At 63.2% G+C, this 226,135-nt stretch carries 215 protein-coding genes, 3 tRNA genes, 1 pseudogene and 2 riboswitches (2 of these 221 running past the window's edge); of the genes and pseudogenes, 121 read left to right on the forward strand and 98 right to left on the reverse strand.

The annotated features are described in order from the left end of the window. Positions 1–329, forward strand: the 3' portion of a protein-coding gene (gene murJ / locus J2Z17_RS13535; protein WP_209945875.1) for a murein biosynthesis integral membrane protein MurJ. It extends 1,243 nt beyond the left edge of the window; 329 of the gene's 1,572 nt are visible here — the last part of the coding sequence; its start codon lies off the left edge, out of view; the stop codon is at positions 327–329. Positions 330–344: 15 nt separating this feature from the next. On the opposite strand, the gene J2Z17_RS13540 is transcribed toward murJ, so the two are convergent. Beyond that, complete coding sequence (locus tag J2Z17_RS13540; protein WP_209946321.1) at positions 345–707, reverse strand: YcbK family protein; 363 nt, start codon at positions 705–707, stop codon at positions 345–347. A gap of 280 nt (positions 708–987) precedes the next feature. Between J2Z17_RS13540 and J2Z17_RS13545 the strand changes: the two genes are divergently transcribed. The 16 genes from J2Z17_RS13545 to trmB all read left to right on the forward strand — a co-directional run bounded on the left by J2Z17_RS13545 (position 988) and on the right by trmB (position 15,084). After that, positions 988–1,365 (forward strand): VOC family protein, encoded by a 378-nt coding sequence (locus J2Z17_RS13545; RefSeq protein WP_209946322.1) that lies wholly within the window; start codon positions 988–990, stop codon positions 1,363–1,365. Between the two features lie 97 nt (positions 1,366–1,462). Beyond that, entirely contained in the window at positions 1,463–2,530 is a 1,068-nt protein-coding gene (trpS, locus tag J2Z17_RS13550; RefSeq protein WP_209945877.1) for a tryptophan--tRNA ligase, read from the forward strand. 84 nt (positions 2,531–2,614) lie between these two features. Beyond that, positions 2,615–3,106 (forward strand): universal stress protein, encoded by a 492-nt coding sequence (locus J2Z17_RS13555; RefSeq protein ID WP_209945879.1) that lies wholly within the window; start codon positions 2,615–2,617, stop codon positions 3,104–3,106. 167 nt (positions 3,107–3,273) lie between these two features. Further along, a complete protein-coding gene (locus J2Z17_RS13560) occupies positions 3,274–3,831 on the forward strand; it encodes a NifU family protein (protein ID WP_209945881.1) in 558 nt (185 codons plus the stop codon). Positions 3,832–3,850: 19 nt separating this feature from the next. Next, on the forward strand, positions 3,851–4,525 hold the full coding sequence (gene tsaB / locus J2Z17_RS13565; protein WP_209945883.1) for a tRNA (adenosine(37)-N6)-threonylcarbamoyltransferase complex dimerization subunit type 1 TsaB: 675 nt from the start codon (positions 3,851–3,853) through the stop codon (positions 4,523–4,525). Then, the gene (locus tag J2Z17_RS13570) at positions 4,482–5,027 is read left to right on the forward strand and encodes a GNAT family N-acetyltransferase (RefSeq protein ID WP_245224102.1); all 546 of its coding nucleotides are present in this window, start codon (positions 4,482–4,484) and stop codon (positions 5,025–5,027) included. Before tsaB ends, J2Z17_RS13570 begins: the two co-directional genes overlap by 44 nt. Positions 5,028–5,065: 38 nt before the next feature. Next, positions 5,066–5,494 carry a Fur family transcriptional regulator gene (locus J2Z17_RS13575; RefSeq protein WP_209946323.1) on the forward strand — a complete coding sequence of 143 codons (429 nt, stop codon included), beginning with the start codon at positions 5,066–5,068 and terminating at the stop codon, positions 5,492–5,494. 33 nt (positions 5,495–5,527) lie between these two features. Further along, positions 5,528–6,328 (forward strand): lyso-ornithine lipid O-acyltransferase, encoded by an 801-nt coding sequence (gene olsA, locus J2Z17_RS13580; protein WP_209945887.1) that lies wholly within the window; start codon positions 5,528–5,530, stop codon positions 6,326–6,328. A gap of 58 nt (positions 6,329–6,386) precedes the next feature. Then, positions 6,387–7,787, forward strand: a complete 1,401-nt coding sequence (gene miaB / locus J2Z17_RS13585) for a tRNA (N6-isopentenyl adenosine(37)-C2)-methylthiotransferase MiaB (RefSeq protein ID WP_209945889.1) — start codon at positions 6,387–6,389, stop codon at positions 7,785–7,787. 47 nt (positions 7,788–7,834) lie between these two features. Further along, complete coding sequence (locus J2Z17_RS13590; protein WP_209945891.1) at positions 7,835–8,890, forward strand: PhoH family protein; 1,056 nt, start codon at positions 7,835–7,837, stop codon at positions 8,888–8,890. 20 nt (positions 8,891–8,910) lie between these two features. Beyond that, positions 8,911–9,417, forward strand: coding sequence for an rRNA maturation RNase YbeY (ybeY, locus tag J2Z17_RS13595; protein WP_209945893.1), 507 nt, complete (start codon positions 8,911–8,913; stop codon positions 9,415–9,417). 13 nt (positions 9,418–9,430) lie between these two features. Continuing rightward, positions 9,431–10,624 (forward strand): transporter associated domain-containing protein, encoded by a 1,194-nt coding sequence (locus tag J2Z17_RS13600; RefSeq protein WP_209946324.1) that lies wholly within the window; start codon positions 9,431–9,433, stop codon positions 10,622–10,624. A 107-nt stretch (positions 10,625–10,731) separates the two neighbouring features. Next, positions 10,732–12,327 carry an apolipoprotein N-acyltransferase gene (lnt, locus tag J2Z17_RS13605; RefSeq protein WP_209945895.1) on the forward strand — a complete coding sequence of 532 codons (1,596 nt, stop codon included), beginning with the start codon at positions 10,732–10,734 and terminating at the stop codon, positions 12,325–12,327. 152 nt (positions 12,328–12,479) lie between these two features. Next, positions 12,480–12,899 (forward strand): helix-turn-helix domain-containing protein, encoded by a 420-nt coding sequence (locus J2Z17_RS13610; protein ID WP_209945897.1) that lies wholly within the window; start codon positions 12,480–12,482, stop codon positions 12,897–12,899. A gap of 221 nt (positions 12,900–13,120) precedes the next feature. Beyond that, complete coding sequence (gene metK / locus J2Z17_RS13615; protein ID WP_209945899.1) at positions 13,121–14,359, forward strand: methionine adenosyltransferase; 1,239 nt, start codon at positions 13,121–13,123, stop codon at positions 14,357–14,359. Between the two features lie 14 nt (positions 14,360–14,373). Next, entirely contained in the window at positions 14,374–15,084 is a 711-nt protein-coding gene (gene trmB / locus J2Z17_RS13620; RefSeq protein WP_209946325.1) for a tRNA (guanosine(46)-N7)-methyltransferase TrmB, read from the forward strand. A 37-nt stretch (positions 15,085–15,121) separates the two neighbouring features. Here trmB and J2Z17_RS13625 read toward each other — a convergent pair whose 3' ends face one another. Both J2Z17_RS13625 and J2Z17_RS13630 read right to left on the reverse strand, forming a co-directional pair. Continuing rightward, positions 15,122–15,379, reverse strand: coding sequence for a BQ00720 family protein (locus tag J2Z17_RS13625; RefSeq protein ID WP_209945901.1), 258 nt, complete (start codon positions 15,377–15,379; stop codon positions 15,122–15,124). Positions 15,380–15,424: 45 nt separating this feature from the next. Continuing rightward, positions 15,425–15,844 carry an Hsp20 family protein gene (locus J2Z17_RS13630; protein WP_209945903.1) on the reverse strand — a complete coding sequence of 140 codons (420 nt, stop codon included), beginning with the start codon at positions 15,842–15,844 and terminating at the stop codon, positions 15,425–15,427. Positions 15,845–15,986: 142 nt separating this feature from the next. On the opposite strand from J2Z17_RS13630, the gene J2Z17_RS13635 reads away from it, so the two are divergent. Then, a complete protein-coding gene (locus J2Z17_RS13635) occupies positions 15,987–16,931 on the forward strand; it encodes a nucleoside hydrolase (RefSeq protein WP_209945905.1) in 945 nt (314 codons plus the stop codon). Positions 16,932–17,009: 78 nt separating this feature from the next. Here the strand turns inward: J2Z17_RS13635 and J2Z17_RS13640 are convergent, their stop codons facing one another. The 3 genes from J2Z17_RS13640 to J2Z17_RS13650 form a co-directional block, all read right to left on the reverse strand. Further along, positions 17,010–19,316: a methyl-accepting chemotaxis protein gene (locus tag J2Z17_RS13640; RefSeq protein WP_209945907.1), complete on the reverse strand. Its 2,307-nt coding sequence runs from the start codon at positions 19,314–19,316 to the stop codon at positions 17,010–17,012. A gap of 187 nt (positions 19,317–19,503) precedes the next feature. Beyond that, positions 19,504–20,403 carry a ribokinase gene (locus J2Z17_RS13645; RefSeq protein WP_209945909.1) on the reverse strand — a complete coding sequence of 300 codons (900 nt, stop codon included), beginning with the start codon at positions 20,401–20,403 and terminating at the stop codon, positions 19,504–19,506. A gap of 144 nt (positions 20,404–20,547) precedes the next feature. Beyond that, a complete protein-coding gene (locus J2Z17_RS13650; protein ID WP_209946326.1) occupies positions 20,548–21,738 on the reverse strand; it encodes a DNA recombination protein RmuC in 1,191 nt (396 codons plus the stop codon). A gap of 299 nt (positions 21,739–22,037) precedes the next feature. Here J2Z17_RS13650 and J2Z17_RS13655 point away from each other — a divergent pair, with 299 nt between their 5' ends. The 5 genes from J2Z17_RS13655 to truA all read left to right on the forward strand — a co-directional run bounded on the left by J2Z17_RS13655 (position 22,038) and on the right by truA (position 27,735). Further along, the gene (locus tag J2Z17_RS13655; RefSeq protein ID WP_209945911.1) at positions 22,038–23,576 is read left to right on the forward strand and encodes a globin-coupled sensor protein; all 1,539 of its coding nucleotides are present in this window, start codon (positions 22,038–22,040) and stop codon (positions 23,574–23,576) included. A 257-nt stretch (positions 23,577–23,833) separates the two neighbouring features. Further along, positions 23,834–25,336: a globin-coupled sensor protein gene (locus J2Z17_RS13660; protein WP_209945913.1), complete on the forward strand. Its 1,503-nt coding sequence runs from the start codon at positions 23,834–23,836 to the stop codon at positions 25,334–25,336. 129 nt (positions 25,337–25,465) lie between these two features. Beyond that, positions 25,466–25,984 carry a peptide deformylase gene (gene def, locus J2Z17_RS13665; protein ID WP_209945915.1) on the forward strand — a complete coding sequence of 173 codons (519 nt, stop codon included), beginning with the start codon at positions 25,466–25,468 and terminating at the stop codon, positions 25,982–25,984. 45 nt (positions 25,985–26,029) lie between these two features. Beyond that, positions 26,030–26,977, forward strand: coding sequence for a methionyl-tRNA formyltransferase (gene fmt / locus J2Z17_RS13670; protein WP_209945917.1), 948 nt, complete (start codon positions 26,030–26,032; stop codon positions 26,975–26,977). Further along, positions 26,977–27,735 carry a tRNA pseudouridine(38-40) synthase TruA gene (gene truA / locus J2Z17_RS13675; RefSeq protein ID WP_209945919.1) on the forward strand — a complete coding sequence of 253 codons (759 nt, stop codon included), beginning with the start codon at positions 26,977–26,979 and terminating at the stop codon, positions 27,733–27,735. Before fmt ends, truA begins: the two co-directional genes overlap by 1 nt. 6 nt (positions 27,736–27,741) lie before the next feature. Here truA and J2Z17_RS13680 read toward each other — a convergent pair whose 3' ends face one another. The 3 genes from J2Z17_RS13680 to dapD form a co-directional block, all read right to left on the reverse strand. Continuing rightward, on the reverse strand, positions 27,742–28,338 hold the full coding sequence (locus J2Z17_RS13680) for a hypothetical protein (RefSeq protein ID WP_209945922.1): 597 nt from the start codon (positions 28,336–28,338) through the stop codon (positions 27,742–27,744). Next, positions 28,325–29,518, reverse strand: coding sequence for a succinyl-diaminopimelate desuccinylase (gene dapE / locus J2Z17_RS13685; protein ID WP_209945924.1), 1,194 nt, complete (start codon positions 29,516–29,518; stop codon positions 28,325–28,327). Before dapE ends, J2Z17_RS13680 begins: the two co-directional genes overlap by 14 nt. Before the next feature lie 194 nt (positions 29,519–29,712). Next, positions 29,713–30,567, reverse strand: a complete 855-nt coding sequence (gene dapD, locus J2Z17_RS13690; RefSeq protein WP_209945926.1) for a 2,3,4,5-tetrahydropyridine-2,6-dicarboxylate N-succinyltransferase — start codon at positions 30,565–30,567, stop codon at positions 29,713–29,715. Positions 30,568–30,719: 152 nt separating this feature from the next. Between dapD and J2Z17_RS13695 the strand changes: the two genes are divergently transcribed. After that, a complete protein-coding gene (locus J2Z17_RS13695) occupies positions 30,720–31,592 on the forward strand; it encodes an LOG family protein (protein ID WP_209945928.1) in 873 nt (290 codons plus the stop codon). A gap of 103 nt (positions 31,593–31,695) precedes the next feature. On the opposite strand, the gene J2Z17_RS13700 is transcribed toward J2Z17_RS13695, so the two are convergent. Both J2Z17_RS13700 and J2Z17_RS13705 read right to left on the reverse strand, forming a co-directional pair. Next, entirely contained in the window at positions 31,696–32,541 is an 846-nt protein-coding gene (locus J2Z17_RS13700) for an EF-hand domain-containing protein (RefSeq protein WP_209945929.1), read from the reverse strand. Between the two features lie 103 nt (positions 32,542–32,644). After that, positions 32,645–33,367 carry a pyrimidine 5'-nucleotidase gene (locus J2Z17_RS13705; protein ID WP_209945931.1) on the reverse strand — a complete coding sequence of 241 codons (723 nt, stop codon included), beginning with the start codon at positions 33,365–33,367 and terminating at the stop codon, positions 32,645–32,647. Positions 33,368–33,711: 344 nt separating this feature from the next. Here J2Z17_RS13705 and J2Z17_RS13710 point away from each other — a divergent pair, with 344 nt between their 5' ends. From J2Z17_RS13710 to J2Z17_RS13720, 3 genes are all read left to right on the forward strand, one after another. Further along, on the forward strand, positions 33,712–34,626 hold the full coding sequence (locus J2Z17_RS13710; RefSeq protein ID WP_209945933.1) for an EamA family transporter: 915 nt from the start codon (positions 33,712–33,714) through the stop codon (positions 34,624–34,626). Positions 34,627–34,685: 59 nt separating this feature from the next. Then, positions 34,686–35,210 carry a methylated-DNA--[protein]-cysteine S-methyltransferase gene (locus tag J2Z17_RS13715; protein ID WP_209945935.1) on the forward strand — a complete coding sequence of 175 codons (525 nt, stop codon included), beginning with the start codon at positions 34,686–34,688 and terminating at the stop codon, positions 35,208–35,210. A 77-nt stretch (positions 35,211–35,287) separates the two neighbouring features. Then, on the forward strand, positions 35,288–36,778 hold the full coding sequence (locus tag J2Z17_RS13720) for an MFS transporter (protein WP_209945937.1): 1,491 nt from the start codon (positions 35,288–35,290) through the stop codon (positions 36,776–36,778). Positions 36,779–36,810: 32 nt separating this feature from the next. Here J2Z17_RS13720 and argB read toward each other — a convergent pair whose 3' ends face one another. Next, complete coding sequence (gene argB, locus J2Z17_RS13725; protein ID WP_209945939.1) at positions 36,811–37,698, reverse strand: acetylglutamate kinase; 888 nt, start codon at positions 37,696–37,698, stop codon at positions 36,811–36,813. 326 nt (positions 37,699–38,024) lie between these two features. On the opposite strand from argB, the gene J2Z17_RS13730 reads away from it, so the two are divergent. The 4 genes from J2Z17_RS13730 (at position 38,025) to J2Z17_RS13745 (ending at position 40,964) form a co-directional block, all read left to right on the forward strand. Continuing rightward, positions 38,025–38,732, forward strand: coding sequence for an anti-sigma factor (locus tag J2Z17_RS13730; RefSeq protein ID WP_209945941.1), 708 nt, complete (start codon positions 38,025–38,027; stop codon positions 38,730–38,732). Between the two features lie 140 nt (positions 38,733–38,872). Beyond that, on the forward strand, positions 38,873–39,412 hold the full coding sequence (locus tag J2Z17_RS13735) for a sigma-70 family RNA polymerase sigma factor (RefSeq protein WP_209945943.1): 540 nt from the start codon (positions 38,873–38,875) through the stop codon (positions 39,410–39,412). Beyond that, positions 39,409–40,122, forward strand: a complete 714-nt coding sequence (locus J2Z17_RS13740; RefSeq protein ID WP_209945945.1) for an anti-sigma factor — start codon at positions 39,409–39,411, stop codon at positions 40,120–40,122. Before J2Z17_RS13735 ends, J2Z17_RS13740 begins: the two co-directional genes overlap by 4 nt. Positions 40,123–40,406: 284 nt before the next feature. Then, a complete protein-coding gene (locus J2Z17_RS13745) occupies positions 40,407–40,964 on the forward strand; it encodes a fasciclin domain-containing protein (RefSeq protein WP_209945947.1) in 558 nt (185 codons plus the stop codon). Between the two features lie 49 nt (positions 40,965–41,013). Here J2Z17_RS13745 and yihA read toward each other — a convergent pair whose 3' ends face one another. From yihA to rpmH, 4 genes are all read right to left on the reverse strand, one after another. Then, positions 41,014–41,658: a ribosome biogenesis GTP-binding protein YihA/YsxC gene (gene yihA, locus J2Z17_RS13750; RefSeq protein ID WP_342454411.1), complete on the reverse strand. Its 645-nt coding sequence runs from the start codon at positions 41,656–41,658 to the stop codon at positions 41,014–41,016. Positions 41,659–41,808: 150 nt separating this feature from the next. Beyond that, positions 41,809–43,611: a membrane protein insertase YidC gene (gene yidC, locus J2Z17_RS13755; protein ID WP_209946328.1), complete on the reverse strand. Its 1,803-nt coding sequence runs from the start codon at positions 43,609–43,611 to the stop codon at positions 41,809–41,811. After that, complete coding sequence (rnpA, locus tag J2Z17_RS13760) at positions 43,611–44,024, reverse strand: ribonuclease P protein component (RefSeq protein WP_377300100.1); 414 nt, start codon at positions 44,022–44,024, stop codon at positions 43,611–43,613. The genes yidC and rnpA overlap by 1 nt, the downstream gene beginning before the upstream one ends. A 9-nt stretch (positions 44,025–44,033) precedes the next feature. Next, positions 44,034–44,168: a 50S ribosomal protein L34 gene (gene rpmH / locus J2Z17_RS13765; protein ID WP_209945951.1), complete on the reverse strand. Its 135-nt coding sequence runs from the start codon at positions 44,166–44,168 to the stop codon at positions 44,034–44,036. 306 nt (positions 44,169–44,474) lie between these two features. Between rpmH and J2Z17_RS13770 the strand changes: the two genes are divergently transcribed. Together J2Z17_RS13770 and J2Z17_RS13775 are read left to right on the forward strand one after the other, a co-directional pair. Further along, the gene (locus tag J2Z17_RS13770; RefSeq protein WP_209945953.1) at positions 44,475–45,974 is read left to right on the forward strand and encodes a sensor histidine kinase; all 1,500 of its coding nucleotides are present in this window, start codon (positions 44,475–44,477) and stop codon (positions 45,972–45,974) included. A 120-nt stretch (positions 45,975–46,094) separates the two neighbouring features. Next, a tRNA-Arg gene (locus J2Z17_RS13775) sits at positions 46,095–46,171 on the forward strand. 127 nt (positions 46,172–46,298) lie between these two features. Here J2Z17_RS13775 and J2Z17_RS13780 read toward each other — a convergent pair. Further along, positions 46,299–47,891 carry a bifunctional AfsR/SARP family transcriptional regulator/alpha/beta hydrolase gene (locus tag J2Z17_RS13780; RefSeq protein ID WP_209945955.1) on the reverse strand — a complete coding sequence of 531 codons (1,593 nt, stop codon included), beginning with the start codon at positions 47,889–47,891 and terminating at the stop codon, positions 46,299–46,301. 214 nt (positions 47,892–48,105) lie between these two features. On the opposite strand from J2Z17_RS13780, the gene J2Z17_RS13785 reads away from it, so the two are divergent. From J2Z17_RS13785 to J2Z17_RS13820, 8 genes are all read left to right on the forward strand, one after another. Further along, a complete protein-coding gene (locus tag J2Z17_RS13785) occupies positions 48,106–49,323 on the forward strand; it encodes a cytochrome P450 (RefSeq protein ID WP_209945957.1) in 1,218 nt (405 codons plus the stop codon). Between the two features lie 163 nt (positions 49,324–49,486). Continuing rightward, entirely contained in the window at positions 49,487–50,527 is a 1,041-nt protein-coding gene (locus J2Z17_RS13790; RefSeq protein ID WP_209945959.1) for a proline racemase family protein, read from the forward strand. A 265-nt stretch (positions 50,528–50,792) separates the two neighbouring features. Next, entirely contained in the window at positions 50,793–51,176 is a 384-nt protein-coding gene (locus J2Z17_RS13795; RefSeq protein ID WP_209945961.1) for a response regulator, read from the forward strand. Between the two features lie 12 nt (positions 51,177–51,188). Beyond that, positions 51,189–51,686: a putative pterin-binding protein gene (locus J2Z17_RS13800; RefSeq protein WP_209945963.1), complete on the forward strand. Its 498-nt coding sequence runs from the start codon at positions 51,189–51,191 to the stop codon at positions 51,684–51,686. 2 nt (positions 51,687–51,688) lie between these two features. Then, positions 51,689–53,917, forward strand: a complete 2,229-nt coding sequence (locus J2Z17_RS13805) for an ATP-binding protein (RefSeq protein WP_209946329.1) — start codon at positions 51,689–51,691, stop codon at positions 53,915–53,917. 15 nt (positions 53,918–53,932) lie between these two features. Next, on the forward strand, positions 53,933–55,021 hold the full coding sequence (locus tag J2Z17_RS13810) for a response regulator (protein ID WP_209945965.1): 1,089 nt from the start codon (positions 53,933–53,935) through the stop codon (positions 55,019–55,021). 79 nt (positions 55,022–55,100) lie between these two features. Next, the gene (gene pyrC / locus J2Z17_RS13815) at positions 55,101–56,138 is read left to right on the forward strand and encodes a dihydroorotase (protein ID WP_209945967.1); all 1,038 of its coding nucleotides are present in this window, start codon (positions 55,101–55,103) and stop codon (positions 56,136–56,138) included. 103 nt (positions 56,139–56,241) lie between these two features. Beyond that, a complete protein-coding gene (locus J2Z17_RS13820; protein ID WP_209945969.1) occupies positions 56,242–56,595 on the forward strand; it encodes a DUF805 domain-containing protein in 354 nt (117 codons plus the stop codon). A 46-nt stretch (positions 56,596–56,641) separates the two neighbouring features. Here the strand turns inward: J2Z17_RS13820 and J2Z17_RS13825 are convergent, their stop codons facing one another. Next, the gene (locus J2Z17_RS13825; RefSeq protein WP_209945971.1) at positions 56,642–56,788 is read right to left on the reverse strand and encodes a DUF3096 domain-containing protein; all 147 of its coding nucleotides are present in this window, start codon (positions 56,786–56,788) and stop codon (positions 56,642–56,644) included. Further along, entirely contained in the window at positions 56,785–56,919 is a 135-nt protein-coding gene (locus J2Z17_RS25430; protein WP_280923369.1) for a hypothetical protein, read from the reverse strand. The genes J2Z17_RS13825 and J2Z17_RS25430 overlap by 4 nt, the downstream gene beginning before the upstream one ends. Positions 56,920–57,141: 222 nt before the next feature. Here J2Z17_RS25430 and J2Z17_RS13830 point away from each other — a divergent pair, with 222 nt between their 5' ends. The 3 genes from J2Z17_RS13830 to J2Z17_RS13840 all read left to right on the forward strand — a co-directional run bounded on the left by J2Z17_RS13830 (position 57,142) and on the right by J2Z17_RS13840 (position 59,718). Beyond that, entirely contained in the window at positions 57,142–57,840 is a 699-nt protein-coding gene (locus J2Z17_RS13830; protein ID WP_209945973.1) for an orotate phosphoribosyltransferase, read from the forward strand. 68 nt (positions 57,841–57,908) lie between these two features. Next, the gene (locus tag J2Z17_RS13835) at positions 57,909–58,835 is read left to right on the forward strand and encodes a carbohydrate kinase family protein (RefSeq protein ID WP_209945975.1); all 927 of its coding nucleotides are present in this window, start codon (positions 57,909–57,911) and stop codon (positions 58,833–58,835) included. A 127-nt stretch (positions 58,836–58,962) separates the two neighbouring features. Next, the gene (locus tag J2Z17_RS13840; protein ID WP_209945977.1) at positions 58,963–59,718 is read left to right on the forward strand and encodes an SDR family NAD(P)-dependent oxidoreductase; all 756 of its coding nucleotides are present in this window, start codon (positions 58,963–58,965) and stop codon (positions 59,716–59,718) included. A 90-nt stretch (positions 59,719–59,808) separates the two neighbouring features. Here J2Z17_RS13840 and pgi read toward each other — a convergent pair whose 3' ends face one another. Beyond that, positions 59,809–61,434, reverse strand: a complete 1,626-nt coding sequence (pgi, locus tag J2Z17_RS13845; RefSeq protein ID WP_209945979.1) for a glucose-6-phosphate isomerase — start codon at positions 61,432–61,434, stop codon at positions 59,809–59,811. 119 nt (positions 61,435–61,553) lie between these two features. Continuing rightward, complete coding sequence (locus J2Z17_RS13850; protein WP_209945981.1) at positions 61,554–63,254, reverse strand: long-chain-fatty-acid--CoA ligase; 1,701 nt, start codon at positions 63,252–63,254, stop codon at positions 61,554–61,556. Positions 63,255–63,529: 275 nt separating this feature from the next. Between J2Z17_RS13850 and galE (J2Z17_RS13855) the strand changes: the two genes are divergently transcribed. The 3 genes from galE (J2Z17_RS13855) to J2Z17_RS13865 all read left to right on the forward strand — a co-directional run bounded on the left by galE (J2Z17_RS13855) (position 63,530) and on the right by J2Z17_RS13865 (position 67,620). Further along, positions 63,530–64,516: a UDP-glucose 4-epimerase GalE gene (gene galE / locus J2Z17_RS13855; protein ID WP_209945983.1), complete on the forward strand. Its 987-nt coding sequence runs from the start codon at positions 63,530–63,532 to the stop codon at positions 64,514–64,516. 224 nt (positions 64,517–64,740) lie between these two features. Further along, positions 64,741–66,048, forward strand: a complete 1,308-nt coding sequence (locus J2Z17_RS13860; RefSeq protein ID WP_209945985.1) for a UDP-glucose dehydrogenase family protein — start codon at positions 64,741–64,743, stop codon at positions 66,046–66,048. 279 nt (positions 66,049–66,327) lie between these two features. Then, positions 66,328–67,620, forward strand: coding sequence for a WcaI family glycosyltransferase (locus J2Z17_RS13865; protein ID WP_209945987.1), 1,293 nt, complete (start codon positions 66,328–66,330; stop codon positions 67,618–67,620). 25 nt (positions 67,621–67,645) lie between these two features. Here J2Z17_RS13865 and J2Z17_RS13870 read toward each other — a convergent pair whose 3' ends face one another. Continuing rightward, positions 67,646–68,077: a hypothetical protein gene (locus tag J2Z17_RS13870; RefSeq protein ID WP_209945989.1), complete on the reverse strand. Its 432-nt coding sequence runs from the start codon at positions 68,075–68,077 to the stop codon at positions 67,646–67,648. 154 nt (positions 68,078–68,231) lie between these two features. Between J2Z17_RS13870 and J2Z17_RS13875 the strand changes: the two genes are divergently transcribed. After that, complete coding sequence (locus tag J2Z17_RS13875) at positions 68,232–68,579, forward strand: DUF952 domain-containing protein (RefSeq protein ID WP_209945991.1); 348 nt, start codon at positions 68,232–68,234, stop codon at positions 68,577–68,579. Next, the gene (locus J2Z17_RS13880; protein ID WP_209945993.1) at positions 68,576–69,664 is read left to right on the forward strand and encodes a quinone-dependent dihydroorotate dehydrogenase; all 1,089 of its coding nucleotides are present in this window, start codon (positions 68,576–68,578) and stop codon (positions 69,662–69,664) included. The genes J2Z17_RS13875 and J2Z17_RS13880 overlap by 4 nt, the downstream gene beginning before the upstream one ends. Here the strand turns inward: J2Z17_RS13880 and J2Z17_RS13885 are convergent. The 3 genes from J2Z17_RS13885 to J2Z17_RS13895 are packed head-to-tail and all read right to left on the reverse strand — an operon-like array spanning position 69,640 to position 71,802. Then, positions 69,640–70,992 carry an MATE family efflux transporter gene (locus J2Z17_RS13885; protein WP_209945995.1) on the reverse strand — a complete coding sequence of 451 codons (1,353 nt, stop codon included), beginning with the start codon at positions 70,990–70,992 and terminating at the stop codon, positions 69,640–69,642. The genes J2Z17_RS13880 and J2Z17_RS13885 overlap by 25 nt on opposite strands. Positions 70,993–71,038: 46 nt before the next feature. Continuing rightward, positions 71,039–71,533 carry a CAP domain-containing protein gene (locus J2Z17_RS13890; RefSeq protein ID WP_209945997.1) on the reverse strand — a complete coding sequence of 165 codons (495 nt, stop codon included), beginning with the start codon at positions 71,531–71,533 and terminating at the stop codon, positions 71,039–71,041. Positions 71,534–71,535: 2 nt separating this feature from the next. Next, positions 71,536–71,802: a DUF6460 domain-containing protein gene (locus J2Z17_RS13895; protein ID WP_209946000.1), complete on the reverse strand. Its 267-nt coding sequence runs from the start codon at positions 71,800–71,802 to the stop codon at positions 71,536–71,538. Between the two features lie 147 nt (positions 71,803–71,949). Here J2Z17_RS13895 and J2Z17_RS13900 point away from each other — a divergent pair, with 147 nt between their 5' ends. The 6 genes from J2Z17_RS13900 (at position 71,950) to J2Z17_RS13925 (ending at position 79,586) form a co-directional block, all read left to right on the forward strand. Then, entirely contained in the window at positions 71,950–72,894 is a 945-nt protein-coding gene (locus J2Z17_RS13900) for a class I SAM-dependent DNA methyltransferase (RefSeq protein WP_209946002.1), read from the forward strand. 138 nt (positions 72,895–73,032) lie between these two features. Beyond that, positions 73,033–73,671, forward strand: a complete 639-nt coding sequence (locus J2Z17_RS13905; RefSeq protein WP_209946004.1) for a YitT family protein — start codon at positions 73,033–73,035, stop codon at positions 73,669–73,671. A gap of 151 nt (positions 73,672–73,822) precedes the next feature. Further along, positions 73,823–74,467 (forward strand): YitT family protein, encoded by a 645-nt coding sequence (locus J2Z17_RS13910; RefSeq protein ID WP_209946006.1) that lies wholly within the window; start codon positions 73,823–73,825, stop codon positions 74,465–74,467. A gap of 97 nt (positions 74,468–74,564) precedes the next feature. Next, on the forward strand, positions 74,565–77,045 hold the full coding sequence (locus J2Z17_RS13915; RefSeq protein ID WP_209946330.1) for a ligase-associated DNA damage response DEXH box helicase: 2,481 nt from the start codon (positions 74,565–74,567) through the stop codon (positions 77,043–77,045). Between the two features lie 668 nt (positions 77,046–77,713). Continuing rightward, the gene (gene pdeM / locus J2Z17_RS13920; protein ID WP_377300097.1) at positions 77,714–78,454 is read left to right on the forward strand and encodes a ligase-associated DNA damage response endonuclease PdeM; all 741 of its coding nucleotides are present in this window, start codon (positions 77,714–77,716) and stop codon (positions 78,452–78,454) included. Positions 78,455–78,533: 79 nt separating this feature from the next. Beyond that, positions 78,534–79,586: a hypothetical protein gene (locus J2Z17_RS13925; protein WP_209946008.1), complete on the forward strand. Its 1,053-nt coding sequence runs from the start codon at positions 78,534–78,536 to the stop codon at positions 79,584–79,586. Here J2Z17_RS13925 and J2Z17_RS13930 read toward each other — a convergent pair. The 7 genes from J2Z17_RS13930 to J2Z17_RS13960 all read right to left on the reverse strand — a co-directional run bounded on the left by J2Z17_RS13930 (position 79,575) and on the right by J2Z17_RS13960 (position 89,916). Beyond that, positions 79,575–80,891, reverse strand: coding sequence for an ABC transporter permease (locus J2Z17_RS13930; protein ID WP_209946010.1), 1,317 nt, complete (start codon positions 80,889–80,891; stop codon positions 79,575–79,577). The two genes, J2Z17_RS13925 and J2Z17_RS13930, sit on opposite strands and share 12 nt — an antisense overlap. Continuing rightward, positions 80,888–81,580 carry an ABC transporter ATP-binding protein gene (locus J2Z17_RS13935; protein WP_209946012.1) on the reverse strand — a complete coding sequence of 231 codons (693 nt, stop codon included), beginning with the start codon at positions 81,578–81,580 and terminating at the stop codon, positions 80,888–80,890. Before J2Z17_RS13935 ends, J2Z17_RS13930 begins: the two co-directional genes overlap by 4 nt. Further along, the gene (locus J2Z17_RS13940) at positions 81,580–82,062 is read right to left on the reverse strand and encodes a hypothetical protein (protein WP_245224104.1); all 483 of its coding nucleotides are present in this window, start codon (positions 82,060–82,062) and stop codon (positions 81,580–81,582) included. Before J2Z17_RS13940 ends, J2Z17_RS13935 begins: the two co-directional genes overlap by 1 nt. Positions 82,063–82,164: 102 nt before the next feature. Then, positions 82,165–83,916 carry an alkaline phosphatase gene (locus J2Z17_RS13945; RefSeq protein WP_209946015.1) on the reverse strand — a complete coding sequence of 584 codons (1,752 nt, stop codon included), beginning with the start codon at positions 83,914–83,916 and terminating at the stop codon, positions 82,165–82,167. Between the two features lie 102 nt (positions 83,917–84,018). Further along, positions 84,019–84,825: a TIGR02186 family protein gene (locus J2Z17_RS13950; protein ID WP_209946017.1), complete on the reverse strand. Its 807-nt coding sequence runs from the start codon at positions 84,823–84,825 to the stop codon at positions 84,019–84,021. Next, entirely contained in the window at positions 84,825–85,748 is a 924-nt protein-coding gene (locus tag J2Z17_RS13955; protein WP_209946019.1) for a sulfite exporter TauE/SafE family protein, read from the reverse strand. Before J2Z17_RS13955 ends, J2Z17_RS13950 begins: the two co-directional genes overlap by 1 nt. Before the next feature lie 208 nt (positions 85,749–85,956). Then, positions 85,957–89,916: a peptidoglycan-binding protein gene (locus tag J2Z17_RS13960; RefSeq protein ID WP_209946021.1), complete on the reverse strand. Its 3,960-nt coding sequence runs from the start codon at positions 89,914–89,916 to the stop codon at positions 85,957–85,959. A gap of 353 nt (positions 89,917–90,269) precedes the next feature. Between J2Z17_RS13960 and J2Z17_RS13965 the strand changes: the two genes are divergently transcribed. From J2Z17_RS13965 to J2Z17_RS13975, 3 genes are all read left to right on the forward strand, one after another. Beyond that, positions 90,270–92,063, forward strand: coding sequence for an acyl-CoA dehydrogenase C-terminal domain-containing protein (locus J2Z17_RS13965; RefSeq protein ID WP_209946023.1), 1,794 nt, complete (start codon positions 90,270–90,272; stop codon positions 92,061–92,063). Positions 92,064–92,303: 240 nt separating this feature from the next. Next, entirely contained in the window at positions 92,304–93,512 is a 1,209-nt protein-coding gene (locus J2Z17_RS13970) for an acetyl-CoA C-acetyltransferase (RefSeq protein ID WP_209946026.1), read from the forward strand. Positions 93,513–93,652: 140 nt separating this feature from the next. After that, positions 93,653–95,869 carry an FAD-dependent oxidoreductase gene (locus tag J2Z17_RS13975; protein ID WP_209946028.1) on the forward strand — a complete coding sequence of 739 codons (2,217 nt, stop codon included), beginning with the start codon at positions 93,653–93,655 and terminating at the stop codon, positions 95,867–95,869. Positions 95,870–96,364: 495 nt separating this feature from the next. Here the strand turns inward: J2Z17_RS13975 and J2Z17_RS13980 are convergent, their stop codons facing one another. Together J2Z17_RS13980 and J2Z17_RS13985 are read right to left on the reverse strand one after the other, a co-directional pair. Beyond that, complete coding sequence (locus J2Z17_RS13980) at positions 96,365–96,598, reverse strand: BrnA antitoxin family protein (RefSeq protein WP_209946030.1); 234 nt, start codon at positions 96,596–96,598, stop codon at positions 96,365–96,367. A gap of 141 nt (positions 96,599–96,739) precedes the next feature. After that, complete coding sequence (locus J2Z17_RS13985) at positions 96,740–97,171, reverse strand: VOC family protein (protein WP_209946031.1); 432 nt, start codon at positions 97,169–97,171, stop codon at positions 96,740–96,742. A 775-nt stretch (positions 97,172–97,946) separates the two neighbouring features. Here J2Z17_RS13985 and J2Z17_RS13990 point away from each other — a divergent pair. Together J2Z17_RS13990 and J2Z17_RS13995 are read left to right on the forward strand one after the other, a co-directional pair. Further along, the gene (locus J2Z17_RS13990) at positions 97,947–98,411 is read left to right on the forward strand and encodes a hypothetical protein (protein ID WP_209946033.1); all 465 of its coding nucleotides are present in this window, start codon (positions 97,947–97,949) and stop codon (positions 98,409–98,411) included. A gap of 90 nt (positions 98,412–98,501) precedes the next feature. Continuing rightward, a complete protein-coding gene (locus tag J2Z17_RS13995; protein WP_209946035.1) occupies positions 98,502–99,464 on the forward strand; it encodes a bile acid:sodium symporter family protein in 963 nt (320 codons plus the stop codon). Between the two features lie 94 nt (positions 99,465–99,558). Here the strand turns inward: J2Z17_RS13995 and J2Z17_RS14000 are convergent, their stop codons facing one another. Then, a complete protein-coding gene (locus tag J2Z17_RS14000) occupies positions 99,559–101,142 on the reverse strand; it encodes a peptide chain release factor 3 (RefSeq protein WP_209946037.1) in 1,584 nt (527 codons plus the stop codon). An 87-nt stretch (positions 101,143–101,229) separates the two neighbouring features. Here J2Z17_RS14000 and dut point away from each other — a divergent pair, with 87 nt between their 5' ends. The 5 genes from dut to J2Z17_RS14025 all read left to right on the forward strand — a co-directional run bounded on the left by dut (position 101,230) and on the right by J2Z17_RS14025 (position 106,141). Beyond that, positions 101,230–101,694 (forward strand): dUTP diphosphatase, encoded by a 465-nt coding sequence (gene dut / locus J2Z17_RS14005; RefSeq protein WP_209946039.1) that lies wholly within the window; start codon positions 101,230–101,232, stop codon positions 101,692–101,694. Positions 101,695–101,702: 8 nt separating this feature from the next. Further along, on the forward strand, positions 101,703–102,713 hold the full coding sequence (locus J2Z17_RS14010; RefSeq protein WP_342454406.1) for a GNAT family N-acetyltransferase: 1,011 nt from the start codon (positions 101,703–101,705) through the stop codon (positions 102,711–102,713). A gap of 198 nt (positions 102,714–102,911) precedes the next feature. After that, entirely contained in the window at positions 102,912–103,667 is a 756-nt protein-coding gene (locus J2Z17_RS14015) for an SDR family oxidoreductase (protein ID WP_209946042.1), read from the forward strand. Between the two features lie 308 nt (positions 103,668–103,975). After that, positions 103,976–104,944, forward strand: a complete 969-nt coding sequence (gene cysK, locus J2Z17_RS14020; RefSeq protein WP_209946043.1) for a cysteine synthase A — start codon at positions 103,976–103,978, stop codon at positions 104,942–104,944. Positions 104,945–105,085: 141 nt separating this feature from the next. Next, positions 105,086–106,141, forward strand: a complete 1,056-nt coding sequence (locus J2Z17_RS14025) for an HWE histidine kinase domain-containing protein (protein ID WP_209946045.1) — start codon at positions 105,086–105,088, stop codon at positions 106,139–106,141. Between the two features lie 208 nt (positions 106,142–106,349). Here J2Z17_RS14025 and J2Z17_RS14030 read toward each other — a convergent pair whose 3' ends face one another. From J2Z17_RS14030 to J2Z17_RS14065, 8 genes are all read right to left on the reverse strand, one after another. Beyond that, positions 106,350–107,882, reverse strand: a complete 1,533-nt coding sequence (locus J2Z17_RS14030) for a YifB family Mg chelatase-like AAA ATPase (RefSeq protein ID WP_209946048.1) — start codon at positions 107,880–107,882, stop codon at positions 106,350–106,352. Positions 107,883–108,051: 169 nt separating this feature from the next. After that, complete coding sequence (gene gshB / locus J2Z17_RS14035) at positions 108,052–109,005, reverse strand: glutathione synthase (protein ID WP_209946050.1); 954 nt, start codon at positions 109,003–109,005, stop codon at positions 108,052–108,054. A 118-nt stretch (positions 109,006–109,123) separates the two neighbouring features. After that, positions 109,124–109,612 carry a cupin domain-containing protein gene (locus J2Z17_RS14040; RefSeq protein WP_209946052.1) on the reverse strand — a complete coding sequence of 163 codons (489 nt, stop codon included), beginning with the start codon at positions 109,610–109,612 and terminating at the stop codon, positions 109,124–109,126. A 99-nt stretch (positions 109,613–109,711) separates the two neighbouring features. Beyond that, positions 109,712–110,833: a sn-glycerol-3-phosphate import ATP-binding protein UgpC gene (locus J2Z17_RS14045; protein WP_209946053.1), complete on the reverse strand. Its 1,122-nt coding sequence runs from the start codon at positions 110,831–110,833 to the stop codon at positions 109,712–109,714. Positions 110,834–110,848: 15 nt separating this feature from the next. Then, positions 110,849–111,691: a sn-glycerol-3-phosphate ABC transporter permease UgpE gene (ugpE, locus tag J2Z17_RS14050; RefSeq protein ID WP_209946055.1), complete on the reverse strand. Its 843-nt coding sequence runs from the start codon at positions 111,689–111,691 to the stop codon at positions 110,849–110,851. 13 nt (positions 111,692–111,704) lie between these two features. After that, positions 111,705–112,586: an ABC transporter permease subunit gene (locus J2Z17_RS14055; protein ID WP_209946057.1), complete on the reverse strand. Its 882-nt coding sequence runs from the start codon at positions 112,584–112,586 to the stop codon at positions 111,705–111,707. Positions 112,587–112,666: 80 nt separating this feature from the next. Further along, a complete protein-coding gene (locus J2Z17_RS14060; RefSeq protein ID WP_209946059.1) occupies positions 112,667–113,965 on the reverse strand; it encodes an extracellular solute-binding protein in 1,299 nt (432 codons plus the stop codon). Positions 113,966–114,136: 171 nt separating this feature from the next. Then, complete coding sequence (locus J2Z17_RS14065) at positions 114,137–115,030, reverse strand: LysR family transcriptional regulator (RefSeq protein WP_209946061.1); 894 nt, start codon at positions 115,028–115,030, stop codon at positions 114,137–114,139. Positions 115,031–115,174: 144 nt separating this feature from the next. On the opposite strand from J2Z17_RS14065, the gene J2Z17_RS14070 reads away from it, so the two are divergent. Then, complete coding sequence (locus J2Z17_RS14070) at positions 115,175–115,792, forward strand: pyridoxamine 5'-phosphate oxidase family protein (protein ID WP_209946063.1); 618 nt, start codon at positions 115,175–115,177, stop codon at positions 115,790–115,792. Between the two features lie 22 nt (positions 115,793–115,814). Here the strand turns inward: J2Z17_RS14070 and J2Z17_RS14075 are convergent, their stop codons facing one another. Both J2Z17_RS14075 and rsmI read right to left on the reverse strand, forming a co-directional pair. Then, the gene (locus J2Z17_RS14075; RefSeq protein ID WP_209946065.1) at positions 115,815–116,180 is read right to left on the reverse strand and encodes a YraN family protein; all 366 of its coding nucleotides are present in this window, start codon (positions 116,178–116,180) and stop codon (positions 115,815–115,817) included. After that, on the reverse strand, positions 116,170–117,099 hold the full coding sequence (gene rsmI, locus J2Z17_RS14080) for a 16S rRNA (cytidine(1402)-2'-O)-methyltransferase (RefSeq protein WP_245224105.1): 930 nt from the start codon (positions 117,097–117,099) through the stop codon (positions 116,170–116,172). Before rsmI ends, J2Z17_RS14075 begins: the two co-directional genes overlap by 11 nt. A gap of 248 nt (positions 117,100–117,347) precedes the next feature. On the opposite strand from rsmI, the gene dnaN reads away from it, so the two are divergent. The 4 genes from dnaN to pyrF all read left to right on the forward strand — a co-directional run bounded on the left by dnaN (position 117,348) and on the right by pyrF (position 120,472). Then, positions 117,348–118,466: a DNA polymerase III subunit beta gene (dnaN, locus tag J2Z17_RS14085; protein WP_209946069.1), complete on the forward strand. Its 1,119-nt coding sequence runs from the start codon at positions 117,348–117,350 to the stop codon at positions 118,464–118,466. Positions 118,467–118,583: 117 nt separating this feature from the next. Beyond that, a complete protein-coding gene (pmtA, locus tag J2Z17_RS14090) occupies positions 118,584–119,177 on the forward strand; it encodes a phospholipid N-methyltransferase PmtA (protein ID WP_209946071.1) in 594 nt (197 codons plus the stop codon). Positions 119,178–119,192: 15 nt separating this feature from the next. Further along, entirely contained in the window at positions 119,193–119,801 is a 609-nt protein-coding gene (locus tag J2Z17_RS14095) for a histidine phosphatase family protein (protein ID WP_209946073.1), read from the forward strand. Further along, positions 119,780–120,472: an orotidine-5'-phosphate decarboxylase gene (gene pyrF, locus J2Z17_RS14100; RefSeq protein ID WP_209946075.1), complete on the forward strand. Its 693-nt coding sequence runs from the start codon at positions 119,780–119,782 to the stop codon at positions 120,470–120,472. The genes J2Z17_RS14095 and pyrF overlap by 22 nt, the downstream gene beginning before the upstream one ends. Here the strand turns inward: pyrF and J2Z17_RS14105 are convergent, their stop codons facing one another. After that, entirely contained in the window at positions 120,473–121,558 is a 1,086-nt protein-coding gene (locus J2Z17_RS14105; RefSeq protein WP_209946077.1) for a right-handed parallel beta-helix repeat-containing protein, read from the reverse strand. It lies immediately after the preceding gene. A gap of 78 nt (positions 121,559–121,636) precedes the next feature. Here J2Z17_RS14105 and J2Z17_RS14110 point away from each other — a divergent pair, with 78 nt between their 5' ends. The 3 genes from J2Z17_RS14110 (at position 121,637) to J2Z17_RS14120 (ending at position 123,357) form a co-directional block, all read left to right on the forward strand. Next, a complete protein-coding gene (locus tag J2Z17_RS14110; RefSeq protein WP_209946079.1) occupies positions 121,637–121,924 on the forward strand; it encodes a DUF1330 domain-containing protein in 288 nt (95 codons plus the stop codon). Between the two features lie 105 nt (positions 121,925–122,029). After that, positions 122,030–123,007, forward strand: a complete 978-nt coding sequence (locus J2Z17_RS14115) for a complex I NDUFA9 subunit family protein (RefSeq protein ID WP_209946081.1) — start codon at positions 122,030–122,032, stop codon at positions 123,005–123,007. Between the two features lie 194 nt (positions 123,008–123,201). Beyond that, a complete protein-coding gene (locus J2Z17_RS14120; protein WP_209946083.1) occupies positions 123,202–123,357 on the forward strand; it encodes a hypothetical protein in 156 nt (51 codons plus the stop codon). A 125-nt stretch (positions 123,358–123,482) separates the two neighbouring features. Here J2Z17_RS14120 and J2Z17_RS14125 read toward each other — a convergent pair whose 3' ends face one another. Continuing rightward, a complete protein-coding gene (locus J2Z17_RS14125) occupies positions 123,483–123,647 on the reverse strand; it encodes a hypothetical protein (RefSeq protein ID WP_209946086.1) in 165 nt (54 codons plus the stop codon). 184 nt (positions 123,648–123,831) lie between these two features. Between J2Z17_RS14125 and J2Z17_RS14130 the strand changes: the two genes are divergently transcribed. From J2Z17_RS14130 to guaA, 13 genes are all read left to right on the forward strand, one after another. Continuing rightward, positions 123,832–124,524 carry a glutathione S-transferase family protein gene (locus J2Z17_RS14130; protein WP_209946088.1) on the forward strand — a complete coding sequence of 231 codons (693 nt, stop codon included), beginning with the start codon at positions 123,832–123,834 and terminating at the stop codon, positions 124,522–124,524. A 12-nt stretch (positions 124,525–124,536) separates the two neighbouring features. Then, on the forward strand, positions 124,537–125,679 hold the full coding sequence (gene queG / locus J2Z17_RS14135) for a tRNA epoxyqueuosine(34) reductase QueG (RefSeq protein WP_209946090.1): 1,143 nt from the start codon (positions 124,537–124,539) through the stop codon (positions 125,677–125,679). A 43-nt stretch (positions 125,680–125,722) separates the two neighbouring features. Beyond that, the gene (locus J2Z17_RS14140) at positions 125,723–126,601 is read left to right on the forward strand and encodes an SDR family oxidoreductase (RefSeq protein WP_209946092.1); all 879 of its coding nucleotides are present in this window, start codon (positions 125,723–125,725) and stop codon (positions 126,599–126,601) included. A 412-nt stretch (positions 126,602–127,013) separates the two neighbouring features. Next, entirely contained in the window at positions 127,014–127,361 is a 348-nt protein-coding gene (locus J2Z17_RS14145; RefSeq protein ID WP_245224122.1) for a septal ring lytic transglycosylase RlpA family protein, read from the forward strand. A gap of 73 nt (positions 127,362–127,434) precedes the next feature. Beyond that, entirely contained in the window at positions 127,435–128,724 is a 1,290-nt protein-coding gene (locus tag J2Z17_RS14150; RefSeq protein ID WP_209946096.1) for an RsmB/NOP family class I SAM-dependent RNA methyltransferase, read from the forward strand. A 143-nt stretch (positions 128,725–128,867) separates the two neighbouring features. Then, positions 128,868–130,145, forward strand: a complete 1,278-nt coding sequence (locus J2Z17_RS14155) for an imelysin family protein (RefSeq protein ID WP_209946098.1) — start codon at positions 128,868–128,870, stop codon at positions 130,143–130,145. Positions 130,146–130,204: 59 nt separating this feature from the next. Beyond that, positions 130,205–131,725 (forward strand): di-heme oxidoreductase family protein, encoded by a 1,521-nt coding sequence (locus J2Z17_RS14160; RefSeq protein WP_209946110.1) that lies wholly within the window; start codon positions 130,205–130,207, stop codon positions 131,723–131,725. Then, a complete protein-coding gene (locus tag J2Z17_RS14165) occupies positions 131,725–132,837 on the forward strand; it encodes an imelysin family protein (protein ID WP_209946112.1) in 1,113 nt (370 codons plus the stop codon). Before J2Z17_RS14160 ends, J2Z17_RS14165 begins: the two co-directional genes overlap by 1 nt. A gap of 4 nt (positions 132,838–132,841) precedes the next feature. Continuing rightward, positions 132,842–133,933 carry a DUF1513 domain-containing protein gene (locus J2Z17_RS14170; protein ID WP_245224106.1) on the forward strand — a complete coding sequence of 364 codons (1,092 nt, stop codon included), beginning with the start codon at positions 132,842–132,844 and terminating at the stop codon, positions 133,931–133,933. Positions 133,934–133,984: 51 nt separating this feature from the next. Beyond that, positions 133,985–134,437, forward strand: coding sequence for a TspO/MBR family protein (locus J2Z17_RS14175; protein WP_209946116.1), 453 nt, complete (start codon positions 133,985–133,987; stop codon positions 134,435–134,437). Positions 134,438–134,502: 65 nt separating this feature from the next. After that, positions 134,503–134,952 (forward strand): PaaI family thioesterase, encoded by a 450-nt coding sequence (locus J2Z17_RS14180; protein ID WP_209946333.1) that lies wholly within the window; start codon positions 134,503–134,505, stop codon positions 134,950–134,952. Next, the gene (locus J2Z17_RS14185; protein WP_209946119.1) at positions 134,949–135,587 is read left to right on the forward strand and encodes a 5'-methylthioadenosine/S-adenosylhomocysteine nucleosidase; all 639 of its coding nucleotides are present in this window, start codon (positions 134,949–134,951) and stop codon (positions 135,585–135,587) included. The genes J2Z17_RS14180 and J2Z17_RS14185 overlap by 4 nt, the downstream gene beginning before the upstream one ends. Before the next feature lie 75 nt (positions 135,588–135,662). Continuing rightward, a complete protein-coding gene (gene guaA, locus J2Z17_RS14190) occupies positions 135,663–137,225 on the forward strand; it encodes a glutamine-hydrolyzing GMP synthase (RefSeq protein WP_209946122.1) in 1,563 nt (520 codons plus the stop codon). Positions 137,226–137,973: 748 nt separating this feature from the next. Here guaA and J2Z17_RS14195 read toward each other — a convergent pair. Continuing rightward, positions 137,974–140,085, reverse strand: coding sequence for an acyltransferase family protein (locus J2Z17_RS14195; protein WP_209946124.1), 2,112 nt, complete (start codon positions 140,083–140,085; stop codon positions 137,974–137,976). Positions 140,086–140,667: 582 nt separating this feature from the next. Between J2Z17_RS14195 and J2Z17_RS14200 the strand changes: the two genes are divergently transcribed. Then, positions 140,668–141,018, forward strand: a complete 351-nt coding sequence (locus J2Z17_RS14200) for a hypothetical protein (protein ID WP_209946126.1) — start codon at positions 140,668–140,670, stop codon at positions 141,016–141,018. 158 nt (positions 141,019–141,176) lie between these two features. Here the strand turns inward: J2Z17_RS14200 and J2Z17_RS14205 are convergent, their stop codons facing one another. The 3 genes from J2Z17_RS14205 to J2Z17_RS14215 all read right to left on the reverse strand — a co-directional run bounded on the left by J2Z17_RS14205 (position 141,177) and on the right by J2Z17_RS14215 (position 143,245). Further along, positions 141,177–141,809 carry a class I SAM-dependent methyltransferase gene (locus J2Z17_RS14205; protein WP_209946128.1) on the reverse strand — a complete coding sequence of 211 codons (633 nt, stop codon included), beginning with the start codon at positions 141,807–141,809 and terminating at the stop codon, positions 141,177–141,179. A 64-nt stretch (positions 141,810–141,873) separates the two neighbouring features. After that, positions 141,874–142,476: an NADPH-dependent F420 reductase gene (locus tag J2Z17_RS14210; protein ID WP_209946130.1), complete on the reverse strand. Its 603-nt coding sequence runs from the start codon at positions 142,474–142,476 to the stop codon at positions 141,874–141,876. Between the two features lie 34 nt (positions 142,477–142,510). Then, positions 142,511–143,245, reverse strand: a complete 735-nt coding sequence (locus J2Z17_RS14215; protein WP_209946132.1) for an SDR family NAD(P)-dependent oxidoreductase — start codon at positions 143,243–143,245, stop codon at positions 142,511–142,513. 328 nt (positions 143,246–143,573) lie between these two features. Between J2Z17_RS14215 and J2Z17_RS14220 the strand changes: the two genes are divergently transcribed. Further along, positions 143,574–144,470, forward strand: a complete 897-nt coding sequence (locus J2Z17_RS14220; RefSeq protein ID WP_209946334.1) for a LysR family transcriptional regulator — start codon at positions 143,574–143,576, stop codon at positions 144,468–144,470. A 466-nt stretch (positions 144,471–144,936) separates the two neighbouring features. Here J2Z17_RS14220 and J2Z17_RS14225 read toward each other — a convergent pair whose 3' ends face one another. Further along, positions 144,937–145,827, reverse strand: a complete 891-nt coding sequence (locus J2Z17_RS14225; protein ID WP_209946134.1) for an SDR family oxidoreductase — start codon at positions 145,825–145,827, stop codon at positions 144,937–144,939. Positions 145,828–145,934: 107 nt separating this feature from the next. Between J2Z17_RS14225 and J2Z17_RS14230 the strand changes: the two genes are divergently transcribed. Next, positions 145,935–146,828, forward strand: coding sequence for a LysR family transcriptional regulator (locus J2Z17_RS14230; RefSeq protein WP_209946136.1), 894 nt, complete (start codon positions 145,935–145,937; stop codon positions 146,826–146,828). A gap of 148 nt (positions 146,829–146,976) precedes the next feature. After that, positions 146,977–147,612, forward strand: coding sequence for a hypothetical protein (locus J2Z17_RS14235; protein ID WP_209946138.1), 636 nt, complete (start codon positions 146,977–146,979; stop codon positions 147,610–147,612). Positions 147,613–147,755: 143 nt separating this feature from the next. Here J2Z17_RS14235 and J2Z17_RS14240 read toward each other — a convergent pair whose 3' ends face one another. After that, positions 147,756–147,953 (reverse strand): CsbD family protein, encoded by a 198-nt coding sequence (locus J2Z17_RS14240; RefSeq protein ID WP_209946140.1) that lies wholly within the window; start codon positions 147,951–147,953, stop codon positions 147,756–147,758. Positions 147,954–148,254: 301 nt separating this feature from the next. Here J2Z17_RS14240 and J2Z17_RS14245 point away from each other — a divergent pair, with 301 nt between their 5' ends. Continuing rightward, complete coding sequence (locus J2Z17_RS14245) at positions 148,255–148,641, forward strand: hypothetical protein (protein ID WP_209946142.1); 387 nt, start codon at positions 148,255–148,257, stop codon at positions 148,639–148,641. A gap of 105 nt (positions 148,642–148,746) precedes the next feature. Here J2Z17_RS14245 and J2Z17_RS14250 read toward each other — a convergent pair whose 3' ends face one another. The 6 genes from J2Z17_RS14250 to J2Z17_RS14275 form a co-directional block, all read right to left on the reverse strand. Beyond that, positions 148,747–149,307 carry an RNA polymerase sigma factor gene (locus tag J2Z17_RS14250; protein WP_209946145.1) on the reverse strand — a complete coding sequence of 187 codons (561 nt, stop codon included), beginning with the start codon at positions 149,305–149,307 and terminating at the stop codon, positions 148,747–148,749. A gap of 14 nt (positions 149,308–149,321) precedes the next feature. Continuing rightward, the gene (locus J2Z17_RS14255; RefSeq protein WP_209946147.1) at positions 149,322–149,528 is read right to left on the reverse strand and encodes a NepR family anti-sigma factor; all 207 of its coding nucleotides are present in this window, start codon (positions 149,526–149,528) and stop codon (positions 149,322–149,324) included. A gap of 41 nt (positions 149,529–149,569) precedes the next feature. Then, positions 149,570–150,733, reverse strand: coding sequence for a zinc-binding metallopeptidase family protein (locus tag J2Z17_RS14260; protein ID WP_209946149.1), 1,164 nt, complete (start codon positions 150,731–150,733; stop codon positions 149,570–149,572). After that, positions 150,730–151,830, reverse strand: a complete 1,101-nt coding sequence (locus J2Z17_RS14265) for an AI-2E family transporter (RefSeq protein ID WP_209946151.1) — start codon at positions 151,828–151,830, stop codon at positions 150,730–150,732. Before J2Z17_RS14265 ends, J2Z17_RS14260 begins: the two co-directional genes overlap by 4 nt. A gap of 188 nt (positions 151,831–152,018) precedes the next feature. Next, on the reverse strand, positions 152,019–152,966 hold the full coding sequence (locus J2Z17_RS14270) for a sensor histidine kinase (RefSeq protein WP_245224107.1): 948 nt from the start codon (positions 152,964–152,966) through the stop codon (positions 152,019–152,021). Positions 152,967–153,125: 159 nt separating this feature from the next. After that, positions 153,126–153,920 (reverse strand): response regulator, encoded by a 795-nt coding sequence (locus J2Z17_RS14275; RefSeq protein WP_209946153.1) that lies wholly within the window; start codon positions 153,918–153,920, stop codon positions 153,126–153,128. A 153-nt stretch (positions 153,921–154,073) separates the two neighbouring features. Here J2Z17_RS14275 and J2Z17_RS14280 point away from each other — a divergent pair, with 153 nt between their 5' ends. Next, positions 154,074–154,271, forward strand: coding sequence for a NepR family anti-sigma factor (locus tag J2Z17_RS14280; protein WP_245224108.1), 198 nt, complete (start codon positions 154,074–154,076; stop codon positions 154,269–154,271). Positions 154,272–154,365: 94 nt separating this feature from the next. Here the strand turns inward: J2Z17_RS14280 and J2Z17_RS14285 are convergent, their stop codons facing one another. Both J2Z17_RS14285 and J2Z17_RS14290 read right to left on the reverse strand, forming a co-directional pair. Further along, positions 154,366–154,776, reverse strand: a complete 411-nt coding sequence (locus tag J2Z17_RS14285; protein ID WP_209946155.1) for a hypothetical protein — start codon at positions 154,774–154,776, stop codon at positions 154,366–154,368. A 17-nt stretch (positions 154,777–154,793) separates the two neighbouring features. Next, entirely contained in the window at positions 154,794–155,129 is a 336-nt protein-coding gene (locus J2Z17_RS14290; protein ID WP_209946157.1) for an ElaB/YgaM/YqjD family protein, read from the reverse strand. A 225-nt stretch (positions 155,130–155,354) separates the two neighbouring features. Here J2Z17_RS14290 and soxR point away from each other — a divergent pair, with 225 nt between their 5' ends. Beyond that, a complete protein-coding gene (gene soxR / locus J2Z17_RS14295; RefSeq protein WP_209946159.1) occupies positions 155,355–155,810 on the forward strand; it encodes a redox-sensitive transcriptional activator SoxR in 456 nt (151 codons plus the stop codon). A gap of 49 nt (positions 155,811–155,859) precedes the next feature. Here soxR and J2Z17_RS14300 read toward each other — a convergent pair whose 3' ends face one another. Further along, positions 155,860–156,237, reverse strand: a complete 378-nt coding sequence (locus J2Z17_RS14300; protein WP_209946161.1) for a DUF2147 domain-containing protein — start codon at positions 156,235–156,237, stop codon at positions 155,860–155,862. Positions 156,238–156,451: 214 nt separating this feature from the next. Here J2Z17_RS14300 and J2Z17_RS14305 point away from each other — a divergent pair, with 214 nt between their 5' ends. Further along, positions 156,452–157,240 (forward strand): DUF1295 domain-containing protein, encoded by a 789-nt coding sequence (locus tag J2Z17_RS14305; RefSeq protein WP_209946340.1) that lies wholly within the window; start codon positions 156,452–156,454, stop codon positions 157,238–157,240. Further along, a complete protein-coding gene (locus J2Z17_RS14310) occupies positions 157,237–158,271 on the forward strand; it encodes an SAM-dependent methyltransferase (RefSeq protein WP_209946163.1) in 1,035 nt (344 codons plus the stop codon). Before J2Z17_RS14305 ends, J2Z17_RS14310 begins: the two co-directional genes overlap by 4 nt. A 17-nt stretch (positions 158,272–158,288) precedes the next feature. On the opposite strand, the gene J2Z17_RS14315 is transcribed toward J2Z17_RS14310, so the two are convergent. Next, positions 158,289–159,233, reverse strand: coding sequence for a threonine/serine dehydratase (locus tag J2Z17_RS14315; protein ID WP_209946165.1), 945 nt, complete (start codon positions 159,231–159,233; stop codon positions 158,289–158,291). A gap of 62 nt (positions 159,234–159,295) precedes the next feature. Here J2Z17_RS14315 and J2Z17_RS14320 point away from each other — a divergent pair, with 62 nt between their 5' ends. Next, positions 159,296–159,598: an ArsR/SmtB family transcription factor gene (locus J2Z17_RS14320; protein WP_209946167.1), complete on the forward strand. Its 303-nt coding sequence runs from the start codon at positions 159,296–159,298 to the stop codon at positions 159,596–159,598. Between the two features lie 72 nt (positions 159,599–159,670). Continuing rightward, positions 159,671–159,769: riboswitch (TPP riboswitch) on the forward strand. Between the two features lie 58 nt (positions 159,770–159,827). Then, the gene (gene thiD / locus J2Z17_RS14325; protein WP_209946169.1) at positions 159,828–160,670 is read left to right on the forward strand and encodes a bifunctional hydroxymethylpyrimidine kinase/phosphomethylpyrimidine kinase; all 843 of its coding nucleotides are present in this window, start codon (positions 159,828–159,830) and stop codon (positions 160,668–160,670) included. 6 nt (positions 160,671–160,676) lie between these two features. Here thiD and J2Z17_RS14330 read toward each other — a convergent pair whose 3' ends face one another. Then, on the reverse strand, positions 160,677–161,321 hold the full coding sequence (locus J2Z17_RS14330) for a dual specificity protein phosphatase family protein (RefSeq protein WP_209946171.1): 645 nt from the start codon (positions 161,319–161,321) through the stop codon (positions 160,677–160,679). A gap of 402 nt (positions 161,322–161,723) precedes the next feature. On the opposite strand from J2Z17_RS14330, the gene J2Z17_RS14335 reads away from it, so the two are divergent. Continuing rightward, positions 161,724–162,527 (forward strand): class II glutamine amidotransferase, encoded by an 804-nt coding sequence (locus J2Z17_RS14335; protein ID WP_209946173.1) that lies wholly within the window; start codon positions 161,724–161,726, stop codon positions 162,525–162,527. Positions 162,528–162,564: 37 nt separating this feature from the next. Here J2Z17_RS14335 and J2Z17_RS14340 read toward each other — a convergent pair whose 3' ends face one another. Further along, a complete protein-coding gene (locus J2Z17_RS14340; RefSeq protein WP_209946175.1) occupies positions 162,565–163,500 on the reverse strand; it encodes a LysR family transcriptional regulator in 936 nt (311 codons plus the stop codon). A 97-nt stretch (positions 163,501–163,597) separates the two neighbouring features. Here J2Z17_RS14340 and J2Z17_RS14345 point away from each other — a divergent pair, with 97 nt between their 5' ends. Together J2Z17_RS14345 and J2Z17_RS14350 are read left to right on the forward strand one after the other, a co-directional pair. Continuing rightward, the gene (locus J2Z17_RS14345; RefSeq protein ID WP_209946177.1) at positions 163,598–164,170 is read left to right on the forward strand and encodes a chromate transporter; all 573 of its coding nucleotides are present in this window, start codon (positions 163,598–163,600) and stop codon (positions 164,168–164,170) included. Then, positions 164,167–164,685: a chromate transporter gene (locus J2Z17_RS14350; RefSeq protein ID WP_209946179.1), complete on the forward strand. Its 519-nt coding sequence runs from the start codon at positions 164,167–164,169 to the stop codon at positions 164,683–164,685. Before J2Z17_RS14345 ends, J2Z17_RS14350 begins: the two co-directional genes overlap by 4 nt. A gap of 39 nt (positions 164,686–164,724) precedes the next feature. Here the strand turns inward: J2Z17_RS14350 and J2Z17_RS14355 are convergent, their stop codons facing one another. The 10 genes from J2Z17_RS14355 to ubiE all read right to left on the reverse strand — a co-directional run bounded on the left by J2Z17_RS14355 (position 164,725) and on the right by ubiE (position 175,027). Beyond that, on the reverse strand, positions 164,725–165,132 hold the full coding sequence (locus J2Z17_RS14355) for a GNAT family N-acetyltransferase (protein WP_209946181.1): 408 nt from the start codon (positions 165,130–165,132) through the stop codon (positions 164,725–164,727). 119 nt (positions 165,133–165,251) lie between these two features. Continuing rightward, positions 165,252–166,463 (reverse strand): bifunctional phosphopantothenoylcysteine decarboxylase/phosphopantothenate--cysteine ligase CoaBC, encoded by a 1,212-nt coding sequence (gene coaBC / locus J2Z17_RS14360; RefSeq protein WP_209946183.1) that lies wholly within the window; start codon positions 166,461–166,463, stop codon positions 165,252–165,254. 84 nt (positions 166,464–166,547) lie between these two features. Next, a complete protein-coding gene (locus J2Z17_RS14365; protein WP_209946185.1) occupies positions 166,548–167,834 on the reverse strand; it encodes a TRAP transporter large permease in 1,287 nt (428 codons plus the stop codon). 13 nt (positions 167,835–167,847) lie between these two features. Then, entirely contained in the window at positions 167,848–168,360 is a 513-nt protein-coding gene (locus tag J2Z17_RS14370; RefSeq protein WP_209946188.1) for a TRAP transporter small permease, read from the reverse strand. Beyond that, positions 168,357–169,388, reverse strand: a complete 1,032-nt coding sequence (locus tag J2Z17_RS14375; protein WP_245224109.1) for a TRAP transporter substrate-binding protein — start codon at positions 169,386–169,388, stop codon at positions 168,357–168,359. Before J2Z17_RS14375 ends, J2Z17_RS14370 begins: the two co-directional genes overlap by 4 nt. Before the next feature lie 146 nt (positions 169,389–169,534). Next, positions 169,535–170,596: a histidine kinase dimerization/phosphoacceptor domain -containing protein gene (locus J2Z17_RS14380; RefSeq protein ID WP_209946190.1), complete on the reverse strand. Its 1,062-nt coding sequence runs from the start codon at positions 170,594–170,596 to the stop codon at positions 169,535–169,537. Between the two features lie 15 nt (positions 170,597–170,611). Then, on the reverse strand, positions 170,612–171,049 hold the full coding sequence (locus J2Z17_RS14385; RefSeq protein ID WP_209946192.1) for a response regulator: 438 nt from the start codon (positions 171,047–171,049) through the stop codon (positions 170,612–170,614). Continuing rightward, positions 171,049–172,539 (reverse strand): sensor histidine kinase, encoded by a 1,491-nt coding sequence (locus J2Z17_RS14390; protein ID WP_209946194.1) that lies wholly within the window; start codon positions 172,537–172,539, stop codon positions 171,049–171,051. Before J2Z17_RS14390 ends, J2Z17_RS14385 begins: the two co-directional genes overlap by 1 nt. 131 nt (positions 172,540–172,670) lie before the next feature. Next, positions 172,671–174,245: a 2-polyprenylphenol 6-hydroxylase gene (gene ubiB, locus J2Z17_RS14395; protein WP_209946196.1), complete on the reverse strand. Its 1,575-nt coding sequence runs from the start codon at positions 174,243–174,245 to the stop codon at positions 172,671–172,673. A gap of 5 nt (positions 174,246–174,250) precedes the next feature. Next, positions 174,251–175,027, reverse strand: coding sequence for a bifunctional demethylmenaquinone methyltransferase/2-methoxy-6-polyprenyl-1,4-benzoquinol methylase UbiE (ubiE, locus tag J2Z17_RS14400; protein ID WP_209946198.1), 777 nt, complete (start codon positions 175,025–175,027; stop codon positions 174,251–174,253). Between the two features lie 137 nt (positions 175,028–175,164). On the opposite strand from ubiE, the gene mutM reads away from it, so the two are divergent. From mutM to J2Z17_RS14435, 7 genes are all read left to right on the forward strand, one after another. Continuing rightward, positions 175,165–176,055 (forward strand): bifunctional DNA-formamidopyrimidine glycosylase/DNA-(apurinic or apyrimidinic site) lyase, encoded by an 891-nt coding sequence (gene mutM / locus J2Z17_RS14405; protein WP_209946200.1) that lies wholly within the window; start codon positions 175,165–175,167, stop codon positions 176,053–176,055. A 27-nt stretch (positions 176,056–176,082) separates the two neighbouring features. Next, complete coding sequence (locus tag J2Z17_RS14410) at positions 176,083–176,862, forward strand: enoyl-CoA hydratase (RefSeq protein WP_209946202.1); 780 nt, start codon at positions 176,083–176,085, stop codon at positions 176,860–176,862. A 219-nt stretch (positions 176,863–177,081) separates the two neighbouring features. Then, positions 177,082–177,348, forward strand: a complete 267-nt coding sequence (gene rpsT / locus J2Z17_RS14415) for a 30S ribosomal protein S20 (RefSeq protein WP_209946204.1) — start codon at positions 177,082–177,084, stop codon at positions 177,346–177,348. Between the two features lie 804 nt (positions 177,349–178,152). Next, positions 178,153–179,652: a chromosomal replication initiator protein DnaA gene (gene dnaA / locus J2Z17_RS14420; RefSeq protein WP_377300093.1), complete on the forward strand. Its 1,500-nt coding sequence runs from the start codon at positions 178,153–178,155 to the stop codon at positions 179,650–179,652. A gap of 379 nt (positions 179,653–180,031) precedes the next feature. Continuing rightward, positions 180,032–180,679 (forward strand): response regulator transcription factor, encoded by a 648-nt coding sequence (locus J2Z17_RS14425; RefSeq protein ID WP_209946209.1) that lies wholly within the window; start codon positions 180,032–180,034, stop codon positions 180,677–180,679. A 124-nt stretch (positions 180,680–180,803) separates the two neighbouring features. Further along, complete coding sequence (locus J2Z17_RS14430) at positions 180,804–181,463, forward strand: S24 family peptidase (protein ID WP_209946211.1); 660 nt, start codon at positions 180,804–180,806, stop codon at positions 181,461–181,463. A 254-nt stretch (positions 181,464–181,717) separates the two neighbouring features. Next, on the forward strand, positions 181,718–182,131 hold the full coding sequence (locus tag J2Z17_RS14435) for a tellurite resistance TerB family protein (RefSeq protein WP_209946213.1): 414 nt from the start codon (positions 181,718–181,720) through the stop codon (positions 182,129–182,131). Between the two features lie 60 nt (positions 182,132–182,191). On the opposite strand, the pseudogene J2Z17_RS14440 reads toward J2Z17_RS14435, so the two are convergent. After that, a pseudogene (locus tag J2Z17_RS14440) lies at positions 182,192–183,067 on the reverse strand (transporter substrate-binding domain-containing protein); the annotation flags it as partial. 40 nt (positions 183,068–183,107) lie between these two features. On the opposite strand from J2Z17_RS14440, the gene J2Z17_RS14445 reads away from it, so the two are divergent. After that, positions 183,108–185,186 carry a glycosyltransferase gene (locus tag J2Z17_RS14445; RefSeq protein WP_342454408.1) on the forward strand — a complete coding sequence of 693 codons (2,079 nt, stop codon included), beginning with the start codon at positions 183,108–183,110 and terminating at the stop codon, positions 185,184–185,186. Here J2Z17_RS14445 and J2Z17_RS14450 read toward each other — a convergent pair. Together J2Z17_RS14450 and J2Z17_RS14455 are read right to left on the reverse strand one after the other, a co-directional pair. Then, positions 185,175–185,248: transfer RNA gene (locus J2Z17_RS14450), tRNA-Gly, on the reverse strand. The two genes, J2Z17_RS14445 and J2Z17_RS14450, sit on opposite strands and share 12 nt — an antisense overlap. Before the next feature lie 83 nt (positions 185,249–185,331). Continuing rightward, positions 185,332–186,429 (reverse strand): 2'-deoxycytidine 5'-triphosphate deaminase, encoded by a 1,098-nt coding sequence (locus tag J2Z17_RS14455; RefSeq protein WP_209946217.1) that lies wholly within the window; start codon positions 186,427–186,429, stop codon positions 185,332–185,334. A gap of 72 nt (positions 186,430–186,501) precedes the next feature. After that, a riboswitch (SAM riboswitch) is annotated at positions 186,502–186,580 on the forward strand. 42 nt (positions 186,581–186,622) lie between these two features. Here J2Z17_RS14455 and J2Z17_RS14460 point away from each other — a divergent pair. After that, positions 186,623–187,807 (forward strand): O-succinylhomoserine sulfhydrylase, encoded by a 1,185-nt coding sequence (locus J2Z17_RS14460; protein ID WP_209946219.1) that lies wholly within the window; start codon positions 186,623–186,625, stop codon positions 187,805–187,807. A 160-nt stretch (positions 187,808–187,967) separates the two neighbouring features. Then, positions 187,968–188,360 (forward strand): Co2+/Mg2+ efflux protein ApaG, encoded by a 393-nt coding sequence (gene apaG, locus J2Z17_RS14465; RefSeq protein ID WP_209946222.1) that lies wholly within the window; start codon positions 187,968–187,970, stop codon positions 188,358–188,360. Between the two features lie 9 nt (positions 188,361–188,369). Here the strand turns inward: apaG and J2Z17_RS14470 are convergent, their stop codons facing one another. From J2Z17_RS14470 to J2Z17_RS14480, 3 genes are all read right to left on the reverse strand, one after another. Further along, the gene (locus tag J2Z17_RS14470) at positions 188,370–189,362 is read right to left on the reverse strand and encodes an Hsp33 family molecular chaperone (protein ID WP_209946224.1); all 993 of its coding nucleotides are present in this window, start codon (positions 189,360–189,362) and stop codon (positions 188,370–188,372) included. 164 nt (positions 189,363–189,526) lie between these two features. After that, positions 189,527–190,438 (reverse strand): ornithine carbamoyltransferase, encoded by a 912-nt coding sequence (argF, locus tag J2Z17_RS14475; protein ID WP_209946226.1) that lies wholly within the window; start codon positions 190,436–190,438, stop codon positions 189,527–189,529. Between the two features lie 14 nt (positions 190,439–190,452). Continuing rightward, complete coding sequence (locus J2Z17_RS14480) at positions 190,453–191,658, reverse strand: aspartate aminotransferase family protein (RefSeq protein ID WP_209946228.1); 1,206 nt, start codon at positions 191,656–191,658, stop codon at positions 190,453–190,455. A gap of 432 nt (positions 191,659–192,090) precedes the next feature. Between J2Z17_RS14480 and J2Z17_RS14485 the strand changes: the two genes are divergently transcribed. Further along, on the forward strand, positions 192,091–192,618 hold the full coding sequence (locus J2Z17_RS14485; protein ID WP_209946230.1) for a GcrA family cell cycle regulator: 528 nt from the start codon (positions 192,091–192,093) through the stop codon (positions 192,616–192,618). Between the two features lie 192 nt (positions 192,619–192,810). Here J2Z17_RS14485 and phoB read toward each other — a convergent pair whose 3' ends face one another. From phoB to phoR, 7 genes are all read right to left on the reverse strand, one after another. Then, a complete protein-coding gene (gene phoB, locus J2Z17_RS14490; protein WP_209946232.1) occupies positions 192,811–193,494 on the reverse strand; it encodes a phosphate regulon transcriptional regulator PhoB in 684 nt (227 codons plus the stop codon). 34 nt (positions 193,495–193,528) lie between these two features. Beyond that, positions 193,529–194,239, reverse strand: coding sequence for a phosphate signaling complex protein PhoU (gene phoU / locus J2Z17_RS14495; protein WP_209946234.1), 711 nt, complete (start codon positions 194,237–194,239; stop codon positions 193,529–193,531). A 63-nt stretch (positions 194,240–194,302) separates the two neighbouring features. Beyond that, on the reverse strand, positions 194,303–195,106 hold the full coding sequence (gene pstB, locus J2Z17_RS14500) for a phosphate ABC transporter ATP-binding protein PstB (protein ID WP_209946236.1): 804 nt from the start codon (positions 195,104–195,106) through the stop codon (positions 194,303–194,305). Beyond that, positions 195,103–195,945, reverse strand: coding sequence for a phosphate ABC transporter permease PstA (gene pstA / locus J2Z17_RS14505; RefSeq protein WP_209946239.1), 843 nt, complete (start codon positions 195,943–195,945; stop codon positions 195,103–195,105). Before pstA ends, pstB begins: the two co-directional genes overlap by 4 nt. A 5-nt stretch (positions 195,946–195,950) precedes the next feature. After that, positions 195,951–196,931 carry a phosphate ABC transporter permease subunit PstC gene (gene pstC, locus J2Z17_RS14510; RefSeq protein WP_209946241.1) on the reverse strand — a complete coding sequence of 327 codons (981 nt, stop codon included), beginning with the start codon at positions 196,929–196,931 and terminating at the stop codon, positions 195,951–195,953. Positions 196,932–197,015: 84 nt separating this feature from the next. After that, a complete protein-coding gene (gene pstS, locus J2Z17_RS14515; protein WP_209946243.1) occupies positions 197,016–198,071 on the reverse strand; it encodes a phosphate ABC transporter substrate-binding protein PstS in 1,056 nt (351 codons plus the stop codon). Between the two features lie 297 nt (positions 198,072–198,368). Then, complete coding sequence (gene phoR / locus J2Z17_RS14520) at positions 198,369–199,547, reverse strand: phosphate regulon sensor histidine kinase PhoR (protein ID WP_417715067.1); 1,179 nt, start codon at positions 199,545–199,547, stop codon at positions 198,369–198,371. Positions 199,548–199,857: 310 nt separating this feature from the next. On the opposite strand from phoR, the gene ppk2 reads away from it, so the two are divergent. Next, positions 199,858–200,739: a polyphosphate kinase 2 gene (gene ppk2, locus J2Z17_RS14525; protein ID WP_209946247.1), complete on the forward strand. Its 882-nt coding sequence runs from the start codon at positions 199,858–199,860 to the stop codon at positions 200,737–200,739. Between the two features lie 127 nt (positions 200,740–200,866). On the opposite strand, the gene J2Z17_RS14530 is transcribed toward ppk2, so the two are convergent. Next, entirely contained in the window at positions 200,867–201,979 is a 1,113-nt protein-coding gene (locus J2Z17_RS14530; RefSeq protein ID WP_209946249.1) for a hypothetical protein, read from the reverse strand. A gap of 269 nt (positions 201,980–202,248) precedes the next feature. Between J2Z17_RS14530 and J2Z17_RS14535 the strand changes: the two genes are divergently transcribed. The 4 genes from J2Z17_RS14535 to J2Z17_RS14550 all read left to right on the forward strand — a co-directional run bounded on the left by J2Z17_RS14535 (position 202,249) and on the right by J2Z17_RS14550 (position 207,743). Then, positions 202,249–203,211, forward strand: coding sequence for an NAD(P)H-dependent flavin oxidoreductase (locus J2Z17_RS14535; RefSeq protein WP_209946251.1), 963 nt, complete (start codon positions 202,249–202,251; stop codon positions 203,209–203,211). 145 nt (positions 203,212–203,356) lie between these two features. Then, positions 203,357–203,432: transfer RNA gene (locus J2Z17_RS14540), tRNA-Thr, on the forward strand. A gap of 404 nt (positions 203,433–203,836) precedes the next feature. Then, complete coding sequence (locus J2Z17_RS14545; RefSeq protein ID WP_209946253.1) at positions 203,837–205,888, forward strand: hypothetical protein; 2,052 nt, start codon at positions 203,837–203,839, stop codon at positions 205,886–205,888. A gap of 244 nt (positions 205,889–206,132) precedes the next feature. Next, positions 206,133–207,743 carry a hypothetical protein gene (locus tag J2Z17_RS14550; RefSeq protein ID WP_209946255.1) on the forward strand — a complete coding sequence of 537 codons (1,611 nt, stop codon included), beginning with the start codon at positions 206,133–206,135 and terminating at the stop codon, positions 207,741–207,743. 163 nt (positions 207,744–207,906) lie between these two features. On the opposite strand, the gene J2Z17_RS14555 is transcribed toward J2Z17_RS14550, so the two are convergent. The 6 genes from J2Z17_RS14555 to J2Z17_RS14580 all read right to left on the reverse strand — a co-directional run bounded on the left by J2Z17_RS14555 (position 207,907) and on the right by J2Z17_RS14580 (position 214,665). Continuing rightward, positions 207,907–208,812, reverse strand: a complete 906-nt coding sequence (locus J2Z17_RS14555) for a glycosyltransferase family 2 protein (protein WP_209946257.1) — start codon at positions 208,810–208,812, stop codon at positions 207,907–207,909. Positions 208,813–208,887: 75 nt separating this feature from the next. Beyond that, on the reverse strand, positions 208,888–209,397 hold the full coding sequence (locus J2Z17_RS25435) for a DapH/DapD/GlmU-related protein (protein WP_280923370.1): 510 nt from the start codon (positions 209,395–209,397) through the stop codon (positions 208,888–208,890). Between the two features lie 55 nt (positions 209,398–209,452). After that, positions 209,453–210,592 (reverse strand): glycosyltransferase family 4 protein, encoded by a 1,140-nt coding sequence (locus J2Z17_RS14565; protein ID WP_209946262.1) that lies wholly within the window; start codon positions 210,590–210,592, stop codon positions 209,453–209,455. Positions 210,593–210,657: 65 nt separating this feature from the next. Continuing rightward, positions 210,658–211,839 (reverse strand): glycosyltransferase, encoded by a 1,182-nt coding sequence (locus tag J2Z17_RS14570; RefSeq protein ID WP_209946264.1) that lies wholly within the window; start codon positions 211,837–211,839, stop codon positions 210,658–210,660. Continuing rightward, the gene (locus J2Z17_RS14575; protein WP_209946266.1) at positions 211,839–213,263 is read right to left on the reverse strand and encodes an oligosaccharide repeat unit polymerase; all 1,425 of its coding nucleotides are present in this window, start codon (positions 213,261–213,263) and stop codon (positions 211,839–211,841) included. Before J2Z17_RS14575 ends, J2Z17_RS14570 begins: the two co-directional genes overlap by 1 nt. Positions 213,264–213,384: 121 nt before the next feature. After that, positions 213,385–214,665: a hypothetical protein gene (locus J2Z17_RS14580; protein WP_209946269.1), complete on the reverse strand. Its 1,281-nt coding sequence runs from the start codon at positions 214,663–214,665 to the stop codon at positions 213,385–213,387. Positions 214,666–214,991: 326 nt separating this feature from the next. Between J2Z17_RS14580 and J2Z17_RS14585 the strand changes: the two genes are divergently transcribed. After that, on the forward strand, positions 214,992–216,698 hold the full coding sequence (locus J2Z17_RS14585; protein ID WP_209946271.1) for a glycoside hydrolase family 32 protein: 1,707 nt from the start codon (positions 214,992–214,994) through the stop codon (positions 216,696–216,698). Between the two features lie 34 nt (positions 216,699–216,732). Here J2Z17_RS14585 and J2Z17_RS14590 read toward each other — a convergent pair whose 3' ends face one another. The 3 genes from J2Z17_RS14590 to J2Z17_RS14600 form a co-directional block, all read right to left on the reverse strand. Then, positions 216,733–217,779, reverse strand: coding sequence for an aldo/keto reductase (locus J2Z17_RS14590; RefSeq protein WP_209946273.1), 1,047 nt, complete (start codon positions 217,777–217,779; stop codon positions 216,733–216,735). 258 nt (positions 217,780–218,037) lie between these two features. Further along, the gene (locus J2Z17_RS14595) at positions 218,038–218,475 is read right to left on the reverse strand and encodes an FKBP-type peptidyl-prolyl cis-trans isomerase (RefSeq protein ID WP_209946275.1); all 438 of its coding nucleotides are present in this window, start codon (positions 218,473–218,475) and stop codon (positions 218,038–218,040) included. Between the two features lie 154 nt (positions 218,476–218,629). Continuing rightward, positions 218,630–222,154 carry a hybrid sensor histidine kinase/response regulator gene (locus tag J2Z17_RS14600; protein ID WP_209946277.1) on the reverse strand — a complete coding sequence of 1,175 codons (3,525 nt, stop codon included), beginning with the start codon at positions 222,152–222,154 and terminating at the stop codon, positions 218,630–218,632. A 206-nt stretch (positions 222,155–222,360) separates the two neighbouring features. On the opposite strand from J2Z17_RS14600, the gene mscL reads away from it, so the two are divergent. The 4 genes from mscL to rfbF form a co-directional block, all read left to right on the forward strand. Continuing rightward, positions 222,361–222,804 carry a large conductance mechanosensitive channel protein MscL gene (mscL, locus tag J2Z17_RS14605; RefSeq protein ID WP_209946347.1) on the forward strand — a complete coding sequence of 148 codons (444 nt, stop codon included), beginning with the start codon at positions 222,361–222,363 and terminating at the stop codon, positions 222,802–222,804. A 157-nt stretch (positions 222,805–222,961) separates the two neighbouring features. After that, a complete protein-coding gene (locus tag J2Z17_RS14610; RefSeq protein ID WP_209946279.1) occupies positions 222,962–224,131 on the forward strand; it encodes a pyridoxal phosphate-dependent aminotransferase in 1,170 nt (389 codons plus the stop codon). A 155-nt stretch (positions 224,132–224,286) separates the two neighbouring features. Then, the gene (gene galE / locus J2Z17_RS14615; RefSeq protein WP_209946281.1) at positions 224,287–225,321 is read left to right on the forward strand and encodes a UDP-glucose 4-epimerase GalE; all 1,035 of its coding nucleotides are present in this window, start codon (positions 224,287–224,289) and stop codon (positions 225,319–225,321) included. A 200-nt stretch (positions 225,322–225,521) separates the two neighbouring features. Then, on the forward strand, positions 225,522–226,135 hold the 5' portion of the coding sequence (gene rfbF, locus J2Z17_RS14620; protein WP_209946283.1) for a glucose-1-phosphate cytidylyltransferase. Its footprint extends 157 nt past the window's final position; the window shows 614 of its 771 coding nt (coding positions 1–614); it begins with the start codon at positions 225,522–225,524; its stop codon lies beyond the right edge, outside the window.

A 226,135-nucleotide genomic window follows, 5' to 3' on the forward strand; every position in this document is an offset into this window, starting at 1 on the left:
CGGCCGAGGCAACCGCCGGCTGGATCAACGTCACGCTGCTGTTTGCCACCTTGCTGCGCCGCGGCGACCTGCAATGGGAATGGCCGCTGTTTTCGCGCGTGCTCCGACTGCTGGTGGCAACGGCCGTGATGGCCGGTGTGCTGATCTATCTGCTCGGCCGGCTGAGCGGCTGGCTGATGCCCCAGTCATCGCTGCTGATCCAGATCGCAGCGCTCGGACTGTTGGTGGCCGTGGCGATGGTCGTCTATTTCGGCGTCGCCTTTGCCATCGGCGGGGCCGATATCGGCATGATCCGCCGCAACTTGAAGCGGGGCGCCGCCAAGGCGTGACCGCAACGGCTCAGCTCACTTGTGTCGGCCGCAGTGGGCCCATTTGCGGCGCGGACCGACATCGACATGCACCATGCCATTGCAGTAGCGGCCGATACCGCCGATACCCGGCGCGCTGCGGGCAGCGGCGAGGATCCGCTTTTCCGATACACCGGGAATGCGGAAATCGGCGGCGTTGCAGTGGTGATGCTGGGACGTGCCCGAATGCGGGCGCTTGCCCGAGGTGATCACCAGCTTGTGGCCGGTCGTCTGGGCGATGTGGTAGAGAATGGCCTGGAGCTTGGGCGGAAAGCAGCTGACCTTCACGCTCGGGCGCTGAACACCATAGGCGGCGGTATAGCTGTGCTTGAGAAAGGACGTATGCTTGTCGGCAGCCATGGCCGGAAGTGAGAGGCTGAATGTCAGCAGGCAGGTGATCGCAACGCGAAACAAAATGCGGGTCTCCTTGAAAGAATTGACTGTCGTCGCGACAGGGTGAACTGTCTTCCGAGTATTTCCTTCCTGAAGAAGGCTCAAAAGAGGAGGGAAATGCTCATTTCTGTGAAATGCGGCGCCCTTATCATTAAGTTCCGTTAAGGAGTCAAGTTGATGAGAGGAAAAATATTCCAATACATCGGTTGTATCTGATGCCCCGGAGGTTCTGGTGACGCAAAATTCCATGATGCTGGTGACCCTGGTGGTCGACCAATACGATCGGGCAAAAGCCTTTTATTGCAACAGCTTGGGCTTCGACTGTCTGGAAGAAGTGGATCTCGGCGAGGGCAAGCGCTGGCTGGTTGTAGACCCGTCCGGCGGACATGGAGCGCGACTGCTCCTGGCGAAGGCCGAGGGCGAGGTCCAGGCGGCCGCGATCGGCAATCAGACGGGTGGCAGGGTCGCCTTTTTCCTGCAGACGGACGATTTCGAGCGCGATCACCGAGCCTTTATCGCCGCCGGCGTCACATTTCTCGAGACGCCGCGGCACGCACCCTATGGCACGGTCGCCGTTTTCGAGGATCTCTACGGCAATCGCTGGGACCTGTTGCAGCCGGCGTGAGGGCGCGCACTCTTGATTGAAACGATGGCGCCGTGCATAAGCGCGGCTGGTGAACAATCGCGTAATCAGGCCCTCCACCCGCCTGTCGAGGTCGACAATGAGTGAATTCAAGCCCCTGGTCTTCTCCGGCGTTCAGCCGACGGGAAATCTCCATCTCGGCAACTATCTCGGTGCCATCAAGAAATTCGTCGCGCTGCAGGACAGCAATGACTGCATCTATTGCGTCGTCGATCTGCATGCGCTGACGGCGCAGCTCGTCCATCAGGACATGAAGAGCCAGATCCGCTCGATCACGGCGGCCTTCCTCGCCTCCGGCATCGATCCGCAGAAGCACATCGTCTTCAACCAGTCGGCCGTGCCGCAGCATGCCGAGCTTGCCTGGATCTTCAATTGCGTCGCCCGCATCGGCTGGATGGAGCGCATGACGCAGTTCAAGGACAAGACGGGCAGCAAGAATGCCGAGCAGGTGTCGCTGGGCCTTCTCGCCTATCCGAGCCTGATGGCGGCCGACATTCTCGTCTACCGCGCCACCCATGTGCCGGTCGGCGACGACCAGAAGCAGCATCTCGAGCTCGCCCGCGACATCGCGATGAAATTCAACCTCGACTTTGCCGATCTCATTCGTGCCAACGGCACGGGCGTCGACATCAAGGTCGGTGACGAGCCGGTGCATGCCTATTTCCCGATGGTCGAGCCTTTGATCGACGGTCCGGCCCCGCGCGTCATGAGCCTGAAGGACGGCACCAAGAAGATGTCGAAGTCGGATGCGTCCGATCTTTCGCGCATCAACCTGATGGACGATGCGGAGACGATCGCGAAGAAGATCCGCAAGGCCAAGACCGATCCCGATGCGCTGCCGAGCGAGGTTGCCGGTCTTGCCGGTCGTCCGGAAGCCGACAACCTTATCGGCATTTTCGCGGCGCTTGCCGAAAAGACCAAGGCCGAGGTTCTCTCCGAGTTCGGCGGTCAGCAGTTTTCCGTGTTCAAGCCGGCGCTGATCGAGCTTGCGGTCGACAAGCTTGCACCGGTGAACGGCGAAATGCGCCGGCTGATGGACGATCCCGGTCATATCGACGACGTCCTGCGTGACGGCGGCGCAAGGGCGCGGGTGCTGGCAGAAAAAACCATGAATGAAGTTCGCGACATCATCGGTTTCGTGAAGTAAGCTTTGATGACGTCAAGGGGCCGGCGGGCCGGAGCGCCGTGTCCTCGCCAGGTCTGATGAGGCAATTCCGGCAGCGGGAATCGTATGGTATCTAAGCGTCTTTCACGAATGGAAGGCCATCGACGCAAGTTCATGGCCGTCATCGACAACACGCCCGAGTGCTCGCGTGCCGTGCACTATGCCGGACGTCGCGCGAAGAATTCGAACGGTGGCCTGGTCATGGTCTACATCATTCCGGAAGGTGACTTTCAGCAATGGCTGGGCGTCGAGGAGATCATGCGCGCCGAGGCAATGGAAGAGGCCGAAACGGTCATGGCCCGCGCCGCCCAGACGGTGCGTGAAACGATCGGCGTCGAGCCCGAGATCGTCATTCTCGAAGGTAGCGCAGCCCAGCAGATCAACACGCTGATCGAGGAAGACCGTGACATTGCGATCCTGGTTCTGGCGGCCGGTTCGACCAAGGAAGGCCCCGGGCCGCTGGTATCGATGATCGCCGGCCGTGCCACCGCCTTCCCGATCCCGGTCACCGTCCTGCCGGACAATCTGACCGACGAAGAAATCGACGCGCTCTGCTGAGCTCGTTCGGGTCAGACCGGGCAGGCGGCAGGCGAGGCGGCCCCATCCGGGACTTCGCCGGTACGACCAAGACGACAAGCACGCGATTGAGTGCTTGAAGCCGGGCGCGATCGGTCTTATTTTGGAAGCATTCTAAGTTTGCGGCCGCGGCCGCTGAGGAGAACGTCATGTTCATTCAGACCGAAACCACGCCCAATCCGGCAACCCTGAAATTTCTGCCGGGCAAGGTGGTGATGGATGCCGGCACTGCCGAGTTCCTGAATGCCGATCAGGCGGCGAATTCGCCGCTGGCCTCCAGCCTTTTCTCGATCCCCGGCATCTCCGGTGTGTTCTTCGGCTATGATTTCGTCACCGTCACCAAGGATAGCGCCGAGTGGCCGCACCTGAAGCCCGCCGTGCTCGGCGCCATCATGGAGCATTTCATGAGCGGTCAGCCGGTCATGGGATCGGCTGCGGTCGAGGATCAGCCGGACGGTGAATTCTTCGACGAGGGCGACGAGACCATCGTCGCGACGATCAAGGAATTGCTGGAGACGCGTGTGCGCCCGGCCGTGGCCCAGGATGGCGGCGACATCACCTTCCGCGGCTTCAAGGACGGCAAGGTATTCCTGAACATGAAGGGTGCCTGCGCCGGCTGCCCGTCCTCGACAGCCACCCTGAAGCACGGCGTGCAGAACCTGCTGCGCCACTTCGTTCCCGAGGTCCAGGAGGTCGAAGCCGTCTGATGCATCTGGCAGTCTCGGCATGATCGTTCTGGCATTGGATACGGCGGGTGCGGATTGCGCAGCCGCCGTTTATGATACGGCCTCACGTCACCTTCTGTCGGAGGTGACGGAAACCATCGGTCGCGGTCATGCCGAACGGCTGATGGCGGTGATCGACGCCGCGCTGGACAAGGCGCAGGTCACCCTCGACGATGTCGGACGGATCGCGGTGACCGTGGGGCCCGGTTCGTTTACCGGCATCCGGGTCGGGGTTGCAACGGCGCGCGGCCTGGCGCTTGCGCTGGGCGTGGAAGCGGTCGGCATTTCGACGCTGGATGTGCTGGCTGCCGAGGCGCTGGACAGCAGGCGCAAGGCCGGCCGGGACGACGCAAGGCCCGTGCTGGTCGCCATGGATGCCAAGCGCGGCGAGGCTTATCTGCAGCTGTTTTCGGCCACCGGTCGTCCGCTCGACGATGCCGTTGTTCTGCCCATCGGCGAGGTCAGCGAGATCGCCGGCGGACAGACCGTCGATATCGTCGGATCGGCGGGGCCGCTGCTGGCAGGCGAAACGTCGCCGGGCCCGGCGGACTGCTTTCCGATCGGTCGCGTCGCGCGGCTGGCGCTGACGGCAAGGTCGGGCAAGCCTAAGCCTCTGTATCTGCGTGGTCCCGATGCCAAGCCCCAGACGGGGTTTGCGGTTGCCCGGCAGGGGTAGCGTCGTGCGAAACACGTTTTTCAGCCGGAAGCCCGAATACGAATTGGTGCCGATGACCCTGCGCGACTGCGCCGAGGTCTCCGAACTGCATGGCGAGCGGTTTGCCCGTCGCTGGAACGACGGCGAGTTCGAGAGCCTGCTGTTGCAGCCGAGCACGTTCGGGCTTGTCGCCCGGCAGAGCAATGCGCGGATCTTTCGCCCGCCGCTGGCAGGCTTCGTGCTGGCGCGCGAAGTGGCCGGCGAGGCGGAGATCCTCACCATTGCGGTGCAGGAACGCTCGGCGCGCATGGGATTTGGCTGGCGGCTGATGCTGGCGGCGATGCGCGAGGCGCATCACCGGGGCGGTCAATCGATGTTTCTGGAGGTCGATGACGGTAATCGTGCCGCCATTTCGCTCTATGGCAAACTGGGCTTCGAGGTTGCGGGAAAGCGCCCGGCCTATTATGCCGATGCACAGGGGCGGAAATCCGCAGCGCTTGTCATGAAGCGCGATCTTGGCTAACTGCCTGCTGACGGGACGAGGCGGCCACGTTGCAGACCATGAACGAGAATGTGAAATCACTGGAAGAACAGTGCGTCGAGCGCGGCATGCGCATGACGGAGCAGAGGCGCGTCATCACGCGCATCCTGGAGCAGTCTGACGATCATCCCGATGTGGACGAACTGTACCGCCGCGCGGTGGAGGTCGATTCGCGCATCTCGATCTCGACGGTCTACCGCACGGTCAAGCTGTTCGAAGACGCCGGCATCATTGAACGTCACGAGTTCCGCGACGGTCGATCACGGTATGAGACCGTGCCCGAGAAGCATCACGACCACCTGATCAATCTGAAAACCGGCGAAGTGATCGAATTCCATTCGCCCGAAATAGAGGCCTTGCAGGAACGGATCGCCCGCGAATACGGCTTTCGCCTGATCGATCATCGGCTGGAGCTTTACGGCGTACCGCTGAAGAAGGACGAGGATTAGGCAAGTGCCACAGCTGGCGCGGGGCAGACGACCGTGATCGACCGCTTGCGGGTCTTCCTCGCATTGTCGGCCATCATCGCCCTTGCACTGGGTTTGCTCCCGCTGCAGATGCTGGCGCTGACGTTCGACTGGCCGATGCGGCGATGGCTGCCGGGGGTCTGGCATCGCTTCGCCTGTCGGGCGCTGGGGCTGCGGATCCGGGTAATCGGCGCGCTGGATACCCGCCGGCCGCTGATGCTGGCCGCGACGCATGCCTCCTGGAAGGATATCCTGATCCTCGGCGCGCTGGCCGATGTCGCCTTCATTGCCAAGAGCGAGGTGCGCGAATGGCCGGTCTTCGGTCATCTGGCCCGCCTGCAGCACAGCATTTTCATTGCCCGCAACGACAAGCGCGGCACCGGCACGCAGGTGAACGAGATCGCCGCGCGCATGGCCGATGGCGAGATCGTCGTGCTCTTTCCGGAAGGCACCACGTCGGACGGCAACCGGGTGCTGCCGGTCAAGTCCTCGCTGTTCGGCGCGGCCACCGCTGCTCTACCAAGTGCCCCTGACGGCGTCGTCCGTGTGCAGCCGGTGACGATCGCCTATACCGGCGTCTATGGCCTGCCGATGGGGCGCTATCACCGCCCGCTCGCCGGCTGGCCGGGGGAGGTCGCGCTGGTTCCGCATCTGTTGGGCGTGCTGAAGGCCGGTGCGCTCGACGTCGAAGTCAGTTTCGGCCGGCCGATCGACTTTCGAGAAGGCGACAGTCGCAAGGCGCTTGCCGCCACCGTCGAGGCCGATCTGCGGCGCATGCTCAACGCGAGCCTTCGCGGCCGTCATCGCCGGGCTTGAGGGTGGCCCCCGCATTTTTTCATTTCTTCTTCGGCCAAAAACCACTAGATAGCGGCCAATGACCCAGGATAGCGCAGAGATCACCGCCCCGGACGACGGCATGTCCGGCGAGGCCGTTGCAAGCCGCAAGGTCTTCATCAAGACCTATGGCTGCCAGATGAATGTCTACGATTCCAGCCGCATGAGCGATGCGCTGGCGGCCGAAGGCTACACGCCGACCGACAGCGCGGATGATGCCGATCTGGTTCTGCTGAACACCTGCCATATTCGCGAGAAGGCATCCGAGAAGGTGTTTTCGGCCCTGGGGCGCCTGCGCGACCTCAAGCGCAGCCGCAATGCCGAGGGCCGCGAGTTCATGATCGGTGTGGCCGGCTGCGTGGCGCAGGCCGAAGGCGAGGAGATCGCCAGACGCGAGCCCTCCGTCGACGTCGTCATCGGGCCGCAGACCTATCACCGCCTGCCGGCTGCGCTGCATCAGGCGCGCGCCGGCAAACGTGTGGTCGATACGGAATATGCGGTCGAGGACAAGTTCGAACATCTGCCGCAGATTGCCAAGGCCAAGGGTAGCGCCCGCTCGGTCACCGCCTTCCTGACGGTGCAGGAAGGCTGCGACAAGTTCTGCACCTTCTGCGTGGTGCCGTACACTCGGGGTTCGGAGGTCTCGCGGCCACTCTCCCAGATCGTCAAAGAGGCCGAACGGCTGGTCTCCGAGGGCGTGCGTGAACTGACGCTGCTCGGCCAGAACGTCAATGCCTGGACAGGTACCGGCGCCAGAGGGGAACAGATCGGACTTGCCCAGCTGCTTCATCGGCTGGCCGACATTCCAGGCCTTGCGCGCCTGCGCTATACCACCAGCCATCCGCGCGACATGGACGACGGACTGATTGCCGCCCATCGTGATCTGCGCATGCTGATGCCCTATCTGCATCTGCCGATCCAGTCCGGCTCGGACCGCATCCTGAAGGCGATGAACCGGCGCCACAAGGCGGATGAATATGTCGCCCTGATCGAACGCGTTCGCGCCGCCCGCCCCGATATCGCGCTGTCTGGCGATTTCATCGTCGGCTTTCCCGGCGAGACCGATGCCGATTTCGAGGCGACCCTGCAATTGGTGCGCGATGTCGGCTACGCCCAGGCCTATTCGTTCAAATATTCCGAGCGTCCGGGCACGCCGGGTGCCGAGCTTGCCGATCAGGTGGCAGACGCGGTGAAGACCGAGCGCCTTGCCCGGCTTCAGGAGCTGCTGCTGACCCAGCAGCGTCAGTTTGCCGAAGATTGCGTCGGCCGGGTCACCGATATCCTGCTGGAAAAGCCCGGCCGCAATCCGGGCCAGCTGATCGGGCGGTCGCCCTGGCTGCAATCTGTGAATGTTGATGCAAAAAAATCGCAAATCGGCGACATTATCAATGTACGAATCACCGGGACCGGCCCAAACAGCTTGTTTGCCGAGATGGCATAGGGTTACAGTGAGGGCAGGTCGCAATCTGAGCCAGGAGCCTGATCCGCTTGAACGCCCATGACTTGGTTTCTTCACCTTCGCGCAACAGCAAAACCGCAGTGACCGACGACAACCACTTCATCCTGACGTTCGAGAGCAATCGATTTGCCAGTGAGGTCTTCGGTCAGTTCGACGAGAACCTGAAGCTGATCGAGGAGCAGTTGCATGTCGATGCACGTGCCCGCGGCAACTCGGTTTCGATCTCCGGCGATGTGGTCGCCACCAACCAGGCGCGCCGAACGCTCGATTTTCTCTATGAAAAGGTCCAGAAGGGCGGCTCGGTCGAGCGCTCGGATGTTCAGGGCGCAATCCGCATGGCGGTTGCCGCCGACGATCAGCTGAGCCTGCCGACGATGGAAGGCAAGGCCAAGCTGTCGATGTCGCAGATTTCCACGCGCAAGAAGACTATATCGGCCCGCACGCCGACGCAGGACGTCTATATGCGGGCGCTGGAGCGCTCCGAACTGGTGTTCGGGGTCGGTCCCGCCGGTACCGGCAAGACCTATATCGCCGTCGCCTATGCCGCCCAGTTGCTGGAGCGCGGCATGGTCGACCGCATCATCCTGTCGCGACCGGCGGTGGAGGCCGGCGAAAGGCTGGGCTTCCTGCCGGGCGACATGAAGGAAAAGGTCGATCCCTATCTGCGGCCGCTCTACGACGCGCTCTACGACATGATGCCGGGCGACAAGGTCGAACGGGCGATCACCGCGGGCGTCATCGAGATCGCGCCGCTCGCCTTCATGCGCGGCCGTACCCTTGCCAATTCGGCTGTCATTCTCGACGAGGCGCAGAACACGACCTCGATGCAGATGAAGATGTTCCTGACCCGTCTTGGCGAAAACAGCCGGATGATCGTCACCGGCGACCCGAGCCAGATCGACCTTCCGCGCGGCGTGCGGTCCGGTCTTGTCGAGGCGCTGTCGCTTCTCAACGGCGTGGAGGGCGTGTCGATCGCGCGCTTCAAGGATGTCGACGTCGTGCGTCATCCGCTTGTCGGCCGGATCGTCAGGGCCTATGACGCCCAGTACGCGATGCAGAACGAAAGTGAGCAGGGCGACCGTTAAGGGTCGGCCTCCGGAAGCATATGACACGACTGGACATACAGATGGCCATCGAGGCAGAGGGCTGGCCGAGCGAAGCGGTCCTCCTCGCCCAGAGCAATGCCGTGCTGGAAACAGCATTGCGCTATCTGATCGAGCGCCAGGAGCAACCGTTCCCGAAGACGGCGCCGGAACTGTCGCTGGTGTTTACCGACGACCGGCAGATCCGCGAGATCAACGGCGAATGGCGCGGCATGGACAAGCCGACCAATGTCCTGTCCTTTCCGGCCTTTCCCGTATTGCCAGGCGGCATGCCGGGCCCGATGCTGGGCGATATCGTCTTCGCCCGCGAAACCTTGGAGCGGGAGGCCGTCGATCTGGACAAGCCGTTCGACGAGCACCTGTCGCATCTGCTGGTGCATGGTTTTCTTCACCTTTTCGGCTACGATCACATGAATGACGGCGAGGCTCTTGTCATGGAGACCCTCGAGACCGAGATTTTGGCAGAACTAGGCCTGGCTGACCCCTATGCGGGGCAGGAGCCTCTCTGATAAGATGGATATTATGAACGACGCCACGACGCATTCGCCTGCGAGGACCAAGGAGGGTCAGGAGAACTCTTCTTCCGACGAGGGCTCCAGTAGTCCCGGCAGGCACGAGCCTGCCGCTCGGCAACAGGCTTCCTTCTGGGATCGCGTGGTTCGCCTGCTGCGGCCTCACCAGCCTTCGACCCTTCGGGAAAACCTGACCGACGCGCTGCTGACCGATGAACGGGTCGGGGCGGTGTTCTCGCCGGAAGAGCGGGCGATGCTGCAGAACATCCTGCGGTTTCGCGAAGTGCGGGTCGAGGACGTGATGGTCCCCCGCGTCGATATCGAGGCGGTCGACCAGAATGTCACCATCGGCGAACTGCTGACCATCTTCGAGGAATCGGGCCGCTCGCGCATGCCGGTCTATTGCGAGACCCTGGATGACCCGCGTGGCATGATCCACATCCGCGACCTGCTTGCCTATCTGAACAAGCAGGCGCGCAGCAAGCGCCGCACCGCGCCCCGCGCCAGCGCTGCAGCCAATGCGGCGAACGCCGAGAAGTCGGAAAAACCCGAAAAGCCGGCAAAGTCCACGGCCGCCACGAAGGTGAGCTTCGATCTCGCCCGCGTCGATCTCGACAAGTCGGTGGCCGAGGCCGGCCTGGTACGCAGCATCCTCTTCGTTCCGCCCTCCATGCATGCCTCCGACCTGCTGCAGCGCATGCAGACGGCCCGAACCCAGATGGCGCTGGTGATCGACGAATATGGCGGAACCGACGGGCTGGTTTCGCATGAAGACATCGTCGAGATGGTGATCGGCGACATCGACGACGAGCACGACGATGAAGAGGTGATGTTCACGCGGGTGACGGAGGACGTTTACGTCGCCGACGCGCGCGCGGAACTCGAAGAGATTGCCGAAGCAATCGGCTCTGACTTCGACATCAGAGACAAGCTTGAGGATTTCGACACGCTCGGCGGCCTGGTCTACTCGTCGCTCGGCCGGATTCCGGTGCGCGGCGAGGTGGTGCAGGCGCTTCCGGGCTTCGAATTCCACATTCTCGAGGCCGACCCGCGCAAGATCAAGCGCATCCGCATCATTCGCAAGCGTCTGGCCGCCCGTCGGCGTGCGACCAAGGGGGATGTCGAGCCCGTTTTGCCGCGCGACGGGTCGGGAGATGACGACGGGCGCGGCCGCCCCCAGCAGGCGACCCGCACGACGGCCTGAGGCACAGGCGCGGTCCACGCTTTCCCGCCGTCCGGCGGGGGACAAGTCCGGCATTTTTTGGAAGACTGCGGGCGAAACGATTCGCCTCAGCAGGGAAGGGACGGCGCATGTACCGACTGGCCGGCAGCATCATGCTGCTCTGGGGCGTGAAACGCGCTTCTCTTGCAATCGTCATGGGTGCCCTGGCAGCACTGGCACTTCCCCCCTTCAGCTTCCCCGCAACGCTTTTCGTCTCTTTCACGGTTCTGGTCTGGCTGCTCGACGGCACCACCGGATCGGCTGACGGCGGCATTCTGCGCAGCTACCGGCAGGCCTTCGTCACCGGCTGGCTGTTCGGCTTCGGCTATTTCGTCGCCGGTCTGTGGTGGGTCGGTTCGGCGCTGCTGGTCGAGGCCGACGAATTCGCCTGGGCCCTGCCGCTTGCGATTGTCGGGCTGCCGGCGCTGCTGGCGATCTTCTACGGAATGGCGACGCTGATTGCCCGGATCTTCTGGTCCGAAGGCTTCGGCCGTCTGGCGGCGCTGGCGCTCGGCTTCGGGCTTGCCGAGTGGTTGCGCAGCTTCGTCGCCACCGGTTTTCCGTGGAACGCCATCGGCTACGGCGCGATGCCGATCCCGGTGATGATGCAGTCGGCCCATGCGATCGGTCTCTTCGGCGTCTCCGCCCTCTCGGTCTTCGTCTTTGCAACGCCTGCGCTTCTGGGCACCCGTCGCGGCCGGGTGACGGGCATCGTGCTCGCGACATTGCTGGTGGTCGTCCATTTCGGCTATGGCGCCTGGCGACTTTCTGAGGCGCCGGCCACGGCAGCAACCGAGAAGACGCTGAGCGTCAGGCTGGTCCAGCCAGCCGTGGAGCAGACCGACAAGAACGGCGACGACGACCGCGAGCAACAGTTCGACGACCTCTTGAAACTGTCGGCCCTGCCGCCGAAGGCGGGCGACAAGCGCCCCGACCTGATCGTCTGGCCGGAGACCTCCGTGCCCTTCATCCTGACGGAAAACCCGGATGCCTTCACCCGCATCGCCGATACGCTGCAACCGGGACAGGTGTTGCTGGCGGGCGCCGTGCGGGCCGAGGATCGCGGCCCGGGCTATCCGCCGCGCTATTACAACTCCGTCTTCCTGATCAATGACAAGGGGGAGATCATCGGCGCCTCCGACAAGGTGCATCTGACGCCGTTCGGCGAATATGTGCCGTTTGAGGATGTCCTGCGCCAATGGGGGATCGACAACCTGATCAGCCTGCCCGGCGGCTTCACGGCGGCCTCTGCCCGCACCATGCTGACGCTGCCGGGCGGCATCAATCTCTATCCGCTGATCTGCTACGAGATCATTTTCCCGCAGGAGATCGACGAGGCGCCGGCTTCCACCAATGCCATCGTCAATGTGACCAATGACGGCTGGTTCGGCGATACGCCCGGCCCCTATCAACATTTTCTGCAAGCGCGGGTGCGGGCCGCGGAGACCGGATTGCCGGTCATTCGCGATGCAAACAACGGTATTTCGGCGGTTATCGACGGCAAGGGACAAATTGTCGCAGGTCTTTCACTGGATAAAAAACAGGCCGTCGACGCAACGATAAGTTTACTAAGTGTTTCAAAATGGAACGATTCTGGCCGATTTTATAACTTCTGGTTGATTATAGCATGTCTGGCATTGGCGGCGGTCGGTTCCCGCGCAGGTTTTATTAGCGCCTTGGATTGACCGAAAACCCCTAAAATTGCATAGTCATATACGTCGTATATCAGTCTCTATGCTTGTGTTATTATACTCACAGTACAACGTTCGCGTTTAGTGGGGCTTGCAAGCAGAGCGGGTTATGGCAGTGACTGAAAACCACCTTGTCAGGAATAATCATGGTCGAAAATAAGAAGAAGCCGAACCCGATCGACATTCATGTCGGGAGTCGGATCCGTCTGCGCCGTACAATGCTTGGCATGAGCCAAGAAAAATTGGGCGAAAGTCTCGGAATCACATTCCAGCAAATTCAGAAATACGAGAAGGGCACTAATCGTGTTGGCGCCAGCCGACTGCAGAATATCTCCAATATTCTGACCGTGCCGGTTTCGTTTTTCTTCGAGGATGCGCCTGGCGACAATATTGTCGACGCGAACGGCATGGCCGAAGCTTCCAATTCCAACTACGTGGTCGATTTCCTGTCGTCCTCGGAAGGTCTCCAGCTCAATCGCGCCTTCGTCAAGATCGGTGACCCGAAGGTACGCCGCCGCATCGTCGAGCTTGTCAAGACGCTCGGTGCCGAAGGCGACGCCGACTGATCCTCCCTCCCAAGGTTGATCCGTGTCTGAGGGCGGCCGTGAAGGCCGCCTTTCGTCTGTGTAGGGCGTGCCCGTCCTCTGCGATGGCCGGGCGCTGTCGACTGTGATAAAAGCCTCAACTGAAATATCGACATAAAGATATCTTTATGTCGTTGTGCGCTTGTTTTTCGACAACGAAGCGCCTAACAAGATCATGGCTTTTTCACTGAGGGGAATCCCGCATGCGCTCACACTACATTTTCACCAGCGAGTCTGTTTCCGAAGGTCACCCTGACAAGGTTTGCGACCGCATTTCGGACGAGATCGTTGACCTGGTCTACCGCGAAGCGGCCAAGACCGGTGTGGATCCCTGGACTGTGCGCATTGCCTGCGAGACGCTTGCGACCACCAATCGGGTGGTCATTGCCGGTGAGGTCCGGTTACCGCCGAGCCTGATGAAGACCGACAAGAACGGCAAAGAGGTAATCAACCCCTCGAAGTTCAAGTCGGCGGCGCGGCGCGCCATCCGTGACATCGGCTATGAGCAGGACGGTTTCCACTGGAAGACGGTCAAGATCGACGTCCTCCTGCATTCCCAGTCCGCCCATATCGCGCAAGGGGTCGACAAGGCCTCCGATCACGACAACTCCGAAGGCGCCGGCGACCAGGGCATCATGTTCGGCTATGCCTGCCGCGAGACCCCGGACCTGATGCCGGCCCCGATCTACTATTCCCACAAGATCCTGCAGCTGCTCGCGATCGCCCGCAAGAGCGGCGAGGGCGATGTCGCCAAGCTCGGACCGGACGCCAAGAGCCAGGTCTCGGTCATCTACCGCGACGGCAAGCCCTCGGAAGTATCCTCCATCGTGCTGTCCACGCAGCATCTCGACGAGAGCTGGGATTCCGCCAAGGTCCGCAAGGTTGTCGAACCCTATATCATGGAAGCGCTGGGCGATCTGCCTGTGGCCGCCGATTGCAAGTGGTATATCAATCCGACCGGCAAGTTCGTCATCGGCGGTCCGGACGGTGATGCGGGCCTGACCGGCCGCAAGATCATCGTCGACACCTATGGCGGGGCCGCCCCGCATGGCGGCGGCGCATTTTCCGGCAAGGACACCACCAAGGTCGACCGGTCCGCAGCCTATGCCGCCCGCTACCTGGCAAAGAACGTCGTGGCTGCGAATCTCGCCGAACGCTGCACCCTCCAGATCGCCTATGCGATCGGCATCGCCCAGCCGCTGGCCGTCTATGTCGACCTGCATGGCACCGGCAAGGTGACCGAGGACGAAGTCGAAGCGGCGATCCGCAAGGTCATGGACCTGTCGCCGTCCGGCATTCGCCGCCATCTCGACCTCAACAAGCCGATCTATGCCAAGACCTCCGCCTACGGCCATTTCGGCCGCAAGACCGGCCGCGACGGCGCGTTTTCCTGGGAAAAGCTTGACCTGGTCAAGCCGCTGAAGGAAGCGATCAAGGCTTGAACGACGAACTCGACATGAGCGGCCGCCCGAGCCGCGCGACCGAAGCCTTTTTCGGTCGCCGCAAGGGCAAGCCCCTGCGCGACCTGCAGGTCGAGCGGATGGAGCATTTGCTGCCGGCGCTGAAGGTGGATCTGTCGACAGCTCCCCCTTCCGAGCTGGCTGCATTGTTTCCCGGCCCCGTCGAGCGGCTTCGTCTGGAGATCGGTTTCGGCGGCGGGGAGCATCTCGTTCACCGCGCCTCGGAAAATCCGAGGACGGCCTTTATCGGCGTCGAGCCTTTCGTCAACTCGATGGCGAAGCTGCTGGCGAGCGTGGAAGAGCGTGGCCTTGAAAATATCCGCGTCTACGACGACGATGCGACGCAGTTGCTCGACTGGATGCCGGAAGCCTCGATCGATCACATCGACCTTCTTTATCCCGACCCCTGGCCGAAGAAGAAGCACTGGAAGCGGCGCTTTGTGTCACAGGTCAATCTGCAGCGGTTTCACCGCGTGCTGAAGCCGGGCGGGCGCTTCTGCTTCGCCTCGGATATCGACACCTATGTGAACTGGACGCTTCTGCATTGCCGCGACCATGGCGGCTTCGAATGGACCGCGAAAGAGGCCGCCGACTGGATCACCCCGTTCCAGACCTGGCCGGGCACGCGCTATGAGGCGAAGGCCAAGCGCGAAGGGCGGACATCCGCCTATCTGACATTCAACAAGATCGACCTGCCGGCCGCCTGACGGCGGCTGCGGCGTCCTTGCCTTCGAAGAAAAGACCTCAGTGCAGGCTGACGGTCTTCAGATCGTCTTCCGCCGCCCGGAAAAACGTGCTCGAGCGATTATCGGTCAAAAGGATTGGCGTGCCATCGGCGCCGAACAGGGCCCAAAGGTCTACGCCGGGATCGATATCGGGAGCTTCGGGAAAGCAGCGGGCAACTTCTTCGGCCTGCATTTTCCGGATGTAACCAACTTCACCGGAGCCGAGATGGGCCAGATCGGAGGCCGTCAGGCCGGTGTTTGCTTCTCTCAACAACATTTCATTTCATCCACTTGATGCGAGTCGGCACGAGGGCCGATGCCTTCATGGTGATGGAGAAATGTTAATTTTTCTGACCATTCTGCTGGCATCGGGCTGGTGCAGGTCGATCTTCAGCAGACCGTTGGACAGCCGGGCCTCCACCACCTCGAGGCCGGGTGCCAGCAGAAACACCTTCTGGAACTGGCGGGCGGCAATGCCCTGGAACAGGTAATCGGCGTTCGCCTGCTCCAGCTGCCGGCCGCGAATGGTCAACTGGTTGCCGGCGACCTGCAGGTCGAGTTCGCTCTCGTCGAAGCCGGCCACCGCCAGCGTGATGCGCAGCCGCTCGGACGGGCCGCCGAGAATGCGCTCGATATCATAGGGTGGATAGCCGTCATTGTTGCGAACGAGGCGCCGGTCTAGATCGAAACCGATCCGGATATGAAATGCGGTGTGATTTGCTTCCGGTTTCGATCCGCCCATCGACTACGCCCTGACCCTGCTCCCTCGTGCCTCTTTTCGACCTCCATATGGGCATGCCGTATCGGCGGCGCAACCCGGCAATCGCTTGACAATGCGATGGCCGAATGGTGAGCAGACGCAAAGATCAGCAAAGGACATCGGCATGAGCGCAGCAAGGAAGATAATCATCGATACCGATCCGGGCCAGGACGATGCCGCGGCCCTGATGCTGGCGTTTGCAAGCCCGGATGAGCTCGAGGTTCTCGGCGTGACGACGGTTGCCGGCAATGTGCCGCTGGCGATGACCAGCCGCAATGCGCGCGTCGTTTGCGAACTCTGCGGCCGAAGCGATGCGCGGGTCTATCCCGGCGCCGAGCGTCCGATGGTAAAGCCGCTGGTGACGGCCGAACATGTCCACGGCAAGACCGGTCTTGACGGCGCCGAGCTGCCGGAACCGAGCATGCCGCTGCAGGACACCCATGCCGTCGATTTCATCATCGACACGCTGCGCCACGAGCCCGCGGGCACCGTGACCCTCTGCACGCTCGGGGCACTGACCAATATCGGCCTGGCCTTCAAGAAGGCGCCCGATATTGCACCGCGCATCCGCGAACTGGTGATGATGGGCGGCGGCTTCTTCGAGGGCGGCAACATCACGCCCGCCGCCGAGTTCAATATCTTCGTCGATCCGCACGCCGCCGAGATCGTCTTCCGCTCGGGCGTGCCGATCGTGATGATGCCTCTCGACGTGACGCATCAGCTGCTGACGACGAAGGCACGCGTCGCCCGGATCGCTGCGCTCGCAACACGGCCGGCCGAGGTGCTGAAGGGCTGGCTCGAATTCTTCGAGCGCTTCGACGTGGAGAAATACGGCTCCGATGGCGGCCCGCTGCACGACCCGAGCGTGATTGCCTATCTGCTACGGCCCGACCTTTTCGACGGCCGCGACTGCAATGTGGAAATCGAGACGGTGTCGGAACTGACCATCGGCATGACGGTTGTCGACTGGTGGCGCGTGTCGGGCCGGCCGGCCAATGCCAGGGTCATGCGCAAGGTCGATGCCGACGGCTTTTTCGATCTCCTGACGGAACGCGTCGCCCGGCTCTGAGACGACTGGGGACTAACAAAAAGGCCGCCGACTGGATGGTCGGCGGCCTTTTTGTTGGTGTGTCGGTCGGGGCGGGGCTTAAAATTCCTGCCAGTCGCCACCGCCGCCGCCTGCAAAGCGTTTGGCCGGAACGGCGCGACCCACATCTGTCGGCCCGGGCTGCCGCATGGTCGCCGCGGTCGCCCGCAGCTGCTGGCCGGCGGACCCGCCACCAATCCTGAATCGACCGACGAGCGCGCTCAGATTGGCCGCTTCGCTGTTCAGCATCTGGCTGGCGGCCGAGGTTTCCTCGACCATCGCCGCATTCTGCTGGGTCACCTGGTCCATCTGGTGGACGGCGATGTTGACCTCCTTCAGGCCGGACGACTGCTCGCTGGCAGACGAGGAGATCTGCAGCACCAGGTCGTTGATCTGCATCACCTGGTCGGCGATCTTGCGCAGCGCATGGCCGGCATCGCCGACCAGCTTGACGCCTTCGCCGACCTGCTGGCCGGACGTGGTGATCAGCGCCTTGATCTCCTTGGCGGCATGGGCCGAGCGCTGGGCCAGTTCGCGCACTTCCTGGGCGACGACGGCGAAACCCTTGCCGGCTTCTCCGGCCCGGGCTGCCTCGACGCCGGCGTTCAGCGCCAGAAGGTTGGTCTGGAAGGCGATGTCGTCGATCACGCTGATGATGCGCGAGATTTCCTCGGACGACTGGGCGATCGACTGCATCGAGCCGACGGCACGGGTAACGACAGTGCCGGAGGCCTCCGCGTCGTCGCAGGCGGCCGTCACCGTCTTCGCCGCCATCTGGGCATTCTCGGCGCTGGCATGCACCTGTTCGGTGAGCTCGTTGAGGGCGGCAGCCGTCTCTTCGAGGCTTGCCGCCTGCTGTTCGGTGCGCTTCGACAGGTCATCGGCGCCGCGGCTGATTTCCGCCGTGCCGCTGGTCATGCCGTGTACGGCTGTATTGACCGAGCTAATGGTCTCTTCCAGGCTTCCGACAGCGGCGTTGAAGTCGGCCTTCAGCCCGGCGTATTCGCCGGTGAAGTCCTCGCTGATGCGATGGGTCAGGTCTCCCTGCGACAGGGCCGCAAGGCTTCTGCCCAGCACATCGACAATGTGCTGCTGGCGGGCGGAATTCGCCTCGCGATCGGCCTCGGATCGTGAGCGCTCGCTCTCGGCATCCTCGCGATGGCGGCGGGCATCCGCTTCCATGGCCTGCGTCTGCGCCAGGCGACCGCGGAACCCCTCGAGCGCCTTGGCCACCTCGCCGACCTCGTCGGGGCGGTCCTGCCCCGCAACCGGTTCGGCATAGTGCCCGTCGTTCAAGTCGGAGACCGCACCGATCAGGCCGCGCAGCGGCGCGCGAACGAAGACGCGGACGGCAAACCAGAGTGCGGCGATGACGGCGATCAGGCTGACGAGACCGGCAATGATGGTCAGCGTCGTCTGGGCGTTCACAGGCGCGTTGATGGCGCTCAGCGGGATGTCGATGATGACGGCCCAGGTGGTGTTCACGCCGGGAACGGCAAAGGGATAGACAAGGCGGCTGTAGTCGCCGAGGCCCTCGGCGGACAACCCTTCGACAATCTGGTCGGGACCGCCATCGAGGCTCGCCTTCAGCACGTCGGCACCGGCGTCCTCATAGGGTTTCATGATGTCGGCGTCGGTCGGTGCGACCAGCCACTGGGCGTTCTGCGCCACCAGCAGCACGCGGCCGTTGCCGAAGGGATGCAGCGCCTTCAGCTTGTCGGAGAGCGACAGCAGGGAGATGTCGACGCCGCTGACGCCGATCATCTTGCCGTTCGACATCACCGGATAGGCGATCGAGCTCATCGTGGTCGGAACGTCGGTGCCTTCGGCCAGATAGGGCGCGGTAATCGCGCCCTTGCCGGATTTTGCGGCAAGCGCATACCAGGCAGCGCTATAGTCATTCTTGAAGGTCGAGAACTGGATGCCGCCATCCTTGGTCTTGGACCAGTAGGGGGTGAAGACCCCATTGTCGTTGGCGCCGAGATCGCTATTGCCCTTGACGTCGTCCTGCCGGCCGTCGAAGGCCTTTTCCTCTTCGGCAAACCAGCTGCCGAAAGCAAACGGGTTCTGCTCCAGATTGGCTTTCAGGATGTTGATGGCGCCCTTGCGGTCGAAGGACTGTCCGGCATGGCCGCGGCCCAGAACACCCGCCATCGAGCGGGCGGCGCTGGCCAGTTCGCCGATATCGGCGGCCACCTGGTTGGCGATGGCCTTGGCCTCGGAACGGGCCTGGTCATTGGTAAGGTCATGCACGCGATCGCGCGTCTGCCCGATCAGGATCGCATTCGAGATGACGAGAACGGCCGCAATCGCAAGTCCGGTGACGAGCAGCAGCTTGGCGGCAATCGATTTGCCTGGGAAAATCATCGGCGGGAGCCTCGGCGAGGGCCGCTGGCCAGTCATTGAACCTGCGGCGTGGAGCTATGCGGTGCCCCCTCATGGAACATCGTGCCAAGACCATGTCGGCAGGCGGAGAGTTACGCAGATCTGCTTAACAAGATATGACCGGTTTTCCGTGGATTTTAGGGGGTGTCGGACGCGCCGGGCGCGAAACTCATAACCGTGCGGCGACCTCGGCCGCGGTCGGGATGGCCGGCTGCGCGCCGGCCTTCATGCAGGCAAGCGATCCGGCGACGGCTGCGCGCCGCAAGGCGGTCTCGAAATCCAGTCCGGCATCGAGCCCGGCGGCCAGGTAGCCGCAGAATGTATCGCCCGCCCCGACGGTGTCGACCGGTTCGATCGAGAGGCCGACAGCGCTCATCAGTTTGCCGTCGCGGGCAGCGATGACGCCGTCGCCGCCCAGCGTGACGATGATCGTCTGACCACGGTCGCGGTGCAGCGCAAGGACGGCCTCCTTGCGTTCCGATGCGCTCAGCCGCTCCCGGCCGGTCAGCAGCTCGAACTCGGTCTCGTTGGCGATCACGATGTCGCAGAGCGAGGCCAACTGCGCGGCCTCCCGCGTCAGCGGTGCGGTGTTGATCACCGAAATTACCCCGCGCGCACGCGCCAGCTTGAGCCCGGCCTCTATAGCCGGCGCCGGGATTTCCAGCTGCAGCATCAGGATGTCGCCTGCCTGCATCGCCTCGACGGCTGCAATTGCGGCAGATGCGCCGACCTTGCCATTGGCGCCGGGTACGACAGCGATCATGTTTTCCCCATCGCCGCCAACCAGGATGAGCGCCGTGCCGGTCGGTCCCGGCAGATGCGCCGTCGCCGACAGGTCGGTGCCGGCCTCTGCCAGCAAGGCAAGGGCCGGCTCGGCAAATGTGTCGTCTCCGACGGCGCCGGCCATGCGCACGGATGCGCCGGCCCGGGTCGCTGCCAGCGCCTGATTGGCACCCTTGCCGCCCGCCGCTGTGGAGAAGTTGCTGCCGGCAACGGTTTCGCCGGGCGCGGGCAGCCGGGCTGTGGTGGCGATGAGATCCATGTTGATGGAGCCGAGGACGGTGATCATGGCATGCTTCCGTTTTGCCGAAGCACAGCGCGATCGTTTCGATCCGCCCGGCACTTCGGGGTCTTGTCGTGACGCATGCCTTTGGTCCGTAACCGGTTACCCCTTTCGGGGACATGCCCTGGGAGGCGATATAGACGACAAGCGTCAGTCGTCGTCAACCACCCTCAGCTTCAACAGGCCGGTGCGGCTCTCGACACCTTTCGGTGGCGCATCGCCGGCTTCGCGCTCCTTGTCCGGCGCCGCTTCGAATTCCAGCGCCTCGATCTTGGCGCCGCGGCGGTTCAGCTTGTCGGTCGAGGTGAGGATCATCTCGACATCCTTCTGGGCCGCGAGGAAATGGCTCTGCAGCTTGCGCGTCCGGTCGTCCAGCCGCGACAGATCCTCCATCAGCTGTACCACCTCGCCCTGTATCAGATGCGCCTGTTCGCGCATGCGCTGGTCCTTCAACACGGCCTGTATCACCTGGATAGACAGCATCAGCAGCGAGGGGGAGACGATCACCACGCGCAATTTATGCGCCTTCTGCACGACGCCCTCGAAATTCTCGTGGATCTCGGCGAACACCGATTCCGAGGGGACGAACAGGAAGGCCATGTCCTGGGTCTCGCCGCGCAGCAGGTACTTGTCGGAAATGTCCTTGATATGCACCTCGATATCCCGGCGGAACTGCTGGCTCGCCAGTTTTTTCTCTTCCGGCGTTTCGGCATCGCGGATGGCATTCCAGGCCTCGAGCGGAAACTTGGCGTCGATGACCAGAGGCGGCGAGCCGTTCGGCATGCGGATGGTGCAGTCGGGGCGCGAACTGTTGCTCAGCGTCGCCTGGAACTCGTAGGCCCCCATCGGCAGGCCGTCGGCGACGATCGTTTCCATCCGCGACTGGCCGAAGGCACCGCGCGTCTGCTTGTTCGACAGGATCGCCTGCAGCCCCACGACATCCCTGGCAAGCGACTGGATGTTGTTCTGCGCGGCATCGATGACGGCGAGCCGCTCCTGCAGATGGCGCAGATTGTCATGGGTCGACTTCGTCTGCTCGCTGAGGCTGGTGCCGATACGCTGTGCCATGCCGTCGAGGCGCTGGTTGATCGCCCGGTTGAACTCCGACTGGCGATTGCTGAAGACATCGGTCATCGCCGCGATCCGCCCCTGCATTTCCGATTGGCTGCGCAGCAGCTCTGCCAGGCGGGCCTGCGCGTCCGCCTCGCGGCGGGCAGCGTCGACATGCGTCTGTGCCTGCCGCCTCGCACCGGAGCGCAATGCGGCGACGAGGGCGATCAGCAGGACGACCATCAGGCCTCCGCCGAGGCACAACAGAGAGAGGCCGAGCGATATGTCCATGCCGTGCAGTGTGGCAACGCGGTGGCTGAGTAAGGAGGAGGGGTCACTGGTCATGCCGGGCACTCTAGCAGATTTGGCGCCCATGGCCAGATCAAAACGAGAACATGGGGGTTCGAGGAGTCCGCGCCGGGCGCCGCTTCCGGGAGACGGATCTCCGGACAAACAAGTAAGAACACTGATAAATTGGGGAGCGGACTTGACACTCGTCAATAATGAAAATTTTACCGTTTTTGGTGCATTAGTGAAAACTAACTAAATTAATGGCTTTGCATACACATCCGGCACAGGGCGGGCAGATCATGACTGACAAGACCAACGAAAAGATACTGGCCGAGCGCCTGGCCTTTATCGGCCTCGACGAGGAGGCCAAGCAGGTACTGCGCAAAACGGGACCGGCCATCCGCAAGCATATGGGCGCGGCGCTGGACACCTTCTACGACAAGGTCCGCAAGACTCCGGAGACGGCAGCCTTCTTTTCGGATGAAGGCCATATCAAGAGCGCCAAGGGGCGTCAGGAGGCCCATTGGGGCGTCGTCGTCTCGGCCGCCTATGACCGCCGCTATGTCGAGGGTGTCGAAGCCGTCGGCCGCGCCCATGCGCGTATCGGCCTGGAGCCGCGCTGGTATATCGGCGGCTATGCCCTGTTGATGGAGCAGCTGATCCACGCGGTGATGAAGGAGCACTGGCCTTCCCGGTTCGGCCGGCAGGGCGCGGATGACCTCGCCCGCGAGGTCTCCGTGGTGGTGAAGGCCGCATTGCTCGACATGGATTATTCGATCTCGGTCTATCTCGACATTCTTGCCGAGCAGCGCCGGACCGCCGAAGAAGCCCGCCAGAAAAACGAGGCGGAGCAGAACGAGGCCGTGTCCGCCTTGCGCGGCGCGCTTCGCCAGCTCTCCGACGGTGACCTGGAATCGAAGCTCGGCAACGGCCTGGCGGAGAATTTCGACGGCATGGTGCAAGACTATAACGACACCGTCGAAAAGCTGCGCTCGACCATCGGTACGGTGCGCAACGCCGCCGAGCAGATCTTGCAGTCGACAACGACGATCGCGGCCGCCGCAGACGATTTGTCGCAGCGCACCGAACAGCAGGCCGCCGGCCTGGAGGAAAGTACCGCTGCCCTGCACGAACTGACCGACAATGTCGGGCGCACGGCAAGCGGCGCCCAGCAGGCGGCCAATGCCGTGCGGGTCGCACTCAGCGAGGCCCATTCCTCCGGCGAGGTCGTCACCGAGGCGGTCGAGGCGATGGGAGCGATCGAAAAATCCTCCGACGAAATTTCCAAGATCATCGGCGTGATCGACGAGATCGCGTTCCAGACCAATCTGCTGGCGCTGAACGCCGGCGTCGAGGCGGCACGTGCCGGCGAGGCCGGCCGGGGCTTTGCGGTGGTTGCCCAGGAGGTGCGGGAACTTGCCCAGCGCTGCGCCGGTGCTGCCAAGCAGATCAAGGGGCTGATCTCGCAAAGCAGCGGCCAGGTGCAGACGGGCGTCGGGCTGGTCAACAATGCCGGCGGGGCGCTACAGAGCATCATCAAGCGCATCGACGAGATCAACGGGATCGTCGGCCAGATCGCAACGGCGGCTGCCGATCAGTCCGGCGGCCTGAAGGAGGTCAACTCGGCCGTCGGCAGCCTCGACCAGATCACCCAGCAGAATGCCGGCATGGTGCAGGAGACCTCGTCGCAGACCGAGCACCTGCATCAGGAGGTCGAGCGCCTGGTCGATGCCTTGCGCGGATTCAAGTCCCGGGATCTGGACAGCCGGCCGAACGATGCCGAATGGAAGCGCAAGACACAGTCGTCGCAGGCGTCGCCACTCCGCCGCACGGCCTGATGCCGCTCGCGGCAGACGCACGGACCGCCAGAACTGGCCTTCCGGCCGTTGCAGTTTGTTAAGCAACGCCGTCCGATCTTGGCCGCCGGTGATCGGGGCAAGACCTTGATCGAAAAGATTGAAGGGTCTGCTGCGCCCCCGGAATGGAAAGAAAGGCTATGCCATCGGTCAGATCCGATGGCATAGCCTCGTGCCGCTTTTGCGGCCTTTCGCCGCCATGCGCCGCGCCCGGCATGAGGACAAGGGGCGGACTGCACATGACGACCGAGACCAATCGCGATCTCCTTCAGGAAAGACTGGAATTCCTGGAGATCGATGCAAAGAGCAGCGAGACGCTGACGGCGCTGCGCCCGAGCCTCGATTCCATCCTTGGGCCGGTTCTCGACCAGTTCTACATCAAGATGGCCGCCCATCCCAAGCTCTCGCGGTTCTTCAAGGACAAGGCGCATATGAACGGCGCCAAGGCGGCGCAGACCGTTCACTGGGGCCGGCTGGCGGATGGCCGGTTCGACGGAGCCTATGTCGACAGCGTGACCAGCATCGGCAAGACCCATGCCCGCATCGGACTGGAGCCCCGCTGGTATATCGGCGGCTATTCGGCGCTGCTGATTGGCCTGATGCGCGGTATTCTGCTGCGCCACTGGCCGTCGCGATTCGGCCGCGGCAAGATCGAGGCGCTGGCCGACAAGCTGGCCAGCGTGATCAAGGCCTCGATGCTCGACATGGACTATTCGATCTCGGTCTATCTGGAGGCGCTCGAGGCCGAGCGGCGCAAGCTCGCCGATGAGCGGGCGCAGATCGAGAATGAGCAGAAATATGCCCTGGAGCAGCTGAGCCAGGGCCTGCATGCGCTTTCAACCGGCGATTTCCAGTCGAGGATGACGACCGAGCTGCCGGAGAATTTCCGCCGGATGGCAGAGGACTACAATCGCACGGTCGATCAGCTCAGCGCTTCCTTCCTCTCCATCCGCCATGCCTCGCAGGAGATCCTCGACGGTACGGACAATATCGCCCGGGCCTCCGGCCAGGTCGCACAGCGCACGAGCGAACAGGCGGCCGGCCTGCAGCAAAGCTCCACCGCGCTGGAGCAGCTGTCGATCAGTGTCGGCCAGACCGCCACCAATGCGCTGAAGGCCTCCACTGCCGTCGAGGAGACCCAGGCCCGCGCCCGCGATTCCGGCGATGTCGTCAACCAGGCCGTCGACGCCATGGCGGCGATCGAACGGTCGTCCAGCGAGATCTCCCAGATCATCGGTGTGATCGACGAGATCGCTTTCCAGACCAATCTTCTGGCGCTGAATGCCGGCGTGGAAGCGGCGCGTGCCGGCGATGCCGGCAAGGGCTTTGCCGTGGTCGCGCAGGAGGTGCGCCAGCTGGCCCAGCGCAGCGCCGATGCCGCCAAGGAGATCAAGGCACTGATCCTGCAGTCGAGTTCCCAGGTGCACCACGGCGTCGATCTGGTGAGCAATACCGGCGCGGCGCTCACCGACATGATCGAGCGGGTGTCGTCGATCAACACCTTCGTCGCCGATATCGCCACCTCCGCCCGCGACCAGGCGGTGGCGCTGAACGAAGTCAACCTCGCCACCCGCACGATCGACACGCTGACGCACGAGAATGCCGAGATGATGGAACGCAGCTCGGCGGAAACCCAGCGTCTGCGGGGAGAGGTGGCCGGATTGGTCGATCTTCTGGCGCGGCTGAAGACGGGAGAGGCCGACAGCATCGGCACCGCCATCCTGGCGCGCGCTGCCGCCTGAACCGTGGTTTGCGGGAGACCGGGACGATGGGCGCTTCGGTGCCCATGCACCGCCTGACCCGGCAAGATGCCGGCTGCGGCCGACATTTTTGCGTTTCTTTTTGGGCCGGTTTTGGGTTATGGGAACGCCATGACGATCAAGCCACTCATAATCTTGCCGGATCCCGTCCTGCGGCAGGTTTCCAAGCCTGTCGAACGCGTCGATTCCGAACTTCTGTCCCTGGCGAACGACATGCTGGAGACGATGTACGATGCCCCGGGCATCGGCCTTGCCGCCATCCAGATCGGTGTGCCGCGCCGCATGCTGGTGATCGACGTCGCCAAGGAAGACGAGCCGAAACAGCCCGTTGTCTTCATCAATCCGGAGATTGTCGCGTCGTCCGACGACCTCTCGACCTATGAGGAAGGCTGTCTGTCGATCCCGGACTATTATGCCGAGGTGGAGCGACCGGCCAGCGTCACGGTGAAGTCGCTCGACCGCGACGGCAAGGAACAGCTGACCAGGGCCGAGGGCCTGCTGGCGACCTGCCTGCAGCACGAGATCGACCATCTGGATGGGGTGCTGTTCATCGACCATATCTCGCGGCTAAAGCGGGACATGGTGATCAAGCGCTTTACCAAGGCGGCAAAGAGCAAGGGCGTTCTGTAGATCGCCTGACACCATCGCCGGCAAGATCCGACCACGGGAGCAAGCATGAGCCTGCGCATCATCTTCATGGGCACGCCGGATTTTTCCGTGCCGACGCTGCGAGCGCTGGTCGACGCCGGCCATGAGATCGTCGCCGTCTACAGCCAGCCGCCACGTCCCGCCGGACGCCGCGGGCTTGACCTGAAGGCGTCGCCCGTGCTCCAGGCTGCCGAAGCACTCGACATCCCGGTTCTCACACCGTTGAATTTCAGGCAGGACGATGATAGGGAAGCCTTTCGTGCCCATGCGGCCGACGTTGCCGTGGTTGTCGCCTATGGCCTGCTTTTGCCCGAAGCGATCCTGAACGGCACCCGGCTCGGCTGCTACAACGGCCATGCCTCGCTGCTGCCGCGCTGGCGGGGTGCAGCCCCGATCCAGCGGGCGATCATGGCCGGCGATGCCGAGACCGGCGTCATGGTCATGCAGATGGAAAAGGGTCTCGACACCGGACCCGTGGCGCTCACCCGCAAGGTCGCGATCGGTCCCGACACCACGGCGGGCGAGCTGCACGACCTGCTGATGGTCGCCGGCGCAGACGCCATGGTCGAGGCTATGGCCCGGCTCGAAGCGGGTGACCTGCCGCTGACGCCGCAGGCAGACGAGGGCGTGCTCTATGCCGCGAAGATCGACAAGGGCGAGACCCGGATCGATTTCGGCAGGCCGGCGGCCGAAGTTCACAATCACATTCGCGGCCTTTCGCCCTTTCCCGGCGCCTGGTTCGAAACGGAAATCGGCGGCCGCCCGGAGCGGGTCAAGGTGCTCGGCTCGACGCTTGGCCAGAGTGGTGGCAACAACGTCGGCAGGGCCGGGACGGTGATCGGCAACGACCTGACGGTTGCCTGTGGCGATGGTTCTGTCCGGCTGACCCGGCTGCAGAAGGCCGGCGGCAAGCCGCTCGATGCCTTCGATTTCCTCCGGGGCTCTCCGCTGCCGCCCGGCACGGCGCTGTCCTGATGCCGCGTTTTCGCCTGACGGTCGAATATGACGGCACGCCCTATGTCGGCTGGCAGCGCCAGGACAACGGCGCCTCGGCCCAGGGCGCGCTCGAAAAGGCCGTGCTGTCGCTGACCGGCGAAACCGTCTCCATCCGCGGCGCCGGGCGCACCGATTCCGGCGTGCATGCGGTCGGTCAGGTGGCGCATGTCGATCTGTCGCGCGACTGGGCGCCCTACAAGCTGCGCAATGCGCTGAACGCCCATCTGGCACAGGCCCGCGAGGCGGTCTGCGTGGTCGATGCCTTCTCGGTTGCGGACGATTTCGACGCGCGCTTCTCGGCTATCCGCCGGCATTATCTCTATCGCATCATATCCAGGCCGTCGCGGCTGGTGCTGGAGCGCAATCGCGCCTGGTGGGTTTCCAAGGAACTCGATCATGAGCAGATGCATGCGGCCGCCCAGCAGCTTGTCGGCCATCACGACTTCACCACCTTCCGCTCGGTGCATTGCCAGGCCCATAGCCCGGTCAGGACGCTCGACCGGCTGGATGTGAGCCGCAATGGCGACCTGATCGAGATCCGGGCAACGGCGCAGAGCTTCCTGCACAACCAGATCCGCTCGTTTGCCGGCACGCTGAAAATGGCGGGCGAAGGCCGGATGTCGGTGGACGACGTGAAGGCCGCGCTCGAGGCGCGCGACCGCTCCGCCTGCGGTCCGGTGGCGCCACCGGAGGGGCTCTATTTCATGAAGGTCGAATATCCCGGCGACGCCCCGTAGGCGGCGTCAGCCGACGGTAATGCCGAGGAAACGCTCCAGCAGCTCGGTTACCAGGATCGACGGGATCAGCAGCACGGTGGTCATCGTCGCTGCCGTCAGCAACTGGCCGCCGCAGAGCATCTGCATGACGCGCATGTAGACAAAGACCATCGCCAGCATCAGGATGAGCCAGATCATCGCCACGAGGCCCGCAATGGCGGGCAGCAGCATCAACAGCAGGATCAGCACGGCGTAGAGATAGGTAAACGGCACCGTCACCCAGTTGGTGGTGGCGACGATCGCCGAAAACCGTTCGCCGATGCCGAGCGTCCAGGCCAGTATGCCGGCAAGCACCAGCGGCAGAATCCAGTTCATCGCCTCGATCATCGCCACCCGCAGGAAGAAGTCGATGCCGACCGACGCGCCGTCGGGCAGCAGGGCCAGATGGCCGAGCATCAGCCAGTACCAGGAGATACCGATGGCCGGCAGGGCAAAGACGATGGCGAAGAACGAGCGCATCGCCCCGCGATCGGTGAAGTCGAGATATTTGAAGCCGCCCGGATCCTGCTTCAGCAGCAGCCAGATGCCGGTGAGATAGAGTTCGACTTCCTTAAGTGTTGGCATGGAAGAACCAGCGTTCGATAAAGGACTGGTAGATGCGGGTCAGGGTTTCCAGATCCGCGACATCGACATGCTCGTCGACCATGTGCATGGTCTGGCCGACCAGGCCGAATTCCACCACCGGGCAGTAATCCTTGATGAAGCGGGCATCCGAGGTGCCGCCGGTCGTCGACAGCGTCGGGCGCTTGCCGGTTACGGCCTCGATGGCGTCGACGAGCGAACCAGTCAGCTGGTCGTTGCGCGTCAGGAACACATGGCTCGGGCGATCGGTCCAGGCGAGGTCGTATCGCACCGGGTCCCGGCCGATCCTTAAGGGCGAGGTCTCGGCCGCTTTCGCCAGGCGCGCCTCGATCTCGCGCTTCAGCGTCTCGACCGACCAGGTATCGTTGAAGCGAATATTGAATCTGGCGCTCGCCTTGGCGGGAATCACGTTGGTCGCACCGTTGCCGACATCGATCGAGGTGACTTCCAGATTGGACGGCTGGAAAGTCTCCGTGCCGGCGTCGAAGGGGGGATCCATCAGCGCGGCAGCGAGGCTGATGATCGCGCGCACCGGATTGTCGGCGAGATGCGGATAGGCGGCATGGCCCTGCACGCCAAGGACCGTCAGGGTGCCGGACAGCGAGCCGCGCCGGCCGATCTTGATCATGTCGCCGAGCGCATCCGGATTGGTCGGCTCGCCGACGAGTGCGCCATCCCAGCGCTCGCCATTTGCGGCTGCCCACTCCAGGAGCTTGATCGTGCCGTTGATGCCGGGGCCTTCCTCGTCGCCGGTAATCACCAGCGAGACGGAGCCGGGAAGCGGACCCTTTTGCTGGACGACGCGCGAAAGGGCCGCGACGAAACAGGCAATGCCACCCTTCATGTCGACGGCGCCGCGGCCGTAGAGCTTGCCGTCGACGATCTCGGCGGCGAAGGGCGGATGCGTCCAGTCCCCTTCCGCGCCGACCGGCACCACGTCGGTGTGACCGGCAAACATCAGATGCGGGCCGTCCGTGCCGAGCCGGGCATAGAGGTTCTCGATGTCGGGCGTGCCCTCGGCGGTGGCGGTCATCCGCGTGACGGTGAAGCCTTGCGGTTTCAGCATGGCCTCCAGGACGCCGAGCGCGCCTCCTTCCGCTGGCGTCACGGACGGGCAACGGATCAGGGCCTTCAGGTTTTCTACGGGATTGTCTGCAGTCATGAGGTCCATATGCGGAAACAGGCGGGGCGGATGAAACGCACACGATCCGTCGAGATGTAGCCGATTGCCCGGCGCGTGTCACCCGGACGCATTTAGGATGCGCCGGCGCGATATGCATCGGTGCACGATGAAAAAAACAGGGCGGGTTGCGCTTTGGCAACCCGCCCCGTGGAATTCGCAGCAAACCGGTCGGCTCAATCGCGCAGCAGTTCGTTGATGCCGGTCTTGGAGCGGGTCTTCTCGTCGACGGTCTTGACGATCACGGCGCAGTAGAGGCTGGGACCCTGATCGCCGTTCGGCAGGGGCTTGCCCGGCATGGTACCAGCCACCACGACCGAATAGGGCGGTACTTCGCCATAAGAGATCTCGCCGGTGGCGCGGTTGACGATCTTGGTCGACTTGCCGATGAAGACGCCCATGCCGAGCACCGAGCCCTCGCGCACGATGCAGCCTTCCACCACTTCCGAGCGGGCGCCGATGAAACAGTTGTCCTCGATGATGGTTGGGCCGGCCTGCAGCGGCTCCAGCACGCCGCCGATGCCGACGCCACCCGACAGGTGCACATGGGCGCCGATCTGGGCGCAGGAGCCGACCGTTGCCCATGTATCGACCATGGTGCCTTCGCCGACATAGGCGCCCAGATTGACGAAGGAGGGCATCAGCACCACATTGGGTGCAATGAAAGCGGATCTGCGCACGATCGCACCCGGTACGGCGCGCAGGCCCGCCCGTTCGAACGAGCTGACGCTCCAGTCGGCGAACTTGGACGGAACCTTGTCCCACCAGGTCGAGCCGCCGGGACCGCCGGGAATGACCGACATCGGGTTGAGGCGGAAGGACAACAGGACGGCCTTCTTCAGCCACTGGTGCACCGTCCATGTTCCGTCGTCGGCGCGGTTGGCGACGCGCACCTGGCCGGCGTCGAGCATGTTGAGCGCCGTTTCGACCGCATCACGGACTTCGCCCTTGGTCTCGGCGCTGACCGCGTCGCGGTTTTCGAAAGCGGATTCGATCAAACTTTCGAGGGAGGTCATGTCCGTGGAGTTCATGTTAAATCCTTAAACTTCGATGGGTATCTTCCAGGCGGAGGGAAGCCGGTGACGGCAGGCGAAACCGTTCGATGCTCTAGCGCATTCCAGCGGCATTGAAAACAGCTCCGGGCGTTGAACGGTCCCCGGATGCGACAGAAAGGCATGACGAAATGGCAGACACAAGAGCGGGTCGGCAAAGACGGGCAGATGGCGTCTGGGATCCGCTGAAAGACAGTTCCTCCGATCGCGCGCGCGCAGAAGGCGTGCCGAAGACCCCGCAATCGACATCCCCCTCCTACCGGCTCGCCTATGCCGACGACGACTTCCTCTGCCGGGAGGAACTGCGTCCCGTCCGGCTGCAGCTCGAGCTGATGAAGGCCGAGATGATGCTGACCGAAAGCGGCATCAAGTCCACCGTGGTCATGTTTGGTGGCGCCCGCATCCCGGCCCCCGGCGCGGCGGCCTGGGCCGCCCGCAACGAAAAGCAGAAGGAGAGCCTGGAGGCCGCCTCGGTCTATTACGAGGAAGCCCGCAAGTTCGCCCGGCTCTGCTCTGAGGAATCGGCCCAGCACAATCATCAGGAATATGTGATCGTGACCGGTGGCGGTCCCGGCGTCATGGAGGCCGGCAATCGGGGTGCGGCCGATGTCGGCGCACCCTCGATCGGGCTCAACGTCGTGCTGCCGCACGAGCAGGCACCCAATCCCTATGTGACGCCCGAGCTCAGCTTCAACTTCCACTATTTCGCCATCCGCAAGATGCATTTCCTCATGCGGGCCAAGGCGATCACCATCTTTCCGGGCGGCTTCGGCACGCTGGACGAGCTGTTCGAGACGGTGACGCTGATCCAGACCAAGCGCATGGAGCCGGTGCCGCTCATCCTGTTCGGCGAGGCTTTCTGGCGCCGGATCATCGACTTCCAGGCGCTTGCCGATTTCGGCACGATCGCGCCAGACGACGTCAAGCTGCTGAACTTCGTCGAGACCGCCGATCAGGCCTGGAAGATCATTTCGGACTTCTATGCCGAGGCCGACGCGCGCTGAGCGATGTCCTTGCTGCCCTGACCTGAAACGACAAAGCCGCCGCGGAACACCGCGACGGCTTTTCTTTAACGGCGGACCCGCCGGATGGCGGGGCCTTGCCGGCTTACTTCGTCGACGGCAGGATGCTCGGTGCCTTCGGGAAGTCGTCGGCGGAGATGAAGCCGTCGCCGTTCTTGTCGTGACGGCTGAACAGGGCCTCGACGGCAGCGTCGGCTTCCGCCTTGCTGATCTGGCCGTTCTCGTCGGTGTCGATGCGGCGCATCATGCCCATGCCGCCCATCATGCCGCCATGCATCATGCCCATGCCGTGGCGGTTGTGGTGACGATCGCCATGCCGGCCGTCGCGGTCACCGTGACGCATCTTGTTGCCATGGCCCTTGCGGTCGCCGTGATGGCCCATCTTGTCGCCGCCGTGGCGCATATGGGGGCCGCAGGCATCGTCGCCAGGCATCGGCGGGGCCGGCATCGCATCCTCATCGGGGGCGTCCGCCATGTCGTCGGATGCCTGGTCCTCGTCGTCCGTGCTGTCCATGTCGTCGGCCTTCGGCGGAGCAGCCTTGGCGTCATCCGTCGAAGGCTTGGACATCTCGGCCTTGATGGCTTCCATGCGGGCTTCGCGATATTTGCGCATCTCGCCCGGCGTCAGGCTGCCGTCCTTGTCGGCATCGATCGCGGTGAACAGCGCGTCCTCGGCGCTCTTGGCCTCGTCCTTGGAGATCTTGCCGTCCTTGTTGGTGTCGAACTGCTGCAGCGCGACGATGAAGCGGCCGGCAGGGCCGTGCATCATCATCATGCCCGCATGCATCGGCGGCATGCAGGGTGCATCATTGGCGCCCGGCTTCGGCGGCGGCGGCGGTGTCTTGGCGTCCTGCGCCAGCACCATTCCGGAAGAGGCCGAAAGCAGAAGCGCGGCCGAAAAGGCGGTGATAATGGATTTTTGGGCAAACATGAGCTGTCCTTTCCTCGTTTACAGTGGACAGCCTAGCCTCACAGGAGAATAAGTCCTAGTTAAGGTTATGTAATGAACGGTAACACATTTGTAATCGCGCTGTTCATCCGACGTTCATGTTCAGCTTTTCGAGGAATACAAGAAGACTATCTGTAATATAATCTATGTTTTCGTCGGCGTATTCTGCGTCTGCGCGCTCGAAACTCTCAAGAACTGCTTCTTCCAGATTTTGCGGCACCAAGAGCACGGTGCGCATGCCCAAGCTTTTCGGCACGGAAAGATTGCGCGGCAGGTCCTCGAACATCACTGCCTTCGTCGTATCCACCCGGTTTAGACTGAGAAACTTGTCATAGGTCAGTTGGGCGGGCTTCGGCACATAGTCGGCGGCAACGATATCGAAAATACTGTCGAAGTGATCGAGTATCCCCAGCGCACCGGCTGCCGCTTCCGCGTGCTTGACGGTGCCGTTGGTGAAGATGAACTTGCGACCCGGAAGCGCCTTGATCGCCGCACCGAGTGCTGCGTCCGGCTTCAGCGCGTCGTAGTCGATCGCATGGGCGCGCTCCAGGAAGTCGTCCGGCCGCACGCCGTGATGGTGCATCAGGCCGGCAAGCGTCGTGCCATGCTCGTGGTAATATTTCTTTTGCAGCAGCCTTGCCTTGTCCGGCGGCATGGCCAGCAGTTCCGCGACGAAAGCCGTCATGTTGCGGTCGATCTGGGCGAACAGATTGATGTGATGCGGATAAAGCGTGTTGTCGAGGTCGAAGACCCAGTTGCGGATATGCTGGAAATCGCTGGGGTCGGGAAGGCTTGCCGGTTTTGTCATGGCGCTCTTATGGCAGATGGCGCGGTGGATGGAAATCGGATTTGTGCCGGGGTGACCTGCCAGGCAAGGATCCGGTTGCAACGACGAGGCCGATTTGCCGATGGCAAACTCCGTGCTATGAACCCTCTATGCAATTAGCGTACGACAGGACTGGCTCTTGTGCCGCGGTGATCCTCCAGGACCGCAAGCGGCTGCCTGCACGCTTTTTTGCGGCCTTCCAGGGTCAGGTTCTCGGCCGACTTCGGTGATCGCTTCTTTCGGTTTTCCTCCATCCACATTCAGCGTTTTGAGCCCCCTTGTCGCGACCGCCTGAGGTGCGTGCAGACCGGCTCGAGGACATTTCCATGGAACTATGGGCCATCATCACCTTCGTCTCTGCCTTCCTGCAGAACCTGCGCTCGACCCTGCAAAAGCATCTGAAGGGGCGGATGGGCACGACCGGCGCCACGTTTGTCCGCTTCGGCTATGGCGTGCCTTTCGCGCTGCTCTATCTCGGCATATTGCATTATGGGCTCGCCCGCCCGTTCCCGGCGCCGAACGGCGTCTTCGCCGTCTGGGCGGTCGTCGGCGCCGTCTGCCAGATCGCGGCGACCTTCCTGCTGGTGCATATCTTCTCGTTTCGCAATTTTGCAGTGGGGACCGCCTATTCGCGGACGGAACCGGCCCAGGCGGCCCTTCTGGCGCTCATCCTGTTCAACGAGACGATTACCCTTTCCGTCGTCGTGGCGATCGCCATTTCCGTTGTCGGGGTCATGCTGATTTCGGTGGCCCGCAGCGCCATCAGTCCGCGTTCGCTCGTCACCTCGGTGATGAGCCCGACCGCGCTGCTCGGCCTCCTCTCGGGCTTCTTCTTCGGCGTCTCGGCCATTTCCTATCGCCAGGCGTCGCTGGCGCTGGCGCCGAGCCTGCCGGAACCGAACGCGGTGATGCAGGCGAGCTTCACGCTCGTCGTCGTCATCGTCATGCAGACGCTCGCCATGCTGCTGTGGATGCTCTGGCGCGACCGGGCCGAACTTGCCCGGATCAAAAGCGCCTGGCGCACCGGCCTGATGGTCGGTTTCGTCGGGGCCACCGCCTCGTTCGGCTGGTTCACCGCCATGACGCTGCAGCAGGCGGCCGTGGTCAAGGCGCTGGCGCAGGTCGAGATACTCTTCACCTTCGCGTCCGCCGTGTTCTTCTTCAAGGAGAAGATCAACCTGCTGGAAGTGCTGGGATGCCTGCTGATCGTCTGCGGCATTCTCGCCCTTCTGTTGCTCTAAACGGTCTGTGGCGGTAATCTGTCGGGCGGAAAATCCATCGTCGCCGCCGGAGGCCGGGCATGCTTTATACGCAGTGGTTCGAAAGCCCTCTGGGAGATCTGATCGCCGTTGCCGACGAGACGCATCTGAAGGTTCTGTCCTTCCGCGATCGGGCGGAAGTCAAGGGCGTCGAGCACGACCTCACCCGCAGTCTCGGTCAGCCGCTCGATCCGAACGGTAACGCCGTCACTGCCCGGATCGCCGCGGAAATGGCCAGCTATTTCGCCGGCGAGGGTGCGGATTTCTCCATACCGCTTGCGCCGGAAGGCAGCGAATTCGAGCAGGCGGTGTGGGCGCGTTTGCTGACGGTTCCGGCCGGCGAGACCTGCTCCTATGGTGATATCGCCCGCAAGGTCGGCGGGCTGGAGACCTCGCGGGCGGTGGGACGCGCCAACAATGCCAATCCGATCGTGATCGTCATTCCCTGTCACCGCTGCATCGGCGCGGATGGATCGCTGACCGGCTATGGCGGCGGGCTCTGGCGCAAGAAATGGCTGCTGCGGCACGAGGCGGACATGTGCCCGGTCGGGCTCTTCGCACTCTGAGAGCTTGCGCTCGGCCCGCCGGATCATCATGGTGGCGCCCGACCTCTAGAAGCCGCACATCCGGATGACGACGCCCCATGAATGACGCCACCCCATCGCCGTCCCGTCCGGCAGACGCCCATGCCTATCCGCAGCGTTGGGCCGCGCTTGGCATCATGATGCTTGCCAATTTCATGAACCTGCTGGATGTCACCATCGTCAATGTCGCGCTTCCCAGCCTGCAGCAGCGCCTGAAGGCCGATTCCAGCCAGATCGAATGGGTCGTTGCCGGCTATGTGCTGGTCTTCGCACTCGGTCTCCTGCCGTTCGGCCGTCTCGGTGACCTGAAGGGCAAGAAGGAAATCTTCGTCTTCGGCGTCGGCGCCTTCACGCTCGCCTCGGCGCTCTGCGGCGCGGCGGTCAATATCGAGATGCTGGTGCTGTCCCGCTTCATCCAGGGCGCAGGCGCCGCGATCATGACGCCACAGGTGCTGGCGATCGCGCAGGTGATGTTCCCGCCGAAGGAACGGGCGGCCGCCTTTTCGCTGTTCGGTCTGTCCGCCGGCCTCGCTTCGGTGTCGGGCCCGATCATCGGCGGCTGGCTGATCGGCCTCGACGTGCTGGGCCTCGGCTGGCGTCCGATCTTCCTGATCAACATCCCGATCGGGATGATCGCCATGGCCGGCGGCCTGGCGCTGATCCCGCATATCCCGACAAGGCCCGGCCTGCGAAACGACTTCGGCGGCATTGCGCTGGCGGCTGCCGGCACCTTCTGCATCATCTTCCCGTTGATCGAGGGACGCGGCTTCGGCTGGCCCTGGTGGTGCTTTGTCATGATCGCGGCCGCCTTCGCCTTCTTCGTCGCCTTCTATCTGTGGGAACGGCACCAACGCCGCACGGATGGGCCGCAGGTATTGCCGATCAGCCTGATGCGCAACCGAAATTACGTGATCGGCGCGGTCATGACGGCGGTCTATTTCTCCTCGCTGCCGGGCTTCTTCCTGGTCTTTGCCATGTATCTGCAGAAGGGTTTCGGGCTGACGCCGCTGCAGTCCGGGCAGACCACGGTGCCGTTCTCGCTCGGCATTCTCATCGCCTCGCTGGTCTCCGGCCGGATCGGCGCGATCGCGCCGCGGATCCGGATCGTCGTCGGCGTGCTGATGGTGGCCTGCGGCATGGTGCTGCTGCGCCAGGAGATCATGGGCTTTACCGATGCGGTCGATCGCATGGCGCTGTTACCCTGGCTCGGTCTCAGCGGCCTTGGCATGGGCATTGCCATCGCGCCGATGTTCCAGGTGGTGCTGGCAGGCGTCCCGCCGCAGGATGCCGGCTCGGGTTCGGGTGCGCTGCAGGCCTTCCAGCAGATGGGGTCCGTCTTCGGTATCGCCATCGTCAGCGAAGTCTTCTTCGGCAGCCTGCAGCGCGCGCTGGGGGAGGGTAAGGGCGAGCACCAAGCCTATGCCGACAGCCTTGCGACGGCGCTGATCTACAACTTCGTCGCCTATGCGCTGGTGCTGATCGCGGTTTCAATGCTGAGGGCGCGGCCGGGCAGCGAGACTGTCGCCGCGCCGCCCCTGCCGGTCGAATAGGCTGAAGGAATAGAGAGCCCGACTTCTGTGGCTCAGGGCACCAGAAGCGTGCCCGCACCGCCTTCGGTAAAGATCTCGAGCAACACCGAATGGGCCGTCTTGCCGTTCAGGATGACGACGCCCTGGACACCGGCCTTGATGGCGTCGATGCAGGTTTCGACCTTGGGGATCATGCCGCCGGAAATCGTGCCGTCCCTGATAAGCGCCTGGGCCTGGGCGACCGTCAATTGCTTGATCAGGTTCTTGTCCTTGTCGAGCACGCCCGGCACGTCGGTGAGGAACAACAGGCGCGTGGCGTTCAGCGCGCCGGCAATCGCGCCGGCAAAGGTGTCGGCATTGATGTTGTAGGTGGCCCCGTCGCGGCCCGGTGCCACGGGTGCGATCACCGGGATCATCTCCGACTTGGCGAGCAGGTCGAGCAGCGTGCGGTCGACCTCGACCACCTCGCCGACAAAGCCGAGATCGAGCACCCGCTCGATATTGCTGTCGGGGTCGATGATGGTCTTCTTCGCCTTTTCGGCAAAGACCATGTTGCCGTCCTTGCCGCAGAGGCCGATCGCCCATTCGCCGGTCTGGTTGATCAGCGCGACGATCTCCTTGTTGATCGAGCCGGCCAGCACCATCTCGACGATCTCGACGGTCTTTTCGTCGGTGACGCGCAGGCCGCCCTCGAATTTCGATTCGATCCCCATCTTCGACAGCATGGCGCCGATCTGCGGGCCGCCGCCATGGACGACGATCGGATTCACGCCCGACTGCTTCAACAGCGCGATATCGGCGGCAAAGGCCTTGCCGAGATCGGCATTGCCCATGGCATGACCGCCGTATTTGACCACGATCGTCTTGTTTTCGTAGCGCTGCATGAAGGGCAGCGCCTGGGCAAGCAGTCGCGCCTGGGTTTCGCTCTCGGAAGCGGTCATGGAGATATCCTCGTGTTGGCTCGCGGCCTTTTAGCGTAAACACGCGGAAGAGGGAATAATGCGGCGTAAAACTTCCATCGCGCCCAAGACTTTGATTTGCCACGCCGAGCAGGTAACGCGATGTGTCAAGTGTTTATAAGGAACTGCGACAATTTGGATTGACAGCGAGGTGAAACGGTAGAAATCTAACCAGACTCAGACTGTGGGAGGCTGAGTTCGAGGAGTGAGCTTTCAGACGGCGTCATCAAGGGTCTGCGTACCGCTGAGGAGCATTGGGTACGAAGATCTCCGGCGTGGTCTGCATGGGAGAGGAGCGCGCTGGAGGGATGACTACACCCAATCGCAGCAAGGCAGATCGTTCACGCGACGAGGTCCTGGCGGGGGAATATGTGCTGGGCGCGCTCGACGCGCGGGCCCGGCGATCGGCAAAGGCGCGGATGCGTCGTGACAGGCAGTTCGCGGCCATGGTCGACCGCTGGGAGGAAAACCTGGCGGATTACGACTTGACCTTGCCTGACGTGAGTCCGGCCGATTATGCGACGCCGCGGGCCCTTGCCCTGCAGCAACAGCCGCCGGTGGAGGGACGGTGGAAGGCGACCTGGAATTCGGTCAGCTTCTGGCGCGGACTGGCGACCGCATCGATCTTCGGCTTCACCACCTTTCTGGTCTTCTACCTGTCACCGGGCATCGGTCAGCAGCCGCGGCCCCTGACGGCGGAGATGACCGCGCAGACCCGGGACATGACCCTGCAGGCGCATTACGACCACCGCACGGCCATGCTGCATGTGGTTCCGGTGGCAACGGGTCAGGCAGCCGAACGATCGCTGCAACTCTGGTTGATCGACGGGGACGCACCGCCGCGCTCGCTCGGCCTGCTTGACGGCGGTCGGGAAGCCTCGGTGCTGGTGCCGACCAGCCTGCGCAATTCGCTGCGAGCCGGCGCGACCTTTGCCGTCAGCATCGAGCCGCTTGGCGGATCGCCGAGCGGTCAGGCGACCGGTCCGCTTGTCGCCATGGGCGCTGCACACTTCTGAGCGGCCCGCATTCCGAAAGACGGCAGGGTGGCATTCGTCCATCCTGCTGATCCACTTGGCTGTGGCTAGCGTAATCCCCGGCACATGACATCACGCATCGGTCGCGGCGGATCCCGCCACGGGGAAGGAATTCAAGCGCAATGTCGAGTCCCGATCTGACGGACCTGCTGGGAAGGGTGGCGCTGCGGGACCGCAATGCTTTTTCAGCCCTCTATGGCGAATCCAGCTCGAAACTTTTTGCCATCTGCCTTCGTATGCTGAGAGACAGGGGTGAGGCCGAGGACGCTCTTCAGGAGGTCTTCGTCCGCATCTGGCACAAGGCGGACAGTTTTTCCGCCGAGGGTCACAGCGCGTCCGCCTGGCTGGCGACCGTTGCCCGCTACCACTGCATCGACCGCCTGCGGCGACGCAAGCAGGCCGCAGCCCCCCTGGAGGCTGCGGGTGAGGTCGCCGATCCCGGTCACAGCCCCGAGCAGCAGGCCGAGCTTGCCAGCGAGGGCGCGCGGATCGACCGATGCATGGAAGAACTCGAAGGCGGGCGGGCCCAGGCGGTCCGTTCAGCCTATGTCGAAGGCGCGAGCTATCAGGAGCTTGCAGAACGGTTCGATGTGCCGCTGAATACGATGCGGACCTGGCTGCGGCGCAGCCTGATGAAATTGAGAGAGTGCATGGAAAGATGACAGCACCGGGCAATGATAGGGAAGAGGTTTTCGATGACGAGGCGCTCGCCGGCGAATATGTGCTGGGCGTGCTCGATCTCGAGGCGCGCCAAGCTGTCGAGCGACGCATGCGCGACGACCGTGTCTTCCGGGCGCTGGTAAGCGGCTGGGAGCAGAACCTCTCGGCGCTCGACGCCGCCTATATTGCCGAGACGCCGCCGGCGCGTGTCTATAATGCACTCGAAGCGCGCCTCTTTGCCGAACGGAACGCGGCGGTCGCGAAACCCGGGTCGCTGTGGAATTCGCTGGCACTCTGGCGCGGTCTTGCCTTTGCCGGCATTGCCGCCGCCGCCGTCGTGCTGGCCCTGGACCATCTCCCGCTTCCGTCGTCCGGCTCGTCCAGCCTGGTGGCGCAACTGAGCGGCAGCGACAGCGCCATAAGCCTGGTCGCCCATTATGACGGACGGACCGGGCAATTGCTGATGACCCCTGTCGCCACCGCGGCCGAGGGCCGCAAGGTGCTGGAGGTCTGGCTGATCCTCGGTGACGACGCGCCGCGCTCGCTCGGCATCCTGCCGCAATCGGGCGAGGGGCGGATCGTCATTCCCGACAGATTGCGTCGGTCGATGGGCGAGGGGGCGATCCTTGCCGTCAGCCTGGAGCCGGATGGCGGTTCGCCGACCGGTCTTCCGACCGGTCCGGTATTGGCCGTCGGTCCGGTAAGCTCCTAAAGCATGTCTCCCGAAAGTGCCCCCGGCTTCGGGGGCGCGGCCGCAGCAGCGCGCAAGGCAGCCGCGACCCGGCGGAAATCTGCGCATTACACTGCAAATCCATCGCGCGCTTCGGGGTGATGCTGTCTGGGGGAAGAGAAAAGCTTTTTATATCCGTCGGATACGAGAAATATCGGCAAAGCTGAAACTTCCCCCGCAGAGCTCTCGTCTTCTCTTTCGATCCCGCAATTGGGACAGACGGCATCACCCGCCTGGTGCCGTTCAAAGAGGAAGAGGAGATTTCAATGTTCAAGACCACGCTTCGTATCGCCGCTGTCGCAGGCCTCGTGATCGCCGGTTCGGCCGCCGCTTATGCCGCCAATCCGGAAGTCGGCGGTGCGCCGATGTATGCCAACAAGAACATCATCGAGAACGCCGTCAATTCCAAGGACCACACGACCCTGGTCGCCGCCGTCAAGGCAGCCGGCCTGGTCGAGACGCTGGAAGGCAAGGGTCCGTTCACGGTCTTCGCGCCGACCAACGAAGCCTTCGACATGCTGCCCAAGGGTACGGTCGACGATCTGCTGAAGCCGGAAAACAAGGACAAGCTCGCCAAGATCCTGACCTGCCATGTGGTCGGCGTCGATGCCACCTCCGAGATGATCGGCAAGATGATCAAGGATGACGGCGGCATTCACCCGGTCAAGACCGTCGGTGGCTGCGTCCTGCAGGCCAAGATGGACGGCGACAAGATCACGCTGACCGACGAAAACGGCACGGTCGCCAATGTCACCATTGCCGACGTCAAGCAGTCGAACGGCGAGATTCACGTGATCGACCACGTTCTCCTGCCCAAGATGTAAGGAACGAAACGTCAGGCGGCTTCATAGCCGCCCGCCGCTACGGGGTCGTTCAGCCCCCGTAGCCCACTGTCTCGGCGATCGCGTGCCTGAGTTCGTCGAGACCTTTTCCCTTTTCCGATGAGGTGGCAATGACCTCGGGAAAGGCAGCCGGACGCTTGCGAATCTTTTCCAGCGTCTCGGAGATCAGCCGGGGAACGCCGGCTTCCTTGATCTTGTCGGTCTTGGTCAGCACGATCTGGTAGGAGACCGCCGCCTTGTCGAGCAGGCTCAGCACCTCGTCGTCGTTCTTCTTGATACCGTGCCGGCTGTCGATCAGCACATAGACGCGCTTCAGTGTCGCCCGTCCCCGCAGATAATCGAAGACCAGTTTTGTCCAGGCGTCGACATGTTCCTTCGGCGCCTGCGCGTAGCCGTAGCCCGGCATGTCGACCAGCGCCATCGGCGGCAGGTTGCCTTCCTCGCCGGTATAGCCGTCCGGGACGAAATAGTTGAGTTCCTGCGTGCGGCCCGGTGTGTTGGACGTGCGCGCCAGCCCCTTGTGCCCGACCAGCGCATTGATCAGCGAGGACTTGCCGACATTCGAACGGCCGGCAAAGGCGACCTCCAGCGGCCCTTCGGGCGGCAGGAACTTCATCGCCGGAACGCCGCGGATGAAGACCCATGATTTCACGAAGAGCGGCAGCGGCGGATAGATGTCGTCGGATGAGGTCACGGGTGTTCTCGCTTTCTTCAGCGCAGTCGATCAGGGTTTTGGCCGGGCTTGTCAAGTCGGCGGCGTTGGCCGGCGGCAGCCACACGCCATTGAAAAAGCCCGGCGCGAGGCACCGGGCTTTGTCGAGCGTGGCTATTTGCTCTGTGCCGTTCGTCGCCGGAAGAGGCCCTTCAGGTTGTCGAACAGCTCGATCTTGACGCCGTGACGCTTCATGATCACTGCCTGCTGGAGCACCGAGAGCGTGTTGTTCCAGGCCCAGTAGATGACCAGGCCGGCCGGGAAGCTTGCCAGCATGAACATGAACACCAGCGGCATCCAGTTGAACAGCATGGCCTGGGTCGGGTCCGGCGGCGTCGGGTTCATGCGCATCTGCAGGAACATGGTGATGCCCATGATCAGCGGCCAGATGCCCAGATGCAGGAAGCCCGGAGCGTCGAACGGCAGAACGCCGAACAGATTGAGGATCGAGGTCGGATCCGGTGCCGAAAGGTCGTGGATCCAGCCGAAGAACGGGGCATGCCGCATCTCGATGGTGATGTAGATCACCTTGTAGAGCGAGAAGAACACCGGGATCTGCAGCAGCATCGGCCAGCAGCCCGCCACAGGATTGATCTTCTCCTGCTTGTAGAGCTCCATGGTCGCCTTCTGCAGCGCCATCTTGTCGTCGCCGAATTTCTCCTTCAACTCCTGCATCTTCGGCTGCATGCGCTTCATGTTGGCCATGGAGGCATACTGCTTGGAGGCGAGCGGGAAGAATACCAGCTTGACCAGAATGGTGGTCAGCAGGATGGCCACACCGAAATTGCCGACGTGACGGTAGAAGAAGTCCATCAGCTTGAACATCGGCTTGGTCAGGAAGTAGAACCAGCCCCAGTCGATCACCAGGTCGAACTTCGGAATGTTGTAGCTCGCCTCGTATTCGTCGACGACCGGCACTTCCTTGGCGCCGGCGAAGACGAGGTTCGTCAGCGACACGTTCTTGCCGGGCTCGATCGAGACGCCGTCGTCCTTGTAGTCGGCCTGGTAGCGCGGCTGGCCGTCCTTGAAATGCGAGAAGCGGCTGTCATAGGCGATCGTCTGCGGCGGCACGATGGCGGTTGCCCAGTACTTGTCGGTAATGCCGATCCAGCCGCCGGTCGCCTTGGCATTGTTGATCGCCTCGTCGTCGACAGACTTGTACTTCTCCTCGACCAGGCCGCCATCGCTGCCGATCACGCCGAGAAAGCCTTCGTGCAGCACATAGGTGGACGGCGCGGTCGGAATGCTGTTGCGGGTAATGCGGCCATAGGGCGCGATCGAAACGGCCTTTTCGCCGCCATTGCTGATGCTGTCCTCGACCTTGAACATGTAGCGGTCGTCGACGGAGATCGTGCGGTTGAAGGTCAGGCCCTGATCGTTCGTGTAGGTGAGCGTAACCGGGGTCTTGTCCGTCAGCGTGTCGCCGTCCGCAACCGTCCACACAGTGTTCGGGCCCGGAACCGTGCCGCTGCCTGCGCCGCCGATATAACCGAGCTCGGTGAAGTAGCCGTCTGCGGTATCGGAGGGCGAGAACAGGGTAATGATCGGGCTCGTCTTGTCGACGGTCTCGTGATAGCCCTTGAGCTTCAGGTCGTCGAGCCGCGCGCCGGCCAGGTTGATGGAACCGCTCAGTGCTTCGGTGTCGATCTTGACGCGAGCCGACTTGGCGATCGCCTCATCGCGGCTGACCGAAGCGGCTGCCTGGCTGGTGCCCGGCATGCTGCCGGACACGGTGCCGCCGGACGTCTTGGCAGCCGTTGCGTCGGTCTTTGCCGCGGTCTGCTGCTGGGTGATTTCGGCCTGCTTCTGTGCCTCACGCTGCGCCGCGATCCGCGGGTTCATGTAGAGGAACTGCCAGCCGAGGACGATCAGCACCGACAGGGCAATCGCGATCATGTAATTGCGGTTGTTTTGCATCATACCTTCCTGGAGGTAGCGGCTTCGGGCCGCTCCTTTCGCGGTCTGGCTTTTATGCGCTCGGCCAGTTGGGCCGCGAGCGCATCGAATGGGACACGGAGCACGTCGCGCCGGGCAACGATGACATAGTCATGGCCCGGCTGCATCGCCTCTGCGGCATGAAGGCGCACGGCCTCCTTGATCCGCCGGCGCATGCGATTGCGGGCGACGGCATTGCCATGCTTCTTGGTGACGGTGAAACCGACTCGCGGCGCCTCGTCAGGCGCGTTCCGGTCGAGCACTTCCAGCAGGAAGTTCCGGCCTCTTCTCTGCTCACCAGCACGCACGGCAAGAAACTGCGGCCGGCTCTTCAGCCGGCCGACAGTCATGTCGGATGGATCTGTGATCACGCGCCCGGGTTTGGTCACGGGCATCGCGCGATCTTAGGCCGAAAGCCGCTTGCGACCGCGCGAACGGCGAGCGGCGAGAACCTTGCGGCCGCCACCGGTGGCCATGCGTGCACGGAAACCGTGACGGCGCTTGCGAACAAGCTTGGAAGGCTGATATGTACGCTTCATTTATTTGATACCGCGGTGTGCGGCCCTTCTTGGATTTGCACAAAGTGCAAGAGCGTTGGATTGTCCTCGGACGTTCCTGGCCATAAATGCCAGCAATCCGGCCCGATTGAGGGCGGCTTATACGGATGGCAGGCCGGGAAGTCAATCGCTGCGGGCCCCGCCCGTCCTTGGTTTTGACATGATCGCTGCCCAGGCCGGCATGTCATCTCGCCTGATTGGCAATGCCTGCAGGATGGATTAATCTTGCAAGACATTGAGGGCGCTCGGCGCAATCATCAATGACAGGGACAGGAGCACAGGGACGGCATGGCCGATACCGGGCTTGAGAACGGCAGAAACGAAAATGTCGCCAAGGTGCTCAACGAGCGTCCGCGGCTGGCGCAGGGTCTTTCGGGCCGTCTGCTGTGGCTGACGGCTGCCTTCGTCATGCTGGCGGAAGTCTTCATCTTCGTGCCGTCGGTCGCCAACATGCGGCTGAACTGGCTGCATGACCGGCTGAACACGGCAGGGGCCGCCAGCGTCGTCATTGACGGCCTGCAGCCGATCGAGCTGCCGCGTCAGGTTCAGAACGATGCGCTGATGGCCACCGGCACCAAGGTGATCGCGCTCCATCGCGACGGGGCCTCCAAGCTGCTCGCAGCCGCCGACATGCCGCCGCAGATCGATCTTTCCTACGACCTGACCGACGTGCCGATGATGGATGCGGTGCGCGATGCGATGTCGACCCTGATCTTCGGCGGCAACCGCATCCTGCAGGTCTACGGGCCGGTGGGCAACAGCGATACCCAGATCGAGCTGGTGCTGGAGGAAAACAGCCTGCGCGACGCCATGCTGCGCTATTCCAGGCATGTGATCTTCATCTCCTTCATCCTGTCGCTGTCGACCGGCATCCTGATCTTCCTCGCCATCAACCGCATGATGATCCGCCCGATGCGTCGGCTGACGCGCAGCATGCAGGCCTTTGCCGCAGCACCCGAGGATCCCGCCCAGATATTGTCGCCGGGAACGCGGGGCGACGAGATCGGCATTGCCGAGCGCCACCTGGCGTCCATGCAGGAGCAATTGCAGAAGACATTGCGCCAGCAGCGCAATCTGGCCGATCTCGGCCTGGCCGTGTCCAAGATCAATCACGACATGCGCAATATCCTGGCGTCCGCCCAGCTGATGTCGGACCGTCTGGCCGATATCGACGATCCCATGGTCAAGCGCTTCGCGCCGAAGCTGCTGCGCACCATCGACCGTGCGGTCGGCTATACCACCGGCGTGCTTTCCTACGGCCAGGCCTCCGAGGCGGCTCCCCATCGCCGCCGCTTCCAGCTGGTGCCGCTGATCGAGGAGGTGCGCGACCTGCTGGGCATCGATCCGGAGAGCGGCATCGACCTTGCGGCGCGGCTGACCGACGGTCTGGAGATCGACGCCGACAGCGAGCAGCTGTTCCGCATCATCCACAATATCTGTCGCAACGCCGTGCAGGCACTCTCCCAGCACCGGCCGGGAGAGCGCGATATCGATCGCAGCGTGACGATCACCGCCCACCGTGTCGGCAGCGTGGTGTCGATCGCGATCGACGATACCGGTCCCGGCATGCCGTTCAAGGCGCGGGAAAATCTGTTTGCGCCGTTCCGGGGGGCTGCCCGCTCCGGCGGCACGGGGCTCGGTCTGGCGATCGCCCGCGAACTGGTGCTGGCCCATGGCGGCACCATCGCGCTTGTCGAAAAGCCCGGACCCGGCACCATGTTCCGCATCGAGATCCCCGACAGGCCGGTGGAACTCAGCGACTGGCGACCACGCGCAGGCCATGTTTGATTTCAAAAGCTTGGCCCAAGGAAAATCGCGCGATGTGCGATTTTTTCGAAAAGGCTCTTGCATTCATCCGTGGCACCCTTTAGAGGATCGCCACGCAGCCGGAAACGACCGGCACGGCACGCACCCGTAGCTCAGCTGGATAGAGCACCAGACTACGAATCTGGGGGTCAGGAGTTCGAATCTCTTCGGGTGCGCCATTCTTCTCTTCCAAACATCGACATGTGACTGCCGCACCGCAGGCTTGGCCTTGGTGGATTGCAGCGTCCTGCCTGTTGGTTATGCGGCCATTGGAAAAATGTGCGCGCGCCGTAGCGCGCGCTCGCGTCAAATTCCCATTTCCTGCAAAAACTGGCCGGCGGTCTCAAGGCAGACCTGCAGGGCCGGTTCGTGATTGACCAGGATATGGTTGCGGCTTTCGAGCGGCACGAAGAGGGCGTTGGGAATGCCCGAGGCCAGGGCGCGGCCCTGTTCGAGGGGGATGCGCTGGTCGTATTTGGAGTGCATCACCAGCGTCGGTGCGCGCACCTGCGACAGCCGGTCGCGCACATCGATATGACCGAAGGCATCCTGAAAGCGTGCGGCGTTCTTCGGTGAGGCGGTGCGGCGCTGGAATTCGTCGAACCAGTCAAGATCGGCCGCCGTCGCGTCGGGCATGAAGGTCTTGGAAAAGATATGTCGATAAGCCGGGTTGTCCGTGCCCCAGCCGAGTTCGGTGAGCGTCAGCACCGCCTCGCGCCGGGCCTGTTCCTCCGGGCTTGCCAGATGCCTCCAGCCGGCCGAATAGCCGCCGAACAGGATGAGGCCGCTGACCCGTTCAGGGTGGCGCACTGCATATTCGATCGACACGGCGGCCCCTTGCGAGATGCCGAGCAGGGGAAAACGCTCGAGTTCCAGCTTGTCGGCCACCGTTTCGAGGTCCTCGACAAAGGCGTCGAAGCTCAGATCCTTGACGTCCCAGTCCGACAGGCCGCAACCCCGCTCGTCATAGCGCACAAAGGTGCGATATTGCGAGATCGCGGCAAAGCTGCCGCCCCAGATCGGGCTCGACCAGTCGAACTCCAGATGGTTGAGCCAGTTGGCGGCCTTCAGCAGCGGCGGGCCGGAACCGACGGTGGCATAGGCGATCTTGGTCTTGTCCTTAACCTCGCAAAAGCCGATTCGCTGGGCCCGCAACGCCTGGCCGCGCACGCTGATCTTCTTGCGCGCCACATTTGCCAGTGGCGGCGCAAAGGCGGGCGTGGTGTCGGCATCCTCGCCAAACCATTCGCCACGCGTGCCCTGGTCCGTCCGGGCGGCCTGGGCGGCGCGCTCGGTCTCGGCCTCCAGGGCGGCATCATAGGCTTCCGCACCTTCCGGGTCGGCTTCCCGCCACAGGCGCCGCCATTTCTGGGCGGTAAAGGGCTCCATCTGCGGATGGGTGGCCAGCTGGCGCAGAACATCGACATGCGCCACGCGCGCATCTTCGCGTTCGGCCGTCAGCCAGGATTCGAAGGCTTCGTCACCGGCGCCGTCCAGACCGTCGAGCGCCACCTGCTCCAGGCGCTGCGCCATATGTTCCAGGTCGTCGATGCTGCGCCGCGCGTCGCGCAGGCGCAGTTGCGCATGGATGTCGCGGATGTCGATTTCCACGCCTTCATGGTCGAAGCCGACGCGCTCGCGGTCGGCGACGATCCGTGCCCGCTCGGGTGTGTCGACCACGCGGCGGAGCTTGCTCAATGCCCAGCGCAGGCTTGCCTTCGGATCGTCCGGCAGGTCCCAGAACAGCTCGCAAAGCCGTTCGCGACGATGCGGACGGCCGGTGGCGACCAGAAAGGCAAGCAGTGCACGGGCCTTGCGCGAGGCCGGCAGGGGCGCGGGCTGGCCTTCGACCGTCACGCGCAGTTCCCCCAGGAGAGAGATTTGAATGGTGTCGCGCATGGATGCTCCGGCGCTGCATAAAATAAAGAAAATATGGAACTCAGCTTAGAATAAGCCTTGGCAACAATCGAATACCACTGCTTGCACAACGCTGACAACAACGGAACCGCATCAAAGGTCGCTCCACCGCCGTTACACAAAGCGTTGATTGCAGCATGGCCGGCATTGCAGCCCGTGGGGCAGGACATGCGGCTCATCTGCCATGGAGCCCGATATGAACCATTACAGTCGCTTTCCCGCCGCCGTGCTGCCGCGCGTCGATCCGGCATCGCTCGTGGACGATCCGCACGCCAAACTGGCAGCCCTGCGGGTCGCCCATCCCCTGGTGCAGCTGGGCGACAGGCAATATATGGCGCTGCGGGCCCGCGACGTGATCGAGATGCTGACCGACACGCGCACGGCGCAGATCGAGGGCGCCGATTACGTGCGGCTGAACCGCATCCCCGAAGGTGCGACGGCCCGTCTGTTGCGCGACCTGTTCCTGTTCAGCAACGGCGATGAACACCGCAGCAAGCGCGGACTTTTCGCGCGCGCCTTCGCCTATGGGGCGATGAAGGCGTCGCAGGACAAGATCCGTGGTGTAGCCGACCGGATCGTCGCCGACCTGCCGCGCGGCGAGAGCTTCGATTTCATCGATCGCATGGCCGCCCGGGTCCCGGCGGAAATGACCGCCGCCATTCTCGGCCTGCCAAGCACCGGTATCCGGTATGTCGCAGAGCGGGTCTATGTCCTGTCGCAGGCGATCAGCCCGGTCTATCCGCATGCCGCCCATGCGCAGATAGACAGTGCGGCCGCCGACCTGTTCGCCTATGTCGAACAGCAGGCCCTCCGCCGGTTGCACGGCCCCGAGGGCGACCTTCTCTCGACCCTTGTCGCCGACTGGTCGGCCAATACGGTGATCTCGTTCGAAAGCCTTGTTCATCAGATCGTCGGCATCATCATCGGCGGCCTCGACACCACGCGGGCAGCATTTGCCATGCTGGTCTCGCTTCTGGCGCAACATCCGCAGCAATGGGCGGCCGTGAAGGCCGATCCGGGGCTCATTCCCGGCGCCGTCTCGGAAGGACTGCGCTACGATCCCTCCGTCGGCTCGATTGCCCGTTTCGTCACCGAGCCGCTGGAGATAGGCGGGGTGACGCTGCCGGCGGGCGTCATGCTGCGCGTCAGTACGATGTCGGCCATGCGCGACCCGGACCTCTATGAAAACCCCGAATGCTTCGATATCCGCCGTGCCGATCATCCCCGCCTGCACACGGTGTTCGGGCTTGGACCGCACCGTTGCATCGGCGAGATGCTGGCGCGGCTGGAGCTGCAGGAAAGCCTCGCGGCCCTTGCCGCGGCCGTCACGACGATCGAGGTGGAGACGGCGCCGAGGCTGACCGGCTTCGGCGGCATCCGCCAGATCACGCCGATGCAGGTGCGGATGCGCTGACGCGGGCGCAACTGGCAATCAGGAAGGACTTGATTGCGGGGCAAAACTCCTGGAATGATCGGGCTGATCAACCGATCATCGGTCCCCGTGCGCTCGGGCCGTTCGCCCTGGCTGTTTTCCGGCAGCCGGCGGGCCGGTCCTGCGTCCAAGAAAGTTGTTCCCCATGCGTTGGAAGCGCACGCTTCAGCTCCTCGATGTCCACTGTGAAGGCGAGATCGGCAAGGTCGCGATCGGCGGCGTGCCGAAGATCCCCGGCCATTCGATTGCCGAACAGCTGCACTGGCTCAATACCGATCCGAAGGGCGAGGCGCTGCGCCGCCTGCTGGTGCTGGAGCCGCGCGGCGCGCCGATCGGCTCGGTCAACCTGCTGTTGCCGCCCAAGCATCCGGATGCCGACGCCGGCTTCGTCATCCTGCAGCCGGACCAGGCGCATGCCAGTTCGGGGTCCAATTCGATCTGCGTCACCACCGCCCTTCTCGAAAGCGGCATCGTCGAAATGACCGAGCCGGAAACGGTCGTCATGCTCGACACGGCTGCGGGTCTGGTGAAGGCAACCGCTGCCTGCCGCGACGGCCGCTGCGAAAAAGTGACGCTCACCATGGTGCCGTCCTTCGTCGACACGCTCGACCTGGAGGTCGAGACCGAGGCATGGGGGCCGCTTCCGGTCGACATCGCCTTCGGCGGCGTGTTCTATGCGCTGGTCGATGCGCCGCGCGTCGGGCTCAAGATCGAAAAGGCCAATGCCCGGGCCCTGGTCGAGGCCGGCATGGCCCTCAAGGAACGGATCAACCGCACCGTGCCCGTCACCCATCCGGAAATCGAGGCGATCTCCGGTGTTGCCTATGTGATGTTCCGTGATGTCGATCCCGATGGTGCCATCCGCACCTGCACCACCATGTGGCCCGGCCGGGTCGACCGCTCGCCCTGCGGCACCGGCAATTCTGCCAATCTGGCTGTGCTGCATGCGCGCGGCAAGGTCAGGGTCGGCGACAGCTTCACCTCGCGCTCGATCATCGGTTCGGAGTTCCAGGTCGGCCTGTCGGATGTCTGCGAGGTTGCCGGCCGGCCGGCGGTCATCCCGACGATTGCAGGCCGCGGCTTCACCTTCGGGCTGCATCAGGTGGCCCTCGATCCCTTCGATCCCCTCGGCGACGGCTTTGCCCTGACCGATGTCTGGGGACCATCGGCTGGCGGGATCGTCTGATTCCAAGGCGTTCTCATCGGCCTTGACCGGAGCTCTCGCCAGGCGGCGGCCGACGTGACATATGTTATTTAGAATATAATAACAATAAAATACGTTTGATGCTTACCAATACAATTTTATGGGTAAGCTTCAACCAATTCTAGTGACCCGTGTGTATCTTCCTGCCTGAGCCTCTCAGCGAACCATGATGGTCATGGCGGCATCTTGCCGTTTCGGGCTCGGTGGGGCGTTTGTTCGACATACAGCAAGCACGTGAGGGCGGGACATGGAAATTCTGATACTGGAAGACAATCCAACCAATGCGCTGATCCTGAAGCGCATGGCGGCCAAGGTTCTGGACGGCGAGATCGTCGTCGAAGGCGATGCCAACCGGGCCCTGGCCCTCTGCCATGAGCGGCGTTTCGATCTGTTGATCGTCGATCAGATCCTGCCGGGCAGGACCGGGGTGCAGATCACCAGAGCGGTCCGCCAGATCGATGCCTACGCCGATGTGCCGATCGTCATGGTCACCGCCGACACCGATCCGAGCCTCAGCCTTGAAGCCGTCGCGGCCGGCGTCACGACTTTCCTTACCAAGCCGGTCGAGGCGATCGCCTTTCGAGAGGTTCTGCGGATACACGCCAAGCCGCGCCTCGCCGAGGCGTCGTAAGGGAGATCGGCGATGAAGAAACTGTTTGCATTGACACTCATGCTGGTGTCCTCGGGCGCGCCTGCGGGCGCCCTCGACATGCCTGCGGGCGAGCCGATCCTGATCGTCTCCGGTGCGGTGGCGCAGCCCAATCGCGGCAGCGAGGCCGTGTTCGACCGCACCATGCTCGAGGACTTGCCGGGGCGTGAAGCGAAGATGGAAACGCCGTGGACCGAAGGTGTCGTCACGTTTTCCGGCCCCTATCTGCGCAGCGTCCTGCAGGCGGCCGGCGCCAAGGGCAGCCGGTTGATCATCCACGCGCTCAACGACTACGCGGCCGAAGTGCCGTTCTCCGACAGTACTACGCTCGACACCATTCTTGCCGTCCGCCTGGATGGCGAGGAGATGTCGGTGCGCGAGAAGGGCCCCAGCTGGCTTATCTATCCCTTCGATCTCGACCACAGCCTCTATAGCGAGCGCTATTTCTCCCGTTCCGTCTGGCAGATCAAGTCGATCGAGGTGCTGGATTGAAAGTGCCGATCCTCAGCAGCGGCGACATCATCCGCAAGGCGGGCAAGAGCACTCTTGTCCTCCAGGTGCTTTCGGGCACCCTGCTGGTGGTGCTGCTTCTGTTGTTCGTCGATATTTCCAGCCGCTTCCGCTACCTGCAGGACGGTGTACGCGAGAACGCCGTCTGGTCGGTCTACCAGCTGGACCGCGAGGCGCGCACCTTGCAGCACGCACTGGGCGAGGCCCGCTTTACGGACGGCGATCGCGCTTCCGCGCTCGGCCGGATGCGCCTGCGCTACGACATCCTCTATTCCCGCCTGATGCTGGTCCGCGAATCCCGCTTCGGCAGCTATTTCTTCAAGGACCCGACGATCGAGCAGTTGCTGAACGACAGCGTGCAGTTGATCCTGTCGCAGGAAGCCCTGTTCGATGATCTGGCCAAGGGCAGCCGGCCGCAGCCGGCGGCATTCGACGCACTGGCCGCCGATCTCGAAACCCTGACGGACAAGAGCGGCCATCTGCTCTTGCGCACCAATGCCCTGGTCTCCGACGAGCGGGCCGACAGCCGCGCCATGGTGCTGCAGCTGGAGAAGACCTCCGCCGTGATGCTGTTCCTCCTGCTGGCCTCGGTGATCTTTCTCGTCGTCACGCTGCGCCGGCAGCTGAAGTCCACGCGCGAGGCCGGCCTCAGCCTCGAGACCATGACGCACGAGCTCGGCAAGGCCTATGAGGCCGCCGATGCGGGCAACCGCGCCAAGTCGCAGTTCATGGCAACGATGAGCCACGAGGTCCGCACACCGCTGAACGCCATTCTCGGCATGGCCGAACTGCTGCAGCTTTCCGACCTGCCGGAAGAGGCCAGCGAGAACGTGCGCACCATCCGATCTTCCGGCGAGGCACTGCTCGAGGTGATCAACGAGATCCTCGACTATTCCAAGATCGAGCACGGCAATCTCGATCTGGAAGAGCGCATCGTCGATATTCGCCAGCTTGCGACCGATACGGTCGGGATCATGCGGGTGCGCGCCGCAGAGCAGCACAGCGCGATCGTGCTCGATATTCCCGACAACCTGCAGGCCGCCTGTTTCCGCAGCGATCCGACCCGTCTGCGCCAGGTGCTCCTGAACCTGCTCAGCAATGCGGCGAAATTCACCAGCAACGGCACGGTGACGCTGCGCTTGCGCGAATTCTATCGCGACACCCACCTGATGCTACGCGTCGAGGTGGAGGACACCGGCATCGGCATCGACCAGGCCGGCATTGCAAAGCTGTTCAAGCCCTTCTCGCAGGTCGATGCCAGCATCAGCCGCCGTTATGGTGGCACCGGGCTCGGATTGACCATCTGCAAGCAGATCGTCGGCAAACTCGGCGGCGAACTCGGCGTCAGCAGCACCGTCGGCGTGGGCAGCATCTTCTGGTTCGAACTCGCCGTCACGCCCGCGGATCTCGCCGAGCCGGATCTGCGCGCCAAGGTTTGCGAATTGCGCACCGAATTGCCGACACTGCGCATCCTTCTGGTGGAAGACAATCTCGTCAATCAGCGGGTCGCGACTGGCTTCCTCAAGCGCCTCGGCCAGCATGTCACGGTCGCCGAGCATGGCCAGCACGCGCTGGAAATCCTCGCGACCGAGAGCTTCGACGTCATCTTCATGGACATGCAGATGCCGGTGATGGACGGCATCGAGGCGACGCGCCAGATCGTTGAGCGCGGTGGGGCGGCCGCCCGCACCCCGATCATCGCCATGACCGCCAATGCCTCCGACGACGACCGTCAGCGGTGCCTGGAGGCCGGCATGGTCGGCTTCGAATCCAAGCCGATGACGATGCAGCGCCTGGGCGCGGTCATCGCCGGCCTTGCCGAAGGCAGGGAAGATCCCGCCGCAGATGGCGCCGGCTCGCCAGCGCAGGCGCTCGAAGGTGATGCCTTCGGCCTGGGCGATGTCCCCGGTCTCGATCCGGCCCGTCGCGGCGAACTGGTCGAAGCCCTCGGCGACGAGGTGTTCAGCGAGCTGATCGAATCCTTCTTCAATGATGCCGGGGACCTGCTCGACGATCTGCATGCCCATCTGACGGGCGGGGATGCGGCCGAGATCGACCGCCTGTTGCACACGATCAAGGGGGCGGCCGCCAATGTCGGCCTGAAGGACATCGCCCGGCACGCCGACACCTTGCGGTCGGAGCCGCCGACGGAAGCCGGTCTCGGCCATCTGGGCGACGAAATCGAAATCATGAAACACAAACTGGTAGCTTAAGGGGGCGAAACGGCCATGCGTATTCTTCTGGTGGACGACAACGCGACCAATCTGAAACTTCTGACCCGTCTGGTGGCCAAGCTCGGCGATTGCGAGGCGCTGCCCTATGCGAGCCCCGATCAGGTTCTTTCGGCTCTGCCGGACCTCGATTTCGACGTCGCGATCATCGACTATCAGATGCCGGTCTATAACGGCGTCGAGCTCTACACCGAGATCGCCCGTTTCGACAAATACGCCGACGTCCCGGTGATCTTCGTTACCGCAGACACCGACCAGACAACGCGCATGGATGCCCTCAATATCGGCGCGATCGACTTTCTGACCAAGCCGGTCCATCCCGCCGAATTCCAGACGCGGGTCAACAATATCGTCGGTCTGACGCGTGCGCGGCACAAGCTGGCGGCCGAGGTCGACGGGCCGCATCACGATGTCGACGATGCCGTCGCGCAGCTGCGCCAGCGCGAGGAAGAGATCGTGCGCCGGCTTTCGCTCGCCGCCTACTACAAGGATCCGGAACGGGGTCGCCATTCCGGTCTCGTGGCAGCCTATGCACGGGCGATTGCCGGTGCGCTCGGCCTGCCGGCCGAGACCTGCCGCGATATCGGGCTTGCCGCGCCCTTGCGCGATATCGCCCAGGTTGCAGCCCCTGATACGGTGATGCTGAAGCAGGGCAAGCTGACCGAATCGGAATTCCGCCAGATCCAGTCGCAGGCCTCCAGGACACGGGATAACCGGACGGAAACCGCTACGTCGCTGCTTTCGCTCGCCGCCGAGATTTCCGCCAGCTATCACGAGCGCTTCGACGGTCAGGGCTATCCGAACCGGCTTTCCGGTGAGGCCATTCCGGTGTCTGGCCGGATCGTCGCGATCGCATCCGCCTTCGATGCGTTGACCACCGAACGCCCGTTCAAGACGGCCTGGAGCTTCGAGCAGGCGGCGGCCCACATTGAAGGCCGCGCCAGCGTGCAATTCGATCCGGCCTGCGCTGCGGCCTTTGCCGATGCCGCCGACGAGATCCGGGCCGTCTTCGAGGCCGACCGGCGGGAGCGGGCGGCCGACGCCGCATCGGGCGCCGCCCACGTGATAGGCCAAAAGATCGCCTGAGCGGGGCAGGGCGGTTGGACAGGCGGGGATGACATGCTATCTGCGGTGCAATCCAAACGCATCCCGATGGTAGCCGCCCATGAAAAGCCTGACCCTCCGCCGCCCCGACGACTGGCACCTGCATCTGCGTGACGGCAAGATGCTGGAAGGTGTGATTGCCGACAGCGCGCGCCACTTCGCCCGTGCGATCATCATGCCGAACCTGGTGCCGCCGGTCGTCACCACGGCCGATGCGGCGGCCTATCGCGGTCGCATCATGGCGGCTCTGCCGTCGGGCATGGACTTCACCCCGCTGATGACGCTCTATCTGACGGAACACACCGATCCGGACGATGTCGAGCGCGGCAAGGCCGATGGTCTGATTTCCGCGGTCAAGCTCTATCCGGCCGGCGCCACCACCAATTCCCATGGCGGTGTGCGCGAGATGGACAAGGCGATGCCGGTGCTGGAGCGCATGGCGAAGATCGGCCTGCCGCTCTGCGTCCATGGCGAGGTGACGACACCCGAGGTCGACATCTTTGACCGCGAGGCGGTTTTCATCGAGACCGTGCTCGACCCGCTGCGCAAGCGTCTGCCGGAACTGAAGGTGACGATGGAGCATGTCACCACGAAGAACGGCATCGACTATGTGAAGGCATCAAGCGCCAACCTTGCCGCCTCGATCACCACCCATCACCTGATCATCAATCGCAATGCGATCCTGGTCGGCGGCATCAAGCCGCACTATTATTGCCTGCCGGTCGCCAAGCGCGAGGAGCACCGTCTGGCGCTCAGGGCTGCGGCCGTCTCGGGCGACGCCCGCTTCTTCCTTGGCACGGATTCCGCGCCGCATGTCGATCCGCTGAAGGAATGCGCCTGCGGCTGCGCCGGCATCTACACCTCGGTCAACACGATGAGCTGCCTTGCCCATGTGTTCGAGGAGGAGAATGCGCTGGACAGGCTGGAGGCCTTCGCTTCGCTCAACGGCCCGGCCTGGTATGGCCTCAAGCCGAACGAGGAGACGATCACGCTCGAAAAGCGTGACGAAGCCGTCGACTATCCTGCGAAGATCGAGACCGGCGACGGCACGGTGACCGTGTTCGACCCGATGTTCCCGTTGCACTGGGCGGTTGCCTGAGCCGCGGCGATCCCGGTTCGCGGTTTGATTCAACGGTCCCACTTGTCCTTGTCTCGAACCGTCCATAGTCTGCTCCGACAGGGGTAGTCGGGGAGATTAGACAATGGAATTCCAGCATGCGGTCCGCAGGGCGTTTTCGAAATACGTAACCTTTACCGGGCGCGCCATGCGTTCGGAGTTCTGGTGGTTCGCGCTCTTCGTCGTGCTCGTCAATGCGGTAGCCGAGATCATCGATCGGATGATCTTCGGCTTCGGGCTGCTCGGTGCCATAGCGGCGCTAGTACTGTTCCTGCCGCAGTTGACCGTGGCCGTCCGGCGTCTGCACGACACCGGACGCAGCGGCTGGTGGCTGCTGATCGCACTGATCCCGCTGATAGGCTGGATCGTTCTCCTCTACTTCTACATCCAGCCGAGCGATCACGGCGACAACCGCTACGGGCTGCAGCCGGTCGCCTGACCGGCCGGCAGGATGCATCGGGTCGGGAAGAGGCTGTCCGGAAGCCTCAGCTCATCAGCTGTGGCATCAGGCCGGTAATGCCGATGATGATCAGGTAGATCGCCACGACATAGTTGAGTAGGCGCGGCGCGATCAGGATCAGGATGCCGGCGATCAGGGCGATCAGCGGCTGGATGACGATGATGTTGTTCATGACAGACCTTGTCGGGTGACGGTTTCGGGGTTGGGCATGGAAGGTTCGGCCGCTGCAGGCAGGCGGTCGCGGGCATCAATGGCTGCGGCACTCCGCTGGCCGGGACAGGCTGTGGCGATCAGTTCGGGCATCGGCACCTCCGGTCGGACGGCTTCGGGTCGGGCGGGCATTCGGCAGTCAAAACACCGGCCTTGTACGACTGGTTCCCGTGATAGGCTCCGATAGAGATGAAATCTTGTTCATGGAGAGGGTCGGTGGCTATTTGCAGCAGCCGCTTGCCGCGGGTTTGGCTGGTCAGCGGCAAGTCTTGCTGCTAATGGCGAGGCAAGGCTTGAACGACAGGAGCGCATGCGATGATCCAGACCACCTTTCCCGAACCGGCAGTCATGGCCGAACTGGTCGCAAGGATGCTGTGGGAGATCAAGGCGGTGCACTTCTCCGCCGACAAGCCCTACACGCTGTCGTCAGGCATGAAGAGCCCTGTTTATATCGACTGCCGCAAGCTTATCTCCTATCCCCGCATCCGCTCGACAGTGATGGATTTCGCCGCCGCCACGGTGCTGCGCGACGCGGGCTTTGAACAATTCGACGCGATTGCCGGTGGCGAGACCGCCGGCATTCCGTTTGCCGCCTTCCTCGCCGAGCGCCTCGGCCTGCCGATGATCTATTGCCGCAAGGCGCCGAAGGGCCATGGCCGCAATGCCCAGATCGAGGGCCATATGCCGGAAGGCGCCCGTGTGCTGGTGATCGAGGACCTGACGACGGCCGGCGGCAGCATGTTCAAGTTCATCGACGCGATCCGCGCCGCCGGCGGCATCGTCGACAACGGCATCGCGCTGTTCTTCTACGATATCTTTCCCGAGGCCAATGCACGGTTCGAAAACGGCAAGGTGAGGCTTCATCACATCGCCACCTGGCGCAATGTGCTGGCCGTCGCTCGGGCGCAGAAACTGTTCGACGAAACGACCCTGAACGAGGTCGAGGCCTTCCTCGATGCACCGCTCGACTGGTCCGGCCGCAATGGCGGCGTTTCCAGCCTGCCGACCGCCTGAGGCTGGACCCCAGCCGATATGCCCCTACTTCCAACAGTAACCGACAATCTGATGACCGGGAGGATAATATGATCTTGTGCTGCGGCGAAGCCTTGATTGACATGCTGCCGCGCGAGACGACGCGCGGCGAAAAGGCGTTTGCTCCCTATGCCGGCGGTGCGATCTTCAACACCGCCATCGCGCTTGGCCGTCTCGGCATCCCCTCGGCCTTCTTCACCGGGCTGTCCGACGACATGCTGGGCGACATCCTGCGCGACGAACTTAAGGCGAGCCATGTCGACTTCACCCCTTGTGCGATTTCCTCCCGTCCCTGCACGATCGCGCTCGTCAAGCTGGTCGACGGCCATGCGACCTATGCCTTCTATGACGAAAACACGGCTGGCCGGATGATCACAGAGGCCGACCTGCCGGCGCTCGGCGACGATTGCGAGGCCCTGCATTTCGGCGCCATCAGCCTGATCTCGGAGCCCTGCGGCTCGACCTATGAGGCACTGATGGTCCGCGAGCACGAAAAGCGCGTGATTTCGCTCGACCCGAACATCCGCCCCGGCTTCATCAAGGACAAGGAAAAGCATATGGCTCGCATCCAGCGCATGGGCGCCATGTCCGACATCCTGAAATTCTCCGACGAGGATCTCGCCTGGTTCGGCATGGAGGGTGATACCGATGCCCTGGCCGCTCACTGGCTGAAGGCCGGCGCCAAGCTGCTGGTCGTCACCCGTGGTGCAGACGGTGCCGTCGGCTACACCGCAGACAGCAAGGTCGAGGTGAAGAGCGAGCGTGTCGAGGTGGTCGATACCGTCGGTGCCGGCGACACCTTCGATGCCGGCATCCTCGCCTCGCTGAAGAAGCAGGGCTTGCTGACCAAGGAAAAGGTCGCCGCGCTCAGCGATCAGGCCATCCGCGACGCTCTGACGGTCGGCGCCAAGGCCGCCGCCGTCACCGTCTCACGCGCCGGTGCCAACCCGCCCCGCGCCGAAGAGATCGGTTTCTGATCGAGGCGCGTCTCCCTCATTTGCGGACTGTGAACAGATCGTCGCGGAAAAACCTTCCGCGGCGATCTTTCATTTTCAATAGATGTACATACATCTAATTATACGCAACAACAGATTGGAGACGTGCATGTTCAAGGATTTCGACGGCAAGGCGGTCATCGTCACCGGCGGTGGATCGGGGATCGGCGAGGCCTGTGTCCTCGAGCTTGCAGAGCGTGGCGCAAAGGTCGTCGTCGCCGACATCAATCTCGAACATGCCGGCGCGGTCGTCGACCGTGTAAAGGCCTCGGGCGGCGAGGCGGCCGCGGTCAAGGTCAATGTCGGCGATGCCGCCGAGGTCAAGGCCATGGTCGAATTCGCGGTCTCCACCTATGGTCGTCTCGACGGTGCGGTCAACAATGCCGGTATCGGCGGCCCGGCCAAGCCGATTGCCGAATACGAGATCGACGAGTGGAAGCGTGTCATCGAGGTTAATCTCAACGGCGTGTTCTACGGGGTGAAATACCAGATCGAGGCGATGCTGCGGAACGGCGGCGGTTCGATCGTCAACATGGCCTCCGTGCTCGGCAGCGTCGGCATCGCCAACTCGTCGGCCTATGTCACCACCAAGCACGCGCTGATCGGCATGACCAAGAATGCCGCGCTCGAATATTCGGCGAAGGGTATCCGCGTGAACGCCGTCGGCCCCGGCTTCATCGCAACGCCGCTGCTTGATTCCAATCTCGACCAGGAGACAAAGGATGCGCTTGCCGCGCAACATGCGACCGGCCGGCTCGGCACGCCGGAGGAGGTCTCGGCGATCACCTGCTTCCTGCTCTCCGACCGTGCATCTTTCGTGACCGGCAGCTACCAGTTGGTCGACGGCGGCTACGCCGCCCATTGATCATCCGGAAGATGATCCGCTGACACATTGAAACAGAAACGCCGCCTCGATGGGCGGCGTTTTGGGTCGGGTAGGCGGCTTCGAGGGGCGTCAGGCCTTCGCCTTCAGCAGCGTGTCGACAAGACCGGCGGTCGACGAATCGTGGCCGGCGGCGCTTTCCTTGCCTTCCACCACCGGCAGCAGGCCGGTCGCCAGTTCCTTGCCAAGCTCCACGCCCCACTGGTCGAAGGAGTTGATGTTGAACAGCACGCCCTCGACGAAGACCCGGTGCTCGTAGAGCGCGATCATCCGCCCCAGCGCATGCGGTGTCAGCTTGTCGTAGACGAAGGTGATCGACGGCCGGTTGCCGGCAAAAACGCGGTGCGGGCCGATCCTGTCGGCGGTCGCTGCGTCGGCGCCCTTGGCGGTCAGCTGCGCCTTCGCCTCGTCCAGCGTGCGGCCCTTCATCAGGGCTTCCGACTGTGCCAGGCAGTTGGCGATCAACAGGTCATGCTGGTTGCGCAGGTCCGGCTCGAAGCCGTTGGCGGCAATCATGAACTCGGCCGGAATGATGTCCGTGCCCTGGTGGATCAGCTGGTAGAAGGCGTGCTGGCCGTTGGTGCCCGGCTCGCCCCAGGCAACCGGGCCGGTCGGACCCTTGACCGGTTTGCTGTCGATCGTCACCGACTTGCCGTTCGATTCCATGTCGAGCTGCTGCAGATAGGCGGGGAACCGCGACATCCGCTGATCATAGGGCAGGATCGCCCGGGTCGGATAGCCGAGCACGACGCGGTGGTAGTAGCCGATCAGGCCGAGCAGCATCGGCAGGTTGTTCTCGACCGGGGCCTCGCGGAAATGCGTGTCGAGTGCGTGCGCGCCCTCGAGGAATTCGACGAAATGCTCAGGCCCGATCGCCAGCATCAGTGGCAGGCCGATTGCCGACCAGATCGAATAGCGGCCACCGACCCAATCCCAGAAGCCGAACACCCGCGTCTCGTCGATGCCGAAGGCGGCAACCTTGTCGAGCGCTGTGGAGACTGCGGCGAAATGGTGGCCGACCGCCTCTTCGCCCAGCGCATCGGAGACGAATTTCCGCGCTGCCCGGGCATTGGTCATCGTTTCGATCGTGGTGAAGGTCTTCGACGCCACGATAAAGAGCGTGGTGTCTGCCGACAACAGCTTCAGCGTATCGGCGATATGGGCGCCGTCGACATTGGAGACGAAATGCGCGCGCGGACCGTCGTGATAGGGGGCCATCGCCAGCGTTGCCATGGCCGGGCCGAGATCCGAGCCGCCGATGCCGATATTGACCACATCGGTGATCTTTTTGCCGGTCGCGCCCTTGATCGCGCCCGAGCGCACGCCGTTGCAGAATTCGCTCATGGCGTCGAGCACCGCGTTGACGTCCGGCATCACGTCCCGGCCGTCGACCATCACAGGCGTATTGGAGCGGTTGCGCAAGGCGGTGTGCAGCACGGCGCGATCTTCGGTGAAGTTGATCTTATCGCCCGCAAACATGGCGTCACGCTTTTTGGCGACACCGCCGGCTTCGGCCAGTTCGCTGAGAAGCCCCATGACCGTCTCGTTCACGGCGCATTTCGAGTAGTCCATCAGCAGGTCGTCGAGACGGGCGGTGAACTTGGCAAAGCGGCCGGAATCGGAGGCGAAGGCCGAGCGGATGTCGGTCGCCCCGGTCGAGGCGACGCTGTCCTTCAGCTTGGCGATGATGGTGTCCATGGGGAAATCTCCGGAACGAATGAGATCGGCAAACTATGCGCGATGCCGATGGCAATCAAGCACGTGCCCTCGCTAATTAGGCACGTGCCTCGCCGTCGTCCAGCGTCCGGGGCGAGCCGTCAGTCGCGCAGGTCCTTGCGCAGGATCTTGCCGACATTGCTCTTCGGCAATTCGGAACGGAACTCGATGATGCGCGGACGCTTGTAGTTGGTCAGGTGCTTGGCGCAGTGAGCCTTGAGCTCCGCTTCGGTCAGGGCCTGGTCGCGCTTGACCACCACCAGTTTCACCGCCTCGCCGGAATGCTCGTCCGCGACGCCGATCGCCGCGCATTCGAGCACGCCCGGATGCATGGCAGCGACTTCCTCGATTTCGTTGGGATAGACGTTGAAGCCGGAGACCAGGATCATGTCCTTCTTGCGGTCGACGATCTTGATGTAGCCGCGCTCGTCCATCATGCCCATGTCGCCGGAGCGGAAAAAGCCGTCGGGGGTGATGGCCCGCGCCGTTTCCTCCGGCCGCTGCCAGTAGCCGGCCATCACCTGCGGTCCGCGAATGCAGATCTCGCCGACTTCGCCAAGCGGCAGGGTGACGCCGTCGTCATCGCGGATCTCGATATCGGTCGAGGAGATCGGCAGGCCGATCATCCCTGAAAACTCCGCAGCATCCAGCCGGTTGGCGGTGGCCACAGGGGAGGTCTCCGACAGTCCGTAGCCTTCCGTGATCGGGCAGCCGGTCATCTCGCGCCAGCGCTCCGCGACCGGCCGCTGCACGGCCATGCCGCCGCCGAAGGTCAGGAACAGCGAAGAGAAGTCGATCTCCTTGAACGCCTCGTTGTTCATCATCGCGGTGAACAGCGTGTTGAGGCCGGGCAGGATATGCGCCTTGTGCGCCTTCATTTCCTTGAGGAAGGCCGGAATGTCACGCGGATTGGCGATCAGCACATTGTGGCCGCCCATCGCAACGCCCATCAGCGAATTCACCGTCAGCGCGAAGATATGATAGAGCGGCAGCGGGCAGATGAAGACCATCGCCTCCGGCCGCTCCCTCCCGTCGAATATCTGGTCGAGCCAGACGGAAAGCTGTTTCAGGTTCGACAGCAGGTTGGAATGGGTGAGCGTCGCGCCCTTCGACACGCCGGTGGTGCCACCGGTATATTGCAGGAAGGCCACGTCCGAGAGGGTGACATCCATCGGCTTGAGGCTGAGCGAGCCGCCGGCCTTCATCACCGCATTGAAGCTCAGATGCCCCGGGATCGACCAGGCCGGCACCAGTTTCTTGATCCGGCGCACGACGAAATTGACGATCAGCCCCTTCAGGCCGAGCATGTCGCCCATGGTGGCGACCACGACCTTTTCCACCGGGGTCTTGCCTGCCACCTGCTCCACCGTATTGGCGAAGTTTTCGAGTACGAAGATGATCCGCGCCCCGGAATCCTGCAGCTGGTGCTGCAGTTCGCGCGGCGTATAGAGCGGGTTGACGTTGACCACCGTGTAGCCGGCCCTCAGAATGCCGTAGACGATCACCGGGTTCTGCAGGATGTTCGGCAGCATGACCGCCACGCGGTCGCCCTTCGACAGGCCCTGGGCCTGCAGCCAGGCGCCGATCTTGGCCGAGCCTTCTTCCAGCTCCCGGAAGGACAGGGTCCGGCCCATGCTGGAAAATGCGGTCCGGCTTGCAAACTTGCGGCAGCTGTCCTCGAAGAATGTCCCGAGAGAATCGTGTTCGAGAGGCGAAATTTCCGCCGGAACCGATGCCGGGTAGGATCCGAGCCAGGGCTTGCCTGTCGCCTGGCCTTCGGCGGTCTTGGCCAAATCGGTCATGTCATCCTCCTCATTCTGCGCGGATCGGTTTTAGGCCTCTTTTCCGCGCTTGGCTCCTCCAAGCCAGCTTATGTCTCTGTTGCACAACTGCAAGAGGGATCACGATAAATTACTTTAACGTAAACGTAAATATTCGCCGCCGACACAATCCCGGACAAAATCCGCCCGCCTTCGCCTTTCGCGTGCCGCCCCGAATTTGGCCGCATTGCTGCGGTTGCTAACAAAGCGATCCGGACTTATGAAAGTCATTGAGCAATATAGGGGAAAACGCGTTGATGAGCGATGTCTGCGTACTTGTTGTCGGCGGTGCCGGCTATGTCGGCTCCCACACCTGCCTGAAATTGTCAGAGGCCGGCTTTACGCCGGTTGTCTACGACAACCTGTCCAATGGCCATGGTGAATTTGTCAAATGGGGTCCGCTCGAGCAGGGTGATATCCGCGATCGCAAGCGGTTGGACGAGGTTTTCGCCAAGTACAAGCCGACCGCCGTCATGCATTTCGCTGCCCTGATCGAGGTCGGCGAAAGCGTCAAGGATCCGGCCGCCTTCTACGACAACAATGTGGTCGGGGCGCTGACCCTGCTGGGTGCGGCCAAGGCCGCCGGTGTCCAGGGCTTCGTCTTTTCGTCGACTTGCGCCACCTATGGCCTGCCGCAAAGCCTGCCGATGGACGAAACCCATCCGCAGGTGCCGATCAACCCCTATGGCCGCACCAAGTGGATCATCGAGCAAGCGCTCTCCGATTTGGACCAGTATGCCGGTTTCCGCTCCGTGGTGCTGCGCTATTTCAATGCGGCAGGCGCCGACCCGGAAGGCCGCATCGGCGAATGGCACACGCCGGAAACCCACGCCATCCCGCTGGCGATCGATGCCGCGCTGGGGCGCCGCGCCGGGTTCAAGGTGTTCGGAACCGATTACGATACCCGCGACGGCACCTGCGTGCGCGACTATATTCACGTGCTCGACCTGGCGGACGCCCATGTGCGCGCTCTGCAATATCTGCTGGATGGCGGTGCCTCGGATGCCTTCAATCTGGGCACCGGCACGGGCACGACCGTCAAGGAACTGCTCGACACCATTGCCGAGGTTTCCGGAAAGCCGTTTCCGGTGGAGTTTGCGGCACGCCGGGATGGCGATTCCACCACGCTGGTCGCCAACAACGACAAGGCGAAATCGGTACTCGGCTGGGAGCCCGGCTATCGGCTGCACGACATCATTCAATCCGCATGGAACTGGCACACGACCAGCAACCTGCACGCGTAGTGCCTAAAGTAGCAATTCCGGCGAAAACGGCCCAAATCTAGGCGTTTCGGAAACTGTTCTTCCTCTTTGCCCGGCCCCTCTTGGCTTGCCTTCTGCGATACGATACACACGCAAAAAGATCTTGAGTTGCGTGTGTATCGGGCAATGGCTGAATGGGCTGGCCGATGCGCGTATCGGTTGTATTGTTATCTGCGGATAACGGACAAGTATTTGGGGAGCTGGCTTTGCGTATTGCCATCATCGGAACTGGTTATGTCGGTCTTGTATCGGGCGTTTGCCTGGCGGAATTCGGCCATGACGTCGTCTGCATCGACAAGGTCGCGGACAAGATCGAGAAGCTGAAGGTGGGCCAGGTGCCGATCTTCGAGCCGGGCCTCGACACGCTGATCGACAGCAATGTCAAGGCGGGCCGCCTGTCGTTCTCGACCGATCTTTCCGGCCCGGTGGCAGAGGCGGATGTGGTGTTCATCGCCGTCGGCACGCCCTCGCGCAAGAGCGACGGCCATGCGGACCTGCAATATGTCTATGCGGCCGCCCAGGAAGTCGCCCGCGCGGTCAAGGGGTTTACCGTCATCGTGACCAAGTCGACCGTGCCGGTCGGCACCGGCGACGAGATCGAGCGGCTGGTGGCCAAGGCCAATCCCGACGCTGATGTCGCGGTCGTGTCCAATCCGGAATTCCTGCGCGAAGGTGCTGCGATCGAGGACTTCATGAAGCCGGACCGCGTTGTCATCGGCATGAACGACGACCGCGCCCAGGCGCAGATGGAAGCCATCTATGCGCCGCTCGATCCGGCCAAGCATCCAATCGTGATCACCGCGCGCCGCACCGCCGAGCTGATCAAATATGCGGCCAATTCCTTCCTGGCGCTGAAGCTTGCCTATATCAACGAGATCGCCGACCTCTGCGAATATGTCGGTGCCAATATCCAGGACGTCTCCAGGGGCATGGGGCTCGACACCCGCATCGGCCGGAAATTCCTCAATGCCGGTCCGGGCTATGGCGGCTCGTGCTTCCCGAAGGATACGCTGGCGCTGGTCAAGACCGCGCAGGACCATTCCGCCCCGATCCGGCTGATCGAAACGATCGTCGGCATCAACGAGACCCGCAAGCGCGCCATGGCCCGCAAGGTCGAGCAGGCGGTCGGCGGCGAACTGCGCGACAAGCGCATCGGCATCCTCGGGCTCACCTTCAAGCCGGATACCGACGACATCCGCGAATCTCCGGCGCTGTCCATCGTCCAGGCCCTGCTCGACAAGGGCGCGGTGCTGAAGGCCTATGATCCGGAAGGCATGCCGGCCGCCCGCGAGATCATGCCGGATATCGGTTATTGCGACACGGTCGAAGACGTTGCGGACGACGCTGATGCGCTGGTGATCATCACGGAATGGAAGCATTTCCGCGATCTCGATTTCGCCGACCTCAAGACCCGCATGGCCGCACCGGTGCTGGTCGACTTCCGCAACATCTATGACCGCAAGCAGGTCGCTGACGCCGGATTTTATTATGACAGCGTCGGCAGGGCGGACTGACGACCGCCTGCAAGCCGTACGACTGGCAGCCGAAAATCATATTGCTTTTTCGGCTGCCTGCCTGAAATGCCAAGACTGTATTTGAATTTCTATTTTTAAGGGTTTGGGGTCCCGATTTCCCCAGCCGGCATGCCGTGTTCCCATGCTTTTTGCATGAAGAGGATATTACCGTGAGCGATATTGCCTTGTTGTCGGCGCAACGGGCGGAGACGATATTTGTCTTGCCGCGTCGTGTTTTTGAAAGCCCCATGCCATCTCCCGTTGCCGGGGAGGCCTGCCATGACTGAACTGGTTCACCCGGGTGTCCTCGAGGCTGCCCCGGTTCAGACGGCCGCAAAGACGGCCGAGGCCGTCGGCCGGCTTAAATGCGTCGTCGTCTACGGCATGAATTTCGCGCCCGAAATGGCCGGCGTCGGCCGCTATACCGGCGAGATTGCCGAATATATGGCCGAGGGCGGTGCAAGGGTGGTGGCCGTTACCACACCTCCGCATTATCCGGGCTGGAGGGTGCGGAACGACTTCGCCAACCGCTATTCCGCCGGCGAGGAGGGCGGCGTCCGGGTGATACGCGTGCCTTTGATGCTGCGCGAAAAGATGGGCGGCATCTGGCGGCTGCTGGCACCTTTAAGTTTTGCCGTCGCCTCAGCCCCTGTCGTCATCTGGCAGATCCTGCGTTGGCGCCCGCAAGTGGTGTTCTGCGTCGAGCCGACGCTGTTTGCCGCCCCGGCAGCCCAGTTCGCGGCCTGGCTTTCCGGTAGCCGCACCGTGCTGCATGTGCAGGATCTCGAGGTCGATGCTGCCTTTGCCGTCGGCCACCTGAAGGGCGGCGCCTGGCTCCGCAAGCTCGGTTTCGTATTCGAACGTTTCGCTCTCGGCCGCTTCGGCCGTATCGTGACGATTTCCAGCCGCATGGCCGAGAAGATTGCTTCCAAGGGCGTCCGGCCCGAGCGTATCTCGATCGTCCGCAACTGGGTCGATCTGAGCTATATCTTTCCGCTGAAAGGCGAGAGCCCCTACCGCGCGGAACTGGGCTACCAGCCGGATCATTTCGTCGTGCTCTATTCCGGCAATATCGGCGCCAAGCAGGGTCTCAATATCCTGCTGGACGCCGCCGATCGCCTGCAGCACGAGCCGCGGCTGAAATTCGTCGTCGCCGGCGAAGGGCCGGCCAAGTCTGAGCTGATGCAACGCTATGCGCATCTGGCAAATGTCCGCTTCCTCCCCTTCCAGCCCTATGAGCGGCTGAACGAATTCCTCAGCATGGCCGACCTGCATGCTCTGCCGCAGGAAAAGGGCGCTGCCGATCTGGTGTTGCCATCCAAGCTCGGCGGCATGCTGGCCTCCGGCAAGCAGATCGTGGTGACGGCCGATCCGGGCACGGAACTTGCCGACTTTCTCGGCGACCTCGCTTACATGACGCCGCCCGGCGACGGGACGGCGCTCGCGGAAGCCATCGTCCGGGCCTCGATCGAGCCGAAGGGAACGACCGAGGAGCGGCTGGATCTCGCCCGCAAGCTTTCCCGCACCGACGGCCTCGTCAGCCTGGTCAACCTCGTGGCGTCCCGCAACTGAGCGGTCTGCGGCAGCAGGCAGCGGATCAGTAGGACTGCGCCGTCGGCGTCGCGTCCTTGTCCTTGGATTCGAATTCCCTGACGATGCCGAAGAAGGATCGCATGAACCGCTCCATGATCCCGAGCGACCGGTCGATCTCGGCGTCATCGGGCAGGGTCCCGTTGCGCGACGACAAGGCGGTGCCGCCGCTGTCGATCCTGGTTTCCAGCGCCGTTACCCGCTTTTCCAGCCGGTCGAGCTGTTCCTCATAGGCGGCGCGCTCGTCGGCGGCCATCCGGCAGATCAGGGCGCCGTCCTTGTCTTGGCAGAGCGACATCGCACCGGTGCGGGTGTCGAGCCTGACCAGCCCGTTCTCCATCGGCTGGAAGGTGTAGCGTCCGTTTTCCAGATCCTCGGCGCCGACCGATGCCGGCAGTAGGGCAAATAGCGAGGCGGCAAGCAAAGCCTGGCGATACATTGGGGTCTCCTCCCTCGGGTGGCGTCTCGTTCATCGGCGTTCTGTCGCAGCCGATGCCGTCTCGGCGATTGGCGTGCACGGCCCGACATGGACACATGCGGCATTTCCCGCTAATCGCATGGCCGCACATCCGTATTGATGAAGGATAGGGGCCATGGCCAACACAGTCTACAAGATCGTGCCGCGGGAAATGTGGCAGACGGTCCGGGAAACAGGTGTCTTTGCCGGGGCCCCGATCGATCTGAAGGACGGCTTCATCCATTTCTCCACCGCCGCCCAGGCCGTCGAGACCGCAAGGCTGCATTTCGCCGGCCAGGACGACCTGTTGCTGGTGGCCGTCGATGGCGCGTCTCTGGGCGAGGCACTCAAATTCGAGGCCTCGCGTGGCGGCGATCTTTTCCCGCATCTCTACGCATCCCTGCCGCTCGACGCGGTTCTTTGGGAGGCGCCCTTGCCGCTCGGGGCCGATGGCGCCCATGTCTTTCCGGAGCTTCATCCATGACCGATTTCTTCAAGTCGTTCGGCCGCCGCGGCCTTTTCCTGCTCGATCCGGAAGTGGCGCATGGTCTGTCGCTGGCAGCGCTTCGCTCCGGCCTGCTGCCATCCTGCGACGTGCCGGTGGATCCGAAGCTCAGGCAGACGGTCGCCGGCCTCACCTTTGCCAATCCGCTCGGCATCGCCGCCGGCTATGACAAGAACGCCGAGGTGCCGGACGCGCTGATGAAGCTCGGTTTCGGCTTTGCCGAGGTCGGTACGCTGACGCCGCGTCCGCAATCGGGCAATCCCAAGCCGCGGATCTTCCGGCTGGAGCGCGACGAGGCGGTGATCAACCGTCTCGGTTTCAACAATGAGGGCCATGCTGCCGCGCTCTCCCGCCTGCTTGCCCGCGGCCCGGGTGGATTGGTCGGCGTCAATATCGGCGCCAACAAGGACAGTGAAGACCGCATTGCCGACTATGTCGCCGGCATCCGCACCTTTTACGGTGTGGCGGGCTATTTCACCGCCAATATCTCGTCCCCCAATACGCCGGGCCTGCGCGACCTGCAGGCACGCGACAGCCTTGCCGCACTGTTGACGGCCGTGCTCGCGGCCCGCGACGAGGAGGCGGCGACGAGCGGCGTCAAGCGTCCGGTCTTCCTCAAGATCGCCCCCGATCTGACCGAGGAGGGGATGGACGACATCGCAGCGGTGGTGCTCGCCTCCAGCCTCGACGGGCTGATCGTTTCCAACACGACCTTGTCGCGCGAGGGCCTCGGCGACCAGCGCCAGGCCGGCGAGGCGGGTGGCATGTCGGGCAAGCCGCTGTTCGACAAGGCGACCGCGGTACTTGCCCGCATGCGCCACCGGGTTGGCAAGGATCTGCCGATCATCGGTGTCGGCGGCGTGCATTCGGTGGAGACGGCGCTCGACAAGATTCGTGCCGGCGCCGATCTCGTGCAGCTCTATTCCGCAATGGTCTACGAAGGGCCGGCGCTGCCGGGCCGCATCGTCAAGGGCATGTCCCGCCATCTGCAAGAGCAGGGCCTTTCATCGATCCGCGATCTGCGCGATAGCCGTCTCGACTACTGGCTTTCGGCAAAGGTCTGATCGAGCTTCGGCTTCAGCCGCAGCAGCAGGAAGATCCCGCGCATCGCCAGGAACAGGTTGAGCGCTGCCCACAGGCCGTGATTGCCGGCAAGCGGCACCAGGACGGCGAGGCTCAGCAGGAAGCCGACAAGCGCTGCCACCATCATGTTGCGCATCTCGACCGACCAGGTCGCGCCGATGAACACGCCGTCCATCTGGAAGGCGAGTGCGCCGGTCAGCGCCGTCAGCGCGGCCCAAGGCAGGTAGACATAGGCCGTGTCGCGCACCTCCGGCGCCGTCGTCAGCAGATCGATCACGGCATCGCCGAAGACGAGGAAAAAGGCGGTGGTGACCGCGGCCAGCGCAAACGACCAGATCGCCGTCAGCCGCACCGCGCGCACGAAACCCGCCCGGTAGTTGGCACCGATCGCCCGGCCGGTAATGGTTTCCGCGGCATTGGCGAAACCGTCCAGATAATAGCCCGCCACGAGAAAGATGTTCATCAGGATCGCATTGGCCGCCAGAACGGTTGGCCCGAACCCCGTCCCGATCCGGGTGACGAGGGTAAAGGCTGCGAGTAGCGAAAACGAACGGACCAGGATATCGCGATTGAGCGAAAACAACCGCTTCAGCTGGGCGCCGTCGAAGATTTCGCGTAGCGTCGGCCTGGCTTCTCCGCGAAACTGGTAGAGCACCATGCCGAGGCCCGCGAGGAAGGCGGCCCCTTCGCCAAACAGCGTGCCCCAGGCGACGCCGGCAATCCCCCATTTGAGCGTCAGGCCCAGATAGATCGACAGCACGATATTCGTGCCGTTGAGGATTGCCTGCAGCAGCAATCCGTTTCGCCCCTGTCCGCGCCCGAGAATGAAGCCGAGCAGCGTGTAATTGGCAAGCGTCAGCGGCCCGGCGATGATCCGGATCGAGAAATAGGTGGTGGTCGCCACGGCCACCGCCCCGGTCGGTCCCATCAGCCAGAGGCCGAGCGGCAGCAGCAGCGGAGAAAGCGCCAGGATCGTCAGTCCGACGGCAATCGATAGCACCATCGAGCGCCAGAACACTGCCTGCTGCTCGTGCCGGTCGCCCCGGCCATAGGCCTGCGCCGTCAGACCGGTGGTGGACGAGCGCAGGAAATTCAGGCTGGCGAAGATCAGGTCGAACAGGGCCGCCCCGACCGCAAGGCCTGCAAGGGCCGCGGCCTCGCCGGTGCGCCCGGCCACGGCCGTGTCAGTCAGCCCGAGCAGCGGCGTGGTCAGGAAGCCGAGCGTCATCGGAATAGCGATCGACAGCACGAGCCGGTGGGTAACGGGAAATGCGCCGCCCGTCTGGCGGGCGCTGGCCGGGCTGTCCATCCCTTGGGTATCCTCTTGCGATGCTGACTGCAGGGCGGGAATCGCCTCAGTTGGATAGCACCATGGCCCAATAGGGACGTTTTGTGGAGCTGTCATAAGCGACGGCCACGCCCAGCCCACTGTAATTTCCAAGCATGTTCTTCAGATGCTTCGGCGAGTGAACCCAGGCATCGACAGCCGCGGCCACGTCCTTCTGGCCGGTCGCGATGTTTTCCGCTGCCGGCAGGGTCACGTCGGAGGATTTCATCCGGTCGTAGAAACTGTCGCGAAAGCCGATGAGATGGCTCATCTTCTGCGCCTTTGCCATGCGCGCCGCCTGGTGCAGCGCTGCCCGGCTGGCCTCGACATTGACCGATAGCGGCGGCAGGCCATGCGTGGCGCGCACGGCATTCGTCAGCGGCAGGGCGGCCGCCGTCTGGTCTTCGGCCTTGCTGTCGCCGACGTCGAATACCGATGTCGTGGTGCAGGCCGACACCAGGCCGGCCATGGATACGAGGCCGAGGCGAAGCGCGGTGCGGCGCGTCAGGAAAGTATCCGTCATGCTCAGGACCGCGCGCTCATCAGGCGGATGATGAGGAAGACCGGGATCACCACGGTTGCGCCGAGTAGCAGATATTGTCCGACGCTGCCGAGCGCGGCAAAGCCCCGATGCCAGAGATTCAGCACGAAGTGCTGGACGCCGTAGACGATGTCATAGGGGTCTATGTTGAAATAGGCCATGACGAAGCCGACGATCAGCGACACCACGATCAGCTTGACGATGGTGCGGGCGACCGTGTCGCCCAGAAACCGGTTCACGCGTTCGGACATACGGAAACTCCTTGTTCGGCCAAGAGATAGGCGGCGATTGCGGCACTCGCAAGTTCCGCCGCCGGCCGGCCTCGTGCCTTTCAGAAGTTAGCTCTTGTCTTTTCATCGCGGATCGGTCAAGAGCGCTGGCCCTCAGGAAAACGCAAAATGCACCCGATGCAATTCTCCTCCGGCGACGTCGTGATCGACCGGCGCGCCGATTACGCACGAATGCTGGACGAAAGCGGCGATCCGGCGGCAGCCGCCGACTTGATGGAGCAGGCGCTGGAACTGGCGCCCGGCTGGGTCGCCGGCTGGCAGCAGCTGGCCGATTTCACGCAAAAGGCCGGCGACGAAAAGAAGGCGGCAGCCGCGCTCGAAAAAGTGCTCGAACTCGATCCCGACGACATCTTCGCGGCCTCCTTGAAGCTTGCCCGCCTTGGCGCCACGGAAGTGCCGGACCAGCCGCCGAGCCGCTATGTCGAGGCGCTGTTCGACGACTATGCCGATCGCTTCGAGGCGCAACTGGTCGAGAAGCTCGACTACAGCGTGCCCGTCGAATTGTCGGCGCTGATCCGCAAGACCGTTGTGCCGACCGGGCCCTTCGCCCGCGCCGTCGACCTTGGCTGCGGCACCGGGCTGCTGGGGGTGGAGATCCGCGATCTCTGCCTCGATCTCGAAGGCTATGACCTGTCGACCGGCATGCTTGCCAAGGCCGAGGAGAAGGGGCTCTACGACCGGCTGGCGCAGGCCGACCTGTCGCTCGACGCGGAGACGTCCGGCCTGTTTGCAGAAGGCGCCGGCGCGGCCCGGGCCGATCTCGTCTGCGCGGCCGACGTGATGATGTATCTGGGCAATCTCGAGCCGACCATGCAGCTCATCGCCAGGCTCGCCGCGCCCGGCGCCATTCTGGCCTTCTCGGTCGAAGATGCCGGTGATCGCGAAGGCTTCGACCTCGCCGAGTCGCTGCGCTACGTGCATTCGGAAACCTATGTGCGTCAGCTTCTTTCGACAATCGGCTTCGAAACCCGCACGACCTCCAAGACCGTCATTCGCATGGATGGCGGAAAACCGGTCTTCGGCATCCTGTTTGTTGCAGTGAAAACCCGGTGAAGGTTCGTTTCTTGCGATTTTTCCGATAGGTCAGCTTTGTTGACCCATCACCCTTGTGCCTTGCCGCGATTGGCCGCATCCTTATACCCGGAATGCTGGAAAATTGGTCTCTTTCACGGGATAGGGGCGCCGACCGACATGGCAATGATCACCGACATTATGGCCGCTGGCAAGAAGAACCCGGCCCGCCACACGCCACTGGAAGACATCCAGGGCATCCTCAGCGGCAGCATGATTTCCGCGCTGGGACTGTTCCTGCTCGGCAAGGTCGAGCTATTGACCGGCGGCATGGCCGGTGCCGCCTTCCTCCTGCATTACTGGGGCGGATGGAGCTTCGGCGTGCTGTTCTTCCTGCTCAACATGCCCTTCTATATTCTGGCGTTCAAACGGGTCGGTCTCGACTTCACCCTGAAGACGTTCCTGGCCATAGGCCTGACCTCGGGCCTGGTCGAACTGCAGTCGCGTTTCATTTCCATCCAGTGGATGAATCCGGTCTGGGCCGCAGCCCTTGGCGGCCTTCTGCTCGGTTACGGCCTGCTGGCGCTCTACCGCCACCGCGCAAGCCTCGGCGGCATCGGCATTCTTGCTGTCTACATCCAGGATCGTTTCGGCATCCGCGCCGGCTTCGTCCAGCTCGTCCACGATCTTGTCATCATGGCGCTTGCCTTCACCGTGGTGAGCCCCGAGATCGTCGCCTGCTCGGTGCTCGGCGCGGCGGTGATGAACCTGTTCGTTGCGATCAACCACCGTTCCGACCGCTATATCGCGCAGCGCTGACAGGGCAGGGCGGCAAATCCGGCCCATTGCCTCCATCCGTGCATGGTTGTAACCCTCGGGGCAAGATCGTGCCCGCTGCAGTCAGGGCACGCCGCCTGATCCGACCGACATGATCGCGTGTCGCGGCCGGCCGACACCAGGGGAACGATACATGACGACGACGACGACCCGGCGCAGCTTGAATGGTCTCTGGACCTCGCAGTCCGATCGCCATTCGGCACTCGAAGACGCGCAGGCCGTGACGGCCGGTTCCATGCTCGCCTCGCTCGGCGTGCTGCTGCTGTCCAGCGCCGGGCTCTTGACCGGCGGCACTGCCGGCGTTGCCTTCCTGCTGCATTACGCCACCGGCTACGCCTTCGGCCTGATCTTCTTCATCGTCAACCTGCCATTCTACTGGATCGCCTATCGCCGCATCGGGCTCGGCTTCTGCGTCAAGACCTTCATCGCCATTGCCGTCACCTCGCTTCTGACCGAGTTTTTGCCGGATGCCATCGGCCTTGCCCATCTGCAGCCGTTGGTGGCCGCCGTTTTCGGCGGATTGCTGATCGGCACCGGCATGCTTGTTCTCTTCCGCCACCGCGCGAGCCTCGGCGGTTTCGGCATTCTGGCGCTCTATCTGCAGGACCGCTTCGGCTGGCGCGCCGGCTTCGTCCAGCTCGGTTTCGACAGCTGCGTGCTGGTCTGCTCCTTCTTCGTCGCCAGCCCCTTCATCATCGCCTGCTCGATCGCCGGTGCCGTGGTGCTCAACCTGACGCTCGCCATCAATCACCGCCGCGACCGCTATATCGCGATGTAGTCGCATGATCCTGCCGCCCGGGGCTTTTCTTCGTGCACAATGAGACTACCTTTTCGGAGTGCTCGATGACCCTGGTGACCACAGCCTGACCGGCGAGATGCTGCCCGCCCCCTTCCTCCGCTGGTTCGCGGACAAGGGCTGGCAGCCGCGTGCCCATCAGCTGGAACTGCTGGCGCGGGCCGAGCGTGGCGAGAGCACGCTGCTGATCGCGCCGACCGGAGCCGGCAAGACGCTTGCCGGTTTCCTGCCGTCGCTCACCGATCTCGTCCGTCGTGGACGCAGGAAGCCGGGGGAGGCGTTCACCGGCGTCCACACGCTCTACATTTCGCCATTGAAGGCGCTCGCCGTCGATATCGAGCGCAATCTGACGAAACCGGTTGAGGAGATGGGACTTGCAATCAGCATCGAGAACCGCACCGGCGATACGCCCGCCGCCAAGCGCCAGCGCCAGAAGCTCAATCCGCCCGACATCCTGCTGACCACGCCGGAGCAGGTGGCGCTGCTGATTGCCAATGGCGAGGCGGAGCGCTTCTTCCGCGACCTGCAATTCGTCATCTTCGACGAGCTGCACTCGCTGGTCACGTCCAAGCGCGGCCACCTGCTGTCGCTCGGCCTTGCGCGGCTTCGCCGCCACGCGCCGGACCTTCGGACCATCGGCCTTTCGGCTACCGTTGCCGATCCGCCGGAGCTGCAGCGCTTTCTCGTCGGCCAGGACTATGGCGAAATCCGCGAGGCCGGTCTCGTCACCGTCGAGGGCGGCGCGAGACCCGTCATCACCATCCTGAAGACCGAGGACCGGATCCCCTGGTCGGGCCATGGCGCGCGCTATGCCATGTCGGAACTCTACGAGACGCTGAAGGATTTCCAGACCACGCTGATCTTCGTCAACACCCGGTCGCAGGCGGAAATGCTGTTCCAGGAACTCTGGACGATCAATGACGACAACCTGCCGATTGCCCTGCATCACGGCTCGCTCGACGTCTCGCAGCGGCGCAAGGTCGAGGCCGCCATGGCCGAGAACCGGCTGCGTGCCGTGGTTGCCACCTCGACGCTGGATCTCGGCATCGACTGGGGCGATGTCGATCTCGTCGTCCATGTCGGCGCGCCCAAGGGGGCCTCTCGTCTTGCCCAGCGCATCGGCCGCTCCAACCACCGCATGGACGAACCGTCGCGCGCCATTCTGGTGCCGGCCAACCGGTTCGAGGTGATGGAGTGCCAGGCCGCCCTCGACGCCAATTATATCGGCGCCCAGGACACGCCGGATATGGGCGAGGGCGCGCTCGACGTGCTCGCCCAGCACGTCCTCGGCATGGCCTGCGCTGCGCCATTTGCCGCCGACGATCTCTATTACGAGGTCACCTCCGCTGCCCCCTATGCCGCCCTCGATCGCGACACCTTCGACAGGATTGTCGATTTCGTCGCCACAGGCGGCTATGCGCTGAAGACCTATGAGCGTTATGCCAAGATCCGGCTCAACAAGGACGGGCTCTGGCGCATTTCCAATCCGACGATCGCCCAGCAATACCGGATGAATCTCGGTACCATCGTCGAAAGCCCGATGCTGAATGTGCGCCTGGTCAAGCGCAACAAGCTCGGTACCATCGGCCGCGGCGGCATGACGCTCGGCAAGGTCGAGGAATATTTCCTCGAACAGCTGTCCCAGGGCGATACCTTCCTGTTTTCCGGCAAGGTGCTGCGCTTCGAGGGCATTCGCGAGAACGAATGCCTGGTGTCCAACGCCTTTTCGCAGGACCCGAAGATCCCGTCTTATGCCGGCGGCAAGTTCCCGCTGTCGACCTATCTTGCCGACCAGGTGCGCGCCATGCTGGACGACCCGGAGCGCCGCCGGTCGCTGCCCGATCAGGTGCGCGACTGGCTGGAACTGCAGCGCGACAAGTCGAAGCTGCCAAAGCGCGGCGAGCTGCTGATCGAGACCTTTCCACGGGGAAAGCGTTTCTTCCTCGTCGCCTATCCGTTCGAGGGCCGGCTGGCGCACCAGACGCTCGGCATGTTGCTCACCCGCCGGCTGGAGCGCCTGGGCGGAAAGCCCCTCGGCTTCGTCGCCACCGATTATTCGCTGGCCATCTGGGGCCTGGAGGATCTGGGTGCGAGAATTGCAGGCGGAGGCCTCGATCTCGCCGACCTCTTCGACGAGGACATGCTGGGCGACGATCTGGAGGCCTGGCTCGACGAAAGCTGGATGCTGAAGCGCACCTTTCGCACCTGCGCCGTCATTGCCGGGCTGATCGAAAAGCGCCATCCGGGCAAGGAGAAATCCGGCCGTCAGGTCACTGTCTCGGCCGACCTCATTTACGACGTGCTGCGCTCCCACGAGCCCGACCACATTCTGCTCAAGGCAACCCGCCAGGATGCCGCCCGCGGCCTTCTCGACATTGCCCGCCTCGCCGACATGCTGGCCCGCATCAAGGGCCACATCACCCATATGCGCCTCGAGCACGTCTCCCCGCTCGCCGTCCCCGTCATGCTCGAAATCGGCCGCGAGACGGTGGTCGGCGAAGCCCACGAGGACGTGCTCGCCGAAGCTGCCGAGGATTTGATCGCCGAAGCCCTGGGGTAGGATCGCGCGCCGTTTCTGCGGATACCGCAGCGCGCGTGGCCCAGCCCCCTCTGCCTGCCGGCATCTCCCCCACAAGGGGGGAGAGGGCTTGCCGTAACCGACCGCCTCAACAACGTGCTCCCCAAGCCCCAAGCCCCAAGCCCCAAGCCCCAAGCCCCAAGCCCCAAGCCCCAAGCCCCAAGCCCCAAGCCCCAAGCCCCAAGCCCCAAGCCCCAAGCCAGTGCCGCACGGTTCGACGTTTCAAGTCCGGCGAGCGGGCGCCGAACAGTCTCTCCCCTTGTGAGGGAGATGCCAACAGGCAGAGGGGGACTTGCGCTACCGCAGCGCCTGGCGACAGGCGGACGGGACTTGCTTCCAATCCAGCATCCACCGGCAAACCCATGCCATGTCACGCCCCCCACGATTCGATCGCCCCTTGTGAGGGAGGACAGGCAGAAGGGTGCGCCAACGCAGGGCACGACCTCAGGCCGCGAGGCCTTGCCTCTGGCAGCACCCGCCACAACCCGTCCGACATTCCCCGCCCGGCAAACCCATGCTATGTCACGACAACATCGCCGCGATTCGATCTCACCCCTTGAGGGGGAGATGTCCGGCAGGACAGAGGGGGGGAAGGTGACAACCGAACGCCGGCCCCAAATTTTCAGAAGTCACGGAACGACATCACCCGCATGAGCATGCATCGACTGACATTGGCGGCAAGGCTGACGGATCTGCCCGATACCGGGCTTGCCCTTGCGGCCGAGTTCTCGCTTGCCGGCGTGCCCGCGCGCTGCGATGCCTTTGGCGCGCTGATGCTGCCGGGGCTCGACACCCTTGTGGTGTCCGACCTGCATCTGGAAAAAGGCGCAGCCTTTGCCCGGCGTGGCCAGATGCTGCCGCCCTACGACACGCTGGCGACGCTGAAACTGCTCGACGCCGTGATCGCCCGGCACGATCCGAAGGTCGTCATCAGTCTTGGCGACAATTTCCACGACCGGAGCGGGTCCGCACATCTGCCGGACGCCTTCCGGCAGAGGATTGTCGACATGGCGCGCGGCCGCGAGTGGATCTGGATCAACGGCAACCACGATCCGGACGGCGCCTTCGGCCTGCCCGGCATCTCGGCCGACCGGCTCGCCTATGGCGGGCTGAGCTTCGTTCATGAACCGTCCGAGGGCCCCGTCGCCGGCGAGATCGCCGGCCACCTGCATCCCTCAGCCACCGTCCGCCGCCGGGAAAAATCGGTGCGCCGCGCCTGCTTTGCGACGGACGGCGCCCGCCTCGTCATGCCCGCCTTCGGCGTCACCACCGGCGGCCTCGACCTGCGGCACAAGGCCTTCACCGGCCTTTTCGAGCGTGACCGTCTCGTCGCCCACCTGCTCGGCCGCGACCGCATCTATTCGGTGCGCTACAGCGGGTTGATGGGATAATCGACCTTCCCTGCCGTCCCGCACGCACGCCGTATTCGGCCCCTAGGGAAGGAACTTCGAAAGGAGCGGGGCCTCATTCATGGTGAAGAGCAAGAAGCGAGACGAACGGGCTGAACCGGTCCTGTTCTACCCGATGGACGTCCTGCCGCCCTCTGCCGCGACGTGCCGCGCGGCACTCTATGACGCCTTTGCCGATTATCGCGCCGCTCTCCATGTCTGCCCGACGTGCTTTGGGGAGGACAATCAGGAGGAACTGCGCTTGACTGCAAGGCAACCAGTCGAGCGTGCCAATTACGCCGTCATCCGGCAGTTCCTGTTCGAACACCCCAATTGCTGCGACGGGCTTGATTCCATCCGCCACTGGCTTCCCCGCCTCCTGGAAGCCGGTTTCTTCGACACCGACGCCTTCCCGTCGCCGATCGCGCAGGTCTATCGCTCGGGCCTCTGGCTCTGGCCGGAGCAAGAGCAGGCGGCGATCCGCGCGGCGGTGCGGCGCGCGGCCGAGGGCTGGTTCCGCGGCGGTTCGCCGGCCCCCTTCGACGAGCCGGCCGCCCTGCGCCTGTCGCTCGCCCGCCACCGACGGGGCCTGCAGCGCGATGCTCGCAAGGCGGACGCTATTGCCGAGGCGGAACGGCCGCTCGGCCTCCATGAGGAGAATGCCTGCTCGCGATTCTCGGTTCAGAGCCTGCTGTTGACGCGGTTCGAGCCGCGCGCGGTGTTCGACTGGCTACTGCAATGCGGTTCGCGCCGCGCTATCGCCGTTATCGTCGAAATGCTCGAAGAGAGCAGTCTTGGGGACGATATCGTCTATTATTCGACGCCCTTCGGTCCGGCTGGCGCCGAAGAGATCGAGCAGGCGCTGGCCGATGCGACCTCGGCGCTGAATCGGCTGGTCCGGCACGCCCTGTTCGAGGTCGTGACCGACGAGCGCCTGCTGGCGCTCTACGAAACCGTTTGCCAGTCCGATCCGGGGCTTGCAGAGACGCTGTGTCGGGCAGAGTATGCTTGGGGGATCGGCGCCTATGAGGCCTGGCTCACCGATCCCGGGGCCGAGATCGCGCGCCTACGGCATTTGCTGCGGATCGCCGGCCAAGGTAAGGCGCTCTCCTTCGGCGGGACCTCATCCCCTTAGCGCCTGCGCCGGTGACTGACGATAGGCGAGCAGCGCCGGCAGGGCGGCAAGGACGGCGGCGAAGGCCAGGGTGGCGGCAAGCTGCAGCATGTCTGCCTTGGTGAAGGAGACCGGCAGGCCGAAGCCGTTTCGCGCGGTAAAGACGCTGGAGATCATGGCTGCCGCCTGATAGCCGATGGCGATACCAGCGGCGATGCCGACCACGATCACCAGCATCAGCTCGCTCCAGACGATCAGCGAGATCGACAGCCGCGGCGCGCCGAAGGCTCTGAGGGCACCGATCTGCCGACGCCGCTGGCTGACATGCATCACGGTTACCAGTATCAGGGCAGCGGCCACCAGCACCTGCGCGCCGAAGGCGACCGCCTGCAGCACCAGCTTGGCGTCGCCGAGCGTCGCGTAGAGACGCGTCAACACCTCTCCGGGAAAGACGCCGACCGTGTCGCCGCCGCGAAACTGCTGCCTCAGCTTGTAGGCATCGGCGATCGACTTCGGCTTGACGAGGATCGCCGGCACACCGGGATCGCCTGGGCCGAAGGTCTCGTCGAGCGGAGCGTAGGCATCGATATGGCCGCCTGAATGATCATGGTCGTCGTCGTGATCATCCGCCGCGGCCGTGTCATCCGCATGCGTGTCCTCGGCCACCTCGTCATCATGATCGTGCCCGATGGCCTCCTCGTGCCCCTTTGCGTGCTCGTGTTCTTCCAGCCCGTGAATCTGCCAGACCGCCTGTACGGGCACGAGGATCGCCCGGTCCCAGGCGGTGCCCGTTGGCTGCAGTCGGCCTGTGACGGTGTAGGCAAGTTCGGTATGCGTATGGCCACCTTCTGCGGCGGTACCGTGCATCGGCTTTACCTGGTCGCCGGGCTTCAGCCGCACGGCCGAGCCGACCACGGCTTCGCCCTCATGGGCAAACATCGCTCCTTCGGCAAACCCGGGCGTCGTGCCGGCGATCAGCGCCGTCGTCGTGCCGATGATCGGATAGCCGGCGAAGCTGTCGCCGAAGGCCACCGGGGCCGCCCATTCGACACGCGGATCGGCCTGCAGATCAGCCAGCACATGACCTTCGGTCAGCGGTATCGGCGCCGCTTGCAGAAAGACCGAGGACAGCACCAGCTGCGTCTCGTTGCCCGCCGCGCCGATGACCAGATCGAACTTGTCGGCGGCGCGGGCGCTGCCGAGCCTGAGCGCCCGCTCCTGCAGGGTGACGGTCACCACCAGCGCGGTCGACAGCGCGACCAGCAGGGCGATGACGAGGCTGCCGAGCCAGACGCGTCGGAGGTCGGAGACGATGAACCGCATCATGCCGCCACCGCCTCGCGTCGGTCGGCGGCAATCCGGCCGCTGGCAAGCTCGATCCGCCGCGGCAGCCGGTCGATCAGCCGCGGATCATGGGACACGACGATCAGGGTGCTGCCTTCCGCCGCGGCGACGTCCAGCAGCAGGTCGGCGACCACGCTGCCGCTCTGTCTGTCGAGGCTGGCGGTCGGTTCGTCGGCGACGATCACGCCGGGTTGCCGCAGCAGGGCGCGCGCCACCGCCACCCGCTGCATTTCGCCGCGCGACATCGTCTCGATCGCCTGGTCCGGGCGTTCCAGCCCGAAGCGCTGGAGAAGATCGCCGGCCCGCGCCTGTCGCGCTTTGGTCGCCTGTCCTCCGAGCCGTGCCGGCAATAGCACGTTGTCGAGGGCAGACAGGCCGGGAAACAGATGAAAGTCCTGCATCACCAGCCCGACATTTTCCGCCCGCCAGCGGTCGCGGCGGCCTTCCGATAGTGTGGCAAGATCGGTGTCGCTCCAGAGCACGCGGCCGTGGCGCAGCCCTTCCAGTCCGGTGATGATGTTGACCAGCGTGCTCTTGCCAGAGCCGGAGGCTCCGGTGATGCAGACATGCTCACCGGCGGTGATCGCAAGCCGGTCGATCTCGAGCACGGGTGCTGCAAGTCCGGCAAAGCTGACGCGGGCGTCTTCGAGGGAAAGGTCGAGCCTGGTCATCAGGCCACGCTGTAGCGGGCTTGCCGGAGCCTGAGCAGGCTGACGAAACCGGTTTCCGGATCGGTCCAGGAGCCCATTTCCAGCATGCCGGTCACCTCGATCTGGGTACTTGGCTGGACGAAGGTCTGCTTTTCGTCAAGATAGACGACAACGATATTGTCCGGCCAGTCGGCATCCGACGAGCAGAACGGGCAGAGCGCCATCGGGATTTCGGTGAGCACGAAGAAGCTCGCCTCGGCCTTCAGTGGCGGCGCCATGAAGCCGCGCATGGCGATCTGCTTGCCTGTCAGCTGTTTCACCTTGTCGGAGAATTCCAGTCCCAGCGGGCTCACCTTGCCGTAGAGTTCGTCGAAGGTCAGAGCGGGCAGCGCGGCACGGGCGGGGCCTGCAAGCGGCAGGGCGAGCGTGCCGAGCCCGGCAAGCAGTGCGCGTCGGGTCAGCCGTGCACGGCGCGACAGATGGGGCGGGAGCAGGGGGGACATGGGCATATCTCCGATATTCGACCTTGTCTTTTAGGCGCCGCAGAACGGCAATGTCCGGGCGGCAGGCGCCGCCCGGACGGTGTCAGCCATCAGAGCCCGGGGTCAGTTGGTCTTGGCCGCCCCGAGGGCAAGCGCGTCGACCATGACCTTGTAGACGTCGCTTTCTTCCATATAGCCCTTGAAGCCGTCCGCGCCGGGGCCGGCGGCCTGCAGCACGACGTCATCGACCGAATGGGTGCCGGTCGATTCGTCCTTCGGCAGATTGCCTTCCTCGAAGATCGCGCCGGGCACGTCCTTATAGGCTTCGTTGGCGATATATTCGCCCTTCTCGTTCTTCACCGCCGGCTCGAACGGGCCGTCCATTTTCGGCTGGAAGGTCTCGTAGTGGTCGGGGAAGTTGGAGACGAACATGGCGAGGCGCCGGTCGGCATCGACCTTGTCGGGGAAGCCGTCATGGTCCTCGTCGGTATAGGTCGGGAAGCCTGCGGCAGCGCCGACCTTGAAGCTCTCGCGGCCGGTCTCGCCCTTGGTGTTGTCGATCATGCCCATCAGCGTCACGCCGTGGGTATGGTCGCCGGTCACCACGATCAGCGTATCGGGATGGTCCTTCTGGTATTCGCGGGCAATCCCGATCGCCTGGTCGAATTCGATCGTGTCATAGACGGCGCGTTCCATGTCGAGCGGGTGGCTGGCCTTGTCGATGTCGGAGCCTTCGACCATCAGGAAGAAGCCGTCCGGATTCTGGTCGAGCTTGGCGAGTGCCACCTTGGTCATCTCGACCAGGCCCGGCTGATCCGGGAACTTGTCGACGGAACCCTTCTTCAACTGCAGGCGGTCGAGCGCGTAGTCCATGTTGCCGGTGTGGAACAGGCCGAGCATGTGCTCGGGATTGTCGGTTGCGACCTTTTCCAGTTCGGCGCTGTTGGTAGCGATCGTGTAGCCGGCGTCCTGGAACAGCTTGATATAGTCCTTGTCGTCCTTGCGCTTCGAGCCGGGGGTTTCCTTGTTGAGGAAATAGGCCGAGCCGCCGCCGAGTGCGACCTCGGGCTTGACGTCGAGCATCATGCCGACGATGGCGGCCTTCTCGTCGCGCAGGCGGGTGTGGGAGACGACGGCGGCCGGCGTTGCGTCTTCCAGTTCCGACTTGGCGACGATGCCGATCGACTTCTTCGTCGTGCGGCGGAGCGCCTCTGCGATGTTCTCGACCTTCGGGTCATCGAACGGATCGGCAGTGCGGTCGGCATAGACGCCGATGGCGTTGATCGCCGACTTGTGGCCGGTCATGTAGGCCGACATGGTGTTGGCCGAATCGGTATTGATCGAATTGGTGGCCGACGTGCCGATGAAGGCCATGTGGTCGAGGTCGTCCATGGCCAGGCGCCCGTTCGCCTTGCCCTCGGTCATGCCCTTGGACATGATGCGGGCAGCCGTGCGGTGGGCGACCGAAAGGCCGTCGCCGAGGAAGAAGATGACGTTCTTGGCAACCGGCTTGTCCGGCGTGGCGTAGACGTCCCAGGTAACCGACTTTGACTCGTCGCCGGCCTTGGCTTCAACCGTGTAGGTGCCGGCCGAAAGCTTGACGCCGCGCAGCACCAGCGCCGAGCCGAGCGCCTTGTCGTCCTTGCCCTTCTCTTCGGCGACGAACTCGGCTTCCGAACCCAGAACCGACTTGTAATCCTCGCCATTGACCGTGACCTTGACGTCTTCGGGCTTGATCATGGCGTCGAACTCGACCTTGAAATCGAACGGCGAGCCGCTGAGAATCGTCGCCCGGTCCAGCGGATAGACGGTCGCTGCATGGGCCGAACCGACCAGGGCCGTGGTCGCCACAAGGGCAGCAAAAAGAGTGCGCATGGATTATCCCTCTCCAAGTGTGATCTATACCGGACCTATAGGTCCGGCAGATGACACTCGCATGACGATATCCCCGCCATGGCCGGGCAAGTTTTAGGGGGGTCAGTCCTTGCGGAAGATGACGCTGGCGCTCCAGCCGGTCAGCATGGCCAGCACGACGGCAAACAGGCCGTAAAGCAGCGGCTTTTCGTGCGCCGCCTGGGAGATCGTGTCCTCCAGTCCGGTCTTGATCACCCGCAGGGGCAGTTCCTTCTGGGCGATGAAGCTGCCGCTCTTGAACAGATAGGCATGTACCATGTGGACGCCGTTCGGGATATTCGCCGGCAGTTTGAGTGTCGCCTTGAACAGGTTGGAGGAGACGAAGCGCACGCCGTTGTTTTCGGCCTGGTAGAGCCCGCTTGCCACGCTGAGCCGCCGATAGGCGTCGCGAAAGCTGGTCATGTTGGTGTCCGGCGCGAAATAGCCGATGGGGGTCAGCGGGATATGCGGAATGCCGACGCCGACGCTGTTGAGCAGGTCGGGGGAGGCGATGTCGCTGACGAGCCGGGTGCTGGCGAGCGAATAGGATTCGGGCGGCGCCTCGAAGGTCATCGAGCGGCGGTTGACCCAGATGCCGAACAGCCGCTCCTTGCGGCGCACGGTGGCGTCCTCGCGCGGGCCTTCCAGCGTGACGATCACGTCGTACTGGCCGATGGCCAGAAGCAGCTGGTCGGTATTGGTGAGCGCGCCGAACACCGTCAGGTTGGCACCGCGAAAATCCGAGGTGATGGCGATCTCGTTGGTCGAGGTGCCGATGTCGAGGCCCTCCGCGCCTTCGACGCCTGTCACACCGGATGGCAGCGGCACCTGTGCCGCGGCGATCTGGACCGTCGCGCAAAGCATCAGAAGGGCAAGCAGGAAGCGGCACATCAGCCTCTGGAGCCTCCCACGGTGATGGAATAGAGATCGGCCGGCGTCAGCACCAGGTCGATTGCCAGTCGGATGCCGACGGCAAGCACCAGCAGGCCCAACAGCACGCGCAGCTGTTCGCCGCGCAGTTTCTGCCCGACACGCACGCCGTACTGCGCGCCGACAACGCCGGCGACGATCAGCAGTGCGGCGAGCACGATATCGACGGAATAGTTCGTGCCGGCCTGGATCATCGTCGTATAGGCCGATACGAAGATGATCTGGAACAGCGAGGTCCCGACCACGACATTGGTCGGGATGCGCAGAAGATAGATCATCGCGGGCACGAGAATGAAGCCGCCGCCGATGCCCATCGGGGTCAGCATGCCGATCAGGAAACCGAGCACCACGACCGGGATGGCGCTCAGATAGATCTTCGATTTCTTGAAGCGCATCTTCAGCGGCAGCTTGTGGATCCACATGTGCTGGCCGGAGCGCTTCACCGCCACCGGCGTCGCGCTCTTGGAGCGGCGCAGCGCACCGACGCCCTCGACCAGCATCAGCGTGCCGACGGTGCCGAGCAGCACGACATAGAGCAGCGAGATGATCAGGTCGATCTGGCCGAGCTTTTTCAGCGCCACGAAGATCCACATGCCGACGGTGGCGCCGACAAGACCGCCGGCAAGCAGGATGCCGCCGAGCTTCAGGTCGAGCGAGCCGCGGCGGAAATGGGTGATGGCGCCGGAAACCGAGGAGGCCACGACCTGGTTTGCGCCGGTCGCGACGGCAACGATGGGAGGGATATTGTAGAAGATCAGCAGTGGCGTGATCAGAAAGCCGCCGCCGACGCCGAACATTCCGGACAGGAAACCGACGGCCGCACCCATGCCCAGTATGATGAACACGTTTACCGACAGTTCCGCGATCGGCAGGTAGACAGTCACCCTCGGATCCCAATGCTAAATTGATCGCGATCCGGTGAACCGCGGCACCGCTAAACTGCCGTAATCATGAGCAGTCCTTGGCTGGGGGCGATGTCCGGCCTCATGCGAAAGGTTTCATGGACATCGCTATTTTCATGCGCTTCTCGGCCAGCCGAGTCAATTCCGCACCGCATTGCGGCATTGGTTTTTTAAGGTCCAGCCGAACGCCTTATTTGTTGCGGGCGAGCAGCTCCTTGACCAGGTCGTCGTCGATCCGTCCGCTCGGCGTCTGGCCGACGGAGGTCTGGAATGCCTTGATCGCCGCAATCGTCTTGGCGCCGATGATTCCGTCCGGCGCGCCGGCGTCGAAACCGTTATTGTTGAGGATGCCCTGAACGTTGCGAACCACCCGGGTCATGTCGACGCTGGAGGTCTTCACCGACTTGCCGACCCATTCGTCCGGCAGGTCGACGGCATTGGCATCGGGGTCGAGCGGTGTCGGCTTCCACGCCGCCACGGCAGCCTTCATCGTCTTCAGTTCTTCCGGCTTCAGCTTGGCCGCAAGTTCGTCGCGCTTTTGCGCTGCGTCCTTGTCGCCGTCATTGGCAGCGATCGAGAACCATTTGTAGCTGTCCGTCAGGTCCGGCTGCACGCCATTGCCGCGGGCATAGAGAATGGCGAGGTTGAACTGGCTGTCGGTGATCCCGGTCTGGGCTGCCTTCTCGAACCATTCGGCCGCCTTTTCGTAGTTCTGCGTGCCGATCGAGCCGGAGGCATAGAGCACCGCCAGATTGTGCATGGCGCTGGCATTGCCCTTGATCGCCGCCTTCTCGTAGTAGTCACGCGCCTTGTCGATGTCGCGGGGGACGCCGCTGCCCTTTTCGTAGAGATTGGCCAAGCGATATTCGGCCGGGGCCAGACCCTTCTCGGCGGCGCGCTGATACCAGCTTGCGGCCGTTGCCAGATTGATGTCGACGCCGCGGCCTTCGCTGTAGCGGGCGGCGACCTCGAACATGGCTTTCGGATCGCCGTCCTGCGCGGCCTTGGCGAGCGAGGGCGGGCTGATTGCGGCAAGCGAGGGATCCGTTGCGGCCGGTGCGCTTGCCGCTGCCATGTCCTGCGTTGCCGGCGGGGTGCGAAGCGCCGGGGTCTCGGCCTGCGCCGTCTCTGCAGCCGGCTCGCTGACGCCGTCGCCGGCAAGATCGCCGTCGCTGTCGCTCGCTACCTCGGCCTGTTCGTTGGGAGCCTGGCTCGACATCGCCGCGCCATCGGCGCCGGACGCCGGGATCAGCGCGTCCGGCAGCGGCCCGGCATCGGTAAAGCCGGGTGCCGCATCGCTGCTTTGCAGGTTCAGCGCCGGCGCCTTGTCCAGGTTTTCAACCTTGCTGTCTGCAGTTGCCTGCGGCGCAGCCGTCGTGTTTACCGCCGGGGTCGCGTCGACCGAAGCCTTGCTGTCGGCCGGTTCGGCAATTGCCGGCGCGGCCGGAGCCTCCGCCTTGTCGCCATGGGTCAGCGACTTGACCAGCGGCATGGCCATCAGCACCAGCAGCACGGCGCCGGCGGCCATCAGCAGCGGGCGGCGATAGCGGGCAAACAGAGAGGTGCCGTCCCCCTTGGCGCCCTTGCTGCTGCCGGATGCCGGCGTGCGCACGGCTTCCTGGGCCGCGGCCTGTGCGGCGCGGCGGGCCGCTGCGATATAGTCGGTGCGTTCACCTTCGCCCTTGGCAGACAGTTCGCCCTGGTTGCTGGCGGCACGCACCCGCTCGAGGATCTTGCGCACATCCGGGGCCCCGGAGCCCGGCTCCAGCAGCACGTTGTCCTCCTCGCTCGGGACCATATCGACCGGATCGATGGAGGGGCTCGGGTCTATCGACTGCCGCTCGGGAGCGAGATTGTCGGATGACCGGTGATCGGCCGCCGGATGGTCCGAGACCGCAAGGCCTGTCGGGCCGGCGTCGGCACTCTCCGGCGCGGTCACCTTGGGGGAGGGACGAAGCTTGCGGTTGAGGCTGGCAAGCAGGCTCGGCTTCGGCGCCGCCTTGGTCGCCTCGACCTCCAGTTCGTCGCTGCCGCCGATTCGGTCGGCCACCAGCGTGTCTTCCATGGTGTCGGCCAGCACGGCAGGACTGTCGGCGGTTGCCGGTGCCTTCGCGGCGGTTGCCGGTGCTGCGTCCCGTTCGATCGGAGCCGTGGCAAAGCCCTGGGGAGCCGCCAGGCTGTCGGTATGCACACGGTCCAGCCGGTCGGCGATGTCGAGCAGGGTTTCCTTCAGGCTGTCCAGGGTGCGCTGGTTGCGCTCCTCGCTGTCACGGCTGATGCTTTCCAGATGGCGCAGGCTCTGGGCCAGCGCAGCCACGGTTTCGAGATCGGCGCCCGATGGCGGCGACCCCATGCGCGAGGCATCATGGGCGAAATTGGCCATCACCGCCTCGGCTGCCTGGCGGGCGGCCTCGATGATGTATTCGTCGCTCGTCGCCATATAGTCTTCGAGCGCCGATACCCGATCGTTCATCTCGGGCGAGCCTTCGCCGCCGCCCTGTGGATTTTCGCTCAGCAGCCGCGACAGGTTGGAGATCTGGTCTTCCAGGCCGCGCAGGGCAGCGCTGTCGCCGGCCGGCGCGCTCATCGTTTCGTCCAGGCGGCCCGCAATCTCGGCCATGCGGTCGTCGAGGCGGCGCAGGATCGTGTCGTCGAAAGCCGGCTGCTGGCGTTCTTCCATCTCCTCGATCATCCGGGCCAGCCGGTCGAGACGCATGGCCAGGCCGTCGTCGACGGCACTGCCGCCGAGCCCGTCGATCTTGGCCGACAGATCTGCCAGTGCATCGATGAATTCGGGCGGCATCGACACCGGCTGGGCGTCGGAAACGATCTGGGTCAGGCTTTCGATGCGCTGTTCGAGACGCTGGATGTCGGGCGCGCCGGAGAGTTCTTCCATGCGGTTGGCGAGCATCTCGATGCGCCGCAACAGCTCCTCGCTCGCCACGTCCTGATCCGTCGGATGGGCCAGCGATTCGATCTGCAGCGCCATGCCGCTCAGCCGCTCGTCGATGCGCAGCAGCATTCCGTCATCCTGCTCGGATGCGGTGTGCTTGCCGGCGACGATCGCCCGGGTGATCTCGTCGAGCCTCAGGTCGAGGCCGGCAAACTGGTCGCGAAACGCGTCTTCGGAGGGGTTTGCCCGCGCGCCGATCTGTTCGAGTGCCGTGGCGACCGCAATCAGCTTGTCTTCCAGCGCCCGCACCGAGCGGCTGTCGCTCATCGTGCTCAGCTGCTGCTTGACGTCTTCGAGCCGCAGCGCCATGCGACCCAGTTCCTCGCGCATCGCGCCGGGGTCGAAATGGGTCATCTGGATTTCGAGATCCGTCCAGCGGGTCTCCATCTCGCGCAGCGATTCCTCGCGGGCAAGCCCGTCCATCAGCGCCCGCAACTGCTCGAAGTCGTCACGCAGGCCATCCGCCGCGGCGCCGCCGGAATGGCTGATGGCCGCCACGCGTTCGGCCAGCCGCGCCAGGTCTTCCTGCACACCGTCGTCGCTGCGCTGGCCGGCGGCAAAGCTTTTCAGGCTCTGCATTTCCGTGCGCATCTGGCCGAGCTCATGCGCAAGCCCGTCGGAGATCTCCGCCTTCAGGTCGTGCTTGAGGCCGGACAGCGCCTCGGTGATTTCCCGGATCAGCGCCTCGCCCTGCATGGTCGACAGCGCGGGCTGGGCCTGGGCCGGGTTGTAGGGCTGGGCGGGAGCCTGCGCAGAAGGGTGCGCCGGCTGCTGGTAATGCGGCTGTGCCTGCGGATGGGCCGGCTGCGGATAGGCGGCCTGCGCCGGCTGGGAATGTGTCGGGGAGGGATAGGCCGGTGTGGCCGGCTGGGCCGGTGCCCGGGCGGCAAGGCTTGCCCGTGCGGCGGCGGCGGCCTGCGTCGCGCGGATCGATTCCAGCATGCGCTGCCGCTCGCGGATTTCCGCCAGCGGATCGCGCGGGCTGTCATGGTCGCGGCCGAGGGCCTCCCGGCCATAGCCCGGCTCGCGCTCTGCCGGAGCGCGGGCAGGGTTGGGGTTGGGATGACCGCGCGTGTCGCGCTGACCGTTCGACATCAGTCCCTCGATGCGGGCCTCAAGGCCCTCGATGGTGCGGCTTAGCGCTTCCAGCGAAGACGATTGCTCCGGACGGGGGGGATTTGATCGCGATTGGTTCATCTCTTACGCTCGCTTCCACGGTCTGGCCGACGCGGAGTCCTGTTCGTGGTCCATGCGGTTGGCAGCGAAACGGCGAGGGCGCGAAAGCCCGAATCTCCATCTCGTGTCACCTTGTCGCTAACCATTGAGGAAACGTGGTAAATAACCCGTTAATCCGGGTGGGCGATTTTAAGATTCGCGAAAGCAGGACGCGTACGTCGCGCCCGTGCAGCAAAGCTTTCGCCGAGAAGTGATCCCGGCCGGCGCGATATGTTCGAGTTAGCGATTGACGTTTACGCAAACGTCAATATTTTATGCACTCATGATTGTCCGGGTCCTGGGGGCCCCGAGGGAATTGCGGAGGAATTTCACCCATGCCGATCTACAAGGCGCCAGCCAACGATACGCTTTTCGTCCTTAACAACGTGCTGCGGCTTGATCGCTATCACAACCTTCCCGGTTTTGAGGATGCGACGCCGGACATGATCGAGGCGATCGTCGGCGAGGCGGCAAAGCTTGCCGAAGAGCAGCTGTTCCCGGTCAACCTGTCGGGCGACCAGGAAGGCTGCACCCGCAATGACGACGGCACGGTCGCTGTGCCCAAAGGCTTCAAGGAAGCCTATGATGCCTATTGCCAGAGCGGCTGGCTGGGCCTTGCCGTGCCGGAACAGTATGGCGGGCAGGGGCTTCCCTACACGCTGCATGCGGCCGTCGGCGAATACATGTCGTCCGCCAACATGGCGCTGATGATGTATCCGGGCCTGACCCAGGGCGCGATCGCGGCGATCCTTGTCCACGGTTCCGACGCCCAGAAGGAGACCTATCTGCCGAAAATGGTCGAGGGCACATGGTCCGGCACGATGAACCTGACGGAGCCGCATTGCGGCACCGATCTCGGCCTGCTGCGCACCAAGGCGGTTCCTCAAGGGGACGGCTCCTACAAGATTTCCGGCCAGAAGATCTTCATCTCGGCTGGCGAGCACCCGATGACCGACAATATCGTCCATCTGGTGCTGGCCCGTATCGAGGGTGCGCCGGAAGGCACCAAGGGCATTTCGCTGTTCATCGTGCCGAAATTCATGGTCGGCGACGACGGGTCTCTCGGCGAACGCAATGCAGTCACCTGCGGCGCCATCGAGGAGAAGATGGGCATTCACGGCAATGCAACCTGCGTGATGAACTATGACGAGGCCACGGGCTTCCTGATCGGCGCCGAGAACAAGGGCCTCTCGGCCATGTTCGTGATGATGAACGAGGCGCGTCTCGGCGTCGGCCTGCAGGGCCTGTCGGTTGCCGAAATCGCCTACCAGAATGCCGCCGACTATGCCCGCGAACGGATCCAGGGCCGCGCGCTTTCCGGTGCCAAGAGCCCGGACAAGAAGGCCGATCCGCTGATCGTCCATCCCGACATTCGCCGCGCGCTGCTGACGATCCGCGCCTTCAACGAAGCCGGCCGCGCGTTTACGCTCTGGACCGCGCTGCAGTCCGACATTGCCCATCGCTCGGGCGACGACAAGGACCGGCAGGTGGCGGACGACCTGCTCGGCCTGATGACGCCGATCCTGAAGGGTGTCCTGACCGACAAGGGCTTCGACCACGCGGTCATGGCCCAGCAGGTCTATGGCGGCCACGGCTATATCGAAGAACACGGCATGAGCCAGTATGTCCGCGATGCCCGCATCGCGATGATCTACGAGGGTGCCAACGGCATCCAGGCTCTGGATCTGGTGGGCCGCAAGCTCGGCCTGAACGGCGGCCGTGCGGTTATGGCGCTGTTCAAGGAGATCGGCGACTTCTGCGAGGAAAATCGTGCCGACGACGCCATGGTGGTTTATACCAAGAGCCTGAAAAAGGGCCTGAACGACCTGCAGGCGGCGACCATGTGGTTCATGCAGAACGCCATGGCCAAGCCCGACAATGCCGGCGCGGGCTCCACCGACTACATGCATCTTTTCGGCCTCGTCGTGCTCGGCTACATGTGGGCCAAGATGGCAAAGGCTGCCAACGAGGCGCTTGAATCGGGCACCGGCGATGCCGACTTCTACAAGAACAAGCTGTTGACCGGCAAATTCTACATGGAGCGCATCCTTCCGGAAACCGCGCTGCGCAAGACCCGCATCGAGACCGGTGCCGACACGATGATGGAAATGGCCGCCGAGGCGTTCTGAGGAGGACCCCTCCCCACAAAGGGGGAGAGGGCTGACAGAGCCCCGCGAGCGTTCGGGCAAGCGAGCGCGCCTTTGGGGGGAGTGGCGCTGTCTGCGGGTGCATATGTCAGGGGCGGCAAGTACGACATTCTCCCTCCCCCTTGTGGGAGGGTCGGGCAGGGGATTTCATCCAAGGTCCTCGTCGTCCCGGCAAACCAGAAATTTCAAGGCGCGCCTAGCGCCGAAGGGAGAGAAACCGATATGACAGACGTCTTCATTTACGACCATGTGCGCACGCCCCGCGGGCGCGGCAAGAAGGACGGATCGTTGCACGAGGTTCCCTCGGTGCGCCTCGCCGCCAAGACCCTTGAGGCCCTGCGCGACCGCAACGGCCTCGACACCGCCAATGTCGACGACATCATCATGGGCTGCGTCGATCCGGTGATGGATGCCGGCGCCGTCATCCCCAAGGCTGCGGCCTTCGAGGCGGGCTATTCCAACAAGGCGCCGGGCATGCAGATCTCGCGCTTCTGCGCGTCCGGCCTCGACGCGGTCAATTTCGCCGCCGGCAAGGTCATGGCCGGCTCCGACGACATCGTCGTCGCCGGGGGCGTGGAAAGCATGTCGCGGGTCGGCATGGGCATGTCGGGCGGTGCCTGGTACATGGATCCCTCGGTCAATTTTCCCGCCTATTTCATGCCGCAAGGCGTGTCGGCGGACCTGATCGCCACGAAATACGGCTTTTCCCGCGATGACGTCGACGCTTACGCGGTCGAAAGTCAGAAGCGGGCCGGCCATGCCTGGGAGGCCGGCTATTTCGACCGTTCGGTCATCCCGGTGAAGGACCAGAACGGCCTGGTGATCCTGGCGAGGGACGAGCACATGCGCCCCACCACCGACATGCAGTCGCTGGCAGGCCTCAATCCCTCCTTCCAGATGCCCGGCGAGATGGGCGGCTTCGAGGCCGTCGGCATCATGGCCCATCCGGAAATCGAGAAGATCAACTATGTCCACCATGCCGGCAATTCGTCCGGCATCGTCGATGGCGCCGCCGCCGTCCTGATCGGCTCGAAGGCGGGTGGCGAGACCATGGGGCTGAAGCCGCGCGCCCGCATCCGCGCCTTCACCAATATCGGCTCGGACCCGGCCCTGATGCTGACCGGCCCGGTCGACGTCACCGAAAAGCTCTTTGCCCGAACCGGCATGTCGGTCTCCGACATCGACCTCTTCGAGCTCAACGAGGCTTTCGCCGCCGTCGTGCTGCGCTACATGCAGGCCTTCGACATCCACCATTCGAAAATCAACGTCAACGGCGGCGCGATCGCCATGGGCCATCCGCTCGGCGCCACCGGCGCGATGATCCTCGGCACCGTGCTCGACGAACTGGAACGCCGCGATCTCAATACCGCGCTCGTCACGCTCTGCATCGGCGCCGGCATGGGCACGGCGACCGTCATCGAACGGGTTTGAGCGGGTCTTAACCCTCCCCGTGGGGGAGGGTGGCCGGCAGGCGGGGCGGGTCTTCTTCTCGTAGAGGAAAGATCCCCTCCCAACCCCTCTCCACAAAGGGAGGGGCTTATCGCCAGATTTCAGGGAAGAGGAATCCCATCATGACCACCTACACCAATTTCAAGATCGAAACCGACGCCGACGGCATTGCGCTCGTTACCTGGGACATGCCCGACAAGTCGATGAACGTGTTTACCCTCGAGGTGATGGAGGAGCTCGAGGCGATCGTCGATGCCACGGTCGCCGATGACGCGGTCAAGGGCGTGGTCTTCACTTCCGGCAAGAAGACCTTTTCCGGTGGCGCCGATCTCACCATGATCAAGGGCATGTTCTCGATGATCGGCGAGGAAAAGGCCAAGGATCCCGAGGGCGCGGTCAAGACGCTGTTCGACGCTGCCGGGCGCATGTCCTGGCTCTGGCGCAAGATCGAGACCAATGGCAAGCCCTGGGTCTCGGCCATCAACGGCACCTGCATGGGCGGCGCGTTTGAACTGTCGCTTGCCTGCCACGGCCGGGTCGCGTCGAATGCCAAGTCGGTGAAGATGGCCTTGCCCGAGGTCAAGGTCGGCATCTTCCCCGGCGCCGGCGGCACCCAGCGCGTGCCGCGTCTCGCCAATGCGCAGGACGCTTTGCAGATGATGACGACCGGCCAGTCGCTCACCGCGAGCCGGGCCAAGGCCATGGGCCTGGTGCACGAGGTGGTCGAGCCCGACCAGTTGATCGCCGCCGCCAAGGCGATGATCGCAAACGGCCTGAAGCCGGTCGCCCCTTGGGACGTCAAGGGCTTCAAGGCGCCCGGCGGCGGCATCTGGACGCCGGCTGCAGCCCAGCTCTGGCCGGCGGCCCCCGCCATCCTGCGCCGGGAATCGGCGGGCAATTATCCGGCCGCGCTCGCCATCCTCAAATGCGTCTACGAGGGCCTGCAGCTGCCCTTCGACACCGGTCTCAAGGTCGAGCAGCGCTATTTTACCGAGATTCTGCAGACCACCGAAGCCTTCTCGATGATCCGCTCGCTCTTCGTCTCGATGCAGGAGCTCGGCAAGGGTGCGCGCCGTCCGGCCGGCATCGACAAGACCGAGTTCCGCCATGTCGGCGTGGTCGGCGCCGGCTTCATGGGGGCCTCGATTGCCTATGTCACGGCTGCCGCCGGCATTCCGGTCACGCTGATTGATCGCGACATGGACGCCGCGACCAAGGGCAAGACGCATTCGGAGGGTTTGGTCGCCGGCGCCGTCGGCAAGGGCCGGATGACCAAGGAGGAGGGCGAAAAGCTGCTCTCGCTGATCACGCCGTCGGCCGATTACGGCGCGCTTTCCAATGCCGATCTGGTCATCGAGGCCGTGTTCGAAGACCGCAAGGTCAAGAAGGACGTCATCGAGGCGGTCGAGGCCGTGCTGCCGGAAACTTCGATCTTCGCCTCCAACACATCGACCCTGCCGATCACGGGCCTTGCGGAAAATTCCAGGCGCCGCGACCAGTTCATCGGCATCCACTTCTTCTCGCCGGTCGAAAAGATGATGCTGACCGAGGTCATCCTCGGCGAGCAGACCGGCGACAAGGCGCTGGCCGTTGCCCTCGACTATGTCGCGGCGATCAAGAAAACCCCGATCGTCGTCAACGACACCCGCGGCTTCTACGTCAACCGCTGCGTCTTCCGCTACATCAACGAAGCCTATGACATGCTGATCGAGGGTGTGCCGCCGGTTATGATCGAGAACGCGGCGAAATTCGCCGGCATGCCGGTCGGCCCGCTTTCGCTCAACGACGAGGTGGCGATCGATCTGTCCTACAAGATCATGAAGGCATCCATCGCCGACCTCGGCCCCAAATCGGTCAAGCCCGAGCACATGGCGCTGGTCGAAAAAATGGTCGACGTTCTCGGCCGCCTCGGCCGCAAGAACACCAAGGGCTTCTACGACTACCCGCCGAAACCCGCGAAGAAGTCGCTGTGGCCCGGCCTGAAGGACCTCTACCCGCAGAAGAAGGCCGAGTCCGTCGACATGACGGTGTTGAAGGAACGCCTGCTCGCCACAATAGCGCTCGAGGCCGCCCGCACGATCGAGGAGGGCATCGTCACCGACCCGCGCGAGGCCGATGTCGGCTCCATCCTCGGCTTCGGCTTTGCGCCTTACACCGGTGGCACGCTGTCTTATATCGACGGCATGGGTGTGAAGGCCTTCGTCGAGATGTGCGAACGGTTGGCCGCCACTTACGGAGAGCACTTCGCGCCGACTCCGCTGCTGAAGGACATGGCCGCCAAGGGCGACACCTTCTACACCCGCTTCGACCCCTATGGCGAGACGCAGAAGGCCGCCTGAGGCTTTCTGAGGTCACTGGGACGGCCAACGCCGCCGTCCCGAGGCACCCCTCCCCCTTGTGGGGAGGGGCCTTTCAAGACGCATCATCCCCACGACCACGCCAAGGCCCGCCCATCGCCCTCTGCTACGAAATCCACAGCCGTGGCGCCCAAAGCCCATCGCGGAGACGGTGCCCGAACAGCGGATAAGGGGCCTTTCCCGTGCCGGCCTGACGCCGAATGCCGGCGTTCTCGGGATAATGACGAGTGGTTGCCACCAGCCGATCTCCCCCCTTGAGGGGGAGATGTCCGGCAGGGCAGAGGGGGGTGCCGCAAACGGAATAACCGCACAACCTTCCGGGTCGCAGGCGCATGTGTGCGAACACAGGCCAGACAGGACGTCGCCCCCCGGCCAGCACATGGCCGACCGCCCAACTCCAGATTGCCGCTAAGCCGCCCGATCCCTGTCCCGCCCGAACAGCCCGCAGCTAAAGCAAGGGCGAGTCGATCGCCCGCCTTATTCCGCCGTCTTCATCGCCGCGCGCAGGGTGTCGTTGATCCGGTCCTGCCAGCCCGGCCCGTCCTCCTGGAAGAAGGCAAGAACATCGCTGTCGATCCGGATCGACACCAATTCCCGGCTGCTCGGCACGGCCGGCCGCTCCACGGCCGGCGCCGCGGTCTTCGCCTTCGGCTTGAACAGGGCATTCGCCGCATCCATTGGGTTCACCGGTCTGCGTGGTGTCGTTGCCATTCGTCATTCCTCATCAAAACATGCCGCCGCCGGCAAAGCGCCCGACAGCAACTCCGACCCTAGCTCCCGCCCGGATGCCGCGCAATGACGACGGGCGCGCCGCGCGTCCCAAAGCAAGCATAAGTGCGCGTGCGCCGCGCCTCAATCCTGTTCCAGCTCGAGTATGTTGCCCTCGGGATCGCGCGCATAGGCGATGAGCGCCGGGGCACCGGCCGTCCCGAAATTCGTGATCCGGCCGATCTGCGCGCCGCCTGCCCTAAGGATCTCGCCCAGCACCGTCTCGACGTCGGCCATGCGAAACGACAGATGCCCATATCCCGGCTCGTTCACCCGCGGCTGCCCCCGGTGAAGCAGAACCGTGTGTTCGTGGATTTCGAGGAAGGGATGGTCGAGCCCCGGAAATCCGAGCCAGATGGACAGGATCTCTGAGTTCGCAACGCCATTCCCCCGCGAGACATGTTCGCCCGAAAGCCGTCTCGCCTCCCGCAGATAGCGGCAGCCGAGCACCTCGACATAGAAGGCGGCAAGGGCCTGCGCGTCCCGGGCGACCAGATTGATATGCGCAAGTTTCATGGCGTTCGCAGCCCCTGTGGGAAGACACTGCGATCGACGATTACAGGAAAGCAGGCAGGCCGTCTCTCGCTTCGGAAACTCAGCCTGAGCCGGCGCATCTAAGCCCTTTGAATCTTTGCTCACGTGCCCGGTTCTGGATCCCAACTTGACCCGAAGATCCAGGCGTGACCACCTTGCCCGCATCCCTGACCGTAAAATCCACCCCCATCCGCAGCCCACCGTCCCCCAACCCCACACTCCGCGCCGGGGGAAAATTTCGATGCCTGCCTCCAGCCTTTCCAGACACTTGCGAAAATAATCCGTCTGAGTTTTCCACGTCCCCGCCATCCGCGCGCACAATTCCCCTGCCTCCGTCGCCGGAGTGTTTCGCGAGACGGTCGCGGGCAGATGGGGGCCAGCGCTTGTCGTCGGGCCCGTAACGTGCGGGCCGGGCGGCAAGGGGCGCATGCCCTGGCGACCCCGCGCAGGCGGGGCCTCCAAAAGCCCTCCCCGGGCAGCCATGCCCGGTTCGGACAAGCCGTGCAGGCGCCGGTTTCCGGCGCGCAGAGGGGCAAGGCATGGGTCTGCCGGGTCTGGAAAGCCCGGCGCAAAACGCTGAAGGCCACGCGATTGCGGTGCCTGTTTTTACAACAATTCTACCGAGGTTCCGCCGTCGCGTGGCCCTCCTGAATGCCCCGGCCCCGCCGGACAGACTTGGGGAAGATCGGATCTGCGGCCAGTTGGCCGCCGCAACGCACAACCATGGCCGGATGCCGGCCGACAGGAGAGGATAACGATGACACGGCGCAGAAAGTCGGGCGAAAAGGGACAGAAGATGCCAGCCACCCCTGGGCCGCGCCTGCAGATGCTGGATGACCCGGACAGCACGCTGCCGTGGCTCACCGCCGAGCAGTTCCAGTCTCTCACCGAGCGCGAGAAGGATTATGAATACCAGCGTTTCATGCAGATGATCTGCGGCTATCTCGGCTTCTGGCAAAGCTGCGATCTTGCGCTTTGCCGCCGGGCCCGTGCCTGCCGCGGCTATCTGAGCGAGGCGCAATTCAAGGCCGGCAACCGCAGCCACGTCCACCCGCCATGCTATGGCACGCGCAATGGACGCTATGACGACATCCAGGACTTTGCTCGCGAGCTCAAACGTTACGTGAATGGCGATCCCGGCCCCTTCACCCATGATTTCGACAACATCCAGTACCGCATCGGTCCGAGCTGGCGGCACAGTCATTCTGTCAAAAATCGTTAGGAACCGTACTGTCGTGGTAGCCAAGGGTCTTGACAGGAATTGCGTCGGGGCTAAACCGCGCGAAAGATTGTTTCGTTTCGGAGTGACGTCGTGAAAGCTCTCGCATCCTTTTCCGCCTTTATCGGCAAGACCTTCGCCGTCTGGGTCATTCTGTTCGCCGTTCTCGGCTTCGTCTTGCCGGACACCTTCAAGCTGTTCGTGCCGTGGATCGTCACGCTGCTGTCGATCATCATGTTCGGCATGGGCCTGACGCTGTCGCTCGACGACTTCCGTGAAGTTGCCCGCCGGCCCTTCGATGTCGCGATCGGCGTGGTCTCGCAGTTTCTCATCATGCCGCTGCTGGCCGTGCTTTTGACGATGCTGATCCCGATGACGCCGGAAGTCGCCGCCGGCGTCATTCTCGTCGGCTGCTGCCCGGGCGGCACCTCGTCCAATGTCATGACCTATCTGTCGAAGGGCGACGTGGCGCTGTCGGTCGCCTGCACCTCGGTTACCACGCTGGTCGCGCCGATCGTCACACCCTTCCTCGTCTGGCTATTCGCCAGCCAGTTCCTGCCGGTCGACGCGATGGCCATGTTCCTCTCCATCGTCAAGGTCGTGCTGGTGCCGCTGGCGCTCGGCGTGATCCTGCAGAAGCTGGTGCCCTCGGTGGTACGCGCCGCCATTCCGGCGCTGCCGCTCGTCTCCGTCATCGGCATCGTGCTGATCGTCGCCGCCGTCGTCGCCGCCTCCAAGGGGGCGATCGCCACCTCCGGCCTGCTGATCTTCGCCGTCGTCGTGCTGCACAATGGTCTCGGCTATCTGATCGGCTTTTTCGCCGGCCGCGTCTTCGGTCTGTCGCTTGCCAAGCGCAAGGCGATCGCCATCGAGGTCGGCATGCAGAATTCGGGCCTCGGTGCCGCCCTCGCCACCGCCCATTTCTCGCCGGCGGCGGCCGTGCCGAGCGCCATCTTCTCGGTCTGGCACAACATCTCCGGCGCCATTCTGGCCAACTGGCTGAGCGGCCGCCGCGATGAAACGGATGCGGCAGCACCCGTCGCCGTCAAGTCCTGAGCAGGCCGTCGGTCCGTGGGTGCCGCGCACTACACAAAAAAACGGGCCCGTCGCGGGCCCGTTTCTCGTTGAATATCATGGATAGGGGTGGCGGTCAGGCCGCCTTGGCGACATTGTATTCCTTGATCGCCACCATCTTGATCGCCGGATGCCGCTCGGCCTCGTAGCGCAGCGAGAAACTGTCCTGCGCCATGAACACCGGGTCGCCGTCGAGGTCGCGGCAGATATCGCCGCGCCGGGCGGTGACGAACTTGTCGAGCTCCTGGGCCGTGTCGGCGGAAATCCAGCGGCAGACGGAAAAGCGGGCCATCTCGAAGGAGACCGGCAGGCCATATTCGGCCTGTAGCCGCTCCTTCAGCACGTCGAGCTGCAGCGCGCCGACCACACCGACGATCGCCGGCGAACCGTCTTCCGGCTGGAACAGCTGCACCACGCCTTCTTCGGCCATCTGCTGCAGCGCCTCCTTCAGCTTCTTCGCCTTCATCGCGTCCTCCAGCCGGACACGGCGCAGGATCTCGGGCGAGAAGTTCGGCACGCCCTGGAACACCAGCGCCTCGCCTTCGGTCAGCGTGTCGCCGATGCGGAGCGTGCCGTGGTTCGGAATGCCGACCACGTCGCCGGCAAAGGCGGTGTCGGCGATCTGGCGCTGCGAGGCGAAGAAGAACTGCGGCGCCGTCAGTCCGAGCTGCTTGCCCGTGCGGGCAAGCCTTGCCTTCATGCCGCGTTCCAGCTTGCCCGAGCAGATCCGGGCAAAGGCGATGCGGTCGCGGTGGTTGGGGTCCATGTTCGCCTGGATCTTGAAGACGAAGGCGGTCATCTTGTCCTCGGCCGCATGCACGGTCCGGATATCGGCCACCTGGTCGCGCGGCGGCGGCGCGATGGCACCGAGCGCGTTGATCAGGTCGCGCACGCCGAAATTCCGCAGCGCCGAGCCGAAGAAGACCGGCGTCATATGGCCTTCCAGAAACGCTGCCTGGTCGAACGGCCGGCAGGCCTCGCGGGCCAGTTCCAGCTCCTCGATGAAGGTCTCGCGCTCGTTTTGCGGCAGATGGTCGGCCACGCTCTGTGGTCCGTTGACCGGCAGCGGATCGACCTGGGCGTCATTGCCGCGATAGGTGTTGTTGGCGAGATTATAGGCGCCGCAAAAGGACTTGGAGCGCCCGACCGGCCAGGTGATCGGCGCCGTGTCGAGCGCCAGCTTCTCCTCGACCTCGTCCAGGATCTCGAACGGGTCGCGGCTCTCGCGGTCCATCTTGTTGATGAAGGTGATGATCGGAATGTCGCGCATCCGGCAGACTTCGAACAGCTTCAGCGTTCTGGGCTCGATACCCTTGGCGGCATCGAGCACCATGACGGCCGCATCCACGGCCGTCAGCGTCCGATAGGTGTCGTCGGCGAAGTCTTCATGGCCCGGCGTGTCGAGAATGTTGAAGACATTGCCGTCATATTCGAAGGTCATCACCGAGGTGACCACGGAAATGCCGCGCTCGCGTTCGATCTTCATCCAGTCGGACCGCGTCTGGATCCGGTCCTTTTTCGCCTTGACCTCGCCGGCCAGCTGGATCGCGCCGCCGAACAGCAGCAGCTTTTCGGTCAGCGTCGTCTTGCCCGCATCCGGGTGGGCGATAATAGCGAAGGTCCGGCGGCGGGAGACCGCCTCTGCGAGCGTTTCGGCCATGGTCGAGGAAATCCTTTTGATCGGCGGCTTATCTAGCGTTTCGCCGGCCAATATGCAATTCAACCGGACAAACAAAGGAGCCCTCCGATGAACGATGTCCTCGGCCCTGTCGTAAACCTGATCCGCCTGCCGCACGGGGAGGGCATCGACCTGCCCGCCTACGAGACCAGGGGGGCCGCCGGCATGGACCTCAAGGCTGCCGTTCCCGCCGACAGGCCGATGGTGCTGACGCCGGGCAAGCGGGCGCTGATACCGACCGGCTTCATCTTCGAGATACCCTCAGGCTTCGAGGTCCAGATCCGCCCGCGTTCCGGCCTTGCCTTCAAGCACGGCATCACCTGCCTCAACACGCCCGGCACCATCGACAGCGACTATCGCGGCGAGGTCAAGGTCCTGCTGGTCAATCTCGGTGACGAGGATTTCGTCGTCGAGCGCGGTATGCGCGTGGCGCAGATGGTGGTGGCACCGGTGGTCCAGGTCGGCATTGCCGAGACGGCAACGGCCAGCGAAACCTCCCGCGGCGCCGGCGGCTTCGGCTCGACCGGCGTGTGAGGTCGGCCGTGCGGGATGATCTTGCGCTCCGCACGGATTATTTCGCCGACCCTGGGGCCTTCGCCGCCCTCGTCGATCTCCTGCGGGATATATTCGGCATCGATATCGGCCATCAATCAAGGTTCGGCGGGCCGGATCCGTCGAGCATGCCACTCGGCTATTTCGATGCTGCGGGCCGGCTTGTCGCCAATTTCTCCGCCTTCGCGTTGCCGCTGATGGTGGCTGGCCGGCATGTCCGCGCCGCCGGCTTCCAGTCGGGTGCGGTGCGGCCCGAATATCGGGGCCGGGGTCTCTACCGCGACCTGATGCGACGGGCCTTCTCCTGGGCCGATCGGGAGGGTTTCGAAGCCGGCATCCTGCTGACCGACAAGCCTGCGCTCTACGAACCCTATGGCTTTCGGGTCATGCCGCAGTCCGGCTTTCGCGCGGCAGCGCCGCTCTACGGGCAAGGGACCGGCAGACATCGCGACCTGTCGCTCGATGACCGGGAGGACGTGCTTCTGATCCGGCGGATGCTTGCGTCACGGCAGCCGGTTTCGGCGCGCTTCGCGGTGGAACGGCAGGCGGAAATGTTCCTGCTCAATGCCAGCCTCGACGCTACGATCAGGCTTCGCCTGCTCGAAGATTGCGATGCCGTCGTCGCTTGGCGGATGACCGAGGGCCGGCATCTGCAACTGCTGGACATCGTGTCGCCGGTCGTGCGGACACTCGATGTCCTCCTCGCCGCGTTCGGTCTGCCGATGGAAACTGTCGAGGTGCGATTTCCCCCCCGATCGCCTCGACTGGCTCGCCGAGTCGCTGGCGATGACCGGCGGCTGTGCGATGATGGTCAGGGGACTTCCGGATCTGGAACAGGCCGGACCATTGACGTTGTCGCCGATGGCGGAATTCTGAGGCGGCATGGTCGTCGCCCTTGCCAATCCCGGTCCGATCTCGCAGACGATCCGGACAAGCGGTTGACGGCTGCGGCCTGTGCGCATAATCAGGTCACCGCAGCTGCGCATACCAGACTGCCGTAGGCGTTACCGTCATCCAACGCGCCCTGTGTCGAGAAGGTCCCAGCTGGGAGATCTCGAGATCGAAGGCGCGCGGTATGCAATACCTCGTCCCCCATGTCCCGCTTTCCGTCGAAGCCTCCGGTATTCGACCGTGCGGCGCATCGGGTCCGGCGACGGCACCGCGGCCTTTTCCGAAACGCTATCTGGAAAGGTCCATCCATGGAAATGACCGACAACACCATCCTTGTCACCGGCGGCACGAGCGGCATCGGCAGGGCGCTCGCCGAGGCGCTGCATGATCGCGGCAACCGGGTGATCGTCACCGGCCGGCGGCATGCATTGCTCGATGCCATCGCGGCCGATCGCCCTGACATCGTTGCCCTGCCGCTCGATCTCGACGACTCCCGGGGCCCGGCGCGTCTGGCCTGCGATATCCGCATCGCCTTCCCGGAACTCAACGTGGTGATTGCCAATGCGGGGATCTCCCGCGCCGAGGACATGGCCGTGGACGGCTGGAGCGCGGCGGATGCCGAGGCGATCCTGCAGACGAATGTCCTGGGCGTGCTGCGCACCGCAGCGGCCTTCCTGCCGATCCTCAAAGCCCAGCCCCGGTCGACCTTCATGGCCACCGGATCGGCACTCGCCTTCCTGCCGCGCGCCGATTTCCCGAGCTACTGCGCCGCCAAGGCCTTCCTGCATAGCTGGCTGGTCTCGCTGCGCCACCAGTTGCGCGAGACCCCGGTCGAGGTGCTGGAATTGTCGCCGCCCTATGTGCGGACGGAACTGACCGGCGTGGCGCAGGCGACCGATCCGCGGGCCATGCCGCTTGCGGATTATGTGGGCGAGGTGATGGCCATGCTCGAAACCCGGAACCATCCGCGCGGCGAACTGCTGCTCGAACGGGACCATCCCCGCCGCTTTGCCGAGCGCGATGGCACCTATGACAGCCTGTTCGCCGCGATGAACCCCGACTGAGACGCGCAACTTCGCCGGCGCTTCCGCCCGTCCAGGCCGTGCCGGGTGGATGTCGCCATCCGGTGTCGGGTTCTATCCGCCACCTGGCGCCTGGGGGCGCTCCGATCGAAAGGCAGGACGGTCGCCGGTGCCCCGGCGGCGCGCAGGTCGAAAAGCCCCGCGCGCCCCTGAAACAAAGATCCGGCACCTGCCTCCGGACAACATGTTTTTTGCGTTTCTCCGGCATCCCGTGGACAAACGGTTCTGGTCGCCCCGGGCATTCCTCCATATGATGGCGCCAACTCGAATGTAACAAAGGGAGTGAAACCATGTCGGATCTCAAGAAGCCCGGTCGTGGCCGCGTCTACAATTCGATTACCGAGACCATCGGCGACACGCCGATCGTGCGCCTCGACAAGCTCGCCAGGGAAAAGGGCGTCAAGGCCAACCTTCTGGCAAAACTCGAATTCTTCAATCCGATCGCTTCGGTCAAGGATCGTATCGGGGTTGCCATGATCGAGAGCCTGGAAGCCCAGGGCAAGATCGTGGCCGGCAAGACCACGCTGGTCGAACCGACCTCGGGCAATACCGGCATCGCGCTCGCCTTTGCCGCAGCCGCCAAGGGCTACAAGCTGATCCTGACCATGCCGGAAACCATGTCGGTCGAGCGTCGCAAGATGCTGGCGCTGCTCGGTGCAGAACTGGTGCTGACCGAAGGTCCGAAGGGTATGAAGGGCGCGATTGCCAAGGCCGAGGAACTGGCCGCCAGCCTGCCTGACGCCGTCATTCCCCAGCAGTTCGAAAACCCGGCCAATCCCGAGATCCACCGCAAGACCACGGCCGAGGAAATCTGGAACGACACCGACGGCGCCGTCGACATGCTGGTGGCCGGAATCGGCACCGGCGGCACGATCACCGGCGCCGGCCAGGTGCTGAAGGCAAAGAAGCCGGACCTCAAGGTGATTGCCGTCGAGCCCGCCGAGAGCCCGGTGCTGTCGGGCGGTGAGCCGGGTCCGCATAAGATCCAGGGGATCGGCGCCGGCTTTGCGCCGGCCATTCTCGACACCAAGATCTACGATGAAGTGGTCACCGTCAGCAGTGCCGAAGCCCTGGAGATGGCGCGCCTAGTGGCGCGGCTGGAAGGCGTGCCGGTCGGCATCTCATCCGGTGCCGCGCTGACCGCTGCGGTCAAGGTCGGCAGCCGGGCGGAAAACGAGGGCAAGACAATCGTCGTCATTATCCCCTCCTTTGCCGAGCGCTACCTGTCGACCGCTTTGTTCGACGGCCTTGGCGGCTGAAGCAGGCGGGTGGCTGAAAGGTGACAGGCGGGGTCGGCAGCGACCCCGTCTCGAACCAGCGAGGCAATAGCCATTGCTCGCCACGTGAAGCTCCGCTACGTTTGCGGCGCACCAACAGTTTTCACATACATCGAAGCGCCCATGCACGGTTTTCTGAACGGACTTCCTGCCTTTCGGGCCATTAGAGCGCCGCTGCCTGTCAGCGCGGTGGCCGCAACCTATATTGCAAGCCTCTGCATTTTCGCGGCGGCCTTCGGCCTCAGGGTCTGGCTCGATCCCTATCTTCTGTCGGGCTTCCCTTACGTTTCGTTTTTCCCCGCCGTTGTCATCTGCGGCTTCGTCTTCGGCGTTCCGCAGGGAACTCTGGTTGCGGTGCTCTCGGGCTTCGCCTCCTGGTTCTTCTTCATCCCTCCCTATTACACGCTGGATGTAACCGTCGCCTCGATGGCGGCCATGGCGCTCTATGTCTTCGTCGTCGTCACCGATCTGCTGCTGATCTATCTGGTGATGCGTGCCTACCGGGCGGAATATCTGTCGCGCGAGGAAAACCAGCGCATGGCCGAACACCGTGAGGTGATGGCGCGCGAACTGGATCACCGGCTGAAAAACGTCTTCGCTACCGTCAACGCGATCATCGGCATGTCGCTCAGGCATGCGACGAGCCCGGAAGACCTGGCGCGCGGCCTGCGCGAGCGGCTGAGCGCCATGGGCCGCTCGACTCTTCTGCTGCGCGGCGTGCGGCCGGACGAGGAAACGACGCTGGAGGGCATCATCGTCCAGGCACTGGAACCCTTCGGCATCGCCGGCACGTCGCGCCTGGTGCTGTCGGGGCCGAAACTGCTGGTGGGGGGCGAAACGGTTGTGGTGCTCGGCCTGATGCTGCACGAGATGGGCACCAATGCCGCCAAATACGGTGCCCTGTCGGTGCCCGATGGCGCAGTCCTTCTTGCCTGGTCTGTCTGTGACGCCGACGGGACCGAAGAAGCCATGCTCAAAATCGAATGGCGCGAGCAGGGCGGTCCGCCGCCGGCCGCTGCGGAGGCGATCGTTAGCGGCTTCGGTTCGACGCTGCTGACAAAGGTGATCGCCACCATCCGGGGCCGGGCGCACATGTCGTTCCCGGCGAGCGGCGCCCACGTCTCACTGACGCTGCCGCTCGACGCACTGAATCCCAAGCCGCAGGCCGCGGCTGCCTGACACGGGACCGGGCACCGATTTCCCGCCACAAATGCGGCACCGACTGCAACCTCTGCCGGACACTGCAGCCGGCCTTCCCCTGCAACGATGGCACCCCCTTCCCGTCACCGCCAGGTCTGTCAATCGTGCGGCCTGTCTCTTGCCGCGATCCGCTGCGCTGCGCTCTTCGCTTCCTGCCCAAAACGCGTCTCCCAGCCGCCGGAAGATGTCATGCCGCAGCGGTCAGCTGCTCGGAGGGGATGCGGTAGGAGATGGCCTCGGCGAGATGGATGCGGCCCAGCCTGTCCGATCCGTCGAGGTCGGCCAGCGTGCGCGCGACCTTCAGCACCCGGTGATAGCCGCGAGCGGAAAAGCGGAACCGCTCGGCCGCGTCGTGCAGCAATTGCCGGCCACCGTCGTCGATATCGGCCAGCTGCTCGATCAGGCCGGTCGAGGCATGCGCGTTGACGAGGATATGCGGCGCGCCGGCATCGGCATAGCGCTGCATCTGGCGCAGGCGGGCGGCCGCCACACGCTTGGCTACCACGGCGCTTGGCTCCGAGGGGCGGGGGCGGATCAGGTCGATGGCCGAGACTGCCGGCACGTCGATGCGGATATCGATGCGGTCGAGCAGCGGGCCGGACAGGCGGGCCTGGTAATCCGACTGGCAGCGCGGACCCCGGGCGCAACTGTGGCCGGGCGTGCCCGCCATGCCGCAGCGGCACGGGTTCATCGCCGCCACCAGCTGGAAGCGGGCGGGATAGGAGACCCGGTGATTGGCTCTGGCGATCACGCATTCCGCGGTCTCCAGCGGCTGGCGCAGCGCATCGAGCACGGGTGGATAGAATTCCGGGAATTCGTCGAGAAACAGGATGCCGTTATGGGCAAGCGAGGCCTCGCCGGGACGGGCGCGCAGCCCTCCGCCGATGAGGGCGGCCATGGTCGCGGAATGGTGCGGCGCGCGGAACGGCCGTCGGTCGGAGAGCTTGCCGCCGGAGAGCTGGCCGGCGATCGAATGGATCATCGACACCTCGAGCAGTTCCTGCGGCGATAGGAGCGGCAGGATCGAGGGCAGCCTAGCGGCCAGCATCGACTTGCCCGATCCGGGCGGCCCGGCCATCAGCAGATTGTGGCCACCGGCGGCCGCGACCTCCAGCGCCCGCTTCGCGCTTTCCTGTCCCTTGATGTCGGCGAGATCCGGCAGGTCGGCGGCCGGCGCCCGGGCGGCGGGTTCCGGCCGCGACAGAACCTGGGTTCCGCGGAAATGGTTGGCGAGCGCAATCAGGCTGACCGGCGCCAGAATGTCGATATCCGGCCCGGCCCAGGCGGCCTCCGGGCCGCTATCGGCCGGGCAGATGATGCCTTTGCCGAGCGCATAGGCCGCGATCGCCGCGGGCAGAGCGCCCGCGACCGGGGCGATCGTGCCGTCCAGATTGAGTTCTCCGATGACGCTATAGCCGGATAGTGCGTCGCTCGGAATCGCGCCTAGCGCTGCCATCAGTCCGAGCGCGATCGGAAGGTCGAAATGCGAACCTTCCTTCGGAAGGTCGGCCGGTGCGAGGTTGACCGTCACCTTGCGGGCCGGTGCCGCAAGCCCGGAGGCATGTAGTGCCGCCTGCACCCGTTCGCGGCTTTCGGCCACGGCCTTGTCGGGCAGGCCGACAATGTGCATGCCGACCTTGCCGGGCGCCACCATGACCTGCACCTCGACCGGTACGCCTTCGATGCCCTGGAATGCCACCGTACTGACACGCGCCACCATTGCCCGTCCCCACAGGTTGGAGCGCGCCAGTGGATGTCAGACGCGCCATCCGGGGTAGATTACGACAATGGGTGCATTTGGCAAGAACATATGCCGAACAGACGCGTTGAAAATGCACCAACTGGTTGCAAGTGGTTGTATTGCCGGAACGAAAAGTGACCAGCGATCGTCAGGCGGACGCACGCTTGCGCTCGATCGCGTCCCACAACAGGGCGGCGATGTCGGCACCGCCGAATTTCTTCACCTCGCGGATACCCGTCGGAGAGGTCACGTTGATCTCGGTCATGTAGTCGCCGATGACGTCGATCCCGACCAGCAGAAAGCCGCGCTCCTTCAGGGAAGGGCCGATGCGGGCGCAGATCTCGCGCTCGCGCGCCGTCAGCTCGGTCGCTTCGGCACGGCCGCCGACATGCATGTTGGAACGGCTGTCGGTCTCGGCGGGCACGCGGTTGATGGCGCCGACAGGCTCGCCGTCGACCAGGATGATTCGCTTGTCGCCCTTGCGCACGGCCGGAAGATAGCCTTGCGCGATAAAGGGTTCGCGGAACAGCTGTTCGAACATTTCCATCAGCGAGGTGAAGTTGCGATCGTCGCGGGTGGAGTGGAAGACGCCGGCGCCGCCATTGCCGTAAAGCGGCTTCAGGATGATGTCGCCCTGTTCCTCGCGGAAACGGGCGATCTCGGCGCGGTCGCGGGTGATCAGCGTCGGCGGCATCAGGTCGGCGAATTCGGTGACGAAGATCTTTTCCGGCGAGTTGCGCACCCAGGCCGGGTCGTTGACCACCAGCGTCTTCGGATGCAGGCGCTCCAGCAGGTGGGTGGCGGTGATGTAGGCCATGTCGAAAGGCGGATCCTGGCGCAGCAGGATGACGTCCATGCTGGACAGGTCCACGCGCTCGGCTTGGCCGAGGGTGAAATGGCTACCCTTCTCGTCGCGCAGCGTCATCTTCTCGACGGTCGCGAAGATCTTGCCGTCGCGCATCGACAGCCGGTCGGGCGTGTAGTGATAGAGCTCGTAGCCGCGGTCCTGGGCTTCCAGGCTCATGGCGAAGGTCGAGTCGCCGGCGATGTTGATGGTGGACACATGATCCATCTGGACCGCGACTCTGGTGATCTTCGACATTTGCCGCCCTCGTTGGAAAAAGCGTCCCTGATGTAGGACGCCGCGCCGCGGTTGGCAACGGCGCAGATGCCGGTTTGATCAGGACGCGGCCCGCTTTCGACGGACCGCGAAGCAAACCTCAGCCGCGTGCCATGGCAGTGCGCAGCCGGTCGCGGATCCTCAACAGGCTGGCGATGCTGTCGGGCAGCGGGCGGCGCAGGAAGGCGACCTTTCGAACATAGGTCTCGACATGCCAGGTGGCCCAGGTATTGGCGCGGAAGAAGGCGATGTCGCCGGCGCGAAGCGTGGTCTCGAAGCCGTCTTCGGCCCGCACGAACACCTCGCCCTGCTGGATTACCACCGTCTCGTCCAGGGGAAAGAACCAGCGGAATTCGCCGGCCGTGCAATCCCAAAGGGCGGTCAGCGCGGTACTGTCCGCGCTGCGCGAATGTCTGGAGATGCGGGCCTGCGGTGTGCCGGAGATCACCCATGACGGGTCGATCGGGGCAGGCTCCAGATGCATGTGGTCGCTGGCCGCGACGACCAGCGCCGGAAGGGCGGCAGGCGTCTCGGGCTTGATCTGGGTTGCGGTGTGGGCAAGCCCGGCGGATAGCATTCTCATCGGCATGTTTGTGGGTCCCTCGTCAAATCCCCATTCGACAAGGGCAGGATAGCAGGCAGGGCTGAAGGAAGCCTCCAGCCCGCCACTCAAATTTTATCGATCGCCTCACACGGCCGGTGACAGCGTTGCCAGCGGCGTCGCGGTCGCGCTGGCCGCGTCCGGCTGGCGCGTGTCGATCCGCCGGCCGTCGGCAGCGTCGAAGAAATGCAGCTTCTCCGGCGCAACGGCGAAACGCATTTCGCCCGACAGCGGTGCGACGGACGAAAGGGCAGCCGAAACCGGCTGACCGTCGACCAGCCCGTGGATCAGCCGCTGGGCGCCGAGTTCCTCGACATAGTCGACCTTGAGCGTGAAACACAGATCGTGGTCGCCAGCCGTCGGCCCGTGCAGGTCTTCGGCGCGGATGCCGACCACGACCTCGCCGGCGGGAATCATGCCGGCCGGCACCGGCAGGCGCGCGTCACCCAGCATCACGGCTTCGCCGTCGCAGCCGGCCCGTACGAGGTTCATCGCCGGCGAGCCGATGAAGCTGGCGACGAAGGTCGACGCGGGACGGTTATAGACCTCGAGCGGCGTGCCGATCTGCTCGATGCGGCCGCCGTTCAGCACTACGAGACGGTCGGCCAGCGTCATCGCCTCCAACTGGTCGTGGGTGACGTAGATCGCGGTGGTGCCGAGCCGGCGCTGCAGCTTGCGGATCTCGCCGCGCATGGTGACGCGCAGCTTGGCGTCGAGGTTGGACAGCGGCTCGTCGAACAGGAAGACGGCCGGCTTTCGCACGATGGCGCGGCCCATGGCGACACGCTGGCGCTGGCCGCCGGAAAGCGCGCGCGGCTTGCGGTCGAGATAGGGCTCGATCTCCAGCATCCTGGCCGCTTCCCGTACCTGGGCGTCGATTTCCACCTTCGGCGTCTTCCGATTCTTCAGGCCATAGGCCAGATTGTCATAGACGCTCATATGCGGGTAGAGCGCATAATTCTGGAACACCATGGCGATGTCGCGGTCGGCCGGCTCGACCGTGTTCACCACCCGGTCACCGATGCGGACCGTGCCCTGGCTGATCGGTTCGAGGCCCGCGACCATGCGCAGCAGGGTGGACTTGCCGCAGCCGGACGGTCCGACAAGCACGATGAATTCGCCGTCGGCAATGTCGATGTCGACGCCTTTGACGGCATGCACGCCGCCGTCATAGATTTTCGAGACTTCGGAGATGTCGATGGACGCCATGGCGGATTGCCTTTCTTACTTGTCGCTCTCGGTCAGGCCCTTGATGAACCAGCGCTGGAACACGACGACGATGATGACCGGCGGCAGCATGGCCAGCACGGCGAGCGCAAAGGCCTGGTTGTAGTCGGGGATCTGCGAACCGACCCAGACCTGCAGGATCTGCTTGATGCCGCGCATCAGGGTGAAATAGCTCTCGTCGCTGGTGGTCAGCACCGGCCAGAGATACTGGTTCCAGCCGTAGACGAACATGATGATGAAGACGGCGGCGATCATCGTGCGTGACAGCGGCACCAGCACGTCGATGAAGAACTTGAACGGCCCCGCGCCGTCGATGCGGGCGGCTTCCAGCAGTTCCTCGGGGATCGACTTGAAGAACTGGCGGAAGAAGAAGGTGCCGGTCGCCGACGCCAGCAGCGGCAGGATCAGCCCGGTATAGGAATTCAGCAGGCCGAGTTGGCTGGCGACTTCATAGGTCGGCACGATGCGGACCTCGAGCGGCAAAAGCAGGGTGACGAAGATCATCCAGAAGGCGAGCGTGGCGAAGCGGAAGCGGAAATAGACGATCGCATAGGCGGCCAGCATCGACAGCACGATCTTGCCGATGGCAAAGCCGAGACCGAGGATGATCGAGTTCAGCAGCATGCGCGCGCCGGTGACCTGTCCGGTGAAGCCGCCCTTGTGGGTCAGCACGGTGGCGTAGGTATCGGTGAAATCGTCGCCCCAGCCGAGCATCAGGCCCTGCATGTGGATCTCGGCGGCCGCATGCGACGAGGTTGTCAGCGCGACGACGACCGGTGCCAGCATGAAGACTACGCCGAAAAGCAGGATCACGTGGTCGAAGAATTTGGTTCTGTACATCGGTAATCCTCCTTCAGCCATAGTGGACGCGCCGCTCGATGAAGCGGAACTGCAAGAGGGTGAGCACGACGACGACGACCATCAGGATCACCGACTGGGCGGATGAACTGCCGACGTCGTTGCCGCGGAAGCCGTCCTGGTAGACCTTGTAGACAAGGGTAACCGGGTTGTCGGCGGCCTTGTCCTTCACCATGACGTCGATGATGCCGAAGGTGTCGAACAGCGAATAGGTGATGTTGATGATCAGCAGGAAGAAGGCGGTCGGCGCCAGCAAAGGCAGCACGATCGTCCAGAAGCGGCGGTTGCCCGAGCGGCAGTCGATGGCGGCGGCCTCGCGCACGGCGACCGAGATCCCCTGCAGGCCGGAGAGGAAGAAGATGAAATTGTAGGGGATCTGCTTCCACACAGCGACGACGATCATCGCAAAGGCGGTGTCGTAATAGTCGAGCCCGACCTTCATGTCCCAGCCGAACATGGCCGCCATTTTGACGAAGGGGCCGATATGCTGGTCGAAGAACATCATGCCGATCAGGCCGGCCACCGGCGGGGCGATCGCATAGACCGAGATCAGCAGCGTCTTGTAGGCGGCATTGCCGCGGATCACCGCATCGGCCTTGACGGCGAGCAGCAGGCCGAGCGCCAGCGAGAAGAAGGTGACGATCAGGGTGAAGAAGACGGTGAAAAGCGCGATGCGCCGGTATTCGACCGAGGCAAGCGCATCGGTGTAGTTGGCCAGGCCGACAAAGGTCGCGCCGAAACCAAAGGGGTCCTCGATATAAAAGGACGAATAGATCGCCTGGACCGAGGGCCAGTAGAAAAAGACGAAGACCACCGCCATCTGCGGCAGCAGAAAGAGATAGGGCAGCAGGGGGGAGGTGAACTGCACGCGCTTCATGGGAGAACCTCTGATCGACAAATCCCGGGAGCCTTATGCAGGCCCCCGGAATTTTGCAGAATGTTGTCTGTCCGGGAGGATCAGCCGGCAGTCTTGGCGAAGCGGGCGAGCAGGGCGTCGCCTTCCTTCTTGATGGTTTCCATCGCGTCTTTCGGCGTGGTCTCGCCGGAAAAGATGCGGTTGTATTCGCGTTCCATCACTTCGCGGATCTGCGGGTAGAAGCCGAGGCGGTAGCCCTTGTCCCACTCGCCGCCTTTCAGCTGCAGCTGTTCGATGCCGATCTCGGCGGCCGGCTGCTTCTCATAGTAGCCGTCCTTCTTGGCCAGCTCGTAGGCGGCCGTGGTGATCGGAACATAGCCGGTGTTCTTGTGCCAGTAGTACTGGATCTCGGCCGAGGTCAGGAAGTGGAAGAACGAAGCCGTGCACGTGTTCTCGGCATCCGATTTTCCGGCCATGGCAAACAGCGAGGCACCGCCGATGAAGGTGTGGAAGTTTTCCTTCGTCACCGAATCCCAATGCGGCAGGAAGGTCGCGGAGAAGGGCATGGTGGCGGTCTTCTGCAGGCCGCCGAAGGAGCCGGACGAACCGATCCAGAGCGCGACCTTGCCCTCTTCGAAGGGCTTCTGGTTGTCGTTCCATGCAGCGCCGTAGTAGCCGAAATAGCCTTCGTCGTGCCAGGCCTTCAGCTTGTCGAACATCATCACATGGTTCGGGTCGGTGACGTTGATCGTCGTGTCCTGGATGCTGTCATAACCGTTGTTGTTCGAGGCGAACTGCAGGTTATGGCGCGAGAAGAAGTTCTCGGTGAATTCCCAGGTCAGCTGCGACTGGACGAGCGGGATATAGCCGGCTTCCTTCAGCTTCGGCGCGATCTGCTCGAACTCTTCCCAGGTCTTCGGCGCGTCGACACCGGCCTTCTTCAGGGCCTCGTCGTTGATGTACATGATCGGCGCCGAGGAGTTGAACGGCATGCCGATGAACTTGCCGTCGGAATCGGCATAGAAATAACGCACGCCCTCGATGAAGTCGTCGCGATTGAAGTCGTAGCCGGCCTTCTTGATCAGGTCTTCGGCCGGGATGGTCGCGCCCTTGGCGTTGATGATGGTGGCGGCGCCGGCATCGAACACCTGCAGGATGTTGGGCTGCTCGCCCGAACGGAAGGCGGCGATGCCGGAGGCGAGCGCTTCTTCATACGAGCCCTTGGAGACCGGCGTCAGGGCGCATTCGCTCTGCGAGTCGTTGAACTTCTTCGAGATCTCGTTGATGACCTCGTTGTTGCGGCCACCCATGCCGTGCCAGAAGGTGATGTTGGTTGCGGCAAAGGAGCTGGTGGCCGTCATCGCCAGCGCGACGGCGGTCGTGGAAAACGTTTTGAACATCGGAATGCCTCTCCGGTGAAAGTAAGAACACGAGGGCAATATCGATGTGCGGTGACGCTCTGATTACATTTTCATGACAGGAACATAACACTCCCCAATGCTAGGGGTGTCGATCCGAAAAACCCGTGTGGTTCTGCGATCTTTCGGGTCCGGTCTGGTGGCTTGGCCGGTTCAGGCAAGCGCCGCCTGGATGCGCGGGGCGGCGAAATCGATGAAGCTGCGCAGCTTCTGCGGTATCGCTCGGCCGCGGTAGACGATGTGGACGGGCCAGGGCGCCGGCTCGTGCTCCCCGAGCAGGATTTCCAGCCGGCGCGCACGCAGCGCCGCGGCCACCTGATAGGACAGCACCCGGGTGATGCCGAGACCGGCCGCGGCGGCGTCGATGGCAGCCTCCGCCGTGTTCACCGTCAGCCTCGGCCTGATCGTGACCGACAGGGTCTCGCGCCCAGCGCCGAAGGACCAACTGTCGGCCGGCATCTGGTGCCAGGAGGCAATGCAGTCATGGTCGGACAACTGATCGGGATGGTCGGGCCTGCCATGGGATGCGAGATAGCCGGGACTGGCGCAGACCACGCGCCTTACCTCACCCAGCCGACGCGACCTCAGGCTGCTGTCGGGCAATTCGCCGATGCGGATCGCCGCGTCGACATGCTCCTCCTGCAGGCTGATCGGCCTGTCGGTCAGGTCGAGCCGGGCGGTGACCTGGGGTGTTGCGGCCAGGAAATCGGTCAGGGCCGGCAGCACGTGCAGCCGGCCGAAGACGACCGGTGCGGTCAGCACCAGCAGGCCCTTGGGCGCGCTGAACTCGCCCGCCGCCTCCCTTTCCGCCTCGGCCAGGTCCTCGAGGATCCGCCGGCAGGCGGCGATATAGGCCATGCCCTGGTCGGTGACCCTCAGGCTGCGCGCCGAGCGATGCAGGATCTGGGTGCCGATGCTGTTTTCCAGCTCCGACACGCGCCGGCTGACGGTGGCAATCGGCATGCCCAGCCGCCGGGCTGCTGCGGACAGGCTGCCGGCGTCGACGACCGCGAGCAGGATGGACATCGAGGTGAAGCGGTCTGTCATGTTTCCACTTTCCGGAAGGATGGTTTTCGATAATGGCCTCTGCCCAAAGATTTTGGAATATCTAACTTGAGGGCCGCACGGGTGATCCGGGCTGTGACATCGGCACGGTCCGCCTCACCTTTCTCGAACCTGGGAGCACCGGCCATGACATCGTTGACCGCCACACCGAGCGACGTCGCCTTCTCACCCGCGGTCAAGGCCGTCCAGGAAGAGAAGGGCTCGCGCGAGCTCTTTGCCAACATGGAAGCCGGCCGGCCGTGGTCGGACCGGCTGACGCCGGACCTTGCACAGTTCATCGCCATGCAGACGAGCCTGTTTCTCGGCACGGCGAGCGCCGCCGGGCAGCCCTATATCCAGCATCGCGGCGGCCCCGCGGGCTTCATGCAGGTGCTGGGTGAAAAGCAGCTCGGCTTTGCCGATTTCGCCGGCAACCGCCAATATATCACGCTCGGCAACCTGTCGGAGAACCCCAAGGCGACGTTGTTCCTGATCGACTACGAGCGCGGTGTCCGGGTGAAGCTCTGGGGGACGGCCCGGGTGGTGGAGAACGATCCGGGGCTGGTCGCCCGCCTCAGGGTCGAGGGCGGCAGGGGTCGCCCGGAGCGCGCGATCCTGTTCGACCTGGCCGCCTGGGACGCCAACTGCCCGCAGCACATCCCCCAGAGGATCGACGGCGCCCGCGTCGCGTCCCTGCTGGCCGAGCGCGATGCCCGCATTGCCGCCCTGCAGGCAGAGATCGCCGACCTCAAGGGCGAGCGGTGACGACGATGCGGGAGCGCGCCGGCTAGAAAGCGTCCTTCAGGTGGCGCGGCCGAAAGGCGCGCGAGACGGTCACGATGTCGTAGCGCAGCGACAGGCAGGCCGCGTCGCGGCGACGGGACAGCCAGAGATCGCCGGCAGCCCGGATGCGCTTCTGCGCCGTAAACGAGACGGCATCGACCGCGGCTGCCGGATCGGCGCGTTGCTTGACCTCGACAAAGGCGACGAGATCGCCCTTGCGGACGATCAGGTCGATTTCACCGAGTTTCGTGCGATAGCGGATGGCGAGGATTCGGTAGCCATGCAGCAGCAGATAGAGGGCGGCGATCCATTCGGCCAGATGGCCGCGGCGCTCCGCCCTGCGTCGTCTTTGCGCTGCGTCAGGCGCCATCACCCTCGTCTTCCCCCTTCATCTCGATCAGCTTCTGGTAGATGTCCCGGCGGGGCAGGCCGGTGATCCGTGCCGCCTCGGAGGCGGCCTTGCCGGCCGGCATGTCCTTCAACAGGCTCGTCAGTAGCCCGGACACGTCTTCGGCTGAGGGCGGAGCCTCGTCCGGGGGCGGACCGATCACCAGCACGATCTCGCCCTTCACGGGACCTGCCTCCTCATAGTGCGCCGCCAGGTCTCCCAGCGTGCCGCGGCGAAATTCCTCGAAGGTCTTGGTGAGTTCCCGGCAGACGGCGGCCGGGCGCTCGCCGCCCAGCATCTCGGCCGCCGCCACAAGCGTGTCGCCGATACGGTGAGGCGATTCAAAGAAGATCAGCGTTGCCGGTGCCTGGCGCAGCGCCTCCAGCCGGTCGCGCTTGGCCTTGGCCTTGGTCGGCAGGAAGCCGGCAAAGAGAAAGGCGTCGCTCGGCAGGCCCGACCCGACAAGGGCGGCGAGCGGCGCGGAAGCGCCGGGGATGGGGACGACCCGCAAGCCCGCCTCGATCGCCAGCTGGCCGAGCCGGTAACCGGGATCGGAAACCAGCGGCGTGCCCGCATCGGATACGAGCGCCACCGACTTTCCGTCGCCCAGCGCGTCCAGCAAACGCGGGCCGACCTTGTCGGCATTGTGCTCGTGATAGGCATAGGGACGGGTGGCAATGCCGTAGCGGTCGAGCAGCACACGGGTGACGCGGGTATCCTCGCAGGCCAGAACATCGGCGCCTGCCAGGGTTTCCAGCGCCCGCAGCGTGATGTCGCCGAGATTGCCGATCGGTGTCGCCACCAGATAGAGCGCCGGCTGCAGCGGCCTGGCGGTGACCGCGGTATCGTTCAGCCGGTAGGTTTTCGGCGGATGGGCGGTGTTCTGGCGATCGTCGGGCAAGCGGCATCTATCCCTGGGAAACTGGTTCGGCTCTTTATGGGCGAGGGGGCTTTCGAGCGCAAGGCAAGCGATAATCGCCGCCTGCCGGGAGTTTTCCCGGCTGTTCACAACCCCATATGGCCAAGGCTCTTGCATCGGGAGGGCATTTGCTGCCATTTTGCCGGTCCCATTCTCCGCCGCCTAAAGGGGCGGGGGCAATTTATCGGTCCCGTGTCCGCGGGTCTGCCAGGTCAAAAGCGGTAGCATCCATGCGTATTACTCTCGAGCGCTCGAATCTTCTGAAGTCGCTGAACCACGTCCACCGGGTGGTCGAGCGCCGGAACACGATCCCGATCCTGTCGAACGTGCTGCTGCGGGCCGAAGGCGCCAATCTCGACATGAAGGCGACCGACCTCGATCTCGAGATCACCGAGGCGACGCCGGCCATGGTCGAGCAGGCGGGATCGACGACGGTGCCGGCCCATCTCCTCTACGAGATCGTCCGCAAGCTGTCGGACGGATCGGAAGTGCTGCTGTCGACCAATCCCGACGGCGGCTCGATGACGGTCCAGTCCGGCCGGTCTAAATTCTCGCTGCAATGCCTGCCGGAAGCCGACTTCCCGGATTTGACGGCCGGCAGCTTCAGCCATTCCTTCAAACTGAAGGCGTCGGAACTGAAGATGCTGATCGAGCGCACCCAGTTCGCGATCTCGACGGAAGAGACCCGCTATTATCTGAACGGCATTTTCTTCCAGACGATCGAGGCCGGCGGCGACCTGAAGCTGCGCGCGGTCGCGACCGACGGCCACCGGCTGGCCCGTGCCGATGTCGACGCCCCCTCCGGGTCGGAAGGCATGCCGGGGATCATCATCCCGCGCAAGGCGGTCGGCGAACTGCAGAAGCTGATCGAAAATCCGGAGTTGATCATCACGATCGAGCTGTCGGACGCCAAGATGCGCTTCACCATCGGCTCGGTGGTGATCACCACGAAACTGATCGACGGCACCTTCCCGGATTACCAGCGCGTGATCCCGACCGGCAATGACAAGGAAATGCGCGTCGACTGCGGCTCGTTTGCCAAGGCGGTCGACCGTGTCTCGACCATTTCGTCGGAGCGTGGCCGGGCGGTCAAGCTGACACTGTCCGAGGGACATCTGATCCTGGCGGTCAACAACCCGGATTCGGGCAGCGCGACGGAAGAAGTCGCGGTCGGCTACGACAACGAACCGATGGAAATCGGCTTCAACGCCAAATACCTGCTCGACATCACCAGCCAGTTGTCCGGCGACGATGCGATCTTCCTGCTGGCGGATGCCGGATCGCCGACGCTGATCCGCGACACGGCGGGCGAAGACGCGCTTTACGTGCTGATGCCGATGCGCGTGTAATAAATACACGCATCAATTGATGGATTTGCGCCATTCTGCCTTGCAATTGCGACAATCGACGCCATCATCAGACAAGCGCGGAGAAACCGCGTTTTTGTCTGTGACGCGGAGATCGCAATGGCGCTGAAGCTCAAGGATCGCTTCGAAAAGAAGTTCGACGAGGAAATCCGTTTCTTCAAGGGTGTGATGCAGGGACCGAAGAGTGTGGGCGCGATCGTGCCGACCTCGATGGTCACGGCCAAACGTATGGCAGCGCCGATCTGCGTCGGCTCCGGCCTGCCGGTCCTGGAACTCGGTCCGGGTACGGGCGTGATTACCAAGGCGATCCTGGCGCGCGGCGTCCCGGCCGAAAAGGTCTTCTCGATCGAATATTCCAGCGATTTCTACGATCATCTGGCTGCGACCATTCCCGACGTGAACTTCATCCATGGGGATGCCTTCGACCTCGACGGCTCGCTCGGTGAACATGCGGGTCTCACCTTCGACTGCGTGATCTCGGCGGTGCCGCTGCTGCGTCTTCCGATGGAACAGCGCATCGGGCTGATCGAGGATGCGCTGTCGCGCGTGCCGCCCGGCCGTCCCTTCGTGCAGATCACCTATTCGCCCGTGTCGCCGGTGATCGCCAAGCCGGAAAGCTATGTGATCGAGCATCTCGATTTCGTCATGCGCAATATCCCGCCGGCGCAGCTGTGGGTCTACCGCAAGCCCTGATCCGGTCCTATCCGGATGTTCGGCCTCTACATCACCCATCCGCAGGTGCGGATCGATCCGGACGTCCCCGTGCCGCAATGGGGGCTTTCGGATCTCGGAGCCGCGCGCACGCGCACGACGGCGCAAGCGCCCTGGGTGCGCAGGCTGCGCCGGATCGTGTCGAGCGACGAGGTGAAGGCGGTCGAGACAGCCGGGATCCTTGCACGCGCCGCCGGGGTCGCGGTCGAGATCATCGAGGGCCTGTACGAAAACGACCGCAGCACCACCGGCTTCATGCCGCCGCCCGAATTCGAGGCCGCGGCCGATCGCTTCTTTGCCGCGCCGGATCAAAGCTCCCGCGGCTGGGAGCGCGCGGTGGATGCGCAGGCCCGGATCGTGGCGCAGGTGACACGCGTGCTTGCCGACCACGATCCGCAGGCGCCGATCGCCTTTGTCGGCCATGGCGGGGTCGGCACGCTGCTGAGATGCCACATGGCCGGACGGCCGATTGCACGAAGCCAGGATCAGCCACCCGGCGGCGGCAATCTGTTTGCCTTTTTTCTTGCAGATCTGTCGCTCTCATGCGACTGGACCGCGATGGAATCCTGGCAGGAGAATGCGACATGGAAGCCCGTGACCGACTGATTGTTGGACTGGATGTACCGAGCCTTGCCGAGGCACAGGCCATGGTCGAGACGCTTGGCGATACCGTTTCTTTCTACAAGATCGGCTATCAACTGACCTTTGCCGGCGGGCTGGATTTCGCCAGGGAGCTGGCGCAGGAGGGCAAGAAGGTCTTTCTCGACATGAAGCTTCTCGACATCGACAACACGGTGGCCTCCGCCGTCGAGAACATTGCCCGGATGGGCATGTCTATGCTGACCATCCATGCCTATCCCAAGGCCATGCGCGCAGCCGTCGAGGCGGCCAGGGGATCCGACCTCTGCCTGCTCGGCGTCACGGTGCTGACCTCGATGGACGAGCAGGACATGATCGATGCCGGCTATGAATACGATCCGCATACGCTGGTGTTGAAACGGGCCGAACAGGGCCGTGCCGCCGGCATGGGCGGCATCGTCTGCTCGGCCGAGGAGGCGGGCGCGGTGCGCCAGATCGTCGGGCCCAAGATGGCGATCGTGACCCCCGGCATCCGGCCGGCCGGCGGCGACAGGGGCGACCAGAAGCGGGTGATGACGCCGGCCGACGCGCTGAAGGCGGGCTCGAGCCATCTGGTGGTCGCTCGTCCGGTGGTCAAGGCGGCCGATCCGAAGGCCGCGGCGATCGCCATTCTCCAGGAGATGCAGACCGCACTCTGATCAGTTGTTGCCGCGCACGTCGTTGGTGCCGTCGAAATTAATGATCGCCGGGGTCCAGAGACCCTTGAAGCGGTTCCCTTGCACGACATTGTATTTCGCCTGGTCGGACGGATCGAGGCTGCTGCCGAAGGGATGCTGTTCATCCCGGGTGCAGAGCAGTTTGCCGGCGGCATCCCGCATGTTGAGCCAGATCGCCGGACGGGCAAGGCCCTTCTTGTAGTCGAACCGGTTGTCGGAAATGACATTGTACTGCGGTGGCTGATGGCGGATCGTGCCGCCTTCGCCGCAATTGCGATAGACATAGACGCCGCCATCGACCGGGTCGTCGAAGGTGTTGGCGACAATCTGGTTGTCCGCCGATCCGTCGACGGCGATCATCTCGCGGCCGGCCTTCAACGAGAACCGATTGTTGCTGATCGTGTTGCCGGCCGATTCCGCATCCAGATAGATCGCGGTCTGGTTCGACTTGCCGACAAAGCGGGAGCCGGTGATGCTCGACTTCGTCACCCCCGGGGCGAAATAGAGCGGAATGCCGCCGGTGCCGGTGATCGTCAGGTTTCGAAGCGTGATGCCGGATGGGGCGTTGGCCTGGGCGTTTTGCGTGTGGTCGCGGTTGAACGAGGAGAGCCGCACATATTTCGCCTGGCCGTTCGGGCCAAGGCCGATCAGGCGGATATTGCCGCGGATATTGCAGTTGCGGATGGTGATGTCGCGCGGAACGCTCCAGGCACCGGTCTTGTCGTCGCGCAGCGAGCGGATGGCGATGGTCGGATCCGAATAGGATGTCTTGGTCTGGCGCGTGCCGATGGTCGCACCCTTGCAGTCGAGCGTCACGCCAGAGGCCTGCGCACCGGCAAAGATAAGCCGGCGGACGATCACGTCGGAGGCCGAGAGCGTCAGGTCGCAGTCGATGCGCACGCTGTCGCTGCCGGCGCTGGGCGCGCTGCGCAAGGCGGTCAGTGTCGAGGCGCTGCAGGCGGCAGCCTGGGCGGGCGAAGGCGCGAGCGTCAGGGCCGCACCGATGCAAACTGCCATGCCCGCCAGCATCGCCATTCGGTTGGTCCAGGTCGTTGCGATCATAGACATGCATTCTCCAAGCGTTGCCTTGACCCGATTCGCGAATTGTCGGATCACAGAAATCTAGTTCGCAAAGGGAGAGAAGTCATGGCCAAGGGCTATTGGGTTGCACGCGTCGATGTCCGGGACCCGGAGCGCTACAAGGATTACGTGGCGGCGGCCAAGCCGGCCTTCGAGAAATACGGCGCCAATTTCCTGGCCCGCGGCGGGGAAATCCATCCGCTGGAAGGCACGCCGCGCGCCCGCAACGTGATCATCGAATTCCCCTCGATGCAGGCAGCCATCGACTGCTACAATTCGCCCGAATACCAGATCGCCGCGAAGATCCGCCAGGAAGTCGCGGACGCGGAAATGATCGTCATCGACGGCGTCTGAAGGCGCCCGCGACGGCCGTGCTTTTGGCTTCACCTGCGTGTCGGTTTGGGCTAAGAAGCGGCTAGACTTTGTTCTGATATTGCAACCGCATCCGGGGATACTGCCATGACCTTGTCCAACCTGCCGCCGCTCGTCACTGTCTTCGGGGGCTCGGGCTTTGTCGGGCGGCATGTGGTGCGGGCGCTGGCGCAGCGGGGATATCGCATCCGAGTGGCCGTGCGCCGTCCCGATCTTGCCTATTTCCTGCAGCCGCTCGGCAATATGGGGCAGATTTCCTTTGTCCAGGCCAATCTGCGCTATCGCAATTCGGTCGATGCCGCGGTGCGCGGCGCAGATCACGTGGTCAACTGCGTCGGCATCCTGTTCGAGAGCGGCCGCAACAGCTTCGATTCCGTCCAGGATTTCGGCGCACGGGCCGTGGCCGAGGCGACACGCGCGGCCGGCGCCAGGCTGACCCACATCTCGGCGATCGGCGCCGACACCAAGGCGGAGTCGATCTATGCCGCCAGCAAGGGGCGTGCGGAAGAGGCAATCGGCTCGATCCTGCCCGACGCGGTAATCGTGCGTCCGTCGATCGTCTTTGGACCGGAAGACAGCTTTTTCAACAAGTTTGCCGCCATGGCGCGCATCGCGCCGGCACTGCCGCTGATCGGTGGCGGCAAAACCCGCTTCCAGCCGGTCTATGTCGAGAATGTCGCCGAAGCCGTCGCCCGGTCGGTCGATGGCCTGGTGCAGCCGGGCATCTACGAACTCGGCGGCAAGGACGTTTTGACCTTCCGCCAGTGCATGGAGATGATGCTGGCCGCCACCAACCGGCGCAACCGGCTGGTCTCCCTGCCGTTCTCCATCGCCTCGATGATCGGCAGCATCGCCTCGATGATCCCGCTGATCAAGCCGCCGCTCACCAGCGACCAGGTGACCCTGCTGAAGCGCGACAATGTCGTGTCCGACGAGGCGATCGCCTCGGGCCATACGCTGGAAGGCTTGGGCATCCAGCCGATGGCACTGGGCAGTGTTTTGCCCTCCTACATGGTCCAGTACAGACCCTTCGGCCAGTATAGCGGATCGGGCAAGGCAGCCTAGAAACGGCCGCATTTGGAACCTTTTGCCGCCGCACTGCGTTGCACAAATGACGCAAGACGAAAACATCAGCGTTAACGCCGGATTCAGGTTGTGGCGCTATTGATGTTTTCCTTAGCAATGCGTAAACCACGCAACCGCTGAGGGCCGCTATAAGGGCAGGTTCCCAGGTTTGGAAATTTGAGGGACAGACGTCAATGGGCAAGTCAATCGGACTCTTTTTCGCATGCGCGGCGCTCGTCATCCTGGCAGGTTCGTTCATGGCGCCGCAGTCCATTGCCGCCAAGAATGGCTGTGCGCCGGCCTATGGCGTTGATCCCTGCGCCACCGCATCCATCGCCCCGTCCAAGTAAGCGGTTCGGGCAGGTCCTGCTTCAGGACATCTGATCCCGTGACGATCAGCACCGGCCGCTTCTCGACGATGTGGCCGGCATTTCCAGGGCTCGACGTCCTGTCATTTCCACAACCTATCCGACAGTTACGACTGCAAACCGCGCTCCCAGGCGAAGGCGCACAGCGACGGCCGGGAGGTGCGGTTCATTCGTGCCGGGGCGACGACAGAGACTGTGGCAAATTGGGACATGTCGGCCTTGATCTCCACGCATTGTTTAATGCGGCGTGGAATGTCCTCGACAACGGACATGACGGAATCACGGCGCAATCAACAGGCGTTTGTCCCAAGGCAGGACAATGTCTTGCAAAGGTCACGCCCCTGATCTGCTTGTATTGAGAACCATGAACACCTATAGCTTGGGAGCCGTCACCGAGGCTGGCGGCCGGTTCGGCCGATGGCGGGACGAAGCGACAAAAACGTAATTCGAGTTGTCATGCCCACCTTGTATCATCATCCTATGTCGGCGGCTTCGCGGTTCGTGCGGCTGGTCCTTTCCGAATACGGTTTTCAGGTCGATCTCGTCGAGGAGCAGGCTTGGGAGATGCGGCGCGAGTTCCTGGCGCTGAACCCCGCAGGCGTGCTGCCTGTTTATGTCGACGACAGCATGAGGGCGCTGTGTGGCGCTTCCGTGATTGCCGAATTCGTCGACGAGACCCACGGCGTGCTGAAGCGCGAGCGGCGGCTGTTTGCCGAGGATCCGTTCCAGCGGGCGGAAATCCGCCGGCTGACCGAATGGTTCCTGCAGAAGATGGAACACGATGTGACGCGGCCGCTGGTGCGCGAACGGGTGTACAAGCTGCACATGCCGCCATCGCTCGGCGGCGGCGCGCCCGATTCCAAGGTGCTGCGCACGGCGCGGGCGAATATCCGCGAACACCTGAAATATCTGTCCTGGCTTGCGGGCTCGCGGCCCTGGCTTGCCGGGGATCGGCTGACCTATGCGGATCTCGCTGCCGGCGCATCCATCTCGGTGCTCGATTATATGGGCGAGATCGACTGGAATGACGCGCCGGTCGCCAAGGAATGGTATCAGCGGCTGAAGTCGCGGCCGTCTTTCCGCCCGATGCTGTCCGAGCGCATTCGCGGGCTGACGCCGGTTTCGCATTACGCCGATCTCGATTTTTGACGGGGAGCGGCCATGCCGCCACGCGATATCGATGAGAAGGAAGCGGTGCGGCGCACAAAGCTGACCGGCTTCCTGAAGGACGAGGCCCGTGCCGCGGGCTTCGAGGCCTGCCGCGTGACGAAGCCCGACGGCATTCCGGCAGCCCCTGACCGTCTGAAGGCCTTCGTCGAGGCCGGATATCATGGATCGATGGAGTGGATGGCCGAGACCGGTGCGCGCCGGGGTGATCCGCGCGTGCTCTGGCCGGAAGTGCACAACATCGTCGTCTTCGGTATGAATTACGGACCGGAAGGCGATCCCCGCGCCCTGCAGCAGATGACAGACAAGGCGGCGATCTCCGTCTATGCCCGCAACCGCGATTATCACGATGTGATCAAGGGTCGCCTGAAGGATATCGCCACGCGCTTTGCCGCCAGAAGCGGCGCCGACGTGAAGGTTTTCGTCGACACGGCCCCGGTGATGGAAAAGCCGCTGGCCGAGGCCGCAGGCCTCGGCTGGCAGGGCAAGCACACCAATCTCGTCAGCCGCGAGTTCGGTTCCTGGCTGTTTCTCGGCAGCATGTTCACTACCGCCGACCTTGATGTCGATGCACCGGAGCGCGATCATTGCGGCTCATGCCGGGCCTGTCTCGATGCCTGCCCGACGGCTGCTTTTCCCGCCCCCTATCAGATCGATGCGCGGCGCTGTATTTCCTATCTGACGATCGAGAACAAGGGGCCGATACCGTCCGAGTTCCGCCGGGCGATCGGCAACCGGATCTATGGCTGTGACGACTGTCTGGCGGCCTGTCCGTGGAACAAGTTCGCCGAAACGGCGCGCGAGATGAAGCTTGCCGCCCGCGAGGACCTGAAGCAACCGGCGATCGCCGATCTGCTGACGCTCGACGATGCCGCGTTTCGCCGGCTGTTTTCCGGCTCTCCGGTCAAGCGGATCGGCCGCGACCGGTTTGTGCGCAATGTGCTGATCGCTGCCGGCAATTCCGCCGATATCAGCCTCGCTGCACATTGTCGCCCGTTGCTCGACGATCCGGCGCCTGTGGTGCGGGGCGCTGCCGTCTGGGCCTTGCGGCAGCTTTTGCCGAAAGACGCCTGGCGGGCATTGAAAGCACAGCATAGCCAGGACGGCGACGCCGGCGTTGCGCAGGAATGGGCGTGATCCCGAATCGCGGTCGCAAGGATGAATGGGAGGGGAGCCAACTTTGACAGTCCTGATTTTCGGAGCGGGCTATTCAGGCCGGGAGATCGGCAAGGCCTTCGTGTCTGCCGGGCGCGAGGTGTTCGGCACGACGAGATCGGCCGATAACGGAAAGCGCCTGCGGACGCTGTCGATAGCGCCGCTGGTCTTCGACGGCACGGCCGTGGAGGGCGAACTCGACGCGGTGATGCAGTCTGCCAGCGTGCTGGTCCAGTCGATCGCGCCCGGCCCCGAGGGCGATCCCTTGCTACGGCTGCTGGATGGACGGCTGCAGGAGCGAATGCCGCATCTGCGCTTCATCGCCTATCTCTCGACCGTCGGCGTCTACGGTGACCATGACGGGGCATGGGTCGACGAGGCGACGGTGTGCCGTCCGGTGTCGCAGCGCTCGCGCGAGCGTGTCGAGGCGGAGGAGGGCTGGCGCAGGCTGGCCGACAGGGCCGGGCTGCCGCTGTCGATCCTGCGGCTCTCTGGAATTTATGGGCCCGGCCGCAATGCCTTCGTCAATCTCGAAAGCGGCAAGGCCAAGCGGCTCGTCAAGCCGGACCAGGTGTTCAATCGCATCCGGGTGGAAGACATTGCCGCGGCCACGCGGTTTCTCGCCGAGCGTCGGCACGACGGCATCGTCAATGTCACCGACAACGAGCCGGCACCGCCGCAGGACGTCGTCACCGAGGCGGCCCGGCTGATGGGGGTCGCGCCGCCGCCCGAGCAGGATTTCGCGACCGCCGAGCTGTCGCCGATGGCGCGCTCCTTCTATGGCGAGAACAAGCGGGTGTCGAATGCGCATCTGCAGCGCATGGGTTATGACTTCGCCTTTCCCGACTACCGCGTGTCCCTTGCACAATTATGGGCGCAGAAAATTTGGAACCAGTCGGGCTGATCTGCGTTTCCCCGTTGCAAAGTCCTTCCCTCCGGTCGGCATTGCTGGCGGGGTGCCCCCTTCACCCGACTCGTCTGCTGACCGGAGGAAGACTTTCCTACCAGATTTGGCGTTCGCCTTCGAAAATCGCGCGCAACAGCCAATTTCAGGATATTTTTTTCGTGAGCGACCCTTGCGCTAAGGGAGCACGCTACGTAACCTCTCCTTCTGACTGATTCTAAAGTCATTTTTGCCCATACTGCCGATTTCCACTGGAATTCGCAGCGCATTTGGCGATCACAAATGTTACAGTCTGTAACGTGTCGTGATCGGACAGGGCACGTTTTTGCCATTTTTCGACCTCCTAGACCCTCGCCTTGCAAAAATCGTCTAACGCTAGGCTCAAGGGAAATCGAAATTGGCAAGTTTCCGACTGTCCGTGGTCGCCGCCACCACGATCCTCTCACTCTGCGCGGGTTTCACAAGTCAGGCCAATGCTTCGGCCTCCTGCGGCGGTGCATCGTGGTATGCGCTTCACTCGAAAACGGCTTCGGGCGAGCGGATGAACCCGACACGCCTGACGGCAGCGCACAAGCATCTTCGCTTCGGCACGCGCCTGCGGGTCACCAACCAGCGCAACGGCAAGAGCGTCGTCGTCCGGATCAACGATCGCGGACCGTTCGTTAGCGGCCGGGTGCTCGATCTGTCGAAGGCCGCCGCCAGCACGATCGGCATGGTGGCTGCCGGTCACACCAAGGTCTGCTACGAAGTCGTCGGCTAATCCGACCGCTTCTTCTTGCTCTTCCAGCGTTTCGCCTTTACGACGCGGGCATTCGAACATTGGAGAGCATATCATGCGACTGGGCGGCAGGCTCGCGGGAGCCATCGAAGTTCTTGATGACATCGAGACCCGGCGTCGGCCGGTTGCAGACGCCCTGAAGGATTGGGGCCTGTCGCATCGTTTTGCCGGCTCGGGCGACCGGGCGGCCATCGGCAACATCGTCTACGACGCCTTGCGGATGAAACTCTCCCATCCCTGGCTGATGGGCGAGGACAGTGCGGCGGCGCTCGGTTACGGCGTGCTGCTGCGCCAATGGGGCTATACGCCCGACAGCTTGGTGGCCGCCCTCGACGGCGATCGCTACGCACCGCAGGCTCCGGCCGCCGTCGCCGATGGATCCTTAGCCGGGCGAGACCTCGCAGAAGCGCCGCTGCATGTCCAGGCCGACATTCCCGAATGGGTGGTCGCCGCGTTCCAGGCAAGGTTCGGCGACAACTGGCTGGCCGAGGCCCAGGCGCTGGCCACCCGTGCCACGCTCGATCTCCGGGTCAATACGCTGAAGGCCAGCCGCGACAAGGTGCTGAAGGCGCTGGACGAGACCGGCGCCGAGGCGGCCGATCTTGCACAGAACGGCATTCGTATCCCGGCCGGTGAGGGACCTGCCCGCCTGCCCAATGTCACGGCCAGTATCAATTTCGAAAAGGGCTGGTTCGAGGTACAGGACGAGGGCTCGCAGATCGTTGCGGATCTGGTGGAGGCCAAGGCCGGCGAACAGCTTCTGGATTTCTGCGCCGGCGGTGGCGGCAAGTCGCTGGCACTGGCTGCCGCCATGGCCAATAAAGGTCAGATCCACGCCTATGACACCGACCGCAAGCGCCTGGCGCCGATCATCGAACGGCTGCGCCGCGCCGGTACGCATAATGTCCAGGCCCATGAGCGGCTGGCCGATCTGGAGCCCTTCAAGGACAAACTCGACAAGGTGATCGTCGATGCGCCCTGCACCGGCACCGGCACCTGGCGCCGTCGTCCCGACACCAAATGGCGGTTGAACGAGCGCAATCTGGAAGAACGGATCAAGCAGCAGACCGAGGCGCTTTCGGGTGCGGCCGCCTATGTCCGCCCCGGCGGCGATCTCCTCTACATCACCTGTTCCGTGCTGCCGGACGAAAACGAGGCGCAGGTCGCAAGCTTTTGTGCCGACAATCCGGAATTTTCCGTGGCCAGCAGCGCCGATGCGGTCGCAAGGCTGTTTGGTGCGTCCGCCGACCGGTTCCGCCTCGACGCGGCCGGCACGGTCGGATTGTCGCCGGCGCTCACCGGCACTGACGGGTTTTTCTTCGCAAGGCTGCGCCGGGCTGGGTGAACCAGCGCGGCTGCGCTCCTGCCGCAGCCGCCCGCTACCGCCTCTGAAAGAATACTGGAATATTTGACACAAGTTTAAATTTGGGTCACAGAGGGGCGTTCTTGAGTGGATGGCGTGTCCAGCGCCGATGGAGAGGGAAAACCATGATCCGCAACACGATTTTCCGCGCCGGTGTGGCGCTTTTCGGCGTCACCGCCGTGTCCGTCCTGCCCGTTCATGCCGAGACCACGCCGAAGGCGGTGCTCGACCATTACGTGGCGATGGCGCAGGCCAAGTATCAGGACGCGCTCGACACCGCCAAGGGGCTCGACAAGGCGGTCGACGCCCTGATCGCAACGCCAAGCGAGGAGACCCTGAAGGCGGCCCGCACCGCATGGCTTGCCGCCCGCGTCCCCTACCAGCAGTCGGAAGTCTACCGCTTCGGCAATCCGGTGGTCGACGACTGGGAAGGCAAGGTCAATGCCTGGCCGCTCGATGAGGGCCTGATCGACTATGTCGACGCCTCCTACGGCACCGAGAGCGACAGCAATGCGCAATATGTTGCCAATGTCATTGCCAACAAGACGATCAAGATCGACGGCGACGAGGTCGATGCTTCCAAGCTGACGCCGGAATTCCTGGCCGACACCCTGCACGAGACGGGTGAGGTGGATGCCAATGTGGCGACCGGCTATCATGCGATCGAGTTCCTGCTCTGGGGGCAGGACCTGAACGGCAACGACAAGGGGGCCGGCAACCGTCCCTACACCGACTACGACACGGCCAACTGCACCAACGGCAATTGCGACCGGCGGGCCGAATACCTGAAATCGGCTTCCACCCTTCTGGTCTCGGACCTGCAGGAAATGGTCGATGCCTGGGCGCCGCAAGGCGAGGCGACCCAGCATGTCGAGGCCGATCCGCAGGCGGGCATCTCGGCGATCCTGACCGGCATGGGCTCCCTGTCCTACGGCGAACTTGCCGGCGAGCGGATGAAACTCGGCGTGCTGCTGCACGATCCGGAAGAGGAGCACGACTGCTTCTCCGACAACACCTACAACTCGCATTATTACGACGCGCTCGGCATCCAGTCGGCCTATCTCGGCCAGTATATCCGCGTCGACCGCACGAAGATGGAAGGCCCTTCGCTCTCCGATCTCGTCGTCGCCAAGGACGCCAAGCTCGATGCCGAGATGAAGGCGAAGCTGGAAAAGACCATGGATGCGATGTCGGCCATGGTGAAGCGCGGCGAGACCGTCGAGGCTTATGACCAGATGATCGCCGAGGGCAACGACGAGGGCAATGCCACCGTCCAGGCGGCAATCGACGGCCTGATCGACCAGACCAAGACGATCGAGCGGGTGATCGCCTCGCTCGATCTGGGCGCGGTCGAGTTGGAAGGCTCCGACAGCCTGGATAACCCGAACGCCGTATTCCAGTAAGAAAAGGACGGGTCGCCTGCCGATGGCGGCGGCCCGGTCACCGGATGACAAAGCCCGGCATGTTCGATCGGCAACGGCTTCTGGCGGCTTTGACGGTCGCATCGCTGCTCTGTCCGCCGGTGCTGCAGGCGGGCGATCTGCCGGCCCGCACGGATCTCGACGACCAGGACCGGCTGCGCGTCGAGCGCGTTGTTCGGCCGGCCATCCAGTTCGACCGCGCGGAGGCCTCCGAGGCGCTGTCCGGCGGGGCCGCCACGTCGAAGAGCGATCCTGACGCGAACGGCTTTCACCGGCCGTCCGGCAATCTCGCTTTCGAGGATCGCGGCAACTTCCATCTCGGGCAGGCGTTGTTTGAGAAATTCTGGGTCTCCTCGCCGTCCTCCACCCAGGCGTCCGACGGGCTCGGGCCGCTCTACAATGCGCGGTCCTGTCATGCCTGTCATATCCGAGGCGGCCGCGGACAGCCGCTGGATGGTACCGGTGACGCCGTCGGCATGCTGGTCCGCCTTGCGCGACCGGCGACGACGGATGTCGAGCGCGCCGGGTTGCGTCGCCAGGGCCTGCCCAATGCCGGTGATCCCGTTTATGGCCGTCAGTTCCAGGACCGGGCCGTTCCGGGCCTTGCGGCGGAAGGCAAGATCGTCGTTTCCTATGAAGAGCGTACAGTTACGCTTCCTGGTGCAGAATCGGTTGTTTTACGCAAGCCGCGCTTCGCGATCGCCGATCCGGCCTATGGGCCAGTCGCCCTGGCGACCACGCTTTCGCCGCGCATGGCGAGCCCCCTGATCGGCATGGGACTGATCGAGGCCGTCGCGGCGGCGGATATCGCAGCGCTTGCCGATCCGCAGGATCGGGATGGCGATGGGATATCAGGCCGGGTGCAGCGCCTTGTCGATCCGAAGACGGGTGCGGCAAGCGTCGGGCGCTTCGGCTGGAAGGCGCAGACGGCCACGGTGCGCGAGCAGGCGGCCGACGCCCTGTCGAACGACATCGGCATATCGACCCCGTTGAGGCCGGACGCGGCCGGCGATTGCACCGAGGCGCAGGTGCGCTGCCGCGCCATGCCTGACGGCGTGCAGCCGCGGCTCGGTCCCGTCGAGGCGCCGGATCCGGTGCTTGGCCTGCTTGCCGCCTATACCGAGAGCCTGGCAGTGCCGATGCGCCGCAATGTGTCGGATGCCCGGGTGCTGGCGGGCAAGGCGACCTTCTACAAGGCCGGCTGTGCTGCCTGCCATGTCCCGAAATTCGTCACCAGCCGCAAGGCCGCCAGTCCTGCCTTCCGCTTTCAGCTGATCTGGCCCTATTCCGACTTCCTGCTGCACGACATGGGCGAGGATCTGGCCGACGGGCAGGGTGTGGGCGCGGCTTCGGGCCGGGAGTGGCGCACGCCGCCGCTTTGGGGTATCGGTTTGACCGACATCATCAACGGCCACAGCTTCTACCTGCATGATGGGCGTGCGCGCACGCTGACCGAAGCCATTCTCTGGCATGGCGGGGAAGCGACGGCTGCCCGCAATGCCTTTGCCGCGATGGATGCCGACCGGCGCGCGGCCCTGATCACCTTCCTGGAGTCCCTTTGATGCGTTTTATCCTCGCTTTGGCCGCAGCCGGCCTGTTTGCCGGCGCAAGTCTCGCCCAGGATGCCAACCTGCCGCCGCCGGAACTGAACACGCAAGCGGTGCCGGGCGTCATGGCCAGGGCTGTCGATGATGTCATCCGCCCCGGCTACCACGCCTTCGAGGACGCAAGCGGCCGACTGGCCAACGATATGGGCGTGCTTTGCGCCGAGCCGTTTCCAAAAAATGTCGATGCCGCGCGCCACGCCTTTGCCGCCACCGTCGAGGCCTGGTCGAAGATCGAGATCGTCCGCGTCGGCCCGGTGCTCGAGGACAACCGCTTCGAGCGGATCCTGTTTTATCCCGACCGCAAGAGCACCGGGCTGAAGCAGGTGCAGGCGGCTCTCGTCAAGAAGGACGAGACGGCGACCGACATGCAGACGCTGAAGGACAAGAGCGTCGCCATGCAGGGGCTCGGCGCGCTGGAATTCATTCTCTACGGCACCGGCAGCGAAGACCTGACGGGTGAACGCGACAGCTATCGCTGCCGCTACGGCATGGCGGTTGCCGAGAACCTCAAGTGGCTTTCCGGTGAACTGGTGCGGGCCTGGGACGATCCGAACGGCATCCAGAAGGCCTGGAAGACGCCGGGACCCGACAATCCGCTCTTTCGCGACGAGCGGGAGGCCGTCGGCGAATTGCTGGGCGTGCTTGTCCATGCGGCCGAGAGCGTTCGCGACCAGAGGCTGGAAACCTTCTACAAGGGAGAGGGTGCGCGTGCCTTTCCCAAGCAGGCGATCTATCGCCGCTCCGGCCTGACCTTCACCTCCATCGAGGACAACCTGAAAGGCATCGGCCTGTTGTTGAAACGGTCCGACATGGCTGAACTGCTGGACCCGGAAGTGCGCTCGATCGTCTCCTCGATCGAATTCCTGCTGAAGTCGGTGGAGCGAAAGGCGGGCGAGCTCGACCGAGACGTGAAGTCCGATGTCGAACTCTCGGTCAAGGACAACGAGGCGCGGGCCAAGCTCGATTATATCCTGCTGAACGCCAAGGACCTGATCCTGCGGCTGAACGACCAGTATGGCGGTGCGATCGGCCTCAGCGCCGGATTTTCCTTTTCCGACGGAGACTGACGGCATGAAGGCGAGCAGCGGGCTCATCGACCGGCGCGCCTTTCTGGCGGCAGCCGGTGCCGGCTTTCTTTCAGGCCTGACGTCACGCTCAGCCTTTGCGCTGACGCGGGCCGATGCCGTCTATGCCACCGGCTATCGCGACGCCGACCGACGCTTCGGCCTGGCACTGATGAGCGAGCGCGGCGATTTCATCGACAGGATCGACCTGCCCGATCGGATGCACGGTCTCTGCCACAGTCCGGCAACCGGCAGGGTGGTTGCCTTTGCCCGGCGCCCCGGCACCTTTGCCATGATCCTCGATACGCGCGGGCACTCCGAACCGATCGTGATCCATGCGGCCGAGAACAGGCATTTCTTCGGCCATGGTCATTTCTCGCCCGATGGCCGCATTCTCTATGCCAGCGAGAATGATTTCGAAGCCGGACGCGGCGTCATCGGTCTCTACGACGGGGCCCGCGGCTTTGCCCGGATCGGCGAATTTCCCGCCCATGGCATCGGCACCCACGACATGACGGTCAGCGATGACGGGGCGCTGCTGATCATCGCCAATGGCGGAATCGAGACCCATCCCGATTTCGGCCGCACCAAGCTCAATCTGGATGCCATGCAGCCATCGCTCGTGATTGCCGATGCGCGCGACGGTCGGTTGATCGAAAAGCACCTTATGCCGAACGGGCTGGAGCAGCTGTCGACCCGGCATCTCGCGGTGATGGATCGAGGCGAAATCTGGTTTGCCTGCCAATACGAGGGCGCACGCAACGATCTGCCGCCGCTAGTCGGCCGTTTCGGGCAGGGCGTCGATCTCCGCTTTGCCGAACTCCCGGAAGACACGACGACGGCGCTTGCCAATTATGTCGGCGCGATCGCCGTCCATCGCACAGACCGTCTGGTGGGCCTTGCTTCACCCAAGGGCGGCGTGGCCGTCACGCTTTCCGCGACAAGCGGCAAGGTCGTGGCAACCCAGACGATCCCGGACGCGGCGGGCATTGCCCCGGCCCGCCACGGCTTTGCCGTTTCAAGCTATCGCGGCGATTTCGACAAGGCGAGGCAGCCGGTCGCCTTCGATCAGCATATCGTGAGGACGACGGCGGCCTGATCGACGGCCGGCGACCTTGGCCGGGCGGCTCGCCTGCGCTATCTGTCCGATATGAAGAAGTTTCTTGTTCCCGCCGCCTTCGTTGTCGTCGTGGTCGCGCTCGGCATCGCCTCCGGTCTCTCCAATGCGCCGGGAGGCTGGTATGAAGGACTGGCAAAGCCGGCCTTCAATCCGCCCGCCTTCCTGTTTCCGCCGGTCTGGACCTTGCTGTACGTGCTGATCGGGCTTGCAGGCGCGCGGATTTGGCTGCGGGCGCCGAAGTCTGCCGCCATGCAGTTCTGGTTCGGGCAGTTGCTGCTGAACCTTTTGTGGACACCGGCCTTCTTCGGGCTGCACAGTCTTGTGCTCGGGCTCGTTGTCATTGTCTGCCTGTTGCTGTCGATCTTCGCCTTCATCGGCCTTGCGCGACCGATCGACCGGGTGGCCAGCCTGCTGTTCCTGCCCTATGCCGCCTGGGTCGCCTTTGCCACGCTGCTCAACCTGTCGATCCTGATCCTCAACTGAATGCCGTCACCATCTTGCAGTGCAGCATGGCCCGTGCAACCTTTGTCGCGAGACAGGGGATGATCATGACAGTCGCCGGCCATGCCGATTTCGAGGAACGGATACGTAACAGTTTCGCCCGTCAGGGGGCGATGGAAACCTTGGGCGCGGAATTGACGCGGATCAGCCAGGGCGTGGTGGAGATCGAGCTGCCCTTCGACCTGAAGCTCACCCAGCAGCACGGCATCCTGCATGCGGGCGTGATCTCGGCTGCGCTTGACAGCGCCTGCAGCTATGCGGCCTATACCCAGATAGAGCCGGAGGTCTCGCTCCTGACGATCGAGTTCAAGGTAAACCTGATGTCGCCGGGGCGGGGAGAGCGCTTCCTGTTTCGCGGCGAGGTCACCAAGCCCGGCTCCAACATCATCGTCGCCGACGGTCGCGGCTATGCGCTGAGCGACGGTCCCGCCAAACTGATCGCCTCGATGACCAGCACGCTGATGGTGGTCCGCGGGCGCGAAGGAATTAGTGAATGACATACGAACTGAAGCGCGTTGCGGGCAAGGACGTCCTGTTCGTCATGGCGGTGGATGCCGAATACGGCCCCTTCCTGCGCTCCCGCTTCCTGCCGCTGATGACCGGGGTCGGTCCGGTGGAAGCCGCGGTCAGCCTGACGAAGGTTCTGACGGAGCTTGAGGCGAAGGATCGCCGTCCGAGCCTTATCGTGTCGCTCGGGTCAGCCGGATCGGCCAAGCTGGAACAGACCGAGGTCTATCAGGTCGCATCGCTCGCCTATCGCGACATGGATGCCTCGCCGCTCGGTTTCGAGAAGGGGGCTACGCCGTTTCTCGAATTGCCGGCGGTGGTCGAACTGCCGCTGCGCATCCCCGGTGTTCCGGCCGCCACCCTGTCGACCGGCGGCAACATCATCTCGGGCGCGGCCTATCAGGATATCGCCGCCGACATGGTCGACATGGAAAGCTTCGCCATCCTGCGCGCCGCCCAGGCCTTCGATGTGCCGCTGATCGGCCTCAGGGGCATTTCCGACGGCAAGGCCGACCTGACCCATGTCGACGACTGGAAGGAATATCTGCATGTCGTCGACAAGAAGCTCGCCATCGTCGTCGACATTCTGCTGTCCTCGATGGAGCGCGGTGTCTTCTGGTTCTGAAGCTGCCCCGTGTTTCAGGACAATCGCGACAATTCTCCGATTGAAACGGACCGCGCTTTTCATTAAAGGCTCGACATGACCCAGATTGAACATCCCGACACCGTCCTTATCGTCGACTTTGGCAGCCAGGTGACGCAGCTGATTGCGCGCCGCGTGCGCGAAGCCGGCGTCTATTGCGAAATCGTGCCGTTCCAGAAGGCCGAAGCGGCCTTTGGCGAATTGAAGCCAAAGGCGGTCATCCTGTCGGGATCGCCGGCCTCGGTCCTGGACGAGAACGCACCCTCGGTGCCGCAGGTGCTCTTCGACAGCGGCCTGCCGATCTTTGCGATCTGCTACGGCCAGCAGACCATGTGCCAGCAACTCGGCGGCAAGGTCGAGGGCGGCCATCACCGCGAGTTCGGCCGGGCCTTCCTGGAAATCGCCACGGATTGCGAAATCTTCGAGGGTCTCTGGACCGTCGGCTCCCGCCACCAGGTGTGGATGAGCCATGGCGACCGCGTCACCGCGATCCCGCCGGGCTTCGAGATCATCGCCACCTCGTCCAACGCACCCTTCGCCTTCATCGCCGACACCGCGCGCAAATATTACGCCGTGCAGTTCCACCCGGAAGTGGTGCATACGCCGGATGGTGCCAAGCTGATCCAGAACTTCGTGCACAACGTCGCCGGCATCACCGGCGACTGGACCATGCATGCCTATCGCCAGAAGGCGGTCGAGCAGATCCGCGAACAGGTCGGCGACAAGCGCGTCATCTGCGCGCTCTCCGGTGGCGTCGACTCGTCCGTTGCGGCCCTGCTGATCCATGAGGCGGTCGGCGACCAGCTGACCTGCATCCTCGTCGACCACGGCCTGATGCGCAAGAACGAGGCGGCGGACGTCGTCGCCATGTTCCAGGAACATTACAACCTGCACCTGATCCATGTGGACGCCGTCGATCGGTTCGTCGGCGAGCTGGAAGGCGTGGCCGACCCGGAGACCAAGCGCAAGATCATCGGTCGCCTGTTCATCGAGACCTTCGAAGACGAAGCCAAGAAGCTTGGCGGCGCCGACTTCCTTGGCCAGGGCACGCTCTATCCGGACGTGATCGAGAGCGTCTCCTTCTCCGGCGGCCCCTCGGTGACCATCAAGTCGCACCACAATGTCGGCGGCCTGCCCGAGCGGATGAACATGCAGCTGGTCGAGCCGCTGCGCGAATTGTTCAAGGACGAGGTGCGCGTGCTCGGCAAGGAACTCGGCCTGCCGGACTCGTTCATCGGTCGCCACCCTTTCCCGGGTCCGGGCCTTGCGATCCGTTGCCCGGGCGGCGTGACCCGCGAAAAGCTGGATATCCTGCGCGAAGCCGACGCGATCTATCTCGACGAGATCCGCAAGGCCGGTCTCTACGACGCGATCTGGCAGGCCTTTGCCGTGCTGCTGCCGGTGCAGACCGTCGGCGTGATGGGCGATGGCCGCACCTATGAATTCGTCTGCGCGCTGCGCGCCGTCACCTCGGTCGACGGCATGACGGCTGATTTCTACCACTACGACATGGAATTCCTCGGCCGTGCGGCCACCCGCATCATCAACGAGGTCCGCGGCATCAACCGCGTGGTCTACGACGTGACGAGCAAGCCGCCCGGGACGATCGAGTGGGAATGACCGCGTTGGCCTCCCAAGCGGACTTTTGTGTCATGTTGACGCACTGACTGGCACCAGCCAGCAGGCTAAACAGACGTTTTCATGGGACACAGGATGGCATTCTTTTGCTTGGATGCCATGAAGGCCAGATAACACGCCTTATGATATTGGATTGCCGTAAGGCATTGACACCAAAAAGAATAGCCTATGAAAATCCCGCTGTGCATAATGTTGATTTTGAGGCTGAGATAGGCCTCGTCATGCCTTTCTCAACTGCCCCCATTCTGACCGGACAGTTGGCATAGGCGGATGTCCATCGTAGGCGTTGGACGACTAAGCAGAACTGACGATAATCGAGCAGAGTTTCCAAGGCCAATCTGTCATCAAGGTCTCTGGCGCATCCGTTCTTACGGTGCGTAATTGGCTCGCCCGAGCCAGGGCGCGCCTGTCTGAGCAGGCGCGAGCGTCTTGATCCGCCCGAACCCGTGCGTCGTAATCAACGCAAGCGGCCGCGGTGGCTGATTTATCCGGATATCAAGAAGTTAGGGCGGTTAAACCGTCCAGAACATTGCATCACTGGAGCGCAACCCGGATGCCGCGACAAAGCAGCCGACGGGGACTTTGTGCATGCCTCAATCGATGACGAGCCCAGCCTTATGCTTCGCCGTCCACCGTTTGATGCTGTCTTCCACCGTCATACTCATTGCTATGTTCTCCCTTGTAACAGGCGCAGGAATTGCGGGGGGCGGCACACGTTCTCCTTCGACGGTCAGGGCAGTTGGTGGACCGCCGCGCCGATTCTCTTCTCGCCGCGGCTCCGAGCTGCGGCGCGGATGAAGTCGAGGAACCTGCTTCGGGTAGCCAGCTGGTACAGGTAGTAAACACTACCTGCCTCATTCAGGTGATTATCGTCCATATATAGAATCTCTCCGGTCTGGGGCGCATTGGTCACGCAGGAGCCGTCCTGGCACATCATCTCACGTGAATTGATCACCAAGACGCCCGGACGCCGCTTGTAGTCGGCCAGCAGATTGTCGGAGAATGCTTCGCGTTGTGCGACTTCGGCCTCGGTGAGCTGCAGGCACCGCCCCCCCTTCGTGGCGCGCAGCCAGGGGAACGGCGACTGGCACTGATTCAGGTCGGTTCCCGTCGGCGGTACCTGCCCCATGAGAATGACCGGTTTGCCGGTTGCTAGGATAGCGTTGACGGTCTTCTCTATGGCCTTTGAGAACAGCGCCCGGGTTTTTTCCATGCCGAGCTCTGGCTTTCTGTCACCGATCTGCACGTAGTCGATATGACGTAGCCGCTGGCCGGGCATGTCACGGCGCCCAACTGCCAGCCCCCAGCGAGAAGTCAAGACCACCGCATCGTAATCTTGGCTGCGTGCCAAGAGCTTGAGCGTCTCGTTAGCTGCAGTGCAGCCCTGGTCCGGTGCTTTATCGGTTTCTCGCTGGATGGTAATGTCAAAGAGCGGTGGACAACCGGAAATGCGCGCTAGGTCGACGTCGATCCCATTCGGGGCAATCACCCGCTGCAGGCCTTCGCGCAGGTGTTCGCCGTGGCTGTCGCCCAGCACCAAAAGCTTCGGCGCATCCGGTAGGCCGGTCTCGTAGCGGAAAATCTCATAGACTGGATGATCCTCGGGATAGCTTACTTTTGTTAGATGGATCGCTTGCCCCTGGGGCGGAACACTCAGCTCGGCGATCAGTCGCGGTTGCTGCTTGGGGTCGACAAGCCTGTGGTAGGCACTTGGGGCCACCAGAAGACATGCCACGAGCACGGTCGCGGCCGCGAAGGGTCTGTTGCCCCATCGATTTTCCTTTGATGCGGGCTGCCGGAAGGGCTGCTCGATGAGGTAGTAACTGGCCGTCGCAAGCATAATCGAGATCGGGAACATCGCCATGCGCAGCGGCAACGAGGGCATGTCGAGCAGGCGATAGGAGATGTAGACGAAAACCGGCCAATGCACGAGGTAGAGCGAATAGCTGATCAGGCCGATCCAGACCACCGGCCGCCACGTCAGCAACTGGCCTACCGGGCCATGGGCCCCATAGGCGATGACCAGCGCGGTACCGATGCAAGCTAGCAGACTGAGCGGACCGGGCAGCGGGCTGGTCTTAGAGAACAGAAAATAGCAGCCCAAGACCAGCGCCATGCCCAACCCCGCTAGTAGCGCCATACGCCATTCGGACAGGGTCTGGATGTTGCGGTAGTCGGGCGACTGCTCGGCCATCACAGTCGCCAAGGCAGCTCCGACCATAAGTTCGAAGCTGCGGAATGGTAGCAGATAGTAGGCGGCACTAAAGTTGAGCGGGCGGATGATCGCTGCCCCCGTGACGCTGATTACCAGCAGGATCAGACTGACCGGCAGCAGCCAGCGGCCGAAGCGCATCAGGAGTAGCAGCAGAGTAGGCCAGATCAGGTAGAACTGCTCCTCGACCGCCAAGGACCAAGTGTGCAGCAGTGGCTTGAATTTTGCGGCGCTGTCGAAGTATCCGACCTCGCGGTAGAAGTTGAGGTTCGCTAGGGAGAAGACCACGAAGGGTACCGAGCGCAGGAAGCTCGACAGATCTTTCGCCCCGAAAATTGGGTAGAACGCCGCGATCGACAGGGCGATTACGGCGAGCGCCGCTGGCATCAGGCGTCGGATGCGGCGTAGGTAGAAGTTGCGATAGCTGAATTGTCCAGTACGGCCGCGCTCTTGTATAATCAGCCGGGTGATAAGGAAGCCAGAGACGACGAAGAAGACGTCCACCCCGAGGAAACCGCCGGGGAACCCTGGAATGTTGAAATGTGAAAGAAGGACCCCGATCACAGCGATCGCGCGCAACCCGTCGACATGCGGGTAATAGGGCTTGGGGGAGGAGGAAATCTGCGACATGAAAAAGATGCTCGGCAATGCTGGGGCCGTGGCGTCACGGAACATAACAATGGCTCGATGCTACGTGATTTTTGCAATGCGCGAAAGCGGCCGCCGGAGCGCCAAAGCGACCGGGCCCTCGGCACATCAGAAGACGGCAAAAGATGCAGTTCTTTCTTCCTAGGCTCTCAGAGCAGGCAGGGAGGTGCTGCACTAGTCCCCCAACGTTAGACTGCCAGAATCTGGATTTTAACGGCTATCTAATAAACGCGGCGACTGTCAGCTACCGTTCAGAACGGCCGCTTCGCGGTGTCGCAGCTACGCTGCCTCTTGCTCCGTTTAGCTCATGGCAATGTCAAATTGGCTGATGATGGCATAAGTCATGGTGGTGAAGGAGCTGCGCCGTAGGAACGATTTCGGTAAGTACGCTTACTTAATCTATCAACAATCGAGTGGGAATGACACCGCGTTGGCCCCTTATAGTGGGGATTGAGCAGCATACGAACGGCAGATAGGATCTGCCGATCGCCGGATCGTATCCTAAGTGCCTATGCATCGGCGATGGATTTGCTGTGCCTCGGGCGGACAGGAGACATCATCCCGATGACCGACAGAACGACGATTGCCGAGTCCTTGCCAGACACTGCCGTGGTCCGTGTCTCGCGCGCCAGCTTCGAGCCCGGTCAATTCGCCGCGGTCGACGCGGCGAGCAAGAAGACCGCAGAATACATAATTCCGGCCATCCGGCGTTTGCCGGGACTGCTTCACTTTTATGCGGGTGTCTCGCCGAAGGGCTCGATCGTCCAGGTCAGCATCTGGGATACGGATGAGCATGCGGCACAGCTGGACCATCTGAAGGAGATGGTGGTCGATGGCCGCAGGGACATGGAAGCGGCCGGCGTCACCTTTACCCCGGTTGTCAACCACCCGATCGACTGGACCTGGACCGTCTGACAGTGCGTGCAGGGCGGTAACGGCTTTGTCGGTTCATGACCGTCTCGAGAGCGATGCTGATGCCCGACCAGCCTCGTCGCGCCGACGGGACTACCCGGTTTCCTCGACGGACACGCTTGCATCCGTCGAAGATGCCGACACTTCCGGCGCCGGAACGCTCAGGGTTTTACGAACCGATAGACGAAGCGGTCTGTCTTGCCCTTGATCGCGGGATCGAAGACCTTGGTCGCGTGCGTGTCCGTGCTGTTGGCGAGCATGGCGCTTTCTGCCTCCAGCACGAAGCCGGCGGCCTCCACTTCCTGGCGAACCGCTGCGGGTTCGATCCGGTGCAGCGAGTGGGCGTCGTGGGTGCCGCTTCCCGACGCGGCCGCGTGGTCGACGATGATGTAGCGTCCGCCGGGTTTCAGCCGCTGGTAGGCGGCCTGGTTGAAACGGGCCGCCGTTGCACCCCGGGCCTGGATCAGCGCGGTGTGCAGGTCATGGTAGAACAGGTGCATCCAGACCACATCTGCCGCCGGGGTGGCCTCGTCCAGGGCCACCACGTCGGCTGACACGGCCTGGACGTTTTCGCGGCCGGGCTCGCCGGCGAGGGTCTGCATGCGCCCGACCGGATCGGTCTGGAAATGCGCGACCTCGGCCGGCACGAAACTGATCACCTGTCCGTCAGGCCCGACGATGTCGGAGAAGCGACGGGTCCATTCGCCATCGCCGGGATAAACGTCGATGACGGTGGAGCCGGGGTCGATGCGGGCGAAGCGGATCAGGTCGGTGAGCGTGGATGGATCATACATGAGGGCCTCCTCTAGGGTTGGCTATCTGGTTGGTGGGCGGGTGCCGGCGTGCGGCACGTCGCCGTCATTTGTCGAAGCGGACGAGGTCCTTGAAGATCAGCGGACCCCAGCTGTTGCCGCGCGCCTGCACGAGCAGGCCGCCTTGCGATAGCCCGCCGAGCCTGATCGCCGCGAAGCCGAGATTGTCCGCAAGATCGGCGACATCCGCCGCGGCATCCTCTTCGTCGCTTGCCAGGAACACGACCCGCCTGCCGCCGTTCACGGCCGGATCCCCGGCGAGCACGGCAGCAGCCAGATGGTTGAAGCCCTTGACCACACGGGCGCCGGAGAAAGCCTTGGCAATAGCCGCGGATGACGGCAGTCCGCCCAAGGTCTCCGGCGAGACGCCGTAGGCATTGGTGACGTCGATGACGGTCTTGCCCGTCCAGTCCGCCAATGCCCCGGCGACATCGCGATGCTGTTCGAACCGGACGGCGAGAAAGAGGACGTCCGCGTTTACGGCCTCGGCCAAGGTGCAGGGCTTGACGGTTGACCCGATCGCGGCGGCCTCAGCTGCAAAGCTTGCCGGATCGCGCGTGGTTGCAACGGATACGTCAATGCCCTTGCGGGCGAAGGCCCGGGACAGGGCCTGGCCGATGCTGCCGAAGCCGATGATGGCGTAATGCATGATACACTCCTTGGGATCTGTGGGGGGCTGGGCGTCAGAGCTGGGCCAGGCCGCCGTCGACGGCAACTTCGCTGGCGGTCATGAAGCTGCTGTCGGACGAGGCGAGGAAGGCGGCCGCTGCCCCGATCTCCGACGGCTCGGCCATGCGCTGCAGCGGCGTCATCGCGGCGAAGGCCCTCTGGCCCTCTTCGCCCAGCGCGTCCTTGGCAAGGTCGGTCGCCGTCGCGCCGGGCGAGAGGACATTGACCCGGATGCCGGTACCCTTCAGGTCTTCCGCCCAGGTCCGTGCGAGATTGCGCACCGCAGCCTTGCTCGCACTATAGGCACTCATGCCCGGCGCACCCGTCGTGCCGGCACTCGATCCGGTCAGGATGATCGAACCACCGCTGCCCATCAGCGGCAGCGCCGCCTGCACCGTGAAGATCGTGCCCTTCACATTGGTGTCGAAGGTCTCGTCGATGTGCGCCCCGGTGATCTTTCCGAGCGCAAGCTGGCTGCCGGCTCCGGCATTGGCGAAGAGGATGTCGAGCGTCCCGCGCTCGGCCTTTACCGCGGTAAAGAGCCGTTCGAGGTCGGCGGGATCGGAGACCGACCCCGTGACCGCGCGGGCATTGGCGCCGAGTTCGGCAACGGCCGCGTCGAGCGCCGCTTGGCGGCGGCCGTAGATGAAGACGAAGGCGCCTTCCTCGACGAAGCGTTTTGCCGCAGCCAGCCCGATGCCGGTCGCGCCACCGGTGATTACCGCTGTCTTTCCATTCAGTCTTGTCATGGCTTGTATCCTTCAATGCCGTGGGAGGGAGCTGTCACCAGCCCGACCGCTGGCTGCTCTTGCCACGGCCTGCATCCGGTCATTCGGTCAGCTCCCCGGGACCTCGAATTGGGGTCGTCGACTGTCGTTGTGGAGTGCGCAGGCACGCACATCGGTGGTGCAAAAATGAACCGGATCAAGGCAGATTGTTGGAAGGGATGCATGGGGCCTGCCGCGGGAAATGCCCTGTGGTGTTGGCCATGGACTGGAACGGTCGGCGGAATTGCTATAGCGTAGGCGTACGATACAGGCCTTTGTAATGCGCACCCGCGTGGTGCCGGACTGCACCATGATCGACTGGGACGACATTCGCTATTTTCTCGCCGTGGCGCGTGCGGGCTCGGTGCGCGCCGCCGCCGAAGGCCTCGGCGTCAATCATTCGACCGTGCTGCGCCGCATTGCCCAGCTCGAGGAGCGGCTGGGCGCGCATATGTTCGAAAAGCTGCCGTCAGGCTACCGGCTGACGACGGCAGGCGAGGAAGTGCTCGAGCTGGCAAGCCAGATGGAAGCGTCGTCGCATCAGCTCGAGAGCCGCGTGCTCGGTCGTGACCAGGGTGTGCGCGGGCTTCTGCGGGTGACCCTGGCGCCGACCCTTGTCACGCATCTGCTGATGCCGGACCTTGCCGCGTTTGCACGGCTGCACCCGGACATCGAGATGGAAATCCTCTCATCCGGCGAGCTCGCCAACCTGACCAACCGGGAGGCGGATGTTGCCGTCCGTGTAGTCTATGACCGCAAGACCCTGCCGCTCAATCTCCACGGCCTGAAGGGCCCGGAGATCTCGGGTGGCGTCTATATCGCTCGCGATCGGCTGGCGGCTTGGCGGGCGGGCGCACCCGATCCGATCCGGTGGATCGTCATCAGCATGCATGGCCTGCCGGACTGGGCGGGCGAAGGGGAGGTGCGCACCGCAGGGGTGCCTTTCCGGACGACGGACGGAGAGGCGCAGCTTGCTGCGGTGCGCCAGGGGCTCGGGATCACGACGCTGCCCTGCTTCGTCGGCGATGCGGATCCGCTGCTCTCGCGGGTGCCGGGCACCGACCTGCATCTGCACGGAACCCTCTGGCTTCTGACGCAGGGGGAGACGCGCAAGACGAAGCGCGTCCGGCTTTTTACCGAATTCCTGTCCCGCAGGCTCGCAGCCCATGCGCCGCTTCTCGCAGGATTATCGCCATCGGGCGATTGATGTTCGACGGGAGCAGACTTCAGCGTCTGGACGTCGCCACCAGGGCGGAGCCTCTGTTCCGCCGAACTGAACTGCCTGGCGGGATTTCCAGGGGAGACCGGCCCGGGCTTCCACCCGGGCCAGCCACGCTTCCCCATCCGGCTTTGCCGGAAGGCTGGTGGTGACAGAGGTCATCACGGCCTTACTGTTTCGAGCAGGATCGCGAGGCCGCTGGAGAACGTTTATCTGCGCCTCAGAGGTCAGACAGAAGGCGCCATAAAGACAGCCGCATAACGAAGGGTGCTGTTACAGAAATCCCTGGGCATCTGCGCCTGTGTTGAAGCCCAGCTGCCCAATATGCCGACAGATTGCGTCGCAGAGGGCGCATTATCCATGATCGTTTTGCGTACGCGTTACCACTTTTCGACGGGTGCGCCGGCGCCCGTCGAAATGGTTGATCATGCGGGACGGCCTCGTCCGGCACTTCTCACGTGCCGTCAGACGCGCCGGTCTGCTGGGCTGCGAGCGCTAGGGCGGTCTCGCGGTAGCTGTGCAGGGGGCGGCCCAGCATGAGGGCCAGGCGCTCGACATCCCCGACCTGCGGGATCATGCCGTCGCTGACATAGCGCTCGGCCATCAGGCGCATCTCATAGGCCGTCCATTTCGGCATGAAACTGGCCATGGTCTGCTCGAAGCCGCTAGGATCGTCGCCGCCATAGACGACGGGCCGGCCGAGAACGTCCGACCAGATCGCGGCGACCGACGTACCGGTCAGCGTGTCGGGGCCGACCAGATTGATCGTCTCGATCGGCAGCTTGCCCGGCGCCTGGTCGCGGCGGATAAGCTCGATTGCGGCGATCTCGGCGATGTCGCGCGCATCGACCATGGCAACGCCCTTCTCGCCGATCGGCATCGGGTAGACGCCGTGGTCGAGCACGACGTCCTTGATCATCGCTTCATTGTCGATGAAATAGGTCGGGCGCAGGATCGTGGCGCTGAAGCCCATGTCGGTCAGCATGCGCTCGCCGCCGGCCTTGACCGCGAAATGCGGCACATTGACCGACTGGTCGGCGTTGAAGACGGAGAGGTAGACGACGCGCTCGACGCCGGCCTCGCGGGCGATGTTGAGCGTGATGATCGCCTGGGTGAATTCGTCGCCGGTGACGGCGTTCAGCAGGAAGAGGGTGCTGACGCCGTCGAAGGCGAGGCGCAGCGCATCGATGTCGAGCAGGTCGCCCTTGGCGACCTCGACGTCGGCCGGAAAATTGGCGGTCGCGGGATCACGGGTCAGAACGCGCACCTTGGCGTCACGCTGGATGAGCTGGTCAACGACATGGCGGCCGACGCGCCCGGTGGCGCCGATTACGAGGATGGTCATGGGGTCACTCCGTTTGGGTTGGGTCACTTGGACGACTCGTAAAATAGTGATCCACATTCTGCCCGATAGACGATATATCTGGACGCCGCGTCTCACTGGTGGAACACATGGACCTACTCGCTCTTGCCGATTTCAACCTCGTTGCCCGCCATGGCGGTTTCGGGAAGGCGGCCCGCGCGTCCGCCCGGCCGAAGGCGACCCTGTCTCGGCGGGTGGCCGACCTGGAGGCAGCCCTCGGCGTGCGGCTGTTCGAACGTGGCGCGCGGGCGCTCAAGCTGACGGAAGAGGGGCGTGCGCTGTTTGAACGCACCGGTCTGCTGCTGACGGAACTCGAGGAGACGGCGACCGCGGTCGCATCCGGCGGGCAAAGCCCGCGCGGTCGGCTGCGGGTGAGTGCACCCCTGTTGTTTTCGCAGACGGCGATGGGCAAGCTCGCCGCCGGCTTTGCCCGAAAATATCCCGATGTAAGGCTCGAGGTTACGAGCGAGGACCGGGCCGTCGACATGATCGAGGAAGCCTATGACCTGGTGATCCGCGTCAATCCGGAGCCCGACGCAAGCCTGGTCGGGCGCGTCTTCTTGCGGGATCGTCTCGTCGTGGTGGCAAGTCCGGACTTGCGCTTTCCACCGGAGGAGAGACCTGTTCCGGCCGTTGTCCGCGGCCCGGTCACCCCTTCCGCCAGCTGGAAGATAACGACGCCGTCCGGCAAGCGCTGGCTTGCGGTCGATCCGGTGCTCGGACTGGCGTCGCTGGTCATGGTGCGAGACGCCGTGCGCATGGGTGTGGGCGCCGCCCGTCTGCCGCTCTCGCTGGTCAGCCCTGATCTCGCGGCCGGCCGGCTGGTATGCTGGGGCGAGGTGGAGGGGTTTGAAACGGCCCTCTGGGCGCTTTATCCGACGCGGCGATTGCTCAGCGCCCGCGTTTCCGCCTTCCTCGATTTCCTGAAGGAATCTTTTCCGCATGGTAGCCCGGACGAACTCGCGGCCTATGTAGAAGCATGAATGCCCTGATGCCGTGACGCGTCGGCGATGTGCCGCGGTTTTCGATCGTCACCGACGTTCACGCACAGTCACCAAATCGTGCATTGTGCTCTACCTATCAGAAGGTAGATATTCTCGTGGCAACTGTCCGATAATCAAAGGAAACACCATGCTTAGAAATCTAGCGCCGGCCCTGTTTGCGGCTGCCTTGCTCGGCCTGCCCCTTAGCACGGCTCTTGGATCTGCGGCATTCGCCGAAAGCGCCAAGGGTGAGCCGATCCGGGTACGCGGCGAGATCGTCAGCTACGCGGGCGATACACTCAAGGTCAAGACGAGGGAGGGCAACACCGTCGATATCGGCCTTTCTGCAGACTGGATGGTGTCGAGCGTCGCCAAGGCCGACATTTCGGACATCAAGGCCGGCGACTATGTCGGCATTGCCTCACTGCCCAAGGAAGGCGGCGGCGACGGCGCCTTGGAAGTGCTGATCTTCCCGCCCGCGATGAAGGGGACCGGCGAAGGCAGCTACGGCTGGGATCTGAAGCCCGACAGCACGATGACCAACGCCACCGTGGCTGACGCGGTCAAGGGCGTCGATGGCCGGACCGTGACGGTCTCCTATCATGGCAACGAGAAGAAAATTAACGTGCCCGAAGGCACCCCGGTCGTCACTTTCGCCAAGGCGACCAAGGATGACCTGAAGCCCGGCGCCGTCGTCTTCGTCCCGGGCGAGAAGGCAGCCGACGGTGCAATCTCGAGCAAGCGGGTCGTCGTCGGCACCAAGGGTGTCGTCCCGCCGATGTAACGTCTGTTCCACCGGCCGGATCCCCGCCGGGAGCCGGCTGGTTGCGATCGTCTTTCTGACCATCGACGCGCCTGCACCATGCATAAAAAAACCGCGCCGCCGTGAGGCGGTGCGGTTTTTTCGAGATTTAGGCGGCGTAGGCCTTAGTGGCGCGACGACCAGGTATCGATCTCGCGTTCGACTTCGTCCTTGCTCTTGCCGTACTGCTCCTGCAGCTTGCCGGCGAGCTTGTCGCGGTTGCCGTTGATCTGATCCAGATCATCGTCGGTGAGCTTGCCCCACTGGACCTTGGCTTCACCCTTGTACTGCTTCCACTTGCCTTCGATCTGATCCCAATTCATGGCGGATCTCCTTGGTTTTGTTTGTGACCTCCTTAAAACGCGCAAAGGCGCGTTCCGGTTCCGGCAAGTCCGAAGGTCGGGCGCGGTGATTCGTTTGCGGCGGACGCTGCAAAACCCGGTTGGGCGCAATATGTTTTGCCCGAAAATTCAGCAAAATTAGGAGGTTGCAATGAAGCCTGCGGTTTCGAATGGGCGACGCGAGCCGGTTTTGCGAGGAATTTGACCCCGGCGCGCCCGGACCTGTCTTTTTTAAATGACGGTGGAGAGAATTTGGGGCGGGGTAGCGCCGAAGGAGCCCTCAATGACACCGACATCGCTGAAAATACTCGTGTTCGTGTCCGAGTATTTCATAGCCCTCGACATCCAGCGTGCGCTTGCCGAAATGCCGGAAAGCCATGTGGATATCGTCCAGCGTCACGACATTGCCGATGCGCTGGCCGCGCAGCCGTTCGATCTCGCGGTCATCGGCCTGTCGAAAGACCTGCAGGAGAACGCGAAAAATGCCGCCGCAGTCGAGCGGAGCGGCGGTGCCCTGGTCTTCACCTCGGGATTTTCTCCCGACAGCCTGCCCCTTGCTGGCTCTGCCCCATGGCCGATCGTCGAGATACCCTTTGTCGACGAGGCGCTGCATCATGCCGCTTCGCAGGCGCTGAAACTGCGCAGCCAGCTGAACGACAAAAAAGCCTGAGGCGCATCAGGATCCTTGAAGGGATCCGTGAGATGCGCATCAGGCTCCAAAAGCTGGAAACCAGCCTCCCGAAAACCGGATGCGGTCTTCGGGAGTTTTTTGATGTCAGCTGGCAAAAGCAGTCTTGGTTACGGCAGCCGACTGGCTGTCAGGGCCGTATTCGTTTTCGTTGGTGATCTGCAGAAGATCCTGCAGGCGTCGACGTGCCCGGTTGACGCGGCTCTTGATCGTGCCGATCGCGCAGCCGCAGATCTCGGCGGCTTCCTCATAGGCAAAGCCGGAGGCGCCAACCAGAATGATCGCCTCGCGCTGGTCATCGGGCAGTTGGTCGAGCGCCTTCTTGAAGTCCTGCAGATCGAGCGCGCCGTACTGGCCCGGATGGGTTGCCATACGTTCCGTGAACAGGCCGTCGGTGTCCTGCACCTCGCGGCCGCGCTTGCGCATCTGGCTGTAGAATTCATTGCGCAGGATGGTGAACAGCCAAGCCTTCAGGTTCGTGCCGGGCTGGAAGCTTTCCTGCTTCGCCCAGGCCTTCATGATGGTGTCCTGAAGAAGGTCGTCTGCCTTGTCGTGGCTTCCCGAGAGAGAAACGGCAAAGGCGCGAAGGCCCGGAAGTGCCGCAAGCATATCGCGCTTGAAAGTCCGATCGTCCGAATTGATCGACATATGAGCTCCAACCCTTAACGTTCGCTTGAAGCGACTTGATTCTGCTCGGCGTCGCTGAGCTGCTCGAGAAGGCTCATGAGGCGATCAGGCAGCTGCTCCTCCTGCACCGCGTCATAAAATGAGCGTAACTGCCGGGAGATGGCGTCGCTGCCGCCTGTCGACTGCGGGGCGGGGAAGCCTTCTGCGGGCGACATATAATCTGTCTTTTCATATTTGTTCATATGGGACCGTCATTTCGTCGTTCCGAAGTGATGCTAACTTCTCAAACGCCGCTTAAGAAATTTTGTTCCCCGGCCGATTGCATATTCGTCGAATTGTCCTGAGTGGCGTTTTGGGCGAGCACCGGCGACGGCGTCCGGGTCACGTTCCACCTTTGGTGAATGAGCTGGTGGATGAATTCGAGCTTCTGCGTGATCGCCGCCGACAGTACGAAGGGGTAGATGTCGTGCTGCCCCATCGAACGGTTGATGCTGTTGAGCGCGATCGTCACCGGCACCCAGCGATCGACCAGTTCGGTGGCGCTCGCAGCGGCATAGGGGTCGTAATTCGCCCCGGCCGGCTCCAGTCCGGCGGCAGCCAGGTGTCGGCTGTCGAACCTCAGGCCGAAGGACAGCGCGGTCTCCAGCCCGTCGGTCATGTGGATGTAATGTGCCCAGGTCTCGGCAAAGTCTTCCCAAGGGTGGGAGGTGGCATAGGTGGAGACGTAATCGTTCTGCCAGCCGGCGGGCGCGCCGTTCTGATAATGCTCCTGCAGGGCCTCGCCGTAGTCGCGGCGCTCGTCGCCGAAGATTGCGCGGCAGGCATCGAGCTTGCCGCCGTCATCGACCAGCATGTCCCAGAAGAAATGCCCAAGCTCGTGGCGGAAATGGCCAACGAGGGTACGATAGGGCTCCCCCATGTTGAGCCGCATGCGCTCGCGCTCGGCATCGTCGGCCTCGGCAAGGTTGATGGTGATATTGCCCTGGTCGTGACCGGTCATCACCTTCTGCACTTCGCCGTCCGGAGCTTCGACGTCGGCGGCAAAGGTGAAGGCGAGCGAGCGTCCCTCCTCGGACGGCAAGGGAAGCGGCAGGTTCCATCGCAGCAGCGAATAGAAGGCGTAGCGCTTGGCGCGTTCCATCGCCGCCCAGTGCTCGATATTGCCATCGACAGAGAGGTTGGGGATCATGACATTGTGTCGGCACGCGCGGCAGAGCGTGCCCTCCCCATTGTCCTCGACCATCCAGTTGCACACGCCGTGCGAGACGTTGTCGCAAAAGAAGGCTGTCGGCGAAGCCGGTTCCTGGGTGATGACCGCGCCATCGGCGCCGACGGCCGCCATGTCGTTGGCCCAGGGACGATAGCCGAGCCTGAAACTGCATTGCAGGCAGGTCTCGTTATCGAAATGGACGAGATTGGTGCAGTTCGGACAATGGAAGGGCTTCATCGCGCTTTTCTCACTTTCCGCGGCAGCGGAGGGAAGGGAAGGAGGGTTCTGACCAGCGCCTGCAGGATCAGCAACGAGGGCACGGCAATAAATCCGCCGATCGGTCCCCAGAGCCAGAGCCAGAAGGTGAGCGCCAGGAAGACGGCAAAGGGATTGATCGTCATGCTGACGCCCAGCACCTGATTGGTGACAAACTGGGATTCGATTAGATTGAAGAACAGGTAGACGCCGGGGGCGAGAAGGATGTCGCCGCCATGGCTGGTGGCGAGGCCAACGCCGAACAGCAGCAGCACCATGACGGCCGGTCCGACATAGACGACATAGTTCAGGACGGCGGCCAGGCCTCCCCACAACAGCGGCGAGGGGACGCCGACCAGCCACAGACCGAGCGAGACGGACAGCCCGAGGCCGAGATTGATCACAGAGATCGTCAGCAGGTAACGGGCGATGAGGAATTCGACATCGCGGAAGAAGCGGGCGGTGCGCAGCCGCAGGCGTCGGGTCATGCAGAGCTTGAGCACGCCCAGCCGGAACTGGTCGCGGGTGGCCACAAAGAAGTAGAGGCTGACAAAAAACAGCAGCATTTCGGCGACGATGGCCGGCGCGAGCGTCACCATGTTCTCGACCGCGTCGCCATTGGCAACCTTGACGGTCATCGCGCCGGTCTGGCCGACGACATCGGTGAACTGGCGCTGGACGGCGGCGACCGAACTCAGCAGGTCTTTCCAGCTGGCGATCTGCAATTGCAGGCTCTTCCAGATCTGCGGCGCCTGCGCCGCCCAGGCCGACAGCGGCACGGCAAAGGCAACGACCGCAGCCACCACCAGAAACAGGAAGAGCAGCACGATCAGGATGGATGACAGCCATGACGGCAGGCCGAGCCGTTCCAGTCGGTCGGCGACAGGTGTCAGCATCAGGCCGATGACCACCCCGAGAAAGATCGGGGCCGCGATGATCTGGGCATAGTCCAGCGTGTAGATCAGGGCGAGAAGCGCCAGTGCGACCATGGCAACCTGACTCGAAATCGCGATGGTATTCTGCAATTCGAGACGTTTTACCGGGCGCGGCGGCTTGGAGCCCGTCTGGACATGAAACATTAATTGGATCCCCGTTTAGCCGCCACAACGCGGCACGTCAGGCTTATGTTCCAGTCTTGCGAGGGTCTCAGCCCACTGGGACAGCGCTATTTTTTCATTTCAGCTTAAATATGGTCGGCCGGCCTTTGCCAGCTATTCCGCCAGGGCTCTATTCGTGCCGCGGCCGATGTCGAGCCCGGCATGCCCGGTCAGTTCGGTATGCCCTCGGGAAAGGAGAGATCATAGGTGATCTCGGTCTTGCCGATGGTGTAGCGCGCAATGCCGTTGACGGAGGCCGGAACGACGCGTTCGAGCACGGTGCTGCCGAAGGACGGCAGGCGCGCCTCGGTGTCGTCCGCAAGCGATTTCGACGAACGCGGCTCGAGCCAGCGGATGTCGAGCCAGGGTTCGCCGTCCTTCATCACCCGGCTGCAGGAAATCTCGACGGACTTGTTCGACGAGCCGAGATTGCCATGGCTGACCGCATTGACGATCAGTTCGTGCAAGGCCAGCCCCAGATGCAGCGAGGCATTGGGAGACAGAAGCGGATTTTCGCCGGTGATGCGGATAAGTCGGCTGTTGTCGGCCAGATATTTGTCCGTCTGGCCCTCGACCAGTTCGACGAAATAGGTGCCGCGCCAGCTGCTGTCGGTGATCAGATCCTGAGATTGCGACAGCGAATAGATGCGGCCGCGGAACTTGCCGAGGAAACTGTGCAGCGAGTCGGAATAGCGTGCCGTCTGGGCGGCGATGCTCTGAATGATCGCCAGCAGGTTCTTCGACCGGTGGCTCACTTCACGCAGCAGCGCACGCAACAACCGTTCGCGGCGCAGGTCCTCACTGCGGTCGAGAATGATCGTGGCCAGGTAGCGACTGCCGTCATTGGCGGTAAAGGTGTGGATGCGGAACTCGAACACCACGTCGGTGCCCAGGGTGATTTCCAGCTGATCCCGCTCGACAGTCTCCAGCAAAGTGTGTTTGAGCGCCCGGAGGCGCTCGCTGTTTTCTTCACCGAAGATATTGAGATCGGAGGGCGTGACGCCCGGCGGTAGCTGCCAGTAGTCGGGCAGGCCGGTCACACACAGATAGTTCAGGTTCAGGTCCTGCAGAATGAACGAGGCCTTCATCTCGAGAAGTGTCGAGATGAAAAACTCCAACAGCCTGTCTTCGGCTAAACCTTCCCTATGCCATGCCAGCCGGTTCACACCGATACTCCATTGCCCGTGCCCTGTTGTGCTGTGGTGTCCGCCGCAACGTTCCAGACGGCCGTCGCAGGACCGCCATCCTGCCGAGGTGACCGCTTCAAGGCGAACGCCCTATGCCGGCTTAAGTTCACTTTCGTTGAAAAAAAGTGCCTGGCTGATCAGCGCCTTCACCATGTCGGGGTTGAAGGGCTTGGTGACGAGGAAGGCCGGTTCGGGCCGTTCGCCGGTCAGCAGACGCTCAGGGAAGGCGGTGATGAAGATCACCGGTACGGACGAGACGCGCAGAATGTCATTGACGGCGTCGACACCCGAGCTGCCATCGGCGAGCTGGATGTCGGCAAACACCATCTTTGGATTCGTGCGATTGAACAGGTCCACCGCTTCCTTGTGGGTACGTGCAATACCGGTAACGCTGTGACCGAGTTCGGTGACCATCTGTTCGATGTCGAGCGCGATCAGCGGCTCGTCCTCAATGATCATCACGTCGGTCGCAACCTGCCGCGAAATTTCCAGCGACGCTTCGGACAGCAGTTCGTTGATGCCGTTCAGGTCGACATCGAGCACTTCGGCGGCCTCTTCGCGGCTGAAGCCTTCGACGGCCACGAGCAGGAAGGCGTGGCGCGCCCGGGTCGGCACACTTGCCAGATTGGCAGCGGCGCGCTGTTCCCATGCAAACGGCGAGTCGATCGGGCGAACCTCGACATCTGTCGTCTGAAAGATTTTCACGAAGAGCTTGTAGAGCGAGATCCGATCACTGGATGCTTCGGGGAAAACACCAAGGTCTGCGATCAGTGCCTCAAGGCAGGCGGCGACATAGGCGTCACCAGACGTCTGCGAACCCGTTACGGCGCGCGCATAACGACGCAGATACGGCAGGTGGGCCGCCACGCGGGTAGTCAATGACATGAAAAAGTTCTCCTTAGGCCCGGCAAAAAAAGTCTTTACCCACTCGAAATGCTGAGACGGAAAAAAAGTTCCGACATCGTAAGGAACTTTTTTCCCCTCTCTGATTTAATCCAGACCTAGTATAGCAGACCGGGGAACGCAACGGGGTTGGGCATGCCGCATAAGGAAGAACCGTCGACAGACAAGTCGGCAATCGTCGAACCGGGCAATGGCGACCAGATGATCGCCAGCACGCTGAAGCGTTTTTACGACGGCCTGGTAGACGAAGGCACGCCCGACGGACTGATGGATCTGTTGGAGCGGCTGGACGAGGCAGAGCGCAAGGCGTCGCCGAAAACGCCCGAAGCATAGATTCGATTTTGCTGGCGTAAGCGCAGATTTACAAAACAATCGCTGTCGACAACCCAGATCAAGAGGCGGCGAAAACTTCTCATGCCGCCTCTTTTCAGATCTTCGGTCCAAATCTTCCCGCGAGAAACGTGACCGCTGCCACGCCGAGCACGCCCATGATCGGATGCCGGCTCAGGAGGCCGTTGACGAGCAGCGTGCCCTGCTGCTGGACGGCGGCTTCCATGCGGATGGCCGTCATCATGCGGCGCCTGCGCTCCATCCTGTCGCGGATCATCACAACGGCAAAGGCTATCAGTGCCAGCACGATGTTGAGCAGGCATATCACCCCGGCCGCCGTGGCGGCGCTGTAGGTTTCGGAAAGCTTGATTGCCAGCGACAGCATGCCGGCGATGTAGGCCACCAGCAGGAAGAAACCGGCAATTGCGCCCGCGATCAGCAGGCGCTTGGCGCGTCCGACGGCGAACGAGGCATCAGCTTTCAAGCCGTACAGAAGTGATCCTAGCATTGACCGCTCCTGCCCGTTCAGCGACGGGACAGGAGGGCGGCGACGAATCCGACGCCGGCGGCGATGGCAACCGACTGCAGGGGATTGCGGCGAATACGGTTGGAAAGATCTTCTTCCATCTCCGAAATCTGGGTCTTGGCCGCTTCCTTGGCGTCTCCGGCAAATTCGGTTGCCTTGCGACGATAGCTTTCGGCCCGCTCCGCGCCGAAGGTTGCCACCAGGTCGGCAAGCGAAGAGATGTCGCTGCGAAGCTGCGACAGCTGTGCCTCGAGATCCTCGGTGGTGATGGAAGGGGCGTCGTTCAGGGTATCTGTCGAAGTTGCGGTGGTCTTCTCAGCCTTGGCAACGGCCATGAGCGCTCTCCTTAGTTGTCATGACGGCGCAATACTGCCGTCGGTCAAAACGCTAACGCCCGATGCGGATGTTGGTTCCTTGCAGAAAGCAGAACAGCGCTTGGTTCCGACCGGTACTAAGGCTTGCAAATCACGTTGTTTGACGGATGTCCACTGCTGATTGACGGCGGGGGACAGTCAGGCTAATACCTCAATATTAGTTGAGGTGTGGCGGCGTGTTGCGACGTGGCAGGGACAGTAAAGCGCATCAAGGATCTGAGCGTCGGCGAACTTGCAGCGCGCGCCGGCGTGGCGGTGTCTGCCGTGCATTTCTACGAGGCCGAGGGGCTGATTTCCGGCTGGCGCACATCCGCCAACCATCGCCGTTACGGTCGTGATGTTCTGCGGCGCATTGCGATCATCAAGGTGGCTCAGCGGGCCGGCATTCCCCTGAAGGAAATCGCAGCAGCATTGGCGACCTTGCCGGAAGGGCGCACACCGACCGCCAAAGACTGGGCGAAGCTGGCGGCCGGCTGGAAGGATGATCTCGATAGGCGCATCCATCGGCTGACGCTTCTGCAGAGCCGGCTTGCCGGCTGCATCGGCTGCGGCTGCCTCTCGGTGGACGCCTGTCCGCTCTATAACCCTGATGACAAGGCCGGCGCCGAAGGCAGCGGCCCGCGGTTGCTCGACCCAGACTGAGCTTCAGGACGTTACGGCTGCGGCACGTTCGATGCTTGCATGCCGGTCGTCAGTTGATGCGCGTCCATTGCTGGCTCTTGCACAGAATGCCGCCGAGCACGCATCCCTTGGTGGTCATCGCCTTCGCCGAGACGTCGATCGAAAGCTTGTAGGTCATGTTGCGCTGCGGGTCGAAGGCCTTGCCGGAGTAGCTGTTCTCGGAATCCTGGTCGATGGTCATGACCAGCTTGTCGCCGACCTTTTCCTTTTCATGCCCGGGCTTGATCCAGGTATTGACCGCGCAGACATCGCTGCCGCACGGCTTTATCACCACCTTGGCATTGCCGTCGCCGCGGGCCCAGTTGCCGTCCAGCGGTGCGCCGGCGGCCAGTGCCGGTCCGGCGACGACGGCTGCAAACAGGGCGGCTGCGATTGATAGACGCGTCATGTCACTCTCCCCATGGATTGATCGTATTTCACTTAAATACGCGGTGAGCTGGCAAATGGTTTCACCCAAAGGCAAAAAACAGTGCGCCTGCTTTTCCGTCCGGGGACGGCAATCCGACTGCCGCTTGCCGGCGTAATAGGATGGAAATGGAAACAGGAGCGCGTCCGTGAACCTTATCGGCCTTGTTGTCATCGCAGTCTGTCTCAGCATCGCCATGATGGTTGCATGGTGGGTGCAGCGCCGCACGGGCGCCAGCGGCTGGGTGGATGCCATCTGGTCCTTTGCCGTCGGTCTCGGTGGCCTTGCGGCCGTGCTGCTGGCCGATGGCGATTTCACCCTGCGCAAGGCGGCGCTGATCGTCCTGGTCGGCTTCTGGTCGCTGCGTCTGGGCGGCCATATCGCCACCCGCACGGCCAAGGGCGGCGACGATCCCCGCTACAAGCAATTGTCGGAGGAATGGGGCGAGGCGTTTCCGCGCCGGCTGTTCCTCTTCCTGCAGATTCAGGCGGTTGCCGGCCTTGCACTGGCCGTCTCCGTCCAGGCCGCGGCCTCCAATATGGCCGAATTTCCAGGTGTCTTGGACATGATCGCCGTGCTTGTCGCGATCATCGCGGTTGTAGGCGAAGGTATCGCCGACCGGCAATTGGCCCGGTTCAAGGCGCAGCCCCATGCCAAGGGCGCTATCTGCGAGAAGGGGCTGTGGGGCTGGTCGCGCCATCCGAACTATTTCTTCGAATGGCTGTTCTGGTGCGCCCTGCCTTTCCTCGCCGCCAGTCTTGCCGATGCGCGGCTTTCCAGCCTGCTGTCGCTGCTGGCACCGCTGATGATGTACTGGCTGCTCGTCCATGTCTCCGGCATACCGCCGCTGGAGGCGCATATGCAACGGTCGCGCGGTGCCGCATTCCGGGACCTGCAGCAGCGCGTCAACGCCTTCTTTCCCGGCCCGCCGAAGCGTGGTGCCGGACACTCGTCCTCACAATCCGCCAGGGAAACCCGCCCATGAACCTGCACGCCATCGCCATCAACGCCGTCGAGAGAAATGCCATTCCCGACAGCATCACCCGCGCCGGGATAGAATATCTCGTCGGACGGACCAAGCGGCGCCTGGCAAAGCTGCCGGGCGACGAGGAGGTCGCCTTTGCACTCGACATGGGGCGGTTCCCGATCGCCACCCATACCGACGAGGCCAATCAGCAGCATTACGAGGTTCCGGCCGAATTCTTCGCCCGCGTGCTCGGCCCCCGGCGAAAATATTCGAGCTGTTTCTACCCCGACAAGGCAACGACGCTCGAGCAGGCGGAACTGCATGCGCTGGCCGAAACAGTGGCCCATGCGGGCATCGAAGATGGCCAGACCATTCTCGAACTCGGCTGCGGCTGGGGGTCGCTATCGCTCTACATGGCCGAAAGCTTTCCGCATGCGCGGATCACGTCGGTATCGAATTCGGCCTCGCAACGGCGCTATATCGAGCAGCAGGCGGCCGACAAGGGGCTGACGAACCTCACCATCGTCACCGCCGACATGAATGATTTCTCGACCGATACCCGTCACGACCGTGTCGTTTCCGTCGAGATGTTCGAGCATATGTCGAACTGGCAGGAACTGCTGGTGCGCACCCGGTCCTGGCTGAAGCCGGAAGGGCGGCTTTTCCTCCACGTCTTCACGCATCGCAACCGTTCCTACCGGTTCGACCACAATGATCCGGCCGACTGGATCGCCAACTACTTCTTCACCGGCGGCATCATGCCGGCCCACGACCTGCCGCACCGCTTCCCCGAGCTGTTTCATGTCGAGCAGGAATGGCGCTGGTCGGGCGAACACTATCGCCGCACAGCGCTGGACTGGCTTGCCAATTTCGACAGCCAGACAGTCGAGATCGACCGGATCCTCGAGGGGGTCTATGGCAAGGCGGATGCCGTGCTCTGGCGTCGCCGCTGGCGGCTGTTCTTCCTGGCAACCGCCGGCCTGTTCGGCCATGCCGGCGGGGATGTCTGGGGTGTCGGCCACTATCTGCTGGCGCCCAACGCGGGCTGACGGGACAGCGGCGGCTATCAGCCAAAATCGACCGCATTGGTGTTGGCGCCGCAGACGAGAACCGCGACGCGCTCGTTTTCGTCAGGCACATAGCGGCCCGACAGCAAAGCTGCAAAGGCTGCGGCACCACCCGGCTCGGTGGCGATGCGGGTTGTGTCCCACAGCGCTTTCTGTGCGGCCCGGATATCCTCGTCTGCGACCAGCACCGACTGCGCCACATGGTCTCTTGCTATCGCGAACATGAGGTCGCCGACCTGTTTCGGCGCCAGCGAATCAGCGGCAATGCCGCCTGCGGGAGACGGGACAGGCTTGCCGGCGGAAAGCGCATGATTCAGCGTTGGCGCCTGTTCCGGCTCGACCGCGACGATCTTCACCCGACCTTCGTACCAGGCGGCAATGCCGCCGATCAGGCCGCCGCCACCGACCGCGACGAGCAGCGTGGTGATCTCCGGCAGATCCTCCTCTATCTCCTGGCCTAGCGTGCCCTGGCCGAGCAGGGTCTCGACCTGGTCATAGGCGTGGATCTGGCGGGCGCCGGTCTTTTCCGCCAGTGCCTGGCTTGCGGCCAGTGCGTCGGCATAGAGGTCGCCGCCGATGACCAGGTCAGCGCCATAGGCGCGGATGCGATCGGTCTTCGATTTCGGGCTGACGGCGGGAACGAAGATGGAGGACTTCACCCCGAGCTTCATCGCGGCATAGGCGACGGCCGCGCCATGATTGCCGCCGGACGCGGCGATCACGCCGGCATCCGGCACGCCCTGCGAGAGAAGGTTGTTGAAGGCGCCGCGCACCTTGAACGAGCCGGAATGCTGCAGGCATTCGAGTTTCAGGTCGACCGTCCGCGAGGGACGGCCGAAATCCGCCATGTCGACGCGCATTACCGGTGTGTGGCGGACATGATCGCGGATGCGCGGGGCGACGGCCGCTATGCGTTCGCGCGTGATCTCTGCTACTTCGGCCATGTTATGCTCCCATCCTGCGGACCTGTCTTGACTGTCTCTTCGTTAATTCGCAAAATAACGAAATGCAAGCTCTGACCGTCTACAAGGCCCTCGCCAGCGACAAGCGGCTAGCCATTCTCGAATGGCTGAAGGATCCGCGCGCGCATTTTCCCCCGCAGGCGGATGGCGATCTGGTGGAGGACGGCGTCTGTGCGCTGCTGATCGCCAACAAGCTGTCGATCAGCCCTGCGACGCTGAGCGAACATATGCGCGTTCTGCAGCAGGCGGGACTGGTGAGCGCCCGCAAGATCAAGCAATGGACCTTCTTCAAACGCGACGAGGATCAGATCGCGGCGTTGAAGTCCGGCAGTTTCGCCGAGCTTTGAATGCTTGGCGCGGGGGTGGTGCACCCGGCGAAATTTGCGTGACAGCCTGGTCCGTTCCTGAAACACTGGCCGCTTGAGAGACAGGGGCGTCCGTCAAACCAGACGGGCTGAGACGTACCCTTGGAACCTGAACCAGATCATGCTGGCGGAGGGAGTCGCTCGGGTCTGTGCCCCATGTCTTTCGGCACGCTTGCGGCCCGTAGACCCTGCCCCGCCGGAAAGGGCAAAGATGACCGGCGAAAATCCCCACTGTTTACGACCGATCCGCAACCTGCTGTCGATTGCAGGCTCCGACCCGTCCGGCGGGGCCGGCATCCAGGCCGACCTGAAGAGCTTTTCCGCCCGCGGTGTCTTTGGCATGGCGGCGATGACCGCGTTGACCGCGCAGAACACCAGGGGCGTGACTGCCGTTCATCGGCTGCCGCCGGACTTCGTTCGTGCGCAGGTCGAAGCGGTCTTTGCCGATATACGGGTGGACGCGGTGAAGATCGGCATGCTGGCCGAGGCCGGTATCGTCGAGGCCGTGGCGTCGACCTTGCGGCGTCACCGCGAGGTGCCGGTCGTGCTTGATCCCGTGATGGTCGCCAAGGGTGGGACAAGTCTGCTGGACGCTGCGGCAGTCGTGGCCCTGAAGACGCAACTCGTGCCGCTGGCCCGCCTGATCACCCCCAATCTGCCCGAGGCCGCCGCCCTGCTGGGCCGAGCGGAGGCTAGAAGCCGGGAAGAGATGCTGGAACAGGCCCGGCGACTGCTGGCCCTGGGACCGGAAGCGGTGCTGGTCAAGGGAGGGCACCTGACAGGTGACGACAGTCCGGACCTGCTGGTGACGACAGGCGAGGCGCACTGGTTCGAAGGCGAGCGCATAGTTACTGCCAATACCCATGGCACCGGCTGCTCGCTCTCGAGCGCAATCGCCGCGGAGCTTGCCAAGGGTGCGCCCATGCGCGACGCCGTCGCGATTGCCAAGCATTGGCTCGTCGGCGCGATCGCTACGGCCGGGCAGCTCTCGGTCGGTGCGGGCCATGGCCCGGTGCATCACTTCCATGGACTTTGGCCAGAGGGGAATGCCTGACTGCGATCAGCGGCCCAGAACGGGTTTCGGCGCAGCAAGGCTCATGGAAGAGCCGGCCGGCTCTTCCGCCGAGGCCAGCTGTTCGAAGCCGGTGGTGTTTTCGAACTTCTCCCAGCTCGCATCCATGGCATAGGCCTGGGAGAGAAGCGGGATGCTGAAATGGCCGAAGTAAAGAGAAAGCTGGCCTTCCGCCTTGTCGTCGGGCACCCCGGCGATCTGGTGGAGATAGATGACCGAGGCGAGCCCGGTTCGGTCGGCGCCGGACTTGCAATGGATCAGCAGCGGCTTGGGCGCCGTGCGCATCAATTCGGTCAGCTCGCGAATGCGCTGCGACGAGAGTTCGCGGCGCGCCGACATCCGGAAATCGAAGTGGCGGATGCCGCGGGCGTCGGCCGCCTTGATCTCGGTATCATACCAGGGGGAGCCATCGTTTTCGCCGCGCAGGTTGATGATCGATTTGATCCCGTATTCGCTGGCATATTCGTCGATCTGGGCGGCAGACGGCTGCGCCGATCTGTAGACCTGGCCCGGTATTACCGTGTGCAGATTGCCGTAATATTGCAGGTAGCCGCAATAGCCGCCGATGGCAGCGACGCTTACAAGCACGACCGCGCCGAACCGGCCGGCCTGTTTGAGGATTGCACGCAGCATGATGGCTCCCAGCGCTGTTCAATTCGCCGTGATGCTAGGCATGCTTGCTGACAGTCACCTGAAGTAAAAATGTCAATTCCGCGAAGTCTTCATGACGGAACAATGTTGGTCGGTCTCGGGGCAGGCCGGCGTCAGATGGCATTGTCCGGTGAGCTGCAGGGCATCCTTGGTTTCAGCCTGCCGCTCAGAAGGGATAGCGCCCATCCTCGCGGCATCGACCGTCAGGCGAACCAAAGCGAAATGCCCAATCAGTGGTCCCTTGTGCCATCTGCCCAAAAAATGCTTGTCTTCGATCGCAAAACATCGCCATCAACACCCGAGCGTTAGGGATTCGCTAACCAAACAGGCGAAGACTGGACGCTTGACGCCGCACGCCGCGGCAAAGCCGGAGATTTCAACAGCATGTGCCGCTGGGCAGCCTATCGCGGAGAGCCTCTCTATCTGGAAGAACTGGTGTCTTCCCCCGCGCATTCCCTGATCGAACAATCCCATTGTGCGACCAAGGCAAAGACCTCGACCAATGCCGACGGCTTCGGCCTTGCCTGGTATGGCGACCATCCCGAGCCCGGACGCTTCCGCGATGTCCTGCCGGCCTGGTCGGATTGCAATCTGAAAAGCCTGTCGCGGCATGTCCGCTCACCGCTGTTCCTGGCGCATGTGCGCGCGGCAACCCATGGCGCGACCCGTCGCGACAATTGCCATCCCTTCGTCAAGGACAGCTGGTCCTTCATGCATAACGGCCAGGTCGAGCATTTCGCCGATCTGCGCCGGCGGATCGAGTCCATGCTCGATGACGAGCATTTCAACGCCCGCACCGGCTCGACCGATTCCGAACTCCTGTTCCTGCTGGCGCTGCAGTTCGGCCTCGCCGAACGTCCGCTCGAGGCCATGGGCGAGGCGATCGGTTTCGTCGAGCATCTGAGCCGCGAGGTGAAGGGCATGGCGCAGATCAAGTTCACGGTTGCCTTTTCCAACGGCAAGAGCCTTTATGCGGTGCGCTATGCCAGCGAAGGCTATGCGCCGACGCTGTTTGCCGCACCGATGGGCCGCGACGGCGGCTATTGCCTGGTCTCCGAACCGCTCGACGACAACAAGGACACCTGGGCGGAAATCCCGCCGGGCAGTGCCGTGATCGTTGGCGAGGACGGGCTCGATGTCGCAGCCTTCACGCCGTTTTGGGATGCGGCGAAGGTCGCCGCGGAATAGCCGTAGCCGCAAGCATGGCCGCCGTTTCGCAAGGCCCCTATACCGCCGGCGAGGCCTTGGCCTGCCGGCGCACTTCATCGATGAAGGTCTTCAAGGCCCCCGCCGCCGGATCGCCGCGATAGGCGAGGGAAAGCGGTGCCTCCAGCGGGCTGGCCGCAAGGATCCGGCGGTAGGACACGCCTGAAGTTTCGAGCCGCGCCAGCGAGCGCGGAATGATGGTGAGCCCGAGGCCGGCGGCGACGAGACTGAGGGTCGAGACGAAACGCGGCGTTTCCTGACCGACGCGCGGACTGAAACCGGCCTCGTGACAGGCGGTGATGATCAGGTCATAAAGCCCTTGCGCCGACTGGCGCCTGTAAAGCACGAAGGTTTCTCCGGCGAGATCGGCGAGCGCCACACCGTGTCCCGCAGCTGAGGCCAAACCCTCGGCGCCCTGGGCAAGGCGGTGCGTGTCGGGAAGGGCGAGCACCATGTCCTCGCGCCACACGGGCTCGATCGTCAGCCGTGGATCGGGGCTTGCCGTCGATCGGACGAAGGCGGCATCCAGCCGTTCTGCCAGCAGGTCGCCGATCAGTTCCGCTGTCGATCCCTCTTCCAGCGTCAGCGACACATCGGGCGAGGCTGAGCCGTAGGCGCGCACGACCGAGGCGACCAGGGGGTGAAAGCCGGCCGAGCTGGTAAACCCGATCACGAGCTTGCCGGTTTCGCCACGCGCTGCCCGCCGCGCCGCATCGACCGCCCCCTCGACATCTGCGACCACCTGCCGGGCCCGCGCGATGAAGGCCTCGCCGGCCTCGGTCAAAGCCATGCCACGCGGCAGGCGGCGAAACAGCGGCGTGCCGATCCTATCCTCCAGTGCGCGGATCTGCTGGCTGAGCGGCGGCTGCTGCAGGCCCAGCCGCTCTGCTGCACGGGTCATGTGCCCCTCGTCGGCAACGACAATGGCATAGCGAAGATGACGCAGTTCGATCATGTCATACCTGTAACATATGGAATTTCAGTTATCCATATATTGGACAAGAGGGCGAGTCGGTCGTATCCAAAGAAGACACTGGATTGGAGACGAATGCATGAGTGCCGTAACCGAAAGCGCCGCAACCGATGCCGAAAGACCGGCGCCCGGGCTGCTCGAACTGTTCAGCGCCTTTCTGGAAATCGGTCTGATGGGCTTCGGCGGGGTCTTGCCGCTCGCCCGGCGGATGATCGTGGAGAAGCGCCGCTGGCTCACCGAGACGGAATTTACCGAAGTGCTCGGCCTGTGCCAGTTCCTGCCCGGCGGCAACATTCTCAACATGTCCGTGGCGCTCGGCATGAAATTCGGCGGCTGGCGTGGCGCACTCGCGGCCTTTACCGGCGTGATCGCGGCACCGACGGCGATCGTCATCTGTTTCGGCGTGATCTACAATCGCTACAGCGATAACCCGCAGGTCGAGCATGTCTTTGCGGGGCTTGCGGCCGCGGCTGCCGGCCTGCTGATCGGCATGGCCTGGAAGATCGCCCGGCCGGTTGCGGCCAAACCCTGGGCGGCAGCAATCGCCCTTGTCTGTTTCGTCGCGATTGCGGTGCTGCGCCTGCCCTTGTTCTGGACCCTGCTGGTCCTGGCCCCGATTTCCATATTGATCAGCTGGAGGCTTTCGCGATGACCGCGCTGCTGGTGTCACTGGCGCTTCTGTTCGGCGAACTGTCGCTGCTGGCCTTCGGCGGGGGCAATGCGGTGCTGCCGGAAATGCAGCGGCAGGTCGTCGAGATCCATCACTGGATGTCGGCGCAGGAGTTTTCCTCGCTCTTCGCGCTGGCCCAGGCAGCGCCCGGGCCCAATCTGATGATCGTGCCGCTGATCGGCTGGCATCTGGCGGGGCTGCCGGGTCTGCTCGTCTCGTCGGCGGCCAAGTTCATCCCGTCGGGGCTGCTCGCCGCCTGTGCCTTCAGGCTCTGGGAGCGCCATAGCGATCGTCCCTGGCGCAAGGTGGTGCAGGGCGGTCTCGTTCCGATGACGGCGGGCCTGGTCTGTGCCAGTGCGGCCATCATCACCGAGGCGGTGGCGACCTCGCTCCCGCTGATCGCCATCACCATCGTCTCCTCGGGCTTGATGGCCTTTACCCGGCTGCACCCGATCGTTCTTCTGGCCGGCGGCGCCCTGGTCGGGCTGGCGCTGTAGAAAGAAGATGCAAGGCTGTGCCCAAGGAGTGCGCCTCGCTCAACCGCGCAAAAGCCGCCGCATCGCGCAGCGGGTTGCCGGATCGAAACCCAACTGCGCTTCCGCCTGGAGCACGGCGATCAGGCGCGGACCGGCCGTCCTGTCGTCGACAATCGAAAAGCCGAGGCGCTCGTAGAACGGGCGGTTCCAGGCGACGTCGCGGAAGGTGGTCAGCGTGATGGCCGCGGCACCCGAGTGCATTGCCGCGGCGATGACGGCGTCCATCAAGGCGCGGCCATGTCCGTGGCCCTGCGCGGCGCGACCGACCGAAAGCTCGGCAATATGGATCGTATCGTCGTGACGCTCGATGGTGATGAAGCCGAGCGGTCTGCCGGAAGCATCTGTGCTGACCCAGGTCAGGCCCGCTGCGATCCGCGTGCGATGCAGATGCGCATCTGCGATCGGCATGCGGGCTATCCATGCCCGTCCGGGCAGTGTTTCGAACCGCCGGGCAGCGTCCGCCTCTATCGCGGGAAGGAGCGGGGCATCCGCTGCCGTGGCGGGCCGGACAGTGGGTCTCTCTGGCGTCAAAGTTTGGCGAGCTTGAGCGTGATCCACTCCGCCAGCCGGTCGGCGACCTCTTCCTTCGGCAGGTCCGGCCAGGCTTCGACGCCGTCCTTGCTGATCAGCTTCACCTGGTTGTTGTCGCCCCCCATGACGCCGCTTTCGGCGGAGACGTCGTTGGCAACGATCAGGTCGGCGCCCTTGCGTTCCAGCTTGGCGCGACCGTTGTCCTCGACGTTCTGGGTCTCGGCGGCAAAGCCGATGACGAGCTTGGGTCGCTTCTCGTGATGGCCGACGGTCTTCAGGATATCGGGATTTTCGGCAAGTTCGAGGGCAGGGGCGGCCTCGCCCGCCTGCTTCTTGATCTTCTGGTCGGCGGTGCCCGCCACCCGCCAGTCGGCGACGGCGGCGACCATGACGGCGATGTCGGCCGGCAGCGAGGAGATGACGGCGTCGCGCATTTCCTCGGCGCGCTCGACATGCACGGTCAGGACGCCGACGGGGTCGGGCAGGTTGACCGGGCCGGAGACGAGGATAACCTCGGCGCCGAGCCTGGAGAGCGCAGAGGCAATCGCGTGGCCCTGGCGGCCGGACGAGCGGTTGGCGATGTAGCGCACGGGATCGATCGGCTCATGGGTCGGGCCGGAGGTGACGATGGCCCGGCGGCCGGCGAGCGGCCTTGGCTCTTCCTCCAGCAAGGTCTCGACCGACTCGACGATATCGGTCGGCTCGACCATGCGGCCGACGCCGGCCTCACCGCGCTCGGCCATTTCGCCGCTGCCCGGTCCGACGAGGAAGATGCCGTCATTCGTCAAGGTCTCGACATTGCGCTGGGTCGCGGCATGCATCCACATGACAGGGTTCATCGCAGGGGCGAGCAGCACGGGCTTGTCGGTTGCCAGCAGCACGGTGGAGGCAAGATCGTCGGCGATGCCGTTTGCCATCTTGGCCATCAGGTTGGCGGTGGCGGGCGCGACAAGCACCATGTCGCAATCGCGGGCAAGCCGGATATGGCCGACATCCTGCTCGTCCTCGCGCGAGAAGAGATCGGTATAGACATGCCCGCCGGCAAGCGCACCGGCCGCCAGTGGCGTGATGAATTCCTGCGCGGCGGCCGTCATGATGACGCGGACCTGGTAGCCGCGTTCCTTCAGTCGGCGAATGAGGTCCAGGCTCTTGTAGGCGGCAATGCCGCCGGAAATGATCAGAAGTACGCGCTTGCCTGCAAGGGTCATGAGATTATCCGGCTACTCGAAACGTCAGCGTCGGCGCGACATTATCGCAAACGTGCCGAACGGCAAACCGCCGCCGGCGCATGTTCACATGTGGGATGGCAAAAAGAGGACCAGGGCGGGAAAAAGGATGAGAAGGACGATGCGCACGAAGTCGATCGCAATGAAGGGTGTCAGTCCAGAAAAGATCGTTTTCAGTCGGACATCGCGCACCACCGAGCGCAGCACGAAGGCGTTCATGCCCACCGGCGGGGTGATGTAGCTGATCTCGGTGACGACGACGATGAAGACGCCGAACCAGATGAGGTCGAAACCGGCGCTTGCGACCACGGGGTAGAAGATCGGCACCGTCAGCGTGATCATCGACAGGCTTTCGAGGAAGCAGCCGAGCACGAGATAGAGGCCGAGAATGATCAGGATCAGCGTCACCGGGCCGGTGCCGAAGGTGGCCAGGAGCGTCTGCAGGTCCGACGTCATGCCCGAGAGATTGACGTAATTGGTGAAGGTGAGTGCGCCGAACAGGATGAAGAACATCATCGCCGTGTTCTTGGCCGTATCGAACAGGGTGATCAGCGCGTCGTCTAAGGTAAAGCGGCCGGAAAACAGTGCCAGCAGCATGGCGCCGGCGGCCCCCATGCCGGCCGATTCCGTCGGTGTGAAGACGCCGAAATAGATGCCGCCCATGACGAAGACGAAAAGCAGCAGGGCGCCGGCCGTCCCCTTCAGCGCCAGCACGCGGTCCTTCAGCGGAAGTTTCGCCTCCGTCGGCAGGTCGAGACCGCGCCAGCGCACGGAAATCACCACGGCGGCCGAATAGCCGATCACGCCGATGATGCCCGGAACGATGCCGGCGAGGAACAGCTTGCCGATGTCCTGCTGGGTCATGATGCCGTAGAAGACGAGAATGACGGAGGGCGGGATCAGGATGCCGAGCGTGCCGCCGGCGGCAATAGAGGCGGTCGACAGGCTGTCGGGGTAGCCGAAGCGCCGCATCGAGGGCAAGGCGATCTTCGCCATGGTGGCGGCGGTCGCCATGGACGAGCCGCAGACCGAGGAAAAGCCGCCGCAGGCCAGCACGGTCGCGATCGCAAGGCCACCCTTGCGGTGGCGAAGCCAGGCATGCGCGGACTTGTACAGGTCTTCGGCGATGCCGGACTGCACGACGAAATTGCCCATCATCAGGAACAGCGGCAGCACCGAGAGGGAATAGTCCCGGCTGTTGTCGAAGAAGGTCTGGCCGAGCAGCGAAAGGGCAGGGCTCATGCCGATGATCGAGATGGTGCCGACCGTGCCGACCAGCGCCATGGCAAACGAGATCGGCATGCCGGAAAGCATCAGCACCAGAAGCAGCAGGGTTCCAATCGGCCAGGTCATGTCAGAGGCTGCGTCATCGTGCCGGCGGTGCCGGGCGGGCAAAGATGGTTGCAAATGTCACGGCAGCAGCAATTGCGGTCATCGCCGCGCAGAACCAGGCGACAGGAGCGACCGGCAGGTGCAGGCTGACCGTCTGCTCGCCATAGCCGGCCATGGCCTGTCCCTGGACGAAGAGCCGCCAGGAAATCACCGCCAGCGCAGCCGCCGAGAGCAGCCGCACGAGCAGCAGGCGCGGACGCGCCAGCACCTCGGGCAGGCGATCGACCAGCAGATCGACGGTCACGTGTTCCTCGTCGAAGCAGACGGCCGGCAGTCCGACGAAGATCACCGCCGACAACAGCAGGCCGGTGAGTTCCGTGGCGCCGGGCAGCGGGCTGTTGAACAGGTAGCGCCCGACGACGTCGGCCACGGTGATCAGCATCATCGCGACCAGCAGCGCGGCGCAGAGCCAGGCAATGGCCCGCCGTCCCGGCGATGCGAGAAAGGCGGCACGCCGGTCATCGGCTTCGGCAGGCGCCAGGCTCATTCGCCCTTGGCCGCCTTTTCGACTTCCTCATGCATCGCTGCCCGGACCGCCTCGACGTCGATGCCGGCCTTGGCGGCTTCTGCCATCTGCGCATCGATCACCGGCTTGAGATCCGCCTTGATGCCTTCCATCTCCGTGTCCGATGCAGGCACGAGCTTGACCTTGCCCTCCATGGCGGCCTTGCCGGCAGCGTCAGCCGCATCCCACATCTTGCCGGCGCGGCGGGCGAGCGCCTCGCCCGAGACACCGTCGATCGCCTTCTTGTCCTCGTCGGAGAGCGCGTCCCACTTGGCCTTGTTCATCACCACGTAGAAGGAGGTGTTGAACAGGCCGCCCGGCACGACGAGCGCGCTGTCGACCATCGGGATCAGCTTGAACGAGGCGACGCTTTCGAAGGGGAAGGTGATGCCGTCGGCAACACCGCTCGAGAGCAGTTCATAGGTCTTCGACGACGGGCCCTCGACCGGCACGGCACCGAGGCCCTTGACCAGATCGCCGACAATGCCGCCGCCGACGCGGATCTTGGCGCCCTTCACGCCGTCGAGCGTGGACAGATCGCGACCCTTGGTGAAGATCTGGCCGGGGCCATGAGTAAAGACGGCCAGTACATGCACCTTGTCGTATTCGCCGGCCTTGCGCAGCGTCTTGTCGAACACCCGCCAGTAGCCGACCGAATTGGCCTCGGCGCTGTCGCCGAGGAACGGCAGTTCGGCAAAGGCGGTGGTCTTGAAGCGGCCGGGATTATAGCCCTGCACGCCGTAGGTGATGTCGGCGACGCCATTGACGGCGAAATCGAAATGCGCGGCCGGCGGCCCGAGCGGGGCCGGCAGCACGTTGACCGTGACGCGCCCGTCGGTCGCTTCCTTGATCGCCTCGGCATAGGGCACCATCACATCCTTCATCAGCGGATGGGCGGGTGGAAGCCAGTTTGCCATGTTGAGCGTGGTATCGGCCGAGGCACCGCCGACATTTGCAAGCAGGCTGCCAAGGGCGATTGCCATGGAGGCGATGAGCTTCGGAAACGGCATGACGATACTCCGGTCGGTCGATCGGGAAGGAAGGGTGGTCCAGCATTGAAGACCGGGGCTCGTTCGAATGCAAGAGGCGAGGCGGAAAGCGGCCTGCAAAAATAACGGCTTGGAGGGCGGAGATGCGGTACGCCGACTGTGGGCGATCAGGTCTCGTTGGCCTGCCCGTCTTCCAGCGAGATGATCAGCGGCACCTCGGCCACGGTGCCCTTGTCAACGTCGAGATAGCGGATGCCGCTGCCCAGGTTGGTGGCCATCGACTTGACGATGCGGCTGCCGAGTCCGGTGCCCGTAGGCGCCTGTCCCTGGGTGAAGCCGATGCCGTCGTCCTCGACGCGCAACAGCGCCTCGTTGTCGCTTGTCCGGTACAGCGAGACACGGATCTCGCCGCTATCCGTCGCCGGATAGGCATATTTGAAGGCATTGGTCACGAGTTCGGTCAGTACCATGCCGACGGACACCGCCCTGTCCGACGTCATGACAATCGGATCGGCCTTGAAGGTCACGGGGATACGGTTGTCTGTCCGCTGTACCGAGCTTGCGATCTGGTCCATCAGCGTGCCGAGATAGCGATCCATTTCGACCCGGCGCACATCGTCGGTCGTGTAGAGGCTGCGATGCATGCCGGCGATCGCGGCGATGCGCGCCTGCGTATGCGACAGCTCGATCTTGGCTTCCTCGCTCTTGGTATTGGCCATTTGCAGGCGCAGAAGGCTGCCGACCAGGGCGAGCGAATTGGCGACGCGGTGATTGACCTCGCCGAGCAAGGATTCGGCATGATCCTTGGCCTGACGAATTTCCTCGTCGGAACGCAGTTTTTCCATGCGCAGGCGGGCGTTCTCGACGGATTGTTCTATGGCGCCGGTCAGCAGCGGCAGGAAATCGTCGCTGACGGTCTTGATCACATAGTCGGCGGCGCCCGCCTTCAACGCGTCGATGGCGATCTTCGCCTCGTTGGAACCGGTGACATAGACGACCGGCAGAAAGATACCGCTATCGCGCAACCGCTGGAGCACCTCGTGCCCGGTCATGTCGCGCAGGTAATGATCGAGCACGATGGCGTCGAATTCCTGCTCGGACTGAAGGTGACCGAGTGCCACGTCAAGATCCTCCGCATGAAGGACCTGATGTCCGAGGCGCCCGAGCGACTTTTGTACCAACCGTACAAAAGCCGCATCATCGTCCAGATAAAGGATGCGAACGCTCATGCGCGTTTAATGACCTCAGGGAATCTGCATGACGGAGAAAAACAGGCCAAGCTGCCGGATCGCGTTTGCGAAATTGTCGTAGTCCACGGGTTTGGTGATGTAGACATTGGCCCCAAGATCGTAACAGCGCTGGATTTCGCGTTCGTCGTCCGTCGTGGTAAGGATGACGACCGGGAGACGACGCGTATGCGGATTGCTCTTGATCTTCTCGAGAATGTCGGTGCCCGACATGTCCGGCAGGTTCAGATCGAGAAGGATCAGCAGATAGCGGTCAGCCGAGACCTCACCGCTGCGGTCCTTGCCCAGAATGTGATCCAGAGCGTCGGTGCCATTGGTGAATGGCACGATTTCATTGCTGACACCAGCACGGCGGACGTTCTTCTCGATGAGACGAGCATGACCCTCGTCGTCTTCGACCATAACGATTGTGACTTCTTTACCCACGGCTTTCATTATCCACTCCGCACTACTCTGGTCAAATCCGGTGGCAAGCGCAGGACGAAGGTGGACCCTTCATTCAATTGGGACCTAACGGTGATGTCACCGCCAAGGTTCCGGGCAAGGGACTGCACATGCGCCAATCCGATCCCTTCGCCTGTCTGATCCTGCGTGCCGGATCGGCGGAAAAGTTCGAAAATGCGCTCGTGGTCCGCGTCTGCGATGCCACGGCCATTGTCTTCAACCTCGATGCGCATCATCCCCCTGCTGTCTGGCAGGGAGCGCACGGTCAGGTTCAGTGGCCGCTCAGGATGTTTGTACTTAACAGCATTATCGAAAAGGTTACCAAGTATCTGTTCGAGCGAAAAACGGTCGGTCACGATGGTCTTGACCTTGGCGTCTACGGAAATCTCGCCGCCGGCATCGGTAACCTGGTGGTACACCGACTCCGCCGTTCTCTCCATCAACTCTGTAAGCCCTATATGCTCAGGCTTCAACTGCCGCTTGCCGTCGCGTGAGATCTTCAGGATCGCGTTGATCAGCCCGTCCATCTTCTTGGTCGACGAACGGATGAAGGCGATGGCTTCCGGCAGGTCCTCGGACGCGGCGAGCCGGGCTTCCTTGATCTGCTCCACGCTCGGCTGGGTATCGTCGGCCAGCACATAGGCCTGCAGCGACTGCAGCGAGGTTTCAAGCTCTGCCGTGAAACCCATGACGTTGACCAGCGGCGCGCGCAGGTCATGGGTGACGATATAGGCGAAGCGCTGGATTTCCTGGTTGGCCTTGATCAGGTCTTCGGTGCGCTCGTTGACGCGTTCCTCAAGCCCCTCGTTCAAAGCCTCGACCTCGCGGCGGGCCTGGGAAAGGGCGCGCACATGCTGGGCGATGACGAAGATCGCGCCGCTCATGACGATGGCGATCGCCAGCGCGCTGCCAATGGTGATCCAACGCAGCAGGTCGTTGGACTCCCGTTGCTGCCGGACACCCAGAGAGGCATTGCCCTCGGCACGGTCCTTGAAGGAATCGAGGATCTCGCGGATCTGATCCATCAACTGCCGGCCATATTCTGTCTTGATCACAGCGACGGCTTCATCGTCCTGACCGGTCTTTGCCAGGTTGAGCGTCTTGACGAGTTCGTTCAGTTTCTTGTCGACGAGATCGTTGAGCCGGGACATGCGACCTGCCAAGGCCGGATGCCCGTCCACCGATTTCGCAAGCTCCTCGCGGCTGCGGGCGATTTCCGCCTGCGCGTCCTCGTAAGGGGCGAGGAAGGAATCGTCCCTGGCAATGATGTAGCCGCGCTGACCGGTTTCGGCGTCGGTGAGCGTCTGGAGGAGATCGGCTGCCGACCGGCCGATCAGCCGTTCCGCCTCGATCTGGTCGAAGGTCGCGCCGTTGCGGTCCACGAGGTAGAGCGAGGACACGACGATGGCGAGCAGAAGCGCCGTCGCCATGGCCAGCATCAACAGGGTGGAACGGACGAAGGTGGCGTTATTGGCTGACATGTCGTCTCTAGGAAGGCCGGTTGGGCGATGCGCCGGGGCATCGTCTGTCCGGCTCAAGTTTTGCTAAAGCAGGCGACTGGTTCAGTCGGAGCAGGTACGAAATTTCTCGTAGCCGGAAAATGGCCCTCAGATCAACCGATTTGCAGGGCGATGGCCACCAATGCAATGGCAATTACCCAAAGTGCCACACGACCCCATCGACCGTGACGGGCCTCTGCCTTGCCGATCGCCTCGGCCGTGGCGCCGTCGAAGCGCAGGCCGTGCTCGCTCATATGCATCAGTTCGGAATGAAATTTTTCCGTCTTTGCGGCGATCTCCGGGGCGGCTTCGGCCAATCGCAGCGCGGCCTTGAACCCGTCCCTCAGATCGACGGCGATACGCTTCGGGCCGAGATTGTCGCGGATCCAGCTGGAGACCACCGGCTCGGAAGCCTTCCACATGTTGAAGCGCGGATTGAGCATGCGCGCCACGCCCTCGACCACGACCATGGTCTTCTGCAGCATGACCAGCTCCGGCCGGGTCTCCATGTCGAACAGTTCGGTGACTTCGAACAGCAGCGTCAGCAGGCGCCCCATGGAGATCGTCTCGGCCGGCTGGCCGTGGATCGGCTCGCCGATGGCCCGGATCGCCTGGGCAAAGCTTGCGACATCGTGGTGCGAGGGCACATAGCCCGCCTCGAAATGCACCTCGGCGACGCGCATGTAATCGCGCGTGATGAAGCCGAACAGGATCTCGGCGAGGAAACGGCGCTCCTTCTTGCCCAGCCGTCCGGAGATCCCCATGTCGACCGCGACGATCATGCCGGCCGGATCGACGAAAAGATTGCCCGGATGCATGTCGGCATGGAAGAAGCCGTCGCGCAGCGTATGGCGCAGGAAGCTCTGGATCAGGATATCGGCCAGATGGTTGAGGTCGTGGCCTGCCGCCCGCAAGGCCTCCACATCCGACATCTTGATGCCGTCGATCCATTCCATGGTAACGACGTCGCGGCCGGTGCGCTCCCAATCGACTTTCGGCACACGAAAGCCGGGATCGTCCTTGGTGTTTTCGGCGATTTCGGAAAGGGCTGCCGCCTCCAGACGCAGATCCATCTCGATCTTGGTGGTTTGCTCCAGCGCGCGGGTGACCTCGACCGGACGCAGCCGGCGCATATGCGGCACGAAGCGCTCCTGCAGGCTGGACACCAGATACATGGCTTCGAGATCATCGGCGAAGCGGCGGCGCACTCCCGGCCGCACGACCTTGACCGCAACCTTGCGCGGGCCTTCGGCGACGGTCACTTCGGCCGGGTGGACCTGGGCGATGGAAGCCGCGGCGATCGGCTCGTCAAAGCGGGTGTAGAGATCGCCGACGGTCCGCCCGAGCGAGCCCTCGATCGCCGCACGGGCCGCCTTGGGCGGAAAGAAGTCCATGCGGTCCTGGAGCCCCGCGAGATCCTGCGCCAGATCGGCGCCGACCACATCGGGGCGGGTGGCGAGAAACTGTCCGACCTTGACATAGGACGGCCCAAGCCGCGCCACGGCCTTGGCCAGCCGGTCGGACCGGTCCTCATGGCGGGCATGCGGGCGGGCAAACAGCCCGGTCAAGGATTTCATCGCCGCCACGGCCGGCGGCAGGCCTTCCGACGGCAGGGAAGCGATCACGCCTTCGCGCACCAGGACCCAGCCGACCCGCGCCAGGCGGAAATATGCACCAAGCGTGCTCATCAGGTTCAGATTTTCCAGCCGGAATGCAGGGCAGCGATACCGCCGGAATAATTGGTGTAGGTGACGCGGGAGAAGCCCGCTTCGGTAATCATCGCGGCGAAATCGCGCTGGTTGGGGAATTTGCGGATCGACTCCACCAGATACTGGTAGGGTTCGGCGTCACCGGTGATCATCTTGCCGAAGCGCGGGATCGCGTTGAACGACCAGCTGTCATAGAAGCGGTCGAGCAGCGGCATCTCGACTTCGGAAAATTCCAGCACCAGCAGCCGTCCGCCGCGCTTCAGAACGCGGTAGGCTTCCTTCAGTGCCACGTCGATATGCGGCACATTGCGGATGCCGAAGGCGATCGTATAGGCGTCGAAGCTTTTATCCTCGAACGGCAGGTCTTCGGCATTGGCCTCGACAAAGGTGAGATTGTCGGAGAGCCCCTTCTTCTCGGCGCGTTCGGCGCCGACGGAAAGCATCGAGCCATTGATGTCGAGCACGGTGGCATGGGCGAGCCGCCGGGAGGCCTCGACGATGCGAAAGGCGATATCCCCGGTACCGCCGGCCACGTCGAGCACCTTGTAGGTCGGATCCTTGCGCGGGTGGAGGGCACCGATCATCGCGTCCTTCCAGACGCGGTGCAGGCCCGCCGACATCACGTCGTTCATGATGTCGTAGCGTTTGGCGACCTTGTGGAAGACCTCGTTGACCATTCCCTGCTTTTCGGTTTCAGAGACATTGCGGAAACCGTAGGACGTTTCCATTCCGCCCTTCGAGGAAATGCGGGCCTTGCTCATTCGCTTACTCCTTGCTCGATCCGGCGCATGTCCGGTAGCGAAAGCGTCAACTGCGAACTATCTGTTGCAGCCATGGGGTCGCCTGTGGCGGTCTATAGCTTACGGTTCGCCAAGATTAAACAGAAAGATGGGTGCTGATGCCCGAATTGCCAGAGGTGGAAACGGTCCGGCGCGGATTGGCGCCGGTGATGGAGGGCGCCATGCTCGAACGGCTGGAGCTTCGCCGGCCGGATCTGCGATTTCCGCTGCCGGAGCGGTTTTCCGAAAAGGTGGCCGGGCGCCGCATCGCCGGTCTCGGCCGGCGGGCGAAATACCTGCTGATCGATCTGGAAGGCGACCTGACGATCATCGCGCATCTCGGCATGTCGGGCTCGTTCCGCATCGAGATGGCGTCCGATCAGAGCATGCCCGGCGATTTTCACCTGCCACGCTCCAAGGACGGGAAGCACGACCACGTCGTCTTTCATCTGCGGTCCGACAAGGGCGAGGGGCGCGTCATCTATAACGACCCCCGCCGTTTCGGCTTCATGGACCTGATCGAGCGCAGCAGGCTCGACCTCTGGCCGGGGTTTGTCGGCCTCGGGCCGGAGCCGACCGGCAACAGTCTCGATACCGACTACCTGGCGAGGCGGTTTGCCGGCAAGGCGCAGCCGTTGAAATCGGCCCTGCTCGACCAGAGGGTGATTGCCGGTCTCGGCAATATCTATGTCTGCGAGGCGCTCTGGCGCAGCCACCTGTCGCCGGCGCGCGCTGCGGCGACCCTTGTAACCCCGACGGGCAAGCCGAAAAAGCAGCTGACGGCGCTGGTGGAAGCGATCCGCGCGGTGATCGCCGAGGCGATCGCCGCGGGTGGCTCCTCGCTGCGCGACCATATCCAGACCGACGGATCGCTCGGCTACTTCCAGCACAGTTTCCGGGTCTATGACCGGGAGGGCGAGCCTTGCCAGTCGCCGGGCTGCGGCGGTACCGTGCAGCGCATCGTCCAGTCGGGCCGCTCGACATTCTTTTGCGCCGATTGCCAGAAATAGAATGCAAAACACCCGGGAGAGAACCGCATGGCCGAAAGCTACGAAACCCTGCTGGTCGAGATCCGCGACGGCGTCGCCATCGTCACGCTCAACCGTCCAAAGGCACTCAACGCGCTGAACGCGACCGTGATGACCGAGCTGGTCGCGGCGCTGAAGGGCTTTCAGGCCGATGCGGCGATCGGTGCGGTACTGCTCACCGGGTCGGAGAAGGCCTTCGCCGCCGGTGCCGACATCAAGGAGATGCAGGGGCTCGATTTTGTCGATGCCTATCTCGGCGACTTCATTTCCGGCTGGGACGGCGTCGGTGCCTTCCGCAAGCCGCTGATCGCGGCCGTAGCCGGCTTCGCGCTCGGAGGCGGATGCGAGCTGGCAATGATGTGCGATTTCATCATTGCCGCCGACACGGCCAGGTTCGGCCAGCCGGAAATCACCCTCGGCATCATTCCCGGCATGGGCGGCACGCAGCGTCTGACCCGCGCGGTCGGCAAGGCCAAGGCGATGGATCTCTGCCTGACCGGGCGGATGATGGATGCGGCCGAGGCCGAGCGCTGTGGGCTCGTCGCGCGCGTTGTGCCCTATGAGAGGCTGCTCGACGAGGCCGTGGAGGCTGCGCACAAGATCGCCGGCTTCTCGCAGCCGGCCGTCGGCATGGCAAAGGAGGCCGTCGACAGGGCCTTCGAGCAGACGCTTTCGGAAGGCCTGCGCTTCGAGAGACGCCTGTTCCATTCGCTGTTTGCCACCGACGACCAGAAGGAGGGCATGGCGGCCTTCATCGAAAAGCGCAGGGCCGTCTTCAAGAACCGCTGACGGCTGCGGCGTGCCAGGTTGCATCAGGGCCCGAAAGAGTCGGGTTTGCGGCGATTTCGATGAATTTGCGCGTTGACGCCTCTCCGCTTTAGGGTTATATGCCCGCCACACAAAGCGCAGAGCCCTTTTGCTCTCGCAATGCTCCCCATGCTGGATCGGCTATACCGACAGCCCGACGCGGCGGTGGCGGAGTGGGTTTGAATTCGAAGAGAGGCAGTCATGGCCAATACAGTTTCGGCGAAGAAGGCGACCCGCAAGATCGCGCGCCGCACGGATATCAACAAGGCTCGCCGTTCGCGGGTTCGCTCGTTCCTCCGCAAGGTCGAGGAAGCGCTCGCAGCGGGTGATGCCGGCGTTGCCAAGCAGGCCCTGCAGGCAGCCCAGCCGGAGCTGCACCGCGCAGCCTCCAAGGGTGTCATGCATGCCAACACGGTCTCGCGCAAGATCTCGCGTCTGGCGAGCCGCGTTAAGGCACTCAGCGCCTAATTACGGCCGTCTTTTAGACACATTTACTTTAGCCCGGTCTCGCGACCGGGCTTTTTGTGATTCCGCCTTATGCGGCGTTTGAACAGTCCGTGCGATGCCGCAATGGTGTCAGTTCGGTGACAACATTTTCTCAAATAAAACAAATACTTGCCGAAGGTTCGCCACGCTTTAACCATCTGACTTAAGGGCAGGCTGGCCGGAATCTGAGTCAAGCGAATTTTTATTTTTTTTGATTCCGAGGGGCTTTTCTAACCGCCTTTTTTGAATCTCATTGATTCCACTGCGATTCTTTTTTGTACAGAATGTGGCAGTCAAAACCCGCCCTCAGAGTCAATGGCCGGCACTTAATTTTGGGTAAAATTCGCTGTTGATCTTGCCCCCTGATCCTGACTTAATAATTTCCACAGGCAGCGAGAAATGGACGGAAAATGAGGCGGGAGACCGCCGAACTTTCAAACCCATGGATGTCTGGGGACGAACCCTTAGGTTTCGTTTTTTCTAAAATTATTAAGGCTGAAACGGACGCTTGGGGAAGTGTCCGGGCAGAGGCTTATTGCGACAATCAGGACAGGCCTGCCAAAGGGGTTTGGTGCGGGCCACGGATAGGGAAAGGTCAATTTCTGCGGCCAGTCGTTTTCGAGGACGAAGGGCCGCGACGCGGGGACAGAGGTCGTATCGACAGCGCAGATCTGCGGACGATTTCTTGGCCGCCGGCACAAGCCGGCGACATTCGACATTTGGAAGGCGGCAATAACAATGCAACTGAATTCATCGACTGGCGGCGCACGGCCGAACGAGGACCGTATGCGCGAAGCAACCGCGGCCGTTCGACGCGAAGCGCCGGGGGAAACTCCGCAAATGACCCATGATGCTCTGTTTGAGCGCTTCAGCACCCGTCTGAAGGCCCAGGTTGGTCCTGACGTATTTGCATCGTGGTTTGGTCGACTGAAGCTGCACTCGGCGTCGAAGAGCGTTGTCCGCCTGAGTGTTCCGACGACATTCCTGAAATCGTGGATCAACAACCGTTATCTCGATCTCATCACCCAGTTGATCCAGGCCGAGGATGACAGCATCCTGAAGGTCGAGATCCTGGTGCGCAGCGCCAGCCGCAAGCCCCCGGTCGATGGCCAGGTTGCGGCCAGCGAGCAGCAGCCGGCCCTGGTCAGGAAGACCTCCGCCCAGCAACTCGGCCAGGCCGCCTCCTTGCCGCAGGCGCCGACCGCACGGGCACCGGCTGGAACCGGAGGTCCGCTTTTCGGATCGCCGCTCGACAGTCGCTTCACCTTCGACAGCTTCATCGAGGGCGCGCCTAACCGGGTGGCACTTGCTGCCGCCAAGACGATTGCCGAAGCCGGCGCCAGCGCCGTGCGCTTCAACCCGCTCTTCATTCATTCCTCGGTCGGGCTCGGCAAGACGCATCTCTTGCAGGCGATTGCCAATGCGGCGATCCAGGGCCCGCGGCCGACCCGCGTGGTCTATCTGACCGCCGAATACTTCATGTGGCGCTTCGCAACCGCGATCCGCGACAATGATGCGTTGACGCTGAAGGACAGCCTGCGCAATATCGATCTGCTGATCATCGACGACATGCAGTTCCTGCAGGGCAAAATGATCCAGAACGAGTTCTGCCATCTCCTGAACATGCTGCTCGACAGCGCCAAGCAGGTCGTGGTGGCCGGTGACCGGGCGCCCTGGGAGCTGGAATCGCTCGACGCCCGGGTCCGTTCGCGCCTGCAGGGCGGTGTCGCCATCGAAATGGAAGCGCCGGACTTCGACATGCGCCTGTCAATGCTGCACAACCGCCTGGAGGCGGCCCGCAAGGATGACCATTCGCTGGAGATCCCCGAGGAGCTGCTGGCCCATGTCGCCCGCAATGTGACGAGCAGTGGCCGCGACCTGGAAGGTGCCTTCAACCAGCTGGTCTTCCGCCGCTCCTTCGAGCCGAACCTGACGCTCGAACGCATCGACGAACTGCTGGTGCACCTTGTAGGCTCTGCCGAGCAGCGCCGCGTGCGCATCGAGGATATCCAGCGGGTGGTGTCGCGGCATTACAACGTGTCGCGCCAGGAACTGGTGTCGAACCGCCGAACCCGGGTGATCGTCAAGCCGCGGCAGATTGCCATGTATCTGGCCAAGACGCTGACGCCGCGCTCGTTCCCGGAGATCGGGCGCCGGTTCGGCGGCCGCGATCATACGACCGTGCTGCATGCCGTGCGCAAGATCGAGGAGCTGCTCGGCAACGATAACAAGCTCAGCCAGGAAGTCGAGCTTCTGAAGCGGCTGATCAACGAGAACAACGCCTGATCCGAGCGGCGGCCGAACATCGGCCGATCGGACAGCCAGGTCGACAAGCTTCCGCGGGACTGCCCGCGGAAGCTTTTTTGTGCAGGTTCACCGCATCGACACTGGGTGAAAATCCATGTGGCCCTTGCGGCGTTCCGGTGCTCGCTATTCGTCAATATTCGCAAAAGGGGAGGGGTTTCGCTTTTCCGGTTGAATGTCGTATAGTCTGCACGCTGCCATCTTTGATGGACCGTAAAGTGAGGTAGGGCCGAAAGTCCCGGAGGCGGATCCTTTGGAAATGGCAGGTTCAGCATAGGCAATGTGTCGGCCCGAAGCCCTTGTGGCGGCGGCCGATCCGACGTCCACAGGTCGCAGGCATGCTCTTGGGAGGGGGCTTTTCATGACGGCACTGACAATCATCATCGCGGATGATCATCCTCTGTTTCGCGGCGCGTTGCGCCAGGCGGTCGGTGATCTCGGAGACACCATAGAGATCGTCGAAGCGGGGGACTTCGAGGCCGCGCGCAACGTGGCCGGGCGCCATCTGGAAGCAGACGTCATGCTTCTCGATCTGGCGATGCCCGGAGTCTCGGGTTTTTCTGGCCTGATGACGCTGCGGGCCGAATTTGCAAATCTGCCGATCATCATTGTCTCGGCGACCGATGACCCGCAGACGATCCGACGGGCAATCGACCTCGGCGCCTCCGGCTTCATTTCGAAATCCTCCGGCATCGAAGAGATCCGCGAGGCGGTTCGCGACGTGCTGATGGGCGAGATTGCCGTGCCCCGGAGCTTTGCCGGCGGGCCGGAGCCGGATGCCGGCATTGCCGACCTGTTGACGCGGGTCCGCACCCTGACGCCGCAGCAGGGCCGCGTGCTCTCGATGCTGGGGGAAGGTCTGCTCAACAAGCAGATAGCCTACGAACTGGGCGTCTCCGAGGCCACGATCAAGGCGCATGTTTCGGCAATCCTGTTGAAGCTGAATGTCGACAGCCGCACCCAGGCGGTGATCCAGCTTTCCAGGCTGAACGTGCCGCTGGTGGCGTGAAGACAGGCGTAGGAGCAGAAAGAGGATTTTATTCCTCGCTCTCTTTACTTGGGCGCATGCTTTCGCTAAGGTCAGGTCCCGCGGACGATGCCTGTGGCCGTCCTGGCTCGTGGACCCGACTTTAATGTTTTCGCACGACACCGTATGGAGCGCTATCGACCGGCTTGCCGAAAGTTATCAGCTTTCGCCGTCGGGGCTTGCGCGCCGGGCGGGTCTTGATCCGACCTCGTTCAACAAGTCCAAGCGCATCGGTCCGGACGGGCGCATGCGCTGGCCGTCGACGGAATCGGTCGCCAAGGTGCTGGATGCGACGGGCGCCAGCATCGAGCAGTTCACCGCCCTCATCCGTGGCGACGCAGCCCCCTTGCCGGAAGGCGCCTTCGCCCCGCAAACCGGCTCCATTCCGCTGCTTGGCTTTGCCCAGGCGGGCGCCGGCGGTTTTTTCGACGATGGTGGTTTTCCGGCCGGTCAGGGCTGGGATCTGGTCGAATTTCCGGCATCTCCCGCCCGCAAGGCCGGCGTCTATGCGCTGGAAGTCCAGGGCGACAGCATGATGCCGCTCTACCGCGACGGCGATGTGCTGATCGTCGAGCCCGGCGCCCAGGTGCGTCGTTCGGACCGCGTCGTGGTCAAGACGTCGGAAGGGGAGGTCATGGCCAAGGTCCTGTCGCGCCAGACCGCCACGATGATCGAACTCGTCTCCCTCAACCCGGCCCATCCCAATCGACAGATCGAGACGAAGAATGTCGAATGGATCGCCAGGATCATCTGGGCCAGCCAATAGGAATTGGCGCCTAGGGCGCTTTGCCGGAAAGGTAAAGAGCCGCTTTTTCGGCCTTCGCTGAGCATGACCGCGGATGATTTCGCAGCCCGATGGATTTTGCACCCAAAGCCATGCCTTTCACCCGGCAAGGGGTGCGCTGATCTTGCGGCGGGCGGGTGAAGGCTTATGTTCGGGCGGGCGTTTTACGAACGGTCGCGCGCGCCGGATTGACGGTCCGGCCAAGGCCCGCAACAGAGTGCAAGAGGAAGACGACGATGAATGAACCTGTTTCCGCAGAGGACGCGCTGATCTTCGTGATGGTCATGGCCTCGGCTGTCGACAATGCGATGTCCGATCCGGAACTGCACCGTATCGGGCAGCTGATCGAAATCCTTCCGGTGTTCGACGCCTTCGACGAAGAGCGCCTGATCAAGGTTTCGCAGCGCTGTGCCGATGTGCTGGCAGGAGCGGAAGGCCTGGATATTGCGCTGGAGATCATTCGCGATGCCCTGCCGGAGCGGCTCTACGACACGGCCTATGCGCTGGCAGTCGAGGTGGCGGCCGTCGACATGCGGATCAACCCGGACGAGATCCGCCTGTTGCAGCTACTGCGAGACCGGCTGCGGCTCGACCGGCTGACCTGCGCCGCCCTCGAGCGGAGTGCCATTGCCCGGTGTCGCAAGATCTGACGGGTCGGTGGCGATGCCACCGCGCAAGGCGGCCTCTGCCGCCTTTGGAATCGTCCGGCCGTAGAGATCGTAGGGGAAATACCGATCATAGATGTCCTGCAGCTGCCCATTCCGCGAGACGGCGGCAAGGGCACTGTCCAGCGCCGGCGCCAGGTCGGCATTCCCCTTGCCCGTCATGATCGTCAACCCTTCCCCCAGGAAATGCTCTGAGAAATAGGGACCGCCGAACAGGCTGCAGCAAGTCTTGGCCGCCTCGCTATGAGTCCAGAACGACAATTGCAGTCCGTCGCCGAAGACTGCGTCTATGTCGCCCGATAGGAGCGCCGCGTCGCGCTTTTCGCGACTTTCGAACGGGACCGGTTTGACGTCGGGGAAAAAGGCCTTGAGCATGGCCTCGTGGCGCGTACCGGCGGTGACGCCGACACGCCGGCCGAAGAGATCGCTGATATCGGTGGCGACCGGCTTGGCTGCATCGCGCAAGGCGAAGCGGGCCGGCAACTGCATGAAGGGACGGCTGAAATCGAAGTCCTGCCGCAGGTCATCCGTCTGCGCGACGCCGGCGATCACCGCCTCTCCCTCGCCGGACTTCAATGCGGCCTCCAGGTCCGCATAGGGCAGGGCCTGGATCTGGCACTTTGCCGTCAGGTTCAACTCGGCGCAGAGCGCGCGCACGAGATCGACATGGAAGCCCGACAGGCGACCGGTCTGGTCGGTGAAATTGAACGGCGGAAAATCGGTCGAGGTGAGGAAACGCAGCCGCGGAAGGGTCGAGAGATCGGGCCGCGCAATGCGTTCACCCTTGTCGAACATCACCAGGAAATCGCGAGAGGTTTCCGCCGTATGACCAAGGTTCGGCACAGCCAGGACAGCGCATGCGACTATGGTTTGTAAAATCACCCCCCAGTAATCTGGGGATGTAACTTTTGCGCGTCTCATTATCATCCACCTCGGGGAAATGCAGGGGGCGGCCGGTTCGGTGACACTTAACAGACAAGTGTGGCCAGGGGAATATAATCACGGGACGGAACGACAGCCGGGACAGGCTGTCGAGCCGCTATGGTCGTTTGGCCTGGAGCAGCCGGACCGCTGCGAACCCGAGAACGCGTCCGAGCCGGACCTGGATCGCGTTTCGCCGGCCCTGCGCGACGAAGTGCAGCTTCTCAAACGTCTCGGTTTCTCCAAGCCGGCTCTTGCCCGATGCGTTCGCAGGGCCGTGCAGAACGCCAGCACCGTGGAAGAGGAATTGCTCGCCAATGAGGGCGTCGAGCCTGAGGCCTATTATGCGGCGCTGGCACGCACGGCGGGTTTGCCCTTTTTCTCCGATATCGACCCCGCGGCGATCATCGGGGTCTCCGGCGACGAGACGCAGCTTGCCGAACCGAAGGTCGTTCGCCTTGTCGCCCGCGACCGCCAGGCGGTGACCGCGCTGGTGCCGACGGCTGCCATGATGGCGCGGCTGTGTGAGCGGCTGACCGTTCTGCCGGCGCTCTCCCGGCAACTGGTCATCACCACGCCGGCGGCGATCCGCCAGGCCATGTGGCGGCGCGGCCGCCAAGAGCGGGTGCAGGCCGCGACCAACGCGCTGTTCGATGCCAGGCCGCGGCTTTCGGCGCGCATCGTCGTGTCGGGCTCGCAGGGCTTCGTCCTCGGTGCCGGCGTCATGGCGCTCGTCGCAGCCTTCCTGGTGTCGCCGCTCGACATGCTGCTGCTGGCCCATATTGCCGGGTCTCTGTTCTTTGCGGCAGCCTTGATGCTGCGGGCAGCGGCTCTTTTTCGCTTCAAGCGGCGACGGCAGCGGAAATATCTGACAAGGCTCAGGGTAACGGACGACTGCGCACCGCCGATCTATACCGTGATGATCGCGCTCTACCGCGAGCATGCGGTCGTTGCCCAGCTGCTGAAGGCGCTCGACGGCCTCGACTGGCCGAAATCGCGGCTGGACGTCAAACTGTTATGCGAGGAGGACGATAGCGAGACGATCGATGCGATCCGCCGGCTGAGGCCGCCCGGATATGTCGACGTCGTGGAAGTGCCCGCGGCCGGTCCACGCACCAAGCCCAAGGCGCTGAACTACGGGCTGACGGCGGCGCGCGGCACCTATCTTGTGATCTATGATGCGGAAGACAGGCCCGATCCCGGCCAGCTGCGCGAAGCCTGGGAGCGGTTCGAAAGCCGGGCCATGAACGTTGCCTGCCTGCAGGCGCCGCTGGTCATTTCCAATCCGCGAGGCTCCTGGATATCGGCGCTGTTCGCGCTCGAATATGCCGGCCTGTTCCGCTGTCTCCTGCCGATGCTCGCAGACCGCCGGCTGCCGCTGCCGCTTGGCGGAACTTCCAATCATTTTCGGATCGACGCGCTGCGGCAGGTCGGCGCCTGGGATCCGTTCAACGTGACGGAGGATGCGGATCTGGGGCTGCGCCTCTATCGCTCGGGCTTACGCGCCGAAGTGTTGACGACACCGACCTATGAAGAGGCGCCGCAGGCGGGCGGCATCTGGGTGAAACAGCGCACCCGCTGGTTCAAGGGATGGCTGCAGACCTGGCTGGTGACGTTGCGCAATGCGCCCGGCGCGATGGGCGAAATGGGGCCATGGCCATTTCTGGTCACCCAGTTGATGATCGGCGGCATGCTGGTTTCGGCGCTGTTGCATCCCGCGCTTCTGCTGTTCGTCGGCCTGACCGCCGTCAAGCTCCTTGCGCTGCCATCGGCATCGGTGGACTGGAGCCGGTTGGTGCTGTTCTGGATGGACCTCGTCAACATCTTCGGCGCCTATGCCTGTTTCCTGGCGATGGGCGGAAAGGCGATGGAGCGGATGGAGTGGGAGGCGGTGCGCCGCCGCGTGATAGCCATTCCTCTTTACTGGATGATGATGACGGTCGCTGCCTGGCGTGCGGTCTTCGACCTCAGTCGCCGGCCGCATTTCTGGGAAAAGACGCCGCATGCGCCGCTGGAGCCGGACATGCCTGTCGAGAGCGAAGCCGAGATCACCTTGCGCCACCTGCGTGCGCTCAGGCAGGCCATTCTGCGACGGTCGGTAGAGATCTGGAGCGGGTGAAGGGAATCGAACCCTCGTATTCAGCTTGGGAAGCTGCTGCTCTACCATTGAGCTACACCCGCATCGCCAAGACTTGGTAATCGCGTCGGGGAAAAAGCGCAAGGGGGAAGGCGGGTAGCGCCGGGACACCCTTGGGGATGGAGGTTTATGGCGCGCGAAAATGCTTCGACAGCTTCAGCCCCTGGGCCTGGTAATTGGAGCCGAGGCCGCTGCCGTAGAGGCCTTCGGGTGGCTCCTGCATGTGTTCATAGACCAGACGACCGATGATCTGGCCGTGTTCGAGGATGAACGGCACCTCGTGGCTGCGCACTTCCAGCACCGCGCGGCTGCCGGTGCCGCCGGCGCCGGCATGGCCGAAGCCCGGATCGAAGAAGCCGGCATAATGCACGCGGAATTCGCCGACCAGTGGGTCGAAGGGCGTCATTTCGGCCGCATAGAGCGGCGGTACATGGACCGCCTCGTTGGAAACCAGAATATAGAATTCGTCCGGATCGAGGATCAGTTCGCCCTGACCGCGGGCATAGAGCGGTTCCCAGAAATCGAGCACGTCATGGGCAGCCTTCTGGTCGACGTCGACGACGGCGGTGTGGTGCTTGCCGCGATAGCCGATCAGGCCGTCGGGACCGGATCCCTTGAGGTCGATCGACAGCGCGATGCCGCCGCCCGAGACATTGGGCGCATCGCTGGCGACCAGGGTGTCCGCCGTGTGCAGTGCCAGCAGTTCCGGCTCGCTCAGCACCGCCTGGCCTGCGCGGAAACGGATCTGCGACAGGCGTGATCCGCGCCGGACGATGACGGGGAAGGTGCGCGGGCTGATCTCGAGATAGAGCGGACCGGCATAGCCGGCCGGCACCTTGTCGAATTCCTGGGCATGATCGACCATCACCCGGGTGAAGATGTCGAGACGGCCGGTCGAGCTTTTTGGATTGGCTGACGCGGAAATGCCGGGCGCCAGATCCATGCTCTCCATCAGCGGCACGATGTAGACGCAGCCGGTTTCGAGCACCGCGCCGTTTTCCAGATCGATCTCATGCAGCGTCAGCCGGTCGAGCTTTTCGGCCACCGTGCAGGCGGGGCCGGGCATGAAGCTCGCCCGTACGCGCAGCGCCTTGGACCCAAGGCGCAGGTCGAGGCTCGCCGGCTGCACCTGGTCGGCGTCAAGGGCGGCTTCGCTTTTGAGCTGGCCTTCGGCAAACAGCGCCTTGATCGCGCGGTCGGCCAGAATACCCGATGTCCTCGTCATGTCGTCGTTCCTGTTTGGCGAGACAAAATCAAAACCGGAGAATTGACGCAAGTCCGCGATCGGCGTATTGGAGCCTTATCCCGTGGTGATTTGGCCGGTCGGCTTGCAGCCACGTTAAACAAGTGGCTAAAAAGACCGGGTACGAAACCGGTCCGCAATGACCGGTTTTTTTGTATTCGAAAGGCATGACGGCATGAGCAGCAACTGGCGTCCCGCAACCAAGCTCGTTCACGGTGGCACCCTCCGCTCGCAATATGGCGAGACGTCCGAGGCCATCTACCTCACCCAGGGTTTTGTCTATGACAGCGCGGAAGCGGCGGAAGCCCGCTTCAAGGGCGAGACCGACGGCTTCATCTATGCGCGTTACGGCAGCCCGACCAACGACATGTTCGAAAAGCGCATGTGCATGCTGGAAGGCGCGGAAGATGCGCGTGCCACCGCGTCCGGCATGGCTGCCGTCACTGCGGCGATCATGTGCCAGCTGAAAGCCGGCGATCATGTGATCGGTGCGCGGGCGCTGTTCGGCTCCTGTCGCTGGGTCATCGAGACGCTGGCGCCGCGCTACGGTATCGAATTCACGCTGGTGGACGGCCGCGACATGACCAACTGGGAACAGGCGATCCGGCCCAATACCAAGGTCATGTTCCTCGAAAGCCCGACCAATCCGACGCTCGAAGTGGTCGATATCGCAGGCGTTGCCAAGCTCTGCAACCAGATCGGCGCCAAGCTTGTCGTCGACAACGTCTTTGCCACCCCGCTTTTTCAGAAGCCGCTGGAACTCGGCGCGCATGTCGTCGTCTACTCGGCCACCAAGCATATCGACGGCCAGGGCCGCTGCCTTGGCGGTGTCGTGCTGTCGTCGAAGGAATGGATCGACGAGAACCTGCATGACTATTTCCGCCACAGCGGCCCGGCCATGTCGCCGTTCAACGCCTGGACCCTGTTGAAGGGCATCGAGACGCTGCCGTTGCGCGTTCGTCAGCAGACGGAGAATGCAGCCCGGGTCGCCGACTTTCTTGCGGAGCATCCGAAGATCGGCAAGGTGATTTATCCCGGTCGCGCCGACCATCCGCAGGCCGATCTGATCGCCCGGCAGATGACCGGTGGCTCCACCTTGGTCGCCTTCGAGATGAAGGGCGGCAAGGAAGCGGCCTTCGCCCTGCAGAACGCGCTGGAGATCGTCCGCATCTCCAACAATCTCGGCGATGCGAAGTCGCTGATCACCCATCCGGCGACCACCACGCACAAGAACCTTACCGACGAGGCACGGGCCGAACTGGGTATTTCCGTCGGCACGGTGCGTCTGTCCTGCGGCATCGAGGACGGCACCGACCTGATCGAGGATTTCGATCAGGCGCTGAAGCGCGCGGGCGTCTGAGCTTTCAGGCGACGGCGGAAATCGGCATTCGAGGCGCATCGGGGCACCGGTTTGCCTCGTTTCCTGTTGCTGGCGGTGTGTATAGACGCCGCCGTTCGCTTGATTTTAAGCAGTTACTGTACAAAATGCATATTCGCTATGCAGTCGAGGTGCCTGCCGCATGTATCGAGCCGTGACCCGGGATATCGAGGTTCGCGTTGAGCCGTTCTATCTGGAGGATCAGTCCGACCCGGAAGACGGCCGCTATGTCTGGGGCTACCGGATCGTCATTTCCAATCATTCCGACGAGACCGTCAAGCTGATGCAGCGCTATTGGCACATCACCGACGAAAACGGTCAGGTGGATGAGGTGAGGGGCCCGGGTGTCGTCGGCGAACAGCCGCGGCTCGGTCCCGGCGACACCTATGAATATTCCTCGGGCTGCCCGCTCGACACCCCCTCGGGCATGATGTTCGGCCATTATGAGATGGTGACCGATAGCGGCCGGCAGTTCGACGTCGCCATCCCGGCTTTCTCTCTCGACAGACCGGGACTGGCGCGCGTTCTCAACTGAAGCTGACAATCAGCTCTCGGCGACTTCCGCCACGTCGTAGACATAGGTCGTCGAGCAGAACTCGCAGGTGACCGAGATCTTGCCGTCATCGTCCTGGCTCGCCTCGATCTCCTCGGCGGAGAAACCGCCGAGCACGCCGCTGATCTTGTCCCGCGAACATTGGCAGCGATCATAGACGGTGTTCGGCTCGTAAACCCGCACGCCGCGCTCATGGAACAGGCGAAACAGCAGCCGTTCGGTTCCGACCAGCGGGTCGACCAGTTCGTCGGTGTCGATCGTCTCGACCAGCATGCGGGCCTCTTCCCAGCCATTGTCGACCACGAGATCCTGCGGCCGCTCATCGCCGTCGCCGCCGTGCAGATCGGGCTGGCGCATACGCTCTGGCGCCTCGGGCAGGAACTGCGCGATCAGGCCGCCGGCACGCCATGTATGGCGCGGATTGCCCTTTTCGTCGCGGTCGTAGAGCTCTGCGGCGCTGAGGCGAACCCGGGTCGGGATCTGCTCCGACTGGCGGAAATAGACGCCGGCGATTTCCTCGAGCGTCGAACCGTCGAGCGGCACGATTCCCTGATAGGGCTGGGTGTAGCCGCCCTGGTCGATGGTGAACGCGAGGATGCCGGTGCCGAGCAGCTGTTCCGGCGTCGCGGCATCCGCCGCCACGGCCTTGGCGAGCGCGTCCTCGTCGAAACGGGCATAGGCGCGCACGCCGTCCGGCGTGGTGAAATCGGCAACCAGCAGATCGACGGGACCGTCGCTCTTGGTCTGCACGGTGAACTTGCCCTCGAATTTCAACGAGGTGCCGATCAGCACCGTCAGCACGATGGCTTCGGCCAGCAGCCGGGCAACTGCCGGCGGATACTGGTGGCGATCGAGGATGTCGGTCACCAGGGGCCCCAGCTGGACCGCCCGGCCACGCACGTCGAGACCTTCCACCTGGAAGGGGACAACCCTGTCGTCGCCGGCGAAACCAAATTCGCCGAGTTCGCTATTCTTGTCTGCCATGATCTGAACTCCCGGCGCAGACGCGCCAAAAATGACGGGCCAGGCGCCCGTTGATGTCAGCCGCTCACATGGGGAATGTGGCCGGAAAGGTCAAGCATTCCGTAAATGGCGGATCTCTGGGAGAGGCCCGCCGATCAGGCCCGGCCTGGGGTGCCGCTTGCGCGTCAGAGCGCGCCGAGGCACCACGCCAGGATCGATTTCTGCGCATGCAGCCGGTTTTCGGCTTCGTCGAAGACGACGGACTGCGGCCCGTCGATCACCTCGTTGGTCACCTCTTCGCCGCGATGGGCCGGCAGGCAGTGGAGGAAGAGGGCATCGTCATGTGCCTTCTTCATCAACGCGCCGTTGACCTGGTAGGGCTGGAAGATGTTGTGACCGCGCGCCTTGTGCTCCTGGTTCATCGACACCCAGGTGTCGGTGATCACCGCATCGGCATCGGTGACGGCCCGGTCGGCATCGTGGCACAGCATGACATTGCCGCCATTGTCGCGCGCCCAGTTGAGGATCTTGTCGTCCGGTTCCGAACCCATCGGCACGGCCATGTTCATCCGGTAGCCGAAGCGGGCCGAGCCCTCGACCAGCGAATGCAGCACATTGTTGCCGTCGCCGGTCCAGGCCAGTGTCTTGCCGGCGATCGGGCCGCGGTGTTCCTCGAAGGTCATGATATCGGCCATGATCTGGCAGGGATGCGTCAGGTCCGTCAGGGCGTTGATCACTGGAACGGTTGCGTGCTCCGCCATTTCCAGCAGGCGCGAATGCTCGGTGGTGCGGATCATGATCGCATCGACATAGCGCGACAGCACCTTGGCGGTGTCGCCGATCGTCTCCGCGCGGCCGAGCTGCATCTCGGTGCCCGACAGGAACAGTGTTTCGCCGCCGAGCTGGCGCATGCCGACGTCGAAGGAGACGCGGGTGCGGGTCGACGGCTTTTCGAAGATCATCGCCAGCATCTTGCCGGCAAGCGGCTTTCCGGCGGTTCCGTCCTTGGTGGCCTTTTTCCGCGAGGCCGCGTCATTGAGGATCGTGCGAAGGTCGGTCGCCGACATGGCGGAGAGATCGAGAAAATGCTTGGCCATTCCGTGAGTACCCGTCAGCCGTGAAGGCTCTTCTTTTCGTCTTCAATCATCAGGCTTTCGGCGGCCTGTTCGATGCGGTGGAGGGCTTCGCGCGCCTCTTCTGCTGTGGTCGTCAGCGGCGGCAGCAGCCGGATCACGTTCTCGCCCGCGCCGACCGCCAGCATGTGCTGGTCACGCATGGCGCCGAGAAGGTCGGCAAAGGGCACCTTGGCCTTGATACCGAGCATCAGGCCCTGGCCGCGAATGTCCTCGATGATATCCGGAAAGCGGTCCTTCAGCGCTTCGAGACCCTGGCGCATGACCAGCGCCACGTCTTGAACATGCTGCAGAAAGCCGTCTTCGAGCACCACGTCGAGCACGGCATTGCCGACCGCCATGCCGAGCGGGTTGCCGCCATAGGTCGAGCCGTGCGTGCCCTTGACCATGCCGGAGGCCGCCTCGTCGGTGGCAAGGCAGGCACCCAACGGATAGCCGCCGCCGATGCCCTTGGCGATCGCCATGATATCGGGCGTGATGCCCGACCATTCATGGGCGAAGAACTTGCCGGTGCGGCCGACGCCCGACTGCACCTCGTCGAGGATCAGGAGCAGGCCGTTATCGTCGCAAAGCGTGCGCAGTTCGCGCATGATATCGGAGGGCACCAGGCGAATGCCGCCTTCACCCTGTACCGGTTCGATCAGGATGGCGGCCGTCGCATCGGTGATTGCGGCCTTCAGTGCGTCCATATCGCCGAGCGGGACCTGGTCGAAGCCGGGTGCCTTGGGGCCGAAGCCTTCGAGATATTTCTCCTGGCCGCCGGCGGCGATCGTCGCGATCGTGCGGCCGTGGAAGGCGCCCTCGAAGGTGATGATGTGGAATTTTTCCGGATGCCCCTTGGCAAACTGATAGCGACGCGCGGTCTTGATCGCGCATTCCAGTGCCTCGGCACCCGAGTTGGTGAAGAACACCTTGTCGGCGAAGGTCGCCGCGGTCAGCCGCGCGGCGAAGGTTTCCTGGCCGGGGATGTCATAGAGGTTCGACAGGTGCCAGAGCTTGTCGGCCTGGTCCTTCAATGCCGAGACCAGATGCGGGTGCGCGTGGCCGAGCGAGTTGACGGCGATGCCGGCTGCAAAGTCGAGATAGCGCTCGCCGCTTTCCGTGATCAGCCAGACCCCTTCACCTCGCTCGAAGCGCAGGGGAGCGCGAGCGTAAGTCTGATAGAGCGGCGATGCCTCGGCCATAGCGGTAAACTCCTTGCGGCAGGCTGATGAACTTCTGCAGGATCTGGATCGGCAGGCGGCTTGCGACGCCCTGGAAATCAAAAATGCCGCCTTGCGGCGGCGTTCGCACTATCATCGTTTCCCGCTAACCTGTCAATAAACCTCGGGGTTTCGCCGATTTTTTTGGTTTTGAGCTGTTTCGCTCTGCCGCCGGCCGGAGCTTTTGCGCTTGACCTGGCGCGCCAGCAAGTTGGGGAAAACTCGCAATTCGATTCGCGATGATTCCACCGACTCTTGTCACGGAGTCAGCCCGGCACTAGGTTAATAACAGATTGCTAGACTGCATGCGGCGGAACTAGTCACCGACAGTAACGAGGTAGTTTTTGCTTCGGAGTCTTCCGAGGCAACGGTGAGGGATTCTGCCATAAGAAGCCTGAAAGGCGGAGAATTGGCATGAATTGGACAGATGAGCGCGTCGAAAGACTTACGAAATTATGGGCCGAAGGCCTGAGCGCAAGTCAGATTGCCGCCCAGCTCGGCGGCGTTAGTCGAAATGCCGTGATCGGCAAGGTGCACCGGCTCAACCTGCCGGGACGCGTCAAGGCCGGCGGCAATGCGGCACCGGCGCGCACGCCCAAGCGCACCTCGACGGCACCGGCGCGTCCCGCCACCTTCGCGCCCCGCGCCCCGGCTCGCCCGGCGGCACGTCCGGTTGGCAGCGAGATGGTGAAGGAGAGCTCCGAAGTTCAGCCTTACGTCGAGCCGACCTACCGGCCCGGTCGTGACGTGGTCGTGCCGATCTCGCGCAAGCTTATCCTGACGGAACTGACCGAGCGCACCTGCAAGTGGCCGATCGGTGATCCGATCAAGGACGACTTCCATTTCTGCGGCTGCGAAGCCCAGGAAGCATCCCCCTATTGCTCCTATCATGCCAAGCTCGCCTATCAGCCGGTTTCCGATCGCCGCAAGACGGCACGCTGATCTGACGACACGCACAGGATGTATACGGGAACGGGCCGCAGGGCCCGTTTTTGCGTTTCTGGCGCAGCTCGCCGGAGGTTTTGAGGCGCGCTGCCGGACATCGACAAGCGGGCAAACGCAAAAGGAGCCGGCTGTGGGACAGGCCGGCTCTTGTTCGATCGTGGTGTGGCCGGTGTCAGGATTCCGCCGGTGTCAGGATTCCATCGAGTAGCCAGCACCGCGCACGGTGCGGATCACATCCTGCATGCTGGAAAAATTGAGCGCCTTCCTCAGGCGGCCGACATGCACGTCGACAGTGCGCTCGTCGACATAGATGTCGTGGCCCCAGACGCCATCGAGCAGCTGCGAGCGGGAAAACACCCGACCGGGCGACGCCATCAGGAATTCCAGCAACCGGAATTCGGTTGGCCCAAGACGCACTTCGCGGCTCTTGCGATGGACGCGATGGGTTTCCCGGTCGAGTTCGATGTCACCGCAGCGTAGCACCGAGGACAGCACCTCGGGACGTGCACGCCGCAGCATCGCCTTGACGCGTGCCATCAGTTCCGGCGTCGAGAACGGCTTGACGACATAGTCGTCGGCGCCGGTCGCAAGGCCGCGAACCCGCTCGCTTTCCTCGCCGCGGGCCGTCAGCATGATGATCGGCAACCGCTCGGTTTCCGAACGTGTCCGCAGCCGGCGGCACAGCTCGATGCCGGAGACGCCCGGCAGCATCCAGTCGAGGATCAGCAGATCGGGTACGCGTTCCTGCAAGCGAATTTCAGCCTCGTCGCCCCGCAGGATCGTCTCGACTTCGTAGCCTTCGGCTTCCAGGTTGTAACGAAGCAGGACGCTGAGGGCCTCTTCGTCTTCAACCACTGCAATTTTGGGATGCATCGAACTTAAAACCACTTGTGGACGAACGGGATGCTTACTCTTCGGCGCCGAAACTCGACGTCAGGTCTTCCTTCGGACGCTCGCCTTCGGGCGGTGCGCCGGTGGTCATGTAATAGATCGTCTCGGCGATATTGGTGGCGTGGTCACCGACGCGCTCGATGTTTTTCGCGCAGAACAGCAGATGCGTGCATGTCGTGATATTGCGCGGATCTTCCATCATGTAGGTCAGCAGTTCGCGGAACAGCGAGGTATACATTGCGTCGATTTCCTCGTCGCGATCGCGGATCGACTTGGCCTTCTCGGCCGAACGGGTCGAGTAGACGTCGAGCACTTCCTTCAGCTGCAGAAGCGCCAGTTCCGAGAGGTGTTCCAGGCCGCGGGCGAGCTTGCGCGGGACGCCGGTGCCCTGCACAGCCATGACCCGCTTGGCGTTGTTCTTGCCCATGTCGCCGACGCGCTCGAGGTCGCTTGCGATACGAAGGGCGCCGATGATCTCGCGAAGGTCGGCGGCAACCGGCTGGCGGCGGGCGATCACGATCACCGCCTTTTCACCGATGTCGAGTTCCGCGGCATCCATGACCACATCGTCGGAGATCACCTTTTGAGCGAGTGCCGCATCGGTATTGACCAGCGCCTTGACGCTGTCCGCCACCATCTGCTCGGCCATGCCGCCCATCTCCGAAATGCGCCGCATCAGATATTGCAGCTCTTCATCGAATGCGGACAGGAGATGGGTTGAAGCCATTGTCGTTCCTTCCAGATGTTTCTACCAGCCGGGTTGTCCGGCGTGCCAGGCCTCAAGCGATCATCAGCCGAAGCGGCCGGTCACATAGTCCTGGGTGCGCTTTTCCTTGGGCGAGGTGAAGATCTTGGCGGTCTCGTCGAATTCGACCAGTTCGCCCAGATACATGAAGGCAGTCTGGCGCGATACGCGGGCAGCCTGCTGCATGTTGTGCGTGACGATCACGATGGTGTAGTCGGCACGAAGCTCGTCGATCAGTTCCTCGATCTTGGCCGTCGACAGCGGGTCGAGCGCCGAGGCCGGCTCGTCGAGCAGGATGATCTCCGGCTTGACTGCCACGGTGCGGGCGATGCACAGGCGCTGCTGCTGGCCGCCGGACAGGCTGAGGCCGCTGGCATGCAGCTTGTCCTTGACCTCGCCCCAGAGCGCCGCACGGGTGAGCGCGGCTTCCACGCGGCCGTCCATCTCGCTCTTGCTGAGTTTTTCATAGAGACGGACCCCGAAGGCGATGTTTTCATAGATCGACATCGGGAACGGTGTCGGCTTCTGGAACACCATGCCGACCTTGGTGCGCAGCAGATTGAGGTCCTGCGAACGGTCGAGAATGTTCTGGCCGTCGACCAGCACTTCGCCCTCGGCGCGCTGCTTGGGGTACAGTTCGTAGATGCGGTTCAGCACGCGCAGCAGGGTCGACTTGCCGCAGCCCGAGGGACCGATAAAGGCCGTGACGCTGCGCTCCGGCAGTTGAAGGCTGATGTCCTTCAGGGCCCGGGCGCCGCCATAGTAGAAGTTGAGATTCTTGATCTCGATCTTGGCTTTGTCCGCTGTCTTCTGCGGGGCGATTTTGTCAAGCGATACCATTTGGGTCATCGATCCTCTCTACGCCCGGTCAGGCTACGGGAAACAACGCTGAGTGCCAGGACCGTGAACGTGATGATAAGGGCGCCGGTCCAGGCGAGCTGCTGCCATTCTTTGTATGGGCTCAAGGCAAACTGGAAGATGGTGACCGGAAGGCTCGCCATCGGTGCATTGAGATTGGAGCTCCAGAACTGGTTGCTGAGCGCAGTGAAAAGCAGGGGTGCCGTCTCGCCCGAGATGCGGGCGACGGCAAGCAGGACGCCGGTGACGATACCGGAGAGCGCTGCGCGATAGGCGACCGAGCGGATCACGATCCAGCGCGGCGCGCCGATGGCGGTACCGGCTTCGCGCAGGCTGTTCGGTACCAGCATCAGCATGTCCTCCGTCGTGCGGACCACGACCGGGATCACCAGCACGGCAAGGGCGAAGGCACCGGCGATCGCCGAGAAATGGCCCATCGGCCGCACCACCAGTTCGTAGATGAACAGGCCGATGATGATCGACGGCGCCGACAGCAGGATGTCGTTGATGAAGCGCACGACCATGGTCAGCTTGGAGAAGCGGCCATATTCGGCCATGTAAGTGCCGGCCAGAATGCCGATCGGCGTGCCGACGATGACGGCGATGACGGTCATCACCAGACTGCCGACGATCGCGTTCAGCAGGCCGCCTTCGGCGCCCGGCGGCGGTGTCATCTCGGTGAAGACCGCAATCGAGAGCCCGGCGATACCCTTGTAGACCAGGGCGCCGAGGATCAGGGCCAGCCAGGCGAGGCCGATGGCAGCCGCGATGACGCAGAGCGTCATCATCGTCGCATTCTTGCGCTTGCGGCGGGAATGGATAGCGCTCATCGCTCTTAGGCTCCCGATTTCTTTTCGATGCGCATCAGCAGGAAGCGCGCAACCGCAAGGATGATGAAGGTGATGAAGAACAGGATCAGGCCGAGCGAAATCAGCGAGGACGTGTAGAGCTCGCCGTCCGCCTCGGTGAATTCATTGGCGATCGTCGCCGAAATGGTCGTGCCGGGGGCAAAGATCGAGGCACTGATGCGGTGCGCATTGCCGATCACGAAGGTGACCGCCATGGTCTCGCCGAGCGCACGGCCAAGGGCCAGCATCACGCCGCCCATGATCCCGATGCGGGTATAGGGAATGACGACGCGGCGCATGACCTCCCAGGTGGTGCAGCCGATGCCGTAGGCCGATTCCTTCAGAACCGAAGGCACCGTGTCGAACACGTCCTTGGTGATCGAGGTGATGAACGGCAGAATCATGATCGCCAGGATCATCGAGGAGGTCAGAAGGCCGATGCCGTAGGGCGGTCCGGCAAATACGCTGGAGAGCACCGGCACGTCGGCAAACAGGTTGATGAAAAAGGGCTGGACCGTCGTCTGGATGAACGGGGCGAAGACGAACAGGCCCCAGATGCCATAGATGATCGAGGGGATGCCGGCCAGCAACTCGATGGCGATGCCGATCGGGCGGCGCAGCATGCGCGGGCAAAGCTCGGTCAGGAACACGGCGATACCGATGCCGATCGGAACGGCGATCAGGATGGCGATGGCCGAGGTGACGACGGTGCCGTAGATCGGGGCCAGTGCGCCGAAGCGGTCCTTGGCCGGGTTCCAGGATTCGGTCGTCAGGAAGGAGAAGCCGAATGTCGACAGCGCCGACCAGGAGCCGACGATCAGCGACAGCGCGACACCACCCAGAAGCAGAAGGACGATGATGGCGGCGGCGCGCGACAGGTTGAAGAAGATTGCATCGGTGATGGCGAACTGCCGAACCACTTTTTCGCGGCGGTTATCGACCGGCCGTTCTGCACTTGCCAAGGCCATGGGCATGTCTTCCCCGGATGAACTGAACTGAAGAAAATGATGAAAGAGGGGCCGCGAACACGCAGCCCCTCTTTCAGAGCTTGATTACATGGCCGGGAAGAGCGGCTTGCCGTCTTCGCCAACGATGTCCTTGGCCCACATTTCCTCGACGCTCTTGACGACGCTTTCCGGCATCGCAACGTAGTCGAGTTCGTCGGCCATCTTGCCGCCGTTCTTGTAGGACCAGTCGAAGAACTTCAGGGCTTCGGTGGTTGCTGCTGCATCCTCGGGCTTTTCGTAAACCAGGATCCAGGTGGCAGCCGTCATCGGCCAGGATTCAGCGCCCGGCTGGTTGGCGAGGATGACGCCGTAGCCCGGCTGCGAGTTCCAGTCGGCGCTGGCAGCAGCGGCCGCGAAGGCTTCTGCGGTCGGAGCAACCTTCTTGCCGTCCTTGTTGAGCATGTCGGCATAGGTCATGTTGTTCTGCTTGGCATAGGCGTATTCGACGTAGCCGATGGAGCCAGCCGTCTGGGCGACGTTGTTGGCAACGCCTTCATTGCCCTTGGCGCCGATGCCGACCGGCCATTCGACAGCCTTGTCTACACCGATCTTTTCCTTCCAGTCGGCGGAGATGTCGCCGAGATAGTAGGTGAAGTTGTAGGTGGTGCCCGAGCCGTCCGAACGGTGAACGACAGCGATGGCCTGCGACGGCAGCTTGGCATCCGGGTTCAGCTTCTTGATGGCTTCATCATCCCAGGAGGTGATTTCGCCCATGAAGATCTTGGCGAGCGTTTCGCCGTCGAGAACCAGTTCGCCGGACTTCAGGCCTTCCACGTTGACGACCGGGACGATGCCGCCCATGACCATCGGGAACTGGGCGAGACCGGCTTCCTTGAGTTCGTCGCCGGACAGCGGAGCGTCGGATGCGCCGAAGGTCACGGTCTTGGCCTTGATCTGCTTGATGCCGCCGCCGGAGCCGATCGACTGGTAGTTCAGGCCGTTGCCGGTCTCGGTCTTGTAGGCGTCGGCCCACTTTGCGTAGATCGGGTAGGGGAAGGTGGCGCCGGCGCCGGAGATGTCGGCAGCCTGAGCGAAGGTCGACAGGAAGCTGGCGGAAGCCAGGACTGCGGCGTAGGCAATCGGGCGAATGATGTGTTTCATTGAGGTGCTCCTCTTGGGAATATCAAAACCGGCTTCAACGCCGGTTAGCGGTGCCGTCACAGGCCGGAACCATGTGCGACGAATAGGCGGTCTGTTCGAGCCGACTGCAGGACTTCGTCTTGGCTGTCATGCAGGCCTCCCCACTTGCTTTCGTCGTACATCCGGCGCCCGGCAAGACCTTCTTAGTCCCTGTTCCACCGCCGTTTTATGTCACTTCAATGAAACATTTATGACAGATCATGTCATTGAATTATATGATGAAAATTACGGAGTGCAAAATTGCACGATCGTTTTGTGTCAAAAACGCACCGTGAACTCGGTTTTCGCCCCGGGTTCCGACTTGATGATCAGCCGCGCGCGGTGGCGGGTGAGGATGTGCTTGACGATCGCAAGGCCCAATCCGGTTCCTTTTTTCGATCGGCTGTCAGCCAGGCTGACGCGGTAGAAGCGCTCGGTGAGCCGCGGCACGTGTTCCGGCGGGATGCCCGGACCGTAGTCCACGACGCTGACCTCGACGGCCTTGCCGGATATCGCTTTCACCCCGACATCGACGCGTTTGCCGTCCTGGCCGTATTTGCAGGCATTCTCGATCAGGTTTTCAAACACCTGGACGAGCTCGTCGCGGTCTCCCAGGACAAGGGCCGGGCCGTCCGGCAGGTCGAGACTGAGTTCCACGTCCATTTCTTCCGCCAGCGGCTGCAAGCTGTCGCGCACATGGCCGAGAAGCGAAACAAGGTCGACCTTGTCCTCGGGGGCCAGATGCGCCTTCATTTCCAGCCGCGAAAGAGACAGCAGGTCATCGACCAGCCGGCTCATGCGATTGGCCTGATCGAGCATGATGACGATGAAGCGTTCCTGCGCCTTGGGATCGTTTTTGGCCGGACCCTGCAGGGTTTCGAGAAAACCGCGCAGCGAGGCGAGCGGTGTGCGCAATTCATGGCTGGCATTGGCCACGAAGTCGCTGCGCATGCGGTCGAGCCGGCGCAGTTCGGAGATATCCTTGAAGGAAAGAAGGTAGAGTGGCTCGTCGGCAACTGCGCCCTGCGGCATGACGACGGGCGCGATCCGGGTGATGTAGACCCGCTCCGACGGCAGGCGCTCGGAATGCTCCACCTGGTTGGGCAGGCCGGTGGCGACGGTGTCGCGGATCATGTCGAGAATGCTGGGAGACCGCCAGCGCGCCGAGACATGCATGCCGTCGCTGAGGTGTCCGAACGACCGGTCGGCCGCCTCGTTCTGCTGCAGGATCATGCCGTCGGCCCGCAGGATCACGGCGGGCATGTCGAGCGCATCGGTCACCGCCTGCAGAACCGTGGAGAGGGTATGGCGCGCAGCTTCCGGCGCTATGTTGGCCCTTTCGCGAATGGTCTCTGGGCGCTGGACGACGAGACGGGCCAGAAGTCCGACCAGGGCCAGCGACCAAAGGGCAAGTGCCAGGCCAAGGTGTAGGCGCGTTGCAAGGGCGGCTCCGATCATCAGCGCGATGATGACCAGTACCGACGCCCGGCTGACTGCGATCTTGGCGACGTGGTGCGCTGCAGGCGTGGTCTCGTTCAATGCGTCGTCCATCCTTCGAATGCCATGTTCATCAGAAGCTTTGTCCGGCAAGCGCTCCATCCTTGATAGGCGCAATTCATGACAGATGTTTTCGCCCCCTGCCATCCATCTTGCGGGGAGATCCCCGATGGATTGCGCGAATGCCGTTGCCGGGGCAGATTGGAGCGGAACTCGCTGCGGCGAAAGCCCGTTGACGTTCGAAATCCAAACGAAAGCAAGGCCAGGCGACATGGGAAACACGACCACGGATAGATCGATAGAGTTGGAAATCGGCTCCGAGCGGCACCGCTTTGACATCGATGATCCGGATTTACCGAAATGGATCGAGCATCACGCTTTGTCGTCCGATGACTATCCCTATGACAAGAAACTCGATCGTGATGACTATGAAAAGCAGCTGGAAAAGCTGCAGATCGAATTGGTCAAGGTGCAGTTCTGGCTGCAGAAAACGGGCCGCCGGGTGATGGCGCTTTTCGAAGGCCGCGACGCCGCCGGCAAGGGCGGCACGATCCATGCCGTGCGGTCCTACATGAACCCGCGCTATGCCCGCATCGTCGCCCTGACAAAGCCGACGGAGACAGAGGCCGGCCAGTGGTATTTCCAGCGCTATGTGCCGCATTTCCCGAGTGCGGGCGAATTCGTGATGTTCGATCGCTCCTGGTATAATCGTGCCGGGGTCGAGCCGGTCATGGGCTTCTGCACGCCTGAGCAATACGAACATTTCCTGCTGCAGGTGCCGAATTTCGAGCGACTTATCGTCGAGGACGGGGTGATCTTCTTCAAGTTCTGGCTCAATCTCGGCCAGGAAATGCAGCTGAAGCGCTTCCACGACCGCCGTCACGATCCGCTGAAAGTGTGGAAGCTTTCGCCGATGGATATTGCCGCCCTGTCCAAATGGGACGATTACACCGTCAAGCGGGATCGCATGCTGAACCAGACCCATACCGGCTCGGCACCCTGGACGGTGGTGAAATCCAACGACAAGCGCCGCGCGCGCGTCAATGTGATCCGACATATCCTGCAGTCGATCGACTACGACGAGAAGGACGACAAGGCGATCGGCAAGATCGACGAACGGATTCTCGGTCACGGCTCGGGCTTCGTCGCCTGACGCACCTGCGATCAATCGCAAACTCTCGTTTTGATGCGACCTTAGAACCCGATGTGGTTTGGAGGCATGGCGTGCGGCTTTCGCGCTGCAGCCAAGGTGAAATCAAGAAGTCAGTCGTCTGCCGGGATCAGTTCCCCGGCAGCACCCGGATGCCGAAGATATCGACGCCGCCGCCCTTGCCGGTGAGATCTGGATTGAGGAGCAGGAGCCCCGGCGTCGATGGTGCCGAGGCGGCGTCGAAGGACACCCGGAAGAGAATGTCCAGCCGTTCGGAATTGATCGTGAATCGATGTCGGGGGCATTCGCCCATCGGACCGAAATCGCAGGAAATAGCGATGCGGGTCGGATCGTCGGACGAGGACTTCATCGTCACCGCGATGGTCGAGGTCTTGCCGGCCATCTGGGCGAGGACATCGACCGGCACGGTGATCGCAACGCGTCCATCGTCATCGCCGCTGTTTGCCAGCAGCCGTGCTGCCTGGTTTTCGCCCTTGCCGACGATATCGACGGTGGCATTGGCGCGCGGCTTCAGCGCGGCGATGCGCTCGGGCGTGAAGACGGTCAGCCAGTCGCCGTTGAAGGTCTTGTGCTCCTCGAACGGGTTCGCGCCGTTGGCGGGCGCCGGATTGTAATCCTCGGCGGAAGCGGTCGGCTGCGGCGCCGGCAGGCTCGTGTCGCGCGACGAGGGCGGCAGAAGCACGCCGGAGCTGTAGACCCACCAGGCGCCCATGCCGACGGCTGCCAGCAGGATCGCGAGGATGAACAGGCGCGAGAACAGCCCGGAGCCTCGCTTGCGCGTCCGGGAAACGGCTTCCGCGCCGAAATCAAGGCCTTCCGGAACGCCGGCGGCGGGAGCAGCGGTCGGGGCGCCGGCGTCGGCGCGCATCGCATGCACGCCATCCAGGCTGCCGCTCTCCGGCCGCCTATGGGTGTCGTGGAGCGCGTCGCTTTCTGGGGACAGTGCTTCCGGACGGCCTGACGTCATCGACGGTTCGGCACCGCCATCAATCGCTGGAGCTGCGGCGGACAGGCGCTGGCGCTCCTCGAGTTCTATCTTGTGGATGATTTCTTCCAGCTGGCGCCGCTGGCCCTCGATCACCGTCCGGTCGGCGATCTGCTTCTTGTGCAGCCCCGCCTCCAGCGCCTGGCGCGCCGACTGGTAGATGCGCGCCCGCTGCTCGGCATTTTCACGATCGGAGCGCTCGAGTGCGCTCCGGATGGCCGTTTCCAATCCGCTCAAAGGCATACTGCTCCTCAGCGCGGGTCGATGGCAAAATGAGGCCCGCTTGACTTGTCTTGGGTAGACGGTGACGTGCGGCGGCGCAAGGGTGCAGGACCTTTGCTCACCTTAGGATCAAGCGCTTTTCCAGCGTTTTGCGGTTGAAATATGGCATGCGGGCGAGCCGGACGCAGCAGCAGGAGGGCGAAAGTCATGCGTCTTTTCAACCGTCCGGCACTCTGCTAACAATTGACGTGTTCGTAAACGTAAGAATTTCCCGGGAGGAAAACATGGCTCTGCCACCGGTGCTGAAGAACAATCTGCGACTGCCAGTGGTCGCCTCGCCACTGTTCATCATCTCGCATCCGGAGCTGACGCTTGCGCAGTGCAAGGCCGGTATCGTTGGCTCGTTTCCGGCCCTCAATGCCCGTCCCGAAAGCCAGCTCGACGAGTGGCTGGCGATGATCACCGAGGACCTCGCGGCGCATAATGCCGCCAACCCCGCGCGGCCGGCGGCGCCCTTTGCGGTCAACCAGATCGTCCACACCTCCAACAAGCGCCTCGAGCACGACCTGATGCTCTGCGTCAAATACAAGGTGCCACTGGTCATCTCGTCGCTCGGCGCCGTGCCGGAGGTGAATGCTGCCATCCATTCCTATGGCGGCACGGTGCTGCATGATGTGATCAACAACCGCCACGCCAATTCGGCGATCCGCAAGGGTGCCGACGGCCTGATCGCCGTTGCAGCTGGCGCTGGCGGCCATGCAGGACCGCTTTCCCCTTTCGCGCTGGTGCAGGAAATCCGCAGCTGGTTCGACGGGCCGCTGCTTCTGGCTGGCGCGATCGCCACCGGCGGCGGGGTTCTGGCCGCACAGGCAATGGGCGCCGATCTCGCCTATGTCGGCACGCCGTTCATCGCCACCAAAGAGGCGCGCGCCAGCGAGGCCTACAAGCAGGCACTGGTCGAGGCCGGTGCCGCAGATATCGTCTATTCCAACTATTTCACCGGTATTCACGGCAATTACCTGAAGTCCTCGATCGTGGCGGCCGGCATGGATCCGGACAACCTTCCCGTGGCCGATCCGTCAAAGATGGATTTCGACAAGGCGGTCACCGGCGCCAAGGCCTGGAAGGACATCTGGGGTGCCGGGCAGGGGGTCGGCTCGATCCAGGCCGTCGAGCCGGTGTCTGCACTGGTCGATCGGCTCGAAGGCGAATACCAAGCAGCCCGCGCCCGCATTCTGAGTGAATAGGCGGCCCGCATTCGAGGCGCGACTGGCGGAACATGCGGCGCGGTTGAAAAAGCCGGAGCCGGGGCATTTCCCGGCTTGAAATTGAAAGCCGATCCATGTATCAGCCCCTTCAAGTCGAAGGGCACTCCCGTGTGCCCCGCGCGACGCCGCTTTAGCTCAGGTGGTAGAGCACATCATTCGTAATGATGGGGTCGCAGGTTCGAGTCCTGCAAGCGGCACCATTCCCTGCCTGAAATTTTCCTGTCGTCGTGCCCCTGCATTCGGGCGAGGTTGCGTTCCGTCGCGACGCTGGTCACGCCGGCCTTGACGAGTGTCGATTAATCTCTCAGGTTGAGCTCCTATTCATTGTTCCAGTGTCCGGCTCGCTGCCGGCGCAGACCAGTTTTCCGGGACCCGGTGCATCCTGCCGGACAAATGCCGTTTTCGATTGTCGATTTTACCCTGATTGCGGGCCGCTGTGCCCGCAAGGTTCGCAAGAGGCAGGGCAATCATGTGTTTCAGCGTGTATTTTCCGCGGACGATGTCCGCTGCCGTTTTCGTCTTCTCCACGCTTTTCTTGCCGGGCCCGGTCTTTGCGGCCCCGGCAGTCTTCTGGGCCAGTGATCCCGTTCGGCCGGGACAGGCAGTGCAGCTCGCCGGAGCGGATCTGGCGGATGTGACGGATGTCGAGGTTACGCGGCTGGCCGATCAAGCGGACGGGACAGAAAGCGACCAGGCAGCGGCGGTCAAGGCAGGCATCCTTGAGGCGTCGGCCACAGGGCTGACATTCGTTTTGCCGGCCGATCTGCAACCGGGCGTCTTTTCGGTCAGGCTGCAGAGCGCTTCGGGCTCTTCAGTTATGCAACTGAACGCCCCGGATATATACTGGACCCAGGGCGATCAGGGAGAGGCCGGCACGCCGGGCGGCTGGCTACGGGTGTCCGGGCGCAACATTGCCTTGGGCGGTGACGCGATCCTGCGGCTGACGTCGCCGAGCGGCCAGGCGCTCGATCTCAGGCCCGACAGCCCTGATCCGTGGTCGGCGCAATTTGCGGTGCCCGCCACCATGCCTCGCGGGCGATACGCGGCGAGCCTCTGGAATGGGAACGGAGACCGCACAGCCTGGAGGCGAGCCGGCACGGTTACGATTGCGCCGCCGGCCGCGCGGCAGCAGCCGGTCCTGACCTTGCGCCCCATTAGGCCTGCCCGGGGGCGGGATGATGCCCGGCGGATCAATGCGGCTCTTCTCGGCCTTGCCAATCGCGGCGGCGGCACGGTTCTGCTGGAGCCCGGGACCTACTGGCTGGAAGCCGCGCTCCGCATGCCGAAGGGTGTCGGGTTGAAAGGCACATCCCGCTCAGGGGTTACCCTGTTCTGGCGCGACAGCCAAATGCCACCCGAAGCGATGATTGCAGGCACCGGCGACTTTTCCGTCGAGACGCTGACGATCAGTGCGGGGCGGCATTACGATATCGTCAGGGGCGGGCTGGACGATGGTCTGCAACCCCTGCCGGATGTGCGCAATATCGTCCTTCGCGATGTGACCATCCGTGCCTCGGCCTATCTCGGCCACCTGACGCCGCAGGAGCGCGAGCGGCGGCTGAGCGACATGCAGCGGCATGTCAAGGATGGTGCCGCGGCCCTGCGCCTTGCCGGTGCCGATCTTGTCGTGGACGGCTGCGACATTGCCTCCTCGATGCGGTCCGTCGTACTTGTGAGGCCGCGCGCCGCACGGCTTTCAGGCAATGTGTTTCGAAACGGTGCCCGCGGCTGGTATGGCATATCCGGCGCCGATGGCGTGCTGGTCGAGCATAATCGGTTCATCGGGGCCGATCTGCAGGCGAGCGGCGGCGGCGTCAACACGCTCGACGGCTCGAATTCCATCCGCAACCTGCTCTTTCGCGGCAACCGCTTCGAAGCGATCTATGGGCTGGATCGCGAGGCGCTGACCTCCGATGGTCCGGGTGGCTTTTTCCGGGGAACGGTTGCCGTTGAAAGCGCGGGAGACATTACGCTGGACAAGGGCAGCTTCGGCAATCTGGCCCAAAGGCCCTGGGCCGGTTCCGGACTTTTCGTCCTTGCCGGCAAGGCGGCCGGCGCTGTCTTCCACGTCAGGCGCAAGGATGGCAACCGGGTCGAACTCGATGGCAGGGCGAAGGCCACGATCGGTGATGGCGACACGGTGACGGTCGTGCCGATGCAGGAGAATTTTCTGGTTATCGGCAATAGCTTCGAGGACACGGGCGCAGCGCAGATCTACGGCACCGGATACCGCCATGTCTTTGCCGACAATCGGTTCGTGCGAAGCACGGGGGTGTCGCTCGTTGCCAAGGAATACAAGCAGGGTCGTGGCGGGCTGCAGCCCAATTTCGACATTCAGGTCCTGGATAACCGTTTCGACGGGCCGGGCCTGCAGGCGGTATCGGGCATCAGCGTCATGGCCCGGCAGCCGGAGGGCAACGACACCGTGCTCAGCCATGGGCTGGTGATCCGCGGCAATGACCTGGCAACGGGAGCGGAAATCCGGCTCGATGGCGACGATGCACCCGCTGCGGCGATTTCCGATGTGCTGATCGAAGGCAATCGCATAGCCCATACGTCGGTCGGTATACGCATTTTGGCGGGCGTGGAAAAAATAACGCTTCGCGACAATAACACCGACGATGTCGCGCGCGCCGTGTTGCAGACACGCCGATAGCGCGCGGAGCGTTTGACGAAACGGGTAACAGGCCCCTAACTCCATGAATTTGCGCGCTTTCTTTCGAGAGGCGTTTCCGATTTTCGGGCAGCCTTTGTGGACAAAGCAGAGCTGTTCTCCGTTTCGGCCACTCGACTGTCCGCCCTTTTGCCGGGTCCGGTTTTCCCCGTCGCTTCGGGAGGGGGCACACTCCCGTCCGGCGCGCCGTGGCGCCGGTGGCTGGTATTTTGGCAGGAGATTGGCAATGTTCGGTATCGCGATCGCAGCGGGCTTGCAGCAGGCAAATGGTCAGGCGGTCACGTCTGACAACTGGGTCGTCAAGGACGCGGCCGGCAGAGCCGCCATTCTGGATCTCGACAGCGAGCATGACCGCGGATGGCATGCCGGCAAGCTCTACCGCAGCGAAGGGGCTGCCCTGGCTGCGATTGGGGGAACCGCCTCCGGCGCGGCGCGGACCATCGGCCCTTACGTGTCGCCGGACAGTCCGAACCTGGTCATCAACGGCGATGGCAATGCGCTTGCCGGCTGGACCGCCTTCCAAGGCGGGACGATCGCCAGCATCAACGGCGAAATCGAACTGACAGCCGCCGGCAACCTTTCCGGCTTCTCCCAGGCGATCGCGCTTGGCGCAGGACGCGCAGCAATCGGTTCGGCGCGCGGCCGGCGCGGGACAACCGCAACCACCTGCTATGCCTTCACCTCGTCGAACAATTCGACGCTGAACGCAGCATCGGGCATTATTGCGTTGCCGAGCACCACAATGTTAGCGGGCACTCTGAAAGTGTCCGGTCGGAGTTCTGGCGTCTGGATAGGCGCTCGAAACTCTTCATCGGCTGGTTCCGGAACCGCCTATTTCGATGATTTCGAGCTGTATGAGGTCATACCCTTTGCCGGTTGGGACAGTGGCTCGGATGGCGTCAGCCTTCTTGTCGAATTCAGTACGCCTGCATCCCTTGCCGCGCCGCAAGTGATTGCGCAGTCTGATATTGAATCAGAACGTGATCGCATCCGTGTCGAATTGTCGACAACCTTCGAACTTACAGTTTCTTTCCGCGCCAATAACACCGATTTCGCTCGGCTGGACCTAGCCCCCCTGGCCGCGTCCACCCGCTATTCGCTTTCGCTCGCTGGCAGTTCTGCAGGTAATGCATTCGCCGCCAGCCTGAATGGCGGCACCGCAATCAGCGACAGTCTTGCCGAATTGCCTGGATCCAGCCACTTGTGGATCGGACGCAGCTATTCGGGAGACTTTTTCCAAGGCCGAATCCACCGTCTTGCTGTCGTCAATGATTGGCAGCCGGACTGGTGGCTCCAAAAGGTCACGGCGCCGATGGACGCCATCTGGACCGAAGGTGACAGTTATGTCGCCAATACGGGAGGGACGGGGCTTTCTCTGGAAACGCGAAATATCTCTGGCCGTGCGGTCATCACTACTGCCGTCGGTGGCAGCGCAATCTCCGATATAGAGGCGCGTGTTGCCATTCGTGCGACCCTGCTGAAGGAACTCACTTTCGTCCTATGGGACGGATCCCCCAATGATTATGGTTCGATTGAAGACTATTGCGGTCGTATCGGTAACATACTCAACCGGCTTGATCATGAACGTTTCGTCCTCATACCCCCCAGCGTGCCCTATGGAATGTCCGGCAGCAATGCTCTTGCCATACGAGCAGAGATGCGGCTGCGCTGGCCCGACCATATTTTGGATTGGCGTGACTGGATTGCGAACAGCGATGGTGTAATCGATGAGGACCGAATGCTGAACTATCCTGCCGATCTCTACCACCTCAACAGTTCCGCAATGACCCAGATGGCGACGGGATTGCAAGCTTTCCTTTCGGCAAAGGGTTGGTAAGCGTAGAAGAGGGATAGGCGTAGCAGATAACCTTAAGATGGCTGCAGGGTGCTACCATTTCGAGCCGCACTATTTGACTTGAAGATGGGCACTGGCTTGTGAACACTCCTCTACTTGCGACCAGCCGACCCGGCGCCGGTCGCGCAGGGGACCGCCAGGTTCTTTAAAGTCGCAGCCCGGTAATCTCTGCCAATTTTGTCCGTCGCTCCTCGGCATCATCCAGAGGGCGCAGGCTTCGATCGAATTCGAGCACCTTTGCGCCGACCAGGAACCGGTACCAGTAGCCTTGTAGGAAGTGGTAGATCAGCCCTTCGCGGCCGTCGAGGAAACCAAGTTGCAAGAGGTATCGGAAAAGGAAGTATCCGAGGCTCGAGATTGGGAAGGGAATGCGATTATAGATCCGTTCCTTGATGAAGCGCTTCACCGAGGCCTGGAGCGAAGTCGAATGGCTGCTGATCGCCTGGGTCTGCGGTAGGAGGCGATAGCGATCGCATAGCACGTCCACCGCCTCCCGGGTCGCATATCTGTTATGCTTTTCGGTAAAATAGCCGAGATCATGGAGATTGTGATCGGCAAAGGGGTTGTCCAAGGTGATTGTGCGCCCGCCCTCGACCAACACGTGTTCGTCCATCCAGCGATCCTCGACCCGGCCCCGGCCACGGCGCCAGATGCGGGTCATGATCAGCGGGTAACGCCCGCCGTGCCGAATGAATCGATCAAGGAAGATATGCTTGCGCTTGAGGTTGATGCCCGCGATGTCCGTGCTGAACGTGCCCAGTTTTTCCATAATCTCGCGGGCGAGCGGCGGCTCGATGATTTCATCGGCATCGAGCCGCATGATCCAGTCAGCCGTGACAGGTGCGTTTTGCAGTGCCCAGTTGAACTGCTTGGCCTGGTTCTGGAAGGGATGCTGCAGGACCACGGCGCCTTGTCCTTCGGCAATTTCCACGGTTCGATCCGTAGAGTAGGAATCGATCACGAAGATCTGGCTGGCGAATGATGCGACGCTTTCGAGGGCGCGCGCCAGATGCAGCTCTTCGTTGTAGGTGAGGATGATGACGGCGATCATCAGAACCTGCGACCATGACTTTCGCCGATGGATAAAGGTCCGGTGCAGGCCGTTCCTCCAGCATGCGATGAATTGCTAGGTAACATACGGTTTGCTCCTTGTTCGTCCCGTCGGGCGGGCCGGATTCCCGGCGACGAAGGCCGCTGGCGCAACATCCCGCGTGACGACGGAACAGGCTCCCACCACGGCCGAGTGTCCAATATGGACGCCGGGCATAACAAAGGCGCGAGCCCCGACGAAAGCGTCTTCAGCAACACTGATCCCGGCGGTTACGAGATGCATGGACGGGTCGTCGAAATCGTGGCTTCCGGCGCACAGATAAGCTTCTTGGCCGATGGTCGCGCGCTCACCGATCTCTATCTCCCCAAGGCTGTAGAGGTTGGCGCGGTCACCGAGACACGACCGGTCGCGCAGCGTCACATGCCAGGGGATTTGAATGCGGGCGCGTTGATGGACAAAAGGCCGCCCTTCGATCTTTGTTCCGAACATTCGCAATACCAAAAGCCTCCAGCGGTTCGCGGGCTTTGGTGTCCATCGGCAGAAGACCATCCAGGCATATTCCCAGACCAGCAGGGCCATCCGCATGCGAAAGGTCCATGGACTGCTGTTGGCGCTCGTCTGATGCCTGAAATGCTTGATTTTACGCATCGGCCACGAGTTTGTTGAAGTCGCACAGCATGTGCTGGGCAATTGTGGCGGGAGTGAAATTTTCGGCAGTCTTCATCGCAGCAGACCCTAGCCGTTGCCGCAACTCTTCATCCCTCAGTAGTCGCTTCAGCGAAGAGGCAAGATTGTTCACGGCATTGCTGCGATGATCGAAGACCAGAGCGTTACCCTCCGGCTCTACGAAATCCTCGAAACATCTGAGGCTCGAGACCACCAGCGCGCAGCCGCAGGCCATGGCTTCGACCGGCGCGATGCCGAAGGCCTCGCCCTTCTCTGCCACGGAAGGGTAGACGAAGATATCCGCTTGGCGCAGGCGGGCGATGATCTCCCTGCCGCCATAGAGCGGGCCGGCAAAATGGATCCGGCTGCCGGCCGAGGCGGCCAGCGTCTTCAGTTCGGTGAGATAGCCTTCCCCATCGCCACCCCTGTCGATCTCAAAGGGACCGATCAATGTCAGGTGCCATTCTGGGAAGCGTGGCGAAAGGTCCGCAAAGGCCTTAATGAGGATGTCGATACCCTTTTCCCGGCTGATGCGGCCAAGATAGGTGATGTTGCTTGCTCGCGCTGAGCGGACCCCTTCGATCGCTTCGGCAAAGTCATGGCTTATGGCATTGTTGACAACATGCACCTTGCCGGCCACCTGCGGGGACTGCTCCTTGATCACATCACCGATAAAGCGGGAGGCCGCATGCAGCCGGGTCGCACGACGATAAAACCCCATCTGCCCCTTGGGATAGCGGCCGACACTGACGGCGATTTTTCCGGCTTTCGACAGGGGAAGTATCAGCGGTGCGCTGACGCTGTTGGTCACCGTGATATCGGCCTTCGGCATGTAGACGGCCACCAGCATGCTATAGATAAGATCCAGCAGGCGGTAGAGGAGGCCGGGCTTCGGCTGGGCGAAAGAAGGGACGCGGATATGGGTGATACCGTCCTTCACCTCCCTATGGGGCAAACCCTCGAAACGCCGCGAAATCATCGTGACGTCGTGACCCGCCTTTGCATATTCCTGCGCCATGGCGAATTGACGTTTCTCGACGGCCAGCCCACGAACCGGCGGAATGGGATAGAAAGGACCCATGACGATATTGATCTTGAGTTTTTCTTTGTTCATTCTTGAAAACCATTCGGGTCGACGGGGAAAATAACGGCCTTGCGCGTAGTATGAAAAATTGGTCGTTAGGCCTCTTCTAGGCGCTGTGAGCGGCTTTTACTGGCTTTGGCAAGGACGGCCTCGAGGGCTTTTGCGGCAGTTTCGATGCGGAAACTGCGCTCGAAACCCAAGCGTGCCTTGCTGCGCATGGCCTGCTTGCTGTCTTTGCTGAACGCCATCCACGTTGATAGGAGGTTCTGGACGCCCTCGGCCGTATCCGGCTCGATCAACCCGCCGCCGCTTGCCTGAACTTCGCGCCAGATATTGACCTTGCTGGTCGTGAGCACTGGGGTGCCACAAGCCATGGCCTCTGCGACGACGATGCCGAAATTCTCCTGATGGGACGGCAGTATGAAAGCTTCGGCGCCGTGGAAGGCGCCCCATTTGGCAGCTCCGGTCAGCATGCCCGGCCAGTGGACGCGGCCCCCGATACCACTGGCCGCGGCCGCCATTTTTAGGCCTGCCGTCATGCCGTGGGTATCCGGTCCAGCGACCACGAGGTCAAGATCGGGGTCGGCGGAGGCCGCATGGGCAAAGGTGTCGATTAAAAGGTCGCATCCCTTCTTTTCATGAATGCGGGAGAGGTAAAGCAGGTAGCGCCGTCCCTTGAGATCCGGCACGCAGGTGCAAAATGCATCGTCCTGTCCTGGATTTCGCGCCGGCGGCGCGGCGCAGCCATAGGCAACGACCTCCTCGGCATAGGGATGGCCCCAGAATACATGCCGTGCCGAAAGTTTTTCCTCCTCTGACGTAAACAGCACGCTTTGCGCATCCCGCAGCGCCTGGCCCTGGCCGGCAAGCCACAGAGCCTGCTTGGCGACATGCTTGACCGGATATTGTGTCTTGAACCACGGATCCATCATGCCGTGGGTGAAGAGCACATAGGGCAAACGCGCGCGCCTGACGGCGATCGATCCGCCGACGGAAGCCCAGTTCCACAAGCCGTGAATGACGGCCACATCGAAGCGCGCTGCATTTTCTGCAATCCACGGGGCCAGATCGGGTGCGTACCTGCCTCCGAATTTCTTCGGACCACGCGCATGCACCACAAAGGGAAGATGGCGCAAGAAGGCAGCTGTGGGATCATCCATCGACACGACTTCTGTCTCGTGCCCCATCTCCGATAGCGCGGCCGCACTGAGCTTCAGTCCTTCGATCGGCCCCCCGCCACGCGGATCTGTGCTGGCGATAACGCGAAGAATCCGCATCAGGTGGCTACTCGTACAGGGACGTTAGGAAGTCGGTGCTCTTGCCTTTGATGTGCGCGGGCTCTCTTGCGTATGCCGATTGGCCGCAACATCCGCAAAAGCAAAGCGATGAAGATCAGTTCGAAAAACAACAGGCCGACATTGGCACCGACAGGCCCGCGAATGAGAATCGGCAGGGTGCTGATATAAAGCAGGAGTTTTACCTTGTAGCCATTTACCGAGGAGCCGCGCTGGTAGATGGCAAGGTAGACGATGAGTGCGGCGAGCGGCGCGCCGATCAATGGTCCCAGCAGGCCAAAGTCGGCATAGAAGTCCCCACCGATGAAGAAGGAAAGGTTGGGCGTTCCGAGGAACCCCAGATCGTAAAGATAACCGCCTACATCGAGGCCGGTAAGCGTGGCCTTGCCCGACCATATTGCCCGAGGGATGAAGAAGAAGAGAAGTCCGACGGTCTTTTGACCGTAGTGAAAAGCATGCGTGTCGAACCATAGTGTGGCCGCACAAAGCATGTCGAAAACATCTGAGAACGGTCCACTCAAGGACTGAGAGATGTTGTCGCCGAGAATGGCGACGGAATCCCCAAGGGTCAGGCCTTCTCTGCCGGTATAGTTGAAGATCGGCATGACAATGAGGATCGCAAATATGAAGAGCACGTGCAGATGTATCGGCCGTATTCGGCCGTGCAGAGCCACAATCAGCAACGGAAACCATGCATTGAAGAGCATATTCCTTGCGATGTTGAAGGGGTTGATGGAGATCAGCATGAGAACCGCCGACAGGATCGCAAGCGCCTTATGCAGGTAGCTTGATTTTTTGCTTCCGAATGCCGCGCAAAACAGCAACAAGTTTGAGCTGACAAGCAGCCCTTTCCAGATAACGATTCCCGTGCTCAGCTCTTCCGTATCGCGTTCGTAGCGCGCAGCCAGTAGATTGCCGAAGCTGCCATAGGACAGAACATGTGCGATGAAGGCAAAGCACATGATGCCGAACAGCATGATGGCCGACAGCTTGTCCAGTCGATACTCATATTCGGTGCTGAAGCGTTTCAGGGCGCTCGTCGTCAGGGTGAAGCCGGCATAAAATATGCAGAAAATTGCCTGTGCGACGATAATATGCCGATAGCCGATCGGCAGAGACGCGACATACCGATCCGATGTGAAATGACCGTTTGAAATCGCCTGCACCGGAGAGATAACGAAAAACAGAAAACATAGGAAGGCGATGACATCGTTCGCCGTCATGTAGCGTTCTTTCTCGCGGAGCGCGAAGAAGCCTATGGTCAACGTGGCTGGCAGCACGATGACCGCCATCCACCCATCTTTTGCTGTCGCCACGTAATATAGAAACATGAAAAGTGGCACGGCGATCCGCTCAATAGATAGACTCGATCGGTGCACGATCCGGCGTGTCCGGACATAATCCATGCTAACTCCTTCGCCCATTCGCGGTGCACCCAGCCTTCACCACCATCCTCCCCGATACGTGCCCCGGTGCCGCGGAATGTGCTGGTGAGAGTTGCCTTTCCATAACCCTTTCCTCCCTTTACTAACGCGTGTCGCTCGCCGCGGCGGGCGGGCGGTGGCGGATGGTGCGGATGTTGAGGGTCAGGCTGGTGACGTGCTGGAGCATGTCGGCGATCGCGAACCCGAGAATGCCGAGCGTGGCGCCAAGTGTGGTCGAGACAAGGGCGCCCGTCGTCATGGCAAGAGCGGTGCTGCGCACCAGCTGCGGATAGAGACCAAGGGCTGAAAGGCCCTGGTTGAAGGCAAGGCTGAGCGTGTTTGAAAAGATCGTCGGCGCCAGCGCCGCTATGGCGAAGCCGGCGGGTGCGGCTGTCGTGCCGCCAAAGGCATAGATGCCCGCGCCCGCGCAGGCCACGCAGGCAAACAGGCAGAAGGCCAGATAATTGCCGAGCCGCTGTTCCTGAAAGATCGCCTGGATCCGGTCGCCGCTTCCCCCGTTGAGACGGGCTACGAGACCCGGAAATTCCGTTCGCCGGACGAAGGTGAGCAACTGGATGAAGGCGGTAACGATCTGCTTGCCGTAGATGAACAGCGCCGTGCCGTCGAGGCCGAGGAACCAGTGCGACAGCAGCAGCTGATAGCGGAAATAGAGCTGGCCCGGCGCCTGGGTCGAGATCAGCGAGAGGCCGTCCGCAAAGGATCGCCGGAGGCCGTAGCGGCTCGGCATGACGAGCCTGGGACGGTGGCCGAGGCGCCAAAGGATGACGAAATGCGCGACGACGGTCAGCCCGTAGCCGATCGACAGGCCCGCACCCAAGATTACTCCATAGGATTGCGGCTCGGTCGTCGAGACGATGAACAGCCCGATCGCGGCGGCGACATAGGGCAGCGAACCGGTCAGCCCGCTCAACCCGCTGAGGCTGAGGCCGTCGATCAGCCCGGCACCGTTGAACGCCCAGATGGCAATGGCGGGCACGAAGCAAAGGGCAAATCCGGTCGTCTGCCTGTCGGCGCCGATTACTGCCAGATAGAATAGGCCGGCTAAGACCACGATGACGGCGACACTCGCCCGAAAAACGCTGGTTTCCCAATAGCAGCGCCAGATCGCCTGCCAACCCGGGTCGGCGTCAAGATTCTGCACGGTGAGGCGCGCCAGAACGATGATCGATCCGGCCTCGACCAGAATGATCGCCAGAATAGCGAAGGCGAAGCTCGTGCCGAAAAAGGCGAGCAATCCAAGCTCACCGCGCGCCAGAAGCCAGGTCTGGGCGATGAACATCGAGCCCTGACCAATGCCGTAGCCTCCGACCAGCAGTGCCACATTGCTCGCCCGGCGAAGCACGGTGCGGCTGGCCGTCGGCATCGTCTTTTCCGGTCGCGGTTCGAAATTCATCTTAGAGAAAGCCAATATAGGTCATAGACTCGACCGAAGAGAAAGATTAATCGGAACTAAAAAAGCAGATATTTAAATTATAAAGCCTGTAATTGCTCTAACGTTACTCTATTGGCTCTCGAACGGAAATAGGGAATTCGCCTGATCCCAAGTGGAAAATCACGCGTTCCCTGGGGCGTTGGAAAAGAATGGCGTCGCCGGTGCCGGTTCGCAGGCCGGTCTCTCGCCTTTTGCCAGGCCCGGCCTTTACTTCTGATCGACCCTTGCTAGGTTTCAGCAGACACACAGGAAAGCCGATGCCAAGCAATCAGACCGCCAGCACCGAGGCCGTGCGTATCCTTCACGCGGACCTGCCGGTGAACTCGACCCTTCACATATGGATGAAGGCAATCAGTCCGAACGCGCCTGGCGTGATTTCCATGCACAGTTCCAACGGTCAGTTCGCCCAGTTGATGGCGACGAACCATGAGGAATACGAGTTTCGCATCTATCACGTGTTTGGTGGCGGCCACATCGAGCTGCATTACAACACCGAGACGACCGCGATATCCGTTGCCTACTGGTTCACGCCCTCCGACGTGCTGGAAACCGGTATCACGGTCATCCATACCAATCCGGGCAATGCGCCACCCAATCTGCAGGACGGCTATCATTTCCGGCCACCCTTCGGCTGGATGAACGATCCGAACGGTTTTGGCCGTTTCGGCGGCCGCCCGCATCTGTTCTACCAGCACTATTCGCACGGGCTGCAGTGGAACAACATGCATTGGGGCCATGCGGTCTCCTCGGACTATCTGCGCTGGCGCCATCTGCCGATCTTCCTGTTTCCAAGCGAGGCCTTGCGCGCCCGGCCCGACAAGCGCGGCGGCGCCTTCTCGGGCTCGGCCATCCCGCTGCCGAACGGCCCGGGCATCCGGGTCTTCTTCACCGAGCAGGAAAAGGACCGCACACCCGAAGAGCAGATCCAGATGACGGCGGTCTCGCCCGACCTGTTCAGCGCGGGGCATGCCGAAGTCATCCTCGAGCAGCGTCCGGAAAATCAGGGGCTGACGCTGGATTTCCGCGATCCTTACGTGTTCCGGGGGCCGGACGGGCTCTGGAAGATGTTGCTCGGCAGCCAGAGCGAGGAAGGCGGCGTCATCCTGCTCTATGAAACCCAGGACATGACGGCGGCCGGAGGATGGACCTATATCGGCAAGATCTGGGTGGAGAAGCGCTACGCGACGACGGCGATCGAATGCCCGTGCCTGCTGCCGCTGGATGGACCGGCAAACGATCCGGCCACGCGATGGGGCCTGCTCTATGGCCTGATGAATTCGACCGACGCGAAGACCGGCCGGCACAATCTGAGCATGGTCGATGTCGGCTGGTTCGATGGCAAGACCTTCGTCAAGGAATTCGAGCAGGAGCTCGATTTCGGCACCGACAACTACGCCTTCCAGGCCTTTATCGACGGTGATCACGGGGTCGGCATCGGCTGGCTCGCCAACTGGGCCGATACCGGCTATGCGGTGGACTTCCCGACGGCCATGACCCTGCCGCGGCGGCTTCTGCTCAGCGACGGCGTGCTGCTGACGCCGCCGATCGGGGCTGCGGAAAGCCTGCGCAGCCATATTCTCGATAGGACGCGGCTTTCGGCGGGCCAGGTGGTGACCTTCGTCAATGGCGCCATCGAGATCATTTTCGAGCTGACGGAGCCGGGCGCGCCGGTCGTGCTGGAGCTCGATCATCCGCATGTGCATCTGGCCGTCGAGGTCAATGAAAACGGGCTGCTGATCCGGCACGAGGAGGAGGGCAAGGCCTCGCCCGAATATATCGCGGCCGGTGCCCGACCGAGCCGCATCCGTGTGTTTCTCGACTATGGCTCGATCGAGGTTTTTGCCGATCACGGCCGCTGGACCGGGACCAAGCGGATCGCCGGGTTCGAGCCGGTGCGCTCCGCGCAGCTGAAGGCGGCGCCGGGGCTGGTGTCGCATGCAACGGTCTGGGCGCTTCGCCCCTGAACAGGAGCGGACGCGCGTCAGCGGGGCTCTTGTTTCAGGCGCTTTTGAGGATGCCGCGGAGCGGGCGACGGCCGGATTGCAGCTCGACCGGCCAGGCCGGATATTCTGCCGACAGCGCGCTTGCCCCGTCGAGATTGTCGAGGTCGTCCTCGTCGAGGGTCAGTTCGCTGGCGCTCAGATTTCTCTCGAGCTGCGCAATATCGCGTGCGCCCATCGCCACGCTGGTGACAAAGGGCTTGGCCAGCACATAGGCGAGCGCGACTTCGGCGACGCTGACATCGTGCTTCATCGCGATCTCGCGCATTTCAGCCACACAGTCGAAGGCGCGTTCGACGTCGACCTGCGGGAAATCGACGGTGTCGCGTCGCCCGCTTGCCGTGCGCGCAGCCCCGGGGCCGTATTTGCCGGACAGAAGCCCGCCGGCGAGCGGCGACCAGGCGACGAGCCCCAGGCCTTCCTCGGCCAGCATCGGCACGGTTTCCCGCTCGATCTCCCGATTGGCGAGAGAATACTGCGCCTGCAGCGCGCCGAAGGCATGATAGCCGTGCCGGGCGGAGATTCCGAGCGCCTTGGAAATTCGCCAGGTCTGCCAGTCGGACACGCCGATATGGCGCACCAGACCTTCGGAGACCAGGGTATCGAGCGCTTGCAGCAACTCGTCGATCGGCATCAGCGGGGCGGTGTCCTGGATAGTGTAGATGTCGAGATAATCCGTCTGCAGCCGCGACAGGCTGCCTTTGACGGCCTCGACGATGCCGGCGCGCGATGGATTGTGGGTGCCGGAGCGCAAGTCGGTGAAGCCGATCAGGGTCGACGACAGCACGATATCCTGCCGCTTGATGCCCAGCGATTTCAGCGATCTGCCCAGCATCCGCTCGGCCATGCCGTCGCAATAGGCGTTGGCGCTGTCGAAGAAGTTGACGCCATAGGAGAAGGCGTAGTCGACCATGCGGTCGGCGGTTGACTGATCGACACCGGCCACGGCACTCCACAGATCATCTGTCGGTTCGCCAAAGGTCATCGTCCCTAGGCAGAACTCAGATACCTGCAGCCCGGTCTTCCCGAGTGTGTTGTAGCGCATCGACCAAGCATCCCCAGATGGTGCGGAGCGTAACTAATTATTATATCTACCTCCTTTTTGCAAGCTAGCGACCTGCCGGCCGGATGGCGACCTCCGCCGCGCCATACCATCTGGCGCTGGCGCAAGTCCCCTGGACGGCCCCAATGTCTATGCAGTGCCCTGATAATACAAAGAACCCGGCCCTGAAGGGGGCCGGGTGAAGCGCGGGCAGGCGCAGAGATCAAACTCTCGTGAAGACCTGCAAATTCGGGCGCTGGCTCAAGCGGCCTGAACGATTTCGATCAATTCGACATCGAAGACCAGATCCTGGCCGGCCAGCGGATGGTTGCCGTCGAGCGTCACGCTTTCCGGCTGAATCTCGGTGACGACCACGGTCAGCGGAACGCCGTTCTGGGTCTGGGCCTGCAACTGCATGCCCGGCTGCAATTCGATGTTTTCCGGAATGACGTTGCGTGGCACCTGCTGGACCTTTTGCGGATCATGCGGTCCATAGGCTTCCCCGGCGGGCACTTCCACCCGCTGCTTGTCGCCGAGATTCATGCCGTCGATCTCGCGGTCCAGGCCGGGAATGATCTGGCCGGCGCCGAGCTGGAACTGCAAGGGGTCGCGGCCGACAGAGCTGTCGAACTGGCTGCCGTCCTTGAGGGTGCCGATATAGTGGATACGGACGGTGTCGCCCGTCTTGGCCTGCGTCATGGTTCTTGTCCTTTGATTGGGTTTCGACTGCCGGCAGGCGAGGGAGTGAACGGGATGCCGGCGATGACTGTCGTTGCACCGTTCGGGGCACAAGCACCGGCGATTATAGCCTAAAATGCCGTCGAGGCCAAATTTGCCGCAGGCGGCGCCCAGGTCATTCGGCGGCGCTGCGCTTCGTCCCGACGATGCGGGACATATAGGCACGCAAGGCTGCCGGCCGCACCGGCTTGTGCTGCACGCCGATATCGTGTCGTTCGGCTTCGGCGCGCAGGTCCTGGGTACGGTCGGCGGTAATCAGCAGCGCTGCGATATCCGCCCCATAGGCGGCCCGCAGCTTGACGACCGCATCGATGCCGCTGCCTTCGCCCAGGTGATAGTCGGCGATGATGAGATCGGGCGGTTTGCGATGTTCGGCGATAAGCGTGTCGAGTGCGTCGATAGAGCCGGCACTTGTCACCGTGCAGCCCCAGCCGGAAATCAGCAGCGTCATGCCCTCGATGATCTGCGGCTCGTTGTCGATGCACAGAACATGGAAATCCCGAAACGCGCTCAGACCGCGCTCGGCAGCAAGAACAGACGCTGCGGAAACCGTCTTGGTGCCTGCCAGGTCGCGCGGCACCTGAACCTCGAAGCTGGTGCCCCGGCCGGTCGCCGAGGCAAGTTTGACAGGATGATCGAGGACCCTTGCGATGCGGTCGACGATCGATAGGCCGAGGCCCAGGCCCGCCGCCGTCTTCATGCCTTCGTCGAGGCGGGCAAATTCCTTGAACACCGTGCGAAACTTGGTCGACGGTATGCCGATGCCGCTATCCATCACCCGGATCATCACCTGATCGCCGCGCCGCCGCGCCCCGATCAGCACCCGACCGCTCGGGGTGTATTTGATCGCGTTGGAGACGAGGTTCTGCACCAGGCGACGCAACAGGTTGGGATCGCTTGTGACCGTCAGCGAGGTCGGCATCACGACGAGTTTCAGGTTCTTCTCCCGGGCCATCGGGGCGAAATCCGTCTCGATGCGGGAGAATAGCGGCTGGAGCGGCACAGAGGTCAGATGCGGCTTCATCGCGCCGGTATCGAGCCTCGAAATGTCCAGTACGGCGCCCAGAATGCTTTCGACCGATTCCAGCGCGGAATCGATATTGCGCACCATCATGCTGTTGTCGGTCCTGTCCATCCGCTCGACAAGGGCGGAGGCATAGAGGCGGGCGGCATTGAGCGGTTGCAGAATGTCGTGGCCGGCCGCGGCAAAGAAGCGGGTCTTGCCGAGATTGGCTTCCTCGGCCGCCGCCTGCGCTTCGGCCAGTTCCCGGTTGACGCGCACCAGTTCGCCGGTGCGCTCCTCGACACGCTGTTCCAGGGTCTCGTTGGCCTGTTTCAGCGCCTGGTCGGCAGCAACTTCGCTTGTCACATCGGTGAAGGTCGCGACGACGGCGTCGTCCGGCATGGCATTGGAGCGCACTTCGAGGATCCGTCGCCCGCCCCGCATCTGCATGCGAAACACTCTGTCGACGCGCAGAAAATCTTCCGGTCGCGACTTCGTGACCTTGGCCGGCTTGCCCTGGGGTGGCATGTCGCCGCGGGCTTCCAGGATGTCGACGATATCGGCCAGCGGCACGCCGACGCGGCCGAGCTGCTCCGGCAGGTCGAGAAGCTCCCGGAAACGCCGGTTCCAGATCGTCAGGCAGTTGTTGCCATCGAACACGGCAATGCCCTGGTCCATCTGCGACAGCGCGCTCTGCATGATTCCCTGATTGTATTGCAGGGCATCGCTTGCCTGGTCGAGCAGCCAGGCCGTGTCGGCGGAAGTGTCTTCGGCGCGCTGCAGGATGATCGACAGCACCAGCCGGGCCGATGACGAGCCGATGGCGCTGCCGAGCAGCTGTTCGGAAAAATGGATAAACGCCATGTCGGCCGGACCGTCGTCGGATAGCCGCCGGCCGCTTGCCTGTTCATAGGTCAGGAACGAGCGCTGCATGCGCTCTTCGCCGAGATAGCGGGCGATCGCCGCTTTCAGGTCGCCGACATTGACCCGCGTCTTCCAACCGCGCGTGGCAAATTGCGAGCGGGAATGGCGCTTGACGAAGATGCCGGCCTGCAGGCGCTCCACCGGGCGCGGATTGCGGCTGAGAGAGCCCAGAACGAAGGCGACCGTGTTGGCAAGCAGGCTGAGCAGCGTCGCATTGACGAAGGGATCGGCTGACGGACCGTCGCCGAAGCCGGTGCCGGGCAGCAGGAAGGACAGGATCGCGCCGGTCAGCGCGGCATTGTCCTCCCCACCGAAGCTTGGCAGGAACAGCAGATAGGCCCAGCCGAACAGGCCGACCGTCAGACCGATGATCGCGCCGCGGGCGTTGGCGCCGCGCCAGACGAGGCCGCCGAGCAGCGGCGGAGCGATCTGGGCGATGGCGGTGAAGGACAGAAGGCCGATCGAGGCGAGGCCGGTCGAATTGTCGGCCGTCCGGTAATAGGCATAGCTGAGCAGCATCACCACGAAGATGGCGCTGCGCCGGATCTGAAGCAGCGGCCGGGCGAAATCGGCCCGCTGACCGGACCTGACCAGCAGTTTGTGGCGCAGGAAGAAGGGCAGCACGATGTCGTTGGAAATCATGATCGCCAGCGCCACCGAAGCGACGATCACCATGGCGGTTGCCGCAGACAGGCCGCCGAGAAAGGTGATCAGCGTGACCAGCGGCGCATGCTGCTCAAGCGGCACTGCGAGCACGTAGAGGTCGCCGTCGACCGTGCCGGCATAGTTCAGGATGCCGGCAATCGCGACCGGCAACACGAAGATGTTGATGGCGACGAGATACAGGGGAAAGAGCAGGCGGGCGAGTTTCAGTTCGCCCGCCGTCCGGTTTTCGACCACGCTGACATGGAACTGGCGCGGCAGCATGATGATGGCGAAGGCGGAGAGGCCGATCAGCGTCAACCAGCGCCCGATCGGTGTCTGGTAGGCGAGCGCCTGCATCACCTCGGGCGAGGCGGTCGCCCGTTGCCAGAGATCGCTGGGGCCGTCGAACAGGCCGAAGACGACGAACAGGCCGAGCGTCCAGAAGGCCACAAGCTTGACCAGCGATTCCATCGAGATCGCCAGGATCAACCCGTCCTGGTGCTCGGTCGCATCCGTGTGGCGCGTGCCGAACACGATGGCGAAACAGGCAAGCGACACCGCGACGATCAGCGGCAGATCGAGGAAATAGAGATTGCCGGTACCGATGCCGTAATGGGCCGGATCGACCAGCGTGCTGACCGAGGAGGAGACAGCCTTCAGCTGCAGCGCGATATAGGGGATCGTGCCGAACAGGCAGATGAGCGTGACCAGCAGCCCGACCACCGGATTCTTGCCATAGCGGGCAGCGAGAAAATCGGCGCCCGATGTCAGCTTTTCCGATTTGGCGAGCGCAATGATCCGCCGCACCAGCGGCAGGCCGAGGGTGAACATCAGGATCGGGCCGATATAGATGCCGGTGAATTCCAGCCCGCGCTCGGCGGCCAGTCCGACGCCGCCGAAATAGGTCCAGGATGTGCAGTAGACCGCCAGGCTCAGCGCATAGACGAACGGCCGCCCCTTGTCCGGCGCACCGCGCTTGCGGCTTTTTCGATCCCCATAACTCGCCACGGCAAACAGCAGGACGAGGTAGACGATCGCGGACGAAAAAATGACCCATCCAGGAAGCACGCACCCTCCTTGGCGCACAGCGTCTCCTCACGCGTGATCGCGATCCTATGACAAAGCGCGTCGATTGGAAATCGCGGGGATCGTGCGCCTTAAGTCTAACGGAGACGACTAATTTTCGTCTCGGTGATGTTTACTGGCTTGAACCATCCGCTAGGTATGCTTTTCTATTGCCGGCAGGGGTCGGTCAAAAAGGGAAACCAGAGAGCATGTGGGACGAATTCAAAACATTTATCGCGCGCGGCAATGTCATGGACCTTGCGGTCGGTGTCATCATCGGTGCCGCCTTCGCCAAGATCGTCGACTCGCTGGTGAAGGACATCATCATGCCGCTCATTGGCGTGATCTTCGGCGGCTTCGACTTTTCGAACTATTTCCTTCCGCTGAGCAGCGCGGTCACCGCGCCCACCCTGGACGCGGCGCGCGAGCAGGGCGCGGTCTTCGCCTATGGCAACTTCATCACCGTGGGGATCAACTTCGTCATTCTCGCCTGGATCATCTTCCTGATGGTCAAGGGCGTAAACAAGCTCAGGACCTCGGTTGAACGCAAGGAAGAGCTGCGTCCGCCGGAAGAAACCCCGCCCGCACCGCCGCCGGCCGATATCAAGCTGCTGACGGAAATCCGCGACCTGTTACAGACGCGCCAGGCCTGATCACCGGTCTGAAATTGTGCCGTCATCCCGCCCAGACGGGATGACGGTTGGTCACACCGGTTTGCATCACCGAAATCGATACCAGCCTCACGCTTTCTGATGAGATTTTTGCGCCGCACTCGGCTATGAGCGATGGAGCCAATCGAAAGCGAGTGCCATGTCCCTTCTTGCCAGTCTGAGCCGCCGTGCGAGTGATGCCCCCGAAAGCGGTATCGTCGATATCATCAACTACGCGCGCGGCCGCGATGACCTGATCCCTCTCTGGGCCGGCGAAGGCGATCTGCCGACCCCGGCCTTCATCGCCGAGGCCGCCTCGCAGGCGCTGATCGGCGGCGAGACCTTCTACACCTGGCAGCGCGGCATCCCGGAACTGCGCGAGGCGATCTCGCGCTACTACCAGCGCCATTTTTCCGTGGATCTGCCGCCGGAGCATTTCTACGTCACCGGTTCGGGCATGCAGGCGATCGCGCTCTCTGTGCAGGCGATGACCGATCCGGGTGACGAGATGATCTTCCTGTCGCCGGTCTGGCCCAACATCGTCTCCGCTATCGAATTGTCCGGTGCGGTTGCCAGGACCGTGCCTCTCGAATTCCGCGACGGCGCATGGCGCCTCGACATCGACCGGCTGGCAGCGGCCATAACGCCGAAGACCAAGGCGATGTTCATCAACTCCCCGTCCAACCCGACCGGCTGGACGGCGACGGAAGACGACCTGAAGGCCATTCTGTCCTTGTCGCGCAAGCATGGCCTCTGGATCCTCGCCGACGAAATCTACGCGCTCTATTATTTCGGCGCCGCCAGCCGTGCCCCGTCCTTCCTCGACGTCATGGAAGAGGGCGACCGGGTGGTCTTTGCCAATTCGTTCTCGAAGAACTGGTCGATGACCGGCTGGCGTGTCGGCTGGATCGTCGCGCCGCCCGAACTCGGTCAGGCGATCGAAAACCTGATCCAGTATTCGACCTCCGGTGTGGCGCAGTTCATGCAGCGCGGTGCGGTCGCCGCGCTCGATCGCGGCGACGACGTCATCCGTGAGAATTTCGAGCGGGCGCGCCTGTCGCGCGACATTCTCTGCGACCGGCTGATCGCCACCAACCGGGTGGAGACGCTGAAGCCCGAGGGTGCCCTCTATGCCTTCCTGAAGATCGACGGCATCACGGACAGCCGCAAGGCGGCAATCGACATCGTCGACAAGACCGGCGTGGCACTGGCGCCCGGCAGCGCCTTTGGAGTGGGCGGCGGCCCGTTCCTGCGGGCCTGCTTCCTGCGCGACCCGCGCCATATCGAGGACGCCGCCGAGCGCCTGAGCCGCTATATCCTGGCGCTGTGAGCGTTCATTCAAATTTGACCTAAACCGTTAGGCAGACCGAAAGCCTGTCAGGAGAATTCGAGGGCGAAACCGGCCGGTTTCGCCCTGCGATAAAGCGTCCTTCAGAATTTCCGTGATTGGCTTGCCCCCGAGTATTTGAGCGCGGGAGGTTTCGCATGGCAATCCTGGTTACTGGCGGTGCCGGCTATATCGGCAGTCACATGGTTTGGCGTCTTCTGGACGAAGGGCGCGAGGTGGTGGTCGTCGACCGGCTGACGACCGGCTTTCGCTGGGCCGTCGCGCCGAAGGCGAAATTCTATCTCGGCGATATCGGCAATGCCGATCTGCTGAAGCAGATCTTCGTCGAAAACGAGATCGAGGCGATCGTTCATTTCGCCGGCTCGGTCGTCGTTCCGGAATCGGTGCGCGATCCGCTCGAGTTCTACCAGAACAACACCGCCAATACCCGCACCCTGCTGGCCGCCGCGGTCCAGGCCGGCGTCCGGGCTTTCATCTTTTCCTCGACGGCAGCGGTCTATGGCACGCCGTCGTCGCTGGCACCGGTCACCGAGATGGACACGCCGCGGCCGGAAAACCCCTATGGCTCGTCGAAGCTGATGAGCGAAATCATGTTGGCCGACACAGCGCGTGCCCATGACCTGCGTTTCGTGGCGCTGCGCTATTTCAACGTTGCCGGTGCCGATCCGGAAGGCCGTGTCGGCCAATCGACCCGCAACGCGACCCACCTGATCAAGGTCGCCTGCGAGACCGCGCTTGGCCAGCGCAACGCGATCCAGGTCTTCGGCGGAGACTACCCGACCCATGACGGCACGGGGGTGCGCGACTATATCCATATCGCCGACCTGATCTCGGCCCATGTCGAGGCGCTGGGCTATCTGCAGAACGGTGGCACCTCGCTGATCGCCAATTGCGGCTATGGTCGCGGCTTCTCGGTGCTCGACGTGCTGAAGACCGTGGAACGGCTGTCGGGCAAGCCTCTGCAGGTGGTGCATTCCGGCCGGCGTCTGGGCGATGCGGCCTACGTTGTCGCCGACTCTTCTCTTGCCCGCGAACGGCTGGGCTGGTCACCACGTTTCGACGACCTCGACCTGATCGTCTCCTCTGCCCTGACCTGGCAGCAGAAGATGATGGATGTCGATCTCGAGGACGTCTCCGCCCTGCAGCGCCGGGTCGCCGCGCTGGCCTCCTGACCCTCCGGGACCCCGTTATAGAAGGCCTTGCGTTCAATCGGAACGCAAGGCCTTCGTGCCTGCGCCAGTTTGACGACAGCTTCACCGGCTAGCCTTCTGCCTGAACTTTGGGGATTTCGGGCAGGACATCGCATGCACGGCGCGTGGCTCAGGAGCAGTTTCGGTAGACGCAGGACGGCACGCTGGCCAAGGAGGCGCGCATGAAGGCCGTCATCCTGGCGGGTGGTCTCGGCTCGCGCTTCGCCGAGGAAACCCATCTGAAGCCCAAGCCGATGATCGAGATCGGCGGGCGCCCGATCCTCTGGCACATCATGAAGCTCTACCATGCTCACGGCATCTGCGACTTCATCATCTGCTGCGGCTTCAAGGGCTACTACATCAAGGAATACTTCGCCAATTACGGCCTCCACATGTCGGACATCACCTTCGACCTGGTGGAGAACCGCCTGCATTTTCATCGCCAGAGTGCTGAAAACTGGCGCGTGACGCTGGTCGATACCGGCGAGAATTCGATGACCGGTGGCCGGCTGAAGCGCGTCGCCCCCTATCTGGAAGGCGAGGACGCCTTCTGCTTTACCTATGGCGACGGGCTGAGCGACATCGACATCGCCGCGACCATCGATTTTCACAAGCGCCACGGCAAGCTGGCGACCGTGACCGCGGTGCAGCCACCGGCGCGTTTCGGGGCGCTCGCACTCGACGGCGACACGGTCAACGGCTTCATCGAGAAGCCTGCGGGCGAGGCCGGTTTCATCAACGGCGGCTTCTTTGTCCTGTCGCCCAAGGTGATCGATCGCATCGACGGTGATGCGAC

The organism is Heterorhizobium halophytocola, from assembly GCF_017873095.1.
Taxonomy (GTDB): domain Bacteria; phylum Pseudomonadota; class Alphaproteobacteria; order Rhizobiales; family Rhizobiaceae; genus Allorhizobium; species Allorhizobium halophytocola.

Coding starts and splice junctions, on each gene's coding strand:
- J2Z17_RS13540 (WP_209946321.1), bottom strand. CDS start 707: ATGGCTGCCGACAAGCATACGTCCTTTCTCAAGCACAGCTATACCGCC.
- J2Z17_RS13545 (WP_209946322.1), top strand. CDS start 988: ATGATGCTGGTGACCCTGGTGGTCGACCAATACGATCGGGCAAAAGCC.
- trpS (WP_209945877.1), top strand. CDS start 1,463: ATGAGTGAATTCAAGCCCCTGGTCTTCTCCGGCGTTCAGCCGACGGGA.
- J2Z17_RS13555 (WP_209945879.1), top strand. CDS start 2,615: ATGGTATCTAAGCGTCTTTCACGAATGGAAGGCCATCGACGCAAGTTC.
- J2Z17_RS13560 (WP_209945881.1), top strand. CDS start 3,274: ATGTTCATTCAGACCGAAACCACGCCCAATCCGGCAACCCTGAAATTT.
- tsaB (WP_209945883.1), top strand. CDS start 3,851: ATGATCGTTCTGGCATTGGATACGGCGGGTGCGGATTGCGCAGCCGCC.
- J2Z17_RS13570 (WP_245224102.1), top strand. CDS start 4,482: ATGCCAAGCCCCAGACGGGGTTTGCGGTTGCCCGGCAGGGGTAGCGTC.
- J2Z17_RS13575 (WP_209946323.1), top strand. CDS start 5,066: ATGAACGAGAATGTGAAATCACTGGAAGAACAGTGCGTCGAGCGCGGC.
- miaB (WP_209945889.1), top strand. CDS start 6,387: ATGACCCAGGATAGCGCAGAGATCACCGCCCCGGACGACGGCATGTCC.
- ybeY (WP_209945893.1), top strand. CDS start 8,911: ATGACACGACTGGACATACAGATGGCCATCGAGGCAGAGGGCTGGCCG.
- J2Z17_RS13600 (WP_209946324.1), top strand. CDS start 9,431: ATGAACGACGCCACGACGCATTCGCCTGCGAGGACCAAGGAGGGTCAG.
- lnt (WP_209945895.1), top strand. CDS start 10,732: ATGTACCGACTGGCCGGCAGCATCATGCTGCTCTGGGGCGTGAAACGC.
- J2Z17_RS13610 (WP_209945897.1), top strand. CDS start 12,480: ATGGTCGAAAATAAGAAGAAGCCGAACCCGATCGACATTCATGTCGGG.
- metK (WP_209945899.1), top strand. CDS start 13,121: ATGCGCTCACACTACATTTTCACCAGCGAGTCTGTTTCCGAAGGTCAC.
- trmB (WP_209946325.1), top strand. CDS start 14,374: ATGAGCGGCCGCCCGAGCCGCGCGACCGAAGCCTTTTTCGGTCGCCGC.
- J2Z17_RS13625 (WP_209945901.1), bottom strand. CDS start 15,379: ATGTTGTTGAGAGAAGCAAACACCGGCCTGACGGCCTCCGATCTGGCC.
- J2Z17_RS13630 (WP_209945903.1), bottom strand. CDS start 15,844: ATGGGCGGATCGAAACCGGAAGCAAATCACACCGCATTTCATATCCGG.
- J2Z17_RS13635 (WP_209945905.1), top strand. CDS start 15,987: ATGAGCGCAGCAAGGAAGATAATCATCGATACCGATCCGGGCCAGGAC.
- J2Z17_RS13640 (WP_209945907.1), bottom strand. CDS start 19,316: ATGATTTTCCCAGGCAAATCGATTGCCGCCAAGCTGCTGCTCGTCACC.
- J2Z17_RS13645 (WP_209945909.1), bottom strand. CDS start 20,403: ATGATCACCGTCCTCGGCTCCATCAACATGGATCTCATCGCCACCACA.
- J2Z17_RS13650 (WP_209946326.1), bottom strand. CDS start 21,738: ATGGACATATCGCTCGGCCTCTCTCTGTTGTGCCTCGGCGGAGGCCTG.
- J2Z17_RS13655 (WP_209945911.1), top strand. CDS start 22,038: ATGACTGACAAGACCAACGAAAAGATACTGGCCGAGCGCCTGGCCTTT.
- J2Z17_RS13660 (WP_209945913.1), top strand. CDS start 23,834: ATGACGACCGAGACCAATCGCGATCTCCTTCAGGAAAGACTGGAATTC.
- def (WP_209945915.1), top strand. CDS start 25,466: ATGACGATCAAGCCACTCATAATCTTGCCGGATCCCGTCCTGCGGCAG.
- fmt (WP_209945917.1), top strand. CDS start 26,030: ATGAGCCTGCGCATCATCTTCATGGGCACGCCGGATTTTTCCGTGCCG.
- truA (WP_209945919.1), top strand. CDS start 26,977: ATGCCGCGTTTTCGCCTGACGGTCGAATATGACGGCACGCCCTATGTC.
- J2Z17_RS13680 (WP_209945922.1), bottom strand. CDS start 28,338: ATGCCAACACTTAAGGAAGTCGAACTCTATCTCACCGGCATCTGGCTG.
- dapE (WP_209945924.1), bottom strand. CDS start 29,518: ATGACTGCAGACAATCCCGTAGAAAACCTGAAGGCCCTGATCCGTTGC.
- dapD (WP_209945926.1), bottom strand. CDS start 30,567: ATGAACTCCACGGACATGACCTCCCTCGAAAGTTTGATCGAATCCGCT.
- J2Z17_RS13695 (WP_209945928.1), top strand. CDS start 30,720: ATGGCAGACACAAGAGCGGGTCGGCAAAGACGGGCAGATGGCGTCTGG.
- J2Z17_RS13700 (WP_209945929.1), bottom strand. CDS start 32,541: ATGTTTGCCCAAAAATCCATTATCACCGCCTTTTCGGCCGCGCTTCTG.
- J2Z17_RS13705 (WP_209945931.1), bottom strand. CDS start 33,367: ATGACAAAACCGGCAAGCCTTCCCGACCCCAGCGATTTCCAGCATATC.
- J2Z17_RS13710 (WP_209945933.1), top strand. CDS start 33,712: ATGGAACTATGGGCCATCATCACCTTCGTCTCTGCCTTCCTGCAGAAC.
- J2Z17_RS13715 (WP_209945935.1), top strand. CDS start 34,686: ATGCTTTATACGCAGTGGTTCGAAAGCCCTCTGGGAGATCTGATCGCC.
- J2Z17_RS13720 (WP_209945937.1), top strand. CDS start 35,288: ATGAATGACGCCACCCCATCGCCGTCCCGTCCGGCAGACGCCCATGCC.
- argB (WP_209945939.1), bottom strand. CDS start 37,698: ATGACCGCTTCCGAGAGCGAAACCCAGGCGCGACTGCTTGCCCAGGCG.
- J2Z17_RS13730 (WP_209945941.1), top strand. CDS start 38,025: ATGACTACACCCAATCGCAGCAAGGCAGATCGTTCACGCGACGAGGTC.
- J2Z17_RS13735 (WP_209945943.1), top strand. CDS start 38,873: ATGTCGAGTCCCGATCTGACGGACCTGCTGGGAAGGGTGGCGCTGCGG.
- J2Z17_RS13740 (WP_209945945.1), top strand. CDS start 39,409: ATGACAGCACCGGGCAATGATAGGGAAGAGGTTTTCGATGACGAGGCG.
- J2Z17_RS13745 (WP_209945947.1), top strand. CDS start 40,407: ATGTTCAAGACCACGCTTCGTATCGCCGCTGTCGCAGGCCTCGTGATC.
- yidC (WP_209946328.1), bottom strand. CDS start 43,611: ATGCAAAACAACCGCAATTACATGATCGCGATTGCCCTGTCGGTGCTG.
- rnpA (WP_377300100.1), bottom strand. CDS start 44,024: ATGCCCGTGACCAAACCCGGGCGCGTGATCACAGATCCATCCGACATG.
- rpmH (WP_209945951.1), bottom strand. CDS start 44,168: ATGAAGCGTACATATCAGCCTTCCAAGCTTGTTCGCAAGCGCCGTCAC.
- J2Z17_RS13770 (WP_209945953.1), top strand. CDS start 44,475: ATGGCCGATACCGGGCTTGAGAACGGCAGAAACGAAAATGTCGCCAAG.
- J2Z17_RS13780 (WP_209945955.1), bottom strand. CDS start 47,891: ATGCGCGACACCATTCAAATCTCTCTCCTGGGGGAACTGCGCGTGACG.
- J2Z17_RS13785 (WP_209945957.1), top strand. CDS start 48,106: ATGAACCATTACAGTCGCTTTCCCGCCGCCGTGCTGCCGCGCGTCGAT.
- J2Z17_RS13790 (WP_209945959.1), top strand. CDS start 49,487: ATGCGTTGGAAGCGCACGCTTCAGCTCCTCGATGTCCACTGTGAAGGC.
- J2Z17_RS13795 (WP_209945961.1), top strand. CDS start 50,793: ATGGAAATTCTGATACTGGAAGACAATCCAACCAATGCGCTGATCCTG.
- J2Z17_RS13800 (WP_209945963.1), top strand. CDS start 51,189: ATGAAGAAACTGTTTGCATTGACACTCATGCTGGTGTCCTCGGGCGCG.
- J2Z17_RS13810 (WP_209945965.1), top strand. CDS start 53,933: ATGCGTATTCTTCTGGTGGACGACAACGCGACCAATCTGAAACTTCTG.
- pyrC (WP_209945967.1), top strand. CDS start 55,101: ATGAAAAGCCTGACCCTCCGCCGCCCCGACGACTGGCACCTGCATCTG.
- J2Z17_RS13820 (WP_209945969.1), top strand. CDS start 56,242: ATGGAATTCCAGCATGCGGTCCGCAGGGCGTTTTCGAAATACGTAACC.
- J2Z17_RS13825 (WP_209945971.1), bottom strand. CDS start 56,788: ATGAACAACATCATCGTCATCCAGCCGCTGATCGCCCTGATCGCCGGC.
- J2Z17_RS25430 (WP_280923369.1), bottom strand. CDS start 56,919: ATGCCCGAACTGATCGCCACAGCCTGTCCCGGCCAGCGGAGTGCCGCA.
- J2Z17_RS13830 (WP_209945973.1), top strand. CDS start 57,142: ATGATCCAGACCACCTTTCCCGAACCGGCAGTCATGGCCGAACTGGTC.
- J2Z17_RS13835 (WP_209945975.1), top strand. CDS start 57,909: ATGATCTTGTGCTGCGGCGAAGCCTTGATTGACATGCTGCCGCGCGAG.
- J2Z17_RS13840 (WP_209945977.1), top strand. CDS start 58,963: ATGTTCAAGGATTTCGACGGCAAGGCGGTCATCGTCACCGGCGGTGGA.
- pgi (WP_209945979.1), bottom strand. CDS start 61,434: ATGGACACCATCATCGCCAAGCTGAAGGACAGCGTCGCCTCGACCGGG.
- J2Z17_RS13850 (WP_209945981.1), bottom strand. CDS start 63,254: ATGACCGATTTGGCCAAGACCGCCGAAGGCCAGGCGACAGGCAAGCCC.
- galE (WP_209945983.1), top strand. CDS start 63,530: ATGAGCGATGTCTGCGTACTTGTTGTCGGCGGTGCCGGCTATGTCGGC.
- J2Z17_RS13865 (WP_209945987.1), top strand. CDS start 66,328: ATGACTGAACTGGTTCACCCGGGTGTCCTCGAGGCTGCCCCGGTTCAG.
- J2Z17_RS13870 (WP_209945989.1), bottom strand. CDS start 68,077: ATGTATCGCCAGGCTTTGCTTGCCGCCTCGCTATTTGCCCTACTGCCG.
- J2Z17_RS13875 (WP_209945991.1), top strand. CDS start 68,232: ATGGCCAACACAGTCTACAAGATCGTGCCGCGGGAAATGTGGCAGACG.
- J2Z17_RS13880 (WP_209945993.1), top strand. CDS start 68,576: ATGACCGATTTCTTCAAGTCGTTCGGCCGCCGCGGCCTTTTCCTGCTC.
- J2Z17_RS13885 (WP_209945995.1), bottom strand. CDS start 70,992: ATGGACAGCCCGGCCAGCGCCCGCCAGACGGGCGGCGCATTTCCCGTT.
- J2Z17_RS13890 (WP_209945997.1), bottom strand. CDS start 71,533: ATGACGGATACTTTCCTGACGCGCCGCACCGCGCTTCGCCTCGGCCTC.
- J2Z17_RS13895 (WP_209946000.1), bottom strand. CDS start 71,802: ATGTCCGAACGCGTGAACCGGTTTCTGGGCGACACGGTCGCCCGCACC.
- J2Z17_RS13900 (WP_209946002.1), top strand. CDS start 71,950: ATGCACCCGATGCAATTCTCCTCCGGCGACGTCGTGATCGACCGGCGC.
- J2Z17_RS13905 (WP_209946004.1), top strand. CDS start 73,033: ATGGCAATGATCACCGACATTATGGCCGCTGGCAAGAAGAACCCGGCC.
- J2Z17_RS13910 (WP_209946006.1), top strand. CDS start 73,823: ATGACGACGACGACGACCCGGCGCAGCTTGAATGGTCTCTGGACCTCG.
- J2Z17_RS13915 (WP_209946330.1), top strand. CDS start 74,565: ATGCTGCCCGCCCCCTTCCTCCGCTGGTTCGCGGACAAGGGCTGGCAG.
- pdeM (WP_377300097.1), top strand. CDS start 77,714: ATGAGCATGCATCGACTGACATTGGCGGCAAGGCTGACGGATCTGCCC.
- J2Z17_RS13925 (WP_209946008.1), top strand. CDS start 78,534: ATGGTGAAGAGCAAGAAGCGAGACGAACGGGCTGAACCGGTCCTGTTC.
- J2Z17_RS13930 (WP_209946010.1), bottom strand. CDS start 80,891: ATGATGCGGTTCATCGTCTCCGACCTCCGACGCGTCTGGCTCGGCAGC.
- J2Z17_RS13935 (WP_209946012.1), bottom strand. CDS start 81,580: ATGACCAGGCTCGACCTTTCCCTCGAAGACGCCCGCGTCAGCTTTGCC.
- J2Z17_RS13940 (WP_245224104.1), bottom strand. CDS start 82,062: ATGTCCCCCCTGCTCCCGCCCCATCTGTCGCGCCGTGCACGGCTGACC.
- J2Z17_RS13945 (WP_209946015.1), bottom strand. CDS start 83,916: ATGCGCACTCTTTTTGCTGCCCTTGTGGCGACCACGGCCCTGGTCGGT.
- J2Z17_RS13950 (WP_209946017.1), bottom strand. CDS start 84,825: ATGTGCCGCTTCCTGCTTGCCCTTCTGATGCTTTGCGCGACGGTCCAG.
- J2Z17_RS13960 (WP_209946021.1), bottom strand. CDS start 89,916: ATGAACCAATCGCGATCAAATCCCCCCCGTCCGGAGCAATCGTCTTCG.
- J2Z17_RS13965 (WP_209946023.1), top strand. CDS start 90,270: ATGCCGATCTACAAGGCGCCAGCCAACGATACGCTTTTCGTCCTTAAC.
- J2Z17_RS13970 (WP_209946026.1), top strand. CDS start 92,304: ATGACAGACGTCTTCATTTACGACCATGTGCGCACGCCCCGCGGGCGC.
- J2Z17_RS13975 (WP_209946028.1), top strand. CDS start 93,653: ATGACCACCTACACCAATTTCAAGATCGAAACCGACGCCGACGGCATT.
- J2Z17_RS13980 (WP_209946030.1), bottom strand. CDS start 96,598: ATGGCAACGACACCACGCAGACCGGTGAACCCAATGGATGCGGCGAAT.
- J2Z17_RS13985 (WP_209946031.1), bottom strand. CDS start 97,171: ATGAAACTTGCGCATATCAATCTGGTCGCCCGGGACGCGCAGGCCCTT.
- J2Z17_RS13990 (WP_209946033.1), top strand. CDS start 97,947: ATGACACGGCGCAGAAAGTCGGGCGAAAAGGGACAGAAGATGCCAGCC.
- J2Z17_RS14000 (WP_209946037.1), bottom strand. CDS start 101,142: ATGGCCGAAACGCTCGCAGAGGCGGTCTCCCGCCGCCGGACCTTCGCT.
- dut (WP_209946039.1), top strand. CDS start 101,230: ATGAACGATGTCCTCGGCCCTGTCGTAAACCTGATCCGCCTGCCGCAC.
- J2Z17_RS14015 (WP_209946042.1), top strand. CDS start 102,912: ATGGAAATGACCGACAACACCATCCTTGTCACCGGCGGCACGAGCGGC.
- cysK (WP_209946043.1), top strand. CDS start 103,976: ATGTCGGATCTCAAGAAGCCCGGTCGTGGCCGCGTCTACAATTCGATT.
- J2Z17_RS14025 (WP_209946045.1), top strand. CDS start 105,086: ATGCACGGTTTTCTGAACGGACTTCCTGCCTTTCGGGCCATTAGAGCG.
- J2Z17_RS14030 (WP_209946048.1), bottom strand. CDS start 107,882: ATGGTGGCGCGTGTCAGTACGGTGGCATTCCAGGGCATCGAAGGCGTA.
- gshB (WP_209946050.1), bottom strand. CDS start 109,005: ATGTCGAAGATCACCAGAGTCGCGGTCCAGATGGATCATGTGTCCACC.
- J2Z17_RS14040 (WP_209946052.1), bottom strand. CDS start 109,612: ATGCCGATGAGAATGCTATCCGCCGGGCTTGCCCACACCGCAACCCAG.
- J2Z17_RS14045 (WP_209946053.1), bottom strand. CDS start 110,833: ATGGCGTCCATCGACATCTCCGAAGTCTCGAAAATCTATGACGGCGGC.
- ugpE (WP_209946055.1), bottom strand. CDS start 111,691: ATGTACAGAACCAAATTCTTCGACCACGTGATCCTGCTTTTCGGCGTA.
- J2Z17_RS14055 (WP_209946057.1), bottom strand. CDS start 112,586: ATGAAGCGCGTGCAGTTCACCTCCCCCCTGCTGCCCTATCTCTTTCTG.
- J2Z17_RS14060 (WP_209946059.1), bottom strand. CDS start 113,965: ATGTTCAAAACGTTTTCCACGACCGCCGTCGCGCTGGCGATGACGGCC.
- J2Z17_RS14065 (WP_209946061.1), bottom strand. CDS start 115,030: ATGACAGACCGCTTCACCTCGATGTCCATCCTGCTCGCGGTCGTCGAC.
- J2Z17_RS14070 (WP_209946063.1), top strand. CDS start 115,175: ATGACATCGTTGACCGCCACACCGAGCGACGTCGCCTTCTCACCCGCG.
- J2Z17_RS14075 (WP_209946065.1), bottom strand. CDS start 116,180: ATGGCGCCTGACGCAGCGCAAAGACGACGCAGGGCGGAGCGCCGCGGC.
- dnaN (WP_209946069.1), top strand. CDS start 117,348: ATGCGTATTACTCTCGAGCGCTCGAATCTTCTGAAGTCGCTGAACCAC.
- pmtA (WP_209946071.1), top strand. CDS start 118,584: ATGGCGCTGAAGCTCAAGGATCGCTTCGAAAAGAAGTTCGACGAGGAA.
- J2Z17_RS14095 (WP_209946073.1), top strand. CDS start 119,193: ATGTTCGGCCTCTACATCACCCATCCGCAGGTGCGGATCGATCCGGAC.
- pyrF (WP_209946075.1), top strand. CDS start 119,780: ATGGAAGCCCGTGACCGACTGATTGTTGGACTGGATGTACCGAGCCTT.
- J2Z17_RS14105 (WP_209946077.1), bottom strand. CDS start 121,558: ATGTCTATGATCGCAACGACCTGGACCAACCGAATGGCGATGCTGGCG.
- J2Z17_RS14110 (WP_209946079.1), top strand. CDS start 121,637: ATGGCCAAGGGCTATTGGGTTGCACGCGTCGATGTCCGGGACCCGGAG.
- J2Z17_RS14115 (WP_209946081.1), top strand. CDS start 122,030: ATGACCTTGTCCAACCTGCCGCCGCTCGTCACTGTCTTCGGGGGCTCG.
- J2Z17_RS14120 (WP_209946083.1), top strand. CDS start 123,202: ATGGGCAAGTCAATCGGACTCTTTTTCGCATGCGCGGCGCTCGTCATC.
- J2Z17_RS14125 (WP_209946086.1), bottom strand. CDS start 123,647: ATGTCCGTTGTCGAGGACATTCCACGCCGCATTAAACAATGCGTGGAG.
- J2Z17_RS14130 (WP_209946088.1), top strand. CDS start 123,832: ATGCCCACCTTGTATCATCATCCTATGTCGGCGGCTTCGCGGTTCGTG.
- queG (WP_209946090.1), top strand. CDS start 124,537: ATGCCGCCACGCGATATCGATGAGAAGGAAGCGGTGCGGCGCACAAAG.
- J2Z17_RS14150 (WP_209946096.1), top strand. CDS start 127,435: ATGCGACTGGGCGGCAGGCTCGCGGGAGCCATCGAAGTTCTTGATGAC.
- J2Z17_RS14155 (WP_209946098.1), top strand. CDS start 128,868: ATGATCCGCAACACGATTTTCCGCGCCGGTGTGGCGCTTTTCGGCGTC.
- J2Z17_RS14160 (WP_209946110.1), top strand. CDS start 130,205: ATGTTCGATCGGCAACGGCTTCTGGCGGCTTTGACGGTCGCATCGCTG.
- J2Z17_RS14165 (WP_209946112.1), top strand. CDS start 131,725: ATGCGTTTTATCCTCGCTTTGGCCGCAGCCGGCCTGTTTGCCGGCGCA.
- J2Z17_RS14170 (WP_245224106.1), top strand. CDS start 132,842: ATGAAGGCGAGCAGCGGGCTCATCGACCGGCGCGCCTTTCTGGCGGCA.
- J2Z17_RS14175 (WP_209946116.1), top strand. CDS start 133,985: ATGAAGAAGTTTCTTGTTCCCGCCGCCTTCGTTGTCGTCGTGGTCGCG.
- J2Z17_RS14180 (WP_209946333.1), top strand. CDS start 134,503: ATGACAGTCGCCGGCCATGCCGATTTCGAGGAACGGATACGTAACAGT.
- J2Z17_RS14185 (WP_209946119.1), top strand. CDS start 134,949: ATGACATACGAACTGAAGCGCGTTGCGGGCAAGGACGTCCTGTTCGTC.
- guaA (WP_209946122.1), top strand. CDS start 135,663: ATGACCCAGATTGAACATCCCGACACCGTCCTTATCGTCGACTTTGGC.
- J2Z17_RS14195 (WP_209946124.1), bottom strand. CDS start 140,085: ATGTCGCAGATTTCCTCCTCCCCCAAGCCCTATTACCCGCATGTCGAC.
- J2Z17_RS14200 (WP_209946126.1), top strand. CDS start 140,668: ATGACCGACAGAACGACGATTGCCGAGTCCTTGCCAGACACTGCCGTG.
- J2Z17_RS14205 (WP_209946128.1), bottom strand. CDS start 141,809: ATGTATGATCCATCCACGCTCACCGACCTGATCCGCTTCGCCCGCATC.
- J2Z17_RS14210 (WP_209946130.1), bottom strand. CDS start 142,476: ATGCATTACGCCATCATCGGCTTCGGCAGCATCGGCCAGGCCCTGTCC.
- J2Z17_RS14215 (WP_209946132.1), bottom strand. CDS start 143,245: ATGACAAGACTGAATGGAAAGACAGCGGTAATCACCGGTGGCGCGACC.
- J2Z17_RS14220 (WP_209946334.1), top strand. CDS start 143,574: ATGATCGACTGGGACGACATTCGCTATTTTCTCGCCGTGGCGCGTGCG.
- J2Z17_RS14225 (WP_209946134.1), bottom strand. CDS start 145,827: ATGACCATCCTCGTAATCGGCGCCACCGGGCGCGTCGGCCGCCATGTC.
- J2Z17_RS14230 (WP_209946136.1), top strand. CDS start 145,935: ATGGACCTACTCGCTCTTGCCGATTTCAACCTCGTTGCCCGCCATGGC.
- J2Z17_RS14235 (WP_209946138.1), top strand. CDS start 146,977: ATGCTTAGAAATCTAGCGCCGGCCCTGTTTGCGGCTGCCTTGCTCGGC.
- J2Z17_RS14240 (WP_209946140.1), bottom strand. CDS start 147,953: ATGAATTGGGATCAGATCGAAGGCAAGTGGAAGCAGTACAAGGGTGAA.
- J2Z17_RS14245 (WP_209946142.1), top strand. CDS start 148,255: ATGACACCGACATCGCTGAAAATACTCGTGTTCGTGTCCGAGTATTTC.
- J2Z17_RS14250 (WP_209946145.1), bottom strand. CDS start 149,307: ATGTCGATCAATTCGGACGATCGGACTTTCAAGCGCGATATGCTTGCG.
- J2Z17_RS14255 (WP_209946147.1), bottom strand. CDS start 149,528: ATGAACAAATATGAAAAGACAGATTATATGTCGCCCGCAGAAGGCTTC.
- J2Z17_RS14260 (WP_209946149.1), bottom strand. CDS start 150,733: ATGAAGCCCTTCCATTGTCCGAACTGCACCAATCTCGTCCATTTCGAT.
- J2Z17_RS14265 (WP_209946151.1), bottom strand. CDS start 151,830: ATGTTTCATGTCCAGACGGGCTCCAAGCCGCCGCGCCCGGTAAAACGT.
- J2Z17_RS14275 (WP_209946153.1), bottom strand. CDS start 153,920: ATGTCATTGACTACCCGCGTGGCGGCCCACCTGCCGTATCTGCGTCGT.
- J2Z17_RS14280 (WP_245224108.1), top strand. CDS start 154,074: ATGCCGCATAAGGAAGAACCGTCGACAGACAAGTCGGCAATCGTCGAA.
- J2Z17_RS14285 (WP_209946155.1), bottom strand. CDS start 154,776: ATGCTAGGATCACTTCTGTACGGCTTGAAAGCTGATGCCTCGTTCGCC.
- J2Z17_RS14290 (WP_209946157.1), bottom strand. CDS start 155,129: ATGGCCGTTGCCAAGGCTGAGAAGACCACCGCAACTTCGACAGATACC.
- J2Z17_RS14300 (WP_209946161.1), bottom strand. CDS start 156,237: ATGACGCGTCTATCAATCGCAGCCGCCCTGTTTGCAGCCGTCGTCGCC.
- J2Z17_RS14305 (WP_209946340.1), top strand. CDS start 156,452: ATGATGGTTGCATGGTGGGTGCAGCGCCGCACGGGCGCCAGCGGCTGG.
- J2Z17_RS14310 (WP_209946163.1), top strand. CDS start 157,237: ATGAACCTGCACGCCATCGCCATCAACGCCGTCGAGAGAAATGCCATT.
- J2Z17_RS14315 (WP_209946165.1), bottom strand. CDS start 159,233: ATGGCCGAAGTAGCAGAGATCACGCGCGAACGCATAGCGGCCGTCGCC.
- J2Z17_RS14320 (WP_209946167.1), top strand. CDS start 159,296: ATGCAAGCTCTGACCGTCTACAAGGCCCTCGCCAGCGACAAGCGGCTA.
- thiD (WP_209946169.1), top strand. CDS start 159,828: ATGACCGGCGAAAATCCCCACTGTTTACGACCGATCCGCAACCTGCTG.
- J2Z17_RS14330 (WP_209946171.1), bottom strand. CDS start 161,321: ATGCTGCGTGCAATCCTCAAACAGGCCGGCCGGTTCGGCGCGGTCGTG.
- J2Z17_RS14335 (WP_209946173.1), top strand. CDS start 161,724: ATGTGCCGCTGGGCAGCCTATCGCGGAGAGCCTCTCTATCTGGAAGAA.
- J2Z17_RS14340 (WP_209946175.1), bottom strand. CDS start 163,500: ATGATCGAACTGCGTCATCTTCGCTATGCCATTGTCGTTGCCGACGAG.
- J2Z17_RS14345 (WP_209946177.1), top strand. CDS start 163,598: ATGAGTGCCGTAACCGAAAGCGCCGCAACCGATGCCGAAAGACCGGCG.
- J2Z17_RS14350 (WP_209946179.1), top strand. CDS start 164,167: ATGACCGCGCTGCTGGTGTCACTGGCGCTTCTGTTCGGCGAACTGTCG.
- J2Z17_RS14355 (WP_209946181.1), bottom strand. CDS start 165,132: ATGCCGATCGCAGATGCGCATCTGCATCGCACGCGGATCGCAGCGGGC.
- coaBC (WP_209946183.1), bottom strand. CDS start 166,463: ATGACCCTTGCAGGCAAGCGCGTACTTCTGATCATTTCCGGCGGCATT.
- J2Z17_RS14365 (WP_209946185.1), bottom strand. CDS start 167,834: ATGACCTGGCCGATTGGAACCCTGCTGCTTCTGGTGCTGATGCTTTCC.
- J2Z17_RS14370 (WP_209946188.1), bottom strand. CDS start 168,360: ATGAGCCTGGCGCCTGCCGAAGCCGATGACCGGCGTGCCGCCTTTCTC.
- J2Z17_RS14375 (WP_245224109.1), bottom strand. CDS start 169,388: ATGCCGTTTCCGAAGCTCATCGCCTCCATGGCAATCGCCCTTGGCAGC.
- J2Z17_RS14380 (WP_209946190.1), bottom strand. CDS start 170,596: ATGAGCGTTCGCATCCTTTATCTGGACGATGATGCGGCTTTTGTACGG.
- J2Z17_RS14385 (WP_209946192.1), bottom strand. CDS start 171,049: ATGAAAGCCGTGGGTAAAGAAGTCACAATCGTTATGGTCGAAGACGAC.
- J2Z17_RS14390 (WP_209946194.1), bottom strand. CDS start 172,539: ATGTCAGCCAATAACGCCACCTTCGTCCGTTCCACCCTGTTGATGCTG.
- ubiB (WP_209946196.1), bottom strand. CDS start 174,245: ATGAGCACGCTTGGTGCATATTTCCGCCTGGCGCGGGTCGGCTGGGTC.
- ubiE (WP_209946198.1), bottom strand. CDS start 175,027: ATGAGCAAGGCCCGCATTTCCTCGAAGGGCGGAATGGAAACGTCCTAC.
- mutM (WP_209946200.1), top strand. CDS start 175,165: ATGCCCGAATTGCCAGAGGTGGAAACGGTCCGGCGCGGATTGGCGCCG.
- J2Z17_RS14410 (WP_209946202.1), top strand. CDS start 176,083: ATGGCCGAAAGCTACGAAACCCTGCTGGTCGAGATCCGCGACGGCGTC.
- rpsT (WP_209946204.1), top strand. CDS start 177,082: ATGGCCAATACAGTTTCGGCGAAGAAGGCGACCCGCAAGATCGCGCGC.
- dnaA (WP_377300093.1), top strand. CDS start 178,153: ATGCGCGAAGCAACCGCGGCCGTTCGACGCGAAGCGCCGGGGGAAACT.
- J2Z17_RS14425 (WP_209946209.1), top strand. CDS start 180,032: ATGACGGCACTGACAATCATCATCGCGGATGATCATCCTCTGTTTCGC.
- J2Z17_RS14430 (WP_209946211.1), top strand. CDS start 180,804: ATGTTTTCGCACGACACCGTATGGAGCGCTATCGACCGGCTTGCCGAA.
- J2Z17_RS14435 (WP_209946213.1), top strand. CDS start 181,718: ATGAATGAACCTGTTTCCGCAGAGGACGCGCTGATCTTCGTGATGGTC.
- J2Z17_RS14455 (WP_209946217.1), bottom strand. CDS start 186,429: ATGACGAGGACATCGGGTATTCTGGCCGACCGCGCGATCAAGGCGCTG.
- J2Z17_RS14460 (WP_209946219.1), top strand. CDS start 186,623: ATGAGCAGCAACTGGCGTCCCGCAACCAAGCTCGTTCACGGTGGCACC.
- apaG (WP_209946222.1), top strand. CDS start 187,968: ATGTATCGAGCCGTGACCCGGGATATCGAGGTTCGCGTTGAGCCGTTC.
- J2Z17_RS14470 (WP_209946224.1), bottom strand. CDS start 189,362: ATGGCAGACAAGAATAGCGAACTCGGCGAATTTGGTTTCGCCGGCGAC.
- argF (WP_209946226.1), bottom strand. CDS start 190,438: ATGGCCAAGCATTTTCTCGATCTCTCCGCCATGTCGGCGACCGACCTT.
- J2Z17_RS14480 (WP_209946228.1), bottom strand. CDS start 191,658: ATGGCCGAGGCATCGCCGCTCTATCAGACTTACGCTCGCGCTCCCCTG.
- J2Z17_RS14485 (WP_209946230.1), top strand. CDS start 192,091: ATGAATTGGACAGATGAGCGCGTCGAAAGACTTACGAAATTATGGGCC.
- phoB (WP_209946232.1), bottom strand. CDS start 193,494: ATGCATCCCAAAATTGCAGTGGTTGAAGACGAAGAGGCCCTCAGCGTC.
- phoU (WP_209946234.1), bottom strand. CDS start 194,239: ATGGCTTCAACCCATCTCCTGTCCGCATTCGATGAAGAGCTGCAATAT.
- pstB (WP_209946236.1), bottom strand. CDS start 195,106: ATGACCCAAATGGTATCGCTTGACAAAATCGCCCCGCAGAAGACAGCG.
- pstA (WP_209946239.1), bottom strand. CDS start 195,945: ATGAGCGCTATCCATTCCCGCCGCAAGCGCAAGAATGCGACGATGATG.
- pstC (WP_209946241.1), bottom strand. CDS start 196,931: ATGGCCTTGGCAAGTGCAGAACGGCCGGTCGATAACCGCCGCGAAAAA.
- pstS (WP_209946243.1), bottom strand. CDS start 198,071: ATGAAACACATCATTCGCCCGATTGCCTACGCCGCAGTCCTGGCTTCC.
- phoR (WP_417715067.1), bottom strand. CDS start 199,547: ATGATCGGAGCCGCCCTTGCAACGCGCCTACACCTTGGCCTGGCACTT.
- ppk2 (WP_209946247.1), top strand. CDS start 199,858: ATGGGAAACACGACCACGGATAGATCGATAGAGTTGGAAATCGGCTCC.
- J2Z17_RS14535 (WP_209946251.1), top strand. CDS start 202,249: ATGGCTCTGCCACCGGTGCTGAAGAACAATCTGCGACTGCCAGTGGTC.
- J2Z17_RS14550 (WP_209946255.1), top strand. CDS start 206,133: ATGTTCGGTATCGCGATCGCAGCGGGCTTGCAGCAGGCAAATGGTCAG.
- J2Z17_RS14555 (WP_209946257.1), bottom strand. CDS start 208,812: ATGATCGCCGTCATCATCCTCACCTACAACGAAGAGCTGCATCTGGCG.
- J2Z17_RS25435 (WP_280923370.1), bottom strand. CDS start 209,397: ATGCGGATGGCCCTGCTGGTCTGGGAATATGCCTGGATGGTCTTCTGC.
- J2Z17_RS14565 (WP_209946262.1), bottom strand. CDS start 210,592: ATGAACAAAGAAAAACTCAAGATCAATATCGTCATGGGTCCTTTCTAT.
- J2Z17_RS14570 (WP_209946264.1), bottom strand. CDS start 211,839: ATGCGGATTCTTCGCGTTATCGCCAGCACAGATCCGCGTGGCGGGGGG.
- J2Z17_RS14575 (WP_209946266.1), bottom strand. CDS start 213,263: ATGGATTATGTCCGGACACGCCGGATCGTGCACCGATCGAGTCTATCT.
- J2Z17_RS14580 (WP_209946269.1), bottom strand. CDS start 214,665: ATGCCGACGGCCAGCCGCACCGTGCTTCGCCGGGCGAGCAATGTGGCA.
- J2Z17_RS14585 (WP_209946271.1), top strand. CDS start 214,992: ATGCCAAGCAATCAGACCGCCAGCACCGAGGCCGTGCGTATCCTTCAC.
- J2Z17_RS14590 (WP_209946273.1), bottom strand. CDS start 217,779: ATGCGCTACAACACACTCGGGAAGACCGGGCTGCAGGTATCTGAGTTC.
- J2Z17_RS14595 (WP_209946275.1), bottom strand. CDS start 218,475: ATGACGCAGGCCAAGACGGGCGACACCGTCCGTATCCACTATATCGGC.
- mscL (WP_209946347.1), top strand. CDS start 222,361: ATGTGGGACGAATTCAAAACATTTATCGCGCGCGGCAATGTCATGGAC.
- J2Z17_RS14610 (WP_209946279.1), top strand. CDS start 222,962: ATGTCCCTTCTTGCCAGTCTGAGCCGCCGTGCGAGTGATGCCCCCGAA.
- galE (WP_209946281.1), top strand. CDS start 224,287: ATGGCAATCCTGGTTACTGGCGGTGCCGGCTATATCGGCAGTCACATG.